Source organism: Pseudomonas salicis (assembly GCF_057128705.1).
Genome location: NZ_JBSKHU010000003.1, coordinates 618,674 through 846,626, shown reverse-complemented (window position 1 = coordinate 846,626; position 227,953 = coordinate 618,674). Strand labels below are relative to the sequence as shown.

The 227,953-nt window shown below is 61.7% G+C and carries 210 protein-coding genes and 2 pseudogenes (2 of these 212 cut by a window edge); 91 read left to right on the top strand and 121 right to left on the bottom strand.

Annotation, left to right across the window (positions count from 1 at the left end; genetic code table 11):
* Nucleotides 1–381: the beginning of a sugar diacid recognition domain-containing protein gene (locus ACWKWE_RS14555; RefSeq protein WP_483850923.1), read on the bottom strand. The gene continues 705 nt to the left of window position 1, outside the view; only the first 381 of its 1,086 coding nucleotides appear in the window; it begins with the start codon at nt 379–381; its stop codon lies beyond the left edge, outside the window.
* A gap of 255 nt (nt 382–636) precedes the next feature.
* Here ACWKWE_RS14555 and ACWKWE_RS14550 point away from each other — a divergent pair, with 255 nt between their 5' ends.
* Nucleotides 637–1,719 (top strand): alpha/beta hydrolase, encoded by a 1,083-nt coding sequence (locus ACWKWE_RS14550; protein WP_483850974.1) that lies wholly within the window; start codon nt 637–639, stop codon nt 1,717–1,719.
* 194 nt (nt 1,720–1,913) lie between these two features.
* On the opposite strand, the gene ACWKWE_RS14545 is transcribed toward ACWKWE_RS14550, so the two are convergent.
* Nucleotides 1,914–2,627, bottom strand: a complete 714-nt coding sequence (locus tag ACWKWE_RS14545) for a FadR/GntR family transcriptional regulator (RefSeq protein WP_483850922.1) — start codon at nt 2,625–2,627, stop codon at nt 1,914–1,916.
* Between the two features lie 340 nt (nt 2,628–2,967).
* On the opposite strand from ACWKWE_RS14545, the gene ACWKWE_RS14540 reads away from it, so the two are divergent.
* The 5 genes from ACWKWE_RS14540 to pncA all read left to right on the top strand — a co-directional run bounded on the left by ACWKWE_RS14540 (nt 2,968) and on the right by pncA (nt 8,394).
* Nucleotides 2,968–4,326 (top strand): MFS transporter, encoded by a 1,359-nt coding sequence (locus tag ACWKWE_RS14540; protein WP_483850921.1) that lies wholly within the window; start codon nt 2,968–2,970, stop codon nt 4,324–4,326.
* A gap of 60 nt (nt 4,327–4,386) precedes the next feature.
* Entirely contained in the window at nt 4,387–5,730 is a 1,344-nt protein-coding gene (gene gudD / locus ACWKWE_RS14535) for a glucarate dehydratase (protein ID WP_166596835.1), read from the top strand.
* 147 nt (nt 5,731–5,877) lie between these two features.
* Nucleotides 5,878–6,531, top strand: a complete 654-nt coding sequence (locus tag ACWKWE_RS14530) for a DUF1345 domain-containing protein (protein ID WP_483850920.1) — start codon at nt 5,878–5,880, stop codon at nt 6,529–6,531.
* A 247-nt stretch (nt 6,532–6,778) separates the two neighbouring features.
* A complete protein-coding gene (locus tag ACWKWE_RS14525) occupies nt 6,779–7,744 on the top strand; it encodes a D-2-hydroxyacid dehydrogenase family protein (protein WP_483850919.1) in 966 nt (321 codons plus the stop codon).
* Nucleotides 7,744–8,394, top strand: a complete 651-nt coding sequence (pncA, locus tag ACWKWE_RS14520) for a bifunctional nicotinamidase/pyrazinamidase (RefSeq protein ID WP_483850918.1) — start codon at nt 7,744–7,746, stop codon at nt 8,392–8,394. The genes ACWKWE_RS14525 and pncA overlap by 1 nt, the downstream gene beginning before the upstream one ends.
* A 361-nt stretch (nt 8,395–8,755) precedes the next feature.
* On the opposite strand, the gene ACWKWE_RS14515 is transcribed toward pncA, so the two are convergent.
* Nucleotides 8,756–9,241 (bottom strand): N-acetyltransferase family protein, encoded by a 486-nt coding sequence (locus tag ACWKWE_RS14515; RefSeq protein WP_483850917.1) that lies wholly within the window; start codon nt 9,239–9,241, stop codon nt 8,756–8,758.
* Nucleotides 9,242–9,394: 153 nt separating this feature from the next.
* Between ACWKWE_RS14515 and ACWKWE_RS14510 the strand changes: the two genes are divergently transcribed.
* The 3 genes from ACWKWE_RS14510 to ACWKWE_RS14500 all read left to right on the top strand — a co-directional run bounded on the left by ACWKWE_RS14510 (nt 9,395) and on the right by ACWKWE_RS14500 (nt 12,557).
* Entirely contained in the window at nt 9,395–10,288 is an 894-nt protein-coding gene (locus tag ACWKWE_RS14510) for a formate/nitrite transporter family protein (RefSeq protein WP_483850916.1), read from the top strand.
* Nucleotides 10,289–10,504: 216 nt separating this feature from the next.
* Complete coding sequence (locus ACWKWE_RS14505; RefSeq protein WP_166596829.1) at nt 10,505–11,188, top strand: response regulator transcription factor; 684 nt, start codon at nt 10,505–10,507, stop codon at nt 11,186–11,188.
* Nucleotides 11,166–12,557 carry a sensor histidine kinase gene (locus ACWKWE_RS14500; RefSeq protein WP_166596828.1) on the top strand — a complete coding sequence of 464 codons (1,392 nt, stop codon included), beginning with the start codon at nt 11,166–11,168 and terminating at the stop codon, nt 12,555–12,557. Before ACWKWE_RS14505 ends, ACWKWE_RS14500 begins: the two co-directional genes overlap by 23 nt.
* A 46-nt stretch (nt 12,558–12,603) precedes the next feature.
* Here ACWKWE_RS14500 and ACWKWE_RS14495 read toward each other — a convergent pair whose 3' ends face one another.
* The 3 genes from ACWKWE_RS14495 to ACWKWE_RS14485 form a co-directional block, all read right to left on the bottom strand.
* Nucleotides 12,604–12,762, bottom strand: a complete 159-nt coding sequence (locus ACWKWE_RS14495) for a hypothetical protein (protein WP_483850915.1) — start codon at nt 12,760–12,762, stop codon at nt 12,604–12,606.
* Entirely contained in the window at nt 12,762–13,478 is a 717-nt protein-coding gene (locus ACWKWE_RS14490) for a zeta toxin family protein (protein WP_483850914.1), read from the bottom strand. Before ACWKWE_RS14490 ends, ACWKWE_RS14495 begins: the two co-directional genes overlap by 1 nt.
* 410 nt (nt 13,479–13,888) lie before the next feature.
* On the bottom strand, nt 13,889–14,299 hold the full coding sequence (locus ACWKWE_RS14485) for a PA0061/PA0062 family lipoprotein (protein ID WP_483850913.1): 411 nt from the start codon (nt 14,297–14,299) through the stop codon (nt 13,889–13,891).
* Nucleotides 14,300–14,505: 206 nt separating this feature from the next.
* Between ACWKWE_RS14485 and ACWKWE_RS14480 the strand changes: the two genes are divergently transcribed.
* The 3 genes from ACWKWE_RS14480 to ACWKWE_RS14470 are packed head-to-tail and all read left to right on the top strand — an operon-like array spanning nt 14,506 to nt 20,309.
* Nucleotides 14,506–17,748, top strand: coding sequence for an efflux RND transporter permease subunit (locus tag ACWKWE_RS14480; RefSeq protein ID WP_483850912.1), 3,243 nt, complete (start codon nt 14,506–14,508; stop codon nt 17,746–17,748).
* A complete protein-coding gene (locus ACWKWE_RS14475) occupies nt 17,738–18,904 on the top strand; it encodes an efflux RND transporter periplasmic adaptor subunit (RefSeq protein ID WP_483850911.1) in 1,167 nt (388 codons plus the stop codon). The genes ACWKWE_RS14480 and ACWKWE_RS14475 overlap by 11 nt, the downstream gene beginning before the upstream one ends.
* Nucleotides 18,888–20,309, top strand: a complete 1,422-nt coding sequence (locus ACWKWE_RS14470) for an efflux transporter outer membrane subunit (protein ID WP_483850910.1) — start codon at nt 18,888–18,890, stop codon at nt 20,307–20,309. Before ACWKWE_RS14475 ends, ACWKWE_RS14470 begins: the two co-directional genes overlap by 17 nt.
* Nucleotides 20,310–20,649: 340 nt before the next feature.
* On the opposite strand, the gene ACWKWE_RS14465 is transcribed toward ACWKWE_RS14470, so the two are convergent.
* Together ACWKWE_RS14465 and ACWKWE_RS14460 are read right to left on the bottom strand one after the other, a co-directional pair.
* On the bottom strand, nt 20,650–21,978 hold the full coding sequence (locus tag ACWKWE_RS14465; protein WP_166596821.1) for an MFS transporter: 1,329 nt from the start codon (nt 21,976–21,978) through the stop codon (nt 20,650–20,652).
* Between the two features lie 109 nt (nt 21,979–22,087).
* A complete protein-coding gene (locus tag ACWKWE_RS14460) occupies nt 22,088–23,437 on the bottom strand; it encodes an NAD(P)H-dependent oxidoreductase (protein WP_166596820.1) in 1,350 nt (449 codons plus the stop codon).
* A 155-nt stretch (nt 23,438–23,592) separates the two neighbouring features.
* Here ACWKWE_RS14460 and ACWKWE_RS14455 point away from each other — a divergent pair, with 155 nt between their 5' ends.
* Nucleotides 23,593–24,486, top strand: a complete 894-nt coding sequence (locus ACWKWE_RS14455) for a LysR family transcriptional regulator (protein WP_483850909.1) — start codon at nt 23,593–23,595, stop codon at nt 24,484–24,486.
* Nucleotides 24,487–24,632: 146 nt separating this feature from the next.
* On the opposite strand, the gene ACWKWE_RS14450 is transcribed toward ACWKWE_RS14455, so the two are convergent.
* The 3 genes from ACWKWE_RS14450 to ACWKWE_RS14440 all read right to left on the bottom strand — a co-directional run bounded on the left by ACWKWE_RS14450 (nt 24,633) and on the right by ACWKWE_RS14440 (nt 27,789).
* A complete protein-coding gene (locus tag ACWKWE_RS14450; RefSeq protein ID WP_483850908.1) occupies nt 24,633–25,478 on the bottom strand; it encodes an amidohydrolase family protein in 846 nt (281 codons plus the stop codon).
* 69 nt (nt 25,479–25,547) lie between these two features.
* Nucleotides 25,548–26,837 (bottom strand): MFS transporter, encoded by a 1,290-nt coding sequence (locus ACWKWE_RS14445; RefSeq protein ID WP_166596817.1) that lies wholly within the window; start codon nt 26,835–26,837, stop codon nt 25,548–25,550.
* 220 nt (nt 26,838–27,057) lie between these two features.
* Nucleotides 27,058–27,789, bottom strand: coding sequence for a GntR family transcriptional regulator (locus ACWKWE_RS14440; RefSeq protein WP_166596816.1), 732 nt, complete (start codon nt 27,787–27,789; stop codon nt 27,058–27,060).
* A gap of 264 nt (nt 27,790–28,053) precedes the next feature.
* Between ACWKWE_RS14440 and ACWKWE_RS14435 the strand changes: the two genes are divergently transcribed.
* Entirely contained in the window at nt 28,054–28,890 is an 837-nt protein-coding gene (locus ACWKWE_RS14435; RefSeq protein WP_166596815.1) for a hypothetical protein, read from the top strand.
* A 48-nt stretch (nt 28,891–28,938) separates the two neighbouring features.
* Nucleotides 28,939–30,282: an endonuclease/exonuclease/phosphatase family protein gene (locus ACWKWE_RS14430; RefSeq protein ID WP_483850907.1), complete on the top strand. Its 1,344-nt coding sequence runs from the start codon at nt 28,939–28,941 to the stop codon at nt 30,280–30,282.
* 48 nt (nt 30,283–30,330) lie between these two features.
* Here the strand turns inward: ACWKWE_RS14430 and ACWKWE_RS14425 are convergent, their stop codons facing one another.
* From ACWKWE_RS14425 to ACWKWE_RS14395, 7 genes are all read right to left on the bottom strand, one after another.
* On the bottom strand, nt 30,331–31,611 hold the full coding sequence (locus ACWKWE_RS14425; RefSeq protein WP_166596813.1) for an MSMEG_0569 family flavin-dependent oxidoreductase: 1,281 nt from the start codon (nt 31,609–31,611) through the stop codon (nt 30,331–30,333).
* A gap of 189 nt (nt 31,612–31,800) precedes the next feature.
* Nucleotides 31,801–32,121 carry an MSMEG_0570 family nitrogen starvation response protein gene (locus ACWKWE_RS14420; protein WP_166596812.1) on the bottom strand — a complete coding sequence of 107 codons (321 nt, stop codon included), beginning with the start codon at nt 32,119–32,121 and terminating at the stop codon, nt 31,801–31,803.
* Between the two features lies 1 nt (nt 32,122).
* Nucleotides 32,123–33,151: a sll0787 family AIR synthase-like protein gene (locus ACWKWE_RS14415; protein WP_483850906.1), complete on the bottom strand. Its 1,029-nt coding sequence runs from the start codon at nt 33,149–33,151 to the stop codon at nt 32,123–32,125.
* Nucleotides 33,144–33,704: an MSMEG_0567/Sll0786 family nitrogen starvation N-acetyltransferase gene (locus ACWKWE_RS14410; RefSeq protein WP_483850905.1), complete on the bottom strand. Its 561-nt coding sequence runs from the start codon at nt 33,702–33,704 to the stop codon at nt 33,144–33,146. The genes ACWKWE_RS14415 and ACWKWE_RS14410 overlap by 8 nt, the downstream gene beginning before the upstream one ends.
* A gap of 154 nt (nt 33,705–33,858) precedes the next feature.
* Nucleotides 33,859–34,941, bottom strand: coding sequence for an MSMEG_0568 family radical SAM protein (locus tag ACWKWE_RS14405; RefSeq protein WP_483850904.1), 1,083 nt, complete (start codon nt 34,939–34,941; stop codon nt 33,859–33,861).
* On the bottom strand, nt 34,928–35,905 hold the full coding sequence (locus ACWKWE_RS14400; protein ID WP_483850903.1) for a Nit6803 family nitrilase: 978 nt from the start codon (nt 35,903–35,905) through the stop codon (nt 34,928–34,930). Before ACWKWE_RS14400 ends, ACWKWE_RS14405 begins: the two co-directional genes overlap by 14 nt.
* A gap of 202 nt (nt 35,906–36,107) precedes the next feature.
* A complete protein-coding gene (locus ACWKWE_RS14395; RefSeq protein ID WP_062387355.1) occupies nt 36,108–36,590 on the bottom strand; it encodes an MSMEG_0572/Sll0783 family nitrogen starvation response protein in 483 nt (160 codons plus the stop codon).
* Nucleotides 36,591–36,829: 239 nt separating this feature from the next.
* Between ACWKWE_RS14395 and ACWKWE_RS14390 the strand changes: the two genes are divergently transcribed.
* Nucleotides 36,830–38,734 (top strand): sigma 54-interacting transcriptional regulator, encoded by a 1,905-nt coding sequence (locus tag ACWKWE_RS14390; RefSeq protein ID WP_483850902.1) that lies wholly within the window; start codon nt 36,830–36,832, stop codon nt 38,732–38,734.
* A 121-nt stretch (nt 38,735–38,855) separates the two neighbouring features.
* On the opposite strand, the gene ACWKWE_RS14385 is transcribed toward ACWKWE_RS14390, so the two are convergent.
* From ACWKWE_RS14385 to katG, 6 genes are all read right to left on the bottom strand, one after another.
* The gene (locus tag ACWKWE_RS14385) at nt 38,856–39,035 is read right to left on the bottom strand and encodes a hypothetical protein (protein WP_483850901.1); all 180 of its coding nucleotides are present in this window, start codon (nt 39,033–39,035) and stop codon (nt 38,856–38,858) included.
* 117 nt (nt 39,036–39,152) lie between these two features.
* Nucleotides 39,153–41,579 carry a TonB-dependent siderophore receptor gene (locus ACWKWE_RS14380; protein ID WP_483850973.1) on the bottom strand — a complete coding sequence of 809 codons (2,427 nt, stop codon included), beginning with the start codon at nt 41,577–41,579 and terminating at the stop codon, nt 39,153–39,155.
* 156 nt (nt 41,580–41,735) lie between these two features.
* Nucleotides 41,736–42,740: a FecR family protein gene (locus ACWKWE_RS14375; RefSeq protein ID WP_483850900.1), complete on the bottom strand. Its 1,005-nt coding sequence runs from the start codon at nt 42,738–42,740 to the stop codon at nt 41,736–41,738.
* A 49-nt stretch (nt 42,741–42,789) separates the two neighbouring features.
* On the bottom strand, nt 42,790–43,293 hold the full coding sequence (locus ACWKWE_RS14370) for a sigma-70 family RNA polymerase sigma factor (RefSeq protein WP_166597002.1): 504 nt from the start codon (nt 43,291–43,293) through the stop codon (nt 42,790–42,792).
* A 424-nt stretch (nt 43,294–43,717) separates the two neighbouring features.
* Nucleotides 43,718–44,350 (bottom strand): glutathione transferase, encoded by a 633-nt coding sequence (yfcF, locus tag ACWKWE_RS14365; protein WP_483850899.1) that lies wholly within the window; start codon nt 44,348–44,350, stop codon nt 43,718–43,720.
* Nucleotides 44,351–44,509: 159 nt separating this feature from the next.
* Nucleotides 44,510–46,777 carry a catalase/peroxidase HPI gene (gene katG / locus ACWKWE_RS14360; RefSeq protein WP_483850898.1) on the bottom strand — a complete coding sequence of 756 codons (2,268 nt, stop codon included), beginning with the start codon at nt 46,775–46,777 and terminating at the stop codon, nt 44,510–44,512.
* Nucleotides 46,778–47,064: 287 nt separating this feature from the next.
* Between katG and ACWKWE_RS14355 the strand changes: the two genes are divergently transcribed.
* Nucleotides 47,065–47,499, top strand: coding sequence for a GNAT family N-acetyltransferase (locus ACWKWE_RS14355; protein ID WP_483850897.1), 435 nt, complete (start codon nt 47,065–47,067; stop codon nt 47,497–47,499).
* Nucleotides 47,500–47,508: 9 nt separating this feature from the next.
* On the opposite strand, the gene ACWKWE_RS14350 is transcribed toward ACWKWE_RS14355, so the two are convergent.
* Entirely contained in the window at nt 47,509–48,273 is a 765-nt protein-coding gene (locus tag ACWKWE_RS14350; protein WP_483850896.1) for an SDR family oxidoreductase, read from the bottom strand.
* Nucleotides 48,274–48,369: 96 nt separating this feature from the next.
* On the opposite strand from ACWKWE_RS14350, the gene ACWKWE_RS14345 reads away from it, so the two are divergent.
* Nucleotides 48,370–49,326 carry an AraC family transcriptional regulator gene (locus tag ACWKWE_RS14345; protein ID WP_483850895.1) on the top strand — a complete coding sequence of 319 codons (957 nt, stop codon included), beginning with the start codon at nt 48,370–48,372 and terminating at the stop codon, nt 49,324–49,326.
* On the opposite strand, the gene ACWKWE_RS14340 is transcribed toward ACWKWE_RS14345, so the two are convergent.
* Nucleotides 49,311–50,261 (bottom strand): DMT family transporter, encoded by a 951-nt coding sequence (locus ACWKWE_RS14340; protein ID WP_483850972.1) that lies wholly within the window; start codon nt 50,259–50,261, stop codon nt 49,311–49,313. The two genes, ACWKWE_RS14345 and ACWKWE_RS14340, sit on opposite strands and share 16 nt — an antisense overlap.
* Before the next feature lie 166 nt (nt 50,262–50,427).
* On the opposite strand from ACWKWE_RS14340, the gene ACWKWE_RS14335 reads away from it, so the two are divergent.
* On the top strand, nt 50,428–51,345 hold the full coding sequence (locus ACWKWE_RS14335) for a LysR substrate-binding domain-containing protein (protein WP_483850894.1): 918 nt from the start codon (nt 50,428–50,430) through the stop codon (nt 51,343–51,345).
* Between the two features lie 351 nt (nt 51,346–51,696).
* On the opposite strand, the gene ACWKWE_RS14330 is transcribed toward ACWKWE_RS14335, so the two are convergent.
* Entirely contained in the window at nt 51,697–52,425 is a 729-nt protein-coding gene (locus ACWKWE_RS14330) for an SDR family oxidoreductase (RefSeq protein WP_483850893.1), read from the bottom strand.
* Nucleotides 52,426–52,527: 102 nt separating this feature from the next.
* Between ACWKWE_RS14330 and ACWKWE_RS14325 the strand changes: the two genes are divergently transcribed.
* From ACWKWE_RS14325 to ACWKWE_RS14310, 4 genes are all read left to right on the top strand, one after another.
* On the top strand, nt 52,528–53,433 hold the full coding sequence (locus ACWKWE_RS14325; RefSeq protein ID WP_166598436.1) for a LysR family transcriptional regulator: 906 nt from the start codon (nt 52,528–52,530) through the stop codon (nt 53,431–53,433).
* Between the two features lie 114 nt (nt 53,434–53,547).
* Nucleotides 53,548–53,829 (top strand): hypothetical protein, encoded by a 282-nt coding sequence (locus ACWKWE_RS14320; RefSeq protein ID WP_483850892.1) that lies wholly within the window; start codon nt 53,548–53,550, stop codon nt 53,827–53,829.
* 91 nt (nt 53,830–53,920) lie between these two features.
* A complete protein-coding gene (locus tag ACWKWE_RS14315) occupies nt 53,921–54,427 on the top strand; it encodes a thioredoxin family protein (RefSeq protein WP_483850891.1) in 507 nt (168 codons plus the stop codon).
* 420 nt (nt 54,428–54,847) lie between these two features.
* A complete protein-coding gene (locus ACWKWE_RS14310) occupies nt 54,848–55,309 on the top strand; it encodes an Hsp20 family protein (protein WP_483850890.1) in 462 nt (153 codons plus the stop codon).
* On the opposite strand, the gene ACWKWE_RS14305 is transcribed toward ACWKWE_RS14310, so the two are convergent.
* Complete coding sequence (locus tag ACWKWE_RS14305; RefSeq protein ID WP_483850889.1) at nt 55,296–56,078, bottom strand: MlaA family lipoprotein; 783 nt, start codon at nt 56,076–56,078, stop codon at nt 55,296–55,298. The genes ACWKWE_RS14310 and ACWKWE_RS14305 overlap by 14 nt on opposite strands.
* A gap of 120 nt (nt 56,079–56,198) precedes the next feature.
* Here ACWKWE_RS14305 and ACWKWE_RS14300 point away from each other — a divergent pair, with 120 nt between their 5' ends.
* Together ACWKWE_RS14300 and ACWKWE_RS14295 are read left to right on the top strand one after the other, a co-directional pair.
* Entirely contained in the window at nt 56,199–56,957 is a 759-nt protein-coding gene (locus ACWKWE_RS14300; protein WP_483850888.1) for a response regulator, read from the top strand.
* Nucleotides 56,954–58,312, top strand: coding sequence for a sensor histidine kinase (locus ACWKWE_RS14295; protein ID WP_483850887.1), 1,359 nt, complete (start codon nt 56,954–56,956; stop codon nt 58,310–58,312). Before ACWKWE_RS14300 ends, ACWKWE_RS14295 begins: the two co-directional genes overlap by 4 nt.
* A 334-nt stretch (nt 58,313–58,646) precedes the next feature.
* Here ACWKWE_RS14295 and ACWKWE_RS14290 read toward each other — a convergent pair whose 3' ends face one another.
* Nucleotides 58,647–58,934 carry a hypothetical protein gene (locus tag ACWKWE_RS14290; protein WP_483850886.1) on the bottom strand — a complete coding sequence of 96 codons (288 nt, stop codon included), beginning with the start codon at nt 58,932–58,934 and terminating at the stop codon, nt 58,647–58,649.
* Nucleotides 58,935–59,039: 105 nt separating this feature from the next.
* On the opposite strand from ACWKWE_RS14290, the gene ACWKWE_RS14285 reads away from it, so the two are divergent.
* The 3 genes from ACWKWE_RS14285 (at nt 59,040) to ACWKWE_RS14275 (ending at nt 61,137) form a co-directional block, all read left to right on the top strand.
* On the top strand, nt 59,040–60,008 hold the full coding sequence (locus ACWKWE_RS14285; protein ID WP_483850885.1) for a GlxA family transcriptional regulator: 969 nt from the start codon (nt 59,040–59,042) through the stop codon (nt 60,006–60,008).
* Between the two features lie 128 nt (nt 60,009–60,136).
* Nucleotides 60,137–60,499: a hypothetical protein gene (locus ACWKWE_RS14280; RefSeq protein WP_483850884.1), complete on the top strand. Its 363-nt coding sequence runs from the start codon at nt 60,137–60,139 to the stop codon at nt 60,497–60,499.
* Between the two features lie 119 nt (nt 60,500–60,618).
* Nucleotides 60,619–61,137 carry a GNAT family N-acetyltransferase gene (locus ACWKWE_RS14275; protein WP_483850883.1) on the top strand — a complete coding sequence of 173 codons (519 nt, stop codon included), beginning with the start codon at nt 60,619–60,621 and terminating at the stop codon, nt 61,135–61,137.
* Between the two features lie 15 nt (nt 61,138–61,152).
* Here the strand turns inward: ACWKWE_RS14275 and ACWKWE_RS14270 are convergent, their stop codons facing one another.
* Genes ACWKWE_RS14270 through ACWKWE_RS14260 form a run of 3 tightly spaced genes read right to left on the bottom strand, consistent with a single transcriptional unit; the run spans nt 61,153 to nt 64,509 of the window.
* On the bottom strand, nt 61,153–63,054 hold the full coding sequence (locus tag ACWKWE_RS14270; protein ID WP_483850882.1) for a solute symporter family protein: 1,902 nt from the start codon (nt 63,052–63,054) through the stop codon (nt 61,153–61,155).
* Nucleotides 63,041–63,385 carry a DUF485 domain-containing protein gene (locus ACWKWE_RS14265; RefSeq protein ID WP_483850881.1) on the bottom strand — a complete coding sequence of 115 codons (345 nt, stop codon included), beginning with the start codon at nt 63,383–63,385 and terminating at the stop codon, nt 63,041–63,043. Before ACWKWE_RS14265 ends, ACWKWE_RS14270 begins: the two co-directional genes overlap by 14 nt.
* A complete protein-coding gene (locus ACWKWE_RS14260) occupies nt 63,382–64,509 on the bottom strand; it encodes a M20 family metallopeptidase (protein ID WP_483850880.1) in 1,128 nt (375 codons plus the stop codon). Before ACWKWE_RS14260 ends, ACWKWE_RS14265 begins: the two co-directional genes overlap by 4 nt.
* Nucleotides 64,510–64,860: 351 nt before the next feature.
* Here ACWKWE_RS14260 and ACWKWE_RS14255 point away from each other — a divergent pair, with 351 nt between their 5' ends.
* Nucleotides 64,861–66,201, top strand: a complete 1,341-nt coding sequence (locus ACWKWE_RS14255; protein WP_483850879.1) for an aminotransferase class I/II-fold pyridoxal phosphate-dependent enzyme — start codon at nt 64,861–64,863, stop codon at nt 66,199–66,201.
* A gap of 104 nt (nt 66,202–66,305) precedes the next feature.
* On the opposite strand, the gene ACWKWE_RS14250 is transcribed toward ACWKWE_RS14255, so the two are convergent.
* Entirely contained in the window at nt 66,306–67,016 is a 711-nt protein-coding gene (locus ACWKWE_RS14250) for a DJ-1/PfpI family protein (RefSeq protein WP_401142784.1), read from the bottom strand.
* Between the two features lie 220 nt (nt 67,017–67,236).
* Here ACWKWE_RS14250 and ACWKWE_RS14245 point away from each other — a divergent pair, with 220 nt between their 5' ends.
* On the top strand, nt 67,237–68,742 hold the full coding sequence (locus ACWKWE_RS14245; RefSeq protein WP_483850878.1) for a sigma 54-interacting transcriptional regulator: 1,506 nt from the start codon (nt 67,237–67,239) through the stop codon (nt 68,740–68,742).
* A gap of 88 nt (nt 68,743–68,830) precedes the next feature.
* Here the strand turns inward: ACWKWE_RS14245 and ACWKWE_RS14240 are convergent, their stop codons facing one another.
* On the bottom strand, nt 68,831–71,026 hold the full coding sequence (locus tag ACWKWE_RS14240; protein WP_483850877.1) for an OsmC domain/YcaO domain-containing protein: 2,196 nt from the start codon (nt 71,024–71,026) through the stop codon (nt 68,831–68,833).
* A 266-nt stretch (nt 71,027–71,292) separates the two neighbouring features.
* On the opposite strand from ACWKWE_RS14240, the gene ACWKWE_RS14235 reads away from it, so the two are divergent.
* Nucleotides 71,293–73,344, top strand: coding sequence for a TonB-dependent siderophore receptor (locus tag ACWKWE_RS14235; protein WP_483850971.1), 2,052 nt, complete (start codon nt 71,293–71,295; stop codon nt 73,342–73,344).
* 302 nt (nt 73,345–73,646) lie between these two features.
* Here ACWKWE_RS14235 and ACWKWE_RS14230 read toward each other — a convergent pair whose 3' ends face one another.
* Nucleotides 73,647–74,585: a Dyp-type peroxidase gene (locus tag ACWKWE_RS14230; RefSeq protein WP_483850876.1), complete on the bottom strand. Its 939-nt coding sequence runs from the start codon at nt 74,583–74,585 to the stop codon at nt 73,647–73,649.
* Between the two features lie 78 nt (nt 74,586–74,663).
* Nucleotides 74,664–75,503: a glutathione-dependent disulfide-bond oxidoreductase gene (gene yghU / locus ACWKWE_RS14225; RefSeq protein ID WP_166598454.1), complete on the bottom strand. Its 840-nt coding sequence runs from the start codon at nt 75,501–75,503 to the stop codon at nt 74,664–74,666.
* Nucleotides 75,504–75,703: 200 nt separating this feature from the next.
* Between yghU and ACWKWE_RS14220 the strand changes: the two genes are divergently transcribed.
* Nucleotides 75,704–76,123: an NUDIX hydrolase gene (locus ACWKWE_RS14220; protein ID WP_483850875.1), complete on the top strand. Its 420-nt coding sequence runs from the start codon at nt 75,704–75,706 to the stop codon at nt 76,121–76,123.
* 7 nt (nt 76,124–76,130) lie between these two features.
* Here the strand turns inward: ACWKWE_RS14220 and ACWKWE_RS14215 are convergent, their stop codons facing one another.
* Together ACWKWE_RS14215 and ACWKWE_RS14210 are read right to left on the bottom strand one after the other, a co-directional pair.
* Nucleotides 76,131–78,350 (bottom strand): bifunctional diguanylate cyclase/phosphodiesterase, encoded by a 2,220-nt coding sequence (locus ACWKWE_RS14215; RefSeq protein ID WP_483850874.1) that lies wholly within the window; start codon nt 78,348–78,350, stop codon nt 76,131–76,133.
* Between the two features lie 119 nt (nt 78,351–78,469).
* A complete protein-coding gene (locus ACWKWE_RS14210; RefSeq protein ID WP_483850873.1) occupies nt 78,470–78,880 on the bottom strand; it encodes an ester cyclase in 411 nt (136 codons plus the stop codon).
* Between the two features lie 344 nt (nt 78,881–79,224).
* Between ACWKWE_RS14210 and ACWKWE_RS14205 the strand changes: the two genes are divergently transcribed.
* Complete coding sequence (locus ACWKWE_RS14205) at nt 79,225–81,648, top strand: glucose/quinate/shikimate family membrane-bound PQQ-dependent dehydrogenase (protein ID WP_483850872.1); 2,424 nt, start codon at nt 79,225–79,227, stop codon at nt 81,646–81,648.
* Between the two features lie 104 nt (nt 81,649–81,752).
* Here the strand turns inward: ACWKWE_RS14205 and ACWKWE_RS14200 are convergent, their stop codons facing one another.
* On the bottom strand, nt 81,753–82,436 hold the full coding sequence (locus ACWKWE_RS14200) for an ATPase (protein WP_483850871.1): 684 nt from the start codon (nt 82,434–82,436) through the stop codon (nt 81,753–81,755).
* A 174-nt stretch (nt 82,437–82,610) separates the two neighbouring features.
* Complete coding sequence (locus ACWKWE_RS14195; RefSeq protein ID WP_483850870.1) at nt 82,611–83,945, bottom strand: aminotransferase-like domain-containing protein; 1,335 nt, start codon at nt 83,943–83,945, stop codon at nt 82,611–82,613.
* Between the two features lie 85 nt (nt 83,946–84,030).
* On the opposite strand from ACWKWE_RS14195, the gene ACWKWE_RS14190 reads away from it, so the two are divergent.
* The gene (locus ACWKWE_RS14190) at nt 84,031–84,939 is read left to right on the top strand and encodes a DMT family transporter (RefSeq protein WP_483850869.1); all 909 of its coding nucleotides are present in this window, start codon (nt 84,031–84,033) and stop codon (nt 84,937–84,939) included.
* A gap of 29 nt (nt 84,940–84,968) precedes the next feature.
* On the opposite strand, the gene ACWKWE_RS14185 is transcribed toward ACWKWE_RS14190, so the two are convergent.
* On the bottom strand, nt 84,969–85,847 hold the full coding sequence (locus ACWKWE_RS14185; RefSeq protein ID WP_341958597.1) for a DMT family transporter: 879 nt from the start codon (nt 85,845–85,847) through the stop codon (nt 84,969–84,971).
* 708 nt (nt 85,848–86,555) lie between these two features.
* Nucleotides 86,556–87,896, bottom strand: coding sequence for a PQQ-dependent sugar dehydrogenase (locus tag ACWKWE_RS14180; RefSeq protein ID WP_483850868.1), 1,341 nt, complete (start codon nt 87,894–87,896; stop codon nt 86,556–86,558).
* Nucleotides 87,897–88,264: 368 nt separating this feature from the next.
* Here ACWKWE_RS14180 and ACWKWE_RS14175 point away from each other — a divergent pair, with 368 nt between their 5' ends.
* Nucleotides 88,265–88,765, top strand: coding sequence for a cupin (locus tag ACWKWE_RS14175; RefSeq protein ID WP_483850867.1), 501 nt, complete (start codon nt 88,265–88,267; stop codon nt 88,763–88,765).
* 27 nt (nt 88,766–88,792) lie between these two features.
* On the opposite strand, the gene ACWKWE_RS14170 is transcribed toward ACWKWE_RS14175, so the two are convergent.
* The 16 genes and pseudogenes from ACWKWE_RS14170 to ACWKWE_RS14095 all read right to left on the bottom strand — a co-directional run bounded on the left by ACWKWE_RS14170 (nt 88,793) and on the right by ACWKWE_RS14095 (nt 106,534).
* Entirely contained in the window at nt 88,793–89,806 is a 1,014-nt protein-coding gene (locus tag ACWKWE_RS14170; RefSeq protein ID WP_483850866.1) for a GlxA family transcriptional regulator, read from the bottom strand.
* Nucleotides 89,807–89,874: 68 nt separating this feature from the next.
* Nucleotides 89,875–90,873, bottom strand: coding sequence for a 4-hydroxyproline epimerase (locus tag ACWKWE_RS14165; protein ID WP_166598463.1), 999 nt, complete (start codon nt 90,871–90,873; stop codon nt 89,875–89,877).
* 30 nt (nt 90,874–90,903) lie between these two features.
* Complete coding sequence (locus ACWKWE_RS14160; protein ID WP_483850865.1) at nt 90,904–91,752, bottom strand: ABC transporter permease; 849 nt, start codon at nt 91,750–91,752, stop codon at nt 90,904–90,906.
* A complete protein-coding gene (locus ACWKWE_RS14155; protein ID WP_483850864.1) occupies nt 91,749–92,597 on the bottom strand; it encodes an ABC transporter permease in 849 nt (282 codons plus the stop codon). Before ACWKWE_RS14155 ends, ACWKWE_RS14160 begins: the two co-directional genes overlap by 4 nt.
* A complete protein-coding gene (locus ACWKWE_RS14150) occupies nt 92,594–93,712 on the bottom strand; it encodes a quaternary amine ABC transporter ATP-binding protein (protein WP_483850863.1) in 1,119 nt (372 codons plus the stop codon). Before ACWKWE_RS14150 ends, ACWKWE_RS14155 begins: the two co-directional genes overlap by 4 nt.
* 92 nt (nt 93,713–93,804) lie before the next feature.
* Nucleotides 93,805–94,653 (bottom strand): glycine betaine ABC transporter substrate-binding protein, encoded by an 849-nt coding sequence (locus ACWKWE_RS14145; RefSeq protein WP_166597409.1) that lies wholly within the window; start codon nt 94,651–94,653, stop codon nt 93,805–93,807.
* Nucleotides 94,654–94,716: 63 nt separating this feature from the next.
* On the bottom strand, nt 94,717–96,063 hold the full coding sequence (locus tag ACWKWE_RS14140; RefSeq protein WP_483850862.1) for an NAD(P)/FAD-dependent oxidoreductase: 1,347 nt from the start codon (nt 96,061–96,063) through the stop codon (nt 94,717–94,719).
* A complete protein-coding gene (locus tag ACWKWE_RS14135; RefSeq protein ID WP_483850861.1) occupies nt 96,060–97,577 on the bottom strand; it encodes an aldehyde dehydrogenase in 1,518 nt (505 codons plus the stop codon). The genes ACWKWE_RS14140 and ACWKWE_RS14135 overlap by 4 nt, the downstream gene beginning before the upstream one ends.
* On the bottom strand, nt 97,570–98,481 hold the full coding sequence (locus tag ACWKWE_RS14130) for a dihydrodipicolinate synthase family protein (protein ID WP_483850860.1): 912 nt from the start codon (nt 98,479–98,481) through the stop codon (nt 97,570–97,572). The genes ACWKWE_RS14135 and ACWKWE_RS14130 overlap by 8 nt, the downstream gene beginning before the upstream one ends.
* 1,143 nt (nt 98,482–99,624) lie before the next feature.
* Complete coding sequence (locus tag ACWKWE_RS14125) at nt 99,625–100,575, bottom strand: LysR family transcriptional regulator (RefSeq protein ID WP_166597405.1); 951 nt, start codon at nt 100,573–100,575, stop codon at nt 99,625–99,627.
* A gap of 109 nt (nt 100,576–100,684) precedes the next feature.
* Nucleotides 100,685–101,173 (bottom strand): VOC family protein, encoded by a 489-nt coding sequence (locus tag ACWKWE_RS14120; RefSeq protein ID WP_483850859.1) that lies wholly within the window; start codon nt 101,171–101,173, stop codon nt 100,685–100,687.
* Between the two features lie 104 nt (nt 101,174–101,277).
* Nucleotides 101,278–101,814, bottom strand: a pseudogene (locus ACWKWE_RS14115) (methyl-accepting chemotaxis protein); the annotation flags it as partial.
* 1,734 nt (nt 101,815–103,548) lie between these two features.
* Nucleotides 103,549–104,304 (bottom strand): GGDEF domain-containing protein, encoded by a 756-nt coding sequence (locus ACWKWE_RS14110; protein ID WP_166597402.1) that lies wholly within the window; start codon nt 104,302–104,304, stop codon nt 103,549–103,551.
* Nucleotides 104,305–104,318: 14 nt separating this feature from the next.
* Complete coding sequence (locus ACWKWE_RS14105) at nt 104,319–104,705, bottom strand: DUF1987 domain-containing protein (RefSeq protein ID WP_166597401.1); 387 nt, start codon at nt 104,703–104,705, stop codon at nt 104,319–104,321.
* An 18-nt stretch (nt 104,706–104,723) separates the two neighbouring features.
* Nucleotides 104,724–105,293 carry a SiaB family protein kinase gene (locus ACWKWE_RS14100; protein ID WP_166597400.1) on the bottom strand — a complete coding sequence of 190 codons (570 nt, stop codon included), beginning with the start codon at nt 105,291–105,293 and terminating at the stop codon, nt 104,724–104,726.
* A gap of 2 nt (nt 105,294–105,295) precedes the next feature.
* Nucleotides 105,296–106,534 (bottom strand): SpoIIE family protein phosphatase, encoded by a 1,239-nt coding sequence (locus ACWKWE_RS14095; RefSeq protein WP_483850858.1) that lies wholly within the window; start codon nt 106,532–106,534, stop codon nt 105,296–105,298.
* A gap of 225 nt (nt 106,535–106,759) precedes the next feature.
* On the opposite strand from ACWKWE_RS14095, the gene ACWKWE_RS14090 reads away from it, so the two are divergent.
* On the top strand, nt 106,760–108,475 hold the full coding sequence (locus ACWKWE_RS14090) for an amidase (protein ID WP_483850857.1): 1,716 nt from the start codon (nt 106,760–106,762) through the stop codon (nt 108,473–108,475).
* Between the two features lie 247 nt (nt 108,476–108,722).
* On the opposite strand, the gene ACWKWE_RS14085 is transcribed toward ACWKWE_RS14090, so the two are convergent.
* Complete coding sequence (locus ACWKWE_RS14085) at nt 108,723–109,586, bottom strand: aldo/keto reductase family oxidoreductase (RefSeq protein ID WP_483850856.1); 864 nt, start codon at nt 109,584–109,586, stop codon at nt 108,723–108,725.
* A gap of 122 nt (nt 109,587–109,708) precedes the next feature.
* On the opposite strand from ACWKWE_RS14085, the gene ACWKWE_RS14080 reads away from it, so the two are divergent.
* Nucleotides 109,709–110,605, top strand: coding sequence for a LysR family transcriptional regulator (locus ACWKWE_RS14080; RefSeq protein WP_483850855.1), 897 nt, complete (start codon nt 109,709–109,711; stop codon nt 110,603–110,605).
* Here the strand turns inward: ACWKWE_RS14080 and ACWKWE_RS14075 are convergent.
* Nucleotides 110,592–111,527 (bottom strand): LysR family transcriptional regulator, encoded by a 936-nt coding sequence (locus tag ACWKWE_RS14075; protein ID WP_483850854.1) that lies wholly within the window; start codon nt 111,525–111,527, stop codon nt 110,592–110,594. The genes ACWKWE_RS14080 and ACWKWE_RS14075 overlap by 14 nt on opposite strands.
* Nucleotides 111,528–111,640: 113 nt before the next feature.
* Between ACWKWE_RS14075 and ACWKWE_RS14070 the strand changes: the two genes are divergently transcribed.
* From ACWKWE_RS14070 to ACWKWE_RS14040, 7 genes are all read left to right on the top strand, one after another.
* On the top strand, nt 111,641–113,110 hold the full coding sequence (locus tag ACWKWE_RS14070; protein WP_483850853.1) for an MmgE/PrpD family protein: 1,470 nt from the start codon (nt 111,641–111,643) through the stop codon (nt 113,108–113,110).
* Nucleotides 113,111–113,344: 234 nt separating this feature from the next.
* The gene (locus tag ACWKWE_RS14065; protein ID WP_483850852.1) at nt 113,345–114,043 is read left to right on the top strand and encodes an ABC transporter ATP-binding protein; all 699 of its coding nucleotides are present in this window, start codon (nt 113,345–113,347) and stop codon (nt 114,041–114,043) included.
* On the top strand, nt 114,040–114,834 hold the full coding sequence (locus tag ACWKWE_RS14060; RefSeq protein WP_166597388.1) for an ABC transporter permease: 795 nt from the start codon (nt 114,040–114,042) through the stop codon (nt 114,832–114,834). Before ACWKWE_RS14065 ends, ACWKWE_RS14060 begins: the two co-directional genes overlap by 4 nt.
* 70 nt (nt 114,835–114,904) lie before the next feature.
* On the top strand, nt 114,905–117,262 hold the full coding sequence (locus ACWKWE_RS14055) for a bifunctional diguanylate cyclase/phosphodiesterase (protein ID WP_483850851.1): 2,358 nt from the start codon (nt 114,905–114,907) through the stop codon (nt 117,260–117,262).
* Entirely contained in the window at nt 117,250–118,170 is a 921-nt protein-coding gene (gene phnD / locus ACWKWE_RS14050; RefSeq protein ID WP_483850850.1) for a phosphate/phosphite/phosphonate ABC transporter substrate-binding protein, read from the top strand. Before ACWKWE_RS14055 ends, phnD begins: the two co-directional genes overlap by 13 nt.
* Before the next feature lie 77 nt (nt 118,171–118,247).
* The gene (locus ACWKWE_RS14045; RefSeq protein WP_483850849.1) at nt 118,248–119,018 is read left to right on the top strand and encodes a class I SAM-dependent methyltransferase; all 771 of its coding nucleotides are present in this window, start codon (nt 118,248–118,250) and stop codon (nt 119,016–119,018) included.
* A gap of 15 nt (nt 119,019–119,033) precedes the next feature.
* A complete protein-coding gene (locus ACWKWE_RS14040) occupies nt 119,034–119,345 on the top strand; it encodes a cupin domain-containing protein (protein ID WP_166597384.1) in 312 nt (103 codons plus the stop codon).
* 20 nt (nt 119,346–119,365) lie between these two features.
* Here ACWKWE_RS14040 and ACWKWE_RS14035 read toward each other — a convergent pair whose 3' ends face one another.
* Nucleotides 119,366–120,415 carry a GlxA family transcriptional regulator gene (locus tag ACWKWE_RS14035; RefSeq protein WP_483850848.1) on the bottom strand — a complete coding sequence of 350 codons (1,050 nt, stop codon included), beginning with the start codon at nt 120,413–120,415 and terminating at the stop codon, nt 119,366–119,368.
* A gap of 121 nt (nt 120,416–120,536) precedes the next feature.
* Here ACWKWE_RS14035 and ACWKWE_RS14030 point away from each other — a divergent pair, with 121 nt between their 5' ends.
* Both ACWKWE_RS14030 and ACWKWE_RS14025 read left to right on the top strand, forming a co-directional pair.
* The gene (locus tag ACWKWE_RS14030; RefSeq protein ID WP_341958628.1) at nt 120,537–121,178 is read left to right on the top strand and encodes an HD domain-containing protein; all 642 of its coding nucleotides are present in this window, start codon (nt 120,537–120,539) and stop codon (nt 121,176–121,178) included.
* A gap of 12 nt (nt 121,179–121,190) precedes the next feature.
* Nucleotides 121,191–122,483 (top strand): MFS transporter, encoded by a 1,293-nt coding sequence (locus ACWKWE_RS14025; protein WP_483850847.1) that lies wholly within the window; start codon nt 121,191–121,193, stop codon nt 122,481–122,483.
* Between the two features lie 26 nt (nt 122,484–122,509).
* Here ACWKWE_RS14025 and ACWKWE_RS14020 read toward each other — a convergent pair whose 3' ends face one another.
* Nucleotides 122,510–122,995: an SRPBCC family protein gene (locus ACWKWE_RS14020; protein ID WP_483850846.1), complete on the bottom strand. Its 486-nt coding sequence runs from the start codon at nt 122,993–122,995 to the stop codon at nt 122,510–122,512.
* Between the two features lie 250 nt (nt 122,996–123,245).
* Nucleotides 123,246–124,100, bottom strand: a complete 855-nt coding sequence (locus ACWKWE_RS14015) for a LysR family transcriptional regulator (protein ID WP_483850845.1) — start codon at nt 124,098–124,100, stop codon at nt 123,246–123,248.
* 146 nt (nt 124,101–124,246) lie between these two features.
* On the opposite strand from ACWKWE_RS14015, the gene ACWKWE_RS14010 reads away from it, so the two are divergent.
* Complete coding sequence (locus ACWKWE_RS14010; protein WP_483850970.1) at nt 124,247–125,113, top strand: DMT family transporter; 867 nt, start codon at nt 124,247–124,249, stop codon at nt 125,111–125,113.
* A 32-nt stretch (nt 125,114–125,145) separates the two neighbouring features.
* Here ACWKWE_RS14010 and ACWKWE_RS14005 read toward each other — a convergent pair whose 3' ends face one another.
* From ACWKWE_RS14005 to ACWKWE_RS13990, 4 genes are all read right to left on the bottom strand, one after another.
* Nucleotides 125,146–126,240, bottom strand: coding sequence for a M48 family metalloprotease (locus ACWKWE_RS14005; protein WP_483850844.1), 1,095 nt, complete (start codon nt 126,238–126,240; stop codon nt 125,146–125,148).
* A 27-nt stretch (nt 126,241–126,267) separates the two neighbouring features.
* Nucleotides 126,268–126,717 (bottom strand): hypothetical protein, encoded by a 450-nt coding sequence (locus tag ACWKWE_RS14000; protein WP_483850843.1) that lies wholly within the window; start codon nt 126,715–126,717, stop codon nt 126,268–126,270.
* An 18-nt stretch (nt 126,718–126,735) separates the two neighbouring features.
* Nucleotides 126,736–128,238 carry a CHASE2 domain-containing protein gene (locus ACWKWE_RS13995; protein ID WP_166597375.1) on the bottom strand — a complete coding sequence of 501 codons (1,503 nt, stop codon included), beginning with the start codon at nt 128,236–128,238 and terminating at the stop codon, nt 126,736–126,738.
* 223 nt (nt 128,239–128,461) lie between these two features.
* On the bottom strand, nt 128,462–129,376 hold the full coding sequence (locus ACWKWE_RS13990; RefSeq protein ID WP_483850842.1) for a LysR family transcriptional regulator: 915 nt from the start codon (nt 129,374–129,376) through the stop codon (nt 128,462–128,464).
* Nucleotides 129,377–129,520: 144 nt separating this feature from the next.
* Between ACWKWE_RS13990 and ACWKWE_RS13985 the strand changes: the two genes are divergently transcribed.
* Nucleotides 129,521–129,913, top strand: coding sequence for a RidA family protein (locus tag ACWKWE_RS13985; protein WP_166597373.1), 393 nt, complete (start codon nt 129,521–129,523; stop codon nt 129,911–129,913).
* Nucleotides 129,914–129,991: 78 nt separating this feature from the next.
* Here the strand turns inward: ACWKWE_RS13985 and ACWKWE_RS13980 are convergent, their stop codons facing one another.
* Both ACWKWE_RS13980 and ACWKWE_RS13975 read right to left on the bottom strand, forming a co-directional pair.
* Complete coding sequence (locus ACWKWE_RS13980) at nt 129,992–131,317, bottom strand: APC family permease (RefSeq protein ID WP_483850841.1); 1,326 nt, start codon at nt 131,315–131,317, stop codon at nt 129,992–129,994.
* 147 nt (nt 131,318–131,464) lie between these two features.
* On the bottom strand, nt 131,465–132,283 hold the full coding sequence (locus tag ACWKWE_RS13975; protein ID WP_166597370.1) for a carbon-nitrogen hydrolase family protein: 819 nt from the start codon (nt 132,281–132,283) through the stop codon (nt 131,465–131,467).
* Nucleotides 132,284–132,390: 107 nt separating this feature from the next.
* Here ACWKWE_RS13975 and ACWKWE_RS13970 point away from each other — a divergent pair, with 107 nt between their 5' ends.
* The gene (locus tag ACWKWE_RS13970; protein ID WP_166597369.1) at nt 132,391–133,155 is read left to right on the top strand and encodes a helix-turn-helix transcriptional regulator; all 765 of its coding nucleotides are present in this window, start codon (nt 132,391–132,393) and stop codon (nt 133,153–133,155) included.
* An 8-nt stretch (nt 133,156–133,163) separates the two neighbouring features.
* Here ACWKWE_RS13970 and ACWKWE_RS13965 read toward each other — a convergent pair whose 3' ends face one another.
* Complete coding sequence (locus ACWKWE_RS13965) at nt 133,164–133,493, bottom strand: YciI family protein (protein ID WP_483850840.1); 330 nt, start codon at nt 133,491–133,493, stop codon at nt 133,164–133,166.
* A 102-nt stretch (nt 133,494–133,595) separates the two neighbouring features.
* On the opposite strand from ACWKWE_RS13965, the gene ACWKWE_RS13960 reads away from it, so the two are divergent.
* The gene (locus ACWKWE_RS13960; protein ID WP_483850839.1) at nt 133,596–134,240 is read left to right on the top strand and encodes a TetR/AcrR family transcriptional regulator; all 645 of its coding nucleotides are present in this window, start codon (nt 133,596–133,598) and stop codon (nt 134,238–134,240) included.
* Here ACWKWE_RS13960 and ACWKWE_RS13955 read toward each other — a convergent pair.
* A complete protein-coding gene (locus ACWKWE_RS13955) occupies nt 134,224–135,144 on the bottom strand; it encodes a LysR family transcriptional regulator (RefSeq protein WP_483850838.1) in 921 nt (306 codons plus the stop codon). The two genes, ACWKWE_RS13960 and ACWKWE_RS13955, sit on opposite strands and share 17 nt — an antisense overlap.
* Nucleotides 135,145–135,174: 30 nt before the next feature.
* A complete protein-coding gene (locus tag ACWKWE_RS13950) occupies nt 135,175–136,152 on the bottom strand; it encodes a zinc-dependent alcohol dehydrogenase family protein (RefSeq protein ID WP_483850837.1) in 978 nt (325 codons plus the stop codon).
* A 117-nt stretch (nt 136,153–136,269) separates the two neighbouring features.
* Between ACWKWE_RS13950 and ACWKWE_RS13945 the strand changes: the two genes are divergently transcribed.
* Both ACWKWE_RS13945 and ACWKWE_RS13940 read left to right on the top strand, forming a co-directional pair.
* Nucleotides 136,270–136,887, top strand: coding sequence for a TetR/AcrR family transcriptional regulator (locus ACWKWE_RS13945; protein WP_483850836.1), 618 nt, complete (start codon nt 136,270–136,272; stop codon nt 136,885–136,887).
* A 91-nt stretch (nt 136,888–136,978) separates the two neighbouring features.
* A pseudogene (locus tag ACWKWE_RS13940) lies at nt 136,979–137,754 on the top strand (SDR family NAD(P)-dependent oxidoreductase).
* Between the two features lie 64 nt (nt 137,755–137,818).
* Here ACWKWE_RS13940 and ydiJ read toward each other — a convergent pair.
* Nucleotides 137,819–140,845 carry a D-2-hydroxyglutarate dehydrogenase YdiJ gene (ydiJ, locus tag ACWKWE_RS13935; RefSeq protein ID WP_483850835.1) on the bottom strand — a complete coding sequence of 1,009 codons (3,027 nt, stop codon included), beginning with the start codon at nt 140,843–140,845 and terminating at the stop codon, nt 137,819–137,821.
* Nucleotides 140,846–141,004: 159 nt separating this feature from the next.
* On the opposite strand from ydiJ, the gene ACWKWE_RS13930 reads away from it, so the two are divergent.
* Nucleotides 141,005–141,889 (top strand): LysR substrate-binding domain-containing protein, encoded by an 885-nt coding sequence (locus tag ACWKWE_RS13930; RefSeq protein ID WP_483850834.1) that lies wholly within the window; start codon nt 141,005–141,007, stop codon nt 141,887–141,889.
* 12 nt (nt 141,890–141,901) lie between these two features.
* On the opposite strand, the gene ACWKWE_RS13925 is transcribed toward ACWKWE_RS13930, so the two are convergent.
* From ACWKWE_RS13925 to ACWKWE_RS13910, 4 genes are all read right to left on the bottom strand, one after another.
* Entirely contained in the window at nt 141,902–142,228 is a 327-nt protein-coding gene (locus ACWKWE_RS13925) for an AzlD domain-containing protein (protein WP_483850833.1), read from the bottom strand.
* Complete coding sequence (locus ACWKWE_RS13920) at nt 142,225–142,968, bottom strand: AzlC family ABC transporter permease (protein ID WP_483850832.1); 744 nt, start codon at nt 142,966–142,968, stop codon at nt 142,225–142,227. Before ACWKWE_RS13920 ends, ACWKWE_RS13925 begins: the two co-directional genes overlap by 4 nt.
* Nucleotides 142,969–143,131: 163 nt before the next feature.
* On the bottom strand, nt 143,132–145,486 hold the full coding sequence (locus ACWKWE_RS13915; protein ID WP_166597363.1) for an FdhF/YdeP family oxidoreductase: 2,355 nt from the start codon (nt 145,484–145,486) through the stop codon (nt 143,132–143,134).
* Between the two features lie 52 nt (nt 145,487–145,538).
* Nucleotides 145,539–146,636, bottom strand: a complete 1,098-nt coding sequence (locus tag ACWKWE_RS13910; protein ID WP_483850831.1) for a catalase family protein — start codon at nt 146,634–146,636, stop codon at nt 145,539–145,541.
* A gap of 310 nt (nt 146,637–146,946) precedes the next feature.
* On the opposite strand from ACWKWE_RS13910, the gene ACWKWE_RS13905 reads away from it, so the two are divergent.
* Nucleotides 146,947–147,669, top strand: coding sequence for an alpha/beta fold hydrolase (locus ACWKWE_RS13905; protein ID WP_483850830.1), 723 nt, complete (start codon nt 146,947–146,949; stop codon nt 147,667–147,669).
* Nucleotides 147,670–147,739: 70 nt separating this feature from the next.
* Nucleotides 147,740–148,537, top strand: a complete 798-nt coding sequence (locus ACWKWE_RS13900; protein WP_166597360.1) for an SDR family oxidoreductase — start codon at nt 147,740–147,742, stop codon at nt 148,535–148,537.
* Nucleotides 148,538–148,682: 145 nt separating this feature from the next.
* Here ACWKWE_RS13900 and ACWKWE_RS13895 read toward each other — a convergent pair whose 3' ends face one another.
* Entirely contained in the window at nt 148,683–149,867 is a 1,185-nt protein-coding gene (locus ACWKWE_RS13895) for a DUF2252 domain-containing protein (protein ID WP_483850829.1), read from the bottom strand.
* A 187-nt stretch (nt 149,868–150,054) separates the two neighbouring features.
* Between ACWKWE_RS13895 and ACWKWE_RS13890 the strand changes: the two genes are divergently transcribed.
* Nucleotides 150,055–150,279 (top strand): DUF6555 family protein, encoded by a 225-nt coding sequence (locus ACWKWE_RS13890; protein ID WP_166597358.1) that lies wholly within the window; start codon nt 150,055–150,057, stop codon nt 150,277–150,279.
* A 125-nt stretch (nt 150,280–150,404) separates the two neighbouring features.
* Entirely contained in the window at nt 150,405–150,887 is a 483-nt protein-coding gene (locus tag ACWKWE_RS13885; protein WP_483850828.1) for a DUF2938 domain-containing protein, read from the top strand.
* A 52-nt stretch (nt 150,888–150,939) separates the two neighbouring features.
* On the opposite strand, the gene bla is transcribed toward ACWKWE_RS13885, so the two are convergent.
* The 8 genes from bla to ACWKWE_RS13845 form a co-directional block, all read right to left on the bottom strand.
* Nucleotides 150,940–151,824 (bottom strand): class A beta-lactamase, encoded by an 885-nt coding sequence (gene bla, locus ACWKWE_RS13880; protein WP_483850827.1) that lies wholly within the window; start codon nt 151,822–151,824, stop codon nt 150,940–150,942.
* 94 nt (nt 151,825–151,918) lie between these two features.
* On the bottom strand, nt 151,919–152,347 hold the full coding sequence (locus tag ACWKWE_RS13875) for a TOBE domain-containing protein (protein ID WP_166597355.1): 429 nt from the start codon (nt 152,345–152,347) through the stop codon (nt 151,919–151,921).
* A gap of 98 nt (nt 152,348–152,445) precedes the next feature.
* Nucleotides 152,446–153,105 (bottom strand): M24 family metallopeptidase, encoded by a 660-nt coding sequence (locus ACWKWE_RS13870; RefSeq protein ID WP_483850826.1) that lies wholly within the window; start codon nt 153,103–153,105, stop codon nt 152,446–152,448.
* 68 nt (nt 153,106–153,173) lie between these two features.
* The gene (locus ACWKWE_RS13865; protein WP_483850825.1) at nt 153,174–153,377 is read right to left on the bottom strand and encodes a hypothetical protein; all 204 of its coding nucleotides are present in this window, start codon (nt 153,375–153,377) and stop codon (nt 153,174–153,176) included.
* A 58-nt stretch (nt 153,378–153,435) separates the two neighbouring features.
* The gene (locus ACWKWE_RS13860) at nt 153,436–155,493 is read right to left on the bottom strand and encodes a 2Fe-2S iron-sulfur cluster-binding protein (protein ID WP_483850824.1); all 2,058 of its coding nucleotides are present in this window, start codon (nt 155,491–155,493) and stop codon (nt 153,436–153,438) included.
* A 107-nt stretch (nt 155,494–155,600) separates the two neighbouring features.
* Entirely contained in the window at nt 155,601–156,224 is a 624-nt protein-coding gene (locus ACWKWE_RS13855) for a glutathione S-transferase (protein ID WP_166597352.1), read from the bottom strand.
* 162 nt (nt 156,225–156,386) lie between these two features.
* Complete coding sequence (locus tag ACWKWE_RS13850) at nt 156,387–157,289, bottom strand: LysR family transcriptional regulator (protein ID WP_166597351.1); 903 nt, start codon at nt 157,287–157,289, stop codon at nt 156,387–156,389.
* Nucleotides 157,289–158,209: a LysR family transcriptional regulator gene (locus tag ACWKWE_RS13845; protein WP_166597350.1), complete on the bottom strand. Its 921-nt coding sequence runs from the start codon at nt 158,207–158,209 to the stop codon at nt 157,289–157,291. Before ACWKWE_RS13845 ends, ACWKWE_RS13850 begins: the two co-directional genes overlap by 1 nt.
* Before the next feature lie 313 nt (nt 158,210–158,522).
* Between ACWKWE_RS13845 and ACWKWE_RS13840 the strand changes: the two genes are divergently transcribed.
* Nucleotides 158,523–159,818 carry an MFS transporter gene (locus tag ACWKWE_RS13840; protein ID WP_483850823.1) on the top strand — a complete coding sequence of 432 codons (1,296 nt, stop codon included), beginning with the start codon at nt 158,523–158,525 and terminating at the stop codon, nt 159,816–159,818.
* Here ACWKWE_RS13840 and ACWKWE_RS13835 read toward each other — a convergent pair.
* The 5 genes from ACWKWE_RS13835 to cydP are packed head-to-tail and all read right to left on the bottom strand — an operon-like array spanning nt 159,806 to nt 163,178.
* A complete protein-coding gene (locus tag ACWKWE_RS13835; protein WP_341958657.1) occupies nt 159,806–160,108 on the bottom strand; it encodes a cyd operon YbgE family protein in 303 nt (100 codons plus the stop codon). The two genes, ACWKWE_RS13840 and ACWKWE_RS13835, sit on opposite strands and share 13 nt — an antisense overlap.
* The gene (gene cydX, locus ACWKWE_RS13830; protein WP_166597348.1) at nt 160,098–160,214 is read right to left on the bottom strand and encodes a cytochrome bd-I oxidase subunit CydX; all 117 of its coding nucleotides are present in this window, start codon (nt 160,212–160,214) and stop codon (nt 160,098–160,100) included. The genes ACWKWE_RS13835 and cydX overlap by 11 nt, the downstream gene beginning before the upstream one ends.
* Before the next feature lie 27 nt (nt 160,215–160,241).
* Nucleotides 160,242–161,384 (bottom strand): cytochrome d ubiquinol oxidase subunit II, encoded by a 1,143-nt coding sequence (gene cydB, locus ACWKWE_RS13825; protein WP_166597347.1) that lies wholly within the window; start codon nt 161,382–161,384, stop codon nt 160,242–160,244.
* Nucleotides 161,385–161,394: 10 nt separating this feature from the next.
* On the bottom strand, nt 161,395–162,984 hold the full coding sequence (locus ACWKWE_RS13820) for a cytochrome ubiquinol oxidase subunit I (protein WP_166597346.1): 1,590 nt from the start codon (nt 162,982–162,984) through the stop codon (nt 161,395–161,397).
* Nucleotides 162,981–163,178 carry a cytochrome oxidase putative small subunit CydP gene (gene cydP / locus ACWKWE_RS13815; RefSeq protein ID WP_166597345.1) on the bottom strand — a complete coding sequence of 66 codons (198 nt, stop codon included), beginning with the start codon at nt 163,176–163,178 and terminating at the stop codon, nt 162,981–162,983. The genes ACWKWE_RS13820 and cydP overlap by 4 nt, the downstream gene beginning before the upstream one ends.
* Before the next feature lie 340 nt (nt 163,179–163,518).
* Here cydP and ACWKWE_RS13810 point away from each other — a divergent pair, with 340 nt between their 5' ends.
* Genes ACWKWE_RS13810 through ACWKWE_RS13800 form a run of 3 tightly spaced genes read left to right on the top strand, consistent with a single transcriptional unit; the run spans nt 163,519 to nt 166,409 of the window.
* The gene (locus ACWKWE_RS13810; RefSeq protein ID WP_483850822.1) at nt 163,519–164,289 is read left to right on the top strand and encodes a substrate-binding periplasmic protein; all 771 of its coding nucleotides are present in this window, start codon (nt 163,519–163,521) and stop codon (nt 164,287–164,289) included.
* A gap of 2 nt (nt 164,290–164,291) precedes the next feature.
* Entirely contained in the window at nt 164,292–165,638 is a 1,347-nt protein-coding gene (locus ACWKWE_RS13805; protein ID WP_166597343.1) for a GGDEF domain-containing protein, read from the top strand.
* Nucleotides 165,639–165,659: 21 nt separating this feature from the next.
* Nucleotides 165,660–166,409 (top strand): substrate-binding periplasmic protein, encoded by a 750-nt coding sequence (locus ACWKWE_RS13800; RefSeq protein WP_166597342.1) that lies wholly within the window; start codon nt 165,660–165,662, stop codon nt 166,407–166,409.
* Nucleotides 166,410–166,458: 49 nt separating this feature from the next.
* On the opposite strand, the gene ACWKWE_RS13795 is transcribed toward ACWKWE_RS13800, so the two are convergent.
* Together ACWKWE_RS13795 and ACWKWE_RS13790 are read right to left on the bottom strand one after the other, a co-directional pair.
* Nucleotides 166,459–166,953 (bottom strand): hypothetical protein, encoded by a 495-nt coding sequence (locus ACWKWE_RS13795; protein ID WP_166597341.1) that lies wholly within the window; start codon nt 166,951–166,953, stop codon nt 166,459–166,461.
* A gap of 94 nt (nt 166,954–167,047) precedes the next feature.
* A complete protein-coding gene (locus ACWKWE_RS13790) occupies nt 167,048–167,401 on the bottom strand; it encodes a hypothetical protein (protein WP_341958664.1) in 354 nt (117 codons plus the stop codon).
* A gap of 260 nt (nt 167,402–167,661) precedes the next feature.
* Between ACWKWE_RS13790 and ACWKWE_RS13785 the strand changes: the two genes are divergently transcribed.
* Nucleotides 167,662–167,910, top strand: coding sequence for a hypothetical protein (locus tag ACWKWE_RS13785; protein WP_166597339.1), 249 nt, complete (start codon nt 167,662–167,664; stop codon nt 167,908–167,910).
* A gap of 95 nt (nt 167,911–168,005) precedes the next feature.
* Here ACWKWE_RS13785 and ACWKWE_RS13780 read toward each other — a convergent pair whose 3' ends face one another.
* A complete protein-coding gene (locus ACWKWE_RS13780) occupies nt 168,006–169,178 on the bottom strand; it encodes a mandelate racemase/muconate lactonizing enzyme family protein (RefSeq protein ID WP_483850821.1) in 1,173 nt (390 codons plus the stop codon).
* Between the two features lie 120 nt (nt 169,179–169,298).
* Between ACWKWE_RS13780 and ACWKWE_RS13775 the strand changes: the two genes are divergently transcribed.
* From ACWKWE_RS13775 to ACWKWE_RS13745, 7 genes are all read left to right on the top strand, one after another.
* Nucleotides 169,299–170,177, top strand: a complete 879-nt coding sequence (locus ACWKWE_RS13775) for a LysR family transcriptional regulator (RefSeq protein ID WP_483850820.1) — start codon at nt 169,299–169,301, stop codon at nt 170,175–170,177.
* A gap of 281 nt (nt 170,178–170,458) precedes the next feature.
* The gene (locus ACWKWE_RS13770; protein WP_166597414.1) at nt 170,459–171,091 is read left to right on the top strand and encodes a paraquat-inducible protein A; all 633 of its coding nucleotides are present in this window, start codon (nt 170,459–170,461) and stop codon (nt 171,089–171,091) included.
* Nucleotides 171,088–171,702 (top strand): paraquat-inducible protein A, encoded by a 615-nt coding sequence (locus ACWKWE_RS13765; RefSeq protein ID WP_166597336.1) that lies wholly within the window; start codon nt 171,088–171,090, stop codon nt 171,700–171,702. Before ACWKWE_RS13770 ends, ACWKWE_RS13765 begins: the two co-directional genes overlap by 4 nt.
* The gene (locus ACWKWE_RS13760) at nt 171,695–173,377 is read left to right on the top strand and encodes a PqiB family protein (RefSeq protein WP_166597335.1); all 1,683 of its coding nucleotides are present in this window, start codon (nt 171,695–171,697) and stop codon (nt 173,375–173,377) included. Before ACWKWE_RS13765 ends, ACWKWE_RS13760 begins: the two co-directional genes overlap by 8 nt.
* Nucleotides 173,374–173,985 carry a PqiC family protein gene (locus ACWKWE_RS13755; RefSeq protein ID WP_341958670.1) on the top strand — a complete coding sequence of 204 codons (612 nt, stop codon included), beginning with the start codon at nt 173,374–173,376 and terminating at the stop codon, nt 173,983–173,985. The genes ACWKWE_RS13760 and ACWKWE_RS13755 overlap by 4 nt, the downstream gene beginning before the upstream one ends.
* A 344-nt stretch (nt 173,986–174,329) precedes the next feature.
* A complete protein-coding gene (locus tag ACWKWE_RS13750) occupies nt 174,330–174,794 on the top strand; it encodes a helix-turn-helix domain-containing protein (protein WP_483850819.1) in 465 nt (154 codons plus the stop codon).
* A gap of 80 nt (nt 174,795–174,874) precedes the next feature.
* A complete protein-coding gene (locus tag ACWKWE_RS13745; RefSeq protein ID WP_483850818.1) occupies nt 174,875–176,167 on the top strand; it encodes an amidase in 1,293 nt (430 codons plus the stop codon).
* A gap of 118 nt (nt 176,168–176,285) precedes the next feature.
* Here ACWKWE_RS13745 and araH read toward each other — a convergent pair whose 3' ends face one another.
* From araH to ACWKWE_RS13720, 5 genes are all read right to left on the bottom strand, one after another.
* On the bottom strand, nt 176,286–177,254 hold the full coding sequence (araH, locus tag ACWKWE_RS13740) for an L-arabinose ABC transporter permease AraH (protein WP_166597331.1): 969 nt from the start codon (nt 177,252–177,254) through the stop codon (nt 176,286–176,288).
* Nucleotides 177,255–177,293: 39 nt separating this feature from the next.
* Nucleotides 177,294–178,820, bottom strand: coding sequence for an L-arabinose ABC transporter ATP-binding protein AraG (araG, locus tag ACWKWE_RS13735; RefSeq protein WP_166597330.1), 1,527 nt, complete (start codon nt 178,818–178,820; stop codon nt 177,294–177,296).
* Nucleotides 178,821–178,917: 97 nt separating this feature from the next.
* Complete coding sequence (locus tag ACWKWE_RS13730) at nt 178,918–179,922, bottom strand: substrate-binding domain-containing protein (protein ID WP_166597329.1); 1,005 nt, start codon at nt 179,920–179,922, stop codon at nt 178,918–178,920.
* Nucleotides 179,923–180,087: 165 nt separating this feature from the next.
* Nucleotides 180,088–180,966 (bottom strand): SMP-30/gluconolactonase/LRE family protein, encoded by an 879-nt coding sequence (locus tag ACWKWE_RS13725; RefSeq protein WP_483850817.1) that lies wholly within the window; start codon nt 180,964–180,966, stop codon nt 180,088–180,090.
* A gap of 53 nt (nt 180,967–181,019) precedes the next feature.
* Nucleotides 181,020–181,712, bottom strand: coding sequence for a FadR/GntR family transcriptional regulator (locus tag ACWKWE_RS13720; protein ID WP_166597327.1), 693 nt, complete (start codon nt 181,710–181,712; stop codon nt 181,020–181,022).
* A gap of 331 nt (nt 181,713–182,043) precedes the next feature.
* Between ACWKWE_RS13720 and ACWKWE_RS13715 the strand changes: the two genes are divergently transcribed.
* The 8 genes from ACWKWE_RS13715 (at nt 182,044) to ACWKWE_RS13680 (ending at nt 187,614) form a co-directional block, all read left to right on the top strand.
* On the top strand, nt 182,044–183,189 hold the full coding sequence (locus ACWKWE_RS13715) for an aldose epimerase family protein (protein WP_483850816.1): 1,146 nt from the start codon (nt 182,044–182,046) through the stop codon (nt 183,187–183,189).
* A gap of 365 nt (nt 183,190–183,554) precedes the next feature.
* Nucleotides 183,555–183,779, top strand: coding sequence for a DUF6555 family protein (locus ACWKWE_RS13710; RefSeq protein ID WP_062382299.1), 225 nt, complete (start codon nt 183,555–183,557; stop codon nt 183,777–183,779).
* 325 nt (nt 183,780–184,104) lie between these two features.
* Nucleotides 184,105–185,049, top strand: coding sequence for an ABC transporter substrate-binding protein (locus tag ACWKWE_RS13705; RefSeq protein ID WP_483850815.1), 945 nt, complete (start codon nt 184,105–184,107; stop codon nt 185,047–185,049).
* A gap of 332 nt (nt 185,050–185,381) precedes the next feature.
* Nucleotides 185,382–185,702, top strand: coding sequence for a YXWGXW repeat-containing protein (locus ACWKWE_RS13700; protein WP_166597324.1), 321 nt, complete (start codon nt 185,382–185,384; stop codon nt 185,700–185,702).
* 102 nt (nt 185,703–185,804) lie between these two features.
* The gene (locus tag ACWKWE_RS13695) at nt 185,805–186,419 is read left to right on the top strand and encodes an RNA polymerase sigma factor (RefSeq protein ID WP_166597323.1); all 615 of its coding nucleotides are present in this window, start codon (nt 185,805–185,807) and stop codon (nt 186,417–186,419) included.
* A complete protein-coding gene (locus ACWKWE_RS13690; protein ID WP_483850814.1) occupies nt 186,409–186,843 on the top strand; it encodes a hypothetical protein in 435 nt (144 codons plus the stop codon). Before ACWKWE_RS13695 ends, ACWKWE_RS13690 begins: the two co-directional genes overlap by 11 nt.
* Nucleotides 186,840–187,313 (top strand): periplasmic heavy metal sensor, encoded by a 474-nt coding sequence (locus ACWKWE_RS13685; RefSeq protein ID WP_483850813.1) that lies wholly within the window; start codon nt 186,840–186,842, stop codon nt 187,311–187,313. The genes ACWKWE_RS13690 and ACWKWE_RS13685 overlap by 4 nt, the downstream gene beginning before the upstream one ends.
* An 88-nt stretch (nt 187,314–187,401) precedes the next feature.
* The gene (locus ACWKWE_RS13680) at nt 187,402–187,614 is read left to right on the top strand and encodes a hypothetical protein (protein WP_341958684.1); all 213 of its coding nucleotides are present in this window, start codon (nt 187,402–187,404) and stop codon (nt 187,612–187,614) included.
* 12 nt (nt 187,615–187,626) lie between these two features.
* Here ACWKWE_RS13680 and ACWKWE_RS13675 read toward each other — a convergent pair whose 3' ends face one another.
* Nucleotides 187,627–188,349: a tellurite resistance TerB family protein gene (locus tag ACWKWE_RS13675; RefSeq protein WP_483850812.1), complete on the bottom strand. Its 723-nt coding sequence runs from the start codon at nt 188,347–188,349 to the stop codon at nt 187,627–187,629.
* Between the two features lie 174 nt (nt 188,350–188,523).
* Here ACWKWE_RS13675 and ACWKWE_RS13670 point away from each other — a divergent pair, with 174 nt between their 5' ends.
* The gene (locus ACWKWE_RS13670; RefSeq protein WP_483850811.1) at nt 188,524–189,177 is read left to right on the top strand and encodes an HAD-IA family hydrolase; all 654 of its coding nucleotides are present in this window, start codon (nt 188,524–188,526) and stop codon (nt 189,175–189,177) included.
* Nucleotides 189,178–189,213: 36 nt separating this feature from the next.
* Here the strand turns inward: ACWKWE_RS13670 and ACWKWE_RS13665 are convergent, their stop codons facing one another.
* The 3 genes from ACWKWE_RS13665 to ACWKWE_RS13655 all read right to left on the bottom strand — a co-directional run bounded on the left by ACWKWE_RS13665 (nt 189,214) and on the right by ACWKWE_RS13655 (nt 191,774).
* Entirely contained in the window at nt 189,214–189,954 is a 741-nt protein-coding gene (locus ACWKWE_RS13665) for an S-methyl-5'-thioinosine phosphorylase (protein WP_166597317.1), read from the bottom strand.
* A gap of 9 nt (nt 189,955–189,963) precedes the next feature.
* A complete protein-coding gene (gene nagZ, locus ACWKWE_RS13660; protein ID WP_178115756.1) occupies nt 189,964–190,962 on the bottom strand; it encodes a beta-N-acetylhexosaminidase in 999 nt (332 codons plus the stop codon).
* 101 nt (nt 190,963–191,063) lie between these two features.
* The gene (locus tag ACWKWE_RS13655) at nt 191,064–191,774 is read right to left on the bottom strand and encodes a TetR/AcrR family transcriptional regulator (RefSeq protein WP_166597315.1); all 711 of its coding nucleotides are present in this window, start codon (nt 191,772–191,774) and stop codon (nt 191,064–191,066) included.
* Between the two features lie 252 nt (nt 191,775–192,026).
* On the opposite strand from ACWKWE_RS13655, the gene lexA reads away from it, so the two are divergent.
* Together lexA and sulA are read left to right on the top strand one after the other, a co-directional pair.
* Nucleotides 192,027–192,635 (top strand): transcriptional repressor LexA, encoded by a 609-nt coding sequence (lexA, locus tag ACWKWE_RS13650; RefSeq protein WP_166597314.1) that lies wholly within the window; start codon nt 192,027–192,029, stop codon nt 192,633–192,635.
* A gap of 11 nt (nt 192,636–192,646) precedes the next feature.
* Complete coding sequence (gene sulA, locus ACWKWE_RS13645; RefSeq protein ID WP_166597313.1) at nt 192,647–193,150, top strand: SOS-induced cell division inhibitor SulA; 504 nt, start codon at nt 192,647–192,649, stop codon at nt 193,148–193,150.
* A 118-nt stretch (nt 193,151–193,268) separates the two neighbouring features.
* On the opposite strand, the gene ACWKWE_RS13640 is transcribed toward sulA, so the two are convergent.
* The 7 genes from ACWKWE_RS13640 to ACWKWE_RS13610 form a co-directional block, all read right to left on the bottom strand.
* Nucleotides 193,269–193,505, bottom strand: coding sequence for a hypothetical protein (locus ACWKWE_RS13640; RefSeq protein WP_166597312.1), 237 nt, complete (start codon nt 193,503–193,505; stop codon nt 193,269–193,271).
* A gap of 75 nt (nt 193,506–193,580) precedes the next feature.
* The gene (locus ACWKWE_RS13635; protein WP_166597311.1) at nt 193,581–194,102 is read right to left on the bottom strand and encodes a DUF6586 family protein; all 522 of its coding nucleotides are present in this window, start codon (nt 194,100–194,102) and stop codon (nt 193,581–193,583) included.
* A gap of 144 nt (nt 194,103–194,246) precedes the next feature.
* Nucleotides 194,247–196,850 carry a type I DNA topoisomerase gene (gene topA, locus ACWKWE_RS13630; RefSeq protein WP_166597310.1) on the bottom strand — a complete coding sequence of 868 codons (2,604 nt, stop codon included), beginning with the start codon at nt 196,848–196,850 and terminating at the stop codon, nt 194,247–194,249.
* A gap of 110 nt (nt 196,851–196,960) precedes the next feature.
* Nucleotides 196,961–197,197, bottom strand: a complete 237-nt coding sequence (locus ACWKWE_RS13625; RefSeq protein WP_166597309.1) for a DUF1653 domain-containing protein — start codon at nt 197,195–197,197, stop codon at nt 196,961–196,963.
* 104 nt (nt 197,198–197,301) lie between these two features.
* The gene (gene fadA, locus ACWKWE_RS13620) at nt 197,302–198,477 is read right to left on the bottom strand and encodes an acetyl-CoA C-acyltransferase FadA (protein ID WP_483850810.1); all 1,176 of its coding nucleotides are present in this window, start codon (nt 198,475–198,477) and stop codon (nt 197,302–197,304) included.
* Nucleotides 198,478–198,500: 23 nt separating this feature from the next.
* Nucleotides 198,501–200,648: a fatty acid oxidation complex subunit alpha FadB gene (fadB, locus tag ACWKWE_RS13615; RefSeq protein ID WP_483850809.1), complete on the bottom strand. Its 2,148-nt coding sequence runs from the start codon at nt 200,646–200,648 to the stop codon at nt 198,501–198,503.
* Nucleotides 200,649–201,223: 575 nt separating this feature from the next.
* Nucleotides 201,224–201,661, bottom strand: a complete 438-nt coding sequence (locus tag ACWKWE_RS13610) for a hypothetical protein (RefSeq protein WP_483850808.1) — start codon at nt 201,659–201,661, stop codon at nt 201,224–201,226.
* Between the two features lie 110 nt (nt 201,662–201,771).
* Here ACWKWE_RS13610 and ACWKWE_RS13605 point away from each other — a divergent pair, with 110 nt between their 5' ends.
* Nucleotides 201,772–202,215 carry a universal stress protein gene (locus tag ACWKWE_RS13605; protein WP_166597305.1) on the top strand — a complete coding sequence of 148 codons (444 nt, stop codon included), beginning with the start codon at nt 201,772–201,774 and terminating at the stop codon, nt 202,213–202,215.
* Nucleotides 202,216–202,347: 132 nt separating this feature from the next.
* Here the strand turns inward: ACWKWE_RS13605 and ACWKWE_RS13600 are convergent, their stop codons facing one another.
* The gene (locus tag ACWKWE_RS13600) at nt 202,348–204,267 is read right to left on the bottom strand and encodes an ATP-binding cassette domain-containing protein (protein WP_166597304.1); all 1,920 of its coding nucleotides are present in this window, start codon (nt 204,265–204,267) and stop codon (nt 202,348–202,350) included.
* 444 nt (nt 204,268–204,711) lie between these two features.
* Here ACWKWE_RS13600 and ACWKWE_RS13595 point away from each other — a divergent pair, with 444 nt between their 5' ends.
* Nucleotides 204,712–206,640, top strand: coding sequence for a transglycosylase SLT domain-containing protein (locus ACWKWE_RS13595; RefSeq protein WP_166597303.1), 1,929 nt, complete (start codon nt 204,712–204,714; stop codon nt 206,638–206,640).
* A gap of 121 nt (nt 206,641–206,761) precedes the next feature.
* Here the strand turns inward: ACWKWE_RS13595 and ACWKWE_RS13590 are convergent, their stop codons facing one another.
* Complete coding sequence (locus ACWKWE_RS13590; protein WP_483850807.1) at nt 206,762–207,373, bottom strand: glutathione S-transferase family protein; 612 nt, start codon at nt 207,371–207,373, stop codon at nt 206,762–206,764.
* A gap of 289 nt (nt 207,374–207,662) precedes the next feature.
* On the opposite strand from ACWKWE_RS13590, the gene ACWKWE_RS13585 reads away from it, so the two are divergent.
* Nucleotides 207,663–209,306: a phosphoethanolamine transferase gene (locus ACWKWE_RS13585; RefSeq protein WP_483850806.1), complete on the top strand. Its 1,644-nt coding sequence runs from the start codon at nt 207,663–207,665 to the stop codon at nt 209,304–209,306.
* 6 nt (nt 209,307–209,312) lie between these two features.
* Nucleotides 209,313–210,137, top strand: a complete 825-nt coding sequence (locus tag ACWKWE_RS13580) for an AraC family transcriptional regulator (RefSeq protein WP_483850805.1) — start codon at nt 209,313–209,315, stop codon at nt 210,135–210,137.
* Here the strand turns inward: ACWKWE_RS13580 and ACWKWE_RS13575 are convergent, their stop codons facing one another.
* The 4 genes from ACWKWE_RS13575 to ACWKWE_RS13560 form a co-directional block, all read right to left on the bottom strand.
* Entirely contained in the window at nt 210,138–210,725 is a 588-nt protein-coding gene (locus ACWKWE_RS13575) for a LysE family translocator (RefSeq protein ID WP_483850804.1), read from the bottom strand.
* Nucleotides 210,726–210,880: 155 nt separating this feature from the next.
* Nucleotides 210,881–212,350 (bottom strand): MFS transporter, encoded by a 1,470-nt coding sequence (locus ACWKWE_RS13570; RefSeq protein ID WP_483850803.1) that lies wholly within the window; start codon nt 212,348–212,350, stop codon nt 210,881–210,883.
* Nucleotides 212,351–212,516: 166 nt separating this feature from the next.
* Nucleotides 212,517–213,950 carry an NAD-dependent succinate-semialdehyde dehydrogenase gene (locus ACWKWE_RS13565; RefSeq protein WP_166597297.1) on the bottom strand — a complete coding sequence of 478 codons (1,434 nt, stop codon included), beginning with the start codon at nt 213,948–213,950 and terminating at the stop codon, nt 212,517–212,519.
* A gap of 119 nt (nt 213,951–214,069) precedes the next feature.
* Nucleotides 214,070–214,366 carry an ArsR/SmtB family transcription factor gene (locus ACWKWE_RS13560; protein WP_341958706.1) on the bottom strand — a complete coding sequence of 99 codons (297 nt, stop codon included), beginning with the start codon at nt 214,364–214,366 and terminating at the stop codon, nt 214,070–214,072.
* Nucleotides 214,367–214,746: 380 nt separating this feature from the next.
* Between ACWKWE_RS13560 and ACWKWE_RS13555 the strand changes: the two genes are divergently transcribed.
* Together ACWKWE_RS13555 and ACWKWE_RS13550 are read left to right on the top strand one after the other, a co-directional pair.
* Nucleotides 214,747–216,231 (top strand): nucleobase:cation symporter-2 family protein, encoded by a 1,485-nt coding sequence (locus tag ACWKWE_RS13555; protein ID WP_483850802.1) that lies wholly within the window; start codon nt 214,747–214,749, stop codon nt 216,229–216,231.
* A gap of 53 nt (nt 216,232–216,284) precedes the next feature.
* A complete protein-coding gene (locus ACWKWE_RS13550; protein ID WP_166597294.1) occupies nt 216,285–216,764 on the top strand; it encodes an LEA/WHy family protein in 480 nt (159 codons plus the stop codon).
* A gap of 31 nt (nt 216,765–216,795) precedes the next feature.
* Here the strand turns inward: ACWKWE_RS13550 and ACWKWE_RS13545 are convergent, their stop codons facing one another.
* Nucleotides 216,796–217,359, bottom strand: a complete 564-nt coding sequence (locus ACWKWE_RS13545; protein ID WP_483850801.1) for a TetR/AcrR family transcriptional regulator — start codon at nt 217,357–217,359, stop codon at nt 216,796–216,798.
* A gap of 157 nt (nt 217,360–217,516) precedes the next feature.
* On the opposite strand from ACWKWE_RS13545, the gene ACWKWE_RS13540 reads away from it, so the two are divergent.
* The gene (locus tag ACWKWE_RS13540) at nt 217,517–218,926 is read left to right on the top strand and encodes an amidase (protein ID WP_483850800.1); all 1,410 of its coding nucleotides are present in this window, start codon (nt 217,517–217,519) and stop codon (nt 218,924–218,926) included.
* A 228-nt stretch (nt 218,927–219,154) separates the two neighbouring features.
* Nucleotides 219,155–220,372 carry an MFS transporter gene (locus tag ACWKWE_RS13535; protein WP_483850799.1) on the top strand — a complete coding sequence of 406 codons (1,218 nt, stop codon included), beginning with the start codon at nt 219,155–219,157 and terminating at the stop codon, nt 220,370–220,372.
* 140 nt (nt 220,373–220,512) lie between these two features.
* Here ACWKWE_RS13535 and lpdA read toward each other — a convergent pair whose 3' ends face one another.
* From lpdA to ACWKWE_RS13515, 4 genes are read right to left on the bottom strand one after another with little or no spacing between them, the layout of a single operon-like run.
* Nucleotides 220,513–221,901: a dihydrolipoyl dehydrogenase gene (lpdA, locus tag ACWKWE_RS13530; RefSeq protein ID WP_483850798.1), complete on the bottom strand. Its 1,389-nt coding sequence runs from the start codon at nt 221,899–221,901 to the stop codon at nt 220,513–220,515.
* 1 nt (nt 221,902) lies between these two features.
* The gene (locus ACWKWE_RS13525; protein ID WP_483850797.1) at nt 221,903–223,204 is read right to left on the bottom strand and encodes a dihydrolipoamide acetyltransferase family protein; all 1,302 of its coding nucleotides are present in this window, start codon (nt 223,202–223,204) and stop codon (nt 221,903–221,905) included.
* A gap of 2 nt (nt 223,205–223,206) precedes the next feature.
* Nucleotides 223,207–224,220: an alpha-ketoacid dehydrogenase subunit beta gene (locus tag ACWKWE_RS13520; RefSeq protein WP_483850796.1), complete on the bottom strand. Its 1,014-nt coding sequence runs from the start codon at nt 224,218–224,220 to the stop codon at nt 223,207–223,209.
* Between the two features lie 3 nt (nt 224,221–224,223).
* On the bottom strand, nt 224,224–225,462 hold the full coding sequence (locus ACWKWE_RS13515) for a thiamine pyrophosphate-dependent enzyme (RefSeq protein ID WP_483850795.1): 1,239 nt from the start codon (nt 225,460–225,462) through the stop codon (nt 224,224–224,226).
* Nucleotides 225,463–225,652: 190 nt separating this feature from the next.
* On the opposite strand from ACWKWE_RS13515, the gene ACWKWE_RS13510 reads away from it, so the two are divergent.
* The 3 genes from ACWKWE_RS13510 to ACWKWE_RS13500 form a co-directional block, all read left to right on the top strand.
* Nucleotides 225,653–226,132, top strand: coding sequence for an Lrp/AsnC family transcriptional regulator (locus tag ACWKWE_RS13510; protein ID WP_166598255.1), 480 nt, complete (start codon nt 225,653–225,655; stop codon nt 226,130–226,132).
* 356 nt (nt 226,133–226,488) lie between these two features.
* Entirely contained in the window at nt 226,489–227,595 is a 1,107-nt protein-coding gene (locus tag ACWKWE_RS13505) for an enoyl-CoA hydratase/isomerase family protein (protein WP_483850794.1), read from the top strand.
* Nucleotides 227,596–227,624: 29 nt separating this feature from the next.
* Nucleotides 227,625–227,953: the 5' end (the start) of an acyl-CoA dehydrogenase family protein gene (locus ACWKWE_RS13500; protein WP_483850793.1), read on the top strand. The gene runs 823 nt beyond the window's last position; the window shows 329 of its 1,152 coding nt (coding positions 1–329); it begins with the start codon at nt 227,625–227,627; its stop codon lies beyond the right edge, outside the window.

The following is a 227,953-nucleotide window of genomic DNA, read 5'->3' as shown; positions in this document are numbered from 1 at the left end:
ATGCCGCCACTGCTGGTCGGCCTGCTGACGACGGTGCTCCATGAGCATTTCCGCCGTCATCTTCACCAGCTCGGCATAGACCCGCACCTGATCCGGCTCCCCCGTGATGCCCAGCACCCCCACCAGCTTCTGGTCCAGCATCAACGGCAGGTTCACCCCCGGTCGCACCCCGTCCAGTTGCCTGGCCGTGTGCGCATCGATTTCCACCACCCGACGATTGGCCAGCACCAACTGCGCGCCCTCATGCCGCGTGTACAACCGCTCCGCCTCACCGCTGCCAATGATGATGCCGAGGTAATCCATCACATTGACGTTGCACGGCAAAATCGCCATCGCCCGATCAACAATGTCCTGGGCCAGCGCGTGATCAAGGGCGAACATGGGGCACTTCCGGGGAGCGGCGCGTTAAACGGGTCATACAGGTCACATCTTGTTTTTAGGGGTCTGCGGAGTCTGCCTGATTTTTGCCGCGAGTTCCCGCATGACAATCACCCGCCCCGGATACCCAAGGCATCGACAGCGTGTCAGAGTGCCAAGCATCGCCGATGCTTGTGAGGTCACACCACTTTGCCCCTATCCCGCCTCGCCCTGTTCTTTCTTCCCCTACTGACCCTCCCCGCCTGCGCGTCCACCGAGGTGCCGTTGGGTCAGTCGAGTTTTGCCGAGTATCGCCAACAGACCCTGGCCTGGCTTCAGCAGAACCGCACCTTTCAAACCGATGATCACGCTGCCGAGCTGGAGTGGAACGCGCCCCGTGAGTGGCGGCCTGTGGGGGTGGCGAAGGGCGGGATTCTGCTGGTGCATGGGCTGGGGGATTCGCCGTGGTCGTTCAATGATGTGGGGCAGGCGCTGGCCGATCAGGGCTTTCTGGTGCGCACGGTGTTGTTGCCGGGGCACGGCAGCAAGCCCTCGGACATGCTTGATGTGACGCTCAAACAGTGGCAGCAGGTGGTGCGCGAACAGACGCTGATTATGCGTCGCGAGGTGCCGACGGTGTATCTGGGGGGCTTTTCCACCGGGGCCAATCTCGTGCTGGATTATGCCTATGCGCATGCGGACGTTGCCGGACTGGTGCTGTTTTCTCCTGCGTTTCGCCCGGAAAATACTTACGCCTGGGTGACGCAGTACATCGGCTGGTTCCGGCCGTGGCTGGCGAAGCCCGACGATGGCGTCCGACCGATGCAGACCCCGGTTCGTTATCTGAATGTGCCCACCAATGGGTTCGCCCAGTTCTACCGCAGCGCTTTGCTGGCACAGGACCGTATTCAAGAGCGGCCTTACGACAAGCCGGTGTTCGTTGCGATCACGCAGCACGACTCGGTGCTCGACACGGCGTATGTGCTGGACACGTTCAATGCGCGTTTCAGGCACCCGGACAGCCGCCTGATCTGGTACGGGGATCAACCGGCGAACGCCGCCCAATCGCCGCGCGTGCTGGTGCGCACTGACTACCTGCCAGAGTTTCGCATTGCCCAGTTTTCCCATATGGGGCTGCTGTTCTCGCCGGAGAATCCGTTGTACGGGCAGGATGGGCGTCAGCGGATTTGCTGGAACGGTCAGGAAGCGGCGGACATGCAAGAGTGTTTGAAGGGTGATGCGGTGTGGTACTCGGACTGGGGGCATCGCGAGCCGGGCAAGGTGTTTGCGCGGTTGACGTTCAACCCGTATTTCCAGTGGCAGATGGGGGTGATGATGGGGGTGTTGCAGTCAGCTCATTAGGGTCGGATGCGGTATCCCTGTGGGAGCGAATTCATTCGCGAAAGGGTTGGGCAGGCGACAGATACGTGTGGGATGTACCCACGTTTCGCGAATGAATTCGCTCCCACAGTTAAGCCTGCGTATTGCCGCACATTTCGTGGCGATATCGCTCCTACAGCCAAGTCCGCGTCAGACCGATTGCCTGACCGATCGTTTCACTCCCCCGGCGCCAGCCGCTCTCGGCTGTTGCTCAAGTGGGTCAGCATCGCGGCGCGGGCGGCGTCGGGGTCCTGGCGGCGGATGGCGGCGAGGATGGCTTCGTGCTCCAGATTCGCCAGATAGGCATGGTTCGTCAGGCTGGTGCCAGCCCGTTCGCTGGTGGCGATGCGGCTGCGGGGGATGACGGCGTTGCCCAGGTTCTGCAGGATCTCGACGAAGTACGGGTTACCCGTCGCTTCGGCAATCAGCAGGTGAAAGCGGCGGTCCGCCTCCACGCAGCTGTCTTCCTTGGCCAGCAGGTCCTGATAGTCATCCAGTGCCAAACGCATGGCCGACAGCTGTTCCAGGGATCGCCGCTGAGCCGCCAGCGCGACGGCCTGGGTTTCAAGGCCCAGCCGCAGTTCGATGATGTGGCGCACGCTGAACGCGGTTTCGACGTTCAAACGCATGCCGCTCTGCTCGGTGCGTTGCAGCACGAAGGTGCCTTTGCCTTGATGGGTTTCCACCAGCCCCGATGCCTGCAACTTGGAGATCGCCTCCCGAACCACGGTCCGGCTTACCCCGTGCTGACGCACGATTTCACTCTCGGACGGCAGCTTTTCCCCCGGCGCGATGCTGCCCATGAGAATCCGCTGACTGAGGTCTGTGACCAGGTCCGTGGCCAGGTTGTGTTGCCGCCGTTTGGGAAGTCTATGAGAGGGTGGTTGCATGGAGGTTGTCCTAACAGTGGCCTCGATTGACTGAAAGCCCGACCCAGTCGCACTTGTCTTTTTTCAGTTCGACAGGTTGAGGCGAGTGGTCGCCTGGCACCTCGCAGGCTTTGAGAAAACCCCATCAGAACCCCCGCAAAACAGGGCAACCGACCGCTCAAACAGACTTATTCAACTTGTCAGACAAGCAAGCCTATGACACCAAAATATTTCCCACAAGCCCTTGAAAACCGCTTGCGGAGATAACGCGCACTTGTATGATGACTAACAACAAGGCGCACACACCTTGTCACACACATACGAAAGCCCCGCATAAAAATAATCAGTGGGAGTCAACAGAGTGAACACACCCTCATCACGAGTGGATGACGTCAACGATTCCGTCTTGCAATCGGCGGTTTCCAAAGTCAAACGTCATATCCTGCCGCTGTTCGTCATCATGTTCATCGTCAACTACATCGACCGGGTCAACATCGGTTTCGTCCGCAGTCACATGGAACACGACCTGGGCATCGGCGCAGCCGCCTACGGTTTTGGCGCTGGCCTGTTCTTCGTCGCCTACGCGCTGTTCGAAGTCCCCTCCAACATCCTCATGCAGAAAGTCGGCGCCCGCCTCTGGCTGACCCGTATCATGTTCACGTGGGGCCTGGTCGCGGCTGGCATGGCCTTCATTCAAAACGAAACCCACTTCTACATCCTGCGCTTCCTGCTGGGCGTGGCCGAAGCCGGTTTCTTTCCGGGGGTGATCTACTACTTCACCCGCTGGCTGCCGGGCGTCGAGCGCGGCAAGGCCATCGCCATCTTCCTCAGCGGCTCGGCGTTTGCCTCGCTGATCTCTGGCCCGCTGTCCGGCATGCTCCTGCAAATCGAAGGCCTGGGCATGCACGGCTGGCAGTGGATGTACCTCATCGAAGGCCTGTTCTCGGTCGGTCTGTGCGTGTTCGTCTGGTTCTGGCTGGATTCCAGACCCCAGGACGCCAAGTGGATGACCCAGGCGGAAAAAGACGCGCTGACGGACACCATCGACGCTGAACAGCGCGCCCGTGAAGCCGCCAGCCCGGTGAAGCTGTCTATCGGCCAGTTGCTGAAAGACCCGCAAATCATCCTGTTCTGCCTGATGTACTTCTTCATTCAATTGACGATCTACGCAGCGACGTTTTGGCTGCCGAGCATCATCAAGAAGATGGGCAACCTGAGCGACTTCCAGGTCGGTCTGTACAACTCGATCCCCTGGTTCATCGCCATCGTCTGCATGTACGGCTTCGCCAGCCTCTCGGCGAAGTGGAAGCACCAGCAGGCCTGGGTCGCCGCGGCGCTGCTGATCGCGGCTGCCGGGATGTTTATGTCCACCACGGGCGGTCCAGTGTTCGCCTTCGTTGCCATCTGCTTCGCGGCGATGGGTTTCAAATCGGCCTCGTCGCTGTTCTGGCCGATCCCGCAAGGCTATCTCGACGCCCGCATCGCCGCTGGCGTGATCGCCCTGATCAACTCCGTGGGCAACCTCGGCGGCTTCGTTGCACCGACCGCGTTCGGCATCCTCGAACAACAGACCGGCTCGATTCAGGGTGGGCTGTACGGCCTGACCGCCACGTCGATCATCGCTGCGATCCTGGTGTTCAGCGTGCGCACGACACCGAAACCCGGCGCGGCGCCCGTCACCGCAGGGTCAAAACCCGACGCCACGCCCAGCCATTCGTAACGACTTGAACCCCGATTCAACGGCGCCCTCGCGGCGCCCTGCACAACCAAGGATTTCGCCATGACGACACAGACTTCCGGCAGCACCCCCGTTATCACCGACATGCAGGTCATCCCGGTCGCGGGCCACGACGACATGCTGCTCAACCTGAGCGGCGCCCATGGTCCGTATTTCACGCGCAACATCGTGATCCTGAAAGACAACGCGGGTCACACCGGCGTCGGTGAAATCCCCGGCGGCGAGAAGATCCGTCAGACCCTGGAAGACGCTCGCGCCCTGGTCGTCGGCAGCACCATCGGCAACTACCAGAAGATTCTGAACGACGTGCGCCGCACCTTCGCCGAGCGCGATTCCGGCGGTCGTGGCCTGCAAACCTTCGACCTGCGCATCACCATTCACGCGGTCACCGGCATCGAAGCCGCTGTGCTCGACCTGCTCGGTCAACACCTGGAAGTGCCGGTCGCGGCCCTGCTCGGCGAAGGCCAGCAGCGTGACGAAGTGAAGATGCTTGGCTACCTGTTCTACGTCGGCGACCAGAAGAAAACCAACCTGCCCTACCGCACTGAAGAAGACGCCGACAACGACTGGTTCCGCGTGCGTCACGAAGAAGCCCTGACCCCGGAGCGCGTGGTGCGTCTGGCGGAAGCGGCGTTCGAGCGTTATGGCTTCGAAGACTTCAAACTCAAAGGCGGCGCGTTGAGCGGCGACGCGGAAATCGAGGCGGTCACTGCGCTGGCCGAGCGTTTCCCGAAAGCCCGCATCACCCTCGACCCGAACGGCGCCTGGTCGCTGAAAGAAGCCATCCGCCTGTGCCGCGATCAGCACAAGGTGCTGGCCTACGCCGAAGACCCGTGCGGTGCTGAAAATGGCTACTCGGGCCGTGAAGTGATGGCTGAGTTCCGCCGCGCCACCGGTCTGCGCACCGCCACCAACATGATCGCCACCGACTGGCGTGAAATGGGCCACGCGATCCAGCTGCAATCGGTGGACATCCCGCTGGCCGACCCGCACTTCTGGACCATGCAGGGTTCAGTGCGCGTGGCGCAGATGTGCAACGAGTGGGGCCTGACGTGGGGCTCGCATTCCAACAACCACTTCGACATTTCCCTGGCGATGTTCACCCACGCCGCCGCAGCGGCGCCGGGCAACATCACCGCCATTGACACCCACTGGATCTGGCAGGACGGCCAGCGCCTGACCAAAGCCCCGCTGCAGATCATCGGCGGCAACGTGCAGGTGCCGAAGAAACCGGGCCTCGGGGTCGAGATCGACATGGATCAGGTGGCCAAGGCCCACGAGCTGTACAAAGGCATGGGCCTCGGTGCGCGGGACGATAGCGTCGCGATGCAGTTCCTGATTCCGAACTGGACGTTCAACAATAAGCAGCCTTGCCTGGTCCGTTAATACGGGCTCGCAACGCTGCCTGAAACAGAACCACGTTAACTGCCATATGGCGACCGGCGCGTAACCCCTTGCGCGCCGTTTTTCTTCATCTGCTCCACTGTTCATGGCGTGCTAAGGTTCCAGCATCTCACTGCCGTGAAGCCGTCCATGTCCCATCTGACCCAGACCCACCCTCGCCTGACCATCGCCATCGCTTTCGGTGTTGTCGCGGGCATCGTTGCCGCCCTCGTCGCCCCCTCCATCACCCTCACCAGTAAATGCCTGATCGCCTGGAACGTCGCCGGTTGGGTGTACATGCTGCTGATCATGATCCGCACGTTTAAATCCAACGCCGAAGCCGTGCGACGCATCGCCGAAGTCGAGGATGAAAACGCTGGCTGGGTGCTGGTGATGGTCTGTGTGGCGGCGATTGCCAGCCTCGCCGCCATCGTGCTGGAACTGGCCGGGATCAAGGACATGTCTTCCAGCGACAAGGCGCTGCATTACGCGTTTACCGGGTTCACCATCGTCGGGTCGTGGCTGTTGATCGGGGTGATTTTCAGCCTGCATTACGCCCGGATGTTTTACACCTGGAACGGCGACGACGCGGCGTTGCGGTTTGCCGACGGTGAGCAGAATCCGGATTACTGGGACTTCCTGTACTTCTCGTTCACTATCAGTGTGGCGGTGCAGACCTCGGACGTGGGCGTGGCGACCCGAAATTTGCGCAAGGTGGTGCTGGCGCAGTCGTTGATCGGGTTTCTATTCAACACGTCGATATTGGGGTTTTCGATCAACATCGCGGCGGGGTTGTTCAACTGATCCCAGAATCGACACCAATCCCCCTGTAGGAGCGAATTCATTCGCGAGACGTCGGTACAGCTGGCCGATTTTCGGGGTCTGAAAGGCCGCCTCGCGAATGAATTCGCTCCTGCAGGTATGCATTCCAACGTATGGGGCAAGGTCAGCAACACCCGGCGCAGAGCGGCGATGGGGTTCCACTGACGGTTGGGCAGGCGTATGTTGGCCTCCACAAATCCAATGTGCTCTTGAACGAGGCTTAACCGAAATGACTCAGGGTTCCGCGCTGAGAATTGCCGTGCTCGATGACTGGCAGTCCGTTGCCCAGAACGTGGTGGACTGGACCGTACTCAACCCGATTGGCGAGGTCAGCTTCCTCCACGACTTCCCCGCCGATACCGCGACCATGGTCGCCCGCCTCAACGACTTCAACGTGATTTGCGTGATGCGCGAACGCACGATCTTCGACGATGCCCTGCTCAGCCAGTTGCCCAACCTCAAGTTGCTGGTCACCGGCGGCATGCGCAACGCGGCGCTGGACCTCAAGGCCGCCGCGCGTCTGGGCATCACGGTGGTTGGCACCGAGAGCTACAAATACGCCGCCCCCGAGCTGACCTGGGCGTTGATCATGGGCGTCACCCGCAACATCGTCGACGAGGCCAACTCCCTGCGCGCGGGCAACTGGCAGATCGGCATTGGCACCGACCTGTATGGCAAGACTCTGGGGATTGTCGGCCTCGGCAGCATTGGCCAGAAGATCGCCCGCTACGCGCTGGCCTTCGACATGAAGGTCATTGCCTGGAGCGAGAACCTCACCGCCGAACGGGCCGCCGAACATGGCGTGACCTACGTCAGCAAAGACGAGCTGTTCGAGCAGTCAGACATCATCTCGGTCAACCTGGTGCTGAGTGATCGCAGCCGCGGGCTGGTGGACGCCGCCTCGCTGAACCGCATGAAACCCACGGCGTATCTGGTCAACACCGCTCGCGGCCCGATCGTCGATGAAGACGCGCTGGTCGACGTGCTCAAGCAGAAGAAGATCGCCGGTGCGGCGCTGGATGTGTATGGCATCGAACCGCTGCCCGCCGATCACCCGTTCCGCAGCCTGCCGAACCTGCTGGCGACGCCGCACGTGGGCTATGTCACCGAAAACAACTACCGGATGTTCTTCAGCCAGATGATTGAAGACATACAGGCGTGGCACGCGGGTGCGCCGATTCGGGTGTTTGGCTGATGGCCGCCGCCCTCTCCCGGACGCCTTCAGACCCTCGTGCCGCGCTGTTGGTCATCGACATGCAGTACGACTTCATGCCCGGTGGCGCGCTCGCAGTGGCCGAGGGTGATCAACTGGTGCCGCTGATCAACCGCCTGGGCGCGCAGTTTCGCAACGTGGTGATCACGCAAGACTGGCACCCGGCCGGGCACATTTCGTTCGCATCGAGTCATGCCGGGCGCGCGCCGTTCGACAGCATCACCCTGCCCTACGGCCCGCAAACGCTGTGGCCGGATCATTGCGTTCAAGGGACTTCCGGTTCGGCGCTGCATGCCGACCTTGATATTCCCCAAGCGCAGTTGATCCTGCGCAAGGGCTGCAACGCCGGGATCGACAGTTATTCGGCGTTCGTCGAAGCAGATCGCACGACCCAGACCGGGCTGGCGGGGTATTTGAAGGAGCGCGGGGTCGACAGCGTGTTCGTGGTCGGCCTGGCGCTGGACTTCTGCGTGGCATGGTCGGCGCTGGATGCGCGGGCGGCGGGATTCAATACGTGGGTGATCGCTGACGCGTGCAAGGCGATCGACCTCGGCGGGTCGCTGGAAAAGGCGTGGCAGGACCTGACGGCGGCGGGTGTGGTGCGGATTGACAGTGCTGATCTGACGGGCTGAACCGGATACCCGTCGCCTTCGCGCCAGGCTGAGGCCTGGCGTGCGCTGACGATCCTCTGTGGGAGCGAATTCATTCGCGAATGGTTGGTACAGCCTGCACATCTCCATCGCCTGTCCCAACTTTCGCGAATGAATTCGCTCCCACAGTTAAACCTGCGTCAGGCCGCACATTCGTGGCGATATCGCTCCCACAGTTAAACCTGCGTCAGGCCGCACATTCGTGGCGATATCGAACCCCTGTGGGAGCGAATTCATTCGCGAAGGGGCTTGGCAGGCGCTACATCTACGTCGGATGTACCGGACTCTCGTGGGAATACCGCCCAGAATGAATTCGCGCCTATAGGTCATCCACCGTGCCGGCCTACTCGTTACCCAACGCAAACCGCTTCAACCCTTCCCCTTCCATCCGATACCGCACCCACTCGTCCTGCGGTTCGGCGCCAATCGATTTATAGAAATTGATCGCGGGCTGGTTCCAGTCCAGCACGCTCCATTCGAAACGACCGCATCCGGTGTCATGGGCGATCTTCGCCAGATGCCGCAGCAGTTGCTTGCCCGCGCCAATCCCGCGCTGGCTGGCAGACACGAACAGGTCTTCCAGGTACAGCCCCTTGCGGCCCTGCCACGTCGAGTAGCTGAGGAAATACACCGCAAAACCGATGGGCTGGTCGTTGAGCAGGCAAATCAGCGCCTTGGCCGGTGACGGCTCGTCGAACAGGCTGCGCTCGATGTCGGCGACGCTGGCCTTGACCTCGTGCTCGGCTTTTTCGTAGATCGCAAGCTCGGTGATGAAGCCCAGAATCACGGCGGCATCGGCGCGGGTGGCGTCTCGAATATGAAGGGTCACGGTGGGGTCTCCCGAATCAATGAAAAGGCCGCCGCGCAGGGGCGAACGACGGGGAGCGGATTGTGTCTCAACCAACAGCACGGCGCAGCAGGTACACCGAAAAAAACTGACCGTCTCCCTCAGCAAACCGCCAGACTACCCAAGAGAAGCAGCATGGACACTGAACAAGACGGCAAGACCCCCGGCCTTACCCCCGAAGAAGAACGCGACATCGACGAGAACCAGCCCCCCCGCGCCGCCGTGCTGCACGAGACGATCCGCATGCAGGGCGATCAGGAGCTGGAGCGCAACGTCGCCGCGCTGTTCTGGTCGGCATTGGCCGCGGGCCTGACCATGGGCCTGTCGCTGATGGCCATGGGGCTGCTCAACTCGCGGCTGCCGGACGGCGAAGCGTTCAAGGTGATCGCCAGCGTGGGCTACAGCGCCGGGTTTCTTGCGGTGATCCTTGCCCGTCAGCAACTGTTCACTGAAAACACCCTGACGGCCGTGCTGCCGGTGATGAGCAAGCCGACGCTGAACAACTTCGGCCGTCTCCTGCGGCTCTGGAGTGTGGTGCTGGTGGGCAACTTGTGCGGCACGCTGCTGGTGGCGTACGTGATGCTGGAACTGCCGATTTTCGACAGCAAGACCGACGCCGCCTTTCTGGACATCGGCCGCAAGGTGATGGAAAACGGCACCACGCAGATGTTCGCCAAGGGCATCGTCTCCGGCTGGATGATCGCCACCATGGTCTGGATGATCCCCTCCATGGAAAACGCCAAGATGTGGATCATCCTGATGATCACCTACCTGATGGCGCTGGGGGATTTCACCCACATCGTGGTCGGCTCGGCGGAGGTCTCGTACCTGGTGTTCGCCGGGGAATTGTCGTGGAAAGAGTTCTGGCTGGTGTTCGCCGGGCCGACCCTCGCGGGGAATATCATCGGCGGGAGCTTTATCTTCGCACTGATCAGCCATGCGCAGATTCGAAGTGAGAGCGGGACGCCAAAGAAAGAACAGCGTTCGGATAAAAAGCGCGAGGGCAACCGCGCCCCCAAGACGGAATGAGTCATCTGTGGGAGCGAATTCATTCGCGATACGTCGGTACAGTCGATAGAGAGGTGTTGCCCGCACCGACGTATCGCGAAAGAATTCCCACCCACAGGTCATAGATCGTTTGCGAAATAAAGGCCGCAGTTCGTACTTAAATAATTTTTAAGAAATACCGGCTACGTTTAAAGGCAAAATGCGAGTCTCCAGTCGCAACGTGGTTCAGGCACTCCAATGACCCGAATTCTGACAATCGAAGACGATGCCGTCACCGCCAAGGAAATCGTCGCCGAGTTAAGCAGCCATGGCCTCCAGGTGGATTGGGTCGACAATGGCCGTGAGGGGTTGGTGCGCGCCGTCAGCGGCGATTACGACCTCATCACCCTCGACCGCATGCTGCCCGAAGTAGACGGTCTGGCGATTGTCACCACCATGCGCGCCCTCGGCATTGCCACGCCGATCCTGATGATCAGCGCCTTGTCCGACGTCGATGAACGCGTCCGTGGCCTGCGCGCCGGGGGCGACGATTACCTCTCCAAACCTTTCGCTTCCGACGAAATGGCCGCTCGGGTCGAGGTCCTGCTGCGCCGCAGCAACCCCGTAACCCAGGCCGAAACCATGCTCAAGGTCGGCGATCTGGAGCTGAACCTGATCACCCGCGAAGCCAGCCGCGCCGGGCAGCCGTTGAACCTGCTGCCCACCGAATACAAGCTGCTGGAATTCCTGATGCGCAACAACGGACAGATCATCACCCGCATGATGATCTTCGAGGAAGTCTGGGGTTACCACTTCGACCCTGGCACCAACCTCATCGACGTGCACATCGGTCGCTTGCGCAAGAAAATCGATCCCCCTACCCTGACGCCGCTGATACGTACCGTTCGAGGCTCAGGTTATGTCATTGCCGAACCCGTCTAAGGGCTGGCGCTCCTCCAGCAGCCGTCTGCTGGCGCTTTACAGTTTTCTGTTCGTGGCCTGGAGCAGCATCCTCATGGGGGTGCTGTACTGGGAAGTCACCAGTTACCTGAACAACCTCGCCCGCCACTCGTTGATGCAGCGCCAGCAACTGTTCTCGCGCTTCGAAGGCGTCCAACTGGACGACGCGCTGCACACCAGCGAGCGCTTCGACATCCGCACCGTCGACGCCTATGGCCTGTTCGACAAGGACCTTCAGCCCATCGCCGGGCCGATCCGCGAGATTCCTGAGGGCCTGAAGCTGACCGGTGAAATCCAGGAGCTGGACACCTGCATCGATTCCGACGACCCGAACCTGCCGCGCGCCAGTTGCGATGCCGTGGCCATTCACACGATGGACAACCGCTGGCTGGTGCTGGTCCGGGACAACGGTTCGCTGTTCGCCGTGGCCACGCTCATCCTGCGTGCGTTGCTCTGGGGCGTCTCGCTGACGATCATCCCTGGCGCCCTGGGTTGGCACCTGCTGCGCCGTCGACCCTTGCGGCGTATCGGCGCGATTCAGGCCAGCGCCGAAGCCATCGTCATCGGCGACCTGACCAAGCGCCTGCCGGTCTCGGACCGTCGGGACGAAATCGACATGCTCGCCGACATCGTGAACGCCATGCTAGATCGCATCGAGCGGCTGATGAACGAGGTCAAAGGCGTCTGCGACAACATCGCCCACGACCTGCGCACCCCGCTGACCCGGCTGCGGGCGCAGCTGTACCGCATTCAACAGCAATCCCCGGAACATTCGCCCCAGGGCGAACAGATGGCACAAGTGATCGCTGACGCCGATACCCTGATGGCCCGTTTCCGGGGCTTGCTGCGCATTTCCGAGCTGGAAGACCACCAGCGCCGCTCCGCCTTCGGCCAACTCGATCCCGTGCCGCTGCTGCATGAGCTGTTCGATTTCTATCTGCCATTGGCCGAAGAAGGTCGCGTCTCACTGCACCTGAAAGTCGCGGAACAGCTGCCGCCGCTGGTGGGCGACCGGGCGCTGTTGTTCGAAGCGTTATCGAACCTGCTCAGCAACTCGATCAAATTCACCCCGGCCGGTGGCCAGGTGCTGATGATCGCCCGGGCCGAGGGCGACACCACGTTCATCGAAGTCCAGGACACCGGCCCCGGCATCCCCGACGCCGAACGCGAAGCCGTGTTCAAACGCTTCTACCGCAGCGAAACCGGTAACAACCACAGCGGCTTCGGCCTCGGCCTCTCCATCGTCGCCGCCATCGTCAACCTCCACGGCTTCAAACTGCGCATCGGCAACAGCCCCTCCGGCGGCGCGAGCCTGGTGCTGGAGTGTCGGCAGGTGATGGCGTTGGGTTGAAACGACAAAGCCGCCTTGAGGGGCGGCTTTAATGGGCAAATTCAGGTTACAGGTTGCGGGCTTTCTCGATGATCCGCTCCTGACGCTCCCAGGCTTTCTTCATGACTTCCTGATAGACGCGTTCTTTTTCTTCAGAGGTGGCGTTGCGGACGAAGTCTGAGAAGGGCGTCGATTTAACGGTTTTGAGTTTTTCAGGGGCTGACATTATGTGTACCTCAGGTGACTCAACATTCGCTCGAGCAAGGCCCGATCATAGGATTCGGGTATATGGGTGTCAATTCGCTGGATGTTCTCTTTGTACGCTCTGGTCGACCCGTCTGCGTTTTTGATAAAGATGTCGACTGTCACCGCGTGACCAAAATCGAATTTCAGCCGATTCACGACCTCTCGAGCGGCGAAGTACTGATGCACAAACCCGGAGAGCGGAATATTTCTGCCTTCGACTTTCTCCCGCGCCTGCACAAACTCCCAGGCCCGCTCCGGGTTTTGGTACACGTATAAAACCAGTACGAATCGACCTCGTTTCAGTGAGCGCTGAATGTTGCGCGAGACTGTCTCGTAATTCGATGACGTACCATCCAGCAGAAACGATTGCTGCAACCGCAACGCCTCATCGTGAACAGCTGAAACCAGGACTGACACTGCTCTCTGAAACAAAAAAGAATTGCTGCCTGTGTATCCCGGTAATTCCGAGCGATAAGTATCAGGATCTATTCGTAAGACAGTCCCGCCAAAGCGAGCGAGAAATTCGAGTGAGGCTTCAGTCTTGCCGGCACCTGGAGACCCTGCCATGAATACCGAAACCGGCGAGTCTTCAGACAGATAAATCGATGGATCTGTCAGCCTTCTCGCAATCTCCCGCCTGTTCGCCTTGGCAAATACCACCGCCTCATCCGCAATCTGTTGTTCGGCTGAATCCATATTCCCCTACGTCCTTTCAATGAGTCGACCCACTTGATTGGCACGCAGTATTGGTAGGTTTACGGACCCTGCCTATCCGACGCAACACGGAGAAACAGGATGCGCTGCCGAGCATTCACGGATATGGGATAGCAGGAGGCCGTAGCGTTCAGGCTATAGAGATGCTGTGGATGTACCGGCCCCTTCGCGAATGAATTCGCTCCCACAGTGGAGGCCCGGACGGCTACAGGGGGTTGATGTCGATCGCGTAATCGTGTCGTGACGCAAAACCTGTGGGAGCGAATTCATTCGCGAAAGATGGTTCAGGCGATGGAGATACTGCGGATGTACCCACCCCTTCGCGAATGAATTCGCGCCCACAGGAAAAGCCCGGTGCGCTGGCGTGCTACACCGGGATGCTGTTGATCACATCACCCCGGCATGCACGTAAAGTCCCGGCTACGACCAATCTGGTGCCCTTGGGAATCCTCAAGCTTCACCCGGTATTCCTCGCCCAGACTCGACTCCACCAGTTTGTAATGCTCGCCCGCCTTGAACCGGGTGAAGCTGATCCCCGCTTCGCAATTCATCTGCCCGTCGTCGCCATTGCCCTCAACGATCAAGTCCACGTCCAGCGTGTGTGCTCCCGGCTTCACATCGAAATAACGGCCATCGTTCAGGCGCTTCCCGTCCAGGTCCTCGGCCATCAACACGCCGGAAGGCTCTTCCTGCAACCCGATCCACGCCTCGGTGGGATCGGCTTTCGGCATCGGGCCCGCACACGCAGACAGGACAGCCACCAGCCCCAGCATGGGCACGAGCAACAGTGATTTGGCGTTCATGACACAACCCTCATTGGAAAGAAAAAGTCCCTGTGGTGCAGGGTGAATTTCGACGATTCAAGGCTGCGCGCCGCCCGGATGAACCACAAATGAATCCCCCATGAAAGCTCCTTGTGCGCGGGACTAACGATTTGTTCATCTGGGCGAAAGCTGCCTGTTAGGTCCCGGCCCCAAGACTGCGCCCATTCGAATAGGAGGTTTCAGGCATGCTCGGGCTGGTCAGGACTGCATTGCTCAAGCCCTACACGTTTATCGTGTTGGCGATTTTCATCTGTATTGTCGGGCCGATGGCGGCGGTCAAGACGCCCACGGACGTGTTCCCCGACATCGGCATTCCGGTGGTGGCGGTGGTCTGGCAGTACGCCGGGCTGTCGCCGGACGCCATGGCGGGTCGGGTGATCTACACCTACGAGCGCTCGCTCAGCACCACGGTCAACGACATCGAACACATTGAATCGCAATCCTTGCCCGGCATGGGCATCGTCAAGATTTTCTTCCAGCCCGGCGTGGACATTCGCACCGCCAACGCCCAGGTGACGGCCGTGTCACAAACCGTGCTGAAACAGATGCCCGCCGGGATCACGCCGCCGCTGATCCTCAACTACAGCGCCTCGACCGTGCCTATCCTGCAAATGGCCTTTTCCAGCCCGACCCTGTCGGAAGCGCGGATTCGCGACCTCGTGCAAAACAGCATTCGCCTGCCCCTCAGCGCTGTGCCCGGCCTGGCGATGCCAACGCCCATGGGCGGCAAGCAACGGCAGATCACCCTCGACCTCGACCCGCAGGCATTGGCTGCCAAGGGCCTGTCGGCGCAGGACGTCGGCAACGCGCTGGCCGCTGGCAACCAGATCATTCCGGTGGGCACGGCGAAGATGGGCACCGACGAATACACGGTCCTGTTGAACAACAGCCCGCAGGCGATCAACGAGCTCAACGACCTGCCGATCAAGACCGTCGACGGCGCGTTGATCACCATTGGCCAGGTCGCTCACGTGCGGGACGGCTCGCCGCCGCAGACCAACATCGTCCGGGTCGATGGCCGTCGTGCGGTGCTGATGCCCGCCTTGAAGAACGGCAATATCTCGACCCTGTCGATCGTCGACGACATCCGCAACATGCTGCCGCTGATCAACGAAACCCTGCCGCCCGAGTTGAAAACGTCGCTGCTCGGTGATGCCTCGGTGTTCGTCAAGGAATCGGTGGGCAGCGTGGCGCGGGAAGGCATCATCGCCGCCCTGCTGACCAGCGTGATGATCCTGCTGTTCCTCGGCAGTTGGCGTTCGACGCTGATCATCGCCGCGTCGATTCCACTGGCCGTGCTGTCGGCCATCGCCCTGCTCTCGGTCACCGGGCAAACCCTCAACGTCATGACCCTCGGCGGGCTGGCATTGGCAGTGGGGATTTTGGTGGACGACGCTACGGTGACCATCGAAAACATCAATTGGCACCTGGAACAAGGCAAGGCGGTGAAGGACGCGATCATGGACGGCGCGAAGCAGATCGTCGGCCCGGCGTTCGTCTCGCTGCTGTGCATCTGCATCGTGTTCGTGCCGATGTTCATGCTGCAGGGCATCGCCGGTTACCTGTTCCGGCCGATGGCGCTGGCAGTCATCTTCGCCATGGGCAGCTCGTTTCTGCTGTCGCGGACGTTGGTGCCGACGCTGGCGATGTTTCTGCTCAAGCCCCACGTGCTGGAATCCGGCCCTGGTCATCACCCGGAAGACGCCTTCATCAATCACCACGAGGGCGATCAGCACGGCCGTCAGCGCAACGTGATCCTGCGCGGCGCGCTGAGTTTTCAGCAGGGTTTCGAAAAGCGTTTCTCGGCGATTCGCGACGTCTACCACGGGCTGCTGGGACTGGCACTGAAACGTCGCAAAGCATTTCTGCTGGGATTTCTCGCCTGCGTGCTGGCCAGCTTTGCGTTGTTGCCGAGTCTGGGGGAAGACTTCTTCCCGGCCACCGATGCAGGCGCCTTGTCGATGCACGTGCGCCTGCCGCTGGGCACGCGGATCGAGGAAAGCGCCGCCGACTTCGACCGCATCGAGCAGCGCATCCGCGAGATCATTCCCGCCGATGAGCTGGACACCGTGATCGACAACATCGGCATCCCGCTCAGCGGCATCGACATGGCCTACAGCAGCAGCGGCACCATCGGTCCGCAGGACGGCGACATTCAGGTCACCCTGAAAGAAGGCCACGCGCCCACTGCCGACTACGTCAAACGCCTGCGCGAAGCCCTGCCCCAGAGTTTCCCCGGCAGCCAGTTCGCCTTCCTGCCCGCCGACATCAGCAGCCAGATTCTCAACTTCGGTAACCCGGCCCCGCTGGACCTGAAAATTTCCGGGCCCAACGGCGACGCCAACCGTGATTACGCGCTGGCGCTGCAACGCCGCCTGCAACACATCCCCGGCATCGCCGACCTGCGCATCCAGCAATCCACGGGCTATCCGTCGCTGCAAGTGGATGTCAATCGGCTGCGCGCCAAGCAACTGGGCATCACTGAAAAAGACGTGACCACCAGCCTCGGCGCCTCATTGGCCGGAACCTCACAAGTGGCGCCGACCTACTGGCTGAACCCGAAAAACGGCGTGTCCTATTCCGTGGTCGCCGCGACCCCGCAATACCGGCTGGACAGCCTGCCGACGCTGGAAGCCCTGCCGATCACCGGCAGCGACGGGCAGTCACAGATCCTCGGCGGCCTGGCGACGATCAAACGCGTGGACAGCCCCGCCGTGGTCACCCACTACAACATTCAGCCGACGCTGGACCTGTTCGCCAACGTGCAGGGCCGTGATCTCGGCGGTGTGGCCAAGGACGTGCAAAAGGTCATCGACGACATGGCGCACCTGCGGCCCAAAGGTGCGGTGGTCAGTCTGCACGGCCAGATCGACGCGCTGCACGAAGCCTTCAGCGGGTTGAGTTTCGGCCTGCTCGGCGCGGTGGTGCTGATCTACCTGCTGATCGTGATCAATTTCCAGTCGTGGATCGACCCGTTTGTGATCATCACGGCGCTGCCGGGGGCACTGGCCGGGATCGTCTGGATGTTGTTCCTTAGCGGCACCTCGCTGTCGGTGCCCGCGCTGACCGGGGCGATCCTGTGCATGGGCGTGGCGACGGCCAACTCGATTCTGGTGGTGAGCTTCTGCCGCGAGCGTCTGGCGGAACACGGCGACGCCCTGCTCGCGGCGCTCGAAGGCGGCTACACCCGCTTCCGCCCGGTGTGCATGACCGCCCTGGCGATGATCATCGGGATGCTGCCGCTGGCCATTTCTCAGGAGCAGAACGCACCGCTGGGCCGTGCCGTCATTGGCGGGTTGATTCTCGCTACCACTGCCACCCTGCTGTTCGTGCCCGTGGTGTTCAGCCTCGTGCACCGCCACTCGAAACCCACCCCTGCAATTACCCCCGCCAGCGCTACCGATGGAGAAACACCCCATGTCGTCTGAACACGCCCCTTCGCGCAAACGCCTGATGCTCACCGGCATCGGCGGCCTGACCCTGGCGGCACTTTTGGTCGCCAATGGCCTGGCCGCCCGCACCCGCCACGACCACGCCGTCGCGGACTGGACCGAAAGCCAGTCGGTGCCAGTGGTCACGGTGGTCTCGCCTTCGCAAAACGCCCAAGGCGACACGCTGCAGTTGCCCGCACGCCTCGACGCGTGGAGCAAGGCGTCGATCAATGCCCGGGTCAGCGGCTACCTGAAAGACTGGGCCGCCGACATCGGCACCCAGGTCCAGGCTGGTCAGGTGCTGGCGCATATCGACAGCCCCGAGCTGGATCAACAACTGGCGCAAACCCACGCGCACCTTGCCCAGCAACAGGCCCAGGCGCGCATCGCCCAGACCACCGCCGAGCGCTGGCAACGCTTGCTCGCCACGCATTCGGTGTCGCAACAGGAAGTGGACGAGAAAGTCTCCGCCGCCACCGCTGCGAAGGCCGATGTGCAAGCGGCGGAGGCGGACTACCAGCGCCTCACGGACCTGGCCGCGTACAAGACGATTCGTGCGCCGTTCAGCGGCACGATCACGGCGCGCAACACCGACATCGGCCAGTTGATCAAGGCCGACGATGGTGGCGGCACCCCGTTGTTCAGCATGGCCGACACCCATCGACTGCGCCTCTATGTGCCGATTCCGCAGAACTACGCCAGCGTCATCCATCCCGGCATGCAGGTGCAGCTCAGCGTTCCCGAACATCCCGCGCAAACCTACAAGGCGACCCTGCTCGGCGACTCCACCGCCGTCGATCCGCGCTCCGGCACGTTGCTGGCCCAGTTCGTGGCCGACAACCCCGATGGCGCGCTGCTGCCGGGTGATTACGCCGACGCGACTCTGCCCATTGCCGCAGGCAGCCATGGGATGAGCATCCCGGCGAGCGCACTGATTTTCCGCGCCAAAGGCACGCAGGTCGCGACGATGGACGGCGCGGGTCATGTGCACCTGCGCGACATCCACATCGCGATGGACCTTGGGGATCGGCTGGTGATTGACCAAGGCTTGCAAGCCTCCGACAAGGTCATCGACAACCCGCCCGATGCCCTCCGTGAAAACGACCCGGTGCAACTGGCCGACGCGGGGGGTGCCCATGCGCCCAAGGCTTGAGGGTCTGACCCTGGCGCTGGTTATCGCAGGCGCGTTGACGCTGCAAGGCTGCTCGCTGGCGCCGACCTACCACGCGCCAGCGGTGCCGCTGCCTGAGCATTACAAGGAGGACGCAGGCCCTTGGCATCCGGCGCAGCCTGCCGATGAATTGCAGGCCCAGTGGTGGCAGGTGTTCGGCGACAAACAGCTTGACGACCTGCAACAGCAACTGCTCAACGCCAACCCGGACCTGGCGGCCGCCCTCGCCCACTACGACGCGTCGGTGGCCTTCGCCAGCCAGTTGCACGCCGGGCTGTTCCCGCAAATCAACGCCAGCGTGGCACCGGTGCGTCAGCGTCAGTCGGATCGACGACCGCTACGGGGCGACATACAGCCTTCGGTCTACAACAGCGACACGGCAGGCTTCAGCCTGAGTTTCGACCCGGACCTGTGGGGCAAGATTCGCAATCAGGTCGCTGCCGGTGACGCGCAGGCCCAAGCCTCGGCGGACGACCTGGCCGTCGCCCGTCTCAGCCTGCAAAAGCAACTCGCGTCTCTTTACGTGCAAACCCGCGGACTGGACGCACAGAGCCGAATTCTCAAGGCGTCGCTGGACGACTACACCCAAGCCCTGCAACTGACCCGCGACCGTTATGAAGGCAAGATCGCTTCGGAACTCGACCTGACACGAGCCCAGAGCCAACTGGCAGAAGCCCAGGCGCAACTCGACGATGTGAAGGCGCAAAGTGACCTGAGCGAACACGCCATCGCCGAGCTGGTGGGCGTCTTGCCCAGCGACTTCGCCTTGGTTCACAACGCCGAATCGTTGAACCAGCCTGACATCCCCCACGTGTTGCCCGGCAGCCTGTTGCAGCAACGGCCTGACGTGGTGGCCGCAGAGCGTCGGGTGTTCGCGGCCAACGCCAACATCGGCGTCGCCAAAGCCGCGTGGTACCCGGATTTCAGCCTCACCGGCCTGCTCGGCGGGCAGACCCAGGGCAGCGGCAATCTGCTGGCGGCTGCCAATCGGTATTGGGCGCTGGGGCCGCTGGTGAACCTGCCGATTCTCGACGGAGGACGCCGCAGCGCCAACGAGCGCCAGGCCAAGGCCGAGTTCGAACAAGCCGCCGCGCAGTACCACAGCCAAGTGCTCAAGGCGGTGCGCGAAGTGGAAGATAACTTGGGCCAATTGCGGGATTTGCAGCAGGAATCCCAAGACCAGCAAGCCGCCGTCGACGCCGCCCACAGCGCCGAACAGATCGCGACCAGCAGTTATGAAGCGGGGGCGGTGAATTATCTGGAGGTGGTCACCGCGCAAACCACGGCATTGCAGGCGCAGCGGCGGTTGCAGGAAGTCGACACCAGCCGGTTGCAGGCCAGTGTCGGATTGGCGGTGGCGTTGGGTGGGGGGTGGAAGTCCGAGTGATAGCGACCCATCGACGTTACAGCAGCCAAATCGCAGTCTGACTGTAGCCGTACGGCTTGCCGGCGGTAGCGATTTCAAGGACGCCACCGGCGGCAGGCCGGACTGCTACAGGGGGATTGATGTCGGTCACGTAATCTCGGCGTACCACAAAACCTGTGGGAGCGAATTCATTCGCGAAAGATTTCAGGCGATAGAGATACTGCGGATGTACCGGCCCCTTCGCGAATGAATTCGCTCCCACAGTAGAGATCCTGCGCGCACCGGACGTTGTAGGCGGTGGCGTCCAAGAAATTGCCACCGCCGGCAAGCCGGACTGCTACAGAGTTGGTGTGGTGTTAAATCACCGATCCGCCAACGCCTTAGGCACCTGCCACACCAACAGCGCGCCCAAGGTCAGGAACGCCGCCACTGCATACAGCCCGGTGTCGGTGTGCCCGGTTGCGGTGTTCAGCCACCCCACCATGTACGGCGACACGAACCCGGCGAGGTTGCCCATGCAGTTGATCCCGGCAATCGCCGCCGCAGCCGAGACCCCGGCAAGAAACGCGGATGGAATGCCCCAGAACAGCGACAGCGCGGACAGCACCCCGGCGGTCGCGACGCACAGCGCCAGCACCACCAGCACCGGGTTGGCGCCCACCAACGGGCAGACGATGAATCCCAAGGCCCCGATCAACAACGCCCCGGAGAAATGCTGGCGGCGTTTAGCCGTGCGGTCGGCCGTCATGCCGGAAATGATGATCGCAGGCAGCGCCACCAGGTACGGGATCGCTGAAATCCAGCCCACGTAGGCCACGTCCTGAATCCCGGATTGCTTGATCAGCGACGGCAGCCAGAAGCTGATGCCGTACAGCCCGATGATCTGGCAGAAATACACCGCCGTGAGCTTCCAGATGTTGCGGTCGCCCATGAAGCTGCGCACGCTGGCATGTTCGGTTTTCACCGCGTCTTCCCGCGCCAGGTCACTCTGTATTTCCTGCTTCTGCGCGTCGGTCAGCCATTTGGCCTTGGCGGGTTTATCGACCATCAAGAACAGCACGGCAATACCGGCGATGAACGACGGAATGGCTTCGAGCAGGAACAACCATTGCCAGTTGGCCATGACCGTCGAGTCTTTCAGCGTCGCCATGATGATCCCGGAAATCGGCCCGCCAATGACCCCGGCCAGCGGGATGGCGATGTAATACAGCCCGAGCGAAAGGCCACGCTTCTTCGACGGAAACCAGTAGGTCAGGTACAGCATGATGCCTGGCGAAAACCCGGCTTCGGCCACGCCGAGCAGGAAACGTGCGATGTAGAAATGCATCGGCGTCTGCACGAACAGCATGGCGGCGGAGATGATCGACCAGGTGATCATGATCCGCGCGATCCAGATGCGTGCGCCGACCCGGTGCAGAATCAGGTTGCTCGGCACTTCGAAGAAAAAGTAGCCGATGAAGAACACCCCGGCGCCGAAGCCGTAGATGGCGTCACTGAATTGCAGGTCCTGCATCATCTGCAATTTGGCGAAACCGACGTTGACCCGGTCGAGGTAAGCGGTGAGGTAACAGAAGATAATGAACGGCATGATCCGCCAGGCGATCTTACGATACACATCGACCTTGCTTGCGGCCTGCGCAGTCGTCTGGCTGGTCGTCTCGGCGACGACGGCTTCGGTGATATTCGACATACATTCCTCTTCTTTCTGAAGATCTTTTTATTGTTGGAAGACCCTGTGCGCCGACGGCCAGACAGAGTGCCTGACAGCCGACGCGGGCCTGAATGCAGTGCGCCCTCGGTTACCGCAACGTCGCTTGAAAGATTTCCTCCATTTCCTTGCGCACCCGCACCGCCTGAATCGACAGGTCCGCCGTGACGTCACTCCAGCGCACCGGTTGGCCCGCTGCCACTGGACGGTTCAGCACCACGCCGTGGGCCAGACCGATCGGCAGGCCGCCCATGGCCAGGGAATCCACCGCTGGCATGAGCTTGCCGTACACCCGATGCCCGCCCTCGCCGTCCAGTTTTTCGCCCGCTTGCAGGTCGCGTTTGGCCGTCGCCACCACATCGCCACGGAAGCCGTTGGTGGCCCCCGTCGCACGGCCCAGCAGCGCGGCCTGGGCCACGGAAATGCCCAGCTCCAGACCGATCATGTGGTATGGCCGGTACAGCGAGGCGTACTCGCCGGTCGGGTCGGTCCGTACGCCATATTGCGAGAAGCAGTCGCGCACGTAATCGCTGTGCCCCTTGAACGTCACGTACACGCCCCAGCGCAGGTCGCGGTACACCGGGCGCTCGTCGCGCTCCAGCGAGGAAATCACCTCGACCGTCCCTGAGTGAGAAAGAATTCCGCCGATGTCCCGTGGCCGCAGCAGCGTCGGCAAGTCGTCCACGCCACAGGGCGGAAACGCCAGGCCCGTGGCCGCCGGGGTCAGGCCCGTGGCGTTGGACACCGCCGCCATTTCCAGCGCCGACTTGGTGCCGTCGAGAAACGAGTTGAACATCTGTGCGTTGAAATCGCCGGAGCCGACCTGCTCTTCGGTAAAGCCGTAATAGCCCCAGACGGTGTCGGGGGTCGAGGTGTGATAAGCCGGCAGGTATTTGGTGCCCTTGCCCGCGCAGACCACTTCGAAACCCGACGTCCGGGCCCAGTCCACCAGCTCGACGATCAACGCCGGTTGATCGCCGTAGGCCATGGTATAGACGATCCCGGCCTCGGCCGCTTTCTGCGCCAGCAAGGGACCGGCCAGCACGTCCGCTTCGACGTTGACCATGATGATGTGCTTGCGGTGTTCGCAGCAGAGCAAGGCGTGACGAATCCCCGCCGCCGGGCTGCCTGTGGCGTCGATGATCACATCGACCTGGCCATTGGAAATCAGCGCCTGGGCGTCGTCCTGAATGTAGGTGGTCTGGTTGCGAACGGCGTCGTCGAAGGAGCGCGCGGCGTATTGCTCGGGGCTCCAGCCCACCCGCGCCAAGGCGTTGCGGGCGCGTTCCGGCGACAGATCAGCGATGCCGATCAGGTGGATGCCCGGCGTGCGGCGGGCCTGTGAAAGGTACATCGAACCGAATTTGCCCGCGCCGATGAGGCCGACACGAACCGGCTTGCCGTCGGCCTGACGTTGTTGCAGTTGATCAATCAGCATCATGAGGGGTACGTCCTCTTTTGTTGTTATGGACCGCTACGTAAACGGTGTGCGGGGCGGGTGTCGTCCTCGTCACCGTTTGTGGAGATTCGAATCTAGCATTAGTATTTCTGCGGATGAATGAGCCTTTTCCCACTACCGGATGTGCAGAAAACCACATGGACGCTTTCAACTGGAACGACTTGCAAACCTTCCTGGCGATTGCCCGCACAGGCCGTCTGACGGTCGCCGCGCAACGCCTGAACCTCGATCACTCGACCTTGAGTCGACGGCTGGCCAGCCTTGAAGAGGCGCTGGGGGTCAAGCTGTTCGACCGCCGCGCCACGGGCTACACCCTGACCCAGGAAGGTGAGGCGCTGATTCAGGAAGCGGAGTCCATCGAAAGCATCAGCCTGCGCCTGCAAACCCGGTTGCAGGACGCGCAACACAGCGTGTCGGGGACCGTGCGCATCGGCACGCCCGAAGGTTTCGGCACTTGGTTTCTGGCGGAACGCTTGCCGCGCCTGATGGCCGACCACCCGCAACTCGAAGTGGAACTGGTGGCCAACCCGCGCCATTTCAGCCTGTCGAAACGCGAGGCGGATTTGTCGATTGCCATGGCGCGCCCGGATCACGGCCGGGTGCATGCGCGCAAGCTGGTGGATTACGAATTGGGGATTTATGGCGCGCCGTCGTACCTGGCGCGGCATGACGCCATCGACTCAGTCGCGCAACTGACCCAGCACAAATGGGTGGGGTACGTGGAAGACCTGATGTGGACGCCGGAGCTGAATTATTTTCGCGGGCAGATCCCGGTGATTCATCCGGGGATTCGCATTTCCAACGTGATCAGCCAACTCGCGGCGGTGCGTGCGGGGGTGGGATTGGGCGTGTTGCCGTGTTTCATGGCCCGTGGCGAGGCGGGGCTGAGGCAGATTTTGCCCAGCCAGAAGATCAACCGCACGTACTGGATCATCACCCACGCCGACACGTGCGAGCTGGCGCGGGTGAAAGTGATGCAGCAGTTTTTGGAGCGCGAGGTGGCGCGGGAACCGTTGTTCTGGCGGATTTGAACAACATCCGGGATCAGCACATTCACCCTGTGGGAGCGAATTCATTCGCGAAAAATGGTCCGGGCGATGGAGATGTGCCGGTTGTAAGGGCCTCTCGCGAATGAATTCGCTCCCACAGGGTTTTGCGTTGTTCGGGAGGTTTTATCTCACGCCTCAACCACCGAAAAATCGAACAACACCTGCGGCGCTTCGATCAACAGTGAGCGCATCACCTGTGGCGAACAACCCAACGCCTGCAACTGCTCGACCACCGTGCCGTAGCTGATCTGCTTTTCATGCTGCGTATGCGGCCAGTCGCTGCCCCACACCAACCGCTGCGGGCCGAAGCTCTGCACCAGCAGCGGCAATGCGGCGCGGGCGAAGTCGAGGTTTTCCTGCTCGCTGCCTTCCAGCCGGTAGATGCCTGAAACCTTCATCCAGACCTGTCCGCCCAACCCCAACTCCAGCATCTCGCGAAAGCCCGGTTGCTCCAGACCCAAGCGCGCATCGGGCCGACCGAAATGGTCGACGACGACCTTGACCCCGAACGGCATCAGCGCACGAATCAGCCCCGGCAGGTCCGCCACATGGCGGTGCAGCTCCACGTGCCAGTCCAGCTCGGCCACATGCGCGAACAACACCTTCCACTGCGGCTCGGAAAAATCCGGCAGCGCCTTGCCCATCAGGTTCAGGCGGAGGCCGACCACGCCCAGCCGGTCCATGTCGTTCAGCTCGGCGCGAGAGATGTCGCGCTCGACCACCACCACGCCCCGTAACAGGCCCGGCGCCTGTTTCAGCGCATCGAGCAGGTAGCTATTGTCGGTGCCCAAAAAGCTCGGTTGCACCAGCACGCCGTGGCTCAGGCCATGGCTTTGCAGGTTCTGAAGATACAACGCCAGCGTGGCGTCGTAGTCGGGTGAATAGCGTCGTGCCGATGTCAGATCCAGCTCCCTGCTGAATACGTGTGCGTGGCCGTCGATGCCAAGAATCGACGCGGGAAAGGTCTCGGACATGGGTCTCATCTATCGAAGGAATACGCGGTGCCGGGGGGTTGAAATCCGGGCACCGCACTAAAGGAATCGTCAGGCGCTGGCCGCTTCGTTGCGCGGGGTCGAGCCCTGGGCAGCGGCGGCGGTGGCTTCGAGGCTGCGGCCACGGGTTTCCGGCAGGCACAGGGCGGCAATCACGGCGACGCCGTAGGCGATACCGGCGTCGATGCCGATGGCCGAACCCAGGGACATCGACTCGCTCATGTGGCCGACGAGGAACGGAAACACCGAAGACAGCACCCGGCCGAAGTTGTAGCAGAAGCCCACCCCTGCCCCGCGCACGTCGGCCGGGTACAGCTCGTTGAACAACGCGCCGAGACTGGCCGGAATGCCCGCCGCGAAGAAGCCCAGCGGGAAGCCGAGGAACAGCATCTCGGTGTTGGTCAGCGGCAGGAACACGTAGCACTGCACGGTGATCACGCAGCACAGGGCGAACAGCACGATGTTCATGCGACGGCCGATGCGGTCGATCAGGAAACCGCTGGCCACGCAGCCGCACCAGAAGGCGACGATGATCACGGCGAGGTAGCCGCCGGAGTTGAGCACCGACAGGTTGCGTTCGGTTTTCAGGAACGTCGGCAGCCAGGTCATGACCGCGTGGTAACCGCCGTGGGCACCGAGGCCCAGCAAGCCACCGAGCAGAGTCACGCGCAGCAGTTCAGGACGGAAAATGCCCGCCAGGGATTTGAAGAAGTTCTGCGGGATGGCGTTGTCTTTTTGCAGGCGCTGGAAACTGTCCGGTTCCTCGACGTTGCGACGCACCCAGATGATCAGCAGCGACGGCAGCAGACCCACCAGAAACATCACGCGCCAGGCCATGTCGGCCGGAACGAAGGTATAGATCAGCGCAAACACGCCCACCGCCAGGCCCCAACCCACCGCCCACGCGCTCTGCACGGTGCCCATGACCTTGCCACGGTATTTCGGGTTGATGGTTTCGGCCATCAGCACCGCGCCCGCCGCCCACTCGCCACCGATGCCGAAACCTTGCAGGGCCTTGACCACCAGCAGCGAGCTGAAGCCGGTGACAAACGCCGACAGGAAGGTGAAGAACGAGAACCAGAGGATCATCCATTGCAGGGTGCGCACGCGACCGTAACGGTCCGACAGCGTGCCGCCGACCCAGCCGCCCAGCGCCGAGGTGATCAGGGTCACGCCGCTGATCAGACCGGCGTCGCCCTTGCTCATGGCGAAAGCCGCGATCAGCGCAGGAATGGCCAGGCCGAACATCTGGACTTCAAGGGCGTCCAGCGACCATCCGCCGAAACAGGCCCAGAACGTTTTGCGCTCCCGAGGAGTGACTTGGCGATACCAGTTGAACATGGTTCTTGTCCTTATAAGTGTGTGACGCGGCAGTGGTTGTAAAGCCTGCTCTCGTGGCAGGCTTGTCGATCTATCAATGACGGACCCGATCCCCTGTAGGAGCGAATTCATTCGCGAGCGGCCAGTGCAATCGATACACATCGGTCGGATGTAACACCGCTTCGCGAATGAATTCGCTCCCACAGTAAGTGCAGCAGTGGGCCATGAAAACGGTGTCGGGTTATCTGATATCCACGCTGTACCGAAAATGGCTGGCGTGCCCTCGCGAGCGGCGCCATTCCAAGGGTTGTCCGGCGTAGTTGCGGGCCAGGCGTTCGATCACCACCACCGGGCTACCGGCCGGCACCTGCAACAGTCGGGCATGGACATCGCCGATGGCCTCGGCAGTCAAGGTTTCTTCGGCGTAGGCGACCACCTGCCCGCACAGTTCTTCGTAGATGGGATAGAGCAAGGGGCCGTGGCGGCTGATGTCGGTATCGAGCAACACCTGAAACTGCACCTGCGGCAGCCAGATCTCTTCGGCCAGCACCGGCTGGGCGTCGAGCAAACGCAGACGGATCATGCGAATCACCGGCGCCTCCAGCGGCAGCCCCAGCGCCTGGGACACGGCAGAAGGCGCGTTGACCGGTTCGATGGAAAGAATGCGGCTCTCCGGCACCTGACGTTCGCCGGACACGCTCTGGAAACGAAAGAAACGGAACAGTGACGACTGGAACTGCGGACGACGAATGAAGGTCCCACGCCCCTGTTGGCGTTCGAGAATGTTTTCGCTGACCAGCATGTCGATGGCCTTGCGCACCGTGCCAGTGGACAGACAGTACTCGCTCGACAAGGCAGCTTCGGTGGGAATGGCCTCACCCGGACGCCAGCGGTTATTGGCGATCTGCTCAGCCAATTGATCACGCAAACGTTGGTAAAGCGGCAGGCGGACATCACTGGAAAGACGGTTCATGGCGGCGCTTCGCTGTTGTAGTTATCTAGTCATCTATATGAATCTGCGCAAAGTATTGTTCTGTTACAGCTGATCGTCAAGGTGGGCGCATTGCCGTTCGGCGCTTCGCTCTTTTCGCCGGACCTGCGAAAACGCCTACGCCCACCTGTCATCCCGGCATCGCCCTTGTCGAATGTTCCTACGCCTGTGAGTCCTGACGTCCTCTAGCGAACAGCTCCGCCACCCGCTTACGTGAGGGTTTTCCAACGCAGGCATTTTTGACTCATGAATCTGTATTACACGCAACATCCCCACGGCATTCTCTGCGGCTCGCAGCTGATCGGCGAGGCCTCTGATCAGGGTTGCCGGATGGCGGAACACAAGGGCGCGCTGTATGCCGCGTACCTCGGGGAAGGTGACGTGATCAAGCTGATCACCCGGCAGGCCGCCTCGGAGCGGGAATGGACAACGCTCGAAACAGCCAGGCGCAGCAGCGGCGTGCCGGCGCTTTTTTCGTTCAACGACACGCTCTACATGGCCTACAGGAACGCGCAGAACCTGACCGTGCTCTGCCGTTACGTCGAGCCTTCGAACACCTTGGTCACCGTGTCGCAGATGAGTGATCGGTTATCGCAGACACCCGCCTTCGCCGTTCTCAATGGCACGCTGCACATGTTTTACAAGGCTCACGACAGCGCCAACCTCTTCCACAAGACCACCACCAACCTCAGTAGTTGGCGCAGACGCCCCGTGATCAAAAGCGACGGCCAGGCCACGGCGCTATCCCACCTGAGCCCGGTGGCCGCGACCTACCAGAACCTCATTCATTTGATCTACAGCGACAGGGAGTCGGGTCACTGCTTCTTGCTGAAAAGCGACGGCACAAACTGGACGAGCCGCATCCCGCTGATCAATCAGAGCTACCCGCATTCGCCGGGGCTGACCGTGCATGACGGATTGCTCACCCTGGCGTTCGCCGGGCAGGACAACGCGCTGCACCAGTACACCTATGACGGTCACTGCGTGAGTGCGCCCGTCGCCAGCACGCTGCTGACGTGCGCCCCGGTCAGCCCGACGCTGGCGGTTCAGGACGGGCAGCTCACAGCGGTTTTTTCCCAGTGAGCGCGCTCCAGTCCCCTCTCCCGCCAACAGACTTCGTGAGCGTTTGCCATGCCCGTCAACCCCACCATCCGTGATTACATCAGCCGCGAACTGCTCTCCGTTTCCCGCCTGCAAGACTTCGAAACGCAATTCGAAGTGGTGGTCACGGACATCGCCACGTTACTGTCTTCCGCGCCCGCCGATGCCGGACACACGTCGGCGTGGCTGGCGTATGCACTGTCCCAGCGTTACATGCGCAGCGCGAATGAAGCCGCGCAACGGGATTACGCAGAGCGGCTGACCTCGGTGTTCCGGCGGCTCTACAACGATGCCCGGTTCATCGCGCTCATCGCGGGGGCACCGGCCCGTGTCAGCTACCCAATGCTGCTGAATTTCTATCACCTGCATCACGCCTTCATCATGAACGGGCTGCGCGCAGCACAGGGCCCCGAAACCCTGGACCACGGGGACGCCCTGAGAATGTTGCAGATCATTGTCGGGGCGGCCCACGGCCCTTGGCTGTCGCGCATTCGCCTGCACGGGGGCATCCGGGATTATCACCACGCACGGATGATCGACGATGCACAAGGCACGCGGATCGAACTGGGTCGGGCACCGTCCAGCGTTCATCGTTCCTTGTCGGTGGCCACCTGGAACATGCAAGGCACGTCAGAAGCGAGCGATGCAAAATGGCGCACGTTCGTATTGCCACTGGCCCGTGAGAACACCCTCATTGCCCTCCAGGAAGCAGGGGTTCGTCCAGCCTCGGCCCGGCACGTGACCGACCTGGCGGTGGCTGATCAATTCGGTGCGGTGTTCCGGGTTGAGCAGTATCTGTGGGAAGCGGGCAGCGTCTCGCGCCCGGAGCAATATCAGCTGTTTTTTCTCGACGTCCAGCGCTTGCGGGTCAACCTGGCAGTGGTCGCCGCCAGCCGGGGTGACATTGAAGTGGTGACACCGGTGGTGATTTCCGATGGCCTGCCCCCGCTCGATGGCGCCCCGCCGAATCGCCCGGCACTGGGCGTGGTGATACGCAGGCGCCATTCGCGCGCGGAGCCGATCACCGTCTACAGCTTCCACGCGATTTCCGGCGGTGGACCCAATGCTCCGCGTGTGCTCAGAGAAGTGAGTTGGCACACGCCGACACCCGTCGCCTTGTTGGGTGATTTCAACCGGGACCCTCGAGAAGACCCTACTGGCAGCCAGCCCGCTCGGGGCCCATGGATTTCCCCTCCGGAAATCGGGCAATTGGTGCTGCCCGGCGCGGCGACTCACCCCAGCACACAACCTCAGTCGATACTGGATTACGCCGTGGTGAATGGCACGAGCATCGATCCCGCCCCCGGGCAGGTCAGCGCCGCCGGCCCGTCGGACCATCGAGCGGCCAGTTTCACGCTGGCGTTTCCCGAGTGAGCCAGTGAGCGCGTCCGCCGAGGGTGGCGTACGCGCTCACGTGAGTGGCTAAGCCACCTTGTGCTTGGCACGCACCCGTGCGATGTGCTCAACCAGGTACTCGGCATCCCGCGCCACGCCGGAGAATCGGCCCGACCCCCAGGTGTACAACCATGGCAGCCCGAGGAAATACAACCCCGGTTGCGCCGTCACGCCGCGCACATGGCCGGGATGACCACGACCGCTGAACACCGGCGCATCGACCCAGCTGAAATCCGGCGTAAAGCCGATGCACCAGATGATGCAGGTGATGCCCTGCTCCAGCAGATTCAGCTCGCGACGCTCCTGTTCTGGCGTCCACACCGGCTCGTAACCCTCACCCGCTGGCGCGTCGATCCCCTGCTCGGCGATGTACTTGTCGATAGACGCGTTGATCCGGTTGTACACCGCATCGGCGCTGTTCAGGCTGTCCGTGAGGTTGTCGCTGAACTGCATCACCTCGCCTTGCAAGCCGTCGAGGCGACCGAACAGCTCCATGCCTTCCAGGGCAAATTTGCGCAGGTCGATGTCCCGACCGCCGTCGCGCCCGGTGACGTAATGGTTGGTGTTGTCGCGCACGCCTTCACGCAGTGGATGGGTATCAACGCCGATCCGGTAATACCCCATTTCCGCGAGCCAATCGACCACGTCCTTGCCCCGGTAAAACCGCGCGCAGCGAGGCGCATCACCCACCGCCAGATAGACGTTGCGCCCGGCCAGATGCAGGTCTTCGGCGATCTGCGCACCGGACTGCCCGGAGCCGACCACCAGCACATTGCCTTCGGGCAGGGCCTGGGGGTTGCGGTATTGCTCGGAGTGAATCTGGGTGATGCTCGAAGGCAGGCGCTCGGCCAGGCGCGGGATGATCGGCGTGTGATAACCGCCCGAGGCGCAGATCACTTGATCGGCGGTGAAATCACCTTGGGACGTGTGCACGTCGAACCCGCCCGAAGCACGAGGCGCCACGCGCTTGACCGTCACGCCTTCGCGCACCGGGGCGTTGACCGCTGTGACGAAACCCGCCAGGTAGGCGTTGATTTCGTCCTTTTTCATGAAGCCGTGGGGGTCCGTGCCGCCGTGCTCTTCGCTGTAGCGATACCCTGGCAGCGCGCATTGCCAGTTGGGCGTGACCAGACTGAACGCGTCCCAGCGCTGGTGGCGCCAGGTGTGAGTCAAGCTGTGCTTTTCCAGCACCAGATGATCGACGCCCTGCTGTTGCAGGTAGTAGCTGGCCGACAGACCGGCCTGCCCGCCGCCGACGATGATCACGCTGTGGTGTGGAGTTTTGATGGGGGTGATTGAGCTGGGCATGGTGGAGGTCTCCGGTGGTGCAAATCATAAAAGTCAGAATGCGTGGGCTACGGCCATCTGCCGGCAGAATTGCGTTTTTTCTGTGGGAGCGAATTCATTCGCGAGACGTCGGTACAGGCGCTGCACCTTCCTTGCCTGAAATACCGCTTTCGCGAATGAATTCGCTCCCACAGAGGGGGCCGAGTTGAGTCAAAACGAACTCCAGCCAGCACCCGTCACCCGGCCACCGCCTTCGGTGCGCATGCTCAGCACTTCGACTTCCCCTTCGGACTGCCCGAAGGCCTGTCCCTTGAGCATGCCGAGGGTGTCCATCGCCGAGCTGCAGTAGAAGCCCTTGACCTGCTTCACCCGCTCGGAGGCGTTGTTCAACCCGCCGTCGACTCGCTGGAGAAAATCCGCCAGCGGGTAGCTCGCGCCCTCCTGCAAATGTTCGTAGATCACGGTCGAGGGCGAGTAGCAGGCGGCCTCTTTGCCGTTGGGCCAGCGGATGCGGAAATTGACGGCGGGCATGTCAGTGCTCCTTATGTGCGGACAGAGGTGAAAGGTCGAGGTGCGGGTAACTGAACCCGGTGAATGGCTGCTCGTTGAGGTTCCAGAAGGTGCGGCGTTGCAGCCCGTGCTGAACGGTGAGTTCGGCGCTGTCAGTCACCCGGCCGATGCGTTCGCAGCGCAGGCCTTCGAACGCGAATGCCGCCTGAACGTTGGGCCAGTCGGCGTCGTCCAGGGTCATGAGAAATCCATAGCTGGGGAAGACTTGCAGCCAGCGCAAGAGGTCGGCGGCGTCCGGACGCGGCAGCCGTTGCAAGTCGATGTCGCCCCCGCAGCCAGTGGTTTCCAGCAGCATCAACAGACTGCCCAGAACCCCGGCGTTGCTGATGTCCTTGGCCGCATGCAGCAGTTTCGCTTCGGCCAGACGCGGCAGCACTTCGAGCTTGCTGCGCAGGCGCTCGGCGGGCACGCCTTCGAAGGCTTTCCAATAGGTGCTGTCGGCGTGCCAATAGCCTTCCAGATCCACCGCCATGGCGATGATTTGCCCCGGCTTCACGTGCAGGGTCGAGAGCAAGCGGCTGGCAATGCCGGTGATCGCCACGGCCAAGGCTGTGGGATTGTGCGCGGCGAGGCTGGTGTGCCCGCCCGCCAGCATCAGGCCATAGGCTTCGCAGGCGGCACGAATACCCGCGAGGATTTCCTGCGCGGCGGCATCGTCGTGGTGCCAATACGCGTTGACCACTGCCGTCGCCCGACCACCCATCGCGGTGATGTCGCTGACATTGGCCATCACCGCTGACCAGCCCGCGAACCACGGCGCCGCTTTCACGAAGCCCGGCAACATGCCTTCGATGGCCAGCAACTGGAAGTGATCGCCACAGGCAATGGCGGCGGTGTCGTCGCCGGGCAGCGCGTAGAGCTCGGCGCGGGTCAGCGGCTTGTCGCTGATGCCGATGATTTTCGCCGGTTGCTGGATCGCCTGTTTGGACAGCATCGCCGGTGTCTTGCGCAGGGTGTCGAGCAGCGCGTTCAGATCGATGGATTCAGCCATGACGAGCCCCCTTCAACGCACGTAACGACACCTGACGCGGCATCAATGGATAGCAGGCCAGATCAGCCTGCATCAAGCAGTGGGGCTGGCCAAGGAGTTCGAGGTGTTCGAGGGTCTGCCACTGCAAGCCATGGAAATACGCTTCGTTGGGCGCCTGAACCGTGGCGCGAAACGTCTCGCAACCCAGGTCCTTGGCCCGTGAGACCGCCTCGTTGACCAGCGCCTTGCCGATCATGCTGTGGCGGCGATAGGCCTGGGCCACGCACAAACGCCCGCCGAACCACAGGCCCGGCTCAGGTTGATAGATGCGCACAGCCCCAATCACCTGATCCGCCATGCCGCAGTTGCCGGCCAGCGCGACAATGGCGATGGCCTGGAAGTCGTGGCTGTCCTTGTCCTGGGGCAGCAGCTGTTGTTCATCGGAAAACACCGAGCGACGCAGCGCGAAGTACGCCTGTTTCTCCCAGGGTTCGGAAGCGGGTTTGACCACCAGCTCACCGGCGCGAAACGGTTCGAAGGTGCTGTCGACAAGGGCAAAGGCCAGGTTCTGCATGATCCGTCTCCCGTGAAATGAAATAGCGCCCTTGCAGGAGTGAGCTTGCTCGCGAGAGGCCAGTACTTCCGACGCATCTTTTGTGCGACGACCATCGCATCGCGAGCAAGCTCACTCCTACAGAAGATGTTCCTCAGCAAGCCATCCCATTTCGTCATTCATGATTCTTCAACGCCGAACACGCGCCGCATTTCGCGCAGCCCGCATTGATGTTTTCCGAGTGCAGGGCGTGACGACGCAGGCTGGCGCCAATCTGCGGGTAGAGCCGGGCCATCATGGCGCTGTCGGGTTTGGGATGATGAGCCAGCGGCGTGCCGTCGATGGGCACGAACGGCACGACGAAGGGGTACACGCCCATCGCACTCAAACGCTCGCTCATGTCGGTGATCGCCCGTTCGCTGTCGCCCAGCCCGGCGAGGATGTAGGTGCTGACCTGACCGCGCCCGAACACCTTCACCGCCGCTTCGAAGGCTTCGAAATAACGGCTCAACGGCACCTCGGCCTTGCCCGGCATGATCCGCTGACGCACCTCGTCCGTGACCGCTTCCAGGTGCATGCCGAGCGAGACCACGCCGCTGTCGGCCAGTCGTTCGAACCAGACGTCGTCGTCCGGCGGCTCGCATTGGGCCTGGATCGGCAGGTCCACGGCGGCGGTGACGGCAGCGGCGGACTCACACAGAATGGCCGCGCCGCGATCCGGCGTCTGGGGCGTGCCGGTGGTCATCACCATGTGCTTCACGCCGTCCAGCTCGACGGCGGCTTTCGCCACTTCCGCCAACTGTTGCGGACGTTTGCGGGCGATGGTCTTGCCCGCCGCCAGCGACTGCCCGATGGCGCAGAACTGGCAGGACGTGCTGCGATCATTGAAACGAATGCAGTGCTGCAACACCGTGGTGGCCAATACGTCAGCACTGTGCAGCGTGGCGATCTTCCAGTACGGGATGCCGTCGGCGGTGCTGCGGCTGTAGAAATTTGGCACGCCGGGCATCTTCACCTGACCGACCTGCAAGCCTTCACGAAAGATCAGCGCCAGGCTGCCGTCTTCACTGGGTTGCGCTTGGTACGGCGAGGTCTGCGAAGCCTGGTTGAGGATCGGCACCATCATGGTCCGACCGCCCACGGTCAGCGCCTTATGGTCCGAAGGCCCCGCGCCGCCCTTGCGTGACAGGCCGTTTTGCGCGGCCGGCCAGCGCACGCCGTGGCATTGCAATTCGGCGAGCAGTTCATTGGTCTGCATGGCTCAGCTCCTCGCGGACAGGGGTCATCGGGTGCGGGCTGCGTTCGTGCAGCTGGGCGCTGGGCGTGCGGTCGATCAGCAGGCTCAGCAGTTCCGGACGGCTGTAGTGGCCGACGGAATCCATCATGCGTTTGCGTTTGTCGATGAGCTTCAGGTCGAGGTCGGCGATCACCCTGCCTTCGCCGGTGCGCAGCGGTTCGCCGAGCAACCTGCCTTCCGGCGTGACGATGGCGCTGAAGCAGCCCCCGGAAATCGGCCCCAGAGCGCAGCCGGTGTCCTGCATGATCTGCCCCTGTTGATCGGCGTCGAGCCAGGCCGTGGCGTTGACCACGAAGCAGCCGGATTCCAGGGCGTGATGACGGATGGTGACTTCGATCTGCTCGGCAAAAATATCGCCCACCAGCGAGCCGGGAAACATCGCCACGTGAATCTGTTCGCCATCGGCCATCAGCGCGTAACGGGCAAGCGGGTTGTAATGTTCCCAGCAGGCCAGCGAGCCGATGCGGCCCACGGCGCTGTCCACGGCACGCAGGCCCGAACCGTCGCCCTGCCCCCACACCATGCGCTCGTGGTAGGTCGGGGTGATCTTGCGTCGGTGTTGAATCAGCGTGCCGTCGGCGTCGAACAGCAATTGCGCGTTGTAGATCGTGCCGCCGTCGCGCTCGTTGACGCCGATGGAGGCGACGATGCCCGCTTCGCGGCAGGCCTCGCCGATTTGCCGAGTGACGTCGGAGGGCACGGTGACCGACTCTTCGAGCAGTCGCAGGTGTTCCTTGCCCATGGCGAATGGCGGCTGGACGAAGGAGAAATAGGGGTAATACGGCACCACGGTTTCCGGAAAAACCGCGAACTGCACCCCCTCGCGACCCAATTCAAGCAAGGTGCGGCACAGCTTGGCGACGGTGGCTTCGCGGGAGTACAGCACGGGGCTGAACTGAACGGCGGCGGCGCGGATGGTGGTCATGTCGGGGTGTCCTGGTCGTGCATTGATCGTGCGGATCACGAGGCATCGGTTGATCTGTCGCCGGGCGCGATCTCTGTGAGAGCGAATTCATTCGCGAAGGCGATCGTTCAGCCAACGCATCGGCGTCGCCTGAAAACCTATCGCGAATACATTCGCTCCCACAGGGATTGGCGTCAGCCTGCCCAATTGGCGGCGTCGGGCGTTACGCCGTCCAGGTATCAATAATCATCGCGCCCTCACGGCGCATCAGCAGGCGCAGGTCCATCACGTCCAGCGGGTTGATCGGGCGGATGCCTTCGATCAGCGCCTTTTCGGTCTGGCCGTACAACGCCTGCAGGGCAAAGCGGCAGGCGTAGACTTCGCCACCCTCGGCCATGAACGCCTTGATCTGGTTATTCACCGCCAAGTGCCCCGGAAACGCTTCGGCGCCCAACGTCGGGAAGCCGCGCTGCACACCCAGTTGCACGCCCGGTCCGTACAGCAGGACTTTGGTTTCGAAGCCTTTACGCAACAGGCGCTTGGCCTGAAGCATGTTGACCAGGCCGATCGACCCTTCGAACGCGATGGTGTGGAAGGTCAGCAGGGCTTTTTCGCCCGGCTCGGCTTTGACGTCCTCGAAGACCTTCTCTTCGTAATTGACCAGGAAGTCGCCGTCTTGATAGTGATTGATGTCTACGCTTGGCATGTCGTCGCTCCGTTCGTTCGGGTGTTGTCGGTGTCCGGATCGTTCACCGGGTGACAACCTGATAGAGCGAAGGCCGTGCCAAAAAAAATCGAGGGTCTCGTGAAAGGCGTAACCGTTTGATTTCAAGGAAGATCCCCATCTGATCCGTCTTTTTACCTACCATCTGATGCTTTCAGGGCATTACGCATTCCCGTAGAAGTACGAATCTTCGTAGTGGAAAGCCACGAGATTTCGTAATCATGAACGAACCCGATTCGTTGATTGGCTGGGCCGACCTGGCCTATTCCTCGCGGCACATGGTGTTCGAGCACTGCGCCGAAGCCATCGCCCTCCTCGACCCGTTCGCCGATCACTTCGGCGACCTCAACATCGCCGCCTGCAAGCTGCTCGGTTACCCGCGCCAGGAGTTGCTGGCCCTGCCCGTGAGCAAACTGTTCGGGCACCAGTTGGCGGACCTGATCGTGTTCACCCAGGCGGTGATGGACAAAGGCCGTGGCTGGACCGACGACTTGAGTTGCAACATCAAGACCGGCGAGCGCATCGAACTGGAAATCTCCGCCACCACCCTGCAAATCAAGGGCAGCCCGCAGTTGATCCTGGTGCTGCGCGAGGCCAGCCAGCAGAAGTACCAGCAGGATCAGGCCCACACCGAGCGCACCATGCGCGGCGGGCTGATCGAGTGGCGCAACATCCTCAATCTGTTTCAGGAGTCCGAGCGGGACAATCAGCTGCTGCTCAGTTCGGTGGGTGACGGCATCTACGCCATCGACAGCGAAGGCCTGGCCACCTTCGTCAACCCGGCGGGCGCGCGGATGCTCGGCTGGGACGCCAAGGACATGCTCGGCAAGAACATCCACCGCATTCATCACCACAGCCACGAAGACGGCAGCCACTACCCGGTCGAGGATTGCCCGATCTACAAGGCCGTGCACGACGGTGTGGTACACGAAGGTCGGCAGGAGGTGTTCTGGCGTCGTGACGGCAGCTTTTTTCCGGTGGAATTCACCAGCACGCCGGTGATCTCGGATGGGCGTATTGCGGGGGCCGTGGTGGTGTTTCGCGACATCACCGAACGGCGCAGCACCGAGACTCAGCTGCAAACGGCGCTGGACGAACTGAAGGTGCTGAAGCAGCGGCTCGAAGACCAGAACGCTTACTTACAGGAAGAGATTCACATCGAACACAACTTCCGCGAGATCGTCGGCCAGAGCGCGCCGATCCTGAAAATCATCAAGCAGATCGACGTGGTCGCGCCGACCGATGCCAGCGTGTTGATCAACGGCGAATCCGGCACCGGCAAGGAGTTGATTGCCCGCGCCATTCACCAGGCCAGTCGCCGCAGCGCGCACCCGCTGATTCGGGTCAACTGCGCGGCGATTCCGACGGAGCTGTTTGAGAGTGAGTTCTTTGGCCACATTCGCGGCGCGTTCACCGGGGCGGTTCGGGACCGGGTCGGACGCTTCGAACTGGCCGACGGCGGCACGCTGTTTCTTGACGAAATCGGTGAGATTCCACTGGAGCTGCAAAGCAAATTGCTGCGCGTGTTGCAGGAGGGGCAATTCGAACGGGTGGGCGAAGAACGCACCCGCAAAGTCGATGTGCGGATCATCGCGGCGACCAATCGCGACCTGAGGCAGGAAGTCGGGGCGAAGCATTTTCGCGAGGATTTGTACTTCCGTCTTAACGTCTTCCCGATCCAGTCCCCCGCCTTGCGCGACCGTCCGATGGACATTGCGCCGCTTGCCGCGCACTTCCTCAAACAAGTCGGCAAACGCCTGAACATGCCCGGTCGCCGCTTGCGTAACAGCGACATCGAACGGCTGCAGAACTACTCCTGGCCGGGGAACATTCGCGAATTGCAGAACGTGATCGAACGGGCACTGATCACCTCGACGGGCGCGGATTTGAATATGGATTTGCCTGATGAACCGAAGGCCTCAGACAGTGCGAGTGTCGGCGTTTCTGCGCAGCCCGCCTTCCTCACCGAAGACCAGATGCGCGAGCTTGAACGCAACAACATGCACGCCGCCTTGAAGGCCGCGAATGGCAAGTTGTTTGGCAAAGGCGGTGCGGCGGAATTGTTGGGGGTGAAACCGACGACGCTGGCATCGCGGTTGAAGCGGCTGGATATTGAGGTGGATTGAGTGACCTGCATGCGCCGCAGGGATCTGAACAATAAGGTTGTCAGGTTCTACTGCTGCTTGGCAGCAAACCCTGACGCTTCAGACTTGGCAGGCACACTCAGTACTCCATGACTCACTGCATTTAACCGCCGCACTGAGCATCCGGAGAAACACTCGGCTGCACTGGGGGTATCGCCTCTCGATCCGCCTCGGTGTCGTTCGGTTCGACATGAAATTCGCGAGACGGGTGATGCTCGCCCCGAACAATCTCGCCCATCTCCATCATGCTCTCGACCAGACGCTTGAACAGTTCTTTTTTCATGCTCCCTCCTGAAACCTTCGCACTGTAACTCAAGGGCGAGCACTGGCAATCCTATAAACCGCATTCGCAAAAAAAGAGCGCCCGAAGGCGCTCTTGGTTACACGGTATGACTTGCCCTCAAAACCCCACACTCGCCTGCACAAAGAACGTCCGTGGTTGCCCCAGGTAGATCCCCGAGTTGTTGTCGCTCGAGCGGGTGAAGTATTGGTGGTCGAAGAGGTTCTTCACGCCCGCGCCCACTTTGAGGTTCGACATCTGCTTGCCGAAATCGTAAGCGCCGCGCACGTTCCAGGTGACGTAGCCAGGGATGTCGCCGTACTGACCGTCAGCCGAGGGCGTGGTGATGTAGTTGCCGTTGAAGCTGCCATCGGCGTTGGTCCCGGTGCCGGGTGCGCGTTGTTTCGATTGGGCGTAGCCGTCGACGTTGTAGGTCCAGCGATCGACCTCATAACGCAGACCGACCGTGGCCACCTGACGCGAATAGAGCGGCAGGTCGCGGCCTTTGAAGCCGGGGATGTCGCCTTCGGAGGTGGCGCGGGTGTAGGTGAATCCGGCGTTGGCCGTCAGCCCGCTCAAGTGCGCGTCGAGGGCGCTGAGGTCGTAGTGGGCCGAGGCCTCGATGCCCTGGTGCTTGGTGGCGCCGAGGTTGGTCCAGCCCACGTCGTTGCTGACGTATTGCAGTTCGTCGTCGAAGTCGATGTAGAACGCCGTCAGCTCGCCGCCCCACGTGCCGTTGTCGTAACGGGTGCCCAGCTCGTAGGTCTTGGCCTTTTCCGGTTGCAAGCCACTGGCCGTGTCGTTGCCGGTACCACCCTGAGCGACCTGGAAGTATTGCAGACTGCCAAAGGACGTCTCGTAGTTGGCGAACAGTTTCCATTCGTCCGTCAGGTGATACATCACGCTCAGCGCCGGGAGCGGTTCGTTGTTGTTGACGCTGCGGTCCTTCTCTTGCACTCGCACGCCGTTGGTGCCAAGCACCGGGCGGTCGTGCCAATCGGTGCTGATCCGCTCGAAGCGAATGCCCGGGGTGATGGTCCATTTGCCCACATCGATCTTGTCGTCGATGTAGAACGCGGTCGTTTCAGTGCCACCCGTGCGGTCCTGATAGACGTGGCCGTCGGAACCTGGAATCACTACGGGCGTGTTGTTCACCAGCCCCAGGCGAGACGCCTGCTCATGCATGGCCTCTTTCAGGTAGCGGGCACCCACGCTGACTTCCTGGGTGGTGGGCCCCAGGTCCAGCACGTGCGAGACGCGCGGCTCGATGCCGAACGTGTGGTAGCTGCGCGGGAAGGAGCCGAGGGTTTTCTGGTCGCGGGCGGCGATGTTGCTGCCGCGAAAACTGTCGGTGTAATAGGTCAGCACTTCGGCCTGGGTCGAGTCGTCGATCTGACGCTTGTACTTGATCGACACGTCCTTGCGACGACCGCTGAAGTTGTCGTAGTCCCGGTCAGACTGATACGGATTGGCGTCGAACTGCTTCTGCGTCAGACCGCCTGGCATGTCGGCCTTGGCGTCGTAATAGTGGAAGTTCACCGACAGGTCATCCTGCTCGGTGAGCGCCCAATGGGTCTTGAGCAGCAGGTCGTCGATGTCATTGTCATTGTTGCTGGAGCGATAGCCCGAACCGTTGACGGTGGAGTACAGCAAGGCTGCGCCCAGGCCGTTGTCTGCCGTGCCGCCGATGAACATGGTTTCCATGTTCTTGTAACCGCCATGGCGACTGGTCTCGATGGTGCTGCTGACATCACCGCTGAGCTTTTCCGGGATGGCGCGGGTGACGAAGTTGATCACACCGCCGACGTTCTGCGGCCCGTAACGCACCGAACCTGCGCCGCGCACCACGTCGATGCTGTCGAGGTTGCCCGAGGAAATCGGCGCCATCGACAACTGTGGCTGGCCATAGGGCGCGAACGCCGCAGGTACGCCGTCGATCAGCACGGTCGAGCGTGGCGACAGGCGCGAGGTCAGGCCACGCACGCCCACGTTCAGGGAAATGTCGCTGCCGCCGGTGCCGTTGGATTCCTGCACTTGCACGCCGGGAATGCGCCGCAGCACATCGCCGACGTTTTGCGCGCCCTGCTCGACCATGGTCTGACGGCGCACCACCGTCCGCGCACCGGGGTGGTTCTGCACCACGGCGGCGTCGGCATCACCGAGCCAGTCCCCCACCACTTTCACTTCCATCGGCGCGATTTCAAGGCTGCCCGGAGTGGCGGACGCGCTTTGTCCGGCAAGCTTGAGCACCACGGTGTCGGCGGACATTTCATAGTCCAGACCACTGCCCCTAAGCAGCGAACGCAGCGCCTGTTCCGGTGACAGATTGCCGTCCACCGCGGGCGCCTGCTTCCCGGCGACCAGGTCCGGGCTGAAAAACAGTTGCAGGGAGGTCTGCTGACCCAGTTGACTCAACGCGGCGCTCAGGGGTTGGGCCTGAATGTGAATCGCCGTCGGCGCGCCCTCGGCATAGCAGTGACCCGCGCCGGTGCCGACCGCCAGGGCCAACGCCCACGGCAGCCAGCGAGAGGATTGCGGTGCAGGCAGGGTGCGGCGGACGGCCAGTTGAAGCGCGTTGAGTCTATTGTTTTTCACGTCGGGTCTTGTCCTGAAGTTTCAGAATGCGAAGCACATCTGCGTTGATCTGAATGCTAAGCAATCGCAGTTGGACAAGAAGACGAAGGGCCGCGAAAAAACCTGAATCTATTTTGAAAATATTTCCTGGCTGCCGTCGGCGAGGGTTCGTACGGCCACCGGCAAAATGCTCGGCAAGGCCCGGAGCAGAGCGTCCGTGTCATCGGATTTGAACACACTGGTCAGGCGCAAATTCGCGGCCTTCCCATCGCTGACTCGAAGCGGCTGAGCGCGATAACGGGACACTTCCTGCACCACGTCCCTCAAGGACGCGTCATTGAACACCAGCTTGCCGGTACGCCACGCCGTGATCGCCGCCGTGTTGACGGCCGATGCCGGCATGACGTTGCCACTGGCATCGATGCTCGAACCCAGTCCCGCTGTGAGCGTGACCTGATTCCCTTGCTCGCCCGCCGTGCCCTTGACCTTGACCGTGCCAGACTCCACCGCCACCAGCGTGCGGGTCGGGTCGCGACGGACATCGAAGCGCGTGCCGGTGACGGTCACCGAGCCATTGCCGGTCTGCACCACAAACGGTCGGGAGGTGTCGTGTTCGACGCTGAACATCGCTTCGCCCTCGGTCAGTTCGACCTGACGCGTGGCGCTGAAGAAGTGCACCTTCAGACGGGTGCGACCATTGAGGTCCAGCACCGAGCCATCCGGCAATGCCACCTGACGCCGTTCGCCCACCGCCGTGGCGAAGTCCGCGCTGTAATCCGGCTGCGGGTCCAGGCCGAAGTAAAGGCTCGTTCCCACCACCATCGCCACCAGACTGGCCGCCACCGCATAGCGGGCGAATGTTCGACGAGCGGGAGAAGATGGCGCAGGCAACGGCGTCGGCGCATCCGGTTCACACAGGGCTTCGAGCCGTGCCCTGGGCAGCAGATCGGCGGCGCCCCACAGGTTTTGCAGCAGGCGGTATTCATGGGCGTGCGGGTCGTGGGCGCTCAGCCAGGCCTCGAACTCAGCGTGCTCCTCCGACGACAGCTCGCCATCGCGAGCACGGGCAAACCACCACGCCGCCTGATCGCGTACGGCGTCTGGGCCACAAGGGCAATCACGGTCCGTCGTCATGGTGTTTCCTGAGCAAATGAAAGGCGGGCCAGTTCCCGGTGACGATGCATCATGGCGCCGGGGCATCCAGCCGGTCGCGCAAATGGCGCAGCGTGCGAATCATATACTTTTCCACCATGTTCTTGCTCAGGCCCAGGCGATCGGCGATCTCCAGCTGCGACAAGCCTTCGAGCTTTTGCCAGACGAACACCTTGCGACAGTTGAGCGGCAACTCCGCCAGGGCACGTTCGATGGAGTCTGCCAGCTGGATGGCATGCATGAACGCCTCCGGGTCATCCGTGTGACCGGCCGATGTGTCGAGGGATTCCCGTTCGAGTTCGCTGCGCCGGTCTTCACGCCGCCAGGTGTCGACGGCGATGTTGCGGGCCGTTTGATGCAGATACGCCCGAGGCTGTTCGACGCTCGCCCCGCCGGTCGATTCCAGCACGCGCACGAACGCGTCATGGGTCAGGTCTTCGGCCTGATGACGGTTCTTCAGACGGCGGGTCCAGGTGCCCACGAGCTCTTCGTAATGATCGAGAAAGCCTTTGCTTCGTGGCAGCTTGAGGGTCATGAGGGGGTGGGAATGTGGGGGCGGAAGGCGCGAATAGTAATGGTTCTTATTATAGAAACGCAATCTCCCAACGCATTATCGCCTTCCCCGGTTATTCAGGAGCAGCGCCGTTTGGGCTCCGCTCCCCCATTGACCCTCTGTCAGCCATGACGTGCTGAGCGGGACGGTCGACGTCGTCCATCAGCCCGGTGGAATCGTCGCCAGCAGGCCAATGGAAATGGTCAGCGCCAGGAAGCCCAGCAGAAACAGCGTCATCTTGCCCATGAGTGTCACCTCTCAATGTGTGCGATACAGGCGCAAACATCGCCTGATCGCTCGGGGCCAGCCTCCTTTCAGTGGCTGGGAATGGTGACTAGTTTGGGCCGGACAACTGTTTCAATACAGCGCCAGATATTGGAGAAAAATACGGATCAGATGGAAATCCTCACAGCGCCGGACGCTGAATGTTCACCCATTCCTGCACGCTCGGCCGCGCCCACTGCCGCTTGGCGTACCTCACCAACGCTTCAGGCACGTCGTCGCCATTCAGAATCAAGCGATTGAGCATCAACGCCAGCTCTACGTCGGCAATCGACCATTCGCCAAACAAGTCGCCAGCCCCATCCGGCAACAGCGCCTCGGCGCCCTCGATCAACTTCTGCGCTGCGGCCTTCGCCACGGGGGTCAGCGCAGGGGCGTGCTGACCGTAAAACACCACCAGCGTCGAGCGCTCCTGCCGCAACGGAGCGAGGTCGCTGCGCAGCCAGGCTTGCACCTCGCGGGCTTTGGCGCGTTGCTTGACGTCTTGGGGATAGACCGGCGTGTCTGGAAATACGTCTTCCAGGTATTCGTCGATGGCTGACGATTCGGACAGGGAGAAATCGCCATGGACCAGCGTCGGCACCCGCTGCGTCACGGACAATGCCGTGTATTGAGGGCCTTGCTGCTCGCCAGCCTCCAGGTCCACCGGAATCCATTCAAAGTCGAGGCCCTTCTCGCGCAGGACCACGAAAGCGGACAGGGCGTAAGGGCTGGTGTATTGGGCATCGACGTAGAGTCGCAGGCGAGCGTCGTTCACGAGGGTGATCTCCATTTCAGGGAACGGACACGCTACGAGAAGCGTGCGAACAAGGGAAATTCAAGATGTTCATGGGCCTATTCTCGCGGGGAATGGAAGGTAGACAGGACGTAAAAACGCCCCCAGGAAGGAGGCGTTGTCGGGAGAGTGGTAGACCGATCAGCCCAAATCAAAACGGTCCAGATTCGTGACTTTGGTCCAGGCCGCCACGAAGTCCTTCACGAATTTCTCATGGGCATCGGCGCTGCCGTACACCTCGGAAATCGCCCGCAACTGCGCATGGGAGCCGAACACCAGATCCACCCGCGTCCCGGTCCATTTCACGTCGCCGGTCTTGCGGTCTCTGGCCTCGAAGGTGTCATTGCCGGGCGACGTGGGTTTCCATTCCACGCTCATGTCCAACAGGTTCTTGAAGAAGTCGTTGGTCAGTACGCCCGGACGGTTCGTAAAGACGCCCTGCTTGCTCTCCCCGACGTTATTGCCCAAGACCCTCAGACCGCCCAGCAAGACGGTCATTTCCGGCGCAGTCAGGGTCAGCAATTGCGCCTTGTCCACCAACAGTTTCTCGGCTGAGACCTTGTAGGTCTGTTTGAGGTAATTGCGGAAGCCGTCGGCGATAGGCTCCAGAAAACCAAAAGATTCGACATCCGTTTGCGCTTGGGAGGCATCGACGCGGCCCGGCGCGAACGGCACGGTCACGGTTTGCCCGGCGTCCAGCGCGGCCTTTTCGACGCCTGCGTTCCCGGCGATCACGATGAGGTCGGCCAGCGAGACCTTGTTCGTCGACGCGCCGCCGTTGAACTGGCCCTGAATCTGCTCAAGCACCTGCAACACCTTCGCCAGTTGCTGAGGCTGGTTGGCCGCCCAGTCTTTCTGAGGTGCGAGACGTAGACGCCCACCGTTGGCGCCGCCGCGTTTGTCCGAACCCCGGAACGTCGAGGCCGCAGCCCAGGCCGTGGAGACCAGTTGCGAAACGGTCAGCCCCGACGCGAGGATCTGGGTCTTCAAGGCCGTCACGTCGTCAGCGCTGACCAGTGGATGGGTGACATCCGGCAGCGGGTCTTGCCAGAGCAGTTCGTCGGTGGGGGTTTCTGGGCCGAGGTAGCGGGCCAGCGGGCCCATGTCCCGGTGAGTCAGCTTGAACCAGGCGCGGGCGAAGGCGTCGGCGAGCTGTCCGGGGTTGTCCTTGAAGCGGCGAGAGATTTTCTCGTACTCGGGATCGAAGCGCAGGGCCAGGTCCGAGGTGAGCATGCGCGGTTCCTGACGCTTGCTCGGGTCATGGGCGTGAGGAATGGTGTTCGCACCAGCGCCGCCCTTGGGTTTCCACTGATTGGCCCCCGCCGGGCTTTTGGTCAGTTCCCATTCGAAGTTGAACAGGTTTTCCAGGTACTCGTTGCTCCACTTCGTCGGGGTCGAGGTCCAGGTCACTTCGAGGCCGCTGGTGATGGCGTCGCCGCCCTTTCCGGTGCCAAATTTATTGCGCCAGCCCAAGCCCTGCTCTTCCAGGCCCGCCGCTTCCGGCTCAGGCCCGACGTTATCGGCAGGTCCCGCGCCGTGGGTCTTGCCGAACGCGTGACCGCCCGCGATCAACGCCACGGTTTCTTCGTCGTTCATCGCCATGCGGCCGAAGGTTTCGCGAATGTCTTTCGCCGAGGCCGCAGGGTCGGGATGACCGTCCGGCCCTTCCGGGTTCACGTAAATCAGGCCCATTTGCACGGCCGCCAGAGGGTTTTCCAGATTGCGTTCCCCTTGGGCCGTACGGCTTTTCTCTTCGCCGTGCTTGGCCGGTTCCGCGACCAGATCGCCCTGCCCCGGCTGCTCCATGTCCTTATGCGCGCCATAACGCTCTTCGCCACCCAGCCAGGTGGTCTCGGCGCCCCAGTACACGTCTTCATCCGGCTCCCAGACGTCAGGCCGGCCGCCCGAGAAACCAAAGGTCTTGAAGCCCATCGATTCGAGCGCGACGTTACCGGTGAGCACGATCAGGTCGGCCCAGGAAATCTTGCGCCCGTACTTCTGTTTGACCGGCCAGATCAGGCGCCGGGCCTTGTCCAGGCTGACGTTGTCCGGCCAACTGTTGAGCGGTGCGAAGCGTTGCTGTCCCGAGCCCGCCCCGCCGCGACCGTCACCAGTGCGGTAGGTCCCGGCGCTGTGCCAGGCCATGCGCACGAAGAATGGGCCGTAGTGGCCGAAGTCTGCCGGCCACCAGTCCTGAGAGTTCGTCATCACAGCCAGCAGGTCTTTCTTGACCGCGTCGAAGTCCAGGCTTTTGAATTCTTTTGCATAGTCGAAACCCTCGTCCATCGGGTCGGACAGCGACGAGTGCTGGTGAAGGATCTTCAGGTTCAGCTGATTGGGCCACCAGTCGCGGTTGGTGGTGCCGCCGCCGGCCGCATGATTGAAAGGGCATTTTGATTCGGTTGCCATGGTTATCTACCTTTGATCGTGATCATCCCGCCGTCTGCCTTTATCCAGGGCGCGGCAGAGACGAGTGAACTCAGTAGCACCGACGGTGCTTATTCTTATCGCCTTATCAGGGATGGAACCGTTGGCACAAGCCAACGACAGATCAAAGATAGCTCCGATCTCAGAGAGGTCTAATAGCCGCAGCATTGATCCGCGATAGAGCGGCTCTTTTAAGCGGTCTGGATGTGTCACGTTCGTGCGGCATCGCTCTGCTACCCTGCTTCATCCCTTTTCGGACAGACCTGCCCATGATCAAAATCCGTGTGATGACAATGGACGATTACGATGCCGTTCTGGCCCTGATGAATGACACCCCCGGCATTTCGATCCGCGATGCCGACTCCCGCGAATCCACGGCCCGCTACCTGGACCGCAACCCCGGCATGAGCTTCGTCGCGCAAAGCGATGCGGGGCTGGTCGGCTGTGTGATGTGCGGCCACGACGGGCGGCGCGGTTATTTGCAGCATCTATTGGTCTTGCCCGAATTCCGCCGTCAAGGCATTGCGCGGGAGTTGGTAAAGCGCTGCCTGTCCAGCCTCGAAGCCTTGGGCATCGGCAAATGCCACCTCGACGTGCTCAAGACCAATGACGCCGCTGCCCGCTACTGGCAAGGCGAGGGCTGGAAGCGGCGTAAGGATATCGACCGTTTTTCGTTCACCCGACCGGGCAACGAAAACGCGTGAAGCAGTCGATCAGGCTTTTGAAAGCGACTCGCTGAGGGCCACAGCATCGGCGCCCGCCGGTATGCGCATCGGCGCGGCAGGATCGGTCACCGCCTGCCACACCGCCTCGGCAACGTCCAGCGCGTGGGTCATGGGCGATGCCGTGTCGCGCACGCTTTCGAACACCTGATCCCGGAACGCGACGTACGCATCCGGAATCGGATCGGCCATCAGCCGCCGCGCGTTATCGCCAAACGCCGTGCCCGGTGCGCGACCCGGCAACACCAGTCGCACGCGGACGTCGAAGGGTTCCAGCTCCAGCGCCAGCGATTCGGTGAAGGCGTTCACCGCCGCCTTGCTCGCGGTGTACACCGACAACAGCGGCAGGGATTTCAGCGTCACCGTAGACGTGACGTTGACCACCACGCCGCCCCGACGCTGACGGAACTGAGGCAGAACGGCCTGGGTCATGGCGATGGTGCCGAGGGTGTTGGTGTCGAAAATCTCCCGTGCGCTGGCAAGGTTCAGCCCTTCCACCGGCGCCAGCAAGCCAATCCCTGCATTGTTGACGAGGGCATCAATCGGTCCCGCCGCGTCGATGCAACGGGCAATGCTGTCGGCATCCGTCACGTCGAGTGCCAGAATGCGCAGGTGATCGGAGGCCGGCAGCAAGTCTTTACGCGGCGTGCGCATCGTGGCGATGACGTTCCAGCCTTTGTCGAGAAAGAATTGCGCGGTTTCCAGGCCGAAGCCCGACGAGCAACCGGTGATCAAAACGGTGGGCGAGTGAGTCATGTGAAACTCCAGTGAATGAATGACCGCTCCACCATAGATCGACGACAACAGACGAACTACACTCCAACGTCCTGTTCTTTGTCGTGAGCGTCCGGAATGGTCGATCCACTGGCTGAAGTCGTCGGCCTGCTGCAACCCTCAGCCCCCTTCTCCAAACTGGTCATTGCCTCGTCGCCGTGGGCGGTCAGGCGCGCCGACACCGGCCAGCCGTTTTATTTCGTGGTGCTTGAAGGGGCATGCCGACTGGCCATCGACGGCCCTCACGGCAGTGACATGATCGTCCTGAACGAAGGCGACTTCGTGCTGATTCCTGCCGCGCAGTCCTTTGCCACGTCGAGCATGGACCGCGAGCCGCCGCTTGAGGACGAAGTCCCCACGACCGCCGTCACCCCGATGCCTGGCGGTGTCCGGCTCGGCGATCCGCTGGCTGACATCGACACGCGACTGCTGGTCGGCCATTGCGTGTTCGGCTCGGCCGACGCCGGGCTTTTGGTGCCCTTGTTGCCGCGATGGGTGCACGTGCGTGGCGAACGGCGGCTGGCGACGCTGGTGCAATTGGTGGGCGACGAATCCCGTACCCAGCGACCGGCGAGAGAGATGGTCATGGCGCGGCTGCTGGAAGTGCTGCTGATTGAGGCGCTGCGCTCGAACGGATCAACGGCGGCCTCACCCGGGCTGTTGCGAGGTTTGTCCGACCCCAAGCTGTCATTGGCCTTGAGGGGCTTTCATGAGCACCCCGCCGCGCCGTGGAACGTTGCGCAACTGGCGAGCACAGCGGGCATGTCGCGCTCGACGTTTTTCGAGGCTTTCGGCCGTGCGGTGGGCCTGCCGCCCATGGAATACCTGCTGACGTGGCGCATGGCGCTGGCCAAACAGATGCTGCGCCAGCGCGAGCTGGCGATCAGCGAGATTGCCGAGCGGGTCGGCTACAGTTCAGTGAGTTCGTTCGGGGTCGCCTTCACCCGTCACGTTGGCCTGCCACCGGGGCGCTACGCCACGACTCAGGTCGATGCAGCGCCGGACATCGACAGCACAGATCAGCAGCTCGGCTGATCCAGCTTCACCACCGGCACCTGATGCCGACGAGCCGACCAGAGCACCCCGCCCACCAGCAGGCAGATCGACGCCAACTCCACGAAGCCGGGGAAATGCCGGGTGTAAATAAAGCCGTAGATGCAGGCGAACACCGTTTCAAAGACGATCATCTGGCCGCTCAGCGACGAGGCCATGCGGCGGGAACAGGCATTCCACAGGCTGTTCGCCAGCCACGACCCGCAGAGCGCCAGGAACAGGCTGACCCAGAGAAACGTCATCCAGCGGCTGTGTTCGATGCCGGTGGGAATCAGGTTCGGGAACAGCGCCAACGCCACCACGCCAAACACCACCGCCACGCCGCCAGTGACAATGCCCAGCAACGTCGACCATTCCCTGCTGTTGAACGAACTTTGCTTGAGGTAGCGGCTGTTGTGGGTGGCGAACCACGACCAACTCACCACGCCGCACAACCCGCAGGCGATGCCGAGTAGTTGCGAGGACAGTGGCACGTCGGAAGCGGTTTGCACGGCGCGTTCAATGCAGATCGAGACGATGCCGAGGAATACCATCAACAGCGGCAGCTTGAGCTTGTTGATGGGCAGCGATCCGGTGTCGTTGCGCCCTTGAAAGGTGATGGCGATGGGCAGCATGCCGTTGATCAAGGCGGCAGCCGTGACCCCGCTGAGCTGGATTGCGGCGCCGAGCAAGGCGTAGTTCAACACGTTGCCGGTCAGCGACAGGCGCAGCAACAGCATGACCTCGCGACGGGTGAGCCGAGCGAACAGACGACGGGCGAACGGCAACGCCACCAGCAGCGAAAACAGGCCGTACAGGGCGAACCGTGCGCTGCTGATCAGCACAGCGTTGAAATCTGGCAGCAGCGACGGGCCAACGATGACCCCGGCCCAGATGGCCCCGGCCAGCAGCGCGTACACAATTCCACTGTTCATGATTTCCACTCGGCAGGCCGTTTGGCGAAATTCTATCGATGGCCGATACTTCGCACATGCGATAAAAACTCAGCGACACATTCCTCGGTGGAATGTCATCCCGCTGATCGAGCCTTGAGGAGACACCGTCATCAACCGCTACCTGCGCAACCTGCCGCCCCTTGAAACATTGATCACGTTCGAAGCCGTCGGGCGACACGCGAGCTTCACCCACGCGGCGTCGGAGCTGTTTCTCACCCAGAGCGCGGTGAGCAAACAGATGCGCCAGTTGGAGACGTGCATCGGGGTGCCGGTGTTCGAGCGCAAACCTCGGGGCGTGGCGTTGACCCGAGCGGGAGAGGAATTGCTGATGACGGTCAACGTCATGCTGTCGACCCTCTATCAAAGCGTCACGCGCATTCGCAACGTCCACCAGACCAACGCCGTATCGGTGTTGGCGACCCATGCGCTGGCGCAGTTCTGGCTGTTTCCCAAGCTCATCGAATTCAATAAGGCCTACCCGGAAATCGCGGTGCACGTGCACGCGATCAATGAAATCGACGACGCCAGCCTCAACGATTTCGACCTTGGCATCCTCTACGGCGACGGGGAATGGGCCTCGTTGAACAGCGACTTTCTGCTCCCGGAGATCGTTTACCCGGCCGCCCACCCGTCCTACGACGTGTCCGGCATCGAGACGCTGGAAGACCTCGCACGGGCGAACCTCGTGCAGATCGACACCTCCGCCTGGCGTTGCCTGGACTGGCAACAGTGGTTTGAACTGCTCGACCACGACTACACACCGCCCGACAACGCCCCGGTGTTCAATCAGCTGACATTGGCATTCCGCGCCGTGCAACAAGGCATGGGCATCGGCCTGGCGTGGACCTTCATGGGGGACGAAGCCGTGGCCAAGGGCGAACTGCGGCGGGTCACGGATTTCCAGTGCGTCACGCGGTTCGGGGAGTTTCTGGTGTCCGTGAAACACCGCACCCTGTCACCTTGCGCCGAGGTCTTTCGGCAGTGGTTGCTTGTGTCGGCGAAGGAACAGGTGGGTGCGTTTGGGGATCGCGTTGTGCCAGATAAAACGCCGTCGCTGCCGTCGTAACCTCCGGCGCCTCCCACAGGATAGGTTCCGGACCGCGCGTTAGAGGCGGATCAGATAAAGCAGTGGCGCTGCGGGGAGTGACGCCATCTGTAGGAGCGAATTCATTCGCAAGAGGCCAGTACAGTCTACGAATGAGTGTCGCCTGCCCCCTTTTTCGCGAATGAATTCGCTCCTACAGGGATTGGCGGCGTGCGGAAGGCCTTTGAATGATCCACAACCTGCAGCACGCCGTGCTGCTGTAAGGTCATCGGTTCGGTCACAAAATCCTGGCAACCCACATAATCCTGTGGGAGCGAATTCATTCGCGAAAGATGGGTCAGCCGACAGTGATTCTGAGACTGTACGGACCGCTCACTGAACCGTGCGAGTAGGCCGCACCACAATCTCGTTCACATCGACATCATCCGGCTGTTCGATGGCGTATCGCACTGCCCGGCCGATGGCGTCGGGTTGCAGGGCAATGGCGCGGTAGGTGGCCATGGCGGATTTGGCGGTGTCGTCGGTGATCGTCGAGGCCAGTTCGCTTTCCACCACGCCAGGGTGGATGCAGGTGACGCGGATGTCCGGGCTTTCCTGGCGCAAGCCGTCGGAGATGGCGCGCACGGCGTATTTGGTTGCGCAGTACACCGCCGCCGTCGGCACGACGCTCAGGGCGCCGACCGACGCGATGTTGATCACATGCCCCGAGCCACGCTGTGTGAATTCGGGCAGGACAGCCGCGATACCGTGCAGCACCCCCTTGATATTGACGTCGACCATGCGGTCCCATTCTTCGGTTTTCATTGAGGCCATGGGCGACAGCGGCATGATCCCGGCGTTGTTGATGATCACGTCCACCCTGCCCCAACGCTCCCGCGCCGCTTGGGCGAACGCGGCGACGTCGGCCTGGTCGGTCACGTCGAGGTGACGGCACTCGGCCTTCCCGCCGACAGCATTGATCTGGTTCACCAGGGTTTGCAGACGGTCCGTGCGGCGCGCGCCCAGCATCAAGGTCGCACCGGCGGCGCCCAGTTCTCGGGCGATGCCTTCGCCAATGCCGCTGGAAGCGCCGGTGATGAGAATGATTTTGTTGAGGCTCATGTTCAGGTTCTCGTGTGAGTGACGTTGACGGACACACTAACCGTGAAGCATTGTCGCGATAACTCCCCCTCCACTGACCGAACAGGTTAGCGCTGCTTACCAATGGACATTGATCTCAATCTGCTGAAAGTCTTCGCGGCGGTCGCTCAATGGCACAACTTCAGGGCGGCCGCCGATCATCTGGGCGTGAGCCGCTCGGCGGTGAGCCAGAGCATTCGCAGGCTGGAAGACAGCCTCGGGGTGTCGCTGGTCCAGCGCTCGACGCGCAATGTGCGCCTGACCGAAGCGGGCGAAGCCTTGCACCAACAGACCGCGGGCGCGTTGTCAGCGGTGGCCATCGCCCTCGACAGCGCTGCGCTGCAAGGCCCGCCTCGCGGGTTGTTGCGGGTGGCGGTGACGTCGATTGCCGAACGCTTTCTCGACGGCCCGCTGATCGCCAGCTTCGTCGAGGCCTTCCCTCACGTGACGCTGGACGTGACGGTAACCGATGAGGAGTTCGACATCGTCGAGCGCGGGTTCGACGCGGGCGTGCGCTTGGGCGAAGTGATCGAGCAAGACATGATCGCCATCCCGGTCACCGGCGAGCAGCGCGAAGTCGCCGTCGCCACCCCGGCCTATCTCGCGCAACATGGACGCCCGCAACACCCCCGCGACCTCACCGCCCACCGCTGCATCGGCTGGCGCCCGTCCCCTGAAGTCGCGCCCTGGCGCTGGGAATTCACCGAAAACGGTTGCGCGTTCGACGTGGCGGTCGCCCCCCGGATCACCACCAATGACATGCTGCTGATGGTGCGCACAGCGCTGGCGGGCGGCGGGATCACCTTCGGCATCGAAGACACCTTCCGGCCGTACCTCCAACGCGGGGAATTGGTGACCGTACTGGACGAATACCTCACGCCGTTTCCGGGGTTCTACCTGTACTACCCGAATCGGCACAACCTGGCGCCCAAGTTGAGGGCGTTGATTGATCATGTGCGAGGGTTCAGAGGAACGGCGCCGCCGCCGTGAAATACCCATCGACTGAAAAATTGGTTCGCCGCCGTCGTAAACTTCGGCGGCTCCCAGAGGGTTTTCATGCAGTCGCACACGCGTGAATAACGCCGAATGTCATCAGGAGGTTCAATGAGTGCCGATGCAACGCCGCTGGACGAAACAGGATCGCCGCCGCAGGACGGCTGGTTTTCCGCCGAGCATCGGGCGCGGATCGATGAGTTGATCGTCAAGTTGAAGACCAGCGACACCCGCGAGAGCGTGTCGCGGTATCACGGGATGGCGGAAGGGTATCTGCTGGGGCTGCTGGATGGCTATCACGTCGGTCTCGAACACCATGATGCGGTGCGGCAATACCTGCACAGCCTTGCTATCGCGCGGTTGAAGGTGGTCAAGCCGAAGGGGCGCACGTGACCACTGTCCCAGGGTCGGTTCAATCTCCACGATTGCAGCACGGCGGCATTTCTGCTGGGATGCCCCATCGCAACTCATAATGAGCTCCCCCATGACCTCTTATCAGGACCTTTTCAGCATCGGCGAAGCGTTCGACACCTTCGTCGGTCGCGGCCTGCCCGCCGAAATCGCCACCGTTCGCCGCATTCAGCAACAGCTCGCGGAAATCAACGCCCTCAGTCCCGCCACCCTTGAGCGACTGCGCGCTGTCCGTGGCCGTGTTCATCTGCTGGCGGCGGGTGAAATGTGGTGCCCGGATTGCCAGATCAACCTCACCGTCCTGGATCACCTGCAGCGCGTACAGCCGAACATCACGCTGGCGGTGATCACCGAAAGCCGGGCGGAACAGGCGCTCAAGGCACCGCTGGCGCTGGAGCGGATTTCGATCCCGTTTGTGCTGGTGCTGGATGACGCATTTCACGTGCTGGGGCGTTTCGTCGAAAGCCCGGAGGCGGTGGTGAGCGGCGGCGATGCCGTGAAGGCGGATTATCGGGCGGGTAGATTTCTGGAAAATACCGTGCTGGATGTGCTTGCGATCCTCGAAGCGCCAAAGCCTTGATGTGCTGATTCATCTCACGGGTTTGCCTGTGTGTGGACGTGTCGAGACCGGCAAAAATCTCGTGGGTGACGCCGGAGGGACGACGGCAGCGACGGCGGTGGGTCCGTTGCCGATCAATCGTCTGCTCCACCGCTTCGCGGCCGTCGTCCCTCCGGCTGCTCCCACAAGGTTCAGTGCCGTGCTCGCGTTCTTTGCTCAAACACAATCGTGTCCGAGTTGCCGATGGCCGAGAGTCACGGCCGCCGCGCCGGAGTGCCACAGTGGGTTTGTGTCGTCAGCTCAATCCCAGGACGCCGCAAGTCTTCCTGTGGCGTACGGTGTTTAGCGGACGACGCCAATCTCTGTGCCGGACACCTTGTAATTTCCGCTCCTTCAGCTCAACTCTCTAAGGTGCATATCCTTATATCAGGAGCGTTGGACATGGCCATTGCAAGCTCTTTGGCCCCGTTGTTCCGCCAATCGGTGGGATTCGATCGTTTCAATGATGTCTTCGAGTCAGCCCTTCACAGCGAAGCAGCCTCGGGCTACCCCCCTCACAATGTCGAGCGCTACGGCGACGATCATTATCGGATCGTCATTGCCGCTGCCGGGCTGTGCGCGGACGACCTGGACCTTCAACTGGAAAAAAGCGTGCTCACGATTTGCGGCGGCGAGCGCCACGGCGATGCGGGCGCGACGTACCTGCATCAAGGTATCGCCCACGGCCCGTTTCGCATGGTGTTTCATCTGGCCGACCACATTGAAGTGCAAGGCGCGACGTTCGAACACGGGCTGTTGATCGTCTTTCTGCTGCACCGCATGCCGGAGCCGCTCAAGGCCCGACACATCAGGATCGACAGCTCGGGCGATGGTCCCGGGGAGTACCGAATCAACCGGGGTTGAAGGTGGAGCAATCGGCCGCCTCACCCGCGACAGCCCCTGACCGCCCCTCCTCGACAAACGCTGCCCGCTTCGCCGCCACGGTGTCCCGCAGCGCCTCGTAGTAGTCAGGCTCTTGCCGCAACTTGTCCGTCACCGGCAACAACTCCGCGCGGCCATCGACAATCCCGCCCACCGTGTTGATCGTGCTCAGGGTGTCGACGGTGTCGCTGTTGTCGCCGAACGGATCGACCGCGAAGCTCAATACCTTGCCGGTCGCGTCCCGCAGGTTGGCGGTGCCGAGTAGCGGCAGTTCGACGATAGGTCCGTCGGCGATGCTCCAGACGCCGAAGGTCTGGCCGAAGTCGGCCTTGTGCCGCTCGATGCCCAGCTTGCCCGACACGTCGAACAGCCCGACTACGCCGACGGTGGTGTTGATGACGAAGCGCCCGAGGGTGTTGACCGAGCGTCGGCCGTTGCCTTGCAGCAGGTCGTTGATGAAGACCTTCGGCTCGCCGAAGTTGGCGACGAAGTTGTGCACACCGCTCTGGAAGAACCCCGGCAAATGCCGATAACCACGGGCCACCGGAGCCAGAGCGTAATCGTCGACCGTGCGGTTGAAGGCGAAGATGCCCCGGTTCACCGACTGAGCGGGGTCGTGAATCTGGTAGGCCACCGGCTCACACGAAGAGGGCGCCGGGGAAGGCGGCGTCGCGCAACCGCTGGCGAGCACGGCCAGCACACCGGCAGCGGCGAATCGAACACAGGGCATAGCAGGTTTGAGGATAGGCATGCGGGGCATCTCGACAGGAAGTGCCACGATGCTGCCAAGGCTTTTTTGCCCGAAGATTGCCGGTTTCTTGCGGCCCGGTCGCTTTGTTTCCGGATTGAAATATATGACGCGGCGCGCTGAATGATTTTAGATAGGCGTCTGTTTTCCAGCCCGACAGCGTGCCCGACCGTGAGCCATCTCATCCTGGTGGACGACGACCTCGAAGTCCTCGCCCTCCTGCAGAAATTCCTTCAGCAACACGGCTACAGCGTCGAGGTCGCCATCGATGGGCCTTCGCTGTGGCAGGCCGTCGAGCGGCGCACCCCGGACCTGATCATCCTCGACGTGATGCTGCCGGGGGACAGCGGCCTCGTCCTGTGCCAACGCGTGCGCGCCGAACACAATGTCGCGGTGATCATGCTGACGGCGCTGGGCGAGCCGAGTGATCGCATTGTCGGTCTGGAACTGGGCGCCGACGATTACCTGACCAAACCCTTCGACGCCCGCGAACTGCTGGCCCGGGTGCGTGCCGTGCTCAGACGGACTGGAGAACACCAACACCCGACCCGCGAGGCGCCACGGCCGATTTTGATGTTCGCCGACTGGCAGCTGGACGTCGCACGCCGGGAATTGCGCTCGCCGGATAACGTGATGATTCCGCTGTCCGCCGGGGAGTTCGAGCTGTTGCTGGTGTTCGCCGAGCATCCTCGTCGCGTCCTCACCCGCCAGCAGTTGCTGGACATGGCGCGGGGCGAAACCCATGACGCCTTTGATCGCAGCATCGATGTGCAGGTCAGCCGTCTGCGCCGCAAACTGGAGTCGGAAGTGACGGCGATGCCGATGATCCGCACCATTCGCAACGTGGGGTATCTGTTCACCCCTGCCGTGGTCAGTCGATGAACGTGGTACGGGCGGTGCGCGCCACACTGGGCCTGCCTCGCGACACCGTGGCACGCTGGATCGCCTTGACCACCGTTGCCGCCATGCTCACGTCCCTGGCGTTGAACGGCGTGGTCAGCCTGCTCGGCGGGGTGTGGGCCCGACCACCGCTCACCGAAACCGGTCTGATGGAAAAGGCCGCCGCCGTGACCCGAATTATCGATTCCGTGCCGCCGGCGCAACGTCCGGGGATCGCCAGTGCAGCCAGCGACAAGGCGTTCACCAGCCAGTGGTTGCCGCGTCACGAAGACGCCCGTATGCCACCGGTTGACGACCCGGATTTCCGCTCCGGTGGCCCGCTGCTGCGCCGGTTGCTGGACAGGCCCGCGGCGAAAATCGAGGCCTATGAACCCACCGACTGGGTCCCGCAATTGGCCGAGAGTCGCTACAGCCTGTTGATCGAACTGAGCGACAAGAGCTGGGTGCTGTTTTCGGTGCCAACCCGCAGTTGGGGGCTGTCGGAGCTGCCGCGCAATCTGATCATTCTCGTGCTGATTCTGTCTTCGACCCTGCTGGTGGCGCTGGTTGCCACGCGCCATCTGGCGACGCCGCTGGAGCGCTTTGCCAAGGGGGCGCGGCGTTTCGGCGTGGACTTCAAGGCGCCGCCGATTGCCGTCGAGGGACCTCGGGAAATCCGCGAAGCGATTCTGGCGTTCAATGGGATGCAGGCGCAAATCCAGCACTTTTTGCAGGACCGCACGCAGATGCTCGCGGCCATTTCCCACGACCTGCGCACTCCGCTGACCCGCATGCGTTTGCGCGGCGAATTCATCGAAGACCCGGAGCAGCAATCGCGGCTGTTCCGGGACGTGGACGAGATGCAGGCGATGGTTAATTCGGCGCTGGAGTTCTTTCGCGATGATGCGCGGCTGGAACAGGCCACGGCGTTTGACCTGGCCGAGCTGCTGCACACCCTCGTCGATGATTTCAAGGACGCGGGCATCGACGTGGCGCTCGACGCCCCTCCACGTTACGTGTTCGTGGGACGGCCCATCGGGATCAAGCGTGCGTTGGTCAACCTGCTGGACAACGCCGTCAAATACGGGATGGAACCGGGGATCAGCTTGCGTGCGCTGGCCGGAAGCGTCGAAATCCACGTCACCGACCGCGGCCCCGGCATTGCGCCGGAGTTTCAGGAAAAGGTCTTCGCCCCGTTCTTCCGCATCGAAGGCTCGCGCAACAAACACACGGGTGGCGTGGGCTTGGGGCTGCCTGCGGCACGGGCCATTGTGTTGGAGCACGGCGGCAGCCTGACGCTGGAGTCGCGGCACGGGGGTGGGCTGGAGGTCAAAGTGGTGTTGCCGGTGTCGGTGTGAACATGGGGATCGCCTTCGCGGCCGTCGTAACCTCCGGCAGCTCCCACACAGGTTGAGTCGGCGTCAGACCGCAAGTATCGCGCGACACGGGGTTTCTGTGATTGAGTCAGTGTCAGACCGCAGATATGGCGGCGACGCTGCCCCCCCTGTGGGAGCGAATTCATTCGCGAATCTTCGGTACAGGCAACACATCTCCACCGTTCGAAGTACCGCTTTCGCGAATGAATTCGCTCCCACAGGTTGAGTCGGCGTCAGACCGCAGATATGTCGGCGACGCTGCTCACAATGTTTGGCGTGCCGGGATGCAGCGACCTGTCGGAAGGGATGCCTGTCGCTATTGAATCAACAGCCGCAGCGGCGCGAGCGGGCCAACGGTCATGAACTCGTAGGACGCAATCCCCTGCGCAGTCAGCGGCAGGGCTTCGATGGCAGCTTTCGCCTCTTCGACAGATTCGACGTTCATCAGGAACACGACGCCCGGTTTGTCCTGCCGGTACCAGAACTGCTCGATCTTGCCGTCCAGGTAGAGCTGAAGCGTGGCCGGGACTTCGCTGGGCATGATCTGCTGGCGCATTTCCGGGGTGAGTGGGCGGGTGATCGCTGCAACTGCCAAGACTTTCATGGGTGATCTCCTGATCGGTTTCGGTGTGTTTCGGAGGTCCCAATATGGCGGCGTCGGCGACAAACGAGTATGGTCCTGAATGCCATTTTCAGGATCATTTACGCCATGCGCATGACCATCGTCGCGTTGGAAGGTCTGTTCGACACCGGCCTGTCAGTGCTGCTCGACGCCTTCCGCCTCGCCAACAAGTTCGCCGCCGCCCAGCCCAAAGGCGCCAGCCCGTTTTTCGACGTCACTCTTCTCGGCGTCCGGAAAAAAGTGCAGACCGCTCAAGGGCTGATCGTGCCCGTCAAACCGATCACCCCTGACCTCAAGCCGGACTGGGTGATTCTCCCGGCGCTGGCCACCGGGTCGCCCGAACAGTTGATCCCGGCCCTCCAACGCCCCGACGTGAAAAAAGCCAAGGCCCATCTGAAACAGTGGCACGCCGAAGGCGCGCAGATCGCCGCGTCCTGCATCGGCACGTTTCTGGTGGCGGAAACCGGGCTGCTGGATCAGCGCGAAGCGACCACCACCTGGTGGCTCGCGCCGTTGTTCCGGCAGCGCTACCCGAATGTTCACCTCGACGAATCGCGCATGCTGGTGCAGACCGACATCGGCGTGACCGCAGGGGCCGCCCTGGGGCATCTGGACCTGGCGCTGTGGCTGATTCGCCAGGCCAGTCCGGAACTGGCGGCGATGGTCTCGCGCTACCTCCTGGCGGACATCCGCTCGCTGCAGGCGCCGTACATCATTCCCAACCATCTGGCCCAGGCCGACCCGCTGATCCTGCGGTTCGAACGCTGGTCCCGCGAGCACCTCAAAGAAGGCTTCTCGCTGCCCGCCGCTGCCAAAGCCCTGGCCACCAGCCGCCGAACGCTGCAACGCCGCTGCGAAGACGTGCTGGGCAAATCCCCCCTCTCCTACTTTCAAGACCTGCGCGTCGAACGGGCGCAAACGCTGCTTCACGGCAGCGATCTCGACCTTGAAGCCATCGCCACCGAAGTGGGCTATGCCGACGGTTCGACCCTGCGCACGCTGCTGCGCCAACGCTTGGGCCGTGGGGTGCGCGACCTGCGGGCCGATCTGCGCTGACCCATCGATTGATGGAACTCCCTCGGCAAACCCTGGCCCTATAGGAGTAGGCCTCCGCCCTTGAGCGGCGAGAGGCAGGCGCCGGCTCGACGCCGTGCCATGGAATTCAATCGCTGACAGGTGACGCCGTGAATACATTCGTTCCGCTGGAAAAACTGGAAAAAATGGGCCGAGAAGAGCTGAAGGATTTCTACGAAATCTGGCTCACCACGTCCGAAACCTGGCCCCAGGACCCTGCCATCTCGCAACGCGAATGCCTCTGGCGCGCCGACCGCGAGCTGACCCAGGACGTGGAAATCGACGAGGCGTTCTTCCAGAACCTGCCGCGCCTGTGGCTGGTGGTCGATGACCTGAATGACACCTCTGCCATCCGTAAAATCGAAGACGAACTGGGCAGCCATTTCAACAAACTCGCCGTGAAGGGCGAATTCCGGCCGGTCGACAAGCCGAAAGTGTCCTGCGAAGACAAAAACACCGACTTGCGAAGCTGACATCAAACCTCGTGGCAGTCGATCTCCGGCTGCCACTGCAATGCTGCTACAAGCTGCGCTAATTGCCCTCCTGGTGTGTTACCGGCATCATCGGCGGTCTCGACACAAGGACCGTGCCCATGCCCACCCCGTCTCTCCCTGACACTGTTCACATTCGCGACCTGCGAGGCACTGACGCTGAAGCGCTGCTCGCGTTCGAAACCGAGAACCGTGCCTGGTTCGAATCCCACATCGACCCCCGCCCCGCATCGTTCTACTCACCGCAAGGTGTGGACGATCACATTCACAGTTGCCTGTCCGAGCTCGCCTTGGGTACATGGCATCCGTGCGTCATCGAAGATGCTGGCGGGCGCATCGTGGGCAGGGCCAATTTGAAGCACATCGATGCGCAGACTGGAACCGCGGAAGTGGGCTATCGAATCGCGGAAACGGCTGCCGGAAAGGGCTTGGCCACCCAAGCGCTCAGGCATCTCATTCAACAGGCGCACAGCCGCTGGGGGCTGACCGGGTTGGTGGCGTATGTGTTCGAGGAAAATCGAGGGTCGCAGAAGGTGCTGGCGCGGTGTGGTTTCGGCCGCGACCGCCTTGCCCTTCACGGGGAGCCCGGAAGGGAAAGGCGCTTCACACTGTCACTTTGAGTCCAGCATTCAGCGTCAGTGGCTGATCGCGTCTTCCATGCCGATGCCGCTGTCACGGCGCAACACCAAGGCACGCCATTTCTCATCGGCGTCCACGCGTCTGCGGTAGAGAAGAGTGCCCAGTATCAAAAAGATCGCGCCGAGCGGAATCGAAATCACCCCAGGGTTTTTCAACCCGATCAATGGCTGCTCCAACCCCACCAGACTGGTGGTTTCAGCGCCTGTCGCGTCGTATTTATCTTTGTTCGTCTGGAGGTTCGCCTGGGCCTTGGCGAGTGCGGCGGTCAAGGCCTTGACTGACTCATCGTTCAGGCCTGGCGCATCAAGACGGGTTTCCAGCGTTTGAATGTCCGTCGCGATACGGGTCATGGTTACGGTGGTCTCTGCGCGAATCGCCATCGGGTATTGCATGTTGGGCGAGACAAGCACTACCACGATCGCGGCCAGTGTCCCGCCGATGACGCCGCACACCACACCGAAGACATTGCAGCGTTTCCAGTACAAGGTGCCGATCAATGCCGGGAGATTGGCCGAAGCTGCGATGGCGTAGGCGAGCCCTACCAACTGGGCGACGTTTTGCCCTTTGGCCATCAGACTTGCAGAAATGGCCACGGCGCCCACCAGAATGGCGGCCAGTTTCCCGGCCAGCATCTGCTGGCGGTCCGACGCCACGCCCTTCTTGATGGCGCCCACGTACACGTCGTGGGCCAGTGACGACGCCGCGGCAAGGGTCAACCCCGCGACCACCGCCACGATCGTGGCGAACGCAACGGCAGCCACCAGACCCAGCAGCACATTGCCGGATACAGTGTCTGCCCCTCCGCCCAACAGCTGGGCCAATAAAGGCGCAGCCAGGTTGCCACCTTTATCACCCGCGACAATCGTCGAACTGCCCACGTAATAAGCCGCCGCGAAACCCAGGAAAATGATCAGCAAGTGGCAAGTGCCGATGGCGAGCATGGCCCACAACACTGACTTACGCGCCGTTTGAGCATCCTTCACTGTGAAGAAACGCATGAGAATATGAGGCAAGGCCGCCGTGCCCAAGGTCAGTCCCAGGCCTAACGACACTTGCTCCAGCGGGTTCTTCAAATACAGGCCCGGCTCGAAAAAGGTTTTCGTCACCAACGTGGGGTCTTCACCGGACGCCAATGCACGGCCATGGGAAAGATAGTCATACAGGGCGGCTTGATGGATGAGCGACGAAAAGAACGCCGCAATATCAAGATGAAAGGGAATCAGTGCGAGCACGGCCAAACCTGCACACGCCGTCAGTAGCAAGCCCGCCTTGATGATTTGCACCCAGGTGGTGGCCGTCATGCCGCCAAACGTCACGTAGGTGAGCATTAATAGGCCGACCACCACGACCGACACTTCGTACTTGATGCCCAACAGCGCATAGAGCAGAACGGCGCCGCCGACGATTTGCGGAATCATATAGGCGATGACGATGACGACACTCGATGTCGCTGCGAGAATCTTGGACGTCCGAAAGTCATAGCGATACGCGAGCACATCGCCAAACGTGTAGCGACCGAGGTTTCGGCAGGGCTCGGCCACGAACAACAGCACAGGCATCAGCGCGACGAAAAAACCGATCAGGTAAAGAATGCCGTCGTAACCATACAGCGCGATCAGCCCCGACACGCCCAGAAACGCGGCGGCAGACAGATAATCCCCGGCGATGGCGAAGCCATTCTTGACCCCGGATATGCCGCCCCCCGCGGTATAGAAGTCACGCGTGCTCTTGCCCTTTTTCGAAGCCAATCCGGTGATGACCAACGTCATCAGAATGATCGCCACAAACGCCGCCAAGGCGTAGGGTTTGTGGGCTTGCGGCACCAGATCTGCCGCCTGGGAAGAGGCCGTCGCGAACATCGCGATACACCCCGCGACGCAGCGCTTAACAGTGTTCATGGACTTTTCTCCAGGCGTCGGAAAACGTTGTTATTTGAATATCAATGGCTTTCATCCGATACGCATAGATCAGGGCAAGGCCCGCAACGAAGAAATACTGCGACACCGCAAACGCAGTCCCCACATTGACCCCACCCATCAACGGCAATACATAAATGTCGCGAAACCACCCTGCTCCGACAATGAACGCGAAATAGTAGGTGAAAAAAACGGCACTCAGCGTGACCAGCATTCGGTTTTTTGCGGCCATGCAGCGTTCGAAGGATTCAATCGCCAACGCTTTTTCAACCGTGTGCAGCGGCGGGACGGAAAGTTGTTTGAGCGCATTCATGATTGCCAATCCTCCAGGAGCCGGGAATAAATATCGACGCATTCATGAACGCGTCTGACGCTGCACCACTCGTCCGTCTGATGAGCGCAAGAAGGCTCTCCGGGACCGATGACGATCGCCGGCACTTCGCCAAACAATTCCCGGAGTACCGGACCATCCGTGAAGAACGCCACCGTCCGCACGGCTGACTGCTCACCGGTAACAAACGCGACGGATTCTGTGACCTGCCGGATCCACGGGTTGGCGAGATCGTTCGACAGGGCGGGTACATCCACTGTCGCTGACAACTTCACGTTGCCGCCGATATGGTCGCCCACCCTGCCGCACAGCTCCCTGTGGGAAAGCCCGCACACGGTGCGGATGTCGATCGTGAACGCTGATGTGTCGGGCACTGAGTTAACGTTCATGCCTCCGGTGATCGTGCCGATGTTTAAGGTGGGACTGCCCAGCAACGGATCGACCGGGGCGCAGAAATCAAATTGCCGCAGCTCCTGGATGGCATCGACCGCATGGTAGATGGCGTTATCGCCAAGCTCGGGCATGGCACCGTGCGCTGTCTTCCCCGTGGCCTGTCCCGTCAGCCAGAGCGCGCCTTTGTGCCCGACGACACATTGATTCGCGGTCGGCTCTCCAATGAGCAACGCGCCCACGTCCAGACCGGACAGATCAAGCTCGGCCAGGCGCTTGGCGCCTTCACACCCCGTTTCCTCACCTGCGGTCAGTACAACCAACACCGGAGGCAAAGACCCAAACCGCGTCGCGAAGGTGTGCAACGCGCAAAGAAAAGCCGCGATGCCCCCTTTCATGTCCGAAGCGCCGCGCCCGTAGAGGCGATCACCGATCACCTCCCCGCCCAACGGCGCCTGAACCCACGGAGCCGCGCCCAGTGGGACGGTGTCGAGATGACCTGTGAAACATAACCTCGACCCGTCCGCCGAAGGGTTCCATGCCAAGAGGTTGGCCCGTCCTGGGGCGATCGACTGGACCAGCGTGGTCAACCCCAACGTTTTCAGTGCCCGCTCCAACTCTTCGACGAGGGGGCCTTCATTGCCAGGAGGGTTGATGGTGTTGGTGCAGACCAGGTGTCGCGTCAGTGCTATGGGGTCACGCAGACTTAGGGGCACGATAGGATTCCTATGTCAGGAGCAGGATGCCGCACCTAGACAAAGCGTTCGAAAAACGCCATGCACTGGTACGTTACTTTTTTTGTACCAGTTGAATCTATAACGACGAGGGGTGACCGTCAATCAAAAACATGAGGTGAAAGGTGTTGATGAGGCCGCGCATCCGGTACAAAAGCCCCATGTCCCGGCGTATGTCCTAGCATTTCGGCCCTGCGCATGTGCAACATCCAGGCGAAGGTGCAGGTTTGTCCCGGTTCGAGCTAAAGTATGTCTCCCTGTACCGGCGCCGGCCGGACGCGGCATGGCCCTCACGCACCCACGGCCAGGTCGCCAAGACCGTTGAGGATGATTATGTTCACGTTGCAACCCCATGAAATTGCTGAAGGCAAGGCAGAATCCATACGCCGCGCCATCGAGCAGGCCATTCTCGAAGACCGCCTCAAGCCGGGTGAAAGCCTTCCAACGGTGCGTAACCTCGCGGCGGACCTGGGTGTCAACAAGAACACCGTGGTGGTTGCCTACCGACAGCTACAGGCGACGGGGCTGGTGGTGTCCGATGGCAGACGGGGTTCGATCGTGGCCAACCCCTCGTCGTCGGCGCCTTCCGCCGATGTCGGCCTGCCCCAGATGATGTCGGTGCGTGATGGCAATCCGGACATCGCGTTTCTTCCCGATGACCACGACATTCGCGACGCATTTTCCCGCATGAGCCTCGACAACCATTTGTATGGCGAGCAGCGAAACAACGCGGGGTTCGTCAAATGGGCAAAAGAGGGCTTCCTGGCGGACAACGTGCCCGTGGACAGAAGCATTTTTGTCTCCGCAGGCGCGCTGGATCTGATCGAGCGCGCGCTTGAAGCGAGCGGGCTCACTGCAGGTGACAAAGTGGCCGTGGAGGATCCTGGCTACATGAGCCTGCTGGCGTTGACCCGCCTTATGGGCTTTGACCTGGTACCCCTTGCGTTCGATGATCACGGGATCGTGCCCGCTAGCCTGCAAGCGGCAGTGGACGCGGGCGTGAAGGCGGTGCTATTCAGCAGCCGCGCGCAAAATCCCACCGGTATTTCGACGTCGAAAGAGCGCGCACGGGCGCTGGCGGACATTGCCGCCCATGCCGATGACGTGCTGTTCATTGATGACGATCATTCCAGCCTGCTCCAATTGGCCGATTACCATCCATGGCATATCCGGGAGAACGGGCCTTGGCTGGTTGTCAGGTCGCTGTCCAAATTCCTGGGCCCTGATTATCGACTGGCGGTATCGACGGGAGACACCCGGACCATCGAGAGCCTCGAAAACAGACAGGCCGTCGGCATGGGGTGGGTCAGCACCTTTTTGCAGCGCCTGGCGCTTGAGCTGCTCATCAGCCCTGCCATCCGCCGAAAAATAGCCGCCGGTGGCGCAACGTATGTCGAGCGCCATACGGCCCTGGTGACGATGCTGAAAAAGAAAGGGTTCAACGTGGCAGGCGGCGCCGGACTCAATCTGTGGTTGCCCATCCCCGACGAGCGTGCAGTCGCCGAACGTCTGTTCGATGCGGGCTGGCTGGTGCGCACGGGGCGTGACTTCTGCGTGACACCCCAGTCCGGCATTCGAATCACATCATCGAGAATGACACCGCAACAAAGCAGCGTGTTCGTGGAGGCGCTCGTCGCCGCCCGTCACGCCGTGACCACGACGCTGTCGGCCTGAGTCTGACGCCGACAGAACCCGACTGGGACGATCGATGACGGCCCATTGCGAGCCATCATCGATCGTCCCGTGTCACGCTGGAAAAGCGGACTGATCCGGCAGACTCAAGCGCGGGCCAACGTTTGGCTGGCGTGATAAGCACGTGCGGTTTCAAGGCGCTGGGCCGTGATGTTGGCCGCGCGTTCCGTCACTGTGCGCAAAATCGACGCAGGCGCGCTTTTCGGCGAACCGGCCTGGAAAGGCGGTTCCGGGTCGTAGGCCATGTAGAGTTGCAACTCTTGGGCGACCGTCTCCCCGCGCAGCAGTGAAACCAGTACCAGCGACCCATCGATCCCGGACGTCACGCCGCCAGCGCTGACGAACTTGCCGTCGATCACGACGCGCTCATCGCTGGGGATGGCACCGAAAAAGGGCAGCGTTTCCATGGCTGTCCAATGGGTCGTCGCGCGCTTGCCCTTGAGCAAGCCAGCCCCGCCACACAAGAGTGCTCCGGTGCACACCGAGAACACATACTTCGCGTTTGCGGCTTGCTGACGGATGAAAGAAAGCACGACCTCATCATGCATCAGGGCTTGCTGGCCATAGCCGCCCGGCACCAGCAGCACGTCGAGCTGTGGCGCCTCGTCCAGGGTCGTATCGGCCAGCAACAGCATCCCGGCCAGATCACGGACCGGCTCTTTGTCCTTCCAGATGGTGAAGAACGTCGAGTTCGGGGTACGTGCCAACGCTTCGAAGGGGCCGGTGAAATCGCATTGATCCATGCCGGGAAAGATCAGGGCGCCGATCTTCAAATGGGTCTCGAGTGGAATAGTCATGTTCGCTCCAACAGTATCAAGGTTCGTGGTACAACATTTATTATGTACCAGTACAAATATAGGCTATTGTCTGCCCTGTCAACGAGTTTTGACGTCGGGGTGAGTACCACGGGCGGCCTGTCCGGCGTTCCGTCGCTGGGCAGAGCCTTCGGGTGAGCTACGCAGATGGACCAGCGACCGCCCTGTTCACTCGACCAGACACACGTTTCTCAGGGCCTTCATGCGCATTCACGTGACCTTCATCGACCGCGTCGGCATCACTCAGGAAGTCCTCGCCCTGCTGGGTGGGCGCCGCTTCAATCTGGAGGCCGTGGAGATGGTTCCCCCCCACGTCTACATCGATGCGCCAACGCTCGGCGCTGAGGTGCTGGAGGAGTTGCGCGGCGCATTTCTCGGCGTGAAAGGCGTGCAATCGGTGACGGTGGTCGACATCCTTCCGGGCCAGCGCCGACACCTGCAGCTCGATGCGTTGTTATCTGCCAGCTCCGACCCGGTGTTGGCGGTGGATCAGCGCGGGCATGTCTTGCTGGCCAACCCTGCGCTGATAGCTTTGTGCGGACGCGAACCGGCCGGCGAGTCGCTCGCCCAGGTGTTTGATGACGACGTGCTGCACACGTTGGTCAGCCACGCCTTTCGCTTGCCGATGCGAGAAGTCAGCCTTGGAGGGCGAACCCTGCTGCTCGACGCCATGCCGATCAATGCGGCGGGCGCCCTGATCACCCTCTACCCGCCAAGCCGAATCGGCGAGCGGCTGTCGGCGCTGCGCCATGACCCTGCCGGTGGGTTCGACGCGATTTTGGGTGCTTCCCAAGCCATTCAAAAGCTCAAGGCGCGAGCGCATCGCGTGGGAGGGCTCGATGCGCCTCTGCTGATTCAAGGCGAGACCGGCACCGGCAAAGAGTTGGTCGCCCGCGCCTGCCACGCGATCAGCAAACGGCGTGAGGCGCCCTTCTTGCCGTTGAACTGCGCAGCGCTGCCGGAAAGCCTTGCCGAGAGTGAGCTGTTCGGGTACGCCGCTGGCGCCTTCACCGGCGCGCAACGGGGCGGCAAGCTCGGGCTGCTGGAGCTGGCGGATCAAGGCACGGTGTTTCTGGACGAAGTCGGAGAAATGTCACCCTATCTTCAGGCCAAACTCCTGCGTTTTCTGAGCGATGGGTGCTTCCGTCGCGTCGGCGGTGACCTGGAGATCAGGGTCAACGTGCGAATCCTCAGCGCGACCCACCGCAATCTGGAAAACATGGTCAGCGATGGTCACTTTCGTGAAGACCTGTTTTATCGCCTCAACGTGCTCAACCTGCACGTGCCGCCACTGCGCGAGCGTGGCCAGGACATCCTGCTGATGGCAGAGCACTTCATGCAGCAAGCCTGCGCGCAGATTCAGCGTCCGGTTTGCCGGCTGGCCCCCAGCACGTTTCCCGCCTTGCTCGACAACCGATGGCCGGGGAACGTCCGGCAATTGCAAAACGTGATCTTTCGCGCCGCGGCCATTTGTGAACATCCCAGGGTGGACCTCGACGACCTGGACATCGCGCGCACGGCCGTGGATGGGCAGCAAACCCGCGAGATAGGCAGCCTGGAGGACGCGGTTGCCCGCTTCGAGAAAGACCTGCTGGAACAGCTTTACCCCAGCCACCCTTCCAGCCGACTGCTGGCGGCGCGGCTGAAGACCTCGCACACCTCGATCTCCATGCGACTGCGCAAATACGGCATCCCTGGCAAGTCCTGAGCCTTTTGCTCCAGTGCCGTGTTCGCCTGGCCACAGCGCCTATAAAAAAAGCACCCTCAGGTGCTTTTTCAATGACGCGTTCTTCCGTTTATCGAGCTGCCATCGCTCGCGCCGCGTGCAGCTTTTTATAGCTCTCGATCAAGCGCAGGTGTTTGTCCAGGCCTTCAAGCTTCATGCTCGTCGGCGTCAGGCCGTGGAAGCGGACGCTGCCGTTCACCGAACCGATCGCCGCGTCCATGCGTTCGTTGCCGAACATGCGGCGGAAGTTGACTTCGTAGTCGGCCAGTTCCAGGTCGTCGTCGAGTTCCATTTCCAGCACCACGTTGACCGCCTGATAGAACAGGCCGCGTTCGACGGTGTTGTCGTTGTATTGCAGGAAGGCTTCGACCAGATCTTTGGCTTTTTCGTACTTCTGCAGGGCGAGGTAGATGAGCAGTCTCAGTTCGAGAATGGTCAGTTGGCCCCAGTCGGTGTTGTCGTCGAACTCGATGCCGATCAGCGTGGTGATGTCGGTATAGTCATCCAGTTCGCTGTCTTCCAGACGTTGGGCGAGGCTTCTCAGGCCGACTTTGCTCAGGCTGTGCAGGTTGAGGATGTCGGCGCGGAAGGCCAGCGCCTTGTTGGTGTTGTCCCAGATCAGGTCTTCGATCGGATAGATCTCGGAATAGTCCGGCACCAGGATGCGGCAGGCCGTCGCGCCGAGGTCGTCGTAGACCGCCATGTAGGCTTCCTTGCCCATGTCTTCGAGGATGCCGAACAGGGTCGCGGCCTCTTCGGCGTTGGCGTGCTCACCCTCGGAAGAGAAATCCCACTCGACGAATTCGTAATCGGCTTTCGCGCTGAAGAAACGCCACGACACCACCCCGCTGGAGTCGATGAAGTGCTCGACGAAGTTGTTCGGTTCGATCACTGCCTGGCCTTCGAAGGTCGGTTGCGGCAGGTCGTTGAGGCCTTCGAAACTGCGGCCTTGCAGCAGCTCGGTGAGGCTGCGCTCCAGGGCGATTTCAAAGCTTGGGTGAGCGCCGAACGAGGCGAATACACCGCCGGTGCGCGGGTTCATCAGGGTCACGCACATGACCGGGAATTCGCCGCCCAGCGAGGCATCTTTCACCAGCACCGGGAAACCCTGCTCTTCCAGCCCCCGAATGCCCGCAAGGATGCCGGGATACTTGGCGATAACCTCGTGCGGCACGTCCGGCAGCGCGAGTTCGCCTTCGAGGATTTCGCGCTTCACCGCCCGCTCGAAGATCTCCGACAGGCACTGCACCTGAGCTTCCGCCAGCGTGTTGCCCGCGCTCATGCCGTTGCTGAGGTACAGGTTCTCGATCAGGTTGGACGGGAAGTACACGGTTTCGCCATCCGACTGGCGCACGAACGGCAGCGAGACAATGCCGCGCTGGGTGTTGCCGGAGTTGGTGTCGTACAGGTGCGAGCCGCGCAACTCGCCGTCGCGGTTGTAGATTTTCAGGCAGTAGTCGTCCAGCACTTCGCTCGGGAGCGCGTCGTCCGGGCCGGGCTTGAACCAGCGCTCGTTCGGGTAATGCACGAAGTCGGCGGTGGCGATGTCCTCGCCCCAGAACTGGTCGTTGTAGAAGAAATTGCAATTCAGGCGCTCGATGAATTCGCCCAGCGCCGAGGCCAGTGCGCCCTCTTTGGTCGCGCCCTTGCCGTTGGTGAAGCACATCTGGGAGTGAGCGTCGCGGATGTGCAGCGACCAGACGTTGGGCACGATATTGCGCCACGAAGCGATCTCGATCTTCATGCCCAGCGCCGCGAGGATGCCCGACATGTTGGCGATGGTCTCTTCCAGCGGCAGGTCCTTGCCCGCAATGAAGGTGCTTTCGCCGGACAGGGACGCCGGCATCAGAAGGGCCTGGGCGTCGGCGTCGAGATTTTCGACTTCTTCAATCACGAACTCGGGCCCGGCCTGCACCACTTTTTTCACGGTGCAACGGTCGATGGAGCGCAGGATGCCGAGGCGATCTTTTTCCGAAATGTCGGCGGGCAACTCGACCTGAATCTTGAAGATCTGGTTGTAGCGGTTTTCCGGGTCAACGATGTTGTTCTGCGAGAGGCGGATGTTGTCCGTCGGGATGTTGCGCGTCTGGCAGTACAGCTTCACGAAATACGCCGCACACAGGGCCGACGACGCCAGGAAGTAATCGAACGGACCCGGCGCCGAGCCATCGCCCTTATAGCGAATGGGCTGGTCGGCGATCACCGTGAAGTCGTCGAACTTGGCCTCCAAGCGGAGGTTGTCGAGAAAGTTGACCTTGATTTCCATGGGGGTTTACCAGAAGCGAAAAACGGAATGGCGGCCATTATCCGGGTTTTGCGCCGGAAGTCTCGTGCGGTCGGCGTAGCGGGTGAACGTCGGCCCGATCAGGGAATGTTGCGAGATGTGAAAAAATTGTAAAAAATCCGTTACCATTTGTGTATATTTCTCATTTGCGACTGATTGACAATTACCTCTCTGCTCAACCACCCAGGAAATCGATCTTGAAAGCCCGCCTCCCTGCCAGCCTGTTGTTCGCTGGCGCTTGCAGCGCCATGCCCCTCACCCACGCCGCTGATGAAATCACCCTCCCCTCCACGCAAATCCAGAGCAACGGCGTCGCCCAAGCCGACGAGCAAAGTCAGGGTTATCAGGGGAAGACGGCCACCAGTACCACGCGTCTGGGGCTGTCGGACAAGGAAACGCCGCAAGCGGTGACCACCGTGACCCGCGACCAGATCGACGATTTCCGTATGAACAGCGTCAAGAGCGCGTTGCGTTCGGCGCCCTCCGTCACGGTCGAGCAGATCGAGACCGACCGCACCGAGTTCACGTCCCGGGGCTTCAACATCAACACCTTCGAATACGACGGGATGGGCATGCCTTTTACTGGCGACCTGCTGGTGGGCGATCAGGACCTGGCCGAGTACGAGCAAATCGACGTATTGCACGGCGCCAACGGCCTGATGAGCGGCAGCGGCAACCCGTCAGCGACGGTCAACTTCGTGCGCAAGCGTCCGACGAAAGACGTGCATGCGAAGATCAGCACCAGCGTCGGCGCCTGGGACAACCGCCGTCTGGACGTGGACGTGTCCGGTCCGCTGACCGACAGCGGCAACGTGCGCGGCCGCTTCATTTACGCCCACGACAAGGGCAACTCCTACCTGGACCGCTACAGCCACGAAATCAACGTCGCGGCTGGTCTGATGGACTTCGACCTGACGGACGCCGATACCCTGACCGTCGGTTTCTCCCAGCACAACAGCGATTCGAACGGCAGCAGTTGGGGCAACCTGCCGCTGTCGGATTCGGACGGCAACCCGATCCATTACGGCAGCCGGAGTTCCAACGTCGGCCAGCCGTGGACCTACTGGAACGTGCACACCCAGCGCACTTTCGCCGAGCTGAAACATGACTTCGGCAATGGCTGGAACAGCAAGCTGTCCGTCACCGGCATCCGCCAGTATCAGGACACCGACATGTTCTACATCGCCAGCGTCACGGGCGACGACGCGTCGGCTTATGCGACCCACATCACCAGCAAGACCGATCAGGTGATCGGCGAGGCTCAGCTGTCCGGTCCTTTCACCCTGTTTGGCCGCGACCATGACCTGACCGTCGGCGCCAACTACGGCCGCACGCATTTGAAGGCCAACGAGCATGACATCGACGCCAACGGCTATTACGACGTGCCGTTCTCCAGCGCGCTGGCCGGCGCGCTCACCCGTCCGTCACTGGATTACACCTTCGACACCAACAACCAGAATTTCCGGGACACCCAGAAGAGTCTCTACGCCGGTACGCGTTTCAGCCTGATGGATGACCTGCACTGGATCGTCGGTGCGCGGATGCTCAGCGCCGATGGCAGTGGCCTGGATTACGGCGCTGACCATTACACCCGCGAGCACGGCAAGGTCACGCCGTATTCCGGCCTGGTGTACGACCTCAACGATCAGTGGAGCGTGTACGGCAGCTGGACCAAGATTTACGCGCCGCAATACAAGGTCAGTTCGGACGGCAGCATGCTCGACCCGCTGGAAGGCACCAGCAAGGAAATCGGCATCAAGGGCAGTCTGGACAGCGGCCTCAACCTGACGGCCGCGCTGTTCAAGACCAAGCAGGAAAACGTTGCGGGCAACGGGCAGTATCAGGGCAGCCGCTTCGTCTACGACCCGATGGATTACAAGAGCCACGGCGTCGAGCTGCAGGCGTCGGGCGAAGCGATGCCGGGCCTGGAAGTGTTGGGCGGCTACACCTACGTGCGCATCGACGACGATAACGACGACCGCGCCCGCAAATTCGTGCCGACTCACAGCTTCCGAGGCATGGCGACGTATCGCCTGCCGGGCCTGCCAAAAGCCAAGGTGGGCACGCGGGTCAGTTGGCAGAGCGCTGTGCAAAGCGACACCAACAGCGAGGTACGCCAGAACGCCTACGCCCTGGTGGACCTGATGAGCAGTTACGACATCGACGAGCACTGGAGCACGTCGGTCAACCTCAACAACGTCACCGACCGCAAATACCTGATGTCGCTGTACGACAGCGCCACCAGCGCTAACTACGGCGCCCCACGCAACGTGACCGCGTCGGTGACCTGGACATATTGAGCCGCGTGTTCCTGTAGCACTCCGACTTGCCGGCGGCGCGGCCTCACAGTCGCCACCGCCGGTACGCCGCGCTGCAGCAGCCAATCGTTGGTCTCACAATCTGGCACGTCGCAAGGGTGACAATCCATTCCCCCTGTGGGAGCGAATTCATTCGCGAGAGGCCGGTACATCCGACACGTGTTTGTCGGTTGTATGATTGCATCGCGAATGAATTCGCTCCCACAGGGTTCGCGATTATCCAGCCGGAGCGCGTTCAGGCTGGCAGCGCTTGCGCCGACAGTCCGGCTCGGCGGCAGCATGGATCAGTCGCCCAAGGCTTCGATAAAATCCGTCGACGGCACGAAGAACAGCGCACCGCTCACGGCCTTGCTGAAATCCAGCAGCCGGTCGTAATTCCCTGCAGGGCGGCCGACGAACATGTTTTCCAGCATCTGCTCCAGCGGTTCGGGCGAGCGTGCGTAGCCGATGAAATAGGTGCCGAACTCACCCGATCCTGGGCGCCCGAACGGCATGTTGTGGCGCAGGACTTTCACCTCTTTGCCGTCTTTCTCGATGACGGTCAACGCACTGTGCGAGTTGGTCGGTTTCACGTCATCGCCCAGTTCGATGTCCGACAGCTTCTTGCGACCGATGACCAATTCCTGTTGCTCGACGGTCAACCGGTTCCAAGCCGTCATGTCGTGCAGGTATTTCTGCACGATCACGTAACTGCCGCCCGCGAACGCTGGGTCTTCATCACCGACGATGGTCGCTTCTGCCGCGCGCTTGCCTTCCGGGTTTTCCGTGCCGTCGACGAAGCCGATGATGCTGCGCATGTCGAAGTTGCGGAAACCGTGGACTTCTTCGACGACGGTCACTGCATCACCCAAGGGTTCGAGGAGTTGGGTCGCCAGTTCGAAACACAGGTCCATGCGATCGGCGCGGATGTGCATCAGAATGTCGCCCGGCGTGGCCACCGCGCGGCGCTCCGGCGGGCCGAACTCGCGGAAGTTGTGCAGTGCTGCCGGACGCGTGGTGCCGAACAGCGAATCCCAGGCGTTGAAGCTGAAGCCGCAAATGCAGGACAGATTGCCGTCGGGCACGCGTTTGCCGACCGCGCGGACCAGTCCCGCGATGTCAGCGCACCAGGCCCGGGCGGTTTCAATGGCGTCGTCGCCCGGCGCGAGGGTAGCAACCATGAAGATCGCGCTGCTGGTGATGGGCGTGTCGATGCCTTGGGGGAATGGGGTGACTTTGATCATCTTCCAGAAATTCCTTTTCTGTGGGAGCGAGCTTGATCACTCCCACAGGTCACTCTTCACACAATGATCGGGGGAGAATCAGTCCAGATCCGCCGCCGAATGCCGCTCCGGCACTTGTTTGTCTTCGTCGCCCCACGTGCGGTTGACCCGCAGGCCGCGCACGACGGCCGGGCGGTTGGCTATGGTTTCGGCCCAGCGCTGGATGTGGGTATAGCTCTCGGCGTCGAGGAATTCGGCGGAGTTGTACACGGTGCCGCGCACCAGCTGGCCGTACCATGACCACACCGCGATGTCAGCGATGCTGTAGTCCTTGCCGCCCAGGTACGGGCTTTCAGCGAGACGCCGGTCGAGCACGTCGAGCTGACGTTTGGCTTCCATGGTGAAGCGGTTAATGGCGTATTCGATCTTTTCCGGGGCGTACACATAGAAATGCCCAAACCCGCCGCCCAGATAAGGCGCTGCGCCCATCTGCCAGAACAGCCAGTTCAGGGTTTCGGTACGGCCCGCCGGATCGGTGGGCAGCAACGCACCAAACTTCTCCGCCAGGTAGAGCAGGATCGAGCCGGACTCGAACACGCGCACCGGCGGCTCGACGCTGCGGTCCAGCAAAGCCGGGATCTTGGAATTCGGGTTGATGTCGACGAAACCGCTGGAGAACTGGTCGCCCTCCCCAATGCGGATCAGCCACGCGTCGTATTCGGCATCGGTCTTGCCCAGCGCCAACAGCTCTTCGAGCATGATGGTGACTTTCACCCCGTTGGGGGTCGCCAGCGAATACAGTTGCAGCGCGTGCTTGCCGACGGGCAGGACTTTCTCGTGGGTCGGACCGGCCACCGGACGGTTGATCTTGGAGAACTGACCACCGGATTCCGCATCGTTTTTCCAGACCTTGGGCGGTACGTATGCTGCGTTCGACATGAAACTAACCTCTTGAAGTGAGTCACTGCGAAGGGTCCATGGGGCACCGCCAGACGACACGGCGGACCGCAACCAGACCGGGCGTGATGGAGAGCGGTTCAGAGTATGCGCTTACGTTGGGGCGGCTCAAGAACATTTCAATCGCGACGTCTTGGCTTTAACCTGACACCCCTTCTTAGCCCCTCCCCGACAGGAACGCCATGCTCGCCCCCTTTTCCGGTGCCAAGATCGCCGTGCTGTGTGAAGGCCAGTTGCTGATCTACCTCCGCGACGACATCCCCACGATTCCATGGCCCGGCCTGTGGGACCTGCCGGGCGGCGGCCGGGAACAGGACGAAACCCCGCTGCAGTGCGCGTTGCGTGAAACCCATGAAGAATTCGGCCTCACCCTCGATCCGGCGTGGATCGTCTGGCAACGGCGGTACGCAGGCCAGGGCATGCACGGCCTCGACACGTGGTTTTTCGTGGCTGAGGTGCCGCCGGGCACATTCGATCAGGTGGTCTTCGGCGATGAAGGCCAGCGCTGGATAATCAGCTCAGTCGAAGCCTTTCTGGCCCTGCCGGACGCCATTCCCCGCCTGCAACAGCGTTTACGCGAGTACCTGAACGACGGCCGATAACAGCCTGTCAGACCAACGGACGTGCCGCATCCCGAGCAAACAGCGCCGCCAATTCCTCAGAAGGCACCGCCTTGCTGAAATGGAAGCCCTGCACCTCATCGCACGGATGCCGTTGCAGGCATTCCAATTGCTCCAGGGTTTCAACGCCTTCGGCGGTGACCGTCATGCCCAGCGAGCGCCCCAGATCGATCATCGCCTGCACGATCGCCTGATCGTTGCCGCGCTCGGTCATGTGGGAGATAAAGCTGCGGTCGATCTTGATCCCGTCCAGCGGGTATTTGCGCAAGTACGCCAGCGATGAAAAACCGGTGCCGAAATCGTCCAGGCTCAGCCGCACGCCCAGGGCCCGCAGCGCCGTGAGCGTCGCCAGCGCGGCGTGAGCATGATCGAGCAGCACGCGCTCGGTGATTTCCAGTTCCAGGCGGCTGGCGGGCAAACCGCTGTCGAGCAACGCGGCGGCCACCACCGCGACCACGTCTTCGTTCTCGGCCAATTGGCCCGGCGACAGGTTCACTGACAGGCCGATGTCGTCCGGCCAGGTCATCGCTTCGCGGCACGCAGTGTTCAACACCCACTGCCCCAGCGGCTGAATCAACCCGGTCTCTTCCGAGAGGCCGATGAAGGTGTCGGGCGGGAGCAGGCCGCGCTCCGGATGCTGCCAACGCACCAGCGCCTCGAAACTGCGCAACGAACCGCCAACGGTGGCGTAACGCGGCTGGTAGTGCAGGCGCAACTGACCGTCGAGCAGCGCCTGACGCAGTTCCTGTTCGAGCTGACGACGGGCCACCAGTTGGGTTTTCATGCTGTCGTCGTAGAAACACCACGTATTGCGACCGGCGCCTTTGGCCTGATACAGCGCAATGTCGCCGGTGCTCAACAGCTCAGCGGCGGTGTGGGCGTTTTCCGGGGCCTGAGCGATACCGATGCTGGTGCCGATGAACACGGTCTGCCCCTCGACCTCCAGCGGGCGGCACAGGTCGTCCACCACCCGCCCACACAGTTCAATGATGTCGCCTTTTCGAGACTCGCCCACCAGCACCAGAATGAATTCGTCGCCCCCGAGCCGCGCGACCATGCCATTCGGTTGCGCGTGGCTGCGCAGGCGCTGGGCGACTTCCTGCAACACAAGGTCGCCGATAGCGTGGCCCAGCGCGTCATTGATCGGTTTGAAGCGGTCCAGGTCCAGACTTAACACCGTCAGCGCTGACGGCGCCGGTCGATCCAGGTGTTCGTCGAGGAATTGGTGCAGGCGCAAGCGGTTCGACAAGCCGGTCAGGGAATCATGCAACGACAGCTGGCGAAAACGCTGCTCGCTGCTGGTCAGTTCAAGTTGGCTCGCGTGCAAGGCGTCGAATTGCGCATCGATCTGTCGCGCCGACGTCAGCGCATACCGCACCAGCATCGCGAGGACGATCGCCAGCACCAGCACCCCGGAAATGAACAGTGGCAAGGTCTGTTGCAGCAAGTCCATGCCGGGCTTCGGCGGCACCCAGCCCAGTTCGATCCTGGAACCGAGCAGCGGCATCTGGTCATAGCCCTGCCGTGGCGCGGGGGACACGGAGATCGTCGGCAGACCGTAGGTGTCGCTGAGGTGCGCGAGCTTGGCGGGGTCGAGAATGGTGACGAACATCATCACCGACATGGGGCCGGGCACCGGTTCGATCAGTGGGTCGGACGCCGGGCTGATGGTCGCTGCGGCCACCAGCGCGGGCACGCCGTCGACGCTGAACGCGCGCACCAGCCCGTCGTTCTCCTGAGTGGACTGGCGAGCATCGGCGATCAACGCGCTTAAATCGCCTTCCAGCCAGTCGCCTGCCTGAATCATCGAGGGTTTGCCATCGATCACCGCGTAACTGGTGCGGTCGTTGGCATCGATCACCAACACGCCGTTGTAGCCGTACAACTCGTAGGGCACGGCGCCGACGTTGCGCTGTTCGTCCGCCCACGGTTTGTCCACCACCATGTGCAAGTGTTTGTAGGCCTCGCCCCACTTGGCGTAGTTGATGATGTTGCGCCCCACCTCGTTGCGCACCTGATCCAGCGTGCGGGAGATGAACGTGCGCGAACGCTGCTGCACGTCGCGATCCTGATTGAGCGCGTTCTGCACCAACAGGTAGCCACTCAGGCCGATCAGCAGCAACAGCGCGCAGATCGCCGGAAAGAGGCGCAGGATCAAGTGGCGACTGCGACGTGTGGCGGCCCAGTCGGCCAGTGTGGGTTTGAACATGCAGACACCTGAATGCATCGACGGTAACGACCGCGGCTCGTCTGGACCGGCCGTCAGCAAGACGCTGCGGCCGACCGATGATTGCGATTGGCTATCGTAACCGGCTGTTTCTGCAGGGGCTAGCGGTCATTCTGCGAAGCGGCGGCCACTTGGTCGCGAACAGCCGCCTTGTCGATGACCGAGTACACGTTGCGAATACGCCCGTCGCTGAATTCGTAGAACACGTTCTCGGTGAACTGTACGCGCTGGCCGTTGACCGCCGCGCCAAACAGTTCGCCCACCGGGGTGCAGTCGAAACGCAGGCGGGCCGCGACGTGCGGCGGGTCCGCCAGCAACATGTCGATCCCGAAATGCAAGTCGGGGATGGCGCGAAAATCGTTCTCCAGCATGCGTTGGTAACCGGCCAGTCCGATGCGCTGGCCGTTGTAGTGGGCCTCCTCATCGACAAACCGGCCGAGGTTGGCCCAGTCCTGATGGTTCAGGCAATCGATGTAACGGCGATACAGGCTGAGAATTTCGGGTTCGGACATGGGGAAGCTCCCTTTTATCATCGCTGCGGGTGCAGCCTTCGGACGTTAGGGCGTGCGAGCTCCGGGTTAGTTCACCGCGAGGCCGCAGGCGCTGGCGTTCTTGAAATTGCTGCCGCAGGCTCATTATTACCAAACCCACAACACTGTTTATCCACGCTGTCGCAGGACAATTTGCCGCAGCAAGGGAGTTTTTTGGTATCTTTGCGCAATTAACTAACTGGTTAATTACACACGTGAGCACGCCCCGGTCTCCAATGTCACGGCGCGTCGTCACGGGAAAAAACCTCTCCCCCACCACCGCCGAGGACGACCTGAAACCCTCGGCGTCAGCAGGATCACGCAACATGACAACGTCTCGACCTACGGCACCCGTCAGTCGCTGGCCCATCTGGGTCGTCGCCTTCGGCGTGCTGATATTTGGCTTACTGTTTTCGGCAGGAGGCGGCTACCTCGTCACCCTGGGCGGCAGCTGCTATTTCCTGCTGGCGGGCCTCGGCCTGATCGCCTCTTCGGTTCTCCTGTTCCAACGCCGCCTCGCGGGTGCCTGGCTGTTCGCGGTGGTGATGGTGCTGACCCTGATCTGGGCCGTTGTCGATGCCGGTCTGGTGTTCTGGCCGCTGGTGTCGCGCCTGTTCGCACTGGGCGTGTTGAGTCTTTTGGTGGCGCTGGTCTACCCGACCCTGCGCAAGAGCAACGGTCTGGCCAGCGGTCGCGGCGGCTACGCCCTGAGCGCGCTGCTCGCCCTCGCCATGGTCGGCGGATTCTGGGGCATGTTTCAGCCCCACGCCTCGGTGTCGCCCACCGGCAATGGCCCTGAGCTGACCAAAGTCGACCCGGCCAAGGCGCAGAAAGACTGGGCGCACTACGGCAATGACGAGGGCGGCAGCCGCTTTGCTGCGCTGGACCAGATCAACCGCAGCAACGTGTGGAAGCTGGTCCCGGTCTGGACCTACCACACCGGCGACATCGCCCTCAGTGACGGCAACGGTGCCGAAGACCAGATGACCCCGCTGCAAATCGGCGACAAGGTGTTCATCTGCACCCCGCACAACAACATCATTGCGCTGGACGCCGACACCGGCAAACAGCTGTGGAAGCACGAGACCAACGCCCAATCCGCCGTCTGGCAACGTTGCCGGGGCCTGGCGTATTTCGACGCCACCGCCGCCGTCGTAGCCCCTACCGATGGCAGCGGCCCTGCCGCGCCGGTCAGCGTGCCCGCCGGTGCAAGCTGCCAGCGCCGCCTGCTGACCAACACCATCGACGCCCGCCTGATCGCGGTCGATGCCGACACCGGCGAGCTGTGCAAAGGCTTCGGCGACAACGGCCAGATCGACCTGAAAGCCGGTCTCGGCAACGTTCCGGATTCTTACTATCAACTGTCGTCGGCACCGTTGATGGCGGGCACCACCGTGGTCGTTGGCGGGCGCGTGGCGGACAACGTGCAAACCGACATGCCCGGCGGCGTGATCCGTGGTTTTGACGTGGTCACTGGCGAGATGCGCTGGGCGTTCGACCCGGGCAACCCGGAAGACAAGAAGGCCCCGGCTGACGGCGGCACCTACGTGCGCAGCACGCCGAACAGCTGGGCGCCGATGTCTTACGATCCGGCCATGAACACCGTGTTCCTGCCGATGGGCAGTTCGTCCACGGACATCTACGGTGTCGAGCGCACCCAGCTCGACCACACCTACGGCGCGTCGGTGCTGGCGTTGAACGCGACCACCGGCCAGGAAAAGTGGGTCTATCAGACCGTCCACAACGACCTGTGGGACTTCGACCTGCCGATGCAGCCGAGCCTGATCGACTTCACCCAAAAGGACGGCAGCACGGTCCCGGCGGTGGTGATCGGCACCAAGGCGGGCCAGATTTACGTCTTGGATCGCCACACCGGTCAGCCGCTGACGGAAGTGAAAGAGGTCCCGGTCAAGCCGTCGAACATCCCGAACGAGCCGTACTCGCCGACGCAACCGAAATCAGTGGGCATGCCGGAAATCGGCGCGCAGACGCTGACCGAATCGGACATGTGGGGCGCGACCCCGTTCGACCAGTTGCTGTGCCGCATCTCGTTCAAGAAAATGCGCTACGACGGCCTCTACACCGCGCCGGGCACTGATATTTCGTTGAGCTTTCCGGGATCGTTGGGTGGCATGAACTGGGGCAGTCTGTCGACCGACCCGGTGCACGGTTTCATCTTCGTCAACGACATGCGTCTGGGCCTGTGGAGCCAGATGGTGCCGCAACAGAAAGACGCCAAGGCGTCGAGCGGCGGTGAAGCGCTGAACACCGGCATGGGCGCCGTACCGCTCAAAGGCACGCCGTATGCGGTGAACAAGAACCGCTTCCTGTCCGTGGCCGGGATTCCGTGCCAGGCGCCGCCGTTCGGCACCCTGACCGCCATCGACATGAAGACCCAGAAAATCGCCTGGCAAGTGCCGGTCGGTACCGTGCAGGACACCGGCCCGATGGGCATCAAAATGCACCTGCCATTGCCCATTGGCATGCCAACGCTGGGGGGCACCCTCTCCACTCAGGGCGGGCTGATCTTCATCGCCGGGACCCAGGATTACTACCTGCGCGCCTTCAACAGTGCCAACGGCGAAGAAGCGTGGAAAGCCCGCCTGCCCGTCGGCAGCCAGGGCGGCCCGATGACCTTCGTCTCGCCGAAGACCGGCAAGCAATACATCGTCATCACCGCCAGCGGCGCGCGCCAGTCGGCAGACCGTGGCGACTACGTGATTGCGTACGGATTGCCGGACGGCCAGTAAAACGCGGCACATGAAAAACCCGCTGTCACCTCATGGGTGGCAGCGGTTTTTTTTATAGTCCTTCTAGCCGTTCTGCTTGTTGGCCGTGGCTCAGGGCGATGGCCTCAATTCCCCGCCACTTGCGCCACTTCACCCGAGGTCACCAGCGCTTTGAGCGAGGCGTCGAACTGTTTCAGGGCGTGGACTTGCAACGCGCGCTGTTGATCGATCTGCGCGGCAATTTCAGGGGCGGCCTTGTCGTGAACCCAGACCGATGTCAGCTCCTGAGCACCCGCGCCTTCCGCTTTACCAATGTATTGCAGGTTTTCGTCATAAAACTTGGCGACAAACCGTGCCTCTACTTTGCTATTACGCTGGGTCACGAGTTGGTTGTAGGTGTCGAGCATGACCACCACATCAGGGCGCGCTTTCATCAACGCATCGAGATTGTCGTAAACAGTGACCGACGCAAACTCTTTGGCAATCGACGCTTTGAGCCAATCGATCGCCAGCTTCGGATCGGAGCTGTTGACAAACGCCTCACGAATCCGCGAATCCAGCGCGCCATTTTTCACGCCCTTCAATGCCACGGCGTGATAACGCTCAAGGTATTGGAGCGTGCTGACAGTGTTTTCGCTGTAAAGAACGCCCACCGATTGGGTTTTTCTCAACGCAATGTTGCTGTCAGCCACAGGCACGAAATGGCAGGAATGTTCATCCACGCCAGCGGTGGCCGCATAAACAGGCGCGGTGGCAGCGATGCCCCCAGTGAGGACGGCGACAAGTGTCAGCAGGGTTGAAATTCTCATCGCGGGTGTCCTCTAACGCCAGTTCGGTATGGCTCTATCCTGCTCCTTTGCTGGAAAAAAAGAACTCCCGATTGATGATGTTCACTATCGATTTCACGAATGGTAGACAGACGGAAAAGGTCTTTTACGTTTTACTGAATAAAGCAACTTCGCCCTATGCTTATATCGACTAACTCAGAAGGCCAAGTTACCGATTACTTGCCGAACTTTATGCAGCGCTTGTTGTAATGCACTCATGTCCACCGACCCGAGTGCCAACCGAATCGCATGGGGCACCGGGCTTGAAATGGCGAACGGTTCGGCGGTGGACACCGCGACGTTCATCGACAATAACGCCACCGCGACCTGATCCGCTCTTACCTCTTCCGGCAAGGGCAACCATAGAAAATACGACGCGGGATGGCCGATGACCTTCAGCCCCTCCAAGGCTTTTCGGGCCAGGGTTTGCCGTTTCCTCGCATCTTCACGTTTTTCCGCTTCGAGCCGCAGTACGGTGCCGTCTTCGATCCAGCCACAGACCAGCGCGGTCATCACCCCCGGCGTATTCCAGGTGGTCGCCCGTATCGTTCGTTCAATCGCAGGCACCCATTGCAACGGCGCCACCACGAACCCAACGCGCAAGCCGGTGGCGATGTTTTTCGAGAAGCCCGAGACGTAGACCGTCAGCTCCGGGGCCAGCGCTCGCAGCGGCGCAGGGGGCGAATCGGCGAGAAAGGCATAAGCGGCATCTTCGATCAGCAGCAAGCCGTGTGTCCGTGCGATGCCGACCAGACGCTCGCGCCAAGGCAAATCCATGACCCAGCCCATGGGATTGTGCAGGGTAGGCATCGCATAGACCGCCTTGATCCGGCGTTTTCGACACAGCGCCTCTAACGCCTCCAGATCAGGGCCGGTGTCGGTCAGCGGGATCGCCACCAGTTCCAGCCGATGGGCGTCGGCGATCACCTTGAAACCCGAATAGGTCAACGCATCCACCGCCACCACGTCCCCTGGTTTGAGCAAGCCCATGACCGTCGCCGCCAGTCCGTGTTGAGCGCCGCTGACGATCAGCACCTCTTCCGCCTCGACCTGCAACCCCCGCTCTGCCAGATGTCGGGCCATGCAGGCCCGTTCATGACCTCTGCCCGCGTGTGGCTGATAGCGCAGTAACGCCTCCAGATCCCCCGACAACGCCAGTTGCCGCAACCCCACGCGCAATAACTCCGCCTGTTCCGGTAATGCCGGGTAGTTGAAGTTCAGGTCCAGCACGCCCACGGCGGCTGCCTGTTGATCGACGCCATGGCTCAGCGGTAGCGCAATCTCGCGAACGAAGGTGCCGCGCCCGGCTTCGCCGCTGATCAGGCCCATCGCCTCCAGCTCGGCATAGACCCGAGACGCGGTGACCAGCGCCAGCCCTTCTTGCTCGGCCAATTGGCGGTGGGTCGGCAAACGCGTGCCTGGCGGCAAGGCGCCCGAGGCGATGTCGCTGGCAAAGGTGTCGACGAGGGTTTTGTAGCGGGCGCGGGGCATGGGGCTGTATCCATGACAATTTTTTGATTGTCCTGATACTGCGCCTTAGGATGCGTCAACTGCAACCCGGCACCGGACGATCAGCATGGAACACGCATCGAAACTGCAACACGGCAATCCCGTGAAAGCCTCCAGCGGCTGGCTGAACGGACTGATCGGGGTGGTGATCTTCAGTGGCTCGCTGCCCGCGACACGCATCGCGGTGCAGGAAATCGCGCCGGTGTTTCTGACTGTCGCCCGGGCCTCCATCGCCGGGGCTGTGGCGTTGTGCATGCTGCTGTTGCTAAAGGAACAGCGTCCGGCCCGGCATCACATCCTGCCGCTGTGCATCGTCGCGTTGGGGGTCGTGCTCGGTTTCCCACTGCTCACGGCGCTGGCCTTGCAATACGTCACGTCCGCGCATTCCATTGTCTTCGTCGGCCTGTTGCCATTGGCGACCGCAGTCTTCGCCGTATTGCGCGGCGGTGAACGGCCCAAACCAGCGTTCTGGCTGTTTTCGGTGCTGGGTAGCGCCCTGGTGGTGGGGTTTGCCGTGTCTCAGGGGCTGTCGCAAGGACTGACCGCCTCCCCGGTCGGCGACTGCCTGATGCTGCTGGCGATCCTCGCGTGCGCACTGGGCTATGCCGAAGGAGCGAAAGTCTCCCGGACCCTCGGCGGCTGGCAGGTGATCTGCTGGGCGCTGGTGATTTCCCTGCCCGTGATGCTGGCGCTGACTGCATTGACCGCCCCGCCCACCCTCGCCCACCTGAGCTGGCCGGCATGGCTGAGCCTGGGTTACGTCTCATTGTTCAGCATGCTGATCGGCTTCGTGTTCTGGTATCGCGGGCTGGTGCAAGGCGGGATCGCGGCCGTGGGGCAGTTGCAATTGCTGCAACCGTTTTTCGGGCTGGCACTGGCGGCCACGTTGCTTCATGAACAGGTCAGCGTCGGGATGATCGGCGTGACCGTCGCGGTGATTCTGTGTGTGGCAGCGGCGCGCCGGTTCTCACGTTAGCCGCGCGCCGGTTCTCTCGCTGAACGCGCTCAGTTGCTCAGGGCTGCGGCCGTACGTCTGCCGTACACCAGCAGCCCGCTGAAACAGATCAACGCCATGCCCGCCACCGAAAACAGTGCCGGGTAATTGCCGAAGAACAGCATCCCGTACAGCGTGGCGAACACGATCTGCAAATAGCCCAGCGGCGCGAGCGCAGACGACGAGGCGTAGCGGTAGGATTTCGAGATCAGGAAATGCGCCGACAGACCAAGGCTGCCCAGCACCAGCAACATCAGCCATTGGGTCAACGTCGGACTGACCCAGAAAAACGGCACCACCAGGCTCAACAGTGCGGTGCTGAACACCCCCACATAAAAGCTGCACACCGACGGGCTGTCCGACTCCCCGGCCAGTTGCGTCAACAGTTGGTACACCGCGAAGCAGAACGCACAGGCCAACGGGAACAGCATCCACAGCGAAAACCCGTCACTGGCCGGGTTGATCACCACCAGCACACCGATGAACCCGACGATCACCGATACCCACTGCAAACGGTCCGCGCGAATGCCAAACAGCAGCGGCGAAAGGATCGTGACGAAGGCCGGTGCCAGAAACACCAGGGCGGTTGATTCTGCCAACGGCACGTGGGTCAGGCCAAACAGAAACGTCAGGCTGTCGCCCAACAGAAACACGGCCCGAAGCAGGTGCAGCCAAGGGCGTTTGGTGTGGAAGGCGGCGCGGCTTTTCTCCCGGATGATCACGCTGGTGACCAGCAAGGTGTGAATCAGATACCGCGCCCACGCCACGAAAATCACCGGCAGGACGAAGATCAGGCTTTTGGAGAGCGCATCGTGGGTGGCAAACACAAACGCCACGCCCACCATCAGCCACATGCCGATCACGTGGCTGGAACGGGAAGAAACAGTCATCGAGCCGCCGGACAGTCAAAAGGTGTGCAGGAATGCGCGGGAGTACACCACAGTTGAGGCCACGGGTCCAAGCAGGCCGCCGCCCGCAGAGGATTCGATGTCGGTCGCAGACATTGAGCACGACACCCCCTCCCCTGTAGGAGCGAATTCATTCGCGAAGGCGATTCAGGCGATGAAGATGTATTGACTGTACCGGCCCTTTCGCGAATGAATTCGCTCCTACAGGGGATTCGCGTCAAGGCAGTCACAGGTGCATCGCCTGATACACCGCCTTCGCGGCCGTCGTGCCTCCGGCTGCTCCCACAGGTTTGGTGTCGGTCGCCGACCTTGAGTACGACGCCTCTTCTCTGTGGGAGCGAATTCATTCGCGAAGGCGATTCAGGCGATGGAGATGCGTCGACTGTACCGGCCCTTTCGCGAATGAATTCGCTCCCACGAGGATTTGCGTCAAGGCAGTCACAGATGCATCGACTGGTACACCGCCTTCGCGGCCGTCGTAACCTCCGGCTGCTCCCACAGGGATTGTGCCTGTCGCAGCCCTGGAGTACGACGCCTCTCCCCTGTGGGAGCGAATTCATTCGCGAAGTGGGCTCAGGCGATGGAGATGCGTCGACTGTACCGCCCTTTCGCGAATGAATTCGCTCCCACAGGAAATCCGGATCGTCTGGTATGGCCTGGCCCATCCGCCACCGCCGGCTATCCGTGCGGCTACTTCGTGCGACTCACCCGCCACACCTTATTCCCCACGTCATCCGCCACCAGCAACGCACCCTGCTGGTCCAGAATCACGCCCACCGGACGTCCTTGAGCCTCGCCATCGGCATTCAGAAAGCCGGTGAGGAAGTCGATGGGCATGCCCGATGGCTTGCCGTTGTCAAAGCCGATGAACACGACCTTGTAGCCCGATTGCGGGTTGCGGTTCCAAGAGCCGTGTTCGCCGACGAAAACACCGTTGGAGAAGTTCTCGGGCATGCCCTTGGCATCGGAATAGGTCAGGCCCAGCGGCGCGACGTGGGTGCCGAGGGCGTAATCGGGGGCGATGGCCTTGGCGACCATGTCCGGACGCGGTGGCTGGACGCGCACGTCCACGTGGCCGCCGTAATAACTCCACGGCCAGCCGTAAAACGCGCCGTCTTTCACCGAGGTCAGGTAATCCGGCACCAGGTCGCTGCCGATTTCGTCACGCTCGTTGACCACGGTCCACAACTCGGTGCTGCCCGGTTTCCAGATCAGGCCGTTGGGGTTGCGCAGGCCGCTGGCGAACAGGCGCTTCTGGCCGGTCTTGGCGTCCACTTCCCAGATCGCCGCCCGGCCCTCTTCCGCTTCCAGGCCGTTCTCCCCGACGTTGCTGTTGGAGCCGACGGTGACGTACAGCTTGCTGCCGTCAGCGTTGGCCACGATGTTCTTGGTCCAGTGATGGTTCAGGCCCGCTGGCAGGTCGGTGACTTTGACCGGCGTGGCGGTGATTTCCGTCTGGCCTGCGGTGTACGGCACTTTCACCACCGCGTCGGCATTGGCGATGAACAACTCGTTGCCCACCAGTGCCATGCCGTACGGCGACGTCAGGCCGCTGATGAAGACCGTGTGCACCTCGGCCTTACCGTCGCCATCGGCATCACGCAGCAAGGTGATGCGGTTGGCGCTCGGCGCTTCGGCACCGGCACGGTCCATGACAATCCCGGTGGCCTTGCGCTTGGCCCACGCCATGAACCCGCTGCCGCCATCCTTCGACCCTTCCGGTTTCGGCGGCGTGTTGCTCTCGGCCACTAACACATCGCCGTTCGGCAGTTTGTACAGCCAGCGCGGGTGCTGAAGGTTGTCGGCCAGCGCCTGCACCTTGAAACCCTGCGGCGCCTTCGGCGTGTCATCGCCCTTCCAGCCCACGGCCTTCGACACCTTGAGCGTCGGAATCAGGCTGCTGGTCGGCTCCGGCAACTGCGGGTTGGGCCCGACGCCGGCCTGAAACGGCAACTTGGAATTCTCTCCGCAGGCACTCAACAGCACCGCGGTGGTCATCAGCAGTACAACGCGTTGCGACGGCTTCATCATTCGAACCTCTTGGCGGCCATCCATGGGCCGAATTGGAATTGACCGAAGTATCGCCCTGTCGCCCGACACCGAACAGGCCGGGGGCCACAAATGAGATTTGTCCTTCAGGCACGAATCAAACGACCGCGCCGGAGGTTCAAGGGTTCAATGGCGCGTTCCTTCATGAACCACGCCATCCGTCATGGGCTCACCTCCTCGACCGGAAAAACGTCATCAAACGTCACGGAACACCGCGACCCAGAGCGGGTCAGCTAAAAAACGGAGGGGTTTCCATGACGACCTGTGACAGACGCAATTTCATAAAAGGGGCGCTGATTCTCAGCGCAGGCTCACTGACACTGCGGACCGGATTGGCCGAGGCGAATACCATGCAAGCACCCCACACACTGCTCCTGCAACGCAACGACTGGGTGCCGAACAACCCGCGTTTGCCCGTGCTGCATTACACCGGGGTCATCACCGACGGGGACGTGGCGTCCGCGATGGAGGCCCTGTTCACCCGCAACGGCTGGAAACCCGCCTGGCGTGACGGCGTGTTCGCCTACCATCACTACCATTCCACCGCCCATGAAGTGCTCGGTTTTGCGGCGGGAACAGCACGGCTCATGCTCGGCGGGCCCAATGGCCACGAGGTGACGGTCAACAAGGGCGACGTCGTGCTGCTGCCCACAGGCACCGGCCACTGTCGGTTGTCCGCCAGCGACGACTTCCTCGTGGTCGGCGGCTACCCTCCAGGGCAAAACTGGGACATCTGCCGCGAGGCTCCCACCCAGGCCATGATCGACCGCATGGCGACACTGCCGTTTCCCGACACCGACCCGGTCACGGGACGCGAGCCGCCGTTGACCGCGTATTGGCACCGAGTTTGAGCATAGGCAACCGGGACACGACACTGCTCACTTCACCAACCGCTTCTCCTTGGAAGGCCGATAACCAAAGTACGAGCTGTAGCACTTGCTGAAGTGGCTCGGCGAGACGAACCCGCAGGCCACCAGCACTTCAACCTGTGACAGTTCAGTGTGCTGCAACAGGCGGCGGGCTTCGGTGATGCGCAGTTCGAGGTAGTAGCGCTGGGGCGTGGTGCCCAGTTGCTCCTTGAACAGCCGTTCGATCTGCCGCCGGGAGCGTCCGGCATAGACCGCCAGTTGCTCCATTTCCAGCGGTTCTTCGAGGTTGGCGTCCATCAGTTTGACGACTTCCTTGAGCGGCGCGCTGACGGAGATGTGCGGGCTGGGTTTGATGCGGCGGTAGCGCGATTCTTCGAACGACAGGATGTCTTCGATGCCTTCCACCAACGCCTTGTCGTGGAGTTCCTTGATCCACTCCAGCGCCATGTGAAACGCCCCGGACGGGCTGGACGCGGTGAGCCGCTGGCGGTCGACGACGAAGGGTTCGCTGGTGACGTGGGTGACTTTGGAGATTTCCGCCAGCGCCGGGCGATGCTCGGGGTGAATTGCGCAGCGGTAGCCTTCCAGCAGACCGGCGGCACCGAGGAACCACGCGCCGTTCCACAGCCCTGCCAGGGTCAGGCCCAGGTCGGAAGCGGTGATCAGCAGGTGGTTCAGCGACTCCATGACCTTGAGTTCGGTGCGATAGCCGCCGCAGATCACCAGCAGGTCCAGATCCTTGAGCGCCGACAGTTCAAGGCACGCGTCCGGGCGGATGACCAGGCCCAAATCGCTGGTGACCTCGCCGTCCTGCAACCCGAAGGTGCGCGACGAAAACAGCTTCGGGCGCAACAGGTTGGCCGTGACGAGGGTGTCGAGAAACTGGGTGAAGGCCGGCAGGGAGAAATGTTCGAGCAGCAGGAAGCCTGCCCGGGTGGTCGCAGAGGGTGTCTTTTTATTGTCGTCCAGATAACGAAGGTTCTTGCCCTTCATGCCCCCACTGAACTCGCGTCTTTCGCTCAACGTTTGCCTCTTCGCTTGAAAACAGGCGCCCGGATGCGGGCGCTGCGCACGTGCCGATGACTCGACGCCTACGCCAGCTGGAAGCCGTGGGCGAGTGGATCGCGGTCATCGACAAAAATGGTGTTGTGGCCGGTCACGCGGGCCCAGCCGGCGATGCTGGGTTTCATGCCGTCGAATTCGCCGACCTTGATCGCGGCCTCGACTTTGCCCTCGTAGAGAGTACCGATCAAACTCTCGTGCCGGTAGAGGTCGCCCACATTCAAGCGGCCTTTGCCGAATAACTGCGCCATTCGCGCCGAAGTCCCGGTGCCGCCGGGCGAACGGTCGATGGCCTTGTCGCCGTAGAACACCGCGCAGCGTCCGTCGGCGGTGGGGTCTTTTGGGGCATCGCACCAGATGACATGGTGCACACCGCTGATGCGTGGGTTTTCCGGGTGGACGGGCTGGCTGACGTGGGCCAGCGCCGCCCGCAGCTTCACGCTTAGGTCGACGATATCGGCCGTGGTCTGCCCTTCCAGGCCGCGCCAGTTGGCTTGAGGTTCGACCACTGCGTAGAAATTGCCGCCGTAGGCGATGTCCACCGTCAGCGTGCCCACGCCCGGCACCTCCACCTCGACATCGGCGCTGTGCAGGTAGCTGGCGACGTTGTGCAGGCGCACCGAATCGACGACGCCGTTGTTCACCTCGTACGCCACGTCCACCCGGCCCGCCGGGGTTTCGATGGCCAGTTGACCGGGCACTTTCGGGGTGATCAGGCCTTCTTCGATGACCACCGTGGACAGCCCGATGGTGCCCGCGCCACACATGGGCAGGCAGCCGCTGACTTCGATGAACAGCGCGCCGAAGTCGCAGTCGCTGCGCACCGTGGGGTAGATGATCACGCCCGACATGATGTCGTGGCCGCGAGGCTCGAACATCAGCGCCGTACGCACCCAGTCATGATCACGGACGAAAATTTCGCGGCGCTCGGCCATGGACACCGACGGCAGCAACGGCCCGCCCCCGGCCACCACGCGTACCGGGTTGCCACAGGCGTGGGAATCGATACAGAAAAAACTACGTCTCATGTGGGAATTCCTTCAGACCCTTTGGAAGGCCTAAACCAGCTTGGTTGGAGAGTGCCGCTGCAAGGCGCCCCGTGACAATCGATCCAGCAACAGTGCGATGGCGACGATGGCCAGACCGGCGCGCAAGCCCAGGCCCATTTCCATCCGCGACAGCCCCCGCGTGACTTCCGCGCCGAGACCTCCCGCCCCCACCAGCCCCGCCAGCACCACCATCGCCAGCGACATGAGGATGCACTGGTTCAGCCCGACCAACAGGGTCGGCGCGGCGGTGGGCAATTCAATCTTGAACAGAATGTCCTTCGGCGACGCGCCGGAGGCTTGGCCAAGTTCGAGCAGGTCCTTGGGCAGCTGTTTGAACGCCAGCGTGGTCAGGCGCAGCATCGGCGGGATGCCGTAAACAATGGTGGCGATGATTGCGGGCACGCGACCGAGGCTGAACAGGATCACGGCCGGGATCAGGTACACCCATGGCGGCACGGTCTGCATGATGTTGAGGATCGGCTGAAACGCGTCATCCACACGCTTGACCCGCGCCGCCAGCACGCCGAGCGGGAACGCGATGGCCACCGAAATCAGCACCGCCACCGACACCAGCGCGATGGTCTGCATCGACGCCACCCACAGCCCGGAGAACAGACAAAACGCCAACATCAGCGCGGCGAACACCGCCACGCGTTTGGTGGCAAAAACGAACGCCGCGACGAACACGATGCCGATCAGCACGTACGGGTGTGGCGCCAACAGCACGCGCTCCACCAGCCCCAACACCGCTTCCACGATCTGGCTGATGAACACGAACAGTCCGTGCAAATTGGCGTTCAGCCAGTCGATGGCCGGGGCGAGGAATTCGCCGGGGGAAAAACGCAGGTCCGCGGTCATTGGGCTTCTCCCGTGCGCGACCGGGCTGCGCTCTGGGCCAGGCGGTCGAGGATCATGGTCAGGATGACGATGGCAATCGCCGCGTTGATCGACTTGGCGATGTCCAGCGTGCGCACCGCGCCGTAGATCGATTCACCCAGCCCGCCGGAACCGACGATCCCGGCGATCACCACCATGCCGAAGGCCATCATCAGGCTCTGGTTCACCCCGGCCATGATGCTCGGCATCGCGAACGGCAGGCGGATCTTGAAGAACATTTGCCAGCCGGTCACACCGCTGGCGTCGCCCAGTTCGATGAAGTGATTGGGGGTCATGCGAATCCCCAGCGAGGTCAGGCGCAAGGCCGGTGGCAGCGCGACGATGAAGGTCGCCAGCAACGCCGTGGCCGGGCCGTAGCCCAACAGCGCAATCGCGGGCAGCAGGTAGATGTAGGGCGGCATGGTCTGCACCAGGTCCAGGCAGGGATCGACGACCCGGTCGAACGCCGGAGTCAGCCCTGCCAGCACGCCCAGCGGTATGGCCACGACCAACGCCAGAAAGGTCGCGGTGAGCACCAACGCCAGCGTGCTCACCGTTTCCGGCCATAGCCCGATGAACGCGCAAAACGCCAAGGCCAGGCCTGACAGGATCGCAAAGCGCACGCCAATCAGGCGCCAGCCGAGCAACGCAAAAATGATCGCCACGACGTAAGACGGCGGCCAGGCAATGCACCACAGCACGGCCTTGTACAAACCGGTCAAAGCGCTGTTGGCAGCATCAAACAGAAACTCGCCGTGGTCGGCCAGCCACCCCAGCGCGGAGTCGATGGCCTCGTCGAATTGACTGGAAAAATCGGGCGTGTTCATGCCGAGGCCTCCAGCGCCGCAACGTTCGTCGAAGCGGCATATTCGTTGGGAATGCCCTGCACGCCCCGCAGCAGATCGCGGGAGGTGATGATGCCGACGACACTGCCGTTTTCCACGACGGCCAGCGCGTCTCGCTCGGACTTCATGGTCAGGCCGATCAGTTCATCGATGTCGGCGCTGGGCGAGGTTTTGGTCAAGCGCTGAATGTCGCAACCGGGGTTGGCCGCCTTGTACGCATCGACCGGGGTCATCACCGAATGGGCTTTCACCAGATGCAAGCGCGAGATGCCCGCCACGAACTCCGCCACGTAATCGTCGGCCGGGTTGAGCACGATGTCCTCGGCGGTGCCGACCTGAATGATCGCGCCGTCCTTCATGATCGCGATGCGGTCACCGATGCGAATCGCTTCGTCGAGGTCGTGGGTGATGAACACCGCCGACTTGCCCAGCTCTTTGGTCAGTTGGCGGAACTCGTCTTGCAGCTGTCGGCGAATCAACGGGTCGAGGGCGCTGAACGGCTCGTCCATCAGGATGATTTCCGGGTCCGCCGTAATGGCACGGGCCAGACCGACGCGCTGTTGCATGCCGCCGGACAGCTCGCTCGGGTAGCGGGAGGACCACTCGCTGAGGCCAACTTTCGCCAACGCCCGCTCCGCCACCTGATAGCGCTCTGCCTTGCCGATGCCCTGCACTTCCAGGCCGAACGCGGTATTTTCCAGCACCGTGCGGTTGGGCAGCAGCGCCACGCTCTGGAAGACCATGCCGATGTGGCGGGCACGGACTTCACGCAATTGGGCCGGGCTCAGGGCGGACAGGTCTTTGCCTTTGACGATGACCTTGCCTGAGCTCGGGGTGATCAGCTTGTTAAGCAACCTGATCAGAGTGGACTTGCCACTGCCGGACAATCCCATGATGCAAAAGATCTCTCCACGGCGAACCTGGAGACTGACGTCCGAGACTCCGACCACGCAGCTGAAATCTTGCAGAATCCGGCTCTTGGTCAGGCCTTGCTGCACGACAGCGTTCATCGCGGCAGGTGCGCTTTTCCCGAAGATTTTCCAGACGTTCTGGCAATCCACCAGCACTTCGTTCGTATCAATTTTAGCCGTAGTCATGTCGTAACCCGTCGAGTCAGTGGTGCTGACTTCTCTCATTGATCAAAAGGCGGCAGTGGCAAAAAAGGTGCAGCAATCGCTCAGCTTTTCACTCAGTTCTTGACGTTTTCCCAACGCTTGAGCAGGTCGGCGTGGCTGTCGGTCCAGTCCTTGACGGCCTGGTCCATGGTCTTGCCGTCCTTGACCTGGGTGTTGATCCCGGTGATGTCGGCAATCGGCACGTAGACGCTGGCCATCAGCTCGCGAGCGTGGGGGTAATCAGCCGCGAAGCCTTTGTGACCGATCCAGTAGTAACCCTGTGGCGGCGGGAAGATGCCTTTCGGGTCTTTGAGGAATTTCACGTCGTATTTCTGCACCATCCACGACGGCTCCCAGATGGTCACCGCGATCGGTTCCTTGCGGTCCACGGCGGACTTGAGCGCAGCGGTCATCGCGGCGGTACTGCCTTCCACCAGCTGCAGCTTGAGGTCATAGCCCTTGACCACATTGGTAGCGTCTTTCATCAGGCCCGACCCCGGCTCGATGCCGATGATCTTGCCGCCAAACTTGTCGGCGTTGGCGTTCAGTTGTTCGATGGAGTCGATGTCCACGTACTTCGGAACGGCCAGGCCTTGATAGAGGCCGTGGGACACTGGCGACAGTTTTTCCAGACGGTTCTTGTTCTTGTTCCAGTAGTCGGACGCGGCGTAGTCGGTCTGCGAAGCCAGCACCTGCACGTCGCCTTTGGTCAGCGCGGCGTAGGCGATGCCCCACTCGGAGAACTCCACCACCTTGACGGTGTAGCCGGAGTCTTCGAGGACTTTCTTGGTGATGCCGGTGATGGGCGTCAGATCCTCCCAGTTCATGGTCCCGACGGTGATGGTCTTTTCCTCTGCCTGAACCGGCAGCGTCATCACGCCCACGACAGCCACCGCGCAAACGGCCTTCCAGATGTTCTTCATGGCATTCCCCGATCTACGTTGATGAAACTTGAGTGTTGGTGTTTTTCGAACCCGATACCGCGTTTACCCCTCACGCCCCGCTCTTAACTCTTGCCAGCGAATCACCGAACTCACCCCCAGTTGCGTCAGCAGACGCGGCGGCAATTTGCTCGGCTCCGGTGCCTGGCTGAAGCGCCGCAGGAAGTCGGAACCCATGCCCGTTGCCAGCTCGGCGGCCATGACGCCCGCCAGGGTGCTTTTCACCGTGCCCAGGCCGTTTTCACAGCAGGCGGCGTAGAGATTTTCTTCCACCTCTCCGAACGCCGGGACGCTGTTGCGGCTCAGGCACAGACGCCCCGCCCAACTGAATTCGATGGGCGTGTCTTTCAATTCCGGAAAGCGCGCGTCGAGGGACTGCCGCTGCTCCATGGCCACTTGCGCGACCCGTTTCGGGGTCACGGTGATGGTCGGGTCGTAAGTGAATTTGGTGCGGATGACGATCCGCGACAGGCCGTCTTCCGAGATCTTGCGCACCGTCGCGCCCATCGGGTCGGCGGGCAGCAACGCCCAGCGGTCGTGACCGGAAGCCTTGCGCGAGAACTGGTCGTCGCTGTAGGCCGCGGTCATCGACGCGTAGGTGAAGACGTGCAGCAGCCGCCCCTGGAAATGCCCGAAGTCTTCGATGTGGCCGTTGACCGCGAGAATCACCTTGGGCGCCGACACGCGACCTTTATGGGATTTCGCCACCCAGCCCGCGCCGGATTTCGTCAGTTCGACGATGGGCGAGCGCTCGTACAGCGTGACGCGTTGCGCCAGACCGCCCGCCAGGTCGCGGATGTACTGCGCCGGTTGGATCATCACCGCGCCGGGGGTGTACAGCCCGCCGTGGTAATAGCGCGAGCCGGTGATCTCGCGCATCTGCGCGGCGTCGAACAGCTCGTGTTTCTCGCCGATGCCCGCCAGCGATTTCGCGTACTTGAGGTTCAGCTTCAGGCCGCGTTCGGTGGCCGCCGCGTTGATCTTCCCGGACGGGTCGAAGGTGTGCGGCGACATGCCGTATTCGAAAGCGGCCTGTGCAGCGAAATCGATGGCGAAGCGGTTCTGCTCGATTTCCAGCGCCGTGGCCGATTCGCCGCCCACCGAATATTCACCGGTGGACAGGCTGTGGGGCACGTCGATCATGAAACCGGAGTTGCGCCCCGCCGGGCCCTTGGCGATTTCATGGGCATCGACCACCACGATGCGGTCCTGAGGACGCAGTTGGGACAGCCGACGGGCCGCCGAAAGACCGGCGAATCCCGCACCGATGATCAGCCAGTCCGCCGACACGTTCCCATCAAGCATTCGCACCGGGGTCGAACGCGTAGAGATCGCCTCCCAGCCTGAAACACCGGTGTCCACCGGCAGCCGCTTGATGGTGTGCTGGCTCATTTTACGGTCTCGTCTACCGAGCGATCGGACACGTCGATCCAGATGGTCTTGATCTCGGTGTACTGGTCGTGGGCAAACACCGACTTGTCGCGACCGCCAAAACCGGACTCCTTGTAACCGCCGAACGGAGTGGACGCGTCGCCCTCGCCGAAGCAGTTGACGGTGACGATGCCGGCACGAATTTCCCGCGACAGCTTGATCGCCTTGCGCAGGCTGCCGGTGTACACCGAGGCGGCCAGGCCGTACGCCGTGTCGTTGGCCAGCGCGATGGCCTCGGAGATCGAATTGAAAGTGGTGACCGACAGCACCGGGCCGAAAATTTCTTCCTGGAACAGGCGGCTGTCGCGGTCCACGCCGTCAATAACGGTAGGCTGAACGTACGCGCCGTCCTGAGTGTCGCCGCCGTACACCGCTTCCAGATGGCCGCTGCTGGCGTAATCGAGGTACGACTTCACTTTCTCGAAATGGTCGCTGCTGACCAGCGCGCCAACGCGGTTTTGCGGGTCCAGCGGGTCGCCCATTTTCCATTCGCGCAGGTACGCGCCCATGCGCTTGAGCAATTCGTCCTTGACCGACGCGTGCACCAGCAGACGCGAGGTGGCGGAGCAGTTTTCGCCCATGTTCCAGAACGCGCCGTTGACCACGTGCTCGGCGACCAAGTCCAGGTCTTCAGCGTCGTCCATCACCACGGCCGGGTTTTTGCCGCCGCACTCCAGCACCACGCGCTTGAGGTTCGAATCCGCTGCGTAATGCAGGAAGCGACGCCCGGTGGCGGTGGACCCGGTAAAGCTCACCATGTCCACGTGTTTGTGCAGGCCGATCGGTTCGCCGACGTCCTTGCCGGTGCCGGTGACGATGTTCAGCACGCCCGCCGGTACGCCTGCTTCGAAGGCCAATTCAGCCACGCGCAATGTCGTGAGTGAGGTTTGCTCGGCCGGTTTGACGATCACCGAGCAACCGGAGGCCAGCGCCGGGCCGATTTTCCACGCCAGCATCAGCAGCGGGAAATTCCACGGCAGCACGCAGCCGACCACACCGATGGGCTCGCGCACCACCAGGGTCAGCGCGTCATTGCCCACCGGGGCGGTGTGGTCGTAGAGCTTGTCGATGACTTCGGCGTGCCAGCGCAGGGTGTGAATCGTATCCGGCACATCGACCAACTGGCACTCGCGCACTGGCTTGCCGCTGTCGAGGCTTTCCAGCACCGCCAGCTCGTGGCGATTGTTTTCCAGCAATTTGGCGAATTTCAGCAGCACGGCCTTGCGCTCGCCCGGTGGCAGCAGCCGCCAGCGGCCATCGTCGAAGGCTTCCTTGGCCTTGCTCACGGCGTAGTCCACGTCATCGGCGTTGCACGCCGCGATGTCGGTGAGGTGTTCGCCATTGGCCGGATTGACGGTGGCAAAGGTGTTGCCTGACAGCGCGGGTTTGAAGGCACCGTTGATGAACGCGTTGGTCGGAAACGACATCGACTGAGCGATGGCGGCATATTCGGCCGCGGTTAGAAGATCACGCATTGCTGGCTCCCGAGGTGATGTGTGCGACGGTGCGTTTCACGTTGGTGATAACGGTCTGAAGGCTGCGTTTGTCATCAGAGTTGAGGGGCCGCAATGGCGCACGCACATCCCCGACGTTCAAGCCGTTCAATTCACAGCCGAACTTGATGCATTGCACGAACTTGCCGCCATCGAGGGCATTCATCAGCGGCATCATCGCCGACATGATCTGCCGGCCTTTATCGAAGTTCTTTTCCAGCACGCAGGCTTCATACAGCGCGACGTGTTCTTTTGGCAGGAAGTTAGAACCGGCACACACCCAACTTCTGGCGCCCCAGGCGAAGAACTCCAATGCCTGATCGTCCCAGCCGCAGGACAGCGCAATATGCGGAAATTCACGGGCCAATAAGTGCACGCGGCCCATGTCACCGGAACTTTCTTTAATGGCTTTAACGTTCTTTGACTTGCCGACGCGCGCGAGGTAATCCTCGTTCATTTGCACGGACATACGGCCCGGATAGTTGTACAACATGATCGGCAAGTTGGCGGCGCGGTCGATGGTCAACGCGTGGATGGCGTTTTCCTGATCGGTGGGCAGCGCGTACGGCGGGGTCGTGACCAGGATCGCGTCAGCCTTGATCCGCTTGGCGTCTTCGGCGTACATCACTGCATCTTCGGTGCGGATGGCGCCGGTGCCGACGATCAATTGCACGCGGGAACCGATGACTTCCTTGGCGTGGGCCGCCAACTTCAGACGCTCTTCGGCGGTCTGGGCGTAATACTCGCCGGTGGAGCCACCAATGATGATGCCGTGAACTTTCGCTTCGATCAGCGATTCCAGAACTTCTGAAAAGACGCTCCAGTCGATTTCACCATCAGGCGTGTGGGGCGTCACCGCCGGTGTATATATGCCTTCGAATTTCAAGACGTCTTCTCCGAATAAGTAGGGCGCGAGCGTTCAATGAGCAGCACAAAACAATCCCCGGATAAACAAGAGGAAGATTCCGTGGTGAAACATGTTCAGTTGTGTACGGACGCAGGGGTGCCGTGCGCTCAAGTCGGAACGTGAGCGGAGTGTTCGGCCAAGGGGGCCTCAACTGTTATCAGCAGCGCGAGCGAACCGTTATTCCACGCCCGTCCTTTTCACTGGGGCGATGGGGTGACCTGGGTCTTTAGAATTCATGTCGTCGAGACAGCGCCGGAAAAGCAGAAAGGCGTTGTTCGACAGTGGGCAGAGGTAACTCAATCATCTGGAGCATGGACCGTATCTATCCCAATTGGCAGTGACGACGGTTTCTTGTTTTAAGTCCGTCCGGGGCAGCCCCGGCGGTCTTTTTGCACGTCTCGAATCCCGGTTTTCGTCCCGGTGATGGCTGGCGGCTTGGGTGAAGATTACGTGGCGTTTGAGGCTAGGAACAAGAAACTTTTACGCTCATCAATCCATAAGCTGATGTTATCGATTGGGGGTTTTTGAGGGGGAATTGGGTGGGAATGGGGGGTATCGTTCGAGGTCGATGGCGTGGAAATCGGGGACATATCCGATAACGGTAGTGGCGCAGATCACGGTTCTGCCTAGGGGCAGAAAATTTCGCCTCCGGCGAGTTACTTGGAAAAGTCGGATTGCCGCACCACCCCCAAGTAACCAAGGGTGCCTGCTCCTGGTTTGGCCCTGACTTCGTCAGGGTTCCCTCACTCCGGCGACGCTCCGTGGGCCCGCCGCGAAGGGCCATCCATGGCCCAGCGCGGCTCTCGCGGCATCCATGCCGCTCGACCCACTCCGCGTCGCCTGCGTTCGGCCTGCACCCAAGTCGCGTTCGGCGGTGTTTGGTCTATCGCGTCTAAAGATCAAAAGCGTCTGGCTGGAGCTAACGCTCTTCGCAGGTCGAGCCCCACGCTATCCCTGTCATGACTCATTCCCCCTGTGGGAGCGAATTCATTCGCGAAAGGCCGGTACAGACAACCCATCTCCATCGCCCGGACTATTTTTCGCGAATGAATTCGCTCCCACAGTTGGAACCGTGTGCAGGTTAACCACTTGGGCATGGCATCGACGCGCGCTGCTCCATCACTAAAACTGCCCCAACACCCAATCCCGCAACCGGCAGCACGCTTCGTCTTTCTCACGATCTTCGCGGAACGTCAGGTAGTGCTGGCTCTCCGTCAACACCACTTCCTCCTTCACGGGCCGCACCAGCCTCCCCTGTTCCACCAGCGCCGCCACAAGATGGTTCCACCCCAAGGCCACACCCTGATGAGTGAGCACCATGCTGATGATCAGGTTGTAGTCATTAGCGTTCAGCAAGTGGGGGCTGTCGTGGGGTCGGTCATCGATATCGACGTCGTGAAAGGCAAACCACACGCCCCAATCCACATGCTCTGCCACTTGGGAGCGGCCATACGGGCTCAGGTTCAGCAACCCGCTGTCGCGCAGTCCCGTCAACGACGCCAGTTCAGGGTGCGCCGCCTGGTACTCCGGCGTGCACACCGGGTAGATCACGTCGTGAAACAACGGATAGCTGCGGTAGCCGTCTTGGATCTTGGCCATTTTCGTGATGAAGATATCTGGCCGCACCCCCGGTTCCATCGACAGGAAGTTCTGCGTCGTGATCAGGTTCAAGTCGATGTCCGGGTTCTCGCTGAAGAACGTCGGCAGTCTGGCCGACAGCCACAACGCCGAAAAAGCCGGCGAGCAACACAGGGTCAACACGCGCTTCCCGGCGTTGTGGCTGCGGATGCGTTCGGCGGCCTGGGAGATGTTGACGAAGGACATCTGCGCCGCGTCGAAAAAGATCGCCCCCGCTTCGGTCAGCGCCACGGCGCGCCCTACCCGCTTGAACAGCTCGACGCCAAGGTACGTTTCCAGCTCGCGAATCTGTCGGCTGATGGCCGCTTGCGTGACACACAACGCCTCGGCAGCGCGGGTGAAACTCTGGTATTTGGCCGCCGCCACGAACGACTTCACTGCTTTCAGCGAAGGCATTTTCAGCAGCGTCATATCCGGATCGATGTGTTTGACCATAACGTGAGGGCGTGGATTCCGATTCGATGCAGGATGAGGGGAGCAGGCCTGCGCACACCGCCTGCTCCCGTGGGGCAGGCGGGAGATTAGCCGAAAGCGCGGGCAACGCCTACGCCGACTCGCCCCGAACGGCGGCCTCGATGGTGGCGATGTCGATTTTGGTCATGTTCATCATTGCCGCGAACGCCCGTTTGGCTGCGGCCTTGTCGGTGCTGGTGTACGCGTGGGTGAGCACGCGCGGGGTGATCTGCCACGACAGGCCCCATTTGTCCTTGCACCAGCCACAGACGCTGGCCTCGCCGCCGTTGCCGATGATTGCGTCCCACAGGCGGTCGGTTTCCGCCTGATCGTCCGTGGCGACCTGAAACGAAAACGCCTCGCTGTGTACGAATTCGGCACCGCCATTGAGCCCGATGCAGGGGATGCCCATGACCGTGAATTCTACGGTCAAGACGTCCCCTTCCTTGCCGGACGGGTAATCGCTCGGGGCGTGATGGATGGCCTTCACTTCGCTGTCGACGAACGTCTTGGCGTAGAACGCTGCGGCCTCCAGCGCGTCGCCGTTGTACCAGAGGCAGAGGGTGTTTTTGCTGACCATGTCGGTTCTCCAGAAACGAAGAAGTGAAAGGTCAGTCTAGTCCCGCCCGTCACAACAGCGAACGCGAGAGAGGGTCAGTCGGACGAGCGCTGACCCGTCTGCTTTCAATCGCGGAATTGCGTGAGTTGCTTGTCCAGGGATCCGGCCTGGTCGCGCAGTTCGACCGATTGATCGAGCAACACGCGGATCGCCTGATCGTTCTGCTCGGAAATGCGGCTGACGCCCTGAATCGCCACCGACAGTTGCTCGCCCGTGGCCGCCTGGCTTTGGGTCTGGCGGGCCACTTCGCTGATGCGAGTGAGGATGTCGCGGGCGTGCTGACGGATCTGCACGACGCCTTCAGAAGAAGTGGTCAATTGCGAAACACCGGTGCGCACGGCTTCACCGACCTGCTGAACGTTGGCCACGGTGTTGCGCACGTCCGAGCCGATGGCGCCGATCATCTCGCCGATTTCACCGGTCGAGCGGCTGGTGCGTTCGGCCAGCTGCCGGACTTCATCGGCGACCACCGCAAATCCTCGGCCCTGCTCCCCTGCCCGCGCCGCTTCGATGGCAGCGTTGAGGGCCAGCAGGTTGGTCTGGTCGGCGATGCTGCGGATGACCGCGATGATGCCGGCGATTTGTTGGGAGCGTTTTTCCAGATCGCCGACGGCCCCGGCCACCACGTCCATGGTCTGGTCGATGTGGGTGATGCCCGCCAGGGTCTGGCTCATGTCGTCGGAGATGTGCGTCGTCAGCGCTTCAGTGTTGCGCGCCAGTTGCTCGACGTCCTCGGCCTGTTGGGCCATCTCGGTCACCGAGTGCGCCAGGGCCGTGACACCACTGGCCATTTCTTCCGTGGCCGTGTGTTGCGCGGTCGCCCGCTCGGCGACGGCCTGGGTAGTGTCGCCCAGTTGCGTGGAAATCTGCATCAACGCGCCGCTGCTGTGGCGAATGGTGCCGACCAGCCCGCCGAGGCGCTGAATGAACTGATTGAAGGCGCCCGCCAGCTTGCCGGTCTCGTCGCCGCTGCGTTGTTCGAAACGCAGGCCCAGCTCGCCGCTCCATCCCTGGATGCCGACCGTGAGCCCCGACAGCGGACGAATCTGCCAACCGAGCAGGTTCCACAGCACCAGCGCCAGCACCAACAACCCCGCCAGGCCCACCAGCACGGCGACATAGAGGAAGTGGTTGATGCCCGCCATGGCCTCGGCCAGCGGGTAGGCAATCATCAGTGACCAATGGTTCGGTGCTTCACCAATCTGCACCGGCCGCAGCGCGTAGGTCCAGCCATTGCTTTCGAAGTTGTAGGGCTGACCGGCCTTGATCGCCTCTCTCGCCGCGACAGGCAGGTCGTCCGCGAGCTGCGCCAAACGTTTGCTATCCGGGTGACTGGCGTACAGACCGTCGCTCGACACCAACGCGCCGTAGCCCTTGAACACATTGATGGTCGACAGCTGTTTATTGATGCCTTCAAGCGGAATATCGACCCCCGCAACCCCCAGCGTTTTGCCGCCCTGCACCAGCGGCACCATGATCGAGGTCAGCATCAATTGCTGGCCGCTGGCGGTTTTGTAGGCGTATGGCTCGGAGGCCCAGGCTTTGGCGGTGTGCAGCGGACGGTAGTAATACTGGTTGTCGGCGTTTTCCGGCACATAGCCCACCAGCGGCTCGGATTTGACCACCCCGCTCGCCCGGTTCCAATACGTCAGGTAACGGCCTGTTGCATCGTGATTGGGTTGATTGTCGAATTCGTTGTCTTTGCCATCGAATGCGTTCGGCTCCCAATACTGACCCAATCCCAATAATTGGGAATTGGATTCCAGAAGTGCGCGCGAAGTGGCATCAGCGGTTTTACGATCGACATGTTCGTGTTGCATGGCAATGGCAACACTGGCAAGCGAGTCTGCAATTGAATAGCCCACGCCAAGTTCTACTTCGACTGCCCTCGCGTTTTCTTTGACGAGGGTATCGACCAGCGTTGTATTTTCTTTGACCGCCGACCCGTAAGCCACGTAGGCAACGGACGCCAGCAACAGCAGCAGGACCGCCACAGCGCCGATCAGCGCGGTCCAGAACAGTTTGAAGTGTAAAGAGCGGTTAGACATGAAGGTTCTCGGATGGCATAAAAAGTCAGTCGGCAAGACTGTCCGAATATGCACACGCGGCAGCCCTACCAGGTCTATTATTAGTTTGATATCTATGTGCCAGCATATACCCGCTTCTTTCAACTCCGCAACCATATAAAACGCCGCGGTATAAAAGATGACCGGTGAGTCTCTAGGCGAGGTCGTTATTGGAAAGTTGTACGACGTAATAGAACTAAGACCGGCTCGTTATTAACGAACCGGTTAGTTTTTGTTTGGGCTGAATAACTGATTTATATAACCGAACAATCATTCCGCCTCGTCGGCGACTTCCACTCGGTTTCGGCCTTGGCGCTTGGCGTGATACAGCGCGGTATCAGCCAGGCCGTAGGCCAGGTCGAAGCTGGTGCCGACGGGATTGGCACTGACGCCGAAACTCGCGGTGATGACGCGATTCACCGGGTCGCCGAAAACGTGTTCCGCGACGGCCTGGCGCATCGCTTCGGCCAGCGCGAGGCCCTCCTCCAGTTGGCCACCGGGAATCAGCACGGTGAATTCCTCGCCGCCGACCCGGCCAATGGCGCCTTTCTCGCCGACGATCTTGCGCAGGCACTCGACGATGCCCTGAATCACGGCATCGCCCGCCGGGTGACCGAATTCATCGTTGACGTGTTTGAAATGGTCGATGTCGAGCACGATCATCACCGCCCCCGTGCGCATCAGCGCCTGGGCGGTCATGTCGATGATCGCGCCGCGATTCAGCACCCCGGTGAGCGCGTCGTGGGTGGCCCGGTATTCAAGCTGGCGCGCCAGGGTCTGCAACTGCGCGTTGAGCGCGTTCATCTCGCGCTCCGCCCGGTCGCTGCGGCCAATCAGGCGACGGGTTTCGCGCATCAGCCGCTCGTAGTGAGTCGCCAGACCCGACAACGATGTGCGGTAGACTTCGGCGTCGGCATGCGGCAATGCCAGCACCGAACGAACCTGTTCAAGGGCCTCGGCCTCGCTCTTGAACAAGTCAGGCGCCGGCTGGCCGGAAGGGTCTCGCGAAGCGACGGAGGCTGCCATGTCCACGAGCCTCTTCACGTCGTGATCGGACGGTCGTTGAAGACAATCGACGTGAAGTCGGCTTTCAGTTCTTCACCGAATTCGAAAATCGTCTCGTCTTCTTCGTCGTAGTACCAATTCACTTCGATGCCGTTGCCGTCTTCGGCGCATTGGTCCAAGGCGTCGAAAATGCTGAACAGCATCTTGGTACTGGAACTGTTGAAATACGCCAGCGCGATGTTGGCGGTGATCGTTGCGCCTTCCTTGCCAGCCAGGTAGGTGCGCAGTTGCTCCACGATGGGCGAGTAAAAGGCGGCTGCGTTTTCCGGGTATGACTCGCCCTTCATCGACAGAAGGTTCTGGTCGAAACGAAAGTCGATTTCCGGGGAAGTGGCCGTTGCTTCGATGTAGACGTTGTCCATGGCTAAGCGTCGCTCAATTCAAATAGTGGCTTTAAGGCAAAACAGCGTCGTGTCCGGGTCATCGGCGCGCGGATGAAACCCGAACTCCAGCGGCGCGCTGGCGTCCCGGGCCATGGTCAGGAAGCCCAGACCGGCGCCCTTGCTGTCTTCCGGCGTCTCGGCACGCAGGGTGACTTTGTAGGCCTGTTTGATTTCCTCGATCGTCATGTTGCGCAGCGGCTCCAGCTTTTCGCGCAGACGTTCGGTGTCGGCGGTGGCGATCGGGTTGGCGCAGAGCATCTGATGACGCTCGCCATCGGTGCTGATGCACACCGCGCCCTGACGCAGGCCGGACTCGTCGGGGGCCGAACCGCTCAAAGCGTCGGACGAGTAATGGATGATGTTCTGGGACAGCTCGACGAACGAGGAAAACAGCTTGCGTCGCGTCGGCCCGCTAACCCCGGAGATCTCCAGTTGCAGCTTCACCACCTCAGCCATCGCCGAGATGATGTGATGTGAGAAATAACCCATGTGATAGAAAATCACGTTTCGCTGTTGGGCCAGGTCGAAAAACGTGCAGTCCTGCTGGGCGGTTTCTGAGTTGAACATCGTCATTCCTGAATGCGGGCACAGAATAGGGTCAAATCGTCGCGCCGAGCCTGATCCGCCTGCCACAGCGCCAGCGCCCCTTGCAACGCTTCACAGATAGCAGCGGACGATTCGCGGCGGTGTTGCAGCAGAGCGTCGAAGGCTTTGCGTTTGCCGAAGGCGATGCGTTTCGGGCCGCCGATCTGATCGATCAGGCCGTCGGTGGCGATGAACATGAGGCTGCCGGGCTGCATCGGAACCGTGCTGACCGACCATTGGTAATCGAAATCGCTGCCCACGTAGCCGACGCCCATGCGTTGCCCGGCGATGGTCTGCACCTGATCGGCATCCGGGTGCAGCACGTGCAAGGCCATGCGTGCGCCCGCGAAACTCAGGGAGCGGCTGGCGTTGTCGAACCAGAAAAAGGACGCATCGAGGCCGTCATCGGACTCCGGGGTGTCGTCCTGGCCATCGACCTGCCCCAGCAGTTCCTTGACGCTGCGGTTGACCGCCGCCAGCAACTGCGCAGGGTCGCGAGGTCCGAAACGCTCCAGCGACTGGGTCAGCGAGGAGGACGCGATGAGCGTCATAAATGCGCCAGGCACGCCATGGCCGGTGCAGTCGGCAATCGCGCCAAACCAACCCTCGGGGTAGGCGCTGAAATGGTAGAAATCGCCACCGACCACGTCTCGCGGTTCCCATAACAGCGCGGCGTCGCCCAACGTGGACGCCAGCGCATCGCGAGAGGCGCGCAGCATGGCCCGCTGAATCACGCTGGCGTATTCGATGCTTTGCATCATCTGGCGATTTTTTTCAGCTTGCATGGCGGCGACCACGGCCATCAGTTCCAGACCGTTGCCCAACCCGGCAAAGCGCCCATTACGGGTGACGATGAAACCGTCCGCCAAGGCCTTTTCGCCGAACTCGACCGTCTTGAACGTCAGGTCTTCGATGCTCATCTGCGCATCGACGATCAGCGGTTCTTTGTCCATGAAGGCGATGCAGCTTTTCTTGTCGTAGAGTTCGCGATGAAACGGCTTGCTCATCTGCGACAGGAAAATGTTGCGGTTGATCAGTCCAATGGGGCGCTCGCCTTCCAGCACGGCCAGGCAGGCCCGCTCACGATGAGCACTGAAGATCTCCATGACCCGGTCGTTGGTGCTGTTGGACTCGATACCCGGCACTTCATTGCACAGATCACCGGCACAGCGGTGGTCCCTGGGCAACTTCGGCCGGGTGAAAGTGAAGTGTTCTGCCTGCATGCTCGTGGCCACTGCGCCGGACGGAAGCGGGCACCTTAGCAAGGTGATGTTAAGATGATGTTACAGCGAACCGCCCCTGCCTCCGTTGCCCGAGTTGGTGTTAAATACAGCACCCGGATTACACATTCAGCGCGCCAAGCCTTGTCTGGACGCGCGCCATGAAACGGAAAGCACGATGAAAAGCCCATTCAAGACCTCATTCATTCCTCACTCGGCGGTGGCAGCATGATCGAAGTCACCGAAGTCTCCATCGCTGAATTGCGCGCTGCACTGGCCTCCGGTCAGACCACCGCGGTCGAGTTGGTCAACGCGTATCTGGCGCGCATTGACGCCTACGACGGCGCGCAGACCGACACCGCGCTCAATGCCGTGGTCGTGCGCAATCCCGACGCCCTTAAAGAAGCCGAAGCCGCCGACCAGCGTCGCGCCGAAGGAAAAACCCTTGGCCCGCTGGACGGCATCCCGTACACGGCCAAGGACAGTTATCTGGTCAAGGGCCTGACCGCCGCGTCGGGCAGCCCGGCCTTTGAGAATCTGGTCGCCCATCGCGATGCCTTTACCATCGAACGCCTGCGTGCAGCCGGGGCGATCTGCCTGGGTAAGACCAACATGCCGCCGATGGCCAATGGCGGCATGCAGCGCGGCGTCTACGGCCGAGCGGAAAGCCCGTACAACGCTGACTTTCTGACCGCTCCGTTTGCGTCCGGCTCCTCCAACGGCGCCGGGACCGCAACGGCAGCCAGCTTCGCGGCGTTCGGGCTGGCGGAAGAAACCTGGTCCAGCGGCCGTGGCCCGGCGTCCAACAACGGCCTGTGCGCGTACACCCCGTCGCGCGGCGTGATTTCAGTGCGCGGTAACTGGCCGCTGACCCCTACCATGGACGTGGTCGTGCCGTTCGCCCGCACCATGGCCGACCTGTTGGAAGTGCTGGACGTCGTGGTCGTGGAAGACCCGGACACCCGTGGCGACCTGTGGCGGTTGCAGCCGTGGGTGCCGATTCCGCCCGTCGCGTCGGTGCGTCCGGCCTCCTACGCCGAATTGGCGGTGAAGGCCGATGCCTTAGCGGGCAAGCGTCTGGGCATCCCGCGCATGTACATCAATGCCGACCCTGACGCGGGCACCAGCGAGGCGCCGGGCATTGGCGGGCCGACAGGGCAACGCATCCACACCCGCCCTTCGGTGATCGGCCTGTGGCAAGCGGCCCGAAAAGCACTGGAAGCCGCAGGCGCGGAAGTGATCGAAGTGGACTTCCCGCTGGTGTCGAACTGCGAAGGCGATCGCCCCGGCGCGCCGACCGTGTTCAATCGCGGCATCGTCTCCAAGGCATTCCTGCACCACGAGTTGTGGGACCTGACGGCCTGGGCGTTCGATGACTTTCTGCGCGCCAACGGCGACCCGAAGCTCAATAAGCTGGCGGACGTGGACGGCCCGAAGATCTTCCCTCACGACCCCGGCACCCTGCCAAACCGCGAGGGCGATCTGGCGGCGGGCATGGACGAATACGTGCGCATGGCGGAACGCGGCATCACGCCGTGGAATGAAATCGAGACGTTGCCGGACGGCCTGCGTGGGCTGGAAAAAACCCGCAAGCTGGACCTGGAAGACTGGATGGACGCGCAGGGGCTGGATGCGGTGCTGTTCCCGACCGTCGCCGACGTCGCGCCCGCCAACTCGGACGTTGACCCGGCGTCGGCCGACATCGCCTGGAGCAACGGCGTGTGGGTCGCCAACGGCAACCTCGCCATCCGCCACCTCGGCGTGCCCACCGTCACCGTGCCCATGGGCGTCATGCCCGACATCGGCATGCCCGTCGGCCTGACCTTCGCCGGCCGCGCCTACGACGATTCGGCGTTGCTGCGACTGGCCTCGGCGTTCGAGGCCACAGGCAGCAAGCGCCAAGTGCCACCGCGCACGCCGCCGTTGGGATCGAAAAACCGGTAGTGGCAACCGCGTCACCCCCATAATCCGCCGCGCCAATGACTAACCTGTAGGAGCGAATTCATTCGCGAAAATGGGACAGGCGGGACAGATGTTTCGCCTGTACCGACCCATCGCGAATAAGGTCGGTGCCACCGTTCCGACCGCGCCGGGCCCACAATCCGCCGCGCCGCTACCCAAACTGTAGGAGCGAATTCATTCGCGATCAATGGAACAGGCGATACAGATGCATCGCCTGTCCTGAACAAGCTCAACCCACCGCATCCAGCTCCGCCACCCACTCAGCCGGCAGCTTCAACTCCGCCGCTCCAAGGTTCTCGCGCAAATGCGCCACCGAAGACGTTCCCGGAATCAGCAGGATGTTCGGCGCCCGTTGCAACAGCCAGGCAAGGGCCACATTCAATTGCGACGCCCCCAGACGTTGCGCGACGCTGGCCAATACGTCCGACTGCAGCGGCGAGAAACCACCCATGGGAAAGAACGGCACATAGGCAATCCCCTGCTCGCCCAGCTCGGCGATCAGTTGTTCATCATCCCGGTGAGACAGGTTGTAGTGGTTCTGCACACACACCACCTTCGCAATGCCTTGAGCCTCTTTCACCTGTTTGCTGGTGACGTTGCTCAAACCCAGGTGCCGAATCAGCCCCTGCTGCTGCAGCTCAGCCAGCGCACTGAAGCCTTCGGCGATGGACTCATCGCCCGGTGAGTGCAAGTTGCCCCACGCTCGTAGATTCACCACGTCCAGCACATCCAGACCCAGATTACGCAGGTTGTCGTGCACGGCGCTCACCAGTTCGGCAGGGCTTTGCGCCGGGTTCCACGACGCATCGTCACCGCGCACGGCGCCCACTTTGGTCACGATCGTCAGGTCATCGGCGTAGGGGTGCAGCGCCTCGCGAATCAGGCGGTTGGTGACATGGGGACCGTAAAAGTCTGACGTGTCGATGTGATTAATCCCCAGCGCCAAGGCTTCGCGCAACACGGCAATCGCCGCTTGCGGGTCTTTCGGCGGCCCGAATACGCCTTGCCCTGCCAACTGCATCGCACCGTAACCCATGCGGTTCACGGTACGGTCGCCCAATTGAAACCTGCCTGCCTTGCTCGCGTCACTCATGTTGTTTGCCTCTCTCAACGGGTGTTGGGCCACTATAGGCGTTGACGGACCGCTCGATAATCCGGTGCAATCGGCACAGGTCGTACGGCTCACCGAACAATCCCCCCACTCAAGAGCACACCATGGCAGCGGATATTCAGGATTTGATGGCCTTCGTGGCCGTGGTCAAGGCCGGTGGTTTTCGTGAAGGCGCGCGCCTGAGCGGTAGATCGGCGTCGAGCCTGAGCGACGCGGTGCGGCGCATCGAGTCGGGGTTGGGCGTTCGGCTGCTCAACCGCACCACCCGCAGCGTGGTGCCGACCGAAGCCGGGGCCAGGCTGATGGAACGTATCGTGCCCGCACTGGGCGAAGTGGAATCGGCGCTCGACGTGGTCAATGACTTCCGCGACCGCCCGTCCGGCACCCTCAAACTCAACGTCCCCGCCAGCGCGGCGCGGCTGGTGCTTCCCGCGATCATCACGCCGTTTCTGCAGGCCCACCCCGACATCCAGCTGGAAGTCATCGTCGAAGAAAGCTTCGTCGACATGCTCGCCGCCGGCTGCGACGCGGGCATTCGCTACGACGAACGCCTCGAACAGGACATGATCGCCGTGCCCATTGGCCCCCGCTTCCAGCGCTTCGCCACCGCCGCCTCCCCCGCCTACCTCGCCGCCAGAGGCATCCCGCAACACCCTCGTGACCTCCTCGACCACGCCTGCCTGCGGGGCAAATTTCCCAGCGGTTCGATGCCGATGTGGGAATACGAAAAAAACGGAGAAACCCTCCACGTCGACCCCACCGGCCCGCTCGTGGTGCGCATCGCGGGCGCCATCGACCTCGGCATCCAGGCCGCCGTCGATGGCCTGGGTGTGGTCTACCTGTTCGAAGACTGGCTCCGCCCACACATCGAGCGCGGTGCATTGGTGCCGATTCTGGAGGACTGGTGCATGACGTTCAGCGGGCCTTTCCTTTATTACCCCGGACGCCGGTATGTGCCGTCGCCGTTGCGGGCGTTTGTGGACTTTATCAAAGCGGATTAAAAGCATCCGATGACTGGCGCTCCGCCGACTCACGCCGCTCCCCAATCATCTCGTATAGCTGCTGAGCCGCCGCCGACAGCACCCGCCCGCGTCGACGAATCAAGCCGATGGTTCGGCTGACCACCGGTTCCACCAGCGGCACGCTGACCAATATCGGGTGGTCATCGGCGGGCATGGCCAGGCGTGGCACGGCGGCGATGCCGACGCCTGCTTCGACGAGGCTGACGACGCTCATGACGTGGCGCACTTCGCAGAACGAGCGCGGCAGGTCCGGGGCGTCGGCCAGGGCCAGGTCCAGCAGCAGACGGTTGCCGCTGGCTTTGGCCACGCTCATGTAGTCGTACGCGTTGAGCTCGGTCCATGTCACGGCTGGCCGTTTCGCCAAAGGATGATCACGTCGGCAGGCGACGACGAAGGCTTCCTTGAGCACGGGCTGGAAGTCGATGTTGGCTTCCTGAACGCCAATGTAGTTCAGGCCGAAGTCCACTTCGTTGCGCACCACGCTGGAGAGCACGTCGCTGGCGCCTTCGTCCATCACGCGGATGACGATGCGCGGGTAGCGTTCGTGGAATTCGCGCAGCACTTGCGGCAGAAAATAGCGCACCACCGAAGGCACGCAGGCCACGCTGACTTCGCCGCTCATGCGTCCCGCGACTTCGCCCAGCCCGATCAGCGACTCGTCCAGGCTGTTGAGGATCTCACGGGCCTTGCGGGCGAAGTCACGACCGAAGGCCGTGAGGTCGACGCGCCGGGTCGTGCGCTCCAGCAGGCGCACGCCCATTTTCGCTTCGAGCTTGGAGATCCGTCGCGACAGCGCAGGCTGTGACAGGTGCAGGTCCAGCGCAGCGGCGCTGAACGTTCCGAGTTCCGCGACTGCAACGAAAGCACGCAGGTCGCTCATTTCCAGATTCATGTGTGGCATGCATAGATCCATCAGATTGTTGCAATTCAAATGCTACCACTGCTGCGCCATGATCGCCGGGTGCTGCTCAGCACGTGCAACCAGACAATCATAAAGAGAAGGAGCGCACCCTCATGACCACGATCAATCGCCGCGGACTGCTCAAAGCCGGGGCCATCGCCTCTGTCGCCGCCGCCACGCCCGGCCTGTCCTTCTCCGCCCTCGCGCAAGGGGAAAAAATGAAACCTGCCGACCCCGCTCCAGCCCCAGAACCGGTGACCCATATCCTGGCGCGCTATCTGGTGAACGCCCGCTACGAAGACCTGCCCGCCAATGTGCGAAAGGAAGGCACGCGCACCCTGCTCAACTGGGTCGGCGTGGCCGTTGGCGGTTCGCACCATGAAACGGTGGAGCGGGCGCTGTCGGCGCTCAAGCCTTTTTCCGGGCCGCCCCAAGCCGGTTTGCTGGGGCGCTCGGAGCGGCTGGACATCATGAACACGGCCTTTCTAAATGGGGTCGCCAGCCACATTTTCGACTTCGATGACACGCACCTGAAAACCATCATTCACCCGGCTGGGCCGGTGGTGTCGGCGATTCTGGCGTTGTCGGAGTACCACGCGGTGTCTGGCAAGGATTTCCTCAACGCCGTGGTGCTGGGCGTGGAAACCGAATGCCGCATCGGCAACGCCGTGTACCCCAACCATTACGACGTCGGCTGGCACATCACCGGGACCGCCGGGGTGTTCGGCGCGGCTGCGGCGGCGGGCAAGATTCTGGGGCTGAACGAACAACAGATGGTCTGGGCCCTGGGCCTGGCGGCCTCGCAACCGGTGGGGCTGCGTGAGTCATTCGGCTCGATGAACAAGAGCTTCAACCCCGGTCGTGCGGCCAGTAACGGTCTGTTTGCAGCGCTGCTGGCCTCGAAGGACTACACCAGTTCCGACGGCATGATCGAGGCCAAGCGCGGCTGGGCCAACACCATCAGCACCAAGCAGGATTACCGCGAGATCACCGAAGGCCTCGGGACGCGCTACGAGGCGGCGTTGAACACCTACAAGCCCTTCGCCTGCGGGATCGTGATTCACCCGGCACTGGACGCGGCGATTCAGCTGCGCAATCAGAACACGCTGACCGACGACCAGATCGCTCGCATCGACCTCAAAGTGCACCCGCTGGTGATCGAACTGACCGGCAAGAAAACGCCGAAGATCGGTCTGGAAGGCAAATTCAGCATTTACCACTCGGTGGCGGTGGCGATCATTGAGGGCGCGGCAGGGGAACGTCAGTACAGCGACCGCGCCGTCAACGACCCCCGGGTCATCGCCCTGCGCGACAAGGTGACGGCCACCATCGACCCGTCGATCAAGCCCGAACAGGTGGACATGACCATCACGCTGAAGGATGGCCGCACACTGCATAAATTCATCGAGCACGCGATTGGCAGCCTGGAAGTGCCGATGACCGATCAGCAGCTGGAGGCCAAATTCACCGACCTGGCGAAAGGCATCCTGCCTGATGCCCAGATCCGCAAGCTCATCGAAACGTGCTGGTCGGTGGAGAAACTGGCGAGCGCGGCGGAGATCGCAAAAGCGGCAGTGGTCTAGCGGCTCGCCAGTTAGCCACCTATAGGAGCGAATTCATTCGCGAAAATCGGCCAGGCGGTAGAGATGTTTTGGATGTACCGCTGACTTCGTCGGAATGCCGCCCAGAATGAATTCGCTCCCACAGTGATTGACGGCACGTCGACGTGCTGCGAACGGCCGCTGTCCTGTAGCCGACCCGTTTCGACTGGGCAATAATGCACAACGTTTTTCCGCGCCCACCCAGAAGGAATTTTCGTGTCGTCGAACGGTTCAACCCCTGCGTTGCTTGAGGTCAGGAAACTGAGCCGTCTGGATCAAAGCGGCACGACGCAACTGCTGAAACCCACCGACTTTTCCCTGATGCCCGGTGCGCAGATCGCGATCACCGGGGCGTCCGGTTCGGGCAAGAGCGTGTTCCTGCGCACCCTGGCGTCGCTCGATGCGCCGTCCACGGGCGAGATTCTGTGGCAGCAACGCCCGCTCTCCAACGACACGATCCCCCACTTCCGCACGTGCGTGGCCTACGTGGCGCAACGTCCGGCGTTGATCGAGGGTTCGGTGCTGGACAATCTGCAGTTCCCGTTCTCCCTGAACGCCCTGCGCACGCGTACGTTCAACTTGGCTCACGCCACCGAACTGCTGGTGAAAGCCGGTAAGGACACCCCTTTTCTGAGCAAGCCTGCCGGGGATTTGTCCGGCGGCGAATCGCAGATCGTCGCGCTGATCCGCACTCTGCAACTGGCGCCGCAGGTCATGCTGTTCGATGAACCCACTTCCGCTCTCGACCCGGCCTCGGCGGCCGCCGTTGAGTCGTTGGTGCTGCATTGGTTCGAGGAAGGCGCGGGGACGCGGGCGTACATCTGGGTGTCCCATGACCCCGAGCAGGCGCGCCGGATGAGCACCCAACATCTAACGATGAATCAAGGCGTGTTGCGGTCGGGAGCCGACGCATGAATTACCAGAACCTGTCGTATGTGGACCTGGCCATCGCGGCCACGCTGATCCTGATCAACGGCGTGTTGTCGCTGGTGCTCAAGCTCGGGTTGGGGCGCCAGTTGTTGTGGGCGTCGGTGCGCACGGTGGTGCAGTTGCTGGCGGTGGGTTATCTGCTGGGCTGGGTGTTCGCCCACGCCGAGTGGTACGTGGTATTGCCGTTGATGTGCCTGATGACGCTGGTGGCCGGGGTGTCGGCGGCGGGCCGGGGCAAGCGCACGTACGCCGGGCAGTTGATGGACAGCGTGGCGTCGGTGTGGACCAGTTCGTGGCTGGTGGCGGCCATCGGCCTGTTCGTGATCATCCGCATTCGGCCGTGGTACGAGCCGCAGTACGCGATTCCGATTCTCGGGATGATTCTGGGCAATACCCTGACGGCGGTGTCGCTGGGCATCGAGCGCATGACTCAAGAACTGACCTCCGGTCGCAACACCATCGAGATGATCCTGGCGCTGGGTGGCACGCGCTGGGAAGCCGCTCAGGGCGCGGCGCGGCAAGCAGTCCGTGCGGGGATGATGCCGACGCTCAACCAGATGTCGGTGGTGGGGATCGTCAGCCTGCCGGGGATGATGACCGGTCAGGTGCTGGCCGGTGAAAACCCGGTGGATGCGGTGCGTTACCAGATCATGATCATGTTTCTGATTGCGGCGGGATCGGCGTTGGGCACCGTGTGCGCGGTGCTGCTGACGTTTCGGCGGCTGTTCACGCCCGACCATCGCTTCATGATTCATCGGCTGGTCGTCCGACGTTGAAATCGGGCATCATGAATCTGTCATAAAGCAGTATTATTCTGCCATCACCTCGCGGCAGGAAATACATGCAGTGGTCCGCCGATCGTTCTCCTCCCTCAGTTTCCTCCAACTCCTGCTGATGACGCTCTGCGCCGCGACGCTGGTGTTTCTCTGGGCGCTCTATGGCCAACAGAAAGCCACCTCGCACCATGAAGCGCTTGCCGCCAAATCAGCCGAACACCTCAATCTGGCCACCATCGCAGCCGAAAACCTGCGCCAGCTGGTTGACCGGGCACAGGCCATTGGCCGGGTGACGCGAGGTGATATGGACGACCTCGGCCAGCGCCACCAAGGGCTGGTGCGCATGTTGGCCGAAGACCCGGTGTTCAAGCGCATGAGCCTGTACAGCAGCGACGGTACGCTGCTGTCCGCCAGCCATTTCGATGAGCTCCGCCAACTGCCGCCGGAATGGCTGAGCCAAATGCAGCAGCACGCCGAGCGCTATGGGTACAAGGCCTTGTTGCCGAGCACGCCTGCCATCCAGACCAATACGCTGCTGCCGAGCTGGCGCCTGCCCTTCCTGCTGCCACTGGTGGATTCAGCGACCGGCAAGATGGACAGCATTCTGATGGTGCAACTGGACGTCGGCTACCTTGCCGCCCTCTTTGAACACATCGACCTCGGTCAAAGCGGCATGATGCGCCTGCTCGACAACGACGGTCACGAACGCCTGCGCATCAGCAGCAGCGGCGTGATGGTGTCGGGTGTCCCTATGACCCCCGAGCTGTCTTCCGGCGACGAGGTGACGGGGATGCTGACGCAAATGTCCCGGGACACTCCGTACCAGAGCATGTACCTGCGCGTGCCGCAACGGGGCTTCAGTGTCGTGGTGAGCCAGGCTGACGACGAAATCCTCGCTTCGTCCCGTCGGACCTACGAACGCCAGTTGTGGCTGAACCTGTGCATGACCCTGTTGATTCTCGGCAGCCTGATCTGGACCCTGCGGGTGTTGCGCAAGCGCCAGGAGGCATTTAACGCGCTGGAACAGGCGCAACAGGTCAATCAAGAGTTGATCGATCGCCTGGAAGACGAGCATCGGCGCAGCAGCCACGCTGCCGCCACCGACCATCTGAGCGGCCTGCACAATCGCCGTCAATTTCTGGAAGTCGCGGCCCGCACGCTCTTCAGCCAACGGGGCAAGCGGCGTCTGATGGCGATTCTGTTCATCGACATGGACCGCTTCAAATCGATCAACGATTCCCTGGGCCACAAGGTCGGCGACATGCTGCTGCAAGCCGTGGCCGGGCGCATCAGCCGCATGCTGGAACCCGACGACGAAGCGGCGCGCTTTGGCGGTGACGAGTTCGTCGTGCTGCTGGCCGGTGAACGCACTGAAGAACAGATCGACAGCTGGGTGCGGGGTTTGGTGCAAAAGCTCTCGGCGATCTATTCCCTCGGCGATCACGAAGTCACTACCAGTCCCAGCGTTGGGGTCAGCATTTGCCCGAGGGACGGCCAGGACGTCGAAGACCTGATTCGTAGCGCCGACGCCGCCATGTATTCGGCCAAGCGTGCGGGTCGCGGCCAGTATCGCTTCTTTGACCCGTCACTGAACGTCGCCGATGTCGAAGAGTTCATGCTCGAACAGGCCTTCGGCAATGCCCTGAGCGGACGTCAGTTCGTGCTGCATTACCAGCCTCAGATTCGCCTCGACACCATGATCGTCGACGGTTACGAGGCGTTGGTGCGCTGGGAACACCCTGAATTCGGATTGTTGTACCCGGACCGATTCATCTCCCTCGCCGAACGCAGTGGCTTCATCATCGCGCTGGGTTGGGAAGTGCTGCGGCTGGCCTGCGAAACCCTCGAACAATGGCTCAAGGAAGGCCGTCAGCTGCGCCTGGCGGTCAACGTTTCCGCCATTCAATTGCATCAGGCCGATTTCAGCGACCGGGTGCTGGCCAAACTGGCGCGACACGGTATCCCCGCGCAATGGCTCGAACTGGAAATCACCGAGACCACGCTGCTCGATCAGGAAGGCCGCGCGGTGGAGCACCTGCAGCGTCTGCGCAAGGCGGGGATGCACATCAGCCTCGACGATTTCGGCAAGGGCTATGCCGGTTTCGCTCACTTGCAAGCGCTGCCGCTGACCAAGCTGAAAATCGATCGCACGCTCATCGCGCCGCTGTCCAACAGCCCGGACGACAGCCCCATCGTGTCGTCCACCATCATTCTCGCCAAGCGCCTGGGGCTGACGGTGGTGGCCGAGGGTGTGGAAACCCGCGAACAGGTGGTGTGCCTGAAAATCGCCGGATGCGACGTGGCGCAGGGTTACCACTTCAGCCGCCCATTGGCAGCGGCACAACTGGCCGAATACCCGCCCTTCATTCACTCGGCTCCAACGGACGCGACTCACAGGGATGCGACGGAAAACATATGCACGCAGTGAAATGCCTTGGCGCTGTTTTGGCAGGCCTGATGTTCAACGTCTGCGTGGCCGCGCCTGCTCCGACGGCGCCCTCTCCGGCACCGCCCTTTTCAACCGCGCAGTGCACCCAACACAGCCTGCGCATCGCGGTGATTCCGAAAAAGAGCATGGACGAACTGCTCCAGGAACAGAAACCGCTGATCGAACGGCTGAGCAGTGCCACCGGCATTCCTGTGGAAATCGTGCCTTCTTCATCCTACGAGAGCGTGGTCGATGCCATCGTCTCGGGCGGCGTCGACATCGCCTGGCTGGGCCCTGCGTCCTACATGCTCGCGTACCAGCGTGACCCGCGCATCGAACCCTTTGCCAGCCTGACCATCAACAACGGCTTCTTCACCCCGGCCGGTCATCATTATCAGGCCCTGCTGCTGGCCCGCAGTGAAGTCGCCAGCGACATCGACGCCTTGCGCGGCAAACGCGTGGTCCTGACCGACCCCGCCAGCACCTCCGGGAGCCTGGTGCCGAACACTGAATTCTCCCGATTGACCGGGATTCCGCTGGCGCAGTTCTTCGGCTCCATTGCCTATTCGGGTTCTCACGACAAGTCATTGGACGCCCTGATCAACCGCAAGGCCGACGCGGCGTTCGTGTCCAGCGTGCGCGCCGATGAATACCTCATCAATGGCCTGATCCAGCGCGACACCTTCAAGGTGCTGTGGCGTTCGGAACCGATCTACTACGACCCTTTCGTATTCAGCGGCAGTGTCTGCGCCCCGCTGAAGGAAAAGATCCGCGCCGCGATGCTGAACGATCAGCAAGGGCTGGCAGGGTTTCTGGCATCACAGAAAGCCTCCGGGATTGCGCCGGTCAGCCACGCCGAATACGCGCCGTTGCTGCGCATGATGCAGGCCGAACCTGTGGCGCCATAAGCCATGATGTTCATCTTCAGTGAAGGGAAAGTGGCGCATAATGCGCCCGCCACGTTTCCACGATGAGGGTCTCTGAGATGTCAGTCGTTCATAAAGCGGCTCAGGTGGGGTTTTCGACGCAAGCGGGGGCCTACACTCAGGGCCGACCGGATTATCCGGATGAACTGAGTATCTGGCTCAGGCGGACGCTGGGGATCGACGAGCAGGCCTCGGTGGTGGACCTCGGCGCTGGCACCGGCAAGTTCACGCGATTGCTGACACCCTTGACGCCGCACCTCACCGCCGTCGAGCCGGTCGAAGCGATGCGCCGGGAATTCGCCAAGAGTCTGCCGGACACGACCATCGTTCCAGGTACTGCTAACGCCCTGCCCCTCGCCGATGGCACGGTGGACGCGGTGGTCTGCGCCCAGGCCTTTCACTGGTTCGCCAATGACGCGGCGCTCGCCGAGATACACCGGGTGCTGAAACCGGAGGGTCGTCTGGGATTGATCTGGAACGTGCGCGACGAGTCCGTGGACTGGGTCGCCGAGATCACCCGCATCATCACGCCGTACGAAGGCGATACCCCGCGCTTTCACACTGGCCACTGGCGCCAGCCCTTCAGCGGCCCACACTTCGCCCACCCCGAACTCACCTGTTTCAACTACAGCCACTCCGGCCCTGCGGAAACGGTGATCATGAACCGTTTTCTGTCCGTCAGCTTCATCGCCGCGCTGCCCGAGGCCGAGAAAGCCGTGGTCACCGAACAGCTGCGCGAGCTGATCAAGACCCACCCCGCCCTGCGCGGCCGCGACAGCATCGACTTCCCCTACCAGACCCAGGCCTACCTGTGTCGACGGCTGGATTGATCAAAGGTAATCCTCGTGAAGATCATTCGCAGTAAAGCGTTCACGGGCGACCGCGCCTGGGCAGCACTGGACATCGCCAACATGAACGGCATCACCACCCGCCTGCACTGGACCGACCAGCCGTACAAATGGCACGTCAACGACGGGCAGGAAGTCTTCGCCGTTTTGGACGGTCGCGTTGAAATGCATTTCAAGGCAGACGGCGTCGAGCAGTCGACGATCCTGGAAACCGGCGACGTGTTCTACGCCTCGGTCGGCACCGCCCACGTCGCCCACCCACTGGGGGTGGCGCGGATTCTGGTGGTGGAAAGCGAAGGGAGCGTTTAGCCCTTTCCGATCGCGCTGAATCAGTCGTCGGACACAGTGACGAGGGAAGTCTTGTCTTGCGGCGCGAAACGCAGGGCGTACTCCTTCGGTGTCACCCCCAGACGCCGAACGAACGCCTTGCGCAACACATCGACGCTGTTGTAACCGCAGCGGCGGGCGATTTCCTCCATGGAGCGCCCGCCCATCTCGAACGCACGGCACGCGGCTTCAAGACGCACGTCTTCGACGTATTTCGCCGGGGTGGTGTTCAGGCCTTTCTGAAACTGGCGAATCAACGTACGAACGCTGGTGGACATGCGGTCAGCGAGCATCTCTACGGTCAGTTCGGTGTGTAAATGCTCGCTGATCCACACGCACAGTTCTTCCAGCCCCGAACCCGCAGTGCGTTGGGATTGCAGGGTGACGCTGAACTGCGCCTGCCCGCCGGGACGCCGCAGAAACAGCACCAGGTTGCGGGCGACCTCCATGGCAATCGCGTCGCCAAGGTCCTCGCTGACCAGTGCCAACGCCAGATCGATCCCTGCCGAGATCCCCGCCGAGGTGTAGACGTTTCCGTCCTTGATCCAGATCGGGTCCGGGTCGACGTTGACCTTGGGATAACGCTCCGTCAGCTCCTGCGCCACGCCCCAATGGGTGGTCGCTCGCCGACCGTCCAGCACCCCCGCCGCGGCCAACGCGAACGCCGCCACGCAGATCGAGCACAGCCGACGCACGTCCGTTGATCGCTGCTGAATCCATGTCAGCGCGGACTGATCCAGATGGCCGAGGGTCTTCCAGCCGGTCGTGACGATCAGGGTGTCAATCGGCAGGTCATCCCGCCGTTCCTGTTCCAGCGTCTTGTGGGCCAGAAGGCCAATGCCGGTGCCGCTTTGCATCTGCACATCAGCGCTCGAAGAGATCAGTTCCAGCCGATAAGGGGGCGCGTCGGCGGCGAACAAGCTGTTGGTGAAACTGAAAACCTCAGCCGGTCCGATCACGTCCAGCGCGTCCACCGGGGGTAACGACAGAATGACGACCCGTTTCTGCGGCGTGTGCAAGGCCCGGGTCTGGCGGCGGGTAGGCGTGGTCACGGGACGTCTCCGGTTGAATGGATGAAGAACACGATCTTGGCACGAATCGACTGAAAACAGTCAATTCTGACGATGGCAGGACCCTAGACTCAGCGGCAGACCCACTTCTCAGGTAAGCGCCATGACTTCTCCCATCTCCCTCGGTGGCATCATTGCCCCGGACACCGACCTGACCCGCAAAGCCAGCGCGCTGGTCGAGCGGGTGCATTCCAAGGCCCTGCTCAACCACGTCCACCGCTCCTGGTGGTTCGCCGATTTTCTCGGCCAACAGCGTGGCCTGAAATACGACCGCGAAGTCGTTTACCTCGCCGCCCTGATGCACGACCTCGGGCTGACCGAGGCATTCGCGGCCGACCAGCGTTTCGAAGTGGATGGGGCGGATGCCGCCAGCCGTTTCCTGCTCGACAACGGCTATGCAGACGCCAAGGCGCAACTGGTCTGGGACGCTATCGCCCTGCACTCCAGCGCCGGGATCGCCGACCGTAAACAACCGGAAATTGCCCTGATCTACATGGGAGCCCACGTCGACGTCATGGGCCTGTTCATCGACGAAATCACCCCGTCGCTGATCGACGACACCTTGGCGCTGTACCCGCGCCTTGGCATGAAGGCGGCGTTCACCCAAGCCGTCGCCGAAGTTGCGCGGAAGAAACCGCACACCGCCATCGGCACCGGGCTGGCGGACGTGGGAAGACGGCACATCCACGGCTTCGATTGCCCGAACGTGTGCGACTTGATCGACAACGCGCCGTTCGACAGCTAAGCGGAGGTGTCCATGATTTCTGACTGGCTTTGCGGGGTGCTCGCCCGACGCGGGATTCATTATGGCTGGGCAATGGTTGCGGTGACGTTTCTGACGGCCCTGATCACGGCGGCCTCGGTGGGCGCGCCGGGAATTTTCATCGTGCCCATGCAGATGGAGTTCGGCTGGAACACGCTGGAAATCTCATCGGCGTTGTCGATTCGCTTCGTGCTGTTTGGCCTGATGGCGCCGTTTGCCGCTGCGCTGATGAACCGCTACGGCCTGCGCACCGTCACGATCACCGCGATTCTGGTGATCATGGTCGCGCTGCTGATGTCGCTGAGCATGACCAAGGTCTGGCAGTTGGTGGCGCTGTGGGGCGTCGCGGTCGGCATCGGCGCAGGAATGACCGCGCTGACCCTGGGCGCGACGGTTGCTTCACGCTGGTTCAGTCACCGGCGAGGGTTGGTGATCGGCGTGCTCACCGCCAGCACCGCCACCGGGCAACTGATCTTCATGCCGATTCTGGCGAATATCACCGATCACTACGGTTGGCGCTGGGCATTGATGTTGATGTCCGTCATGCTCGCGGTCGCGGGTTTCGCCGTGCTCATGATCATGCGCGATCGCCCCGGCGACATGGGCCTGCGCCCGTATGGCGACACCGGCGACGTTGCGCTTGCCACGCCACCTGTCAGTGCGGCGTCGATCTTCGCCGCGTCGTTGAACACCTTGCGTGACGCCGCAAAGACTCGGGTCTTCTGGATTCTGTTCAGCACCTTTTTTATTTGCGGCGCCACCACCAACGGTCTGGTGCAAGTCCACCTGATCCCGATGTGTGGCGACTACGGCATTTCACAGGTGAAGGCAGCGGGGCTGCTGGCGGCGATGGGGGTGTTCGACCTGATCGGCACGGTGGCGTCTGGCTGGCTGTCGGACCGGTTCGATAATCGTCGGCTGCTGTTCTGGTACTACGGGTTGCGGGGGCTGTCGCTGATCGCCCTGCCCTTCACCGACTTCTCGATCTTCGGCTTGTCGGTGTTCGCCGTGTTTTACGGCCTCGACTGGATCGCCACCGTTCCGCCCACGGTCCGCCTGGCCGCGTCCCGATTCGGCGCGGAGCGCGCCGGGCTGGTGTTCGGCTGGATCTTCGCCGGGCACCAGATCGGCGCCGCGGTTGCGGCATTTGGCGCAGGCTGGTCGCGCACGGCGCTGTTGAGCTATCTGCCCGCGTTTTTCACCGGCGGCGTACTGTGCCTGATCGCGGCAGTGACCATCCTGTCAGTGCGGGAGCAGAAAGCGATGCCCAAGGCCGTGACGAGCTGATGGCAGTGCGAGGGTTGCCTGAAGATTCAGCGCAGCCCCGCGGCAAACGCCTCCAGTTGCGTGATCACCGCGTTCCAGCCTTCGAAGAAGCCGAGCTGTTTATGCTGCTCGCACGTGTCTTCGTCGGGGTGCATGACGTGGGCGGTGTAGCGGGTGCCGCCGCCTTCATCGCTCATTGTCACAATGGCGGTGAACCCCAGCCAGGGCGTGGCCGGGCGCCAATCGGCGGTGAGCATGGAGGTGAACACCAGCCGCGACTGTGGCACCACTTCCAGAAAGCTGCCGGGGTTGCCGCTGCTGGCACCGTCCGGCCCGGTCATCAGCGTATGAAAGGCACCGCCTGGTCGTAGATCGAAGGCCTTGACCTCGGTGACCCACGGTTTGGGGCACCACCATTCTTTCAGCAGATCGGGGTCGGACCACGCACGCCAGAGCGCGGCGCGGGGGACGTTGAGCACGCGGGAAATGATCAGGTCGTGAGGGTGGGTTTTTTCTGGTGTGTTGAGCGACATGGCGGGCATCCTCTTTTTAGGGTTGTCGGGTTTTGCCGAGGGGATCGCACGGGATTAAAAGCCTAGCAGGCGGCACTGAGTCTGCGCTGTGAGTCCGACCTGGCACCGCTTTCGCGGCCGTCGTACCTCCGACTGCTCCCACAGGGTTCGCGTCGTTCACGGGTCCTCGTCTCGAAGCCATTTCCTCTGGGAGACGCCGGAGGTTACGACGGCAGCGACAGGGACCTATCGGCCGCCGACAGTGCCTGCCCTACAACCGAAACGATTGCTGCATCGCCTGCGCCAGCAGGTCCACGGCTTCATCCCCGCGTGAAGCCGCGCTGCGCACGAACACAATGTCGTGATCGGGAATGACCGGCAGGCCGTCGAGGATTTGCATGTGTTCGGTGACCTTGCCGCGATCGATCAGACTGACGGCCAGTCCCGCTTCCACGCAGGCTTTGACTGCATGATTGGAAGGGCTTTCGAGGACGATGCGTGAGCGGCGGCCCGAGGCCTTGAGCGACTCCGTCATGGCTTCGCGGTAAGGGCATTGCAGCGCGTGAACCGCCAAGGGCAGCGGATCGTTGAGCGCCACTGTCGTGCTCGTCGGGCCGACCCAGACAGGCGTGGTCGACATCAGGACTTGGGTGTCGGGGCCGATGTCGCCTTTGCGCTGCGCCACGACGGCCGTCTGCAATTTGCCGCGCTGGACCAGCTCCCTCAGTGCATAGCTCGGCCCGGTTTTCAGTTCCAGCACCACATTCGGCCAAGCGGCGGCGAAGGTCGGCAGGATGTCGCGGATGACATGGGTCGCGTATTCGTCCGGCACTCCCAGTGTGATGCGCCCGGCGAGGTCAGTGCCGTGCAGGTCGGCCAGCGCCTGATCGTGGGTGCGCAGCAAATCGGCGGTCGAAATCAGCAGCCGCTTGCCCAGCACGGTCAGCGAAATGGACTGGTTATCGCGGTTCAGCAACCGGCCGCCCGCCACCTGCTCCAGACGCTGAATGTGAACGCTCACCGCGGCCGGGCTTTTATGCAACTGCTCGGCCGCCGCGCTGAATTTTCCGATGCGCACCACCGCATGAAAGGTGCGCAACAGGTCGATGTCGAGAATGGCTGTCATGGTTCAATCCTGGTGAACAACTGATGCATGATCTTTTGATTTATTAGATTACTCCCCTTCCGTAGCCTATGGGAATGAGCCAGCCCATTCCGATTCAACCCAACCAACCGACACGCCGCCACTGGCGTCACACGTTGCCCTTGCCTTTGCTTGAAGCGGGGCTGCTGCTGACCTGGAGCTCCGGCTTCATCGGCGCGCGCTTCTCCATCGACTACGCCCCGGCGCTGCTGGTGGTGTTCTGGCGCTGCATCGTGGTGTGTCTCCTGTTACTGCCGTTCGTCTTCCGCGCCCTGCTCAAGACACCGGTTTCCGTGCTGCTGACCAACGCCGGAATCGGGCTGTTGGCCATGGCGGGCTACCTGACCGGGGTGACCCAAGGCATCGCGCTCGGCGTACCCGCCGGGTTGGCCGCATTGTGCGCTGACCTGCTGCCGTTGGGCATGGCATTGCTGGCAGCGCTGGCGTTGGGCGAGCGCTTGGCACGGCAGGTCTGGCTGGGGCTGATCGTCGGGCTGGTCGGAGTGTTGTGGGTGACCCATGGCGCGCTGGTGCTGGGGGATGCGCCGCTCTGGGCCTACGGCTTGCCGGTGGCGGGCATGTTCTCCCTCGCCGTGGCGACCTTGTGGCAAAAACACGCCAGCACGTCGCAGTCGATGGGTCTGCTGCCCAACCTGTGGTTGCAGTGTTTCGTGTCGAGCTTCGCCTTCGCCGCCATCGAGGGCAGCCAAGGCAGCCTGGCGCCGATCCCTACCACGGGCTTCGTCCTGAGCGTGGTATGGACCGTCGCCCTGTCGACCCTCGGCGGCTACGGGCTGTACTGGATTTGCCTGCGTCGGACCACCGCGACCCGGGTCGCCAGCGTGCTGTACCTCAGCCCGCCGATCACCCTGCTCTGGGCTTGGGCCATGTTCGACGAACCGTTGTCCTGGCAGATGGCGTCGGGCATGGCGATTTCCGCAGTGGGCATCTGGCTGGTGGTGCGCGCCGAAGCGCGACAGCGTTCGGCGGCCTGACACGCCCTCAGGCTGAGCCGCCATCGCGGACTTTACCCTCCCGACGCCGAGACCTCTTTGTAGATCGCTTGCAAATTGGCTTTGCGCTCCTGGGTATTGGGGTGACGCAAGGCCGGCGACGTGACGATGTCCTCGACATCCCCCGCAATCGCCACAGCCTGGCTGGCGGTTTTTTTCGACGTCGGCTCGCCCTGGGTCGCAGGCAAATCCTTGATGAACGCATCGAGGGAAGCGCCCAGCTGCTGTCGATTCGGGTAGACCCGGCTGAGCATTTTCACTGCACAGGAATCGGCTTGAAGTTCCTGATCGATGTGATGGCGAGTGAACTGGCCTTTCTCCAGCTTGATGCGATCCACCACGGCCTTGGGGTTGCCCGAGGCGCTTTTCATCAGGGTGAGCAGGTCGGATTTGACGCTGAACGAGTCAATCACGACGCTCTGCATCTCCTTGGTTTCGTGGCGCTGGAGCACGTGGGAGATTTCGTGCGCCAGCGCGAAGTAGGCCTTTTTCTGCATCTCTGGCGTGTCGAGCAGCCCCTTGTCCAGATAGAGATAGCCACCCGGTAGGGCGAGTGCGTTGTGGCTGTCGCTCTTCACAATGAACAGCTTGAAGCGGTAGTCATAGGGCTCGTGGATACTTGCCAGAATATCGCTGAGCATCTTGTCGGCCGCCGGGTAAAACTTGCGTCCTTGCTTGGAATCGCGGGCGAGCAATTGCTCTTCCCGGGCCTTGTGCTGGCGTTCGGCGTACATCACCTCGGCGCTCATCGGCATCCAGTTCAGTTGTTTGGCGGCGCGTTTGGCGGAGTCACTGAGTGTGTCGTTGCTGGCCGTCGGTTGTGCCCCGCCGGTGCCGAGCATTTTATTGAGCTGGCCGGGCAACGCCTCCATGCCTTCCTTGAGCCCGAACACCGACAACGACGCAAAGTTGTCGGTCAGTCGATAGGGCTGAACCAGTTCGGCGCAGTGTTTGTCGAGCACCACCAGCGCCCGAGGCGGCAGGCTGTCGATGTCCTTGAGGTGCTGAGCGCTGTGGGTGTCGAACGGATTGGACATCTGCCCGGTGCTGCAGGCGCTGGTCAGGATGACCAACGCCAGCACTCCGTGAAACGCGACCTGCGTATTCATGAGGCATCCCCGACAGGCACGTGCCTGTCATTTGAGCTGTTGCTTGAGCTGGTTGATGCGCAAGTCTCTGGCACCGTAATAGCCCTCTTCATCAAGGGCGGCGGCCTCATACACCAGCCGTCGTTTCGGGTCGCTCACCTCTTTGCGGATTTTCTCCAGTCGCTGACGCACCTCCGGATCGGCCTGGGCCTTGGCCAGATCGGCCTGGGCGGCCTGCGCATTGAAGGGGCGGTCTTCCTCCAGCTTGCGGCCCCCGGTTTTGCGGCCGTTGACGACGCTGTCCAGCACTGAGGTCAGGGCGCCGCATTCAACGGGCTCGTTATCGGACCAGATCAATTGCAGCAGACTGCTGATCGCACTGTTGCCGCTGGACTGGTTTTGCAGGTCTTGAAGGCCCTTGCACTCCTTCGCCATGACGGACGCTGAGGCACTGATGAGCACGACGGCTGACAGAAGCGTGAAACGTGATCGATTCATGAACGTTTCCTCAAGGGTTCAGGAGTGATGCAGTTGCCTGATCAGCAGAAAAATCAGGCCGAAAAACGCCAGTCGGCGAATGAGCAGCAACACCCAGGCGAGGTATTGGCCGCTCATCCACAGGCGCTGGAAATCCTTGTAGAAAAACCGGGCCGCCCGCTCCCGCAGGCCGTGGTCGTGTCGGGGGCGTTGCTCGGCCTCCCGAGAGACTTCGCGGGCGAATGACTCAGTCCCTTTTTCATGGGCCACGCGAAGGCGGTGGACCAGCGCCTGGCGTTGCTCGTAGCCCTCGCCCACCGCTGCGCCGACGGCACTGTTGAAGAAACTCTCGATCAGCATGCCCAGCGCGATGGGAATGGGCGAAAGCCAGAGATTGAAGTGGCGCAGCAGGCCGAACGATGCGGCGGTGAGGGCGAAGACCAGGAGAATGAAGCCCACGCCAAGGAAGATGATGACGTAAGGCGCCCATTGCCGATCGCGGGCGCGGCTGCTGAAACGCAGGGCAAAATAACGATGCCAGGACCATTCAATGAGCCCGCCCATGAGCAGGCCCAGAAAGAGGTCGAGCACAAAGCCGAGAAATGATTTGAACGGCGTCGTGGGTTGCAATAACGACATGAAACTCGCAGCGTGAACCTCAACCCCATACATCGTTCCCAACGGCGTTGAATAGGTGTCGTCTTCCCCAAACCCGCTGCCGAAGAACACCACCGGTAAACGATAGAGAGGTTCGAAATGGGTGCGGGCGTTGCGGCGGCTGTCGATCTGGCGGGAAGGCATCTGGCCCAGCGGAATCGCCCGCAGGCCCGTCCCGTATTGACCGGGATTGATGATCAACGACGCATGCTCGCCCTCTTCCAGACAGTTGTGAGGGCGTGTGGAAGGATCGGTGTAACGCTCGAACGCGGTGGCTGCCATCGATTGCGGGGTGCACGCCTGGCGAGTGACCAGACCGTAACTGACCTTGAGCGTAGGGTCGGCGAAGGAGACAAAGCCCGCCAGGTCCTCACGCCAACGGTCGGTGTTGGCCTGACCCTCGACGTCCAGTAGCTCGAAGGGTTCCATCAGCACAGTACGCGTCGGGCGCTGTTGCATGAAGAGCTGCTTGAGCGACTCTTCGCAGCGCCTGTCCTCGATACCCGCCGCACCGGCTAACGGCAACGCGGGAGACAGGTCCAGATCGACGACCAGCAACGCCGGGCCCAGTGCGTAAATCGCTTCGAGGTCCTTCTTCAGCTCGCAGCGATTCAGCGGATTGCGTTCCCGGTAATAGTCTTCATGGCTTTTCTGGTCGATCAGCACCACGGCGACGGTTGGCGTATTGCCCAATTCCAGTGCGGCGTCTTTGGCCGTGAGGTTGCCAATGCCGAAGAACGCGTAGCCGTCGATGGCGTCGAGCCAATGCAGGTCATGATGGAAGACCCCCACCAATGCCGCGACGACCAGCGCCGCAGGCAGGTGATGGGTCCAAGTGGAGAGATGCCGGACAAACCAGCCTCCGGGAGCATGCGGGTCAGGCATGACGTTTCCTCTGTCGCTTACGAAACGCTGACCCAAAACTCTGCAAACGCTCACTGCGCAGGAGTCTGCTGGTGCTACGTCAGGCCGGGGAGCACGGGTTCGGAGAGGCCACGAACCGCGCTGCCTGACGGGCTGCCGTATGTTGAACTTAGCAGGTGAATAACCAGCCGCAAGGGCCGTCGAGCAAAGAAACTTGAGCGGTCATCCGGGTGTTTCACCCGCGTTACAGCGTCACGCCGCCCTGCTCGGCCATCAGTTCGACAATCCAGTCGATGAACACCCGCAGCTTGAGGCTGATGTGCCGGTTGGGCGCATAGGCCACGTACATAGGCATCACGCTCAACGTCCAGTCCTCGAACAACGGGATCAGTTCACCCTGCGCCCGGGATTTTTCCGCCATGTAAACGGGCAGCCAGAGTGCGCCCAATCCGGCCAGACCGGCTGTGATGTACGCGTTGCCGTCGTCCACCACCAAGCCGTGGCGGCTCTGCACTTGAACGGCTTCGTCACCCCGTTGCAAGGTCATCGGAAACAGCTTGCCCGTCCGCGCCCAGCGATACCCGACGATGCGGTGATGCGCCTCTTCCAGCTCCCGGGGGTGGGTGGGCGTGCCGTTGCGTTGCAGGTAATCCGGCGCGGCGTAGACACCCAATTGCAGGTCGCCGATATGGCGGGCCATCAACGATTGATCGGTGAGCTCGCCGCCGCGCACCACGCAATCGACGTTTTCGCCGATCAGATCGACCATGCGATCGCTCACGCCCAGGTCGATCTGAATGTCCGGGTAGCGCGCCTGAAATCCCGGCAGCGCCGGGACCAGAATGAACCGCGCAAACGGGCTCGGGACGTCCACCCGCAACCGGCCTCGGGGCACGGTGGCAGCGCCGGACAGGCTGGTCTCGGCGTCGTCCACGTCGGCCAGCACCCGCACCGCCCGCTCGTAGTACACCGCGCCATCGGCAGTGACGTTCACCTTGCGCGTGGTGCGGTTGAGCAACTTCACCCGCAGCCGCGCTTCCAGTTGCTGAACGAGCTGAGTGACAGTGGTTTTGCTCATGTGCAACGTCCCGGCAGCTTTGGTGAAACTGCCGGTTTCGACCACACGAACGAACGCCTGCATTGCGTCGAAACGGTCCATGACGACTCCGAAAACGAGAGAGATTGTTTGGGATTACCAAACAGTGCTGAACAAGGTTGCTCGTTTATCGGTGGCGTGCAAGGCCTTTACAGTCACTTCATCGTTAATTACGGGTCATCACTGACCCACCGATGGAGGCTGCACATGACTGTTCGCGACGTTGTTTTCCCACCTGGACGCCAGGCGCTGTACGAGCGCAACCGCTACTCCCCGGCGATCAAATCCAATGGCTTTCTGTTCGTGTCTGGCCAGGTCGGCAGCCGCGAAGATGGCTCGCCTGAGCCTGAGCTGAAAGCGCAGGTGCGATTAGCGTTCAATAACTTGAATGGGATTTTGAAAGAGGCTGGCATCACCTTCGACGACGTCATCGACGTGACCGTGTTCATCGTCGACCCGCAGAAGCGATTCGAAGCAATCTGGGAAGTCGTGCCCGAATTCTGGGGCGTTGCGCCGCATCCGACGATCACGGCCGTGGGCGTGACGTGGTTATATGGGTTCGATTTCGAGATCAAGGTGATTGCGAAACTGCCGGAGTGAAACGACGGCAGCGACGACGGAGGTCCAGACGGTCATTGCACCGACTGACCTCCGCTCGTTAATAGCCAACGCTACAGGTCACATCGCCTCTTCCAGGGTCAACTCTGGCGGCTGCCGACGCAGTCCACCTGTCAAATACATCAAATACACGAACCCGATCGCCAGCCACGACAGCCCGAGTTCCACCGCGTTGGAGTCCAGGCTGAACATCAGCCACAGGTCAGCGACCATCCCCGCCAGCGGCAGCAGCACATACAACAGCACAGCGCTCAGGCCACGGCGTTTCTGGGCGATCCAGTAGTGAAAGATCACCGACAGGTTGACCAGAATGAAGGTCAGGAACGCGCCGAAGTTGATGAATGAGGTGGACGTCGTGACGTCCATTTTCAGGGCAAGCAAGGCGACGACAGCGCTGAGCAGGATGCACCCGACCGGGGTGCCGAAGCGTGGGGACAGGTAACCGAAGAACGCCTTCGGCAGCACCGCGTCGCGGCCCAGCACGTACAACAGCCGGGAACCGCTGGCCTGGGCGGCGATGCCGGAAGTGAATTGTCCGATCACCAGCCCGATCAGAAAGATCGACACGAACAGGTCGCCGCCGATGTTTTTCGCGATCTCGTAGGCCGCCGAATCGACGTTGGCGAATTGCAGCGACGGTTGAGCCAGTTGCACCACATACGATGTGCCGACGAAGATCAGTCCACCGATCAGCGTCACCCACAGAATCGCCCGTGGCATGTTGCGTTCCGGATCGTGGGTTTCTTCGGTCAGGGTGCTCACTGCGTCGAAGCCGAGGTAGGAATAACACGCGATCGCCGCGCCGCTCATGATCATCGACCACTGCACGCCACCGCCGGCGAACGGCGCCAGGGTGAACAAGGGTTTAGTGGGATCGCCCAGCGTGTAGTGAACGCACAGCACGATGAACGCCGCCAGAATCAATACCTGCAGGAGCAACAGCAGGATGTTCACTGCCGTCGCCAGTTTCAGGCCGAGGATGTTGATCACCGTGGTCAGGGCGATGAACGCCAGCAGCCAGATGAATTGCGGCACATCGGGAAACGCGGAATTGAGGTAAGCGGTGCCGATCAGCCAGATCGCCATCGGCAGGAACAGATAGTCCAGCAGGATCGCCCAGCCGGTCATGAAGCCCAATCGGGCGTCGATGGCCTTTCTCACGTAGGTGTACGAAGACCCCGACACCGGGAAGGCCTTGGCCATGTGCGCGTAACTGATGGCGGTCAACAGCATCGCCACCAGCGCGGCGAGGTAGGCCATGGGCACGTGCCCGCCGCTGGATTGGGCGAGAATGCCGAAGGTGCCGAGGACGATGATGGGGGTCATCAGGCCGACGCCGAAGATGACCAATGTGCCGAGGGATAAAGTGCGTTTCAAATGAGCCATTAACGTCTCCGATTATCTTTTTAGTCGTTTGCGCGCGAGGCGCCGGATGTTTGGCAGTGGCAAAGAAAGTGACAGCTAATGATTATTGGGGGTCAGCGGTTGCGGGTCAGTGGTGTTCTCCGGAAGGAATGGCGGGGCCGTGAGGGATCACGAACCGATGATCAGGTCGCGCCGGTCGCCGCTGTCGATGACGTCACCGCTCAGCCGCAGGCGCTGGTGACGGTCGTAGACGTAGGGTTCGCGGGCCTTGTCCAGCAGGTTCAGGTCGAGGGTGAGCCTGAGTGTCGCTTCGTCGCGACCGGCTTCCACCAGCAGGTCGCCAAAGGGATCGACCACCGCGCTGCCACCGGCGAAGACCAGCCCGTCGTCGCCCTGCCCCACGCGATTGACCATCACCGCGAAGGCCTGATTTTCCAGTGCCCGCGCCATTACGCAGGTGCGGTGCGTGGGGCCGTAGGGGTCGAAATTGCCGTTGGTGACGATCAGCAGTTGCGCGCCGAGCTGGCCCAGCGCCCGCGCCGTCTCGGGAAATTCGATGTCGTAGCAGATCAACAACCCCACCCGAATACCCTTCCACATCACCGTGGACAGCCGGTCACCGGCGTCGAACACGTCTCGCTCGCCGGACCACAGATGGGTCTTGCGGTAATGCAGCACAATGCCCTGCTCGGGGGTGATCAGCACCGTGGTGTTGTAAAAGCGCCCGTCGTGCACTTCAGCAAACCCCACCGCCACCGCAATGCCCCGCGCCGTCGCCGCCTGCTGAACCCGCGTCAGCGTCGGGCCGTCGAGGGGCTCGGCCATCTGCGCCACGTTGTCTTTCGTGGGAAAGCCTGTGAGGTAGGTTTCCGGCAACACCAGAAGCTCGGTGTCCGCCGCGCACGCCTCGATCAAGGCCAACGTGCGTTCAAGGTTGTACGCCACATCCCCGTCACGCCCGGTGACCTGGGCCAGTTCTACATTCATCTTTCACTCCTGCATGCCGGTCGCCGCCGACCACCTGTCGTCAGGTATTATCAGCCCTTGCCGCCCACGGGGTAATCACACGTCATGGGTAATCCCAAGGAGTGACAATGAGCACGCCGCCAACGTTGCAGGAAATCGCCTGGCATCGCACGTTCGGGATTCTGATTGGCGCCATCGATCAGCCAAACTTCTGGCAGACCGTGGTGCGCCGGGTCAGCGACGTGCTGCGGTTCGATAATTGGGTCGCGCTGCTGTTCAAGGACGGGCGCCCATACCTGCTCGACGAGTCGCCCGCCGAAGATGGCGGGCCGGACCCGCTGTTTCAGGATTATCTGGGGGGCATCTATCTGATCGACCCGTTCTACCGGGTCAACTGCGAACAGGCGCAGAGTGGTCTGTTTCAATTGCGGGATGTCGCGCCGGACTGCTTCGCGCAAACCGAGTATTACCAGCGCTATTTTCACCTGAACGTGGTCGCCGACGAGATTCAGTTCAATTGCCGCATTGATGATCGGCAGCTGGTCTGCCTGTCGTTCGGCTCGCGCACGCCGATCACCCAGGACGAAGTCGCGCACCTGGCGCTGTTCCAACCGTGGATGGAAGCGCTGATTCGTCAGCGCTTGCTTCACAGCCACCACGACCCCCATCCGCCACGGGTGCCGTCCCATCAAGGGCTGGAAAACCTCAAGGCGACGCTGACATCGCGAGAGTTCGACATCTGCCAACTGATGCTCAGCGGGCACTCCAGCAAGCGCATCGCCGACCTACGGGACATCTCGGTGGACACCGTGAAAACCCACCGGCGACACATCTACAGCAAGCTCGGGATCAAGACCCAGTCCGAACTGTTTTCCTCGTTGTTGCCGTCCTGAGCCCCGGCTCAGGTATGGAATGGCACCCAGAACATTTTCACTTCCACGTTCAACATGCCGGATTTGACGGTAGGGTCCTCCTTGCCGATCCGGATCGCCTCTTCAAGGTCTGCAGCCTTGAAGATAGTCATGCCGCCATCGGCTAACACGCCATTCAGCCCGCCCGCCTTTTCCATGAACGGTCCGCTCAGGACGGTCAAACCTTTTTCCTGAAGTTGCATCATGTAGCCAACGTGGGTCATGAACTCGGGTTGTTCGTTGTATTTCACGCCCTTTACCCAGTTCGGGCCAGGGGTCTGGAAGGCGACAAAGTAGTGCGGACCGTTTTCGTCAATCATGTTTTTCAACTCCGGGATAAGGGATGGTTATTTATTGGAGCGATCACTCCGATATGCAATACTAGGCCCTCGAAATTCTCCCCGTCAAGGAATATTGGAGCGATGGAACCAAAAATAGCGGAACCGAAGAAACGCAGCCGTGGACGCCCTTCTGCATTCGATCGGACGACGGCTGTACAGCGGGCGATGAGGCTGTTCTGGGAGTCGGGCTACGAGGGCACGTCCTTCGATGTCCTGATTACAGCGATGGGGATCAGCGCGTCGAGCTTCTACAACGCGTTCGGCAGCAAGGAACAGCTTTACGCCGAGGCCACGGACGCCTATCTGACGGCATCGGGAGAATGGTTCATCGGGATACTGAACGAGAACACCGATGCGCGAACGGCCTTTACCCGGCTTCTGGAAACCACGGCGACAGAGTTCACCCGCGACGACCTACCCGCTGGCTGCATGATTTCCGTGGCGTCGGTGCACGTGCCCCCGGCGCTGCAATCGGTGCGCGGCATGATGACTCGGCATCGGACTGCGGCGCGACAAGCCATGGAAAAGCGCATCCAGCGCGGTATCGACGAAGGCGATGTGCCGGCTGACACCAATGTGCAAGCGTTGGCGGGTTATCTGAATGCACTCTCCCGAGGTCTTGCGGTTCACGCAAGGGATGGCGCGACGCCCAAGCAGTTGCTGGAGATCGTGCAGGTGGCGATGCAAGCGTTTCCGGACCGCCCGAAGATCACTCCGGGCATCTGAGCCAGGGATTGCGCGGAAACGTCTCGATCAGGTAATCCACCATGACCCGGGTTTTCTGCGGAATCCACGATGACGCTGGCATCACGGCATGAATCGGTACGAAACCAGGGTCGAACTCGGTCAGGAGCCGAACCAGACGCCCCGCCCGGAGATCTTCCCCGCAGGCCGACAGCGGTGCACGCAGCACACCGAGCCCGGCGATCGCGGCCTCGCAGAGCGCCTCGAAAACATCCACCCGATAAGGGCCGTTCACTGCGATCAAGCAGGGTTCGCCTGTTGACTCCCGGAACGGCCACTCGAACGGCGCAAGCTGGCCCAGATCAATCAAACACGGTACCGACACGAGGTCACGCGGATGTAGGATCGCTGGCCTGTCTTTCAGAAAGGCGGGCGAGGCAACGGTCACCGGTTGCAACATCCCTAGCTTGCGCCCATGGTGAGAGCTGTCCTTTAGCTCGCCGATGTGAATGGAAAGATCGATCCCGTCGCGCACCAGGTCCATCGTTGAATCGCTAAGGACATGCTCGACCACTATCTCCGGATAGCGCTCGAAAAAAACCGGCAGCAGTGGGGTCAGGTGCTTGCGTCCGAACAGGACCGGCGTGGCGATCCGCAAGGTTCCAGAGGGCGTTTGTCCGGCCTGGACGACATCTCCCACAGCCCTCGCGTACTGACTGAGGATCGATTTGGCGTCGGCATAAAACGCCTCCCCCGCCTCGGTCAAAGACAGCCGTCGAGTGGTGCGCGATAGCAGTCGAATCTGGAGATGATTCTCCAGATCGCTCATCTGCTTGCTGACGGTCGACTGACTGACCGACAGCTCAATGGCCGTCTTCGAAAAACTGCCGAGCTCCACCACTCGCGCAAACATTTCCAGCGCTGCAAATCTGTCCACCCGGCTCACGTTCCTCCGTCTCATCCGTTTTGAAAGGCGTCAGCGTGCCCCGCCGATGTCCAGCAACACCTTGCCGCCCCGGCGCGTGTGCTCGATGGCCTGCATCACTTCTGCCAGCGGATACACCGCCGAGACCGGGACGTGGAGTTTTCCGGTGCGGATCAGCTCGACGGCCTCTTGGAGGATGCCCGGAATCTTCGATCGATAACCGGGCTTGGCCTGATAGAAATTGTGCAGCGTGATGCTTTTGCGCATGAGGGGGCGGAAGTCACCAGGCGCCGACATGTCGCCACTCATCTGCGCGTAATTGACCAACGAAGCACCGGTGGAGAGCGCACTGATCAGGCGAGCGCTCGCGGTGCCGCTGATGCCGTCGAGGGCCAGCCGGACATTGCCGCCGTCGACCAGATCCTGGACGCGCTCAGGGGCGTCGCCCTCGTCCACCAGCACGATATCGCCGCCTGCTGCTTGCACTTCTGCCACCTGCTCGGGGCGACGTACGAAGTTGACCGTGCGCAAACCGCGCCCTTTGGCGATGGCGATCACCGCCCTGCCAACGCCGGAATTCGCGCAGTTCTGCATCACCCAGTCGCCCGGCTGGAGATCGACGAATTCACTCAGCAACAACGCGGCGGTCGGGGGATTGATGCGCAGCATGGCCAATTGTTGAAGGTCCAACTCCACGGGCAGGGCAAACAGCCCTTCAGCGGGAATGACCATGCGTTCACGCCAGGTGAAACTGTACAGCGGTGGCGTGACGCGGTCGCCCACCTTCACCTGATCGACGCCCGGTCCCACCGTAATGACGATACCCACGCCTTCGTTACCCACCACGCTGGGCAATGGCGGATGCACCGGAAATTTCCCCCCGAACAGCAGCAGGTCATTGTGGTTGACCGGTGCATACTCGACCCCGATCAAGACCTCCCCGGCCCCCGGCGCGGCGGGCTCAGGCATGTCGACCCATTCGAGACCCGACAGGGGATCGCCGTACGCTGTGATCTGGATCGCTTTCATGTGAGATGTCCTGAGAAGAAGGTTGGGGGAATTTCCGAGCGGCATTTATGATAGTGATCACTCGCAATATTAGCTATTGAATGTGATCACTTTCAAAAACACCCACAGGAAGCCTGCGTGAAAGTCTCAAGAGAACAAACCGGTTTGAATCGTGAGGCGTTGGTGACCGCTGCGTCCCGGCTATTTCAAGTGCAAGGCTTTGCCGCCACTGGGGTCGCCCAGATCAGCGAGGAAGCCGGGTTGACCCAAGGTGGCTTCTACCGCCATTTCAAATCCAAGAGCCTGTTGGCCCAGGCAGCGTGTCAGCAATCGCTGGACCGGTGCCACGATGAATGGGTCGCGATGAAGGGCTCTGGCGCTGACGACTTGAGCACCCTCATTGACGCTTACGTGTCCGCCGAGCATGTCGACAACGTCGCCGACGGCTGCCCGATGTCGGCCTACACCTGTGAAATCAAGAGTCAGGACGCTGGCACCCAACAGACCTTCACCCTCGGGTTCGACGACATGACGGCTCTGCTGGAGGAGACGCTGGTCGGAGATATTGCCCCCGAGGACGCCCGCCGCATTGCGCTGTTCTTCATGAGCAGCATGGTCGGCAGCGTTGCCCTGGCGCGGGCGACCAAGCGCACTGACCCTCAACGCTCAGAACAGATTCTCGCCGCGACCCGCGACAGCCTGAAAGCCCTGGCCGCCCATCTGCGCCCCGCCCCGCCGAGCGATGTCGCAAATTGATTTATTCCCCAGCGCGATAACGCTTATCGGAGCGCAAGCCATTATCGAGCCGGGACCTCGCCGATAGGCTGGATCGAGCGCAACCGTGCGCATGCATTCAACTATCGCGGGATCGAGCATGACGAAGACATTGAGCGGAAAAGTGGCACTGGTGACGGGCGGATCACGGGGTCTGGGGGCCGAAACGGCAAAGGCACTGGCGGAGCAAGGCGTCCACGTCGCCGTCAGCTATGTCAATTCGCAAGAAAAGGCGCAGGAGGTGGTCGCCCGGATCAAGGCACAGGGGTGCAAGGCGAAGCGTTCAGGGCGGATCAGGCCGACGTGACAGCGGCGGAACAATTGATCGATGACGTCATGGCGAGGTTCGGCCGTCTCGACATTCTGATCAATAACGCCTCCATCGATGAAGTCGGGACCGTTGATGACCCCGAGCGCAACGCCGCAGCCTTCGAACGTTTCTGGGCGACCAACCTGACCGGCTTCATGGCCACCGTTCGCGCTGCCTCGAAAGTCATCAGCGACGCTGGCCGGATCGTCATGATCGGTTCGAATCTCGGCACGCGGGTCGGGTTCGCAGGGGCGTCGGATCTGTCAGCGCTCAGGGCGGGGATAGACGGCTACGCCCGAGGCGTGGCGCGAGACCTGGCCGAACGAGACATCACGGTGAACGTGGTGCACGCCGGGTTCATGAAGACCGACCTCAACGCCCATATGCGGGATGCCTTGGCACCGTTCATTTCGCGACTGTGCTTCCCCCGTTACGGTGAGTTGCGAGAAGTGGTCGCGCCAATCCTGTTCCTGGCCAGCCCCGCAGCGTCGTACATCACCGGCAGCATCATCGACGCGGACGGCGGGTACAATGCTTAAAGCCCAAACGGTCGGCAACGAACAGCATCCATGGCGCGAGCGGCTCACGCCATTGATGCACTCATCATTTCGCCAACAGCCGCTCCAGCACCACCTCCAGCGGGTGGCGCAGCTCCCGGTCCGCCTGACGCTTGACTTGGCTTCGGCACGAGTACCCCGTCGCCAGCGCCTCACCCGGCTTGTCCAGTTTGGTCGCCCAGGACTGTTCGAAGATGGTCTTCGAGGTGTCTTGGTTGCGCGCTTCGTGGCCGTAAGTGCCGGACATGCCGCAGCAGCCGGTGGCTTCGGTGACCAGTTTCAGGCCCAGTCGCGCGAAGACTTTTTCCCATTGCGAGGTGCTGGCCGGGACGTTGGTTTTCTCGGTGCAGTGGGCCATCAGACGGAAGGTGCCCGTTGACGATTCGGTAGCGGATTCCGGCAACGCGTCCATCAGCCACTCCTGCGGCAACAGCACGGTGGGGCTGCCTTCAAGGCCTGGGACTTTCTGGTATTCCTGGCGATAAACGAGGGTCATCGCCGGGTCCAGCCCCACCAGCGGCACGCCGCAATCGGCCAGCGCCTTGAGTTGGGTGGCGTTGCGCACGGCGGCCTTGGCGAAAGCGCCGAGGAAGCCCTGCACGTGCAGCGGCTTGCCGTTGGCACTGTACGGCGCGAGGAACACGCGGTAGCCCAACTGATGCACCAGCTGAATCAGCGACGCCAGCAGCGGCGTTTCGAAGTAACGGGTGAACGCGTCCTGCACCAGCACCACGCTGCGCTGACGCTGCTCGTCGCTCAGTTCGCGCAGGGCCGGGACGCTGGCCACCGCAACGTTGCAGCGGGTCAGCGTGCTTTGCAGGTTGTAGCGATGGATCAACGGGCTGTCGAGCATGCCGACGTGGCGTTCAAGCAGGCCGCTCACCCATTTCGAGCCCATCACTGCGTTGTACAGCCCCGGCGCGTGGGCCAGGTACGGGATGGTGAATTCCAGCGAGCCGATCAGGTAATCCCGCAGCGGACGCTGATAACGCCCGTGGTACAGCTCCAGGAAACGCGAGCGGAATTCCGGCACGTTGACCTTGATCGGGCACTGCCCGGCGCAGGATTTACAGGCCAGGCACCCGGCCATGGCGTCGTAGACTTCGTGGGAGAAATCCGCCTGACCTCGGGACCGCTTGAGGTTGTTGCTCAGGCGCGCGGGCAGGCCTTTTATCCAGTTGGCTTTGCCTTTCGCCGCTTCCAGCACGTCGATGTTCGCCGCACCTTGCAAGCGCAGCCATTCACGAATCAGCGACGCCCGGCCTTTCGGCGAATGCTGACGTTCGCGGGTGGCTTTCCACGACGGGCACATGGCGTCGTTGGGGTCGAAGTTGTAGCAGGCGCCGTTGCCGTTGCAGTGCACCGCGGTGCCGAAACTTTGCCAGACACGCTCGTCGATCTGCCGGTCGAGGTCGCCACGCAGGGTGACTTCGTTGACCTTGAGCAGACCTTCCGGGGCATCCGGCGGGGTGCAGATCTTGCCAGGATTGAGCTGGTTGTGCGGGTCGAACGCGCCCTTGAGCGATTGCAGCGCCGGGTACAGTTCGCCGAAGAAAGCAGGCACGTATTCGGACCGCAGGCCCTTGCCGTGTTCACCCCACAGCAGGCCACCGTAACGCTGGGTCAGCGCGGCGACGGCGTCGGAAATCGGCTTGACCAGCGCGGCCTGCGCAGGGTCTTTCATGTCCAGCGCCGGACGCACGTGCAGCACCCCCGCATCAACGTGGCCGAACATCCCGTAGGCCAGGCCGTGGCTGTCCAGCAGCGCGCGGAATTCGGCGATGTAGTCCGCCAGTTTTTCCGGCGGCACGGCGGTGTCTTCCACGAACGGCTGCGGACGAATCTCGCCCTCGACGTTGCCCAGCAAGCCCACCGAACGCTTGCGCATGGTGTAGACCTTGTTCACCGCCGCCGCGCCTTCGGACAGGGTATGGCCAAGGCGCTCTATGGTGGTGTCGGCCTGCAAGTGTTCGACGAATGCCGCGACCCGGCCGTTGACCTCAGCCATGTCATCGCCACTGAATTCCACCAGGTTGATGCCGAGGGTCGGACGGTCCGCAGCGGCCGGAAAATACTCGGCGACGCTGTGCCAGACGATGTCTTTCATCGCCAGCATCAGCACCTTGGAGTCGACGGTTTCGATGGACAGCGGCTTGTGCGCCAGCAAGGCATTGGCGTCACGCAGGGCGTCCATGAAGCTGCTGTAGCGCACGTTCACCAGTACCGAGTAATTCGGGATCGGCAGCACGTTGAGCTTGGCCTCGACCACATAGCCCAGCGACCCTTCGGCGCCGCACAGCACGCTGTTGAGGTTGAAGCGCCCTTCTTCATCCCGCAGGTGCGCGAGGTCGTAGCCAGTCAGGCTGCGGTTGAGTTTGGGGAAGATCGACTCGATCAGCTCAGCCTGGGTTTCCTGGATCTGCCGCGCCGTGCGGTAGACCTCGCCGATGCGACCCGACTGGGCGCAGGCAACGTCCAGTTCGTCATCGGAGATCGGATGGCTGTGCAGACGTTCACCGCCAAGTAACACGCTGTGCAGTTCCAGCACGTGGTCGCGGGTCTTGCCGTAGGTGCAACTGCCCTGCCCGCTGGCGTCGGTGTTGATCATGCCGCCAACCGTGGCGCGATTTGAAGTCGACAGCTCAGGCGCGAAGAACAGGCCGTGGGGCTTGAGCGCTGCGTTGAGCTGGTCCTTGACCACACCGGCCTGCACGCGAACCCAACGTTCTTCAACGTTGATTTCCAGAATGGTGTTCATGTGCCGGGACAGATCGACCACGATGCCGTCCGTCAGCGACTGGCCGTTGGTGCCGGTGCCACCGCCTCGGGGCGTGAGCTTAATCTGACGAAAACGCAGCTCGGCCATCAGCGTGGCGATGCGCGCGACGTCCTCGGCATCTTTCGGAAAGACCGCCGCCTGGGGCAATCGCTGATAGATCGAGTTGTCGGTCGCCAGCACCGTGCGGGTGGCGTAGTCGGCGCTGAGTTCGCCACGGAAGCCGCTGGCGCGCAGGGCGTCGAGAAACTCGGGGTACTGGCTCGCAGGCAATGCGGGCGAGAGTTGGGCGATCATCGTGGGATGGCCTCTTGTCGGTCTGATCACGGAAAACAGCAAAACACTTGTCGCCCGAGCATTAATCGGTCAGCCTCGGGTCGTTATGGGCGCCAATGATCCCGCAGGCTTCAGCGCGAAACAAACAGATATTCCTGCCGCTATCGATGACTTTTCTGAATGAATTACCGCCATCTCACGCCGTCCATGTCCCTGCTGCTGGCATTCGAAGCCGCGGCCCGGCATGAAAGCTACACCCGCGCGGCCGTCGAGCTGTCCTTGACCCAAAGCGCGGTCAGCCGTCAGGTCCAGGCACTGGAGCAGCAACTGGGCCTGACGCTGTTCCGTCGCGAAGGCCGACAGGTGCAACTGACCGACGTTGGACGCCTGTATCAACGGGAAATGAGCGACGCATTGGGCCGCATTCGCAGCGCCACCTTACAGGCCATCGCCTACCAGTCCGGCGGCGGCAGTCTGCGTCTGGCCACCTTGCCGACCTTTGGTTCCAAATGGCTGCTGCCGCGCCTGCACGACTTCTACACGACCCACCCTGGCATGCTGGTACACATCAACTCGCGCATCGACGCCGTGGACTTCGACACCAGTGGCATCGACGCCGCCATCGTCGTCGGCCACACGGGCCTGCCGGGCTTGATCAGCCATCGTCTGCACGCCGAGGAACTGGTGGTGGTCATCGCGCCGCAGGTTGGGGGTAATCATCAGGACTGGACGCCAGACAAGATCGCCGGGCAGATGCTGCTCAACGTCGCCAACAACCCCAACGTCTGGGGCGACTGGTTCAGCCACCATCACCTGCCTCACCGGATGATGCGCCTGGGACCGAGTTTCGAACTGACCTCGCATTTGATTCAGGCGGTCAAGGCGGGGATCGGCATCGGCCTGGTGCCCCGGATTCTGGTCACCGACGAAATCGCCAGCGCCGAACTCATCCCCCTCGACCTGCCCTTCCCGAGCCAGCGCAGCTATTACCTGACCTACCCGCCACGCAACGAAATGCTGCCGTCGTTGCAGGCGTTTCGGGCGTGGTTGCTGGGGCAGGTTTGAGATGGGCGAGGGTCAGGCGATCACCCACCTCAACCCCCACAACACCGCCATCCCCACGCCCAGCGTCAGCAGGGTATTGCGGGTCTTCCACGCCACCAGCGCGGCGATAATCGCTGCGGGAATCTGCGGGTTGTTGATCACGAAGTCGCCATGCCCGTTGGGATACACCACTGCCGGAAGCACCAACGCGGCCAGGACACTGGCGGGCACGTAGACCAGGGCGCGGCTCAAGAGCGGAGGCATGCGCCAGCGGCCGTAGAGTTCGATGAATGACACGCGCATCGCAAAGGTGCCGACGCCGACGGCAATGAATACAGACCACATCACCAGATCGCTCATTGCGCCTCCCCTTTCGTTTCTTGCTCGCGGGATGACGCTGGGGCCGTGTTACGGGCGTTTTCCGCCAGCACGCCCGCGACGATCCCGCCGACGGAGGCGATAACCAGACCGAGGTTGTAAGGCAGCTTGACCGCCAGCACGGCAATCAGGCCGCCGACGGTGGCGGCCGCGAGGGTCGGCACGTTGCGCAGACCGGGCACCAGCAGCGCAAGGAAGGACAGCGGAATGGCGAAGGTCAGCGACCAGCTTTCGGGAATGCTCGCGCCGAGCAACACGCCCGCAAGGACCGAGACTTGCCATGCCAGCCACATGGAGAACGCGGTCCCGGCGTAGTACCAATGGGCGAACGGCCCGGTCAGTTCACCTGACGCGAACTTCAGGGTGCACAGCGCGTAGGACTGGTCGGAGAGCATGTACGAGACTGGCCAGGTCCAGCGCCGGGGCAAGTGGTTCAGGTGCGGGGCGAGCGATGCGCTGTACATGATGAAGCGCAGATTGATGATCAGCGCCGTGACCACAATGGCCACGGGCAACACGCCGGTCTGCATCAGTTGCAGCGCGACCAGTTGCGCGGAGCCGGAGTAAAAAATAAGCGTCATGCCCATGGCCGTGCCCGGCGACATCCCCATTCCAATCGCCATGACCCCGGTCACCAGGCCGAAGGGAATGACCCCCGGTGTCAGTGGCAGGAGAGCGCGAACCCCCTGCCAGAAGGCCTGCGCCCCGCTTCGGTACTGCATGTGGTTTCCTTGTCATTCGAGGTGTGGCGGATTGATCGTGCGGAGTGTAGGCACAGGCGGGCGGGGATTTGAACCGACATTTTGTGCAACCAAACGGTATTTTTTGTTATGGGAAGGGTGGGACTGGGGAAGCTGACACCTCGATTGTGTCAGGCATGCCCCCTCACACCACCTGATCCTTCAACGGCAATGCCCTCTTCCGCGCACGGGCATCGGGCTGGGCCTTGTGCAAGGTCACCGGCACCGATTTCGCCGCCGGGACTTTGCTGCGTTTGGCGTGGTGCCACAGCGGGACCAGCGGGTTGCATTCCGGGTAATAGGCCGCCGCGCAGCCGACCGGGATGTCGTAGGCGATGATTTGCATCGGACCCACTTCCCTCAACACCTCAGGCTCGATAGCGGTGCGCAGCGTGACCCATTCACCCGGCGCGAAGCCCAGCCGCACGATGTCGTTGCGGTTCATGAACACTACGCTGCGCGTACCGGACACCCCGCGAAAACGGTCTTCATAGCCGTAAATCGTGGTGTTGAATTGATCGTTGCTGCGCAGGGTCATCAGCTGAATCGCATCGCGGGCGCCATGGCCCGGCGAGACGTCATCGTCTTCATCCAGGCCCCGAGGTGCGATGAAGCGGGCCTTGCCGGTCTCGGTTTTCCACTGACGCTGGGCCGCCGGGAGCGGGCGGTGAAACCCACCTGGTTCCCACATGCGCGATTCCATGTCATGGAAGATCTCGGGATAAACCTCGCTGATTGCGGCCCGAATCTTCGCGTAATCCTGACGCCATGCCTCCCACGGGATACGCGCTTCGTCATTCAACGTGGCCAGTGCCAGTCCCGCAATGATCGCCACTTCCGAACGCAACTGTTCGCCGCCCGGCTCGCTCCGGCCCTGCCAGGCCCGGATGCAACCGGTGCTGTCTTCCGTGGTGTAAACCTGATCGACGCCGTCCTGCACGTCCTTTTCAATCCGTCCAAGGCACGGCAGCAGCCAGGCGCGTTTGCCTGGCAACAGGTGCGTGCGGTTGAGTTTGGTCGCCACTTGCACGTTCATTTCCAGCCGCGACCAGGCAGGCTCCATGCGGTCCGTGTCCGGGATCGCGCGCAGAAAGTTGCCGCCCAACCCGATGAACGCTTTGACGCTGCCGTCGAGAATGCCCATGCACGTATCGACCGTGGCCAGGCCCTTGCGCTCCGGCACCTTGAAGCCGAACAGCGCCTCGATCTTGTCCTTCGGCACTTTGGCCGGGTCTTCGGTGATGCCCACGGTGCGCTGGCCCTGCACGTTGGAATGCCCGCGCACCGGGCAGATCCCCGCCCCCGTCTTGCCGATGTTGCCGCGCATCAACAGCAGGTTGACCAACATCTGCACGTTCTCGACGCCATGACGATGCTGGGTCATGCCCATGCCGTAGATGATCATCACCCGCTCGCTGCGGGCGTACACCGTGGCCGCGGCTTCCAGCGCGCTGCGGTTCAGGCCCGAGCGGTTTTCCAGCTCCGGCCAGGTGTGCCGATCCACATTAGCGACGAAGGTGTCGAAACCGTCGGTATGCTCGGCGATGAAATCATGATCGAGCACAGAGGCACCTGACGCCCGGTCCATGTCCAGCAGTGCTTTCGCGATGCCCATCACGGCCGCTGTGTCGCCACCAATCGCCACTTGGTGGTACTGAGTGCTGATGACTGTGGAGTCCGGCCCGAGCATTTCCCGGGGGGATTGCGGATTGACGAAGCGCTCCAATCCCCGTTCACGCAGGGGGTTGAAGGTGATGATCGGCACGTTGCGCTTGCGAGCTTCCTGCAACGGGTGAAGCATGCGCGGGCTGTTGCTGCCCACGTTCTGGCCGAAGAAAAATATGCAGTCGGTGTGTTCGAAATCCGCCAGCGTCACTGTGCCGACCGGCACGCCGATGCTCTCCTGCAACCCCACCGACGTGCTTTCGTGGCACATGTTCGAGCTGTCCGGCAGGTTGTTGTTGCCGTAGGCGCGGGCCAGCAGCTGATACATGAACGAAGCTTCCAGCGACGCCCGGCCCGAGGCGTAAAACACCGCTTCTTCCGGCTGCAACTGGCGCAACTGCGCGCCGATCTCTGCGTACGCCTCTTCCCAGCTGGTTTTCTGGTAGCGGTCGGTCGCAGTGTCATAACGCAGGGGGTGCGTCAGGCGACCATGTTGCTCCAGGTCGTGGTCAGCCCAGGTGCGCAAATCCGTCAACGAATGCTGCTCAAAGAAATCCGGACCGGTGCGCAGCGAGGTCAACTCCCAGGCCGTGGCCTTCGCGCCGTTCTCGCAAAACTCCAGCGCATGAGGGTTGCCCGGTTTGGCCCAAGCGCAACTGACACAGGCGAAACCCTTGGGTTTGTTCTGCCGCATCAAAGCGGCGGGCGCCTTGGCATAGGCCTGCTCGCGCCACAGGATGTTCATGACCGAATGCGCCGAACCCCAGCCCCCGGAGGCGGAGGTGTAGGGTCGGTAGTGGGCGACCGAGTGGGCGGCGGGATGAAGAAGTTGCATGGGGAACCCCTGTTCCAAAGCGTGATGTGATCAGCTCGACGGCGTGACGGAATCAGCGAGGTTCGTGAACCGGGCAACCGTTATGCGCCGCTCGGAAACCCGACGACATCTCGTACGACGGTTTGCGCACCCGCATCACGCCACCAATCGGACGATGGGCCTGCAAGCCGTGCCACGGACTGAACGCCATGCCGTCGTCAATCTCGCGCACGTGTTCCGGACTCCACGAAGGTTGCGGATCGACCTCGACCCGGGCGACGGTCACGTAGGGGCTGACGTCTTCCGGCCAGACCACCGACGCGTCCTCGACCGGCATTTTCTTGAGGTCGCTGGCGAGTTGTACGCGCACCTCCCACACCCCGCCGTGCTGAGCGAAATAGTCGAGCACGGCCTGACGCAAGCCATCGGGGTTGCCGCCGAAATCGACGTGTTTGTCGGTCAGCGCGGTCAAGGTGTCCGACACCGGCGCGACGGAAATCTTGGCGTAATACGGCCCGTACAACAGCGGCACCACGGTGTAGAAGGTTTCGCCGAGGATATGGGTTTGCGGATGGCCACCGAGGCTTTTCAACGTGCCGCTTTCGCCACCCATGGCCTCGATGGTGGATTCGACGCCGCGCAGCAGCGCCGAGAAGGCTTTCTTCATGCCCGGTGCCTTATCTGTCGTTTTCGCTAGCAATTTCAACGTGCGCAAAAACGCCTTGGGGTTGGCGGCGGTGAAGGCCTTGGCGTTTTGCATCACGAAGTCTTGAGTCACATCACCTTCCGAACCTGGCAGGCGCGGGCCTTCAACGCCGATGACCTTGAGCGCCAGACCGCGTGGGGTCGAGACCTTGTCGTCGAGAATGTCGCCGGGGTTGGTCGAGAACCGCATCACGGCCGGGAACGTGCCTGGCTTGGCGAATGCGCCTTGGGCAAGCTGAGGCGGCAAACCTTCCGGCACAATCAGGCGGCCTTTCAGCAGCCCGTGGGACTTCGCGTGGACGCTGCGGTTGGCATGACCTTCATCCTTGAAGGTGGTTTCCATGATCGAGTGCAGCGTTTCGGCCAACTCTTTGCTGGTCTCGGCCTCGTCGTCGGGGATCTCTTCGAAAGACTGCTCGAACGGCAGCGGCACCACTGGCAAACGGGTGACAGGTAAGTCGGTCATCAGCGTTATCTCCGCTTCATCATCGGTTCAATCACGGTAGGGATTCGGTGCTTAGTCGCGCACTGTGGCCGTGCGCTGATCCAGCGAACTCACAGCAGATGACTGCTGACGATTTGCCATCGTTCAGCGCTTGCGCGGATTTTGACGACCGGTGGTAGAGGCGATTCGAAATACACGCCCGGCCTTCAATCCCGTTGAACTTTGTCGGCGTGCGCTCCCTCCACTGGCAAACCCAGTGCGAGCGATTGCGATGCCATCCCACAGCAGCCTTCCATACAGTCATCAGGGCCATGGACAACGTTCCGGCGCCGTGACGTTCGTGCTCATGCATTTCCTTGGCGGCTCGCATCGGACATGGTTTCCGACCCTGCCGTATCTGGACGGCGAGCATGAATGCGTGGCGCTGGACACCCCCGGTTTTGGCGACGCCGCCGACGTGGAGGGTTACAGCGTCGAGGCGATGGTCGAGCACGTGGACCGTTTCATTCGCGGCCTCGGCTTGCAAAACGTCGTACTGGTCGGCCACTCGATGACCGGCAAAGTGGCCGTGGTACTGGCGTCGCGCTCACCCGAGTATTTGAAAGGGCTGGTGTTGGTGGCGCCCTCCCCACCTGGCCCGCAACCCATGAGCGAGGCGGACCGCGATCAGCAGCGCGCGTATGGCAAGACGCGTACGGAGGCAGAGGCCTTCGTCGATGAATCCAGCGCGTTTCGCCTGCCGGACGATGTTCGGGAAGTGGCCATCGACGACGCCCAGCGAGTCAATTTGAACGCCTGGCGTGCGTGGGTCGATCACGGCAGTCGCGAGGACTGGAGCGAGCGCCTCGGGACGCTTGATTACCCCGTGTTGCTGGTGTGTGGCGAGGCTGACGAGCAAGTGCCTGGCCCGGACGAACAGCGTCGCACCACGCTGGCGGCCTTCCCTCACAGCCAGCTTGAAATCATTCCAGACGCCGGGCACCTGATGCCGCTGCAAACGCCAACGGCGCTGGCCAGATTGATGCTCGACTTCGCCCGCCAACAGTGCGGCTGATTCAACACCGGCGTGTTCGTCCCGGACGCGCCGGTCCTGTTCTTTCGTCATGACAACCATCGAGGTGGATATGGATTTGGGAATCAAAGGCCGCGTGGCACTGATCACGGGCGCCAGTGGCGGCATCGGCTTGGCGACCGCCACATTGCTCAGCGAAGAAGGCGTGCGGCTGGTGCTGAGCGATATCGACCAGGACAAGCTGGAAAAGGCCTGCGCAGGCCTTGGGACAGAATGCGTATTCGTCGCCGCCGATTTGACCCGTCAGGATGAGGTCGAAAAGGTGATCAAGGCCGGTGAAGCGAAGTTCGGCCAAGTGGACATTGTCGTGCACACGGCCGGGGTGACTGGCGCCAAGGGCGATCCCCTGGAACTGTCCGACGACGACTATCTGGAGGCCTGGAACACCGATTTCTTCTCGGCAGTGCGGGTGGCGCGGGCGACGATTCCGGCGATGCGTTCGCGCAAATGGGGGCGCTTCGTCTGCATCACGTCAGAGAACTCCGTACAGCCCTATTGGGAAGAGGCGGTCTACAACACGGCCAAGGCAGCCTTGGGTGCGTTCATCAAGAACCTGTCCTATAAAGAAGCGGCCGACGGCGTGCTGTGCAATACCGTGGCGCCTGCCTTCATCGAAACGGGCATGACCGACGGCATGATGAAAAAACGTGCCGAGGAAATGGGTGTGTCGTTCGATGAAGCGATCAAGAGCTTCCTCGACGAAGAACGTCCCGGCATTGTGCAGAAACGCCGGGGCAAGCCTGAGGAAGTTGCTTCAGCCATCGCCCTGCTGGTGTCGGATCGCGCGTCGTTCATCAACGGCAGTAACCTGCGCGTCGATGGCGGGTCGGTGCAGGCGATTCAGAACTGAGGGAGGGTGTGTAGCGGCCGCGAAAGCGTTGGATCAGTGACCTAACGGTTGCCTGACACACCGCCTTCGCGGCCGTCGCGCAGCTCCGGCTGCTCCCACGGAAATGAGTGGCGTGGCGGCCTGCCGAGAACGACTCTGCTTCCGTTCAGTTCTGCAGCGCGTACCGTCGGCAATGTTCCAGATAGCCCTGCTCATGGCTGCCCACCAGTTGCACGACGCTGGACCACAGCCACGACGGCGCATCCAGTGTTTGTGTGCGGTTGGCTTGCAGTTCGCGAATCCAGGCGGCGCGGGTCGCCAGGTCCATCTGCCGCGCATGGGCAATGCCCACCACTTTCGCAAGATATGCCGCCGCACGCATGGCTTCCGTCTGGCTCAGTTGGTCCAGTTCCAGCTTCATGTCTTGGGGTAAGAGTTCGCGAATGAAAAACCCGTGGTCCAACATACGCGTCGCAACCATGCGGTTGCCCAGACCGGGTGACAAGCTTCGTGCGCCTTCGACCACCCGCTTGCCGTTATCCCGAGGCATGCCCGCCCTGACCGTACGCGGCGCGGCGGCGGCCACGGCTTCCTTGATGTCGAGCAGGCAAAAATCCTGATCGTCGTCATCGCCCACACCAATCAGCACGGCATAGCGCAACAGGCCTAACGAGCTACAGCCCTTGACCCAATAGGCCGAATCCAGCAGCTCGACGCGGTCATCCCTCGACCGACCTTTCAGCGAGGTCACCAGCGCGTGAATCTCGTCCGTCGCGCACAGAGTTTTCAACGCACTCCGCTCATCCTTGGACAACGGCCAGAAGTGCTTGCCCAGCGGAATGGTCGGTTTCATGTCTTCGATGCGTTCCTGGGCGAGGTGCTTCCAGGTGCGCTGCACGGCGCTGCGCATCCCGGCCTTCACCTGCGCCGGTCGTTGCGGTTCTTCCTCGTCGTTGGCTTCGAAGGCCTGTTCGTAGCCGAGCATCATTTCTTCAAGCATCCGTGCTGTGGCGACTCCCGGCAGATCAGAACCGCGGGCTGCCGTGGCCAATGACAGCGCCAGGCGTACCAGATCGTGGGCCGGGTTGCCGATGACGGTCTGGTCCAGGTCGCGGATGTGAATGTCGATCTTGCCCTTGAGGTCGCCGGTCGGCCCCAGATTGCCCGCGTGACAGTCACCGCAAATCCACACCGGCGGCCCACTGGGCAGGCGTCTGCCGGGCTGGGAATGCAGCCACTCGTAAAACTGCACCGTGCTGCCGCGCACATATGCGTGGGCGGAACGGGCCATTTTGAGGTTGCGAAGTTGGGTCAGAGGTTCCAGCCGTGCCGTGGGACGAGGGGTTTTCATGAATGCGTCTTTGAGAGGAGAGGCTCTATTGACCCGCACCACGGCCTGAACGTTTCAGAATGTTTCAACAAACCACCTCTCCGACACGTTCGGGCAAATTCGCTGAATTATCTTGATCAGGAGGACTCTCTTTTTCAGGCAGCACTTTCAATGCGTCCTTTTAAAAGCTTTTTGTGAGAGAACCGAGATGGCCAACAGCACCCACTTCCGCATCGATTACCTGATCCATGGCAGTTATAAAACCTTCTACATCCACTCCCCGGCCATGGACGCAAGTGAGGCCTGGCACTGGGCGACGGTCGATGCCGGTATTGGCCAGATTCCCAAGTACCGCTCCGACAAAGTGCCGCGTCTCACCCAGCGCCAGGCCGAGCAGCTGGGCCTGACACACGTGGAATGGACCGCTGCCTGACCCTGCATCTGGACGGATGAATTTTCGCGTCCGTCTTCTTTTTTCCTGGCGTCTTGTCCCGTCAAAACTGCTAACGTGGCCGCCACTGCGGACCCATTGATCAACGACAAGACGTAAGGAACGCCATGTTCAAGTTCATCTTTCTTGCTGTACTGATTGGCATCGGTGGCACGGCCCTGCTCGACCTCTGGGCCTTTTTTCTGAAAAAGGCGTTTGGGTTGCCAACGCCGCCATGGCATTTGGTGGGCCGCTGGTTCGCGGGCATGCGCGAGGGCCACTTCGTGCACCACCGAGGCATCGGCATCTCCCCTGAAGTCCACAACGAGCTGAAAATCGGCTGGACCATGCACTACGTGGTCGGCATCGTCTTCGCGGCGGTGTTGCTGATGATCTGGGGAGTGCAGTGGGCGCACTCGCCGACCTTCTTTCCGGCACTGATCGTCGGTCTGGTCACCGTCGGTGCGGGCTGGTACATCCTGCAACCGGGCATGGGCGTCGGCGTCGCGTGCAATAAGGCGCCGAACCCGAACATGGCCCGTATGCAGAACGTCGTGGGCCATGTGGTGTTTGCGATTGGCATGTATTGGACGGCGTTGATCGTGGGGTGAGGGCTTCCTGCCAACCCCAGTCACCGAAGACGTGGCACGACACGTCTTTGGTTTACAACTCCGCCACGATCCGGCCGATGTCAGCCATGACGGCGTTGACCTGTTCGGCATTGGCCCGTGATTCGCTGTAGTACACCGTCACGATCAGCGGGGCGCGACTGGACGGCCAGATGACAGCGACGTCGTTGTCGGCGTTTTTCGCATTCGAGCCGGTCTTGTCGCCGACCCGCCATTTCTTCGGCAACCCCGCTCGCAGCTTTTTGTCGCCCGTGGTGTTGCTGACCAGCCAGGCGATCAGTTGATCACGCGAGGCGCCGGTCAGCACGTCGCCGAAGATGAGCGAGCGCAGTGTCTGCAACATGGCAATCGGGGTGGTGGTGTCTTGCGGATCACCCGCGCGGTTTTCGTTCAGCTCGGGTTCGCGGCGGTCCAGCCGGGTCACCTCATCGCCGGTCCAGCGCAGCCACTGGGTCAATCCCGCCGGCCCGCCGAAGCTGTCGAGAAGCAGGTTGGCGGCGGTGTTGTCGCTCAGGGTCACGGCAGCTTCGCAGATCGAACCCACGCTCAGACCAGCCTCCCCCGTGTGTTTTTCGGTGGTGGGCGAATACGGCACCAGTTGGTCCTTGCCGTAGACGATCAGCCGCGACAGGTCTTCTTCCTTGCGATCGACGCGGGCCAATACGTGGGCTGCCGCCAAGGCCTTGAATGTGCTGCACATCGCGAAGCGTTCATCACCGCGATGGCTGACGAGGCGCTGGCTGCCGATGTCGAGGATGGCCACGCCCAGACGTCCGCCATGCCGGTGTTCGAGATCGGCAAGTCTTTGCTGGAGGGAGGCCTCGGATGAGGCGTCGGCATCGCTGGCCAGAGCCTTCAGGCTCCACAGCGTTGGCACCGCGAGCAGCGAGGCGCCGAGGAGGGTTCTGCGAGTGATCAAAATGCACGTCCTTGTTGTGGCAGATGAACGACATGATCACCGAAACGGCCGCCGTCTGCCACGACGACCGTCACACCTCGGCGACCCGTTTGGGTCAGGCAGGCACGCCCAGAATGACGTGGGACGCCTTGATGATCGCGGTCGCGCTGACGCCTGGCGCCAGGCCCAATTCGGTGACGGCTTCGCGGGTGACGATGGCGAACACCTCGGTGCCGCCAGCCAGGGTGACGACCACTTCGGCATTGACCGCACCGTCGCTGACGCGGGTCACGGTGCCTTTCAGGGCGTTGCGTGCCGAGAGACGAAAGCCGCTGTCGTCGGTCATCAGCATGACCCACGGCGCCTTGATCAGCGCCACCGCTTCCTTGCCTACCGCCAGGCCCAGGCTCTTGACGCTTTGCAGGGTCACGACGGCAACAAGGTCTTCCCCGCCCGGCAAGGTCAGGGCCACTTCGGCGTTGACCGCGCCTTCCTGGATCGCTTTGACGGTGCCTTTGAATACGTTACGCGCGCTGACTTTCATGTCGGTTTTCCTGTGTCTGAATGGATGAAACTGGCGCGCATCATTGAGCCACCCGTCATAGCATTACCACCATAGCGCCCGATTTATTGACCATAAAGTCAGGCAAGCAAGTCCTCGTAAAAAGCGCCATAAGGTTTGCTGGGGTGAGCGATCTGGATTTCCAGGATCCACAGGCCGGGATTGGGCACGGCGTCGAAATCACCGAGGTCGCCGCCCCGGTAAATCGCGTGGGGAAAATCGCAGACGCGATGGCCCTTGATGTTGAGGTTGAGCTTCCAGCCCAGGGCGATGGCCTGCTCTTCGGCGAAACGGTACAGCTCGGTGCCGTCGACCTTGCCGGTCTTCCAGCGCTGCTCCACCACGTCGAACAGGGTTTTGGCGGCGGCAGCACAGGCCTGCATTTCAGGGTCGTTGCCGGTGGTGAAAGTAGCCCCGGCGTCGCCTTCATGCCCCTGCCAGACCGCGCCCATGTCGATGAAATAGATGTCGTCTTCGCCCAACACCGGATCGCCTTCGGAACGCTGCTTGAAGGTCTTGAGGGTATTGGCGCCAAAGCGGATCAGCATCGGGTGCCAGATGCGTTGAGTATCGAGTTCAGCCAGCACCTGTTTGCCGGCCGCCACGGCCTCGGACTCCAGCATGCCGGGCTTAATGCGCTGAGAGACTAATTCGATCGCTTTCCACGTCATCGCCTGGGCGTGGCGCATGGCGTCGATGTCATAAATGGCCCCAACCGCTTCCTTTGCCGCTGCGTTCATGTCGTTCCCCGGTGTTGCCTGTGATGATGTCGTTATGATGTTTACTACATAGCGGCATCGCGGGGCAATCACCGATGATGGCTGAACGTCGATACTGAACGCACCCAACTGATCAGTCGCAAGGTGGCGGGGTTGTCGTGCTCTTCATGATCGGAGGCCAGCTCACCCGCAAGGGACGCCAACGATTGCGGCAGCAGCCAGGAGACTTCCTGCTCGCTGGCGTGGCACAGATTGGGGTCGTCTTCTTTCTCGAACTCAGGCCATTCACTCATTTCGGCACCTCCCGTCACAGCATGTCGTTGACACATGGATGTTCACAGATCAAGCAGCTTAGAGATCAAGCACCAGCGGCCCTGAAGCCGGGATTGCACAGCAGATCAGCACCTCGCCCTCCGCCGGCATTTCCGCAGGCGGAACAGGGTAATGCACCTGGCCCTTGACGAGCCGGGTCTTGCAGGTGCCGCACGAACCGCTGCGGCAGCTGTATTCGGGTTCCAGGCCTCGGCTTTCGGCCAGCTCCAGCAAGGTGCCGCCGTCGGGCTGCCAGCGCGCCTCCTTGGCGGACCGCTCGAACACCACCGGCACCGACGTGGTGGCGGCAGGCGGCTGCTGCAGCACCACCGCCTGTGGGTCGTGCGTGCGTTTGAGGGTCGAGGGGCCGAAGGTTTCCGCGTGAATCCGCTCGTCACGGATGTGCATCGCCCTCAGTTCGTCATACAGGCCCTGGGTGAAACTGGCCGGTCCGCAAACATAAAAATCGAAGTCATCGAACGGCAACAGCGTCTTGAGCAGATTCAGGTCAATGCGACCTGCAAGGTGAAAGTCTTTGCGGGGGCGGGCCGTGCGCTCGGGCTGGCTCAGCAGGCGAACGACCGTCAGTTCTTCTCCGGCGTTGGCTACCAGTGTGTCCAATTCCTCGCGAAAAGCCAGATCCACCAGACGACGTGCACTTTGAATGAACCAGACCGGGCGTGAACGACGCTTGCGTTTGTTCTGATACAGCACCTCCCGCAGCATCGACAGCATGGGCGTGACCCCGATCCCTGCGCCCAACAGCACCAGCGGGCGCGTCTCCAGCGGCTCGACGAAAAAGCCGCCTTGCGGTGCACGGGCCTCGATCACGTCGCCCACCTTGAGCTGGTCGTGCAAATGCCCGGAGACCAGACCGTCACGTTTGACACTGATGCGGAAAAAGTCATCGGACGGTGCGCTCGACAAGCTGTACGTGCGAATCACCGGCTTCGCCTGCCCCGGCAACGACAGGCGCAACGGCAAGTGCTGGCCTGCCTTGTAGACCGGCAAGCCTGCACCATCGACCGTCTCGAAATGAAACGAGCGAATGCCTTCGCTTTCGTCCTGGATGCGCGTCACTCGCAAGGGCCGCCATTGATCGCGCAACGTTTCCGCCTGCAACCGGGCCGCCGCTTGGTCCCAGTCGCCGGTCATCAGGCTGTTGGGAGAAAACCCTTCAAAACCCCAACGGGAACGCAAGGCCGCTGGCCGACGAAGCACCTGATGAACCTTGACCTGCCACAGCCGCTCGGCGCCCTGGAACGCTTCGATTTCAGGGCCTTCGAGGATGACGGTGGCGTGCCCGGCGACGTGCAGCACGTCGCCGGTCGCAAAGTCGATAAACAACAGGCCGGCCTTGGGATTCACCAGCAGGTTGCCCAAGGTGTTAAAGAACAGATTGCCGGCAAAATCAGGGATCGTGAGGATATCGCCTTCGACCCGGACAAATCCGGCGCGCCCGCCACGGTGGGACACGTCGACGAATCGACGCTCAGGATCGCCTTCAAGGTCGACGTAGCTGGCGACGAAGAACGTGTCGGCGCCACGAATGGCGGCCACCGCCGCTTCGTCCAGCGCATTCAGGCGTTTAACCGGCGGCCGCTGGGCTGCGGACGGGCGTTTGCCGCTTTGCAGCGGGCGCAATTGAATGTACTGCGGGCAGTTGCCGAACGACTGGTCGACGGCGAGGGAAAAGCCGTGCTCAGTCAGCGCTTCGATATGCCCATTGAGGCGATTGCGTCGACGGGTGTAAAGGTCGATTCCCAACAGTCCGAGCGCCGCACCGGGCTCGAAGGCGCTGGCGACCGGATCGTCAGCGTCCGGGGCCCAGCCGATCGCCAGGTGTTTGGGGTCGGGCGACGCAATGAAGCCTTCGTGCGCATCCATCATGCTCGCCCAAGGCCAGCCCTCGCCGTCCACTGCACCGACGATCAGATACGGAATGTGCTCGTAGAACTCGCGGTGCTGATCCGGCATGAAGTCGCGGACCACTCTGCGGCCCACGGCATCCATTCGCTCGACGACGCCCGCATGGGCTTGCACGTGCAGCTCACCGGCGTGCCAGGGCGAGTTTTTTTCCAGCGTGACAGTGTTCATGGCGCAGGCTCCCAGGGATGAGGACACTACGATTCCAGTACCACCACCAACGGGTGTGAAGCGCTATCGCCTCACACCCCGGTGCGTTAAAAGAGGTCTCTACCGCCTCACACCACCAGACCCGCTTTGGTCGTCGGCATCGGCACGAAACCTTTCAGGCTTTCGATGCGAGCCAGCCAGTTGCGAATATTAGGATACGCCTCCAGTGAGACATTGCCTTCCGGCGCGTGGGCGATGTAACTGTAGGCGCTCACGTCAGCGATGGTGGCGTGATCGGTGACCAGAAACGCGCGGCCGTTCAGCTGTTTTTCGATGACCTGCAGCACGGCGTGGGCACGGGTAATGGTGTCCTTGGGGTCAAAATCCGCACCGAATACCGTGATCAGGCGAGCGCGTGCAGGGCCCGACGCGATCTGACCGGACGCGACCGACAACCAGCGCTGCACCTGGGCAGCGGCGTCGGCGTCGGCAGGCAGCCACTGGCCGGTGGTGTCGTACTTCTTGGCCAGGTACACCAGGATAGCCGTGGAATCGGCGATGACCGTGTCACCGTCTTCAAGCACCGGCACCTGACCGAAGGCGTTGATGGCCAGGTATTCAGGGGTTTTGTGGGCGCCATTGGCCAGGTCGACGAACTGGATCTGCGGCTCCAGGCCCAACAACGACAGCATCAGCTGCGCGCGGTGAGAGTGGCCGGACAACGGAAAGTGGTGAAGAGTGATGGCAGTCATTGGAAGGCTCCTGGGTGATCGTGGGTTGAGGTCTGCACGGCGGGACGTCTGCGTAGGCATTCATCGCGCTGATGGGATGAATGATGAATCACGACGTCGATGTGCAGAATCACCAGCGAAAGCAATCCAGCGTTTCAGAAACTGAAAGGGTGCCGCTTCATCTCAAGCGCTCAGCGCGGAGTGAGTGCGCAGTCGTTCGACCGCAAAGTCGATAAAGCTGCGAACCCGCGCCGAGGCCCGCAGGCCTTCTCGGTAAATCAGATGCACCGGCAGCGGCGCGACCTCGAACGTCTGGAGCACCGCTCGCAAACGTCCTTCTTCGAGGTGCTCATGAACTTCGTGGCTCAGGCAGGAAACCAGACCGGCGCCTTGCAAGGCGGCATCAATGGCCGCGACCTGACTGGTGCAGCGCAACACCGGTTTCGAGATCAGATGACGCACCCCGCCTTCCGGCTCAAAGCGCCACGGCTGCGTCCAACTGTCCGCGCTGCAGACGATCAGCCTGTGGTCCGTCAACGCGCCCGGCTCCCGTGGCTCGCCGTGGGCCAGCAGGTACGCGGGGCTTGCGCAGATCAGTTGCCGAACACGCCCCACCCGGCGCGCCACCATATGAGCGTCTGGCAGCTCGCCGATCAGGACTGCCACGTCCACGCCATCCTCGTGCAGGTCGGGAAAAGCGTTCTGGTAGGCGATGGACATCTGAATGCCGGGCCAGGCGTCGAGGTATTCAAGGACCACCGGCATCATCATCCGGTCGCCGAACAGCACAGGCGTCGCCAGGGTCAGCAGCCCTCTGGGCTCGACATGCAGGCCGTTGGCGGAAGCATCGGCCTCGTCGGTGGCGCGCAGCAGTCGCACACACTCCTCGGCGAAATGGCGTCCGGTTTCCGTCAGCCTTACGCCTCGCGTGCTGCGCTCCAGCAGTTGCGTGCCCAGGCGTTGTTCAAGCGCCCACAACGCGCGGCTGACCGTGGCCTCGGACACGTTCAGCAGACGCGAGGCCGCGGCCAGCCCCGACGACTGCGCCACCGCCGCAAAGATGGTCATCTGCCGATGGCGTTCCATTACGTACGGCTCTTCCCGGCGGCGCGGATCGCCGGGTCTTGCCTCATGCGCTCGACACAGAAATCGACGAAGGTGCGCACCTTGGCCGAAACCTTGCGTTCAGCCTGATAGCAGACATGCACGGGCACAGGAGGCTGTTCGAAGTTTTCCAGGATCAGCACCAGTTCACCCGATGCCACGCGGCTCGCCACTTGATAGGACAACGCCCGGGTGATGCCCCAACCCAGCGCGGCGGCAGTGAGCGCGGGCTGATTTCCGGAAACGCTCAGGCGTGATTGCACGTCCACCTGGAACGGTTTACCCGCTTCGACGAACGTCCAGTGGCGGGTCAACACGCTGGCAGCCGAAACGATCAGGCGATGGTCTTTCAGTTCCAGGGGGTGCTGTGGATGCCCCTGCGTCGTCAGGTAGTCAGGTGACGCACACAGGACGGTGCGTACTTCCCCGACCGGAATGCCGTGCTGGCTGTCATCCATCAGGTGGCCGATGCGCACCGCGACATCGATGCCCTCCTCGGCCATGCGTGTGATGCGGTCCAGCAGCAGCGCATTGACGCTGACGCCCGGGTGCTCCCGCAGGTATTCCACCACCAGCGGCATCACGAACAGTTCGCCGAACAGCATTGACGCGGTGACCGTGAGTTGCCCGACCGGCGCGGCAATGCTGCCCCCGGCGGAATCTTCAGCCTCCTCCAGCTCGCTCAGGATGCGACGGCAATCACTGAAGTAACGCTGCCCCGCCTCGCTCAAGTGCACGCTGCGGGTGGTGCGCGACAACAGCACCGTGCCGATGCGCTTCTCCAGCGCCGCGATGGCCCGGGTCACGCTCGGTGCAGACACCTCCAACCGCCGAGCGGCCGCTGCGAAACTGCGCTCTTCACACACGGCGATGAATATGTGCATTTCCTGAAATCTGTCCATGGGAAGGCTCGGCGTTACGGCAGGGTTTGGAAAGGAGGCGATAGTAGCGTTTTGGCTTGATCTGCACACAATGCCTCGTAGCAGAGAGACTCTGGCACAGCCGACACATTTCAATCGCCTGGCCTATTTTTTGCGAATGAATTCGCTCCCACAGGGGGTCCTCTACCGCCAATGGAGGGTTTGGCCTTCAGCAATTGCGCCGAGCGATCAGACACATCCTGTAATATTCGCTTGACGAACCGTCCCCCGATAAGCGTTCATATTGGCGAACGATCATACTCCAATTAACACTTTTGCCTCTCGGGGATCACTCATGGTTTCGTCGGTTCTGGCGGCGTCGCTTTCGCGTCGGCGCATTCATTACAGCTGGGTCGTCTTGGCCGTGACTTTCCTGACCATGCTGGTGATGGCGGGCGCGGTGGGGGCGCCGGGGGTGTTCATCCGGCCGCTGGAAGCCGAATTCGGCTGGGACACGGCGGAGATTTCCTCGGCGCTGGCCGTTCGCTTTGCGTTGTTCGGCCTGGTCGGCCCGTTCGCCGCGGCGTTCATGAACCATTTCGGCGTGCGCCGCGTGGTGCTGACCGCCCTGACCCTGGTGGCCAGCGGCATGCTGCTGTCGTTGTTCATGACCCAGTTCTGGCAGTTGGTCGTGCTCTGGGGATTGGTGGTGGGCTTCGGCACCGGCCTGACGGCCATGGTGCTGGGTGCAACCGTCGCCACGCGCTGGTTCTCGCAACGTCGCGGCGTGGCCATGGGGCTGCTGTCCGCCAGTTCTGCTACCGGGCAACTGGTGTTCATGCCAATGCTCGCCAACGTGACCGAGCACTTCGGCTGGCGCACGGCACTGACCTGCATTTGCGTGGCCATCGTCGTCGCCGGGGTCGCGGTCATCGCACTCATGCGCAACCACCCCGCCGACCTGCAAATGCCGTCCTACGGCGAGACTGAAATCCTGCCCGCCCCGGCCAGCACGCAAACCTTCTCCCAGCTTTTGATCACGCCCTTGCACGTGCTGCGCGACGTGTCCAAAACCTGGACGTTCTGGGTGCTGTTCATGACGTTTTTCATCTGCGGCGCCAGCACCAACGGCCTGATCCAGACCCACTTCATCAGCATGTGCGGCGATTACGGCCTGATCGCCACGACGGCGGCCAGCATGCTGGCGGTGATGGGGATTTTCGATTTCATCGGGACGATCGGCTCAGGCTGGTTGTCGGACCGCTATGACAACCGCTGGCTGCTGTTCTGCTATTACGGCTTTCGGGGGATCGCCTTGATCATCCTGCCGTTCTCGGACTTCACGGTCTACGGCCTGTCGTTCTTCGCCCTCATCTATGGGCTGGACTGGATCGCCACCGTACCGCCAACCGTGAAGCTGACGGTACAACGGTTCGGCCCGGCCCGCGCCAACATCGTCTTTGGCTGGATCTTCGCGGGCCACCAATTGGGCGCGGCCTTCGCCGCCTTCGGCGCCGGCTGGACACGCACGCACTTCGCCAGTTACTTGCCGGCCTTCTTTATCTCCGGGTTGCTGTGTGTGATCGGTGCGTTGATCGCGTTGTCCATCGTACCGGCCCTGAAGTCGGCAGCCCCCGCTCAGAGCAGTTGACGCGCCGTCAGCCAGACCCCGTAACCGACGGCCATCAACCCCCACGCCAACAGCGGGTGAAACACCACCCGCCAGGCCAGCGCCCGAGGGTCGAAACCGACCCCATGGACGAAGCCCCCGGCCACACCCCACATGACCAGCATCAGCAGACTGTGGGAATAGTGGCCGTTGGCGTCGAGCATCGACGCGGGGTGCACCAGCAGCACCAGGCTCATCGGCACCGCCATCAGCAGGGACAGCGCCCTGCCGAGGCTATGCTTGAAAGGTGCGTTCAGCGCCTCAGCGGTCACGACCGTTCTCCAGCGCGTTGGCGTCGGATGACTCCAGCCACAACGCGTTGATGATGCCGAAGCTGCAAGCCAGCAATACGCCAAGTATCCAGGCGAAATACCACATGTTGTTCTCCTCGATTCGGTTCCGGGCTCAATACAGGCCGTGGGGGTTATGGTCGATGTGCGCGGTGGTGACCTTGCCCCACATCTTGGCGTAGCACCACAGCGTGTAGCAGAGGATGATCGGCACGAAAATGGCCGCCGCGACCAGCATGATGATCAGCGTCTTGTGGCTGGACACCGCGTCCCACACGGTCAGGCTCGACGCCGGATCCAGGCTCGACGGCATAACGAACGGGAACATCGCGAAGCCTGCGGTGCACAGCGCGCCGACGATGGCCAGGCTGCTGCCGAGGAACGCCATCCGGCCCTGCCCTGCGCTGGCACACAGCAAGGCCAGCAGGCCGCCGAAGATGCCCAGCAGCGGCGCGATCACGGTCAACGGATGCGCGTGGTAGTTGGCCATCCAGCCGTGGTTAGTGGCTTCAACGGTCTTGGCCAGCGGGTTCAGCGCAGCGCCTGCGTCGAACGCCGAGGTGATTTCCAGACCCTGAATGCCGCCCAGCAGCAACCAGACCCCTGCGCCGGTGAACGACAGCAGGAACACCAGCGCCAACAGCTGCGCGGCGCGGCGTGAACGACGGGCAATCGCGCCTTCGGTGCGCATCATCAACCAACTGCCGCCATGCAGGCCGAGCATGCTCAGGCTGACCACACCGGCCAGCAAGCCGAACGGGCTGAGCAATTGCCAGAAGTTGCCGTGGTAGCTGGAACGCAGGGTGTCATCGAACTGGAACGGCACGCCCAGCAGCAGGTTGCCGAAGGCCACGCCGAACACCAGCGACGGCACCAGACCGCCGACGAACAGGCCCCAGTCCCAGCTTTGCCGCCAGCGGGTGTTGTCCAGCTTGCTCCGGTAGTCAAAACCGACCGGGCGCACGAACAGCGCGAACAGCACCAGCAACAGCGCCCAATACAGCCCGGAAAACGCGGCCGAATACACCAAAGGCCACGCGGCGAACAGCGCACCACCGGCGGTGATCAGCCAGACCTGGTTGCCGTCCCAGTGCGGGGCGATGGTGTTGATCACCACCCGCCGTTCGTTATCGGTGCGGCCGACAAAGGGCATCAGCATCGCTGCGCCCAGGTCGAAGCCGTCGGTCAGGGCGAAGCCGATCAGCAGCACGCCGACCAGCACCCACCAAATGAGTTTGAGTGTCTCGTAATCGAACATCGTGTGTTCCTCAGGCCAGCGTCGGTTGTGGGGCGGCAGGCACGTCGCTCTCGCGGCGCTCGAAGTGGTAGCGACCGGTGTGCAGGCTGCTTGGGCCCAGGCGGGCGAACTTGATCATCAGGTACATCTCGATGATCAGCAGGACGGTGTAGAAGCCCACCAGCGCCAGGATCGAGCCGATGACATCGCCGCTGGACAGGGTCGACGCCGACAGGTGAACCGGCAGCACTTCACCGATGGACCAGGGCTGACGACCGTGCTCGGCCACCCACCAGCCGGTCTGCGTGGCGATCCACGGCAGCGGCAGGCTGAACAGCGCCCATTTCAGCAACCAGCGCTTGCTGGATTCGTTCTTGCGCGCCGAGGCGTAGAAGGCACAGGCGAACAGCGCCAGCATCAGCACACCGCTCAGGACCATGATGCGGAAGGTCCAGAAAATCGACGCGACGTGCGGGATGGAATCCAGTGCGGCCTGCTTGATCTGCTGCTCGTCGGCGTCCACCACCTTGTCGGTGTATTTCTTCAACAGCAGTCCGTAGCCCAGGTCTTTCTTCACATCGTTGAAGGCAGTGAGGGTTTGCTCGCTCTTGTCGCCCGCGCGCAGTTTGCCCAGCAGGTCGTAGGCGACCATGCCGTTGCGGATACGGCCTTGATGCTCGGTGACCAAATCCTTGATGCCAGTGACCTGTTTGTCCACCGAACGGGTGGCGATGATGCCCATCACGTAAGGAATCTTGACCGCGTAATCGGTGCGTTGGGTTTCCTGGTTCGGCAGCCCGAACAGGGTGAACGCGGCCGGTGCAGGCTCGGTTTCCCATTCGGCTTCGATGGCCGCCAGTTTGGTCTTCTGCACGTCGCCGATTTCGTAGCCGGATTCATCACCCAGCACGATCACCGACAGGATCGAGGCCATGCCGAATGCCGAAGCGATGGCGAAGGAACGGCGAGCGAAGCCGATGTCGCGGCCCTTGAGCAGGTACCAGCTGGAAATCGCCAGGACGAAGATCGAACCGGTCACGTAACCGGACGCCACGGTGTGCACGAACTTGACCTGCGCAACCGGGTTGAACAGCAGGTCGGCGAAGCTGGTCAGCTCCATGCGCATGGTGGTGAAGTTGAACTCGGCGCCGACCGGGTTCTGCATCCAGCCGTTGGCGATAAGAATCCACAGCGCCGACATGTTCGAACCGATCGCCACCAGCCAGGTGACGGTCAAGTGCTGCACGCGGGTCAGGCGGTCCCAGCCGAAGAAGAACAGGCCGATGAAAGTCGATTCCAGGAAGAACGCCATCAAGCCTTCGATGGCCAGCGGGGCGCCGAAAATGTCTCCGACGTAATGGCTGTAATACGCCCAGTTGGTGCCGAACTGGAACTCCATGGTCAAGCCAGTGGTGACACCGAGGGCGAAGTTGATGCCGAACAGCTTGCCCCAGAACTTGGTCATGTCCTTGTAGACCTGCTTGCCGGTCATGACGTACACCGACTCCATGATGGCCAGCAGGAACGTCATGCCCAGCGTGAGCGGCACGAAGATAAAGTGATACAGCGCGGTCATCGCGAACTGCAGCCGAGAGAGGTCGACGACTGATTCCGAAATCATTTTGGGTTCTTCTCATCAGATACGGGAGGGGCGCCCAATACATGCAGGCCAGCTTGCACCCCGTCATCCTTGACTTCGACCGGCGCGTCGAACCAGACGCTACGGATGCCCATCAACAGGACGAGCTTGATCAACAGGATCAGCCCTATTTCTTTCGCCAAGGGGTGTTTGAGGAAATCGAAGGGACCGGGCATGTTGAAGACTCGTCGGGGTGCGTCGTAATTTTCCTACGGCACCTTCCGAGACCATTGACCCACGTCAAAAAACGCCGGGTAACAGGGTGTGACACAACGCCACACTGGGGTTTATCGCGTTTAATCGCAGAACTCGCTGACGCTGGCGCATTGACGGCCTGCGCCGCTGACAGGCCGGACTGCCACCGCCGGAGAAGTAAATGATAAACGGCAGATAACCGCCTCAAGTGCCGGATTTTTCAGCCGATATCTAGGCCATAAGAGGCAGTCAGGTCATGTTCCCCCGCTCCGTCTGGAGACCGGATAACAGCCACTGCTGCCATCGACGAGGTCGCAGGCCATGGCTCCCCTAACGCTCAAGATAAAGACACGCAGCGTGTTGTACGGCGCGGTTTTGCTGTGCCTGAGCGTTCTCGGGGCGAGCGCCGAACCGATCCGGATCGTCACCGAAGAGTTGCCGCCCTATAACATGACCCGGGACGGCCAGTTGACCGGCATGAGCACTGAGGTGGTGCGCGCGGTCCTCAAGGAAGTGAACGTCGACGCCACCATTCAGTCGATGCCGTGGGCCCGGGCCTACGATCTGGCGCTGCACGACCCCAACGTGCTGATCTATTCCATCACCCGCACCGTCGAACGCGAGCCGCTGTTCAAATGGGTCGGCACCATCGCCGCGTCGCGCTGGTTCATTTATTCCTCCTCGACCCACCCCATCTCGCTGTTTGACCTGGACGACGCCCGCGACTGGCAGACCGCAACGGTCAACGAGGACGTCGGCGAGCAATACCTGATGAGCAGGCGCTTCAAGGTCGGCCGCCAGCTGCAATCGAGCAACCGCTACGAACTCAATTACCAGAAGCTGCGCACCGGCCACGTGGACCTGTGGATCTCCGACGAGCTGAACTCCAATTACATTGCCCATCAGGCGGGAGACAACCCGGCGCAGACTCTGGTGCAATCCTTGCGTGTGCCCGAGCTGGAAGAAGCAGGCGGGTTCAGCATGGCTTTCAGCCGAGGGACCCCGGATGCTACTGTTCGGCTGTTTGAGAAAGGGCTGAGGACTGTCCGTGAGAACGGAACCTACGATGCCATAGCACGTAAATGGAATTGAGCATGCTGGCTGAGTCCGAGTCCAAGATCCCTGAAAACGCCGCCGCGCCCCCGCGAGCCGGCTCATTGGCGCGCAGGCTGGTGTTGGCGACGCTGGCGTTTTGCATTCTGTTCACCGTGGCCACCGTCACCGTCAGGACCTGCTTCGCCTGGAACACCAACCTCTCCAATATGAACGCCGAACTCGGTCTGATCGACCAGGTGTTCCAGGGCACGTTGTCCAAAGCGGTCTGGGAAATGGACAACGAGGCCTTGCAAACGCAAATCGACAGCGTGGCCCTTGCGGCGCCAGTGGGCCGCGTCGAGCTGCGCATTCTGCGCCCCGGCCGGCCACCGGAAGTGCTGGAGCGTCAGCATCCGGGCCATGGCACTTCATCACTCGCCCCCGCGCTGCACCGTCAACTGACAGTCGTCCCCTACCCCGGCGCCAATGAAGTGGTCGGTGAGCTGACCATCGAGGGCGACGAAAGCCTGCTGTGGAAACGGCTGTGGAAGGAAGTCGCGGTCATCATGCTGACTCAGATCATTCAGTCGCTGGCCCTGGCCGGGTTGATCATGGGCATGTTCAACCGTTCGGTGACCCTGCATGTGCGCCGTATCGCCGAGCACTTGGAACAACTGACGCCGCAGAACCTGAAACACCATCTGGCGCTCGGGCGCGGCAGCAAGGCCAGCGACGAGCTGGACCTGCTGGAAGCCGGGGTCAACGACCTGCAAGACAAACTGGCCAATCACCTCGAACGCCAGACCCGCGACGAACTGGCCCTCGCCGCCAGCCGCGATCAGTTGGCCGAGTTGGTGGAGCAACGCACCGCCCAGCTCAAGGCTGCGAATACTCGGCTGGAGGCCATGACCCGCTTCGACCCTCTCACAGGCCTTGCCAACCGTCGTCACTTCGACGAAGTGAAAGAGCTGGAATTCAACCGCGCCTTGCGCCATCGGCAAGCCTTCTCGGTGCTGATGTGCGACATCGATTATTTCAAGCTCTACAACGACAACTACGGCCACGCCAATGGCGATCAGTGCCTGCGCGACGTGGCGTTGACCATGAGCGCGCTGTTTTCGCGCTCCGGCGAATTGGTGGCACGCCTGGGTGGCGAAGAGTTCGCGGTGCTGCTGCCCGGACAAAGCCGCGAACAGGCGCTGTGCTCCGCCGAACGTTTGCAGGCGCTGCTCGCCGACCAGAAGCTGCCGCACAAAGGCTCGGGGGTGTCGCCGTACGTGACGATGAGCATCGGCATCGCCGAACTCGACCCCGCCAACATGGACCGTTTCGATCAACTGCTGCAAAGCGCCGACAAAGCCTTGTACCGCGCCAAAAGTCAGGGCCGCAACCGGTGTGAGATCTGACCCGATCAGGGAGAATGCGACATGCGCCGTACCCGCTATTCGATCAAACAGCGCTTGGGCGTGTTATCGGCCACCGTCCTGATGCTGGTGGGCCTGAGCGCCCAGGCCGAGACGATGCACGTCGTCACTGAGGATTCCTCCTACAGCTGGCTCCAGGACGGCAAAGTCGCGGGCCCGGCCAGCGAGATCGTCGAAAAGACCCTCATCAATGCAGGACTCAAGGATTACCACATGGCCCTGTACCCCTGGGCGCGGGCGTACGACATGGCGCGGCTGGAACCGAACGTGGTGATTTACCCCATGATCCGCAACGCCGGGCGCGAGACGCAGTTTCACTGGGTGGGCGAGCTCGAACCGGTGATTCAGGTGTTCTTCAAACTGCGTGAGCGAAAAGACGTCGCCGTCGGTACGCTGCAAGACGCGAAGAAATTCACCATTGGCGTCGTCCGTGACGACGCCCGCCAGCAATACCTTGAAAGCCAGCATTTCAGCAGAATGGTGGTCTCCGCCAACAACCTCGACAACCTGCGCAAGCTGCTCAGCGGCCAGGTTGCACTGGTGCCCATGCCCGAGCGAGAAGCCCGCGACCAGTGCCGCGACCTGAACGTCTCCTTCGACCTGCTGGAAAACGTGTACACCATCGACGACCTTTCCCAGAGCCTCTACGTTGCCCTCAGCCTGAAAACCCCGCCTGACACGGTCCAGCGCGTGACCCAGGCCTTCGCTCAGTTGAAAGCAGACGGGAGCGTGGCGAAGGCGCTGGCACCGTAAAGGGTGCCCGTCACGCTTTGGCGCCCCCCTGTTCCCAGGCCGTTCTCAATCACCCCTGCCGCTGCGGCAGCACCGCCTGCAGCAGTTTGCCGAAATGATCGGCCGTGAACGCCACCGGCTCCGAGTCCTTGACCCCTACGGTTTTCTTCAACAGCCAGTCACGACGCAGCGGGTCCAGTTGCAGGCTGTATTTTTCTTGCCCGTGCAGGCTCACCCCCGCCAAGGACACGCTGACCTGGCCCTTGGCACCCATGGCGTCCGGCACGAACGCCACCTCATGATTGCCCAGAAAAAAGCTCATGCGCCGGGTCATGAACGGTGAGTTCTCGTCCGGATAACCCTTGCCCTGAGCCAGGTGAGGTTCGTACTCGAAACGCGTCTGGTCAGCGTCGATCAAGGGCTTCAGCCAAGTGCCGACCTGCGCGTAAAGCGCTTCGATGCTGGCGTTCCACTGCGCCAGATCGTCCTGAAAACGTTGCTGTTTCTGTTCTTCGTAGCGTTGATTGGCCGCCAGCAGATCGCTGAGGCGTTGAATCTCGTCCATAACGGCGATTCCCGGTTCACGCACCCGAGTATTCGGATGCGTGAAGGAAGGGTGGCACAGCCACGGCAGGGTGTCGCGTCAGATCGTCACACGATCAGGATTTAGGCGGGATGACTTCGAGTTGCGACAGGCGATGACCCTTGACCAGCGCAGCGTCGATGTCGGTCTTGGCAGTTTCGGCAGCGGCCTGGGAATCGAACGGGCCGATCATCACCACTTCCTTGCCTTCGACCTTGACCACGTACGACGGGTAATGGTGCTCGACCAGCCAGTAGGCCATGTCGCTCAAGGCTTCTTTCAAATGAACGCGAATGGTCCACTGCGATGAAGCCGGGGTCGGGGCTTCCGCGACCGAATCGGTGGCCGGAACCTTGGCGGGCGTCGCCGGTTTACCACCGTCGCACCCTGCCAGCATCAGCACCGCCACCATCATTGCCATCTTGCGCACGTCTGTCGCTCCTCGGTTGAAGTGGCGAGAGTCTATCACCGTGGACCTGACCGAGAAGCAGGGTGAAGGATTGATGAGTGGGGTGCGGGCACTGTGAATCAACGTTGGCGCGCCAAAGCTGCGACGTTCCGACGCGGGTCAAACGGGACGACGATCGCAGGCATCGCAAATAGATGGAACCGGTTCTGGAAGCCTCCGCCTAATGAACAGCTTGGGGAGGTTTCCACAAGCCCTGTGCCAATCCGGGCACATTCCGAGAGGTGGTTAACGTGGCTAAAGATGACAAGAAAAGCAAAGGCGAAGCGACGAAAGCCAGCAAGGACCTGAAGGATAAAAAAGCGACGCCGGCGAAAAAATCGGCCGCGGCTTCAGCGTTGTCCAAAGCTTCCGAAAAGAAAGACAAGAAGAAAGACGCTGAGCCGAAAAAATCGGCCAAGAAGGCTGACAGCAAGCCTGAAAAGGCCAAGAAGTCAGAGAAAGCCGACAAGCCCGCAAAAAAGAAAAAGTGATACCGGTCATTCGCTAGGGCTTCACGCCCTAGCTTCTCCGGCTGTGAATCGTCTCCGCACACTCCGCCAGCGATCAAGCACCGCGAAAGTTTTGATCAGGCGCCCTCGCCCAACTCGCGCATGACTGCGTACAGCGCCGATTTCGCTTCAAAGCCCACGCCCGGAATGTCTGGCAAACCGACGTAACTGTTTTCCACGCGAATGCCATCAGCAAAGCCCCCGAACGGCTGGAACACATCCGGGTAGGATTCATTGCCGCCAAGATGCAGGCCAGCGGCGATGTTCAGCGACATCTGGTGCCCACCATGGGGCACGACGCGGCGAGAGGACCAGCCCAGCTCTTTCATGACGTCCAGCGTGCGCAGGTATTCCACGAGGCCGTAGGACAACGCGCAGTCGAATTGCAGGAAATCGCGATCCGGACGCATGCCACCGTGGCGCAGCAGGTTGCGGGCGTCTTGGTGGGAGAACAGGTTTTCGCCCGTCGCCATCGGCAGCTCGTAGTGGTTGGCCAGCTCGGCTTGCAGCGCGTAGTCCAACGGATCGCCCACTTCTTCATACCAGAACAGATTGTAGGGCTTGATCGCTTCGGCGTAGGCAATACCCGTCTTCAGGTCGAAACGGCCGTTGGCGTCCACGGCCAGGCGCTGGCCGTCGCCTACCACTTCCAGCACGGCTTCGATGCGGCGCAGGTCTTCTGCCAGCGGCACGGCGCCAATCTTCATTTTCACCACGTCATAGCCGCGATCCAGATAGCTCTGCATCTCTGCCTTGAGCTTGGTCTGGTCCTTGCCGGGGTAGTAATAGCCCCCCGCCGCGTACACCCACACTTTGTCGTCCGCCACGCCATCGCGATACCGGTCGGCCAGCAGGCGATACAAGGGTTTGCCCTCGATCTTCGCGACCGCGTCCCACACCGCCATGTCAATCGTTCCCACCGCTACCGAGCGCTCGCCGTGGCCGCCCGGTTTTTCGTTGGTCATCAGGGTTTTCCAGATGGCGAACGGGTCGAGGTTGTCATGTTCCTGATCGATCAGCGATTCCGGGTCGGCTTCCAGCACACGGGCCAGGAAACGGTCGCGCATCAGGGCACCCTGTCCATAACGGCCGTTGGAGTTGAAGCCGTAACCAATCACTGGCTTGCCATCGCGAATGACGTCGGTGATCACCGCCACCACCGAACAGGTCATTTTGGAAAAATCGATGTAGGCATTGGCAATCGGCGAAGCAATGGAAACCGTCTTTTCGCGAATATCGACGATACGCATGAAGTCACTCCTATTGTTTTCAGTGAGAGGTGCAGCGCGTGTTGGGCCTCACTCTAGGGCTGGACCTTTCGCGACGGCCAATGCTAAAAACGCGGCACTCAATGCGCGGACGGCATCACGATGGAACTGGTTTGGCTGGAAGACTTCAATGCGCTGGCCCAAAGCGGCAACTTCTCCCGCGCTGCCGAATTGCGCCACGTCACGCAACCCGCCTTCAGCCGCAGGATTCGGGCGTTGGAGACGTGGGTCGGGGTGGATCTGTTCGAACGCACCACCCAAGGCGCGACCCTGACCGACGCGGGCCAGCACATGCTCGCCAACGCCCAAGAGATGACCCGGCGCGTGTACCAGATGCGCCAGGAAGCGCGGGAAGTCGCCGGAAAGCAGGCACGTTCGCTGCACTTCGCCGCGACCCACTCGCTCTCGTTCACGTTCTTTCCCGGCTGGGTCAGAGCGGCAGAACGAACCAGCCCTATCGAGGCCATTCGCCTGCACTCGGACAACATGCGGGTGTGTGAGCAGATGTTGTTGGGCGGCGAAGTGCAGTTTTTGCTGTGCCACCAGCACCCAGAGGTCCCGCCGCTGTTCCCGGCCGAGTCCTTTTATTCCAAAGTGGTGGGCAGCGATGTCCTGATTCCCCTCGGTGCCGGGGCTCAGGAACTCTCCGCCGAGCGCGCGTCAGGCGGCCCGCAGTCACTGTTGGGGTATACCGCCGAGTCCGGGCTGGGCCGAATCGTGTCCGCACGGTTGCGCAAAGAACCCCAGCCACCCCACTTGCAGACCGTGTTCAGCTCTCACCTGGCGGCGGTTTTGCTGTCGATGGCGCTGGAGGGAAAGGGTTTCGCGTGGTTGCCCAGGACCCTCGCCGAGCCGGAAATGACCAACGGGAAATTGTGCCGGGCGCTGGACGAACACTGGGACATCCCGATGGAAATCCGCCTGTTCAGACCGAGCATGGCGTTGAGCGATTTCGCCGAAGATTTCTGGGCGAAGCTCTAGCCTCTGATCACCCCGCTCTCCCGCTGACCTGAATAGCCGTGGCGCAAACTCACTTCAGCCAGCACGAAGGCGGCGTGTCGCGCTACAATCGCCGGGTTCCAGACGACATAGGTCGTAACACCTCGCCTCCCCGTGCACCGGCGAACGTGCTTTGATTCACTTGTTTTTCCACACCGCACGACCACACCGAACGCCATGCTGGCATTGTGGTCAATGACTCACATGCCCCCGCTAGATACCGAATTAACGTGAATACGCCCATTTCCCCGACGACGGCGCCGATGACCAGCAGCCCGCCTTCGCAGCCCGATCCCGAGCAATGGATCATCTGCGAACACTGCGATTCGCTCTACCACGCCCAGCCGTTGAGCAAAGGGGAATCCGCGTATTGCTTGCGCTGTGCGGCGGTTCTCAACCGTGGCCACCGCATGACCATCGAACAGATGCTGGCGCTGAGCATTGCGGCGGGGATCATGTTCATCTTCGCCAACGTGTTTCCGGTCATCAGTATCAGCATGAAGGGCCTGTACAACCAGGTGACCCTCTGGGGTTCGGTCGAAGCGCTGGCTCAGGGGCAGATCACCTTGATCGCGATGGTGGCCGGGCTGGCGATCATTCTCGCCCCCGCCCTTCAAATCGCACTGCTGTTCTGGGTACTGGTGCACGCGCGACGCAACGAAATCGCCCCCGGCTTCAAGACCTGCATGCGCACGCTGGAACACTTGCGGCCCTGGAGCATGCTGGAAGTCTGTCTGCTGGGCATTCTGGTGGCGATCATCAAACTCGGCGGGATGCTTGACGTTCATCCCGGCGTCGGCCTTTGGGCCATGGCCATGCTCATGGTGCTGATCGTCCTGATCGCGGGTAAAGACATCCGCAGGCTGTGGGACGATTTGGGGGTCGAGCCCGAATGAACGGCATCCCCTACGCCCGCGAACGCCAGGTCACGCTCTGCCATGTCTGCTCTTACGTCTGCCCGGAAGACGCCGAGGTCTGCCCACGCTGCGATTCGGCAGTGCACCGGCGCAAACCCAACAGCCTGACGCGCACCTGGGCCTTTCTCATCGCGGGGCTGATTTTCTACATCCCGGCCAATACGCTGCCCGTGATGTTCACGACACTGCTGGGCAGTGCCAGTGAAAACACCATCATGAGCGGTGTCATCGAGTTCGCCGAGGGTGGCTCCTGGGACATCGCCATTCTGATTTTCATCGCCAGCGTGCTGGTGCCGTGCATCAAGTTTCTGGTGCTGGGCATGCTGTTGATCACCTGCCAGCGCCGCAGCCAATGGGCCATGCGTGAGCGTTCCCGGCTTTACCGTTTCATCGAGCTGATCGGCTACTGGTCGATGCTCGACGTGCTGGTGGTCGCCTTGGTGGCGGCACTGGTCCAGTTTCGTGGGCTCAGCACCATCGAGCCGCGACTGGGCATTCTGTTCTTTGGTTTGGTGGTGGTGATGACGATGCTGGCCGCCATGAGTTTCGATCCCCGGTTGATCTGGGACGCAGAGGTTGAAGATGTCTGATAACGCCCTCCCCCCGTCGGCCCCGGAGCCTGCACGACCGCAGGTCAAGGCCCGCAAAGCCCGTATTTCGCTGGTCTGGCTGGTGCCGATCGTCGCCGGTGTCATTGGCTTGTCAATGGTCATTCACGACTTTCTCAACGTCGGGCCGAAGGTCGTGGTCAGTTTTCTGACCGCCGAAGGCCTGGAAGCCAAGAAAACCCAGGTCAAGTACAAGAACGTGGTGATCGGCACGGTGACCGACATCGCCTTGAGCGACGACCGCACGCACATTCTGGCGACCATCGAACTCAATCAGTCGGCCACCCCGTTCACCCGCGCCGACTCACAATACTGGGTCGTACGCCCACGCATCGGGGCACATGGTGTGTCTGGCGTGGACACCCTGCTGTCCGGGGCTTTCATCGGTGCCGACGCGGGCAGTTCGGACAAGACCGAAAAGAATTTCATCGGCCTTGAAAACCCGCCACCAGTCACTTTCGGCGAGAAAGGCAAGCGCTTCATTTTGCACACCGACGACCTCGGCTCACTCGACATCGGCTCGCCGATCTACTTCCGGCGGATTCAAGTGGGCCAGGTGGTGGCTTATGAGCTGGCAAAAGACGGCAAGGGCGTGGACATCGAAATCTTCGTCAGCTCACCCAACGATCAGTATGTGCTCACGGATTCGCGCTTCTGGAACGCCAGCGGGGTGGACGTCAGCCTGGGCGCGGCAGGATTGAAAGTGTCGACGCAATCGCTCACCTCGATCATCTCCGGCGGCATCGCCTTCCGCGAACCGAAGTACAGCCCGGACGCCAAGCCCGCCAACGCCAACGCCGAATTCAAATTGTTCGAGGACCAGACCACTGCACTTGCGCCTCCCGACGGCGAGCCGAAATACATCCGCATGCGCTTCAATCAGTCGCTCAGAGGCTTGGTGGTCAACGCCCCGGTGGACTTTCTTGGCGTGAACATCGGGCGGGTGGTTTCGGTGGATCTGGACTATGACCCGGCGACGGGAACGTTCCCCGGCGTCGTCGGCGCCGTCATTTACCCGCAGCGGCTCGGCGCGGCCAATGACAAGCTCAAGGAGCAAGCCGGTGGTGGCGACGAAGAAGAACAGACGTCACGGATTCTGGGACGCTTCGTCGAACGCGGGCTGAGGGCGCAAGTGCGCACGGGCAACCTGCTGACCGGCCAATTGTACGTGGCCATGGATTTTGATCCCAAAGCCCCAAGAATTGCCTACGACCCGAAAGCGCGGCCGTTGGAAATCCCGACCGTGGGCGGCAGCTTCGACAAATTGCAGGAGCAACTTCAGGCCTTCGTCGACAAGCTGGGCAAGATCCCCATCGACGATCTGGCGAAAAACCTCAATGGCAGCCTGATCGAACTGCAAAAGACCATGAAAACCGTCAACGGTCAGGTCCTGCCGCAAATGACCGGCACTTTGCAACAGGCGCAGAAAACCCTCGGCAATGCCAACGACACGCTGTCGGACGACTCGCCTGCGCGGCAGCAACTGGGTCAGGCGCTGGATGAAGTGCAGCGCACCGCCCGCTCGGTTCGGGTGCTAACCGACTTCCTCAGTCGCCACCCCGAATCGCTGATTCGTGGCCGCTCCGGCGATGCCGCACCCGGTTCGTACAAAGGTTCATCCTCTTCCCGTGAAATTGCTCCGGAGCCTGCTCAATGACTGTGCGTACTCACCTGCTGGCCGTCGTCTGCGCGCTGAGCCTTGGCGCCTGTTCGTCGACGCCGACGCATTACTACACCCTGATCGCCCCCGCTGCTCAGGGCTCGGCGGGTGTCACGCCAGCCCCCTTTCAGTTCGAGATGCAACCGGTGCTGATGGCCGTTCAGGTGGATCAGCCGCCACTGGTCGTTCGTCAGGGCAACGGCAGCCTGGCCATTCTGGAAAACGAGCGCTGGGGCGCGCCGCTGGGAGATGAATTTCACGACGCGCTGACCGGGGAGCTGGAACGCCGCTTCGGTTCTCGCGATCTGGCCGGCTTGCCCAAACAGAGCGACCAGCCGGTTCTGACGGTCCGAACGGACGTGCGTCGCTTCGAGTCGGTGCTGGATCAATACGCCTTGATCGATGTCGTCTGGAACTTGAGCCTGCGTGCCGACGGCAGCAAACGCCAGACCCTCACCTGCAGCAGCGTGATTCGCCAGCCTGCCGGGACGGGTATGGAAAATCTGGTCATCGCCCATCAAAAAGCCGTGTCCAGCCTGGCCAATGCCATCGCCAAAACCGCAAATGAATGGGCTCGAAACACGACAGCCCGCTGCCCTTCCTGATCAAGCATACTGTTAAAGCGGCTTTCTGTCCGGGAGGCCGCTGGCGTCGCAGCGGCCCTTACTTTCGCTCGCAACTTATACAGAAAAGCAATTACGTACAGCTATTTATAAAAATAGATCATACGTACGTTTCATAAAATATCTTTAACAACCGATTGGATCCCTTTCCACTTCAATCGGATGTTCTGTATTGTCACCACATCATTCATACACTCTCTACGAAACTTCGACGAAATGATTGAGCGCTTTAATTAATCATTCATTCAACTTCACGTGTGTTAGGCGTACACCCGCTTGCTGCCGGGCCGACGAAGGCCACCTGCGGATGGATGCTGGAGGCTCATATGACAGGGATTGGTCCGCGACTTCGGCAGGAGCGCACCCGACTTAAACTTTCGCAAAGCGCTTTGGGGGCGATTGGGGGCGTTGAAACCAACGCACAAGGTAACTACGAAAGCGGCGCACGGTCGCCAAAGGCCGATTATTTATTGCGTATTTCAGGTGCTGGTATCGATATCAATTATGTACTGACGGGTTCACGCCTTCTTGAACTTGATAGCACCAAGCCATCTCCGTTTATGCCTGATCATGCACCTAACGAACATCTGGAAAAAGTGACCGAACAATTACACCGCAATCTTCACGGACTCATCGACGCGTTGTATCAGATGGCTTTATTGGTGGAAGTGCGCTCCAGTGGCACTCAGGACAGTGCCGTCAAACAGGAACTGGAAGTCATCCGCACCGAGGCGCAAGAGTTGGCACAGGCGTCTGTCAGGCTGATTTTCGTCACCTCGAAACTGACGTGAGCCCTTGACCGCTCCGGTGTACACCGCCGCACTTCATAGCGCATGATTCACCGATTCGACGACGCCCCATGGACTTCGCTGTGACCCATACCGCCCCTGATCTGACCCGCTTGACCGCCAGCGCCGCTGCTCGGTTATTACAACGCCGGGAGTTGACCGCGCTCGCTTTACTGGACGCTTGCATTGAGAGGATCGAAGCGCGAGAGCCCGAACTTCAGGCTTGGCGCCACTATGATGCTGACGGCGCCCGAGCGCTGGCACGGCAGTTGGACGGTGGCCCGATCCGTGGCCCTTTGCATGGGCTGCCATTGGGCGTGAAAGATCTGTTCGACACCCGTGATTTCCCGTCCGCCTACGGTTCTCCGATTTATCAGGCGCATCGACCCGCCCACGATGCGGCGGCTGTTGCGCTGTGCCGCGACGCGGGCGCCATCGTGCTGGGCAAAACCGTGACCACCGAGTTTGCAACCTTCACCCCGGGCCCCACCGGCAACCCCCACAACCCGGCGCACACACCGGGCGGGTCGTCCAGCGGATCGGCCGCGGCGGTTGGCGCACACATGGTGCCCCTTGCGCTGGGCACCCAAACGGCCGCTTCAGTGATCCGCCCAGCCGCCTATTGCGGCATCGTCGGTTTCAAACCGAGCTTCGGATTGATCCCCCGGGCCGGCATCAAGAGCCTCAGCGAGTCGCTCGACACCGTGGGCGGCTTCGGTCGTTGTGTCGAAGACGTGGCACTGCTCACGTCAGTCATGGCGAACGCCCCGCAATGGCGACAGTTGCCGACTGATCGTAAACCGCGCATCGGGGTGTGCCGCACCGCGTTCTGGGACAGGGCCAGCCCGGCGGCGCAAGCGGCGTTCCACGATGCGGTTCAGCGGCTGACGGCTCAAAGCGCCCACGTGGTGGACGTGACGTTGAGCGATGCGGTTGCGACGCTGGCCGACGTGCACGACGAAGTGATGTCCGCCGAGGCGTTCAAGGCACTGGCCGATGAGCGACTGAATCATCCGGACCTGCTAAGCGAACGGCTGCAGACCATGCTGGAACGTGGCGGACAGATCAGTTTCGAACAAAGCCTTCAGCACCGGGCACACGTGGCCTCGGCCCGGCACCAGGTGGGGCGCGGCTTCGCGGACTACGACGTGCTGCTGACGCCCAGTGCCTGTGGCGAAGCGGAGTTGGGACTGGAGCGAACGGGCGATCCGCTGTTCTCACGCATCTGGAGCCTGCTGGGCTTGCCGAGCCTGAACCTGCCTGTCGGTTTCGGGCCTCAAGGGTTGCCGTTGGGTATTCAGGTGATCGGACCGGTGATGAGCGACACCGCGACGTTGGGGTTTGCCCACTGGATCGAGCGCAGCCTGGCAAGTTAGCAGCCCTCAACTCGATGTTTGGCTCAACGTGTCGCCAGACGCTGTCACTGCAGAATGAACCCGGCCCCGGTGGGATCGGGGGGCCATAAAATCCTGGCCCGCCTAAAGACCCTTCGGGTTACCGCCGTTTCAACCGGTCAATGATCACCGCGAGCAGCAGGATGGTGCCGCGAATGACGTACTGGTAGAACGTGTCGATGTTTTTCAGGTTCATCGCGTTTTCGATGATCGCCAGAATCAGCACCCCGGCAATGACGTGGCGAATCATGCCGATGCCGCCGCTGAGGGACACGCCACCCAGCACGCACGCCGAAATGACCGTCAGTTCGAAGCCCTGTCCGATCATCGGCTGACCCGAGGTCATCCGGGACGCCAGCACCACACCGGCCAGCGCGCCGATCAAGCCGTGCACCGCGAAGATAATGATCTTGGTGCGGTCAACGTGGACGCCCGCCAGCAACGCCGCTTCCTGATTGCCGCCGATGGCCAGCGAATTGCGGCCGTAGGTGGTGTAGTTGAGCAGCCAGCCGAAGAACACGAAACACACGATGGTGATCAGGATCGGCACCGGCACGCCGAACAACTGGCCGTTGCCGAACACGAAAAACGCCTCGTCCCCCACGCCCACGGCCTTGCCGTTGGAAAAAATGTAGGCCAGACCGCGCACGATCTGCATGGTCGCCAGCGTGGTAATCAGCGCGTTGATGCGCAGTTTGGCGATGACGATCCCGTTGATCAGCCCCACCAGCAAGCCCATCGCCAGCGCTGCCGACACGCCAAGAAACACGCTGTCGGTGTCGCGAATCACAATCCCGGCGATCACCCCGGAACAGGCCAGCACCGAACCGACCGACAAGTCGAAATGCCCCGACGCCAGGCAAAACAGCATGGTGCAGGCGGCGATGCCGACCGTGGAAATCGCCAGCCCCAGGCCGCGCATGTTGAGGGGCGACATGAAGTTGTCGATGAGCAAGGCACAGAGCACGAAAATGCCCAATGCCGCCAGGAGCATCGCCCAGTCATCGAAGAATCGGCGCAGGTTCATGCCCTGGCGGGGAGCCGTCATACGGCTGGTTTCGGTAGACATACGCACCTCGTTTTTATTTTTCACTTGGGTGACCCGGTTTCAGCCGCGGGTACGCGGCAGTGCCAATTGCAACAACCGTTGTTCATTGGCCTCGTCGCGAGACAATTCGCCGGTGATGGCGCCTTCGCTCATGACCAGAATGCGGTCGGAAATACCCATGACTTCCATCAAATCGCTGGACACCACGATTACTGCGATGCCGTCGGCCGCGAGGTTATGGATGATGTCGTAGATCTCGGATTTGGCGCCGATGTCGATGCCACGGGTGGGCTCGTCGAGCAGCAACACCTTCATCGGCATCGACAGCCAGCGGCCCAGAATGGCCTTCTGCTGATTGCCGCCCGACAGAAACAGCATCTGCTGTTCCGGCGAAGGCGTTTTGACGTTCATCGCGCGGATCTGCTGTTTGGCGTTGTCACGCTCCCAGCGGCCCTGAATTAGACATCCGAGGTGCACATGACGAGGCCGCGCACCGATGTTGATGTTCTCGGCCACGCTGGACAACGGCACGATGCCCTCCTTCTTGCGGTCCTCGGGACACAACAGAATCCCGGCCGCAATCGCGTCTCGGGGCGACCGCAGATTCAGCGGTTTGCCGTCGAGTTGCAGGGTGCCCGTTTGGGTCCGCGTCAGCCCGGAAAGCAGGCGGAACAGCTCGGTGCGACCCGCGCCCACCAGACCGAAAAAGCCCAGCACTTCGCCTTTCTCCACTGCGAAGCTCACCGGCTCCTGAATGCCCGGCCCTTCCAGCCCGGTCACTCGCAGGCTCGGCCCCTGATGCTGGCGCGGGCGGTAGTTGTAGATGTCCTGAATGTCGCGCCCGACCATGCACGTCACCAACCGGTCATGGTCCAGATCGGCCATGTCCTCGAAGGTGCGCACGAAACGGCCGTCCTTGAATACCGTCACCGCGTCGCACACGCGGAAGATCTCTTCCATGCGGTGGGACACGTACAAAATTACCCGGCCCTCGTCCCGCAGCTTGACGATGATCGCCATCAAGCGATCGATTTCCCGCGCCGAGAGGCTACTGGTGGGTTCGTCGAAGGCGATGACGTGGGCGTTGCGCGACATGGCCTTGGCGATTTCCACCAACTGCCGTTGCCCCAGCGAGAGATCTCCGAGTCGGGTGTTCGGGTCGATTTCGTCCGCCAGGCCTTTGAGCAGTTCCCGCGCACGACGCACCATTGCCCGCCGGTTGACCATGCCCCAGCGATTAGGCATGTGGCCGAGCAGCAGGTTTTCCGCCACCGACATTTCCGGCACCAGGTGCAGTTCCTGGTGAATCACCGCGACACCCGCCGCGATGCTGTCGGCGGTGGATTTAAAGGCCAGGTGTTGATCGCCGATTTGCAGGTCGCCACTGTTGGGCTGATACGAACCGCCGAGGATTTTCAACAGCGTCGATTTACCCGCGCCGTTCTCGCCCATCAGCGCGTGAACGCTGCCGGGGCGGGCTTCAAAATTGATGTCCGACAGCGCCTTCACGCCGGGAAAGGTTTTGCCGATCCCGTTGAAGCGCAAACTGCCGCCGGATGGCTGTAGCTGAACCGATGCCTGTTGCATGTAACCCCTCCTCCCCGCTTCGCCCGATTGGGGTGAAGCGAGGCCTTGCAGATGTCAGCCTGACGCAGGGCGCCAAGCCGCTGATGGCTGCCGCGATTTACTTGTAGAGGCCGATTTTGGTCAGCACGTCCTTGAAGTTCTCGCGGGTGATCAGGGTCACGTCGTCCATGGCGGTGTATTTCGGCGGCTCCTTGCCGGTGGACACCCACTCATACATCTGCAGCGCGGTGTTGTAGCCTTCCTTGTCCGGGCTTGGCAGCATCGAACCGAAGAAGCCACTTTCCTTTTTCTTCAGTTCATCAATGGCGTCAGTGCCGTTGATGCCGATGCCAATCACGTTGGCAGGCGCGAAACCCGCACCTGCGGTGGCGCGCACGCCGCCCAACACAGTGTTGTCGTTCATGCCGCCGACGATCAGGTTTTTCGCCCCGCTCGGCAGTTTTGGCAGGGCCGCGTTGGTGGCGTCCATGCTGCCCGGCACGTCGAGGGTTTTCTGCGGAGTGAAGAGGATGTGGTCTTCCGGCAGACCGGCTTTCTTCAACGCGTCGACCGAACCGTCGGTGCGCTTCTTGCCGGTGTCCAGTTCGTTATAGGTGTTGATGATCGCGTAGGTTTCTTTCCAGTCCCACTTGCGGTTCTGCGCTTCGGTGGCCATCGCCGCACCCTGTTTCTGGCCGACCTCAAAGGCCGCCATGCCGAGGTACGGCACGTCTTCCATGAACTTGCCTTTGGCGTCGACAAAACGATCGTCCACGGCCATGACCTTCAGGTCGTTGGCCTTGGCCTTGGCAACGATGGCCGGGCCGAGGGACACGTCAGGCGGGCAAATGACAAAGCCCTTGGCGCCGTTGGCGGCCAGGTTGTCGATGGCAGAGAGGGTTTTTTCGCCGTCCGGTACGGCGATCTTGATGACTTCGAAGCCGTGGTCCTTGCCCGCCTTTTCGGCGAACTGCCATTCGGTCTGGAACCAGGGCTCTTCGGCTTGCTTGACGAGGAAACCGATCTTGACCTTATCGGCGGCCATCGCACCGCTGCTCATTCCAACGATGGCAGTGGCAACAGCGGCACAGCACAGGGAACGAATCCCGTGGCGACTCAACATAGCTAACTCCTTATTTTTATTGACTAGCTACAGCGTCCAGCAGTGAGTGTCGTGACAGCCTGAAGGAGAAATACGCGACAGGCCGAATCGACTGAGTACAGTCTTATCATATTATCAATGGCGTCTATGTAACCGAGTGTCACACCTCTATAGCGTTCCCGTGACTCAACCCGCAAAACGGTTCGATGCCAGCCCCTTGATGCCGGTTTCGGCCTGCAATACGCTCCCGTCCAGCGCCAAGGCATCGCTGGAAGGACGAGCGCTGGTGACGAACAGCGTGGTCATCTCCGGGCCGCCAAACACGCAACTGGTGGGATGGCTCACGGGCAGGTCCACGATCCGGTCGACGCTACCGTCGGGCGCGAATCGAATGAGGCAATGGCCGCCCCATCGGGCGTTCCACACGTAGCCCTCGGCATCCATGGCCGAGCCATCCGGCACGCCGCGCTCATGTTCAGCGGCCCAGATGCGACGTTCGCCCAAGCGTCCATCCGCCTGAATCGGGTAGCGGTAAATGACGCCGTCAAGGCTGTCCGCCGTCAGCAGCGCAGTGCCTCTTTCGGCCCAGAGCATGGTGTTGACGATCCCCTGGCCGTCGAGCAACGGCGTGACGCGGGCGTTGGCATCGACGCGATAAATCCCGCCGGAACGCCGCTCCAGAGGCAGGTCACCGCCTTCGGCATCGAGGTTGTTCTGCATGCTGCCCAGCCACAGACGGCCCTGACTGTCGCAGCGTGCTTCATTCGCCCGATTGCCTTCGACGGGGTCGGCCACACAGAGCAATGTCAGGGCGGGGTGTTCGGTAAGAGAATCGAGGTTCAAGCGGTACACGCCGCTGGCCAGAGTGACCAACACGTCGCCTTTGACGGTCGGGATGAACGCAGAGACGGGCTCATTGAATTGCCAGTGACGCACCTGCCCTTGATGCAAGCGCAACGCCCGAAATCCGGCGATGTCCACCCAGTACAGGCTCTGCTGGGCGTCGTCCCAGAACGGCCCTTCGGCCAGTTTGAATCGCAGGTCGGAGACCGGCTGCCATTTCATACGCAATGTCCTGTTCTTGTTTTGGTGAGGAAGGCTCGGGGTGCCGTCCTGTGTCACGTCGCCCGCGAGCGGGAAATCACCTCGTTGGCGTTCTCAATCAAACTCATGCAAGCCCACACGCCGCGCGCCGGATCACGGGTCGCAATGGCGTCGGCCAAGTCCTTGTGCAACGGCAGCGTCCGACCCAATTCACCCGGCACCGCCGACGACACTTCGAACGAAATCGCCAGTAAGGCGCCCAACGCTGGCAGCATCTGTTCGATGAACTGGTTGTGACTGGCCGCCAGCACTGCTTCGTGAAAACGCTGGTCGGCGTGGTTGTAATTGCCCTTGTCCGCCACGCTGGCCGCCAGTTGCTGATACGCCGCCTGGATCTCCGCGATCTGTGCGGGCGTGGCCCGTTCACAGGCCCAACGCACTGCCATCGGCTCGATGGCGCGACGCAAATCCAGCAGGTCCAGCACGAAGCTTTCAGGCAAACCCTTGGCCGCTAGCCAACCGACCACCTGGGGGTCAAACAGGTTCCAGCTGCGCACCGGCAACACCCGCGTGCCGACCTTAGGCCCGACTTCCAGCATGCCCTTGGCCACCAGCGTTTTGATGGCCTCGCGGATCACCGTTCGACTGACGCCAAACTCCTCGCCCAACGCCGCTTCGACCTTCAACGACTGCCCCGGCGCCACACTGCCCTGAGCAATCCAGGCCCCCAGGCGGTCCACTGTTGACGCGTGAAAACTGTTGCTCATCCATCCGCCCCTTCTTGCGGTGCTTTCCGCAAATCGAGGCTAATCATCATACGATTGACTGTCAAACGGCTGTACAAGAGCAAAAAGCTGGGCTAAACCTGTTCAGCGTCAGGCCTGAGCCTGTCTCTCGGTAAATAGTATTACAATTAATTTTAAAATCGAGCGTTTTAATCCAATAAAACCCAAGACAAGGTCACCACAGACAAAGTAGTCATACCAATTATCGTTTCAGGCTTCAATTGATCGGCGTGTCAACCTGCTTGCCGCTTGCCACTCGCCGCTCGAAGCTCGCAACTTTCCCCCGCTTCTAAAACAAAAAAGGAATGACGCAATGAGGAAGACGCTTATCCCTGCTATCGGACTGACCCTGCTGGTCTCTGCCCTTCAAGCCCACGCAGGCGCCGGGCTCACAGCCGAACACGCCGCATTCGGCAAACTGCCAGACGGCACCTCCGTCGAAAAATACGTGCTGCGCAACAGCCTTGGCATGCAGGCCACTGTGCTGACCTACGGCGGCACGCTGCAATCGCTGCTGATTCCGGACAAACACGGCAAGACCGAAGACGTGGTCCTCGGTTTCGACGACATCGACGGCTACCTCAACGGGACGGCGTATTTCGGCGCCACCATCGGCCGCTTCGGCAACCGCCTGGCCGACGGCAAATTCAACCTCGATGGGAAAAGCTACCAGGTCCCGCAGAACGACAAGACCAATGCCTTGCACGGGGGAACGAAAGGGTTCGACAAGCAAATCTGGAAAGCTGAGCAGATCAAGGACAAGGGCTGGGTGGGCGTCAAGCTGACCTATGTTTCGGCTGACGGGGAAATGGGGTTTCCGGGGACGCTGAAAACCGAAGTGACCTACAGCCTCAACGAAAAGAACGAACTGCGCATTCAGTACCACGCCACCACCGACAAACCAACGGTGCTGAACCTGACCAACCACAGCTACTTCAACCTTGCAGGTGCGGGCAATGGCGACGTGCTTGATCAGGTCGCCATTGTTCATGCCAGTCATTACACACCGGTCACTGAAAAGCTGATCCCGACGGGCGAACTGCCCACCGTGACCGGCACCCCGCTGGACTTCCTCAAGCCGGTCGCTTTTGGCAAGCGCATTCGTGAGGACAACCAGCAACTGAAATTCGCCGAACCGACTCAAGGCGGCTACGACCACAACTGGGTGCTGGATAACAAAGGCAAGTTGTCGAATCTGGCGGCCGACGTGGTTGATCCGAAATCGGGCCGCCGTCTGCAGTTGTTCACCACCGAACCGGGCGTGCAGCTCTACACCGGCAACTTCCTCGACGGCACGGTCAAAGGCAAGGCTGGCAAAATTTACCCGCACTGGGGCGCTTTCACCCTCGAAACCCAACACTTCCCGGACTCTCCGAACCAGCCGAACTTCCCGTCCACACGGCTCGATCCCGGCAAGGCGTACACCCAGACGACGGTGTTCAGGTTTTCCAGCAAATAGCCCTCACGTCAGACACTGCATGACCTGAGGTTTGGTCCAAATCCTGTGGGAGACGCCGGAGGTTACGACGGCAGCGATTGTGGTGGGTCAGACACGCGTCTGCAAGCTGACCCACCGCCTCGCTGCCGTTGTCCCTCCGGCATCTCCCACAGCGACCTTGGCGGTGCCAGGATCTGCGACCGGCACATTCGCTGCGCCGACGCTGAAATGTCCTTCGACCCATCCATTCGTCCACATCTGCAAGCTCCGAATCACCCTTCTGTACCACGCGTAACCGTTTGGTAACGAAAGGAATAATCCGACTGAATTTTCCCGAAAGATCTGACTCAACGAGATGTGAGCGACTGATAGGGAGGTTTGCAAGCGTGGCACAGTACAAGCATTTCAGAATCGATTACCTGCTGCATGGCAAGTACAAAAGCTTCTACATCAGCGCCGAAGCCATGGACAACGCATCCGCCTGGCATTGGGCGTCGGTGGACGCAGGATTCGGGCAAATACCCAAATACCGTTCGGACAAGGTGCCGAAAGTCAGCAAGCCCAAGGCTGAACAACTCGGGTTGACTGACGTGGAATGGGCGGAATCCTGATTCGCACCCCATTCGCTGAAAATCGGTGCCGCCGGCCTTCGGGTTTCGGCGGTTTTTTTTGAAGGGTCCGCCCATGCCTATGTTGACCCGGCAACAGCGAATCAACAGCTTGCTGCTCATGATGCAGCCCTTGACCCGGAATCCCTTTCCGCCCCAATCACCCGGCCTCGCCAAAGCGCTGAACCGGCCAATTCTGCCGGGCGACGATGGCACCCCGTGATGGCACATCCCCTGCAATCCTCAGTCCACGTTCAGGACGATCCTGAATGCCTCCCCTTTCAACGTCGACACCACCTCACCTGATCGACGTCATCGAGACACCGTAATGACCCTGTCCCGTTTCCTGCGTCGCAGCCTCGCATCCCTGGCCTTGCTGACCCCGCTCGCCCACGCCGCCACGCCCGTCACGCTGGTCGTAGGCGATCAGAATTATTACAACGTCCGCGCTTCGGTGGAGGCTTCCGGCGTCCTCAAGGACGCGCCTTACACCGTGGAATGGAAACATTTCCAGTCCGCCGCCCCGGTGGCTGAAGGCCTGGAGGCGGGCGCCCTCGATTTGGGTTTCCTCGGCGACTCAGGCTTCATTTTCCTCGCCGCGAAAGGCGCTCCAGTCAAGCTGATCGGCGTGTCCCGGCAGAACCCCGACACCATTGCCCTGCTGGTGCCCAAGGACTCTCCGGCAAAAACCATTCAGGACCTGAAAGGCAAGAAGGTCGCTTACTGGCCCGGTGCCTGGAGCCAGCAACTGACATTGCGTGCGCTGGAAAAAGCCGGACTGCCCAAAGACTACGTGGAGTTCGTCAAACTGATGCCGATTGACGCCGCCGCAGCCTTGCCCCAAGGCAGCATCGATGCGTTCCCGGTGTGGGAACCGTACATCTCGCAGCAACAGGTATTTTCCGGTGCGCGTCCCATCATCACGGCACGTGGCCTGATGCCGGGGCTGTCGAGCATCGCGGCAAATGCCAACGCCATCGAACCGAAACGCGCCGCGATCAGCGACTTCCTCGGTCGATTGCAGAAAGCCCGGGCATGGGTGCAGGCCAACAAGGAGGCCTACGCGGACCTGTGGGCGAAGAAAGCCAATCTGGATCAGGCGGTGTCACGCCACTGGATCGGCCAGGCTGACATGAGCGTCGGACCGGTGGACGATGGCGCGGCGAAAGACTATCAAGGCACCGCTGATTTCCTCGTGCAAACCGGCGCACTGCCCAAGCCGTTCGAGACACGTAGCGTAATCGACACGTCGTTTAGCGCCGCCTTTCACTGAGGCGTGACCTGACCATTGGCGCACTGCATCAGTGCCATTGAAAGAACTGATCATTAAACGACCATTGCGAGTAAGCCCTTGCCTTTAAGGGCTTACAGCCAGTTATCCACAGAGATATTCACGCTTTCCGTGGACAACTTTTTGAACGAAATGCCGTTGACTTTCAGGGGCTTCCGAGCGTAGCTCCTCGTTCAAACGGGGTGCCAACCGTGTCCCGGGCACTGCTTTTTGTTACAGCAAAAAAATCTGTTTTTTGTGCGACGGATTTCCTCACCCACGCCGTTTAACCCTTCAACTGCACCCGCATCGGGTACAGGTTTGAAGGAGTTGTCATGAGAGCAGCACGATCTCTGGCGAAATTACGCTATGCCTTGATCCTCCCGGTCGCCCTCGCCGCCTTGGCCAGCACTCCGACCTACGCCCGTGAAGAAATCATCATTCGTCAGGCGCCCCCGCCCGTGCGCATGGAGCCCGTTCCCGTGGCCCGGCCTGGGTATGCGTGGGATCAGGGCCACTGGCGCTGGCAGGGACGCGGCTACGTCTGGGTGCCGGGGCACTGGCAACCGATGCGTCATAACGGACGCTGGCAGCCGGGACACTGGGAAGCCCGCGGCCCGAACTGGTATTGGATAGAAGGTCGCTGGCTGCGCTGAACCACTGACGGGGCTGTGGTCTGAGATGACAGGCTATTTCAGGCCCTCCCCGTCGCTCCCGCTTGGGATTGGCAGCCCCACGACCTGTCGAGACACGCCGTATTGAAAGACACTGATCCGGACATCGAGCTGTTGACCCGCATCGGCAACAACGAACCGGAAGCCGTCAATGAGATGGTGTCGCGCAAGCTCCCGCGCCTGCTGGCACTCGCCAGCCGTTTACTGGGCGATGCTGACGAAGCCCGCGACGTGACGCAGGAAAGCTTCATCAAGCTCTGGAAAGCGGCCGCCAGTTGGCGCAGCGGACAGGCGCGGTTCGACACCTGGCTGCACCGCGTCACGCTGAACCTGTGCTACGACCGGCTACGGCGCCGCAAGGAACAGCCGCTGGACGATGACAGGCTGTTGCAGGAAATGACCGATCCTTCGCCCGGCGCTGCCGAACAGGTGGAGACCGACGCGCAGAGCGCCTTGATGAGCGCAGCGCTTGCCGCCTTGCCGGACCGCCAGCGCGAGGCCATCGTGTTGCAGTATTACCAGGAGCTGTCGAACATCGAAGCGGCGGCGCTCATGGACATCAGCGTTGAAGCACTCGAAAGCCTGCTGTCCCGAGCGAGGCGCAACCTGCGCCGTTATTTGACCGAGGCTGAGGGTGCCGATTCGCACACCGCCGTCAGCCCGGGTCTACCTCAAGGAGAGAAACGCCATGACGCCTGAACGCTTTGCTCATCTGGCCGAGGCCTACGGGGCAGACCTCAGACACTGGCCCGCCGATGAGCGTGACTCGGCGCGAGCGCTGATTGCCCACGGCGATGAGAGCGTGCAGGCCGCACTGGAACAGGCCGCATGGCTCGACCATCGCCTTGACCTTCACCTGTCTACGGTTCCGGACGCAGCATTGATGCACGACGTCATGGCTTCAGCCCGGCGAGTGGAGCGCCCCTCGTTTTGGCAGCGCTATGCCGACTGGCTGTCGAGCCTTGGGTTCGTGGGCGTCGGCCTGGCCGGTGTTGCGGCGGGCATGCTGGTGGCGTCCCTGAGCCTGCCGCTGTCCGGTTCGCAGGAGCTGCTGCCGAGTGTGTTCGATCAGGGCGACACGGCGCTGATGATCGGCATTGATACCGAAGAGAGCGAAGAATGAGCCAGTCCCCACACCGTTTGAAACGCCTGCTGATCGCGTCGCTGCTCGCCAATGTGTTTCTGGTGGGCGGCGTGGTGGGCGGTCTGTATCAATGGTCGCAGCACCCACGGCCAGCGCCCGCAGTGGTGCAACATGGCTTGCGTCAGGCGATCGCCCATCTGCCCCAGGAACGCCGCCATCAACTGCGTCAGATGCTGCGCGAGACCCGCGCCGACAATCAATCGCTGATCATGGCCAGCCGAGATGCCCACCGAGACGTCGTCCAGCGCCTGAAAGCGCCGTCCCTCGACCGCGATGCACTGGATGCGGACCTGGATCGTGCACGAACCGCCGACATCACGCTGCGCACCCGCGTGGATGCCACCCTCGCTGACTTCGCGGCGAGTTTGCCCGTCGAACAGCGGCAAGTGCTGGCGGACGCCATGTCGGCTCCCCGTCAAGGCAAAGCGGCCAATACAGCAAAAGACTGACAGACAGCGACGGAATTTCCTGCCAGCCGCGTTAAACCCTTGAACGCCTCGTCAATCAGTCGAAGGCACGCTGGATCAAGGATTTCACATGCTGCGTAAAACCAAAGCTGCCCTGTTGGCCCTGGCCGTGACGCTGTCACTCTCAGGCTGCGTCATCGAACGCCCTCACCCGCGTCGTCCGCCGCCACCCGTTGAAGTCGTACCCGTCATGCCCGCCCCCGGCGCGCAATGGGTCGGCGGACACTATCGCTGGGCCGGCAATCAATGGTTATGGGTGCCGGGTCACTGGCGCAGGTATTAAGCCTGATAGGGCTCAGGCCGGTGCGCCTTTGGCTTGTTGCTCCAGGTGCAGCTGGAGCTGAGGGTCGATGCTGAGCGCGGCGGCGAGCTCGTCAAGGTAATTGCGCTCGGCGTCTTGTTGATCGTCCACCAGTAGCACACTGGCCAGGTACATTTCAGCGGCCATTCCTGGCTCGCCATCAGCGGCCTGGGCGACTTCGGCAGCGTCCAATGGCTTGGCGACTTCTGCGTCCAGCCACTGTTGCAACTGCGGGTCGTCGGCGTGGCGGGCGATTTCCTTGCGGATCATGTCCTGCTCGTGCTCGTCGATAGTGCCGTCAGCCTTGGCGGCTGCGATCAGGGCACGCAGGATAGCATGGCTGTGATCCTCAGCTTCCGGCCCGGCCAATTGATCAACCGTGCGCGGTGCCTCCTGTGGCGCGGATGCCTGTTGCCGCTGCCAGGACTGGTAGGCCTGAAACGCCATCATGCCGAGAGACGCCAACATCGCGTAATTGTTCGAACCCGACCGCGTCTGTGCGCCACCGGCGGTTCTGCCCGCCAGCCCTCCGCCGCCGAGCAAGCCGCCCAGCAGACCGCCCAGCCCACCGCCAGCGCTCGCACCGCCTGAGCGGCCACCCAACAGACCGCCCAGTAATCCGCCCAGCCTGCCTTGCGCTGTTTCTTTGCCACGTTGCTGCGTCGCCGACCCCTGACTGGCGCGCAAGAGTTGTTCCAGCAAATCGCTGGTGTTCATGTGCAGTTCCTCATCCGAGACATGTCACGCCTGAATCCCAACCATAGCCCTCAGACGACGGGCCGGCATGACCGTCTGGCCGACACCGTCCTCAGAAAATATTTATGGACCGCCATTGCCTCAAAAGACGCGTGTTAGCATCGCCCCCTTCTCGACGCTTGAAGGAGCCAAGGCATGCAGGACACCCACACATTCGCCGCCTTTCTGTTCGACATGGACGGCACGCTCACCAATTCCATCGCCGCAGCGGAACGGGTCTGGACCCAATGGGCCGTGAGCAAAGGGCTGGATGTCGAGGAACTGCTGTCCACCATCCACGGCGTGCGTTGCGTCGACACCCTGCGTCGGCTGAACCTGCCGGGCGTGGACCCTGAACGCGAGGCCGAACGGCTCGCCCAGATGGAAACCGACGACGTTGAAGGCGTGGTGTCCATCGAGGGCGCCGCCCAATTCCTCGCGGCACTGCCGCCTGACCGTTGGGCCGTGGTGACGTCTGCGCCACGCCGACTGGCGGAGCGCAGGATTCAGGCCGCAGGATTGCCGCTGCCGCACACCATGGTTGCGGCCGAAGACGTTGAGCGCGGCAAACCGGCACCGGACTGCTTTCTGTTGGCGGTGAAAAAACTGGGGGTAAAACCGGAGGATTGTCTGGTGTTTGAAGATGCGCCGGCCGGAATTGCCGCAGCAGAAGCCGCCGGAGCAAAGGTCATGGTGATCACCGCAACTCACAAGCATGTGATCGAGACGCCGCATCCGGGCCTGACCAGCTACGACGCCTACACCGTCTCCGTCACCGATCAGGGATGGCTGACACTGAAGCCGCAATGACAGGCGCCCCTTGCGGGCGCCCACCTTCATCCCGCATCAGGCCGCGTTCAAAACCCGCGCCAGCACCGACTTGACCGTGCCGATGCCGTTTTGCAGGGCCTGATCAATCTCGGCCATGGTGATCACGGAGGACGATTTGCCCGCTGCGGGGTTAACCACCAGCGCAAGGCAGGCGTAATTCAGCTCAAGCTCGCGCGCGAGCGCGGCCTCTGGCATGCCGGTCATCCCGACGATGTCACAGCCGTCGCGCTCCAGCCGCAGGATTTCAGCGGCGGTTTCCAGACGGGGACCCTGAGTGCAGCCGTAGACGCCGTAATCGCTGAACGGGCCACCTTCGGTTTTCAAAGCATCGATCAACCGTTCGCGCAGCGCCTGGCTGTACGGCTGGGTGAAATCGATGTGGGTGACCCGCTCCAGATCATCGGCAAAATAGGTGTGCTCGCGACCACTGGTGTAGTCCACCAGATCATGGGGCACGCAAAAATGTCCCGTGACCATGTCAGCGTTAATACCGCCCACCGCGTTGACCGCCAGAATCGCCTGCGCCCCGGCCTGCTTCAACGCCCACAGGTTGGCGCGGTAGTTGACCTTGTGCGGTGGCAGACGATGGGGATGGCCGTGGCGGGCAAGAAACATTACTTCTCGCCCGCCAAACTCGCCCAGCTGAACCTCGCCCGACGGCTCGCCATAGGGCGTGCTCATGGCCAGAGACTGACGAATCGTCAGGCCCTCCAGATGCGCCAGCCCTGTGCCGCCGATGATCGCGTAAACCGTCATGGCCAATCCTCAGTCGATCAGTTGAGCCGCACGCAACGCTGTCAGCGCCGCGAGCCAGCGTGGGTGTTGACGGTATTCGGTCGTGGCCAGGCCCTGACCGCGCATGCGGCCGATCCGGTCATGTGGCGTGATCTTCATCCGCTGGGCAGCGCTCAGTGCCAGCTCGGCGGCCGCCCGGTCGTTGCACACCAGCCCCATGTCACAGCCTGCGGTCAGTGCCGCTTCGATGCGGCTCGCGGCGTCGCCCACCACATGCGCACCTGCCATGGACAGGTCATCGCTGAAAATCACCCCGTCAAAGCCCAGCTCGCCGCGCAGAATGTCCTGCAACCAGCGGCGTGAAAAGCCAGCGGGCTGATTGTCGATTTGCGGGTAAATGACGTGGGCGGGCATCACGGCCGCCAGCTGTTTGCTCAGACGAGCGAACGGCACCAGGTCGCTGCCTCGCAGGGTCTCAAGACTGCGCTCGTCGGTGGGAATCGCGACGTGGGAGTCCGCTTCCGCCCAACCGTGCCCGGGGAAATGTTTGCCGGTCGCCGCCATGCCCGCGTCGTTCATGCCCTTGATGAAAGCGCCAGCCAACAGCGCTGCACGCTCCGGATCGCCTTCGAACGCCCGACTGCCCACCACCGCACTGCGCTGATAATCCAGGTCCAGCACCGGTGCGAAACTCAGGTCGAGTCCGACCGCCAGCACTTCGGTCGCCATCAGCCAGCCGCACTGCTCGGCCAGGAATTCGGCATTCGGGTTGTCAGCAATCGCCCGCATCGCAGGCAAACGGACGAAACCCTGACGCAGACGTTGAACCCGCCCTCCTTCCTGATCGACTGCCAGCAGCAGGTCAGGACGAATCGCACGAATGGACGCGCTCAGCTCACGGACCTGCCGTGGACTTTCGATGTTGCGCGCGAAAATGATCAGGCCGCCCACTTCGGGCTGACGCAGAAACTGACGGTCTTCGGACGTCAGCCAGGTACCGGCGATATCCACCATCAGGGAGCCATGCAGGCCAGAATGCATAGAAAGATCCTTCAACAACCATTGCCCAATGGGGCATGGTGCGGGATCGTCGGGTGCGATGCAAATGCACGGCACCCGGTGAGGGGGAATCAGACCTTGGCGGGCGCCGGGGCCGAACTTTTGCTGCGAGGCTTGAGCTGCGCGCTGATCATCGCCGCGTCGGTGACACCGGTTTCGGCACGCATGCCAGCTGCCAGGAACGGCACCATCAAACGCATGACCTGCTCAATCGAGGTGTTGACACCGAAGTCGGTCTCGGCAATCGCCCGCAGTGCTTTGATGCCGGACATGCTGAACGCGGCCGCGCCGAGCATGAAGTGCACGCGCCAGAACAGTTCGATGGGAGGAATACGGGGGGCGGCTTCGTTGACCAGAACCATGTAGCGGCGGAACACCTTGCCGTACATGTCTTCAAGATAACGCCGCAGGTGGCCTTGGCTCTGACTGAACGCCAAGCCCAGCAGGCGCATGAAAATCGACAAATCATTGCCGCTTCGGGGTTGCACCACCAGCGCTTGCTCGACGAGAATTTCCAGCAACTCTTCAAGGGTGGGCTTGTGTTCGGGCTTGGCTTGCCGACGTTCCAGCTCCTTGTCGAGGCTGGCGCAGAACGGCCCTAGAAAGCGCGAGAACACCGCCTGAATCAGCGCCTTCTTGGAACCGAAGTGATAATTCACCGCCGCCAGATTGACCGATGCCTTGCTGGTGATCAGCCGCAGCGAGGTTTCGGCAAACCCCTTCTCCGCAAACAGCTGCTCCGCAGCATCCAGAATTCGTTCAACTGTTTCCGACTGAGCCATGGGTTCTTCGCCTGACAAACACTTGTTTGAAACATACGTTTCAGCCGTCAGGCTGTCAACCCTCGGCTGTTCGTTTTCTGTCTGATCAGTCACGGCATTTAATCATATAAATCGCGGCCCCAAGCCATCATTCCCGCCCGGCGGATCCGTTCTCTCGGCGACGGTCGGTCAAGCCGCATGAAAAGGATGATTGCCAAGACGCGATCACTGTATATAATCCCAGTCACTGTATAAAAAGACAGAGCGATTCACATGATCAAACTGACGTCACGCCAAGCTGAAATCCTGGACTTCATCAAACGCTGTCTGGAAGACAACGGCTACCCGCCCACCCGTGCGGAAATCGCTCAGGAACTGGGGTTCAAATCCCCCAACGCCGCTGAAGAACACCTCAAGGCCTTGGCCCGCAAAGGCGCCATTGAAATGACCCCGGGCGCGTCCCGTGGCATTCGCATTCCTGGCTTCGAAGCCAAGGCAGACGACAGTGGCCTGCCTATCATCGGTCGTGTTGCCGCAGGTGCCCCCATCCTCGCCCAGCAGCACATCGAAGAATCCCTGGCCATCAACCCCGCCTTCTTTCATCCGAGTGCCGACTATCTGTTGCGTGTTCACGGCATGAGCATGAAGGACGTCGGCATTCTCGACGGTGACCTGCTGGCCGTTCACACCACCCGCGAAGCCCGCAACGGCCAGATCGTCGTGGCGCGGATCGGCGATGAAGTGACCGTCAAACGCTTCAAGCGGGAAGGCAACAAAGTCTGGCTGATCGCAGAAAACCCTGAATTCGCCCCCATCGAAGTCAACCTGAAAGATCAGGATCTGGTCATCGAAGGGCTGAGCGTCGGCGTGATTCGCCGCTAAGGAGAACGTTTATGCAGTTCCCACAGACACCGCAACAACATGCACAACTGCCGCTGTTCGAAGCCTTCATGGCCCCTGCCATGCCGCTGCTCGACGTGCCGCTGCTCCAGATTCCGGTCCTCGAAGACGTCGTCGAGGCACCGTGGAGCAACGAACCCGAAGTCTTCAGTGAATTGTCGTTGCGCGGCGCTGCCGGAAACTGCCTGAACCTCCTCGCGCCGATCTTGCGCGACCTGAGCCAGGACCGAAATGATCGCTGGCTGACGCTGATCGCGCCACCGTCGAGCGTGACGCAAGCCTGGCTGCGAGACGCGGGTCTAAACCGGGAACGCATTATCCTGATGCACCCGAGAGGCACGCAAAGCGCGCTGGAGCTGACACGGGAAGCCTTGCGACTGGGCCGCAGCCATACCGTTGTGAGCTGGATCAACCCGCTGCCGAGCACCGCGCGCCAGCAATTGATCAGCGCAGCGCGTGTCGGGGATGCGCAGAGTTTGAATATTCGCCTGGGCTGAGGCTATTCGCCTGAGCTGATCGGTACGGGCGTAACCGTCGGAAACAGGCACGCGCCGGGCCTCTCGTCAAACAGAGAAGCCAGCAGAAAGGGTAATACGAGGCTGATCCAGAACAGGATCAGTGCAGGACGCGAGGCCCCTCTTCTTCTTTGGTCAGTTCGCCTTCGGCCAGGCGACCGGCCATTTGCACGCCCACGCTGAGCATCGCCTTGGCGACTTCGACGTGTTGGCCATGCAGAAATGCCTTGGCGTCCTCAGAGAAATTCAAGGTCACCAGCGACCCTTCATCTTCGGCGCGGCGCAGCTCAATGCGGCCGTCAGGCAGTTCTACAATTTCCAGAAAAGAGGTTGGCATCAGGACAGTTCTCCACGAAAGGCGGGCATTGTAACAGCCTGATGACTCAGGCCCTAGCCCACCGATCACAATGCCTTAACACTCGCTCAGCCCTTCACGGAATCGGATCGCCAGGCTTTTCAGCTGTTGGCGCCAGCTCTCCATTTCTTCGCGAGTCAGTTCGGGCTCGACTTCGTCTTCGGCGCCCACGGAAATGATCAACGGCTGGGTCACATCGCCTTTGGGTTTTTTCGGGGCACGGGGCGGCTGAAACAGCGCGTTGTAGGACGCCAGCAGTTGCGCCAGCCAGGTTTCGCGCTGCTGAGCCAATTCCACCAACTCACCCATTTCAGGGATTGCGATGGCTTCCAGCACTTGAGGGGTGAGCAAGTCCTCGGCGCGGGCCGTGCTGGCGTTGGGCAGGCGATAGAAACCCGCAATTTCATGGCACAAACCCAGCAGCGCACCATAGAGATGAAAGATTGCCGACTCGCGTTCCGCCTGCTCAAGCCCTTGGGCGTTCATGGCGCGGCTTTCTTTCGCCTTGGCCATGGATTCGAGCGCCAAGCCTGCGAAGAACAGCTTTTGGTTGGTGCGGGTATAGAGTTCGTGAGCCATGTCAGTGGTCTCCCCATCGATAAAGTGTTGTAACGAATCCGCCAGGGAAAAAAATCCCTCGATGCGCAGGCCGGCCACCGAGGGATTCTTTTAACGCAAAGCGCGGGCGCTTGCCAGCCGCGTTAGCAGCTCACACGCGAGCGATCAACGCTTGTCTTCGACCTTCCACTTGCCGCCGTCGTAAAAGGCACGCCAGCCGGTCGGCTTGCCTTCCACTTCAGTCTGCACATACTGCTCCTTGGACTTACGGCTGTAACGAATCACTGCCGGACGGCCATCTGGGTCTTTCTGTGGGGCTTCGCACAGGAAGTGGTACTTCGGATCGATCTCGGACTTGTGCGGCACGATTTCCAGCACCAGCGGCGCTCGGGTCTCGCGGTTTTTCGGGAACTGGCTGGCGGCCAGGAACAGCCCCGACGCGCCGTCGCGCAGAATGTAGGTGTCGTCGACCTTCTCGCACTTCAGCTCCGGCATTTTCACCGGGTCCATTTTCGGTGGCGCCGCTTCGCCGCTTTTCAGGAGCTTGCGGGTGTTCTTGCAATTGGTGCAGCCGAAGAACTTGCCGAAACGGCCGGTCTTGAGCTGCATCTCGCCGCCACACTTGTCGCACTCGACGCTCGGGCCTTCATAGCCCTTGATGCGGTAGGTGCCCTCTTCGATCTCGTAGCCTGCGCAATCCGGGTTGTTGCCGCAGATGTGCAGTTTGCGTTTCTCGTCGAGCAGGTAGGCATCCATCGCCGTGCTGCAGATCGGGCAGCGGTGCTTGCCACGCAATACGCGGGATTCCGACTCACCCTCGTCGTCTTCGGCGATTTCGTCGCCCGGCGTCAGGTTGACCGTGGCCTTGCAGCGCTCTTTCGGCGGCAGGCTGTAGCCCGAGCAACCGAGGAAAACGCCCGTGGACGCGGTACGAATCTGCATCGGACGGCCGCACACCTTGCACGGGATATCGGTCATCACCGGCTCGTTGGCCCGCATGCCGCTGCCCGTGGCTTCGGCCACTTCCAGCTTCTTCTTGAAGTCGCCATAGAACTCGTCGAGCACGTTTTTCCAGTCACGCTCGCCCTGGGCCACATCATCGAGGTTCTCTTCCATGCCGGCGGTGAAGCCGTAGTCCATCAGGTTGGAGAAGCTCTCCGACAGGCGCTCAGTGACGATGTCACCCATCTTCTCGGAGTAGAAGCGGCGGTTGTGCAGCGCCACGTAGCCACGGTCCTGAATCGTCGAGATGATCGCCGCGTAAGTCGAAGGACGACCGATGCCGCGTTTTTCCATCTCCTTGACCAGGCTCGCTTCCGAATAGCGCGCAGGCGGCTTGGTGAAATGCTGGCTCGGGTCGAGCTTGATCAGCTTCATCACGTCGCCCTGAGCCATGTCTGGCAGCACGTCGTCATCACCGGGCTTGCTCATCTGCGGCAGCACACGGGTGTAACCGTCGAATTTGAGGATGCGGCCCTTGGCGCGCAGCTCGAACTCACTCGCCGCCACGCTGACAGTGGTGGACAGGTATTGCGCAGGCGGCATCTGGCAGGCCACGAACTGGCGCCAGATCAGCTCGTACAGACGCTCGGCATCGCGTTCCATGCCCGTCAGCTTGCTCGGATGAGTGTTGACGTCGGAAGGACGAATCGCTTCGTGAGCCTCTTGTGCACCTTCCTTGCTGCTGTAGACGATCGGCGCGTCCGGCAGGTACTTCTTGCCGAACTCGGTTTCAATGTAGGTGCGGGCCATGGCCACGGCGTCGGCCGACAGGTTGGTCGAGTCGGTACGCATGTACGTGATGTAACCCGCTTCGTACAAACGCTGGGCCATCATCATGGTTTTCTTCACGCCGTAGCCCAAGCGGTTGCTCGCGGCCTGTTGCAGCGTGGACGTGATGAACGGCGCCGACGGCTTGCTGCTGGTCGGTTTGTCCTCACGCTTGGCGATCTTGTAGGCAGACGCCTTGAGCTTTTCCAGCGCGGCCATCGCCTGCGCTTCGTTCAGCGGCTTGAAGGCCTCGCCGTTTTCCCGCGCCACTTCGAAACGCACGTTGGCGCCTTTCGCGGTGCCGAGGTCGGCGTGCACTTCCCAATATTCTTCCGGGTTGAACGCACGGATTTCGCGCTCACGCTCCACGACCAGTTTCACGGCCACGGACTGGACGCGGCCGGCAGACAGACCACGGGCAATCTTCTGCCAGAGCAGCGGCGAGACCATGTAACCCACGACGCGGTCGAGGAAACGGCGGGCCTGCTGGGCGTTGACGCGGTCGATGTCCAGCTCGCCCGGCTTGGAGAACGCTTCCTGAATGGCTTTCTTGGTGATTTCGTTGAACACCACGCGCTTGTAGCGCTCGTCGTCACCGCCGATGGCTTCACGCAGGTGCCAGGCAATGGCTTCCCCTTCGCGGTCCAAGTCCGTCGCGAGATAGATGGTGTCGGCATCTTTGGCCAGGCGGCGCAGCTCGTCGATCACCTTTTCCTTGCCAGGCAAGATCTCGTACTTGGCTTTCCAGCCATGCTCCGGATCGACGCCCATGCGAGCCACGAGCTGGCGCTTGGCCTTTTCCTTGGGCGTCAATGCAGGCGCTTCGGAAGCTGTCTTGCCCTTTTTGGCGGCAGGTTCTTTCGCAGCGCTAGCCGAACCGCTGGTGGGCAGGTCTCGGATATGGCCGATACTCGACTTCACCACGTACTGGCTGCCCAGATACTTGTTGATGGTCTTGGCCTTAGCCGGGGATTCCACAATGACCAGCGATTTGCCCATGGATCGGAAAATTCCTAATGCGAGAAAAAAAGACGTCAGAGCCGTCGAGGCCCCGCTATATATAGTGGCTACAAGGTGAGGTCAAGCAGAGGCTACTGCAAGGTCTCGCCTTACGACCTTGAAAAAAGGTCAGGTTCGGCCGTGACCAAAGCAAAGCGTGGCACGTGCTCGCCGTCAACCTCGACTGACTCCAGAAACATCGTCAAAGGACGAACCCAGAGGCCGTATTCACCATACAGCGCCTGATAGAACACGACTTCTTCTTCGGTCTCAGAATGCTTCGCGACACCGAATACACGGTACTCGGGGCCTTTGTAATGACGGTAGAGACCTGGCTTCAACGGCATGCGGTGGACCTCTCGAACGGACGCGAAAAAAACTTCAAAAAAAAACATTTCCTGAAAAACACAAAAGCCGGGGCACGTGGCCCCGGCTTGAACACTCATGCCGATTAAACGCGTTCGAACACCGTTGTGATGCCCTGGCCGAGACCAATACACATCGTGGCCACACCCAAGGTGCCGCCCTTCTGCTTCATCACATTGAGCAAGGTGCCGGAAATCCGCGCCCCCGAGCAACCAAACGGGTGACCCAAGGCGATGGCGCCGCCGTGCAGGTTAACCTTCTGGTCCATCTTGTCGAGCACTTTCAAATCTTTCAGTACCGGCAAGGCTTGGGCGGCGAAGGCTTCGTTGAGTTCGAAGTAGTCGATGTCAGCAATGCTCAGACCCGCGCGCTTGAGCGCTTTCTGGGTCGCTGGAACAGGGCCGTAACCCATGATCGCCGGGTCCACACCCGCCACGGCCATGGAGCGGATCACCGCCATCGGCTGAATGCCGAGGTCCATCGCACGCTGGCCGGACATGACGATCATGCACGATGCGCCGTCGGTGATCTGCGACGACGTACCCGCTGTCACGGTGCCGCCTTTCGGGTTGAACGCAGGCTTCAGGGCGGCCAGGCTTTCCAGCGTGGTCTCTGGGCGAATGGTTTCGTCGAAGGCGTACATCTTCAGGAAACCGTTCTCGTCATACCCTTGCATCGGGATGATTTCGTCCTTGAAGTTGCCTTCCACGGTCGCTTGATGGGCCAGACGGTGCGAACGTACGCCGAACGCGTCCTGGGCTTCACGGGTGATGCCGTGCATCTTGCCGAGCATTTCAGCGGTCAGGCCCATCATGCCCGAGGCCTTGGCGGCATACAGCGACATGTGCGGGTTCGGGTCGACGCCGTGCATCATCCCGACGTGGCCCATGTGCTCGACCCCGCCGATGACGAAGACGTCACCGTTGTTGCTCATGATCGCCTGAGCCGCAGTGTGCAGCGCACTCATCGACGAGCCGCACAGACGGCTGACGGTTTGTGCCGCCGACGTGTGCGGAATCTGAGTCATCAGCGACGCCATGCGCGCGATGTTCCAGCCCTGCTCCAGGGTCTGGTTGACGCAGCCCCAGATCACGTCCTCGACTTCTGCCGGGTCGACCTTGCTGTTGCGCTCCAGCAGTTTGCTGATCAGGTGCGCCGACATGTCTTCGGCGCGGGTATTGCGGTGCATGCCACCCTTGGAGCGGCCCATCGGTGTGCGACCGAAGTCGACAATCACGACGTCTCTCGGATTCAAGCTCATATTCTCACCTGTTCGTTGGGCACTTAGCCGAAGAAGCGCTGGCCGGTCTTGGCCATTTCACGCAGCTTCGCAGTGGGGTGGTACAAAGCGCCCAGATCAGCGTATTGGTCCGCCAGGGCAACGAATTCAGCGACACCGATCGAGTCGATGTAACGCAGCGCACCGCCACGGAACGGAGGGAAACCGATGCCGTAGATCAAGCCCATGTCGGCTTCGGCGGCGGTGTCGACGATGCCGTCTTCCAGGCAACGCACGGTTTCGAGGCACAGCGGGATCATCATCCAGTTGATGATGTCCTCGTCGGTGACTTCACGCTGCTCGTAAATCACCGGCTTGAGCACTTCCAGCACGGAGGCGTCGACGACTTTCTTCGGCTTGCCCTTCTTGTCGGTCTCGTAGACGTAGAAGCCCTTGCCGTTCTTCTGGCCCAGGCGATTGGCTTCGTACAACGCGTCCACGGCAGAACGGCGATCATCCTTCATGCGATCCGGGAAACCCTCGGCCATGACGTCGCGACCGTGGTGGCCGGTGTCGATGCCGACCACGTCCATCAGGTACGCCGGGCCCATTGGCCAGCCGAATTTTTCCATGACTTTATCGATGCGCACGAAATCCACACCGGCACTGACCAACTTGGCGAAACCGCCGAAGTATGGGAACAGGATGCGGTTGACCAGGAAGCCCGGGCAGTCGTTGACCACGATTGGGTTTTTGCCCATTTTCTTGGCGTAGGCCACGGTGGTCGCGACCGCGACTTCACTGGACTTCTCGCCACGGATGACTTCCACCAGCGGCATCATGTGCACCGGGTTGAAGAAGTGCATGCCAACGAAGTTTTCTGGACGCTTGAGCGCCTTGGCCAGCAGGCTGATGGAAATGGTCGAGGTGTTGGATGCCAGAATGGTGTTCTCACCCACCTGCGCTTCCACTTCGGCCAGTACGGCCTGTTTGACTTTCGGGTTCTCGACGACGGCTTCGACGACCAGGTCGACGTGACCGAAATCGCCGTAGGACAGCGTCGGACGAATCGCATTCAGCGCTTCGGCCATCTTCGCCGGGGTCAGACGGTTTTTCTCGACACGCTTGCCCAGCAGCTTCGACGCTTCGTCCAGGCCCAGTTGAATGGCCTCTTCACGAATGTCCTTCATCAGAATCGGGGTGCCTTTCAGCGCCGACTGGTAGGCGATGCCGCCACCCATGATGCCCGCGCCGAGTACGGCAGCCTGCTTCACGTCCTTGGCGACTTCGTCGTAGATCTTGGCTTTCTTTTTCAGCTCCTGATCGTTCAGGAACAGGCCGATCAGACTTTCGGCAGCCGAAGTCTTGGCCATTTTCACGAAGCCGGTGGCTTCGACTTCCAACGCCTTGTCGCGACCGAAGTTCGCGGCTTTCTGGATGGTCTTGATGGCTTCGACCGGGGCCGGGTAGTTAGGGCCCGCTTGACCGGCGACGAAACCTTTGGCGGTTTCGAAGGCCATCATTTGCTCGATGGCGTTGAGTTTGAGCTTGTCCAGCTTCGGTTGACGCTTGGCCTTGAAGTCAAACTCGCCGGAAATGGCACGCTTGATCAGGTCCAGCGCGGCATCCTGCAGTTTGCCCGGCTCGACGATCGCGTCCACGGCGCCCACTTTCAGGGCATCTTCGGCGCGGTTGTCTTTGCCGGAGGCGATCCATTCGACGGCGTTATCGACACCAATCAAACGTGGCAGGCGCACGGTGCCGCCGAAACCCGGGTAAATGCCGAGTTTGACCTCTGGCAGACCGATCTTGGCCGTGGTGGACATGACACGGAAATCCGCCGCCAGGCACATTTCCAGGCCGCCACCCAGAGCGATACCGTTGATGACAGCCAGGGTCGGCACGTTGAGGTCTTCAAAGTCACTGAAGATTTTGTTCGCTTCAAGGTTACCGGCGACCAGTTCGGCGTCCGGCAGCTTGAAGTTGTCGACGAATTCGGTGATGTCGGCGCCGACGATGAACACGTCCTTGCCGCTGGTGACGATAACGCCCTTGACCGACCCGTCAGCCTTGATGGCATCGACGGCCTGGCGCAGGTCATTGAGGGTGAGGCGGTTGAACTTGTTGACGGACTCACCCTTGAGGTCGAATTTCAATTCGACGATGCCACTTTCAAGAGCCTTAACCGTGATGGCTTTACCTTCGTAAATCATCAACTGATCTCCACGATATGGAAGCTGAACAATACGCGTCAGACGCTGAAATCCGGCGGCAGGCAAAGACGTTTCCGTCAATGCGAACACCAAACGCCAGGCACCCCGTCGACACGATTCGGGCGTCTGTCAGAGCATTCCTACGGCAAACGCTCAATTCATACGCCCGTTTGATTTGGGTGCGCCTACCTTCTGCCATATTCCAGCAATTGTCAATTCAGCAGACAGCGGACAAAACCGGCAAATCACAGGCAAAAGACACAGGTGATAAGGCAGCATTCAGCGTAATGATTGCGTTCAACGGACAGGCTGGGGGAGTAAACGCGAGAAGCGACGACCGGTACGCAAATCCTGGAAAATAATGGGATCCACCGCAGACAAATGCACCAAGAAGGTCTACATTCTGTGCACTGCGCATCAAGACGGGTCGTTTTTTCGGAAGTGATGTGAAACGAATCGGCACGTCTTCTGCGGTATTGCACCGCAGAGCACCACGAATTACGGCCTGCCTGGCCAACCCCCAGCCCGATGTTGTTATCGGGCTTTTTAATGCCTGCGATTTGCCCTTGCCGCCGTCACGCCAACGCTTTCAGCACGGCAGCAATGCGCTGCAACACTTCCGACTCGCCTCGCTCGGCCCAATAAAGGGCAATCAGCTGCTTGCCAGCTTCGACTTTGTAGACGTCGGCGGGCAGCGTCTGAAAGTGCGCCTGCAAGCGGGCATCCTCACACGGCTCGCGCCATTGGTTGACCCACTCACCGGGGGTCATCTGCCAGTACGTCCACACATCCGGCTCGCGGGCCGTGCGAGGTCGGTGATACTGCGCGCACGGGCTCGGGGGCTCGACGGGCAGCCAATGGGGCCATTCCTGTGGGATCAGCTGCATGGCCAGTCCCATGCGCCGTGCCTCCATCCGCATGGCCATGCGACCGCTCTGGGAGCGCGATGGTCTGAGCCATACCAAAGGGCTTAATATGACGGCAATGATTGACAGCACTATCCACACCGTCATATGTGTATGCCCCTGTCGCGGGGAGCGACGGGTAAAACATGAAGGCGTGCCATGAGGCGCGTGAAAAGAGCCATAATCAACACCATCGCAGACCTCAGAAGGAACATCCCATGTCCTATGAACATATTTTGGTAGCCGTGGACCTCACTGAAGAGTGCGATCCCGTTATCAAGCGTGCCATCAAGCTTGCGCTGGGCACCAACGCCAAGCTGTCGCTGGTGCACATCGTCGAACCCATGGCCATGGCCTTTGGCGGCGATGTGCCAATGGACCTCTCGCAGCTGCAACAACAGCAATTCGATCAGGCCAAGGAAAAGCTTGAAGCACTTAAGTTGAAATACCCTGACGTGAAAACCGGTGACAGTCATCTGACCTACGGCCAGCCGCGCCAGGAAATTCACCAGTTGGCCAAGGAACATCACGTAGACCTGATCGTAGTCGGCAGCCACGGCCGTCACGGCCTGTCGCTACTGTTGGGCTCAACCGCCAATGACGTGCTGCACGGTGCGCCGTGCGACGTACTGGCGGTCCGCCTGGTCAAACGCGCCGAGTAATCCTGCGACGCAAACAAAAGCCCGGCCCGTTGAAGGGGTCGGGCTTTTTTGTGGCTGCCGATTGCCGAAGGATTACCCTTCCTGCTAAGCGCTTACTCGTCCAGCTCGGCGCCTACTCGTCCAGCTCGGCGCTCACTCGTCAAGCTCGGCCCAGCGCTCGACCAACCCGTCCAGTTCCTTGTTCAGTTGCTCCAGGGACGCCAGCACTTTGGCCGTTTCGGCAGCCGGACGCTGGTAGAAGCCCGGATGGGCAATCTCGGCTTCAACGGCAGCAATCTGCTGCTCTTTGGCGTCGATCTCGCCCGGCAACGCTTCCAGCTCACGCTGCAGTTTGTAGCTGAGCTTTTTCTTCGCGGCGGGGGCGGCTTCCTGCACAGGTGCAGGGGCTGCAACCGGCTCGACGATGGCCGAATTCAGGTCGGCCTTGCCGGACTTGCTTTCCGTCACGCCCAAGAGACGCGGCGAACCGCCCTGACGCAGCCAGTCCTGATAGCCACCGACGAACTCGCGAACCTTGCCCTCGCCTTCGAAGACCAGCGTGCTGGTGACCACGTTGTCGAGGAATGCCCGGTCGTGGCTGACCATCAGCACAGTGCCTTTGAAGGTCAGCAGCACTTCTTCCAGCAGTTCGAGGGTCTCGACGTCCAGGTCGTTGGTCGGTTCGTCGAGCACCAGCAGGTTGGCGGGTTTGCTGAACAGCTTGGCGAGCAGCAAACGCGCGCGCTCGCCCCCGGACAGCGCCTTGACCGGCGTGCGCGCACGCTGAGGGCTGAACAGGAAATCGCCGAGGTAGCTGAGGACGTGGCGGCTTTGGCCGTCGATGTCGATGAAGTCGCGGCCTTCCGCAACGTTGTCGACCACGGTTTTTTCCAGGTCGAGCTGGTGACGCAGCTGGTCGAAGTAGGCGACTTCCAGGTTTGTCCCCACATCCACCGAACCGCTGGTGGGCTGGAGATTGTCGAGCATCAGCTTGAGCAGCGTGGTCTTGCCGGTGCCGTTGGCGCCGAGCAGACCAATGCGGTCTTCACGCTGCAGGACCATGGAGAAGTCCTTGATCAGCATCGGGCCACCGGGGTGGGCGAAGCTGACGTTGTCCAGCACCATGACCTGCTTGCCGGATTTCTCGGCGGTGTCCAGCTGGATGTTGGCCTTGCCGGTGCGGTCGCGACGCTCGCTGCGTTCGACGCGCAGGGCCTTCAAGGCACGCACACGGCCTTCGTTACGGGTACGACGGGCCTTGATGCCTTGACGAATCCACACCTCTTCCTGAGCCAGCCGCTTGTCGAACAGCGCGTTGGCGGTCTCTTCGGCAGCCAGCGCGGCTTCCTTGTGCACAAGGAAGCTGGCGTAGTCGCCGTTCCAGTCGATCAGGCCGCCACGGTCCAGTTCCAGAATGCGGGTGGCGAGGTTTTGCAGGAAAGAGCGGTCGTGCGTGATGAACAGCACGGCGCCCTGGAATTCCTTCAGCGCTTCTTCGAGCCAGGCAATCGCACCGATGTCCAGGTGGTTGGTCGGTTCGTCAAGCAGCAGCAGATCGGGTTCGGACACCAACGCCTGGGCGAGCAACACACGACGACGCCAGCCACCGGAGAGTTCGGCGAGGGTCTTGTCGGCGGGCAGTTGCAGGCGGCTGAGTGTGCTGTCGACCAGTTGCTGCAGGCGCCAGCCGTCACGGGCTTCGAGGTCCGACTGCACGTGCATCAGCTTGTCGAGGTCTTCGGCGGTGACGATGTTCTGGCTAAGGTGGTGGTATTCGGCGAGCAAGGCGCCCACGCCATCGAGGCCTTCCGCCACGACGTCGAATACGGTGCGGCCGTCGGCCACGGGCAGTTCCTGAGGCAACTCGCCGATTTTCAGCCCCGGCGCACGCCAGACGCTACCGTCATCGGGCAATTGCACGCCCTTGACCAGCTTCAACATGCTGGATTTACCGGTGCCATTGCGACCGATGATGCAGACCCGCTCTCCACGGGCGATCTGCCAGGACACCTTGTCCAACAACGGCATGGCGCCGAACGCAAGGGACACATCGCTGAATTTGAGCAGGGTCATGAGCTTCTCCAAAAACCGGGGGCGCATTCTACCTGAGATGGTGAGGGGATTGGGCGGGATTCGATGATGGGGTGGGAATTGGTTTTCAATCGTTATTTTGATGCCCTCCGGGCCTATCGCGAGCAAGCTCACTCCTACATTTGCTTAAACACGTGCCATGGCCTGATGGACCGAGTTGTGAGCCTTTGGGTTAACGGGATATTGATCTGGAACACCAAAGGCTCACAACGCGGTCCAACAGAATGCGGCGCGTTGCAAAAAATGTAGGAGTGAGCTTGCTCGCGATCAGGCCCGAAGGGCATCAGAGTAAGAATCCCAAGCGAGCCCCTTAAACTACAACCATTTGTTTCCATCCCCTCACCCCCACCACCTTCGCGCTTCAACCCACGCAGGCAACAGGCTAAGCTAGCGGCACTTTTCACGGTTCATCTGCACGGAAGTCTCATGCGCAGTCGTTTGTTCAGCCTTTTGTCCTGCCTGCTTCTGTCGGCCACCGCCGCCCAGTCCGTCCAAGCGGTCGATATCACCACCCAACGTCAATATTACGATCAGGCCAAACGCGCGCTGGCAAAGGGCGATGCCGGGCCGTATCGCATGTACGGCGCGGCCCTGGCGGATTATCCCCTCGAGCCGTACCTCGCCTACGACGAACTCACGGCCCGCCTCAACACCGCGAGCAACGACGAAGTCGAGCGTTTCCTGGCCGAGCATGGCGACCTGCCACAGGCCAACTTCATGAAGCTGCGCTGGCTTCGACTGCTCGCCTCGCGGGGTGACTGGCAACCGTTCGTCAAATATTACGACCCCAAGCTCAATTTCACCGAGCTGGACTGCCTGTACGGCTCCTACCAGCTCAGCCACAACATGCGCTCTGAAGGCTACGCCAACGCCGAAAAGCTCTGGATGACCGGTAAGACGCTCCCGACAGCGTGCGACACGTTCTTCACCCAATGGGCCGTCGAAGGCCAGTTGACCGAACAGAAACGCTGGCAGCGCGCCAAACTGGCCGCGCAAACGCGTAACTATTCATTGGCCAACCAGTTGGTCAACAGCATGACCACCCTCGCTCCTCAGGGTCGTTTGCTGATCGCCGTGGCGCAGAAGCCGGAAATGGTGAACAACCAGGGTCAGTTCATGCCGGCCGATGAAGCCATGTCCGACGTGGTCGGCCTGGGCCTGCGCCGCTTGGCAAAACAGGACCCGCAGCGGGCCATGGAATTGCTCGACAGCTATTCGCCCATGCTGCGCTTTTCTCACGAAGAACAGGTGCAGATCGCCAAGGAAATCGGCCTGACCCTCGCCCGCAGCTACGACGATCGCGCCCTCCCGCTGATGACCAAGTACGACCCGGACCTGCGTGACGACACCGTCACCGAATGGCGCCTGCGCTTGTTGCTGCGTCTGGGCCGCTGGAATGACGCCTATGAGCTGACCCGTCGTCTGCCGCAGGACCTGGCGACCACCAACCGCTGGCGTTACTGGCAGGCCCGTTCGCTGGAGCTGTCACAGCCGAACAGTCCGTTGTTGCCCGCCATGTACAAAGCCGTGGCGAAGGAGCGGGATTTCTACGGTTTCCTCGCCGCAGACCGTACCCAGACGCCGTACATGCTGAACAACAAGCCGCTGCCGCTGACGCAGGCAACCCTGAATAAGGTCCGCAATACGGCGGGCGTGCGCCGTGCGCTGGAGTTCTACCAGCGTGGGGAAGTCGTCAACGGACGCCGTGAGTGGTACCACGTGACGCGTCACTTCAGCCGCGACGAGATGGTCGCCCAAGCGAAGCTGGCGTATGACATGGGCTGGTACTTCCCGGCGATTCGCACCATCAGTCAGGCGCAGTATTGGGATGATCTGGACATCCGCTTCCCGATGGCCCACCGCGACACCCTCGTGCGTGAGGCGCAGGTTCGGGGCCTGCACGCCAGTTGGGTGTTCGCGATCACCCGTCAGGAAAGCGCGTTCATGGACGATGCTCGCTCCGGCGTTGGCGCCAGTGGCCTGATGCAACTCATGCCTGCCACCGCGAAAGAGACGGCGCGCAAGTTCAGCATTCCGCTGGCCTCTCCCGCCCAGGTACTGGACCCGGACACCAACATTCAGTTGGGTGCGGCGTACCTGAGCCAGATTCATGGGCAGTTCAACGGTAACCGGGTGCTGGCGTCGGCGGCCTATAACGCTGGTCCGGGCCGCGTGCGGCAATGGCTGAAAGGTGCGAATCACTTGGCGTTCGACGTGTGGGTCGAGAGCATTCCGTTCGACGAAACCCGCCAATACGTGCAAAACGTGCTGTCCTATGCGGTGATCTACGGTCAAAAGCTCAATGCACCGCAGCCCCTGGTGGACTGGCATGAACGGTTTTTTGATGACCTGTGATGGATAGGGTGTAAGCGGGGGGATCAGGCGTTTCGGCAGTGACTGATCCTCCCTCCATCACGTCACGGCCCGTGCGACCCCCAACGTCGGCGAAGCCGCTCCCGGAGCCAGAGCACCCGTTTCAAACCATCGGCAATGTTCGAAAAATTTCCAGCGCTTCTGCTTCTGCACTAAACCCTGCCAGCACCGGAAACGCCTCGCCGCTCACTTGATCGCCTACGACCACCTGAATGAACGACCAGCCCACCGCGATACTGATCCCGTCCTGCCCGATATCCCGTCCCGCGCTCAACGGCCGCGCCATCAGTTCCCGTTCAAGCTCACCGCAAGCGGTCTTCAACTGCCCACTCACCCGCTCCAGCCACGGCCCATGCTGACGCTCCGCAGGCCGCAGGTTACGTTCGTAATGAATCTGCACCGCCTTTTCATAGGCCACCAACGCCAGCCCCGTCAGCCGTAACGTTTGCGTCCGCTCTGCCAGCGTCAAGGGCATCAATCCCTTGCCGGGCCCTTGCAAAAACTCCACGTAGTCCAGAATCAGGCTCGACTCCATCAACACTTGCCCATCATCGGTGACGAACGTCGGCGCCTTGATCAACGGATTGATCTCGCTGAAACGCGCCATGCCCTGAAACACCGACACCGACTCATGCTCGAACGCGATCCCCATTCGTTTAAGGCTGACCGCGACCCGCCGCACATAAGGCGAATCCAGCATTCCGATGAGCTTCATCCCCTGCCTCCTATAAGCCTGCAAGCCAATTGACGGGTTTCGACAACGATCCTTCGCAGGCTAGCTGAAGCGCTCAAGGCCGCAACGTACAGCCTGGGAAAACATTTCAATTCGTAACACGCCGTCTACGCTGTATTCACGAAGTCTTCACAAACGTTCTGAAAAACTCCGCGCGATCCCCGTTATCCATCAACCCGCTTGCCTGTTCGGCAGGCCTGTCTGACGTGCACGTCGCAGGGATCGCTTGACGTGAAATGCACCCCCAGACCCGCTCCGAGTCGTTCGTCATATGGAAATACGTTCAAAACTGCCCGTCGTCACCTCCACCCGCCTGGTCATGTTGTTTTCCCTGTGTCTTGTGGTGTTTTACAACCTCGCCACCTGGCACGCACTGGTCGGTCTGACGCAGCTGCAAGGGATTAAGGTCGTCGCGTTTTATGTCTCTTTCGCGTTTTTCCTGTGGGCGGCGATCACGCTGCTGCTGACGCCGTTCTCCTTCCGGCCGACGCTCAAGCCGGTGCTGAGTCTGGTGGCGATGTGTTCGGCGGCCGCCGCGTATTTCATGAACACTTACGGCATCACCATCGACACGGTGATGATGCAGAACGTGCTGGAAACCAACCCGGGCGAAGCCAAGGCGCTGCTCAGCGGCAGGCTCTTCCTTTATCTGGGCCTGCTTGGCGCGTTGCCGATTGCGGTGATCTGGCTGATCCCGGTCACCTACCGCCGCGTGCTGCCGGGGCTGATCAACAAAGTGCTGGTCTGCATCGGCTGCGTGCTGGTGATCGCGGCCGCCGTGGGGCCGTTCTACTCGACCTACGCCCCGATCTTTCGTGACGAAGACAAGCTCACCCACTTTATCAACCCGACCAACTACATCTACGCCATTGGCAAGCTGACCAAGCAGACCGTGGCGATCAAGGAAACGGTCAAGATCCAGACCGTGGGCACCGACTCGGTTCTCAGCCCCGAAGCGCAGGCGCGGCCGAAGAAAAGCCTGATGATTTTCGTCGTCGGCGAAACCGCCCGCGCCGACCATTTCTCGCTCAACGGCTACGCCCGCGAGACCAACCCGGAATTGAAGAAGCAGGACATTCTCAACTTCACCCAGGTGGCGTCCTGCGGCACGTCCACGGCAGTCTCGGTGCCGTGCATGTTCTCCAAATTCCCGCGCAGCGATTACAGCGACAAGAAAGGCAAGACCTATGAGGGCCTGCTGGACATGCTGCAACGGGCGGGTTTGAAGGTGGTGTGGCTGGACAACAACAGCGATTGCAAAGGCACCTGCCTGCGCGTGCCCCACAGCGACATTCCGAAAAACCAGCCCAGCCCCTTCTGCGACGGCCAGAACTGCCTGGATGAATCGCTGTTGGTAGGCTTGCAGGCGTACATCGACTCGCTCAAGGACAACGCGATCATCGTCCTGCATTCCGACGGCAGCCACGGCCCGGAATACTATGACCGCTACCCGAAATCCCTGGAGCGCTTCACGCCGGTCTGCCACACCAATCAACTGGGCAGTTGCACCTCGGACGAGCTGAAGAATGTGTACGACAACACGATTCTCTACACCGACCACTTCCTGTCGCAGACCATCGAGCTCCTCAAGCGCAATCAGGACAAGGTCGACACGTCGATGATCTACGTCTCTGACCACGGCGAGTCGCTGGGCGAAAACGGTATCTACCTGCACGCCGCCCCTTACGCCATCGCCCCGAGCGCGCAGACCCACGTGCCAATGGTCATGTGGTTCGGCAACGCCACACTGGAAGACGCGGGCGTCGATCGCAGCTGCCTCGCCGCCAAGCAGAACCAGCCCGACCTGAGCCATGACTACATGTTTCATTCGGTGCTAGGCTTGCTCGGCGTCAACACCACCGAATACCAGCCGGCTCTGGATATTTTCCACAGCTGCAAACACAGCAAAGGATGACCTGACATGCCCCTCCAGAACCCGGTAAGCCCCTCAGCGACTCCGGTGTTCTGGCGGGACGCGCAATTGCCTTTCATCGAAGCCCGCTCCATCGCCGATGGCCGTAAGGTCTGCTATTCCCGGCACTCCCACGACGTGTTTTCCATCGGCGCGATCACCTCCGGACAGAGCACGTACCTGCACGAAAAAACCTGCCAGACCATCAACACCGGCACCGTTGTATTGATGAACCCTGGCGACGTGCATGCCTGCAACCCGATCGACGACCAGCCTTGGTCGTACATCATGTTCTACGTCGATGCGCAGTGGTTGGGCCGGGTGCAGCAGGCGTGCGGGGTCGAGGGGTTTCGGGCGATTCCGGCCATTTCCAGTGCCGATACTTTGCTGTTCACGGGGTTGTTGGCGCTGCACCGGACCTTGATCGACCCGACGCTGGACTCGCTGGAGAAACACGAAGCCGCCGTCGCGTATTTCACCCAGATGCAGCAACGGCTGGGCGGGACCGATGTGCCGTTGAAGAAGGTCAATCTGAAGGTGGAACGCGCTGCGCAGTACATCAATCAGCACTTTCTGCGGGCGATCCGGCTGGAGGAAATCTGCCAGGCGGCGAACGTGTCAGAGGCCTATCTGATTCGCGCCTTCGAGCAGCATTACCACATGACGCCCCACGCCTATCTGATCAACCGCCGTGTCCAGCACGCCCAGGCGCAGTTGCGTCAAGGCGACACCTTGGCCGACATCGCCCAGCAGAGCGGCTTTGCTGATCAGGCGCACTTTCAACGGGTGTTCAAGAAACACCTGGCGGCGACCCCGGGTCAGTACCGTCAGTGATCAGACGTACAGCAGTGACACCGCACACCCGGCCAACAGCGCCGACATGCTGCGATTGAACAGGCGAATGCGTCGGGGGCTGCGCAGCCAAGGGCCAAGGAATGCCCCGGCATAGGCCCAGCAGCCGACGGAGAGGTAGCACACCACGAAGTAGATCAGCGCAAACAGCCCGATCAGCCGCGCCTCTCCGTCCGCCACGAACGCCCCCATTCCCGCCACTGCCGCGAGCCAGGCCTTGGGGTTGAGCCATTGCATCGCAGCCCCGTGCCAGAACGATGGCGCGTGGGTGGGTTTGTCGAGGTGCAGGCGGCCATCGTCCATCGCCAGTTTCCAGGCAAGATAGATCAGAAACGCCATCCCGGCCCAACGGATCAAATCGGTCAGCACGGGGTATTGGCGAAGCACTTCGTGCAGGCCAAACCCGGTGAACACCAACAGCACGACAAAGCCCACCGTCGCGCCCAGCACGTGCCGCAGACTCGCCCCCAAACCGAACTGCGCCCCGGAACTGAGCGCCACGACGTTCACTGGGCCGGGGGAAATCGACGCCGCAAGGGCGAACGCCGCCATGGAAATCATCAGGTTCATTACCGCCCTTCTCCGTTCAATGAATGAGCGCAGACAGTAACGGGTGGGGTTGGGGGCGGTATTGAAGAAAACTGACCAGTGCCTGCCATGATCACCCGTGTGAGGTCCGACTCCCACGGCCTTCGGCCAGAATCAAACGCGCGGGTTTGCTGAGGTCAATCACTCGCTTGCGACAACGGTCGAGCGACGTCTTCCAATGATTTGCGCTCGGACGCCACGCCCCAGATCGCTTGCACCGCCGCCGCCAGCAACATCAACGCGGCGCCGATCAGGTAACCGATGAACACCGGCCCCCGCTCATGGCTGTCGATCAACTCACCGAACAGCGTCGGTCCGACAATCCCGCCCAGCGCGGTGCCGAACGCATAGAACACCGCAATCGCCAGCGCACGGATTTCCAGCGGGAAGGTTTCGGCCACAGTGAGGTAAGCCGAACTGGCCGCTGCCGAGGCAAAGAAAAAGATGATCATCCAGGCAATGGCTTGCTGGGTGACGTTGAGCACGCCTTGTTCGAACAGGTAGCCGCTGATGCTCAGCAGCACGGCCGACACCGCATACGTCAGGCTGATCATGACCCGCCGCCCTACCACGTCAAACAGCCTGCCCAGCAGCAACGGTCCGCAGAAATTCCCCAGTGCCAGCGGCAACACGTACCAGCCAATCGACGCTGACGGCACCTGATAAAACTCGGTCAGCACCAACGCATAGGTGAAGAAGATTGCGTTGTAGAAAAATGCCTGCGCGGTCAGCAGCGTCAGGCCGACCAATGCGCGCTGGCGATAGGTGTTGAACAGCGTGTCGAAGATTTCCCGTAACGGCGTGTGATCCCGCGCATGCAGGCGCAGTTTTTTTCCACTCGGTTCAGGCAGGTCATGGCCTTGCTCACGAAAGCGCGCTTCGATGGCTTCGACGATGGCTTTTGCTTCTTCGGCCTGGCCATGGATCAGCAACCAGCGTGGGCTTTCTGGCAGCCACAGGCGCATCAGCAAAATCACCAGCCCGAGCAACGCACCGATGCCGAAGCACAAGCGCCAGCCCAGGTCGCCGCCGATCCAGCCAGGGTCCAGCAGAATGATCGAGCCGCCCGCCCCGAGCGCCGCCCCGATCCAGAAGGTGCCGTTGATGGTCAGATCGACCCAGCCGCGAAACCGCGCCGGGGTGAATTCCTGGATGGTCGAATTGATCGCCGTGTATTCGCCACCGATGCCCATCCCGGTCAGGAACCGGAACAGCATGAAGCTCCACAGGCTGAACGAAAACGCCGTGGCGGCGGTGGCACAGATGTAGAGGGCCAGGGTGATGAAGAACAGCTTGCGTCGCCCAAGGCGGTCGGTCAGCCAGCCAAAAAACAGCGCCCCCAGGACGGCGCCGCAGATGTAGGCGCCACCCGCCAACCCGATGTCGGCGTTGTTCAGGCGCAGCACCGGGCTCTCTTTCAGCGCCCCTGATACTGACCCTGCCAGCGTGACTTCAAGACCGTCGAGCAGCCAGGTGATGCCGAGGGCAAACACCAGCAATGTATGAAAACCGCCCCACGGCAAGCGGTCCAGACGCGACGGGAGATCGGTTTCAAACACCCTGCCCTTGGCCTGCTCCGCTGCTGAATCGACGCTCGCGACGGTCATGGTGAATCCCTGCTCCACAGATCGGGATGATCTGAAGTGAGAGTTCGGGGGCCGGACAGGAGTTCAGCGAATTGCCGGACCGGCGCCGGGCCCCTGCCGTAACCGTTGTGAGAGACACCCACAAAAAAGCCCACCAAACGGTGGGCTTCCCTGGTTCAGCGCAATCTCACAGATTGAACACCGTCACCAGCTTGGTGTTCAGGTACGCCTCGATGGCCTCGGTCCCGCCTTCCGAACCGTAGCCGGAATCCTTGATCCCGCCGAACGGCACTTCCACCAGACCGATGCCCTGATGGTTGATCGACAGCATGCCAGCCTCGATCCGGGTGCTGAGGATGTGTGCGGTTTTCATCGAGGTGGTGAACGCATACGACGCCAGACCAAACGGCACGCGGTTGGATTCTTTTACCGCGTCTTCAACGGTGTCGAACGGCACGATCAGCGCGACTGGCCCGAACGGCTCTTCGTTCATGATGCGCATCTCGGTGGTCAGGCCGCTGAGCACCGTCGGCTGGAAGAAATAGCCCGGACCGTCGACCGATTGGCCGCCGGTGTGCAGTTTGGCGCCTTTGTCAGCCGCATCCTTCACCAGCGAGGTCAGGGCCGGGGCACGACGTTCGTTGGCCAACGGCCCCATGGTCACGCCCTGTTCCAGACCGTTGCCCACCTTCACCTCATGGGTCAGGCCCACGAACTTCTCGATGAACTGCTCATAAACGCCACGCTGCACGAGGATACGCGTAGGCGACACGCACACCTGGCCCGCGTTACGGAATTTGGCGCCTGCCAATGTGCGGGCTGCGAGGTCCAGATCCGCGTCATCGAACACCAGCGCCGGGGCGTGACCGCCCAGTTCCATGGTGGCGCGCTTCATGTGCTGACCGGCCAGGGCGGCCAGTTGCTTGCCCACCGGGGTCGAACCGGTGAAGGTGACTTTCTTGATGATCGGGTGCGCGATCAGGTAGCTGGAAATCTGTGCCGGATCACCAAAGACCAGACCGATGACGCCTGCTGGCACGCCTGCGTCAATGAAGGCGCGGATCAGCTCGGCAGGCGATGCCGGGGTTTCTTCAGGGGCCTTGACAATGATCGAGCAACCGGCCGCCAGCGCGGAGGACAGTTTGCGCACGACTTGGTTGATCGGGAAGTTCCAGGGAGTGAAAGCCGCGACCGGACCCACCGGCTCCTTGATGACTTTCTGCTCGACGGACGCGTTGCGCGACGGCACCAGACGCCCATAAGCGCGACGGCCTTCTTCAGCGAGCCAGTCAATGATGTCAGCAGCGGCCAGGGTTTCCATGCGCGCTTCGGCCAGTGGTTTGCCCTGTTCCTGGGTCATGATGCTGGCGATATTGTCAACGCGCTCGCGCAACAGGTTCGCGGCTTTCTGCATGATTTTGTAGCGGTCATAGGCCGGGGTGCTGCGCCAGGTTTCGAAACCGCGCTCGGCTGCGGCGAGGGCTTTGTCCAGATCGGCAATGTCGGCATGGGCCACGGTGCCCAGGGTGTCGCCGGTGGCCGGGTTGATGACCGCGAGGGTGCGACCGTTTTCACTGGCGCGCCATTGGCCGTCGATATAAAGCTGAACGTCTGGGTACATGAGAAAACTCCGGATGCGCCATCACGAGGCGTGGCAATGGAAATAGCGTGGCGGACAAACTTACAGGCATATGCCTTGAACGATCAAGGCGAATTCATAAGATGTCTGACGAGGAAGGTCTAGCCGAGTTGCATCAACTGCTGCGCATACGCCTGAAGCACTTCGCGCTGCATCACGAAACTGGCGTACTTGCCTTCACGCACAGTAGAAATCAGCCCCGCGCGCTCAAGTTCTTTTGTGTGATGGGACACGGTCGCCGCGCTGACGGGGTGGACCTTGAGCAGCTCGGCGCAAGGCACGGCCTCTGTGGAGGCACTGATCTGAAGCAGAATCTGATAACGCCGACGGTCGGCGAGCGCCCTGGAAATCAGTGCGACTTGTTGGTCGGTCAATGACAATTGATGTGCCGTGCTCATGAAGATCGTTACACCCCAGTTGAAACCTCCTTGTCGAGACTTCTTATTGTGAGAGTCGTCGCCCCGGACATGACCGACTCCCGATGAAAAACAAGTGTCAGTTGAGACGCCAAACAGCATATCAAGGTTCAGTCTCGACAGAATAAGCGCGTTGCGCACACCCGCGAAGTATTTTCTGGCATTCTGCGCGCCCTTTTCTTACAGGTCATGCAGCCAACTCAATCCAATTTTTTGTACACAATTTTCGTAATAATTGTTTTTAGATATGTGGACATGTTGTAGAGTCGAAAACCTGACCTGCTAGACAGATTTTGTGTACAGGTTCGGACTGCGTCACTTGCAAAGCCCACGACCGAATAAAAACAATTGGCAGGCTAACCATGACCACACCTCAAAGCAGTTCCCCTTCGCGCCCGACCGCCAGAAAAACCGACCTGATTTACGGGCTCAACGACCGCCCGCACTTGACGGCCGCGATCTTCGCCGCACTGCAACACGTGCTCGCCAGCTTCGTCGGCATCATCACCCCGACCCTGATCGTCGGCGGCGTGCTGGGTCTGGACAGCGAAGTGCCCTACCTGATCAGCATGGCATTGTTTGTGTCCGGCCTCGGCACGTTCGTGCAGGCCAAACGCTTCGGCCCCATCGGCTCGGGCTTGTTGTGTTTGCAAGGCACCAGTTTTTCCTTTCTCAGCGTGATCCTCAGCGCCGGTTTTCTGGTGAAAAGTCGCGGAGGTGGCACCGACGAAATCCTCTCGACCATCTTCGGCGTGTGTTTCTGCGCCGCGTTCGTCGAGGTGGTGCTGAGCCAGTTCATCGGCAAACTGCGCAAGCTGATCACCCCGGTGGTGACCGGCACGATCATCACACTGATGGGCCTGTCATTGCTCAAAGTGGCCATGACCGACATGGCGGGCGGCTTCGGCGCCACGGACCTTGGCTCGGCCGCGAACCTCGGACTGGCTGCACTGGTGCTGGTCACGATTGTGGTCCTAAACCGTTTCAACATTCCGCTGCTGCGGTTGAGCGCGATCATCATTGGGCTGACGCTGGGCTTTCTGGTGGCGTGGTACATGGGCCGGATTGATTTCGCGCACATGCCGCAGGTGCCGGTGATGAGCATTCCGGTGCCGTTCAAGTACGGCTTTTCCTTCGACCTGCTGGCGTTCATCCCGATTGCGGTGATCTTTCTGGTCTCCCCGTTGGAAGCGGCGGGCGACCTGACGGCCAACTCGATGATTTCCCAGCAGCCTGCGAGCGGCCCGGTGTACATCCGCCGGATCAAATCGGGTCTCTTGGCCGACGGCCTCAACTCGGCCATGGCCGCGACATTCAACAGCCTGCCGATGGTGACGTTCGCCCAGAACAACGGCGTGATCCAGCTGACCGGCGTGGCCAGTCGTTACGTGGCGTTTTTCATCGCCGGGATTCTGGTGCTGCTGGGCCTGTTCCCGATCATCGGCGCGGTGCTGCAATTGATGCCAAAGCCGGTGCTCGGTGGCGCGACGCTGATCATGTTCGGCACCGTGGCGGTGGCCGGGATCAAGATTCTGTCCGAAGCCGGGCTGCATCGGCGCAATATGCTGATCGTGGCGATTTCACTGGGCATGGGCCTGGGTGTGGCCGCGGTGCCTGAAGTCCTGCGCGAGCTGCCGAAGGCGCTGCACAACATCTTCGAATCGCCGATCACAGTGGGGGCTTTCTGCGCGATCCTGCTCAACATCTTTCTGCCGGAAGAACATAGGGAAGACGAGGTCACCGAGTTCGACCCGGAAGCCTCGACGGTGAAGGTGTTGCAAGACCCGTCAAAAGCCCCGGAAACAGAACCTCTCTCGCCACACGCGGTCGCACAGTTGGAACGCTAGGCTTAACTGAGCGGGAGCCCTCTCCCGCTCTGCCTCGCCACTGGAGCCCTCCAATGCCGCTACGCCCAATCCGTTCGCTGTTCGCCTGCCTGCTGATTCTGGCCTTGAGCGCCTGCGCGCTGTTTCCCAATCGCGATCCGCTGAACATCAATGTGGTAGGCATCGAACCGCTGCCGGGTCAGGACCTGGAAATTCGCTTCGCCGTTAAACTGCGCCTGCAAAACCCCAACGACGTCGACATTCCCTATGACGGCGTGGCGCTGAACCTCGACGTCAACGGCAAGCTGCTGGCGTCCGGCGTCAGTGACCAAAAAGGCACGATCACGCGGTTTTCCGAAGGTGTGCTGACTGTACCGGTGACCGTATCGGCCTTCGCCGCGCTCCGCCAGGCGGTGGGCCTGACCGAACAACAGCGTCTGGACAATCTGCCGTATGAACTGCACGGCAAACTGGCAGGCGGCCTGTTCGGGACCATGCGCTTCTACGACAGCGGCACGCTGAGCCTGCCGCAACCGGCGAGCGGGAGCTGGTAAGCGCTCCTCAATTGAGCGCTGACCTCAGGCTTCAGCGCGGCAGCAATCCAATCGACCGATAGTCATCGACGATGGCGTCATACAGCGAGATGTCCGCCCGCCCCCGGGCGCTCAACTGCGCACCGGAAATGCCGGAAAAAATCGCGAAGGCTCGCCGTTCGGCACTGGCCTCATCCACAAGACCGGCCAACACCAGCATCTTGCTCAGCCACGCCACGTTGACGTCTGCGAACACCTGCACCTCGGTCTGCACATTCGGCGGCAGGTCGTCGTATTCGGACGCCATGAAGCTGCACATGCACATGCGGTTCCCCGTTTCCAGCGCCACGCGGAAGGTGCCGGGGTAGCGGCGAAGGCACTCGACAGGGTCTTCCAGCTCCGCGTACATCGCGTCCAGCGCGGCGCCCGCGTCTTCCCAATAACGCCTGGCAACCGCCACGCCGAGGTCCGCCTTGCTCGGAAAGTGGTGATACAGGCTCGCGGCCTTGATCCCCACTTCGGTCGCCAGGTCACGGAAATTCAGGCCGTTGTAGCCGTGCGCCTGCCCGGCGAGCCTGGCGGCCGCCAAAATTGCTTCACGAGAATTGGTGCTCATAGCCGTCTCCACTGATCAGCCGCCACGTTAACAAAAAAGCCTACCAACTGCTAGGTATAGGCTTGACAGCCTTATGTGATGAGGCCTAGCATCTGCCCTACCAAGTGATCGGTAGGAATATCCCGGCGATCATATCTTGTTGAACCTCATGGGAAACATGACTGTGAAAAATGACATCATTTCATCCGACGCCACACAACTCGCCAGCCTGATCCGCAATCGTGAACTGTCTTCTGTCGAGGTCGTGAAAGCGCACCTTGATCGCATCGAAGCGGTAAACCCGAAAATCAACGCCATCGTGACCCTCAACGCTGAAGGCGCACTGGCCGCAGCGGATCAGGCGGACAAAGCGATCGCCCGTGGCGACAAGACCGGCCCTCTTCATGGCGTTCCTTTTACCGTTAAAGACGCGCTGGACACGGCGGGCATCCTGACCCAACGCGGCTCGCGTTTCTTCGCCGGTAACGTGCCGACCCAGGACGCCTCGACCGTCGCCCGTCTGAAAAGCGCCGGCGGCATCATCCTCGCGAAAACCAACCTCCCGGAATTCTCCACCTGGACCGAATCCGACAACCTGCTCACCGGTCGCACCAACAACCCGTGGAATCTGGACCGCACGCCGGGCGGCTCGTCCGGTGGCGAATCCGCCGCCATCGCTGCGGGCATGTCGCCGCTGGGCATTGGCAGTGACGTCGCCATTTCGGTCCGTGGCCCTGCCGCCTTCACCGGCATCGCGGCGTTGAAAGCCACCCACGGCCGCATTCCTTACAGCGGTCATTTCCCCACCGTGACCTCGCAGTGGTGGCACGTCGGTCCGATGGCCCGAACCGTGCGCGACGTAGCCCTCGCCTACTCGCTGCTCAAAGGCCCTGATGGCGCTGACGGTTATGCCGTGCACGCGAAAACCGCGGTTGCCGATACGGCGCGCATTTCCGGGCAAACCATTCGTGTGGGTTGGGTATCGGACGCGGCGTTCGGCCCGGTCGATCCTGAAATCACCGCCGCCGTGAAAGCCGCCGCGTCACAACTTGCGGCCCTCGGGTGCGACGTCGAGGAAGTCGCGCTGCCGTTCCTCGACGATCCTCTCTCCCCGCTGATGCTGATGGTCTACGCCGAACTGGCCCCGGAAATCCGCAAACTGGCCAAAGGTCGCGAACACGATCTGCACGCTGTAGGCCAAGGCATCTACGATTCGCCGGACCCGTCGTTCACTGACTTCAACGCCGCGTTGCGCAAGGCCGAAGCCCTGCGTTCAGCGTTCTCTGCGTGGTTCGATCAGTACGATGTCCTGCTGTGCCCGGTGACCCCGATGACGGCCACGCCGCATGGCGCGCAAGAACTGGTCGTCAACGGTCAGACCGTCTCGTGGCTGCACGTGATGAGCGCCACTTCGGCGTTCAACCTGACCGGCCTGCCCGCGCTGTCGGTGCCGTTCGCCTTGAGTTCCGAGCGCCTGCCGATCAGCGTCCAACTGGTCTCTCGCTGGTTGAACGAAGACGTGATCCTGCAACTGGGTGCGTTGCTCGAACGTCGTGGTGGTCTGGGGGATACCTGGCCGAGCCTGTGACTCAGGCGCTGCGCGTATAACGCGCAGGTGAACGTCATCCTTCAGCAATCACGTTGAAGCCCACCGCCTGGGACGCACTCGATGCTCCCAGGCAATTTCATTTCACGCCTGACAGGCGCCTTGAACACACGCCTTATATTTAATGTGTAATATCATGCCTGTCACTGATGACTCACCCCTCCATTCGCGTTCGAAAACTAAACCTTGTCCACTGCTCAGGAGACCGGAATGTCAGACCTCGGTAACCCCTCTCCATCGCTCGTCCGCCCGGCCAGGGCGTTCGCATTTCCTTTGCTGGCCACGGTGCTGTTCGCTTACTTTTTTGCGGCCAGCACCCCTTCACCGCTGTTCGTCGTGTTCCAACATCAGTGGGGGTTTTCGTCCGGCCTGTTGACCGTGGTGTTTTCCGCCTACGCCATCACCCTGCTGATCGCCCTGCTCAGCGCGGGCTCGCTGTCCGATCACATTGGCCGCAAACCGGTAATCGTCGGCGCGCTACTGCTGCAGACGCTGGCGATGGTGCTGTTCGCCTACGCCGGTGACATCCAGCAATTGATCTTCGCCCGCTGTCTTCAGGGCCTGGCGACGGGGATTGCCAGCGGCGCGTTGTCCGCCGCCGTGGTCGAAGCCGCACCCGCCCATCAGAAAAAGGCGGGCGCCTTGTTCAGCAGCATCGCGCCGCTGGCCGGGTTGGCAACGGGCTCGTTGATCACCGGGCTGTCGATGTACTGGATTGGCCATCCAGAAGTGACCGTGTTCGTCGCACTGGCGGTGGTGTTTCCGCTGGCCGCAGTGGGCGTTGCCCGCGTGCCGGAAACCTCAAGTCGGCGGGCGGGCGCCCTGGCGTCGTTGATGCCTCGCGTGTCGGTGACGCCTCGCGCCCGGAGTGCCTACGTTCGAAGCGCACCATTGTTGCTCGCGATCTGGGCGCTGTGCGGGCTGTACATGTCGTTGGCACCGTCGATCCTGCACGGCGTGTTTGAGGTCGACAGCGCCGGGCTCAATGGCCTGACCGTCGCGGCGCTCTGTGGCCCGGCAGCCGTGGCGGCTGCGGTCATGGGCCGCCTGTTTTCCCCGTCGTTGTGCGCGGCGCTGGGAGCACTGGGCATCGTCATGGGGCTGGCGATCCTCATTGGCGCGCTGTCATGGGGCGGTGTGTTGCCGTTCTTCGTAGGCACCGTGGTGGCGGGCATCGGTTCGGGCGCCGGGTTCTCGGCGGTCCTGCAAACCCTGGCGCCGTTGGCCGATGCCCATGAGCGCGCAGAATTGTTCGCGGCCATTTTCGTGGCTTGCTACCTGTCGCTCAGCCTGCCGCCGATCATCGCCGGCTTCGGCGTGGGGCACTTCGGCCTTTTCGACACCAGCCTCGTGTATCTGACGGCGCTGCTGATCGTCGCCCTGATCACCGGCGTCGTTCATTGGCGGCATCATCGCCATCCAGACTGAAGCCTATACCGGCTCGGTTGATTGACGCTGGGCCTGGGCTTCCTCCCGAGCCTGGGCAGGGCCTGACCAGGCAAAAAAAGCGCAGTCACGGACTGGCCCTGACTGCGCGTTCTCTCGCTCCCTCCTACCCGATTAATCCCTCACAGATGAATCGCCTTGCCCAGTGCCCGCAGGCACGCCTCCTGCAAGGCCTCGCCCTGGGTCGGGTGCGCATGCACCGTCCCCGCCACATCCTCCAGCCGCGCACCGGTTTCGATCAACAGCGCGAACGCTGCCGACAATTCCGATATGCCCGCGCCCACGCCTTGTAGACCCAGCAGCAGGTGGTTGTCCGCCCGCGCCACAACGCGGATGAAGCCGTCTTCACGTTCGGTGGTCATGGCCCGGCCATTGGCCTGAAACGGAAAACTGGCGTTGAGGATGTCGATCCCCTGCGCCACCGCTTCACCCGGCAACAGGCCCACCGTGACGATTTCCGGGTCGGTGAAACACACCGCCGGGATGCAGCGGCGGTCCCATTGTGTTTTGTGCCCGGCGGCGATTTCCGCGACCATTTCGCCTTGCGCCATGGCTCGGTGCGCCAGCATCGGCTCGCCGGTCACGTCGCCGATGGCGTACACCCCGTTCATGGACGTGCGGCAGGTGTCGTCAATCTGGATGAATCGCCCGTTCATGCGCAGCGACAGTTTTTCCAGCCCCCAGCCTGTGGTGCGTGGCGTGCGGCCCACGGTGACCAGAATCTTGTTGGCCTCCAGCGCCCGCTGGCCAGTGGGAGTGTCCACCAAAAGCCCGCCGCCCTCCGTCAACCCCACCGCTCTGGATTCGGTCAAGACCTCAACGCCCAGTGCCGCCAGGCGCGCGGACACCGGCGCCGTCAGGTCCTTGTCGTATTGCGGCAGGATGCGCGCGGTGGCCTCGACCACCGTCACCTTTGCCCCTAACTTGACGTAGGCCGTGCCCAGTTCCAGACCGATGTAGCCACCGCCCACCACCACCAGCCGCTTGGGAATCTCTGCCAGCGACAGCGCTTCGGTGGACGAAATGACCGCTCCCCCGAACGGCAGCGTCGGCACTTCCACGGGTGTCGAACCGGTGGCGATGACGATCATCTGCGCGTTAATCGTGTGCGTGCCATCAGCGGATTCGACGCGCACGGTCTTGCCGTCGACGACCGTGGCGTGCCCCGTGATCACGCGCACCTTGGCTTTCTTTAACAGACCCGCCACCCCGCCGTTGAGGCGCGAAACGATCTGGTCTTTCCAGGCCAGGGTTTTGGCGAAATCGAGGGTGGGGGCCGAGGCCGAAATGCCCAGCGGCGCGTGGTCGGCGAAGGTCTGCAACCGATGAAACTCGTCAGCCGCGTGGATCAGCGCCTTCGACGGAATGCAGCCGATGTTCAGGCAGGTGCCGCCCGGTTTGGCGGCTTCCACGATCACCGTGTCCACTCCCAGTTGCCCGGCGCGGATGGCGCATACGTAGCCGCCGGGGCCTGCACCGATGACGAGCAATTTGCAGGAAATCTCACTCATGTCATTGCTCCACGAACATCAACGCAGGGGTTTCCAGCAGCGCCTTCAGACGCTGGATAAACACCGCCGCGTCCCAGCCGTCGATCACCCGGTGATCGAAGCTGCACGAGATGTTCATCATCTTGCGGGGCACGAACGCCGCGCCGTCCCAATGGGGCCGCACGGCCATACGGTTGATGCCGACGATGGCCACCTCCGGACGGTTGATGATCGGCGTGGTGGACAACGCGCCCAGCGGACCCAGCGAGCTGATGGTGATGGTGGAGCCGGACAATTCTTCACGCGCTGCCGTGCCGGTCCGCGCCGCTTCTGCGACCCGCGCCACTTCATCCGCGGACTGCCAGAGGTTCAAGGTCTCGGCGTGCTGCACCACCGGGACCATCAGGCCGCCGGGGGTCTGTGTCGCAATGCCGATGTGCACCCCGGCGAACTGACGAATCACGTTGGCTTCGTCGTCGTAATGGGCGTTGAGGCCGGGCTGATCACGCACGGCCAGGACCATCGCTTTCATCACGAACGGCAGCAGGGTCAGCTTGGTGTGCCCGCCTTGACCGTTGAGTTTGCTGCGCAGGTCTTCCAGCGCCGTGACGTCGATTTCTTCGACGATGGTGATGTGGGCGATGGTGCGTTTGGCCAGTTGCATGCGCTCGGCGATCATGCGCCGCAGGCCCATGACGCGGACCTCATTGACCGAGTTGTCCCGCGCCGGTTTGCCTGCCCCTTGAGCCACGCCACCGCCCGCGATCCACGCCTCCAGATCGTCATGGGTGATGCGTCCGGCACCGCCCGACCCGCGCACCTGGCGCAGATCGATTCCCGCGTCGCGGGCACGGCCGCGCACCGACGGCGAGGCCAACGGCTTCTCCCCTTCGGCCCGCAATGGTCCCGGCGTGACAGACGCAGATGGCATTTCAGAGGGGGATCGAACTGACTGAGGTTTCTCGGGAGATGCCGTCTGCGCATAGGCGTCCGGGGCGGGTTCGACACCGGACGGCTCAGCGGCCACAGGACTCGCTTCACTCGACTGCGCCACCGGTGCTCCAGCGCGAGCGTTGCCTTCACCCTCGACCTCAAGGCGAATCAATTCCGCGCCGACCGCGATCAGCGCGCCCAACTCGCCACCGAGCCAAGTCACTTTGCCGCTCACCGGCGAAGGAATGTCCACCGTTGCCTTGTCAGTCATCACCGTGGCGAGGGTGTCGTCCTCCTTCACCCTGTCGCCTAGCGCAACTACCCACTCGACCAATTCCGCTTCGGCGATGCCCTCACCGATGTCGGGCATCCGAATCACATGCGTACCCATGCTCAAGCCTCCATCGTTGCGGTCAGCGCCTCGGCCACGCGGGCCGGGCCGGGGAAATAATTCCACTCATGCACATGGGGGTACGGCGTGTCCCAACCCGCCACGCGACGGATCGGCGCTTCCAGGTGATAGAAGCACTCGCCTTGCACCAGTGCAGCCAGTTCAGCGCCGAAACCGGAAGTCAGCGTGGCTTCGTGAACGATCACGCAGCGCCCGGTCTTGCGCACCGAGCGAGCGATGGTTTCCAGGTCCAGCGGGATCAACGTGCGCAGGTCGATCACCTCTGCGTCCACCCCGGATTCCTCGGCGGCATTCAGCGCGACATGCACCATCGTGCCGTAGGCCAGCACCGTGACCGCCTTGCCTTCGCGACGCACCGCCGCCTGACCCAGCGGCACGATGTAGCGACCGTCGGGTACTTCGCCCAGCTCATGGGATTTCCACGGCACCACCGGGCGGTCGTGATGGCCGTCGAACGGGCCGTTATACAGCCGCTTCGGCTCCAGAAAGATCACCGGGTCCGGGTCTTCCAGCGAGGCGAGCAACAGGCCCTTGGCGTCGTAGGGATTGGACGGCACCACGGTCTTGATCCCGGCCACGTGGGTGAACAGCGATTCGGGGCTTTGGCTGTGGGTCTGGGCGCCATAGATGCCGCCGCCCGTGGGCATGCGCACCACCAGCGGACAGGTGAACTCCCCCGCCGAGCGGTAACGCAAACGCGCCGCTTCGGAGACGATCTGGTCATACGCCGGGTACATATAATCGGCGAACTGAATCTCCACGCACGGCTTCATGCCGTAGGCCGCCATGCCAATCGCCGCGCCCACGATCCCCAGCTCCGAGATCGGTGCGTCGAAACAGCGGGAGGCGCCGTATTTTTTCTGCAAGCCGGCAGTGCAGCGGAACACCCCGCCGAAATAACCCACGTCCTGGCCGAACACCACCACGTGGGGGTCTTTTTCCATCGCGACATCCATGGCATCGCGAATCGCTTCAATCATCGTCAGTCGAGCCATGACTCAATACCCCGCTTCATGACGTTGACGCAGCAGATGCTCAGGCATCTCGGCGTACACGTCGTCGAACATTTCACTGGGGCTGGGTCGCTGCCCGCTGCGCAACGTGCCGATCGCCTCGGCTTCTTTCTGGGTCGCAATGACGTGGGCCATGATGCGTTCCTCGGCTTCGGCATGCCGTTCTTCGGACCAGACGCCGCGCACGATGAGGTGATTTTTCAGGCGCGTCACCGGATCGCCCAGCGGCCAGGCGCTGCTTTCATCGCTGGGGCGATACGCCGAAGGATCGTCTGAGGTGGAGTGGCCGCCCGCCCGATAAGTGACGTATTCAATGAGGGTCGGGCCGAGGTTGCGACGGGCGCGTTCGGTGGCCCATTTCGCGACGGCGTACACCGCGAGGTAATCGTTGCCATCGACCCGCAACGCCGGAATGCCGAAGCCATGGCCGCGTTCGGCAAAGGTCACCGCGCCACCTCGGGCGATGCCCTGAAACGTAGAAATGGCCCACTGGTTATTGACGATGTTCAGCACCACCGGCGCCTTGTAGGTCGAGGCGAACACCAGCGCGGCGTGGAAATCGCTTTCGGACGTGGAGCCGTCGCCGATCCAGGCCGCTGCGATCTTGCGGTCGTTCATGATCGCCGAGCCCATGGCCCAGCCCACCGCCTGAATGTATTGCGTGGCGAGGTTGCCGGAGATCGAGAAAAAACCATGCTCTTTCGACGAGTAGAACACCGGCAACTGCCGACCGCGCAGCGTATCGGCGTCGTTGGAATAGACCTGGCACATCATTGACTTCATCGGGTAACCACCGGCGATCAACAGACCGGCCTGGCGGTACGTCGGGAAGTTCATGTCACCTTTTTCGAGGGCAATGCGGAAGGCACAGGAGATCGCCTCTTCGCCGAGGTGCTGCATGTAGAACGAGGTTTTCTGTTGGCGCTGGGCCGAGAACATCCGGACGTCATAGGCGCGCAGGGTCAGCATGTGCTCAAGCCCGGCGATCAGCGCCGCATCGTCCAGGCCAAGGTCGTCGGCCCAGGGTCCGACCGCCAGATGGTCCTGATCCAGTACGCGAATGATGCCGAACGCGAGGTCGCGCATGTGCTCAGCGTTTTCATCGACAGCGGGACGGCGCATGGCGCCTGCTTCGGGGATCGACACGCGGGAGAAGTCCGGCCGGTCGCCAGGGCGCAGCTCAGGCGCGGGCACCGCCAGACTCAGTGGGGGATACTCAACCATTGGGGCTTCCTCGAATTATTTTTATTGTCGTGGCAGCACTCGCTCACCCTTGGGATGAGCAGGGGTATTGTCCGAACAACAAAAGCCTATCGATGAATCGTCAAAATGAGCTTCCAAATGTTTCGTCGTTTTGTTAATCAGGCAGGAGATTCCTTCAATACCTTCCTGCGTTGTGAATGGATATTTCGAGATGGCCGAAAACAACAAAAAGATCGACCGCATTGATCGTGAAATTCTTCGAGCCCTGCAAAGGGACGGTCGCCTGAGCAACACCCAACTGGCCCAGGAAATAGGCCTGACCCCCGGCCCCTGCTGGCAGCGAACCCGCCGTCTGGAAACCCTCGGCTACATCACGGGCTACACCGCGGTGCTCGATCAGTCGCTGCTCGGGGCGGCGGAAACCGTGATCATTGAAATCACCCTTGAGCGCCATGACGACTCGGTCCTCGAAGCGTTCGGCAAAGCCATGGCGGACATGCCCGAAGTGCTGGAGGTCTACCTCACCACCGGCAACTATGACTACCTGATCAAAGTGGCCGTGGACGGCACGGCGGGCTACGAAGCGTTCTTGCGCAAGAAGCTTTACAAGGTGCCCGGCATCACTCATTCACGCTCCAGCTTCACATTGCGTTGTCTTAAACGCTCGCTGTCGGTCGTGCCCGATCACTGACCGACACCCGTGCAAAAATGCAGACTCACAATGCAGAAAGGTGAGTTGAAACTAATAAAAATGCACTGCTAGCATCTCGGCAAGTCGCTCAGTCCCCCGCTCACAAGGTGAGGGATTGCCAGTAGCGTCACGCACGGAGAACAACAACAATGCCAGCCTTGCACCCACGTTTCACCGCCTGCCCGTCTGCCGCCCTCGTCAGCGAATACCCTGCCTCGTGTAGCGATGCGCACGGGTGTGAGCGCTCCGGGCACCGACGCTCATGACGCACGCCCTCGCCTGATCCCCCGCCTTTTCTTTCTCCGTGAACGGCCCGCTTACCCGTGAGCGTGCGACCGACCTATCGAGGTGCCTTGATGGAATGCGACACACTGCCCCTGGACGCTCAGGCCCCCGTTACCGCACACGTGCGCAACCGGATTGGCCACCTGACGCTCAATCAGCCCGCGACGCTGAACGCCCTCACCCTGCCGATGATTCGCGCCCTGCATCAACACCTGCAGGCCTGGGCGGACGACCCCGAGGTGCTCGCCGTCGTGCTTCGCGCCGAGGGCGAAAAAGCCTTCTGCGCCGGGGGTGACATTCGCTCGCTGTACAACAGTTTCCAGGCGGGCGACAGCTTGCACCGCGTGTTCTTCGAAGAGGAATACGCCCTCGATCACTGCCTCCACGTTTACCCGAAACCCACCGTGGCCTTGATGGACGGGCTGGTGCTGGGCGGCGGCATGGGGTTGGTGCAGGGCACCACATTCCGTGTCATCACTGGCAGGGCGAAAATGGCGATGCCGGAGGTGGGGATCGGCTATTTTCCGGACGTGGGCGGCAGTTATTTTTTGTCGCGCCTGCCCGGCCAATTGGGGGTTTACCTCGGCGTCACCGGGGTTCAGGCGAGAGCGGCCGACGCGCTCTACGCAGGGCTCGCCGACATGTGCCTGCCCCGCGAATCGCTGGAGGCATTTGACCAGCGCCTCGACGCACTCCAATGGGAAAACGACCCGACGCAGACCCTGCGCACGCTCGTGACCTCCATGACCACCAAGCTGCTGCCGGGCGCGGAACTCAAGGCCATGCGCCGCGTGATCGATGAGTATTTCGCGCTGCCGGACATCGTGTCGATTCGCGACGCCTTGTCGCGGGAAGACCGTCCGGCGTATCGGGACTGGGCCGAAGAAACGATCAAGGTACTCGACAGCCGCTCGCCGCTGGCCATGGCCGTCACGCTGGAGCTGATCCGCCGTGGCCGGAGCCTATCGTTGGCGCAGTGCTTCGCGCTGGAACTGCACCTGGACCGTCAGTGGTTCGCCAAGGGCGACATCATGGAAGGCGTGCGCGCGCTGATCATCGACAAAGACAAAACCCCGCGTTGGAACCCCCCGAACATTGAGGCATTACCGCACGCACAGGTGCTGGCGTTCTTCGACGGCCACCCTGTGCACACACTCGATACCCTGGCCACGGTCTGACCGTCGTCCCCTGACAAGAGAGCCCCACGATGAACGACCACGACTTGACTGAAGAGCAGCGGATGATCCGCGACATGGCCCGCGAGTTCGCCCGCAACGAAATCGCGCCCCACGCACAGGCCTGGGAAAAGGCCGGCTGGATTGATGACGCCCTGGTCCGCAAGATGGGTGAGTTGGGCCTGCTGGGCATGATCGTGCCCGAAGAGCTGGGTGGCACGTACATCGACTACGTCGCCTACGCCCTCGCGGTGGAGGAAATCTCGGCGGGCGATGGCGCGGTGGGCGCGCTGATGAGCATTCACAATTCCGTGGGTTGCGGCCCGGTCTTGCGCTACGGCAGTGATGAGCAAAAAGAACA

Coding starts and splice junctions, on each gene's coding strand:
- ACWKWE_RS14545 (WP_483850922.1), bottom strand. CDS start 2,627: ATGCAACCACCCTCTCATAGACTTCCCAAACGGCGGCAACACAACCTG.
- gudD (WP_166596835.1), top strand. CDS start 4,387: ATGACGACACAGACTTCCGGCAGCACCCCCGTTATCACCGACATGCAG.
- ACWKWE_RS14530 (WP_483850920.1), top strand. CDS start 5,878: ATGTCCCATCTGACCCAGACCCACCCTCGCCTGACCATCGCCATCGCT.
- ACWKWE_RS14525 (WP_483850919.1), top strand. CDS start 6,779: ATGACTCAGGGTTCCGCGCTGAGAATTGCCGTGCTCGATGACTGGCAG.
- pncA (WP_483850918.1), top strand. CDS start 7,744: ATGGCCGCCGCCCTCTCCCGGACGCCTTCAGACCCTCGTGCCGCGCTG.
- ACWKWE_RS14510 (WP_483850916.1), top strand. CDS start 9,395: ATGGACACTGAACAAGACGGCAAGACCCCCGGCCTTACCCCCGAAGAA.
- ACWKWE_RS14505 (WP_166596829.1), top strand. CDS start 10,505: ATGACCCGAATTCTGACAATCGAAGACGATGCCGTCACCGCCAAGGAA.
- ACWKWE_RS14500 (WP_166596828.1), top strand. CDS start 11,166: ATGTCATTGCCGAACCCGTCTAAGGGCTGGCGCTCCTCCAGCAGCCGT.
- ACWKWE_RS14495 (WP_483850915.1), bottom strand. CDS start 12,762: ATGTCAGCCCCTGAAAAACTCAAAACCGTTAAATCGACGCCCTTCTCA.
- ACWKWE_RS14490 (WP_483850914.1), bottom strand. CDS start 13,478: ATGGATTCAGCCGAACAACAGATTGCGGATGAGGCGGTGGTATTTGCC.
- ACWKWE_RS14485 (WP_483850913.1), bottom strand. CDS start 14,299: ATGAACGCCAAATCACTGTTGCTCGTGCCCATGCTGGGGCTGGTGGCT.
- ACWKWE_RS14480 (WP_483850912.1), top strand. CDS start 14,506: ATGCTCGGGCTGGTCAGGACTGCATTGCTCAAGCCCTACACGTTTATC.
- ACWKWE_RS14475 (WP_483850911.1), top strand. CDS start 17,738: ATGTCGTCTGAACACGCCCCTTCGCGCAAACGCCTGATGCTCACCGGC.
- ACWKWE_RS14470 (WP_483850910.1), top strand. CDS start 18,888: ATGCGCCCAAGGCTTGAGGGTCTGACCCTGGCGCTGGTTATCGCAGGC.
- ACWKWE_RS14465 (WP_166596821.1), bottom strand. CDS start 21,978: ATGTCGAATATCACCGAAGCCGTCGTCGCCGAGACGACCAGCCAGACG.
- ACWKWE_RS14460 (WP_166596820.1), bottom strand. CDS start 23,437: ATGATGCTGATTGATCAACTGCAACAACGTCAGGCCGACGGCAAGCCG.
- ACWKWE_RS14455 (WP_483850909.1), top strand. CDS start 23,593: ATGGACGCTTTCAACTGGAACGACTTGCAAACCTTCCTGGCGATTGCC.
- ACWKWE_RS14450 (WP_483850908.1), bottom strand. CDS start 25,478: ATGTCCGAGACCTTTCCCGCGTCGATTCTTGGCATCGACGGCCACGCA.
- ACWKWE_RS14445 (WP_166596817.1), bottom strand. CDS start 26,837: ATGTTCAACTGGTATCGCCAAGTCACTCCTCGGGAGCGCAAAACGTTC.
- ACWKWE_RS14440 (WP_166596816.1), bottom strand. CDS start 27,789: ATGAACCGTCTTTCCAGTGATGTCCGCCTGCCGCTTTACCAACGTTTG.
- ACWKWE_RS14435 (WP_166596815.1), top strand. CDS start 28,054: ATGAATCTGTATTACACGCAACATCCCCACGGCATTCTCTGCGGCTCG.
- ACWKWE_RS14430 (WP_483850907.1), top strand. CDS start 28,939: ATGCCCGTCAACCCCACCATCCGTGATTACATCAGCCGCGAACTGCTC.
- ACWKWE_RS14425 (WP_166596813.1), bottom strand. CDS start 31,611: ATGCCCAGCTCAATCACCCCCATCAAAACTCCACACCACAGCGTGATC.
- ACWKWE_RS14420 (WP_166596812.1), bottom strand. CDS start 32,121: ATGCCCGCCGTCAATTTCCGCATCCGCTGGCCCAACGGCAAAGAGGCC.
- ACWKWE_RS14415 (WP_483850906.1), bottom strand. CDS start 33,151: ATGGCTGAATCCATCGATCTGAACGCGCTGCTCGACACCCTGCGCAAG.
- ACWKWE_RS14410 (WP_483850905.1), bottom strand. CDS start 33,704: ATGCAGAACCTGGCCTTTGCCCTTGTCGACAGCACCTTCGAACCGTTT.
- ACWKWE_RS14405 (WP_483850904.1), bottom strand. CDS start 34,941: ATGCAGACCAATGAACTGCTCGCCGAATTGCAATGCCACGGCGTGCGC.
- ACWKWE_RS14400 (WP_483850903.1), bottom strand. CDS start 35,905: ATGACCACCATCCGCGCCGCCGCCGTTCAGTTCAGCCCCGTGCTGTAC.
- ACWKWE_RS14395 (WP_062387355.1), bottom strand. CDS start 36,590: ATGCCAAGCGTAGACATCAATCACTATCAAGACGGCGACTTCCTGGTC.
- ACWKWE_RS14390 (WP_483850902.1), top strand. CDS start 36,830: ATGAACGAACCCGATTCGTTGATTGGCTGGGCCGACCTGGCCTATTCC.
- ACWKWE_RS14385 (WP_483850901.1), bottom strand. CDS start 39,035: ATGAAAAAAGAACTGTTCAAGCGTCTGGTCGAGAGCATGATGGAGATG.
- ACWKWE_RS14375 (WP_483850900.1), bottom strand. CDS start 42,740: ATGACGACGGACCGTGATTGCCCTTGTGGCCCAGACGCCGTACGCGAT.
- ACWKWE_RS14370 (WP_166597002.1), bottom strand. CDS start 43,293: ATGACCCTCAAGCTGCCACGAAGCAAAGGCTTTCTCGATCATTACGAA.
- katG (WP_483850898.1), bottom strand. CDS start 46,777: ATGGCAACCGAATCAAAATGCCCTTTCAATCATGCGGCCGGCGGCGGC.
- ACWKWE_RS14355 (WP_483850897.1), top strand. CDS start 47,065: ATGATCAAAATCCGTGTGATGACAATGGACGATTACGATGCCGTTCTG.
- ACWKWE_RS14350 (WP_483850896.1), bottom strand. CDS start 48,273: ATGACTCACTCGCCCACCGTTTTGATCACCGGTTGCTCGTCGGGCTTC.
- ACWKWE_RS14345 (WP_483850895.1), top strand. CDS start 48,370: ATGGTCGATCCACTGGCTGAAGTCGTCGGCCTGCTGCAACCCTCAGCC.
- ACWKWE_RS14330 (WP_483850893.1), bottom strand. CDS start 52,425: ATGAGCCTCAACAAAATCATTCTCATCACCGGCGCTTCCAGCGGCATT.
- ACWKWE_RS14325 (WP_166598436.1), top strand. CDS start 52,528: ATGGACATTGATCTCAATCTGCTGAAAGTCTTCGCGGCGGTCGCTCAA.
- ACWKWE_RS14320 (WP_483850892.1), top strand. CDS start 53,548: ATGAGTGCCGATGCAACGCCGCTGGACGAAACAGGATCGCCGCCGCAG.
- ACWKWE_RS14315 (WP_483850891.1), top strand. CDS start 53,921: ATGACCTCTTATCAGGACCTTTTCAGCATCGGCGAAGCGTTCGACACC.
- ACWKWE_RS14310 (WP_483850890.1), top strand. CDS start 54,848: ATGGCCATTGCAAGCTCTTTGGCCCCGTTGTTCCGCCAATCGGTGGGA.
- ACWKWE_RS14305 (WP_483850889.1), bottom strand. CDS start 56,078: ATGCCTATCCTCAAACCTGCTATGCCCTGTGTTCGATTCGCCGCTGCC.
- ACWKWE_RS14300 (WP_483850888.1), top strand. CDS start 56,199: ATGATTTTAGATAGGCGTCTGTTTTCCAGCCCGACAGCGTGCCCGACC.
- ACWKWE_RS14295 (WP_483850887.1), top strand. CDS start 56,954: ATGAACGTGGTACGGGCGGTGCGCGCCACACTGGGCCTGCCTCGCGAC.
- ACWKWE_RS14290 (WP_483850886.1), bottom strand. CDS start 58,934: ATGAAAGTCTTGGCAGTTGCAGCGATCACCCGCCCACTCACCCCGGAA.
- ACWKWE_RS14285 (WP_483850885.1), top strand. CDS start 59,040: ATGCGCATGACCATCGTCGCGTTGGAAGGTCTGTTCGACACCGGCCTG.
- ACWKWE_RS14275 (WP_483850883.1), top strand. CDS start 60,619: ATGCCCACCCCGTCTCTCCCTGACACTGTTCACATTCGCGACCTGCGA.
- ACWKWE_RS14270 (WP_483850882.1), bottom strand. CDS start 63,054: ATGAACACTGTTAAGCGCTGCGTCGCGGGGTGTATCGCGATGTTCGCG.
- ACWKWE_RS14265 (WP_483850881.1), bottom strand. CDS start 63,385: ATGAATGCGCTCAAACAACTTTCCGTCCCGCCGCTGCACACGGTTGAA.
- ACWKWE_RS14255 (WP_483850879.1), top strand. CDS start 64,861: ATGTTCACGTTGCAACCCCATGAAATTGCTGAAGGCAAGGCAGAATCC.
- ACWKWE_RS14250 (WP_401142784.1), bottom strand. CDS start 67,016: ATGACTATTCCACTCGAGACCCATTTGAAGATCGGCGCCCTGATCTTT.
- ACWKWE_RS14245 (WP_483850878.1), top strand. CDS start 67,237: ATGCGCATTCACGTGACCTTCATCGACCGCGTCGGCATCACTCAGGAA.
- ACWKWE_RS14240 (WP_483850877.1), bottom strand. CDS start 71,026: ATGGAAATCAAGGTCAACTTTCTCGACAACCTCCGCTTGGAGGCCAAG.
- ACWKWE_RS14235 (WP_483850971.1), top strand. CDS start 71,293: ATGCCCCTCACCCACGCCGCTGATGAAATCACCCTCCCCTCCACGCAA.
- ACWKWE_RS14230 (WP_483850876.1), bottom strand. CDS start 74,585: ATGATCAAAGTCACCCCATTCCCCCAAGGCATCGACACGCCCATCACC.
- yghU (WP_166598454.1), bottom strand. CDS start 75,503: ATGTCGAACGCAGCATACGTACCGCCCAAGGTCTGGAAAAACGATGCG.
- ACWKWE_RS14220 (WP_483850875.1), top strand. CDS start 75,704: ATGCTCGCCCCCTTTTCCGGTGCCAAGATCGCCGTGCTGTGTGAAGGC.
- ACWKWE_RS14215 (WP_483850874.1), bottom strand. CDS start 78,350: ATGTTCAAACCCACACTGGCCGACTGGGCCGCCACACGTCGCAGTCGC.
- ACWKWE_RS14210 (WP_483850873.1), bottom strand. CDS start 78,880: ATGTCCGAACCCGAAATTCTCAGCCTGTATCGCCGTTACATCGATTGC.
- ACWKWE_RS14205 (WP_483850872.1), top strand. CDS start 79,225: ATGACAACGTCTCGACCTACGGCACCCGTCAGTCGCTGGCCCATCTGG.
- ACWKWE_RS14200 (WP_483850871.1), bottom strand. CDS start 82,436: ATGAGAATTTCAACCCTGCTGACACTTGTCGCCGTCCTCACTGGGGGC.
- ACWKWE_RS14195 (WP_483850870.1), bottom strand. CDS start 83,945: ATGCCCCGCGCCCGCTACAAAACCCTCGTCGACACCTTTGCCAGCGAC.
- ACWKWE_RS14190 (WP_483850869.1), top strand. CDS start 84,031: ATGGAACACGCATCGAAACTGCAACACGGCAATCCCGTGAAAGCCTCC.
- ACWKWE_RS14185 (WP_341958597.1), bottom strand. CDS start 85,847: ATGACTGTTTCTTCCCGTTCCAGCCACGTGATCGGCATGTGGCTGATG.
- ACWKWE_RS14180 (WP_483850868.1), bottom strand. CDS start 87,896: ATGATGAAGCCGTCGCAACGCGTTGTACTGCTGATGACCACCGCGGTG.
- ACWKWE_RS14175 (WP_483850867.1), top strand. CDS start 88,265: ATGCAAGCACCCCACACACTGCTCCTGCAACGCAACGACTGGGTGCCG.
- ACWKWE_RS14165 (WP_166598463.1), bottom strand. CDS start 90,873: ATGAGACGTAGTTTTTTCTGTATCGATTCCCACGCCTGTGGCAACCCG.
- ACWKWE_RS14160 (WP_483850865.1), bottom strand. CDS start 91,752: ATGACCGCGGACCTGCGTTTTTCCCCCGGCGAATTCCTCGCCCCGGCC.
- ACWKWE_RS14155 (WP_483850864.1), bottom strand. CDS start 92,597: ATGAACACGCCCGATTTTTCCAGTCAATTCGACGAGGCCATCGACTCC.
- ACWKWE_RS14150 (WP_483850863.1), bottom strand. CDS start 93,712: ATGACTACGGCTAAAATTGATACGAACGAAGTGCTGGTGGATTGCCAG.
- ACWKWE_RS14145 (WP_166597409.1), bottom strand. CDS start 94,653: ATGAAGAACATCTGGAAGGCCGTTTGCGCGGTGGCTGTCGTGGGCGTG.
- ACWKWE_RS14140 (WP_483850862.1), bottom strand. CDS start 96,063: ATGAGCCAGCACACCATCAAGCGGCTGCCGGTGGACACCGGTGTTTCA.
- ACWKWE_RS14135 (WP_483850861.1), bottom strand. CDS start 97,577: ATGCGTGATCTTCTAACCGCGGCCGAATATGCCGCCATCGCTCAGTCG.
- ACWKWE_RS14125 (WP_166597405.1), bottom strand. CDS start 100,575: ATGGTCAAACACATCGATCCGGATATGACGCTGCTGAAAATGCCTTCG.
- ACWKWE_RS14120 (WP_483850859.1), bottom strand. CDS start 101,173: ATGGTCAGCAAAAACACCCTCTGCCTCTGGTACAACGGCGACGCGCTG.
- ACWKWE_RS14110 (WP_166597402.1), bottom strand. CDS start 104,304: ATGGCAGCCTCCGTCGCTTCGCGAGACCCTTCCGGCCAGCCGGCGCCT.
- ACWKWE_RS14105 (WP_166597401.1), bottom strand. CDS start 104,705: ATGGACAACGTCTACATCGAAGCAACGGCCACTTCCCCGGAAATCGAC.
- ACWKWE_RS14100 (WP_166597400.1), bottom strand. CDS start 105,293: ATGTTCAACTCAGAAACCGCCCAGCAGGACTGCACGTTTTTCGACCTG.
- ACWKWE_RS14095 (WP_483850858.1), bottom strand. CDS start 106,534: ATGCAGGCAGAACACTTCACTTTCACCCGGCCGAAGTTGCCCAGGGAC.
- ACWKWE_RS14090 (WP_483850857.1), top strand. CDS start 106,760: ATGATCGAAGTCACCGAAGTCTCCATCGCTGAATTGCGCGCTGCACTG.
- ACWKWE_RS14085 (WP_483850856.1), bottom strand. CDS start 109,586: ATGAGTGACGCGAGCAAGGCAGGCAGGTTTCAATTGGGCGACCGTACC.
- ACWKWE_RS14080 (WP_483850855.1), top strand. CDS start 109,709: ATGGCAGCGGATATTCAGGATTTGATGGCCTTCGTGGCCGTGGTCAAG.
- ACWKWE_RS14075 (WP_483850854.1), bottom strand. CDS start 111,527: ATGCCACACATGAATCTGGAAATGAGCGACCTGCGTGCTTTCGTTGCA.
- ACWKWE_RS14070 (WP_483850853.1), top strand. CDS start 111,641: ATGACCACGATCAATCGCCGCGGACTGCTCAAAGCCGGGGCCATCGCC.
- ACWKWE_RS14060 (WP_166597388.1), top strand. CDS start 114,040: ATGAATTACCAGAACCTGTCGTATGTGGACCTGGCCATCGCGGCCACG.
- phnD (WP_483850850.1), top strand. CDS start 117,250: ATGCACGCAGTGAAATGCCTTGGCGCTGTTTTGGCAGGCCTGATGTTC.
- ACWKWE_RS14045 (WP_483850849.1), top strand. CDS start 118,248: ATGTCAGTCGTTCATAAAGCGGCTCAGGTGGGGTTTTCGACGCAAGCG.
- ACWKWE_RS14030 (WP_341958628.1), top strand. CDS start 120,537: ATGACTTCTCCCATCTCCCTCGGTGGCATCATTGCCCCGGACACCGAC.
- ACWKWE_RS14025 (WP_483850847.1), top strand. CDS start 121,191: ATGATTTCTGACTGGCTTTGCGGGGTGCTCGCCCGACGCGGGATTCAT.
- ACWKWE_RS14020 (WP_483850846.1), bottom strand. CDS start 122,995: ATGTCGCTCAACACACCAGAAAAAACCCACCCTCACGACCTGATCATT.
- ACWKWE_RS14015 (WP_483850845.1), bottom strand. CDS start 124,100: ATGACAGCCATTCTCGACATCGACCTGTTGCGCACCTTTCATGCGGTG.
- ACWKWE_RS14005 (WP_483850844.1), bottom strand. CDS start 126,240: ATGAATACGCAGGTCGCGTTTCACGGAGTGCTGGCGTTGGTCATCCTG.
- ACWKWE_RS14000 (WP_483850843.1), bottom strand. CDS start 126,717: ATGAATCGATCACGTTTCACGCTTCTGTCAGCCGTCGTGCTCATCAGT.
- ACWKWE_RS13995 (WP_166597375.1), bottom strand. CDS start 128,238: ATGCCTGACCCGCATGCTCCCGGAGGCTGGTTTGTCCGGCATCTCTCC.
- ACWKWE_RS13990 (WP_483850842.1), bottom strand. CDS start 129,376: ATGGACCGTTTCGACGCAATGCAGGCGTTCGTTCGTGTGGTCGAAACC.
- ACWKWE_RS13985 (WP_166597373.1), top strand. CDS start 129,521: ATGACTGTTCGCGACGTTGTTTTCCCACCTGGACGCCAGGCGCTGTAC.
- ACWKWE_RS13980 (WP_483850841.1), bottom strand. CDS start 131,317: ATGGCTCATTTGAAACGCACTTTATCCCTCGGCACATTGGTCATCTTC.
- ACWKWE_RS13975 (WP_166597370.1), bottom strand. CDS start 132,283: ATGAATGTAGAACTGGCCCAGGTCACCGGGCGTGACGGGGATGTGGCG.
- ACWKWE_RS13970 (WP_166597369.1), top strand. CDS start 132,391: ATGAGCACGCCGCCAACGTTGCAGGAAATCGCCTGGCATCGCACGTTC.
- ACWKWE_RS13965 (WP_483850840.1), bottom strand. CDS start 133,493: ATGATTGACGAAAACGGTCCGCACTACTTTGTCGCCTTCCAGACCCCT.
- ACWKWE_RS13960 (WP_483850839.1), top strand. CDS start 133,596: ATGGAACCAAAAATAGCGGAACCGAAGAAACGCAGCCGTGGACGCCCT.
- ACWKWE_RS13950 (WP_483850837.1), bottom strand. CDS start 136,152: ATGAAAGCGATCCAGATCACAGCGTACGGCGATCCCCTGTCGGGTCTC.
- ydiJ (WP_483850835.1), bottom strand. CDS start 140,845: ATGATCGCCCAACTCTCGCCCGCATTGCCTGCGAGCCAGTACCCCGAG.
- ACWKWE_RS13930 (WP_483850834.1), top strand. CDS start 141,005: ATGAATTACCGCCATCTCACGCCGTCCATGTCCCTGCTGCTGGCATTC.
- ACWKWE_RS13925 (WP_483850833.1), bottom strand. CDS start 142,228: ATGAGCGATCTGGTGATGTGGTCTGTATTCATTGCCGTCGGCGTCGGC.
- ACWKWE_RS13920 (WP_483850832.1), bottom strand. CDS start 142,968: ATGCAGTACCGAAGCGGGGCGCAGGCCTTCTGGCAGGGGGTTCGCGCT.
- ACWKWE_RS13915 (WP_166597363.1), bottom strand. CDS start 145,486: ATGCAACTTCTTCATCCCGCCGCCCACTCGGTCGCCCACTACCGACCC.
- ACWKWE_RS13910 (WP_483850831.1), bottom strand. CDS start 146,636: ATGACCGACTTACCTGTCACCCGTTTGCCAGTGGTGCCGCTGCCGTTC.
- ACWKWE_RS13900 (WP_166597360.1), top strand. CDS start 147,740: ATGGATTTGGGAATCAAAGGCCGCGTGGCACTGATCACGGGCGCCAGT.
- ACWKWE_RS13895 (WP_483850829.1), bottom strand. CDS start 149,867: ATGAAAACCCCTCGTCCCACGGCACGGCTGGAACCTCTGACCCAACTT.
- ACWKWE_RS13890 (WP_166597358.1), top strand. CDS start 150,055: ATGGCCAACAGCACCCACTTCCGCATCGATTACCTGATCCATGGCAGT.
- ACWKWE_RS13885 (WP_483850828.1), top strand. CDS start 150,405: ATGTTCAAGTTCATCTTTCTTGCTGTACTGATTGGCATCGGTGGCACG.
- ACWKWE_RS13875 (WP_166597355.1), bottom strand. CDS start 152,347: ATGAAAGTCAGCGCGCGTAACGTATTCAAAGGCACCGTCAAAGCGATC.
- ACWKWE_RS13870 (WP_483850826.1), bottom strand. CDS start 153,105: ATGAACGCAGCGGCAAAGGAAGCGGTTGGGGCCATTTATGACATCGAC.
- ACWKWE_RS13865 (WP_483850825.1), bottom strand. CDS start 153,377: ATGAGTGAATGGCCTGAGTTCGAGAAAGAAGACGACCCCAATCTGTGC.
- ACWKWE_RS13860 (WP_483850824.1), bottom strand. CDS start 155,493: ATGAACACTGTCACGCTGGAAAAAAACTCGCCCTGGCACGCCGGTGAG.
- ACWKWE_RS13855 (WP_166597352.1), bottom strand. CDS start 156,224: ATGACTGCCATCACTCTTCACCACTTTCCGTTGTCCGGCCACTCTCAC.
- ACWKWE_RS13850 (WP_166597351.1), bottom strand. CDS start 157,289: ATGGAACGCCATCGGCAGATGACCATCTTTGCGGCGGTGGCGCAGTCG.
- ACWKWE_RS13845 (WP_166597350.1), bottom strand. CDS start 158,209: ATGGACAGATTTCAGGAAATGCACATATTCATCGCCGTGTGTGAAGAG.
- ACWKWE_RS13840 (WP_483850823.1), top strand. CDS start 158,523: ATGGTTTCGTCGGTTCTGGCGGCGTCGCTTTCGCGTCGGCGCATTCAT.
- cydX (WP_166597348.1), bottom strand. CDS start 160,214: ATGTGGTATTTCGCCTGGATACTTGGCGTATTGCTGGCTTGCAGCTTC.
- cydB (WP_166597347.1), bottom strand. CDS start 161,384: ATGTTCGATTACGAGACACTCAAACTCATTTGGTGGGTGCTGGTCGGC.
- ACWKWE_RS13820 (WP_166597346.1), bottom strand. CDS start 162,984: ATGATTTCGGAATCAGTCGTCGACCTCTCTCGGCTGCAGTTCGCGATG.
- cydP (WP_166597345.1), bottom strand. CDS start 163,178: ATGCCCGGTCCCTTCGATTTCCTCAAACACCCCTTGGCGAAAGAAATA.
- ACWKWE_RS13810 (WP_483850822.1), top strand. CDS start 163,519: ATGGCTCCCCTAACGCTCAAGATAAAGACACGCAGCGTGTTGTACGGC.
- ACWKWE_RS13805 (WP_166597343.1), top strand. CDS start 164,292: ATGCTGGCTGAGTCCGAGTCCAAGATCCCTGAAAACGCCGCCGCGCCC.
- ACWKWE_RS13800 (WP_166597342.1), top strand. CDS start 165,660: ATGCGCCGTACCCGCTATTCGATCAAACAGCGCTTGGGCGTGTTATCG.
- ACWKWE_RS13795 (WP_166597341.1), bottom strand. CDS start 166,953: ATGGACGAGATTCAACGCCTCAGCGATCTGCTGGCGGCCAATCAACGC.
- ACWKWE_RS13780 (WP_483850821.1), bottom strand. CDS start 169,178: ATGCGTATCGTCGATATTCGCGAAAAGACGGTTTCCATTGCTTCGCCG.
- ACWKWE_RS13775 (WP_483850820.1), top strand. CDS start 169,299: ATGGAACTGGTTTGGCTGGAAGACTTCAATGCGCTGGCCCAAAGCGGC.
- ACWKWE_RS13770 (WP_166597414.1), top strand. CDS start 170,459: ATGACCAGCAGCCCGCCTTCGCAGCCCGATCCCGAGCAATGGATCATC.
- ACWKWE_RS13765 (WP_166597336.1), top strand. CDS start 171,088: ATGAACGGCATCCCCTACGCCCGCGAACGCCAGGTCACGCTCTGCCAT.
- ACWKWE_RS13760 (WP_166597335.1), top strand. CDS start 171,695: ATGTCTGATAACGCCCTCCCCCCGTCGGCCCCGGAGCCTGCACGACCG.
- ACWKWE_RS13755 (WP_341958670.1), top strand. CDS start 173,374: ATGACTGTGCGTACTCACCTGCTGGCCGTCGTCTGCGCGCTGAGCCTT.
- ACWKWE_RS13750 (WP_483850819.1), top strand. CDS start 174,330: ATGACAGGGATTGGTCCGCGACTTCGGCAGGAGCGCACCCGACTTAAA.
- araH (WP_166597331.1), bottom strand. CDS start 177,254: ATGTCTACCGAAACCAGCCGTATGACGGCTCCCCGCCAGGGCATGAAC.
- araG (WP_166597330.1), bottom strand. CDS start 178,820: ATGCAACAGGCATCGGTTCAGCTACAGCCATCCGGCGGCAGTTTGCGC.
- ACWKWE_RS13730 (WP_166597329.1), bottom strand. CDS start 179,922: ATGTTGAGTCGCCACGGGATTCGTTCCCTGTGCTGTGCCGCTGTTGCC.
- ACWKWE_RS13725 (WP_483850817.1), bottom strand. CDS start 180,966: ATGAAATGGCAGCCGGTCTCCGACCTGCGATTCAAACTGGCCGAAGGG.
- ACWKWE_RS13720 (WP_166597327.1), bottom strand. CDS start 181,712: ATGAGCAACAGTTTTCACGCGTCAACAGTGGACCGCCTGGGGGCCTGG.
- ACWKWE_RS13715 (WP_483850816.1), top strand. CDS start 182,044: ATGAGGAAGACGCTTATCCCTGCTATCGGACTGACCCTGCTGGTCTCT.
- ACWKWE_RS13705 (WP_483850815.1), top strand. CDS start 184,105: ATGACCCTGTCCCGTTTCCTGCGTCGCAGCCTCGCATCCCTGGCCTTG.
- ACWKWE_RS13700 (WP_166597324.1), top strand. CDS start 185,382: ATGAGAGCAGCACGATCTCTGGCGAAATTACGCTATGCCTTGATCCTC.
- ACWKWE_RS13690 (WP_483850814.1), top strand. CDS start 186,409: ATGACGCCTGAACGCTTTGCTCATCTGGCCGAGGCCTACGGGGCAGAC.
- ACWKWE_RS13685 (WP_483850813.1), top strand. CDS start 186,840: ATGAGCCAGTCCCCACACCGTTTGAAACGCCTGCTGATCGCGTCGCTG.
- ACWKWE_RS13680 (WP_341958684.1), top strand. CDS start 187,402: ATGCTGCGTAAAACCAAAGCTGCCCTGTTGGCCCTGGCCGTGACGCTG.
- ACWKWE_RS13675 (WP_483850812.1), bottom strand. CDS start 188,349: ATGAACACCAGCGATTTGCTGGAACAACTCTTGCGCGCCAGTCAGGGG.
- ACWKWE_RS13670 (WP_483850811.1), top strand. CDS start 188,524: ATGCAGGACACCCACACATTCGCCGCCTTTCTGTTCGACATGGACGGC.
- ACWKWE_RS13665 (WP_166597317.1), bottom strand. CDS start 189,954: ATGACGGTTTACGCGATCATCGGCGGCACAGGGCTGGCGCATCTGGAG.
- ACWKWE_RS13655 (WP_166597315.1), bottom strand. CDS start 191,774: ATGGCTCAGTCGGAAACAGTTGAACGAATTCTGGATGCTGCGGAGCAG.
- lexA (WP_166597314.1), top strand. CDS start 192,027: ATGATCAAACTGACGTCACGCCAAGCTGAAATCCTGGACTTCATCAAA.
- sulA (WP_166597313.1), top strand. CDS start 192,647: ATGCAGTTCCCACAGACACCGCAACAACATGCACAACTGCCGCTGTTC.
- ACWKWE_RS13640 (WP_166597312.1), bottom strand. CDS start 193,505: ATGCCAACCTCTTTTCTGGAAATTGTAGAACTGCCTGACGGCCGCATT.
- ACWKWE_RS13635 (WP_166597311.1), bottom strand. CDS start 194,102: ATGGCTCACGAACTCTATACCCGCACCAACCAAAAGCTGTTCTTCGCA.
- topA (WP_166597310.1), bottom strand. CDS start 196,850: ATGGGCAAATCGCTGGTCATTGTGGAATCCCCGGCTAAGGCCAAGACC.
- ACWKWE_RS13625 (WP_166597309.1), bottom strand. CDS start 197,197: ATGCCGTTGAAGCCAGGTCTCTACCGTCATTACAAAGGCCCCGAGTAC.
- fadA (WP_483850810.1), bottom strand. CDS start 198,477: ATGAGCTTGAATCCGAGAGACGTCGTGATTGTCGACTTCGGTCGCACA.
- fadB (WP_483850809.1), bottom strand. CDS start 200,648: ATGATTTACGAAGGTAAAGCCATCACGGTTAAGGCTCTTGAAAGTGGC.
- ACWKWE_RS13610 (WP_483850808.1), bottom strand. CDS start 201,661: ATGACGGTGTGGATAGTGCTGTCAATCATTGCCGTCATATTAAGCCCT.
- ACWKWE_RS13605 (WP_166597305.1), top strand. CDS start 201,772: ATGTCCTATGAACATATTTTGGTAGCCGTGGACCTCACTGAAGAGTGC.
- ACWKWE_RS13600 (WP_166597304.1), bottom strand. CDS start 204,267: ATGACCCTGCTCAAATTCAGCGATGTGTCCCTTGCGTTCGGCGCCATG.
- ACWKWE_RS13595 (WP_166597303.1), top strand. CDS start 204,712: ATGCGCAGTCGTTTGTTCAGCCTTTTGTCCTGCCTGCTTCTGTCGGCC.
- ACWKWE_RS13590 (WP_483850807.1), bottom strand. CDS start 207,373: ATGAAGCTCATCGGAATGCTGGATTCGCCTTATGTGCGGCGGGTCGCG.
- ACWKWE_RS13585 (WP_483850806.1), top strand. CDS start 207,663: ATGGAAATACGTTCAAAACTGCCCGTCGTCACCTCCACCCGCCTGGTC.
- ACWKWE_RS13580 (WP_483850805.1), top strand. CDS start 209,313: ATGCCCCTCCAGAACCCGGTAAGCCCCTCAGCGACTCCGGTGTTCTGG.
- ACWKWE_RS13575 (WP_483850804.1), bottom strand. CDS start 210,725: ATGAACCTGATGATTTCCATGGCGGCGTTCGCCCTTGCGGCGTCGATT.
- ACWKWE_RS13570 (WP_483850803.1), bottom strand. CDS start 212,350: ATGACCGTCGCGAGCGTCGATTCAGCAGCGGAGCAGGCCAAGGGCAGG.
- ACWKWE_RS13565 (WP_166597297.1), bottom strand. CDS start 213,950: ATGTACCCAGACGTTCAGCTTTATATCGACGGCCAATGGCGCGCCAGT.
- ACWKWE_RS13560 (WP_341958706.1), bottom strand. CDS start 214,366: ATGAGCACGGCACATCAATTGTCATTGACCGACCAACAAGTCGCACTG.
- ACWKWE_RS13555 (WP_483850802.1), top strand. CDS start 214,747: ATGACCACACCTCAAAGCAGTTCCCCTTCGCGCCCGACCGCCAGAAAA.
- ACWKWE_RS13550 (WP_166597294.1), top strand. CDS start 216,285: ATGCCGCTACGCCCAATCCGTTCGCTGTTCGCCTGCCTGCTGATTCTG.
- ACWKWE_RS13545 (WP_483850801.1), bottom strand. CDS start 217,359: ATGAGCACCAATTCTCGTGAAGCAATTTTGGCGGCCGCCAGGCTCGCC.
- ACWKWE_RS13540 (WP_483850800.1), top strand. CDS start 217,517: ATGACTGTGAAAAATGACATCATTTCATCCGACGCCACACAACTCGCC.
- ACWKWE_RS13535 (WP_483850799.1), top strand. CDS start 219,155: ATGTCAGACCTCGGTAACCCCTCTCCATCGCTCGTCCGCCCGGCCAGG.
- lpdA (WP_483850798.1), bottom strand. CDS start 221,901: ATGAGTGAGATTTCCTGCAAATTGCTCGTCATCGGTGCAGGCCCCGGC.
- ACWKWE_RS13525 (WP_483850797.1), bottom strand. CDS start 223,204: ATGGGTACGCATGTGATTCGGATGCCCGACATCGGTGAGGGCATCGCC.
- ACWKWE_RS13520 (WP_483850796.1), bottom strand. CDS start 224,220: ATGGCTCGACTGACGATGATTGAAGCGATTCGCGATGCCATGGATGTC.
- ACWKWE_RS13515 (WP_483850795.1), bottom strand. CDS start 225,462: ATGGTTGAGTATCCCCCACTGAGTCTGGCGGTGCCCGCGCCTGAGCTG.
- ACWKWE_RS13510 (WP_166598255.1), top strand. CDS start 225,653: ATGGCCGAAAACAACAAAAAGATCGACCGCATTGATCGTGAAATTCTT.
- ACWKWE_RS13505 (WP_483850794.1), top strand. CDS start 226,489: ATGGAATGCGACACACTGCCCCTGGACGCTCAGGCCCCCGTTACCGCA.